A 230,081-nucleotide genomic window follows, 5' to 3' on the forward strand; every position below is an offset into this window, starting at 1 on the left:
GACTGCTCTTCCGCCAGTCGGTCATCGCATCTCCTCCATCACTCGCTTGATCAGGTCGCGGGACGCCGAACGGGACAGACAATCTGCCCCGATCTCGTCGAACCGTACAACGAACCGTCGGACACCTGGGCCATCCAGCACGAGCCGGCCACCCTCCGCCGCCTCCGTATACGCGATGTCGCCCTCAGGGTCACAACTCATGATCTTGAATGCTCCGGTCAGCCCGAGGTAGTAGCCCGCCGAGCGCGGGTAAACACGCACGACCACGTCCGGTTGCTCCGATACTTCGAGAAGGCGCGCGAGCTGTTCGCGCATGACCTTGGCTCCTCCGACCGGCCGGTCGAGCACCCCCTCGTCCAGCAGGACGTGCAAGCGCGGCGGGTTCTTCCGCGTCAAGATCCGCTGGCGGTCCATACGCAACTTGAGGTCCGCTTCAGGGTCGCCAGACCCCTCCGTCGCGATTGCTACGCGTGCATAGTCCTCCGTCTGCAGCAATCCCGGGATGATGAGCGGCTCAAAGATTCTGAGGGCGTAGGCGCGAGCCTCGTACAGAAGGTGTTCACGGAACCAGTTTGGATCATGCCCTTCTTGGGCGAAAGTGAACAGCCGGACAAAGTGCCGTCCGTTTGCCACGCTTCATCGAGGGCCCTGAGCTTTTTCAGGTCCGGGCGACGGCGACCGCTCTCGAAGTTTGAAAAGTGGGCCGCACTGACGCTGACGATCTTTCCTGCAGCGGAGAGGGAGACCACCCGCTGCTTGCGATATCTCCGCAGCTCATAGGCCAACCAAGCCCATAGCGATGACTGCGGATCCAGCGTCTCGACGCCGACCATGACCGCCCCCAGCATTTTCACTCTTCACTGTGCAACCCGCACCGTAACAAAACCAGGCCATCATTTCTGCTATTCACGAAAGCCCATCGATAAGTGGGGCGAAAAATGGACGCACCGGACACGGTAACGCCGGCGGCCTGGGTACCGGCCGACGACGACGGAACGCTACGGATCTATAAAGCCGAACCCACTGCCGCAAAGGCGGCCCGGGAGTTCGCGGGCGAGTGCCTCACCGCACACGGTCGGGCCGATCTCCGGGAGCGTGCCGAGGAGGTCATCTCCGAACTCGCGACCAACGCGATCCGCCACGCGACTCCGCTCGGTGGCATGTTTGCGGTCCGTTTCGCGCGCAGCGGGCACGCGTACGTCTTCGACGTGATCGACAGACGCCCCGATGCATTCCCCACGGTCCGCGACGCCGGGGAGCTGGACGAAGGCGGTCGCGGCCTGATCCTCGTCGAGGCACTCACGGACGCGTGGGTGTTCTTCACCCGGCCGATCGATGGCCTCGCATCCGTAAAGGTGGTCAGAGCCGCATTCCTATGAAACGCAAGTGCCGCGTCACCACCCCACCTGGTCAGCCGTGGGCGATCACGCAGAAGCGGTTGCCCTCCGTGTCCGCGAGCACGACGAAGTCCGCGTCCTCCGGATAGTCCTGCCAGTCCACGCGGGACGCGCCGAGGCCGACCAGCCGGTCGACCTCGCCGGCCTGGTCGGCGGTGTACAGGTCGAGGTGAACGCGCGGCCGGTCCTGCACCGGCGTCTCGGACAGCCCGAGGGAGATGTTCGGGCCATCGCCGGACGCCGGCGTGAGCACCACCCACGTCTCCGTAGGCTCCTCGCGCGGCACATAATCCAGCGCCCGGCCCCAGAACTCCATGGCCCGCTGCACGTCCGACACGCCCATCACGATCGATCCCACTCGTACCATCGCCCGATTATCGAATGGGTGTGGCTCTTCTGGAGGGAGGGGCTGATCTGGGCGGTTGTGGATTGCCTGCCGTGCTCGCTGCGACAGGTAGATCAGGGCCGCTGGTGTCGATGTCCTCGTCGTTCACAGCAGGGGCCGGTCGTGCCTCGGGGCTGCCTGGATTTCGCTGGCCTATGGCCTGTCGGCGCCTTCTTGCAGGGGTGGTGGCGATGGGTGGTCCGGGCGGGGGGAAGTCTGCGGCGGCGGCAAGCCCGTCCACGGTTCGTACTCGGCGTTCGCTTGACGCTGTTCCCCTGCCGACCGCGGTGTGGTCAGGCGGTGGCGGGTCTGTACGCTTGCCGAGGTGAGTACCCGTTCAGTTCGGCGGCCGCCGGTTCTCGCCGACGTGGCGAGGGCGGCGGGTGTGTCCGTGCCGACGGTGTCACGGGTGCTCAGTGGTTCGGCGCCGGTCAGCGCGGACAAGCGCCGACAGGTGTTGCGTGCGATCGAAGAGCTGGGGTATCGGCCGAACGCCGCCGCGCAGGCTCTGGTCACCGGCCGACGCTCGATCGTCAGCGTCCTGACCGCTGACACCACGCGGTATGGGTACGCCGAGACCATCCGGGGCATCGAGGAGGCCGCCCGGGCGGTGGGGCTCGTCGTGGCGATCACCGTCCTGGACACCGACGCCGAGGAGTCCATCGAGGCGGCGGTGGATCTCGCGCTGGGGCAGCCGTTGGCCGGGGCGATCGTGCTGGAATTCGACATCAGGGGCAGTCGCGCGCTCACGATTCTGCCGAAGTCGCTGCCGGTGTCGGCGGTGTCATCCGGGTCAGAGGGGCGGCGGGTGCCGCGGGCGTTGTTCGACGACCGCTCGGGTGGCCGGGACGCCACCAACTATCTCCTCGGGCTGGGCCACCGCACCGTCCACCACGTGGCGGTACCGGGATCGGGGCGCCCGAGCGGGCGGACGCTGGGTTGGCGTGAAGCGCTGGAGGCGGCCGGGGCGCCGGTGCCGGAGCCGCTGATGAGCGACTGGACGGCCCGGTCGGGCTACCAGGCGGGTGTGAGTCTGGCTCGGCGACGCGATGTGACCGCGGTGTTGTGCGGCAACGACGAGATCGCCTTCGGCGTGATCAAGGGTCTCCAGGCCGAGGGTCTGCGGGTACCCGAGGATGTCAGCGTGGTCGGCTTCGACGATCACCCGCTGGCGGAGATGTGGACGCCGTCGCTGACGACGATGGGCCAGGACTTCGCGGAGCTGGGCCGGATGGCGGTCGGCTTCCTGCTCGGACGACTGGGCGGCGGAGCGTACCGGGCTCCCTCGTCGAGTCTGAAACTGGTGGTCCGCGGCAGCACGGCGCCACCCCACCCGTAGTCCGCCGTTCTCTACCGAGTTCCCGGCCGGTCGCGCGCTGTGTCCGCCTGACTTCAGGTGTCGATTCGCCATGGGCGTTATGAAAGCGTTATCACGACATCATTGCTGGTCGGTTACGGTAACCGCCTGATAAACGTTTTCACTCAGGCGACTCATTCGGTGTCGGCGGTCGGCCCGACCCCGGCCGGAAGGACGTCATGACGAGCAAGCTCATCCGATGGTCTCCCGGCAGCCTGCGGCTGGTCCTGGAGGTGCCGGAGGACGCACCGGTACGGCTGGCCGCCCTGCGCGGCGCGGCGGACGGCCCCGACGTCGATCCTCCGGTCCGCCGGCAGCCCCTCGTTGAACTGTTGGTCCTGGGCGAAGGGCGGGCCCTGTCGAACACCCGGTTCAGCGACACTGCGGTCGGCTCGCGGCTGCGGTACGCCGGCTCGGAAGAGCGGGCCGACGGCCCGTGGCGGGAGCTGCGCGTACGGCAGCGTGACACGGTGACCGGGCTGGAAGCGGTCTCGGTCTTCCGCAGCAGGGCTGGGATGTCCGCTGTGCGGACCTGGACGGAGGTCGGCAACCACGGAACCGAGCCGCGGATCCTGCAGATGGTCTCGTCCTTCGCCTCAGGCGCATTGCTCGAGGCGGGCGAGGACCCGGCCGACCTGGCCCTCATGCGGGCGCGCGCGGACTGGTGTGCCGAGGGCAGGTGGGCGACCATCCCCCTACACGGGCGCGACGGACTGGCCGACATCAACAGTGAACTGCACGACCATGACGGACGGGGTGCGCTGATCACGGTCAGCCGGAGCACCTGGTCTTCGGGCGAGTACCTGCCGACCGGTGTGCTGGTCAATCAGCGGACCGGACGGGCGTGGGCCTGGCAGATCGAGCACAATGGGGCGTGGCGGTGGGAGGTGGACAGCCGGCGCAGTGACGCGAACGCCTTCGCGCTCATCCTGTCCGGACCCAACGACGGCGACCACCAGTGGAGCACCCGCCTGTCGCCCGGTGCCCGGTTCACGACCGTACCCGTCTCGGTTTCCGTGTCCGACCAGGGATACCAGGGGGCGCTGGCCGCCCTGACGGCGCAGCGACGCGCCATACGCCGGCCCCATCCGGCCGACGCGGCGCTGCCGGTCATCTTCAACGACTACATGAACACCCTGATGGGCGATCCGACGAGTGCTCGTCTGCGGCCGCTAATCGATGCCGCCGCGAGCGCCGGCGCGGAGTACTTCTGCATCGACGCGGGGTGGTACGACGACAGCGGCCAGTGGTGGGACAGCGTGGGGGCGTGGCAGCCGTCGACCACACGGTTTCCCGATGGCGGGCTGCGCGCTGTGCTGGCGCACATCCGGCGGGGCGGGATGCGTCCCGGGCTGTGGCTGGAGCCGGAGGTGATCGGGGTACGCAGCCCGATCGCGGCGAAACTGCCGGACGAGGCGTTTCTGAGCCGCAGCGGGCAGCGCGTCGTCGAGCACGGCCGGTACCTGCTCGACCTGCGCCATCCCGCGGCCCGCGCTCACCTGGACGCTACAGTCGACCGCCTCGTGGGCGACTACGGCGTCGCGTACTTCAAACTCGACTACAACGTCACGCCCGGCGCGGGAACCGACCACGCGGCGTTGCAACCCGGCGAGGGGCTGCTCGCGCACAACCGGGCGCATCTCCGATGGCTCGACGCACTTCTCGACCGGCACCCCGATGTGATCTTCGAGAACTGCGCGGCCGGCGCGATGCGGGCCGACTACGCGATGCTGTCCCGCCTGCAACTGCAGTCCACGTCCGACCAGCAGGACCTCCGGCTCTACGCGGCGATCGCGGCGGCCGCACCCGCCGCGATCGCGCCAGAACAGGCCGGCAACTGGGCCTACCCGCAACCGGGCATGCCGGACGAGACCATCGCCTTCACGATGATCAACGGACTGGTGGGCCGGCTCTACCTGTCCGGCCGCCTCGATCATATGAACCCGCACGAGCGCGACCTCGTGCAGCACGCGGTGGCGGTCTACAAGCGGATCCGCGATGAACTCGCCGCCGCCGAGCCCTTCTGGCCCTCGGGGTTGCCCGGGTGGTCAGACGAGGTCATCTCGCTGGGCTTGCGTACCGGCGGCACCCGCCGCCTGGCGATCTGGTGGCGTGGCGGTGAACCCGCCGACATCCACCTGGATCTGCCGCAGTTGAGGGATTGTCAGCTGTCCATCCATCCGGAGTATCCGACGACCATGGCCGACTGGCGGCCTCGATGGGATGCCCGTACCGGGCGGCTCACCGTGACGCCGGCCGCTCCGGGGCCGTCCGCGCGCCTGCTGCGCCTGGAAACCGCAACCTGACCGCCGTGACCGCCGACGCTCACGGCACATCGGGGGACCGCACCTTTCCACACAGCCGCCTTCTGCCGGCTCTCGCGCATCCTGCGCCGTTGAAGCACTCCGACGAGACTCGCCCCCTGAAGGAGAACCGAATGTTCGAACCGACGAAGGCCCTCTCGGCGCTGGCCGTGGGGATGCTCGCCCTTACCGCCGCGTGCGGCGGCGGATCCGGATCCTCGTCCAAGGTGCTCAAGTTGTGGCACTTCGAGAGTGCGGACAGCGCGATGGGCGTCGCCTGGAACCAGGCGATCAAGGAGTTCGAAAGCAGCCACCCGGGCGTCAAGGTGAAGTTCGAGGAGAAGGGCTTCGAGCAGATCCAGAAGACCGCGCCGATGCTTCTCAACTCCAAGGACGCGCCGGACATCCTGGAGTACAGCAAGGGCAATGCGACGGCCGGTCTGGTCGCCAAGCAGGGCCTGCTCACCGACATGACGTCGGAGGTGAGCAAGCGCGGCTGGGACAAGCTGCTCGGCCCGAACCTGGCCGAGACCGCCAAGTACGACGCCAAGGGTGTGATGGGCGGCGATCGCTGGTACGGCGTCCCGAACTACGCCGAGTACGAAAGGGTCTACTACAACAAGGCGATGTTCGCCAAGTACGGCATCAAGGTGCCGACGACGTTCGACGAGTTCACCGCCGCGATGGACACCTTCGTCAAGAAGGGGCTCACGCCGCTGGCCAACGCCGGCCAGGAGTACCCGGCGCAGCAGTACCTCTACCAGCTCGCGCTGACCAAGGCCGACAGGACATGGGTGGACAAATACCAGCGCTACACCGGCAAAGTGGACTTCCAGGACGCCGCGTGGACGTACGGGGCGACGACGTTCGCCGACTGGGTGAAGAAGGGCTACATCAGCAAGGCCTCCTCGGGCGTCAAGGCCGAGGACGCCGGCACCGCCTTCATGTCCGGCAAGTATCCGATGTTCTTCTCCGGCACCTGGTGGTACGGCCGGTTCGAGAAGGAGATCAAGAACTTCCAGTGGGACAGCTTCCTGTGGCCCGGAACCAATCTGACCACCGGATCCAGCGGCAACATGTGGGTGATCCCGAAGAACACCAAGAACAAGAACCTCGCCTATGACTTCATCGACATCACGATGAAGAAGGGCATCCAGAACCTACTCGCCAACAACGGCGGCGTTCCGGTCGCGGCCGACACCAGCGGCGTCACCGACCCGCTGAACAAGAAGCTGATCAGCGACTTCCAGACGCTGGCCACCGGCAACAGGCTCAGCTTCTACCCGGACTGGCCGGTCCCCGGCTTCTACGACGTGCTCGTGACCGACACCCAAAAGCTGATCAACGGCTCGGCCAGCCCGCAGAGCGTGCTGAGCAGCATCGGCTCCTCCTACAACCAGGGCCGCTCCAACAACTGACCCGGACCGCGGGGGCGGTCCCCGGTTACTACAACTGCGTGGATAACACCGTGCCGGGCTATCGCAAATATTTACTCAACCGAATACGCCCTGTTGCGCGTTCGCCTCCACCTGCATCGCCCCCGGCTCGGGCATGACACTGCGGCAGCCCGTACCGGGCGGCCGCCGCCGGGCAGCGGCCCGGCACGGGACCAGCATTGCCTGGACCTCTCCTGGCTTCCCCGCACAGCCCGGTTTCATCGTCGCCGAGTGACACCGGCCAGTGCATTTCTGCGCCTCAATGAAAGGAAAGGAATATGAAGTTCCCTACCCCTCGCCCGCGGCGCCTTTGGCTGCCGATAGCCGGGGCGCTCCTGCTAATTAGTGGCATTGCGGTGCCGCCCGGCGTCGCGTCCGCCGACCCGCGTCAGCAGCTCCAGCACACGCCGGGCCCGGGCGCGGCTCGGTGGGTTGCCACGTGGGGCGCCAGCCCACAGGACATGGGCAACAACAACTACACCGGGACAATCCGTAACATCGTGTTCGCCGCGGTCGGCGGCCACTCCGTCCGCGTCCGCCTCACGAACACGTTCGGCAACCAGCCACTGAAAATCGGCGACGCATACATCGGCGTTTCCGGCGCTGATGGCAACATCCACGGCCCTAACGTGCCGCTGACCTTTGCCGGTTCGCGGACGACCACGATCCCCCAGGGCGCTGAAGCCCTCAGCGACCCAGTCAGCCTGACCGTCCCCGCGCTGACGGACCTCGCAGTTAGCGTCTACGTACCGCAAGCCACCGAGCGGACCGGGCACAGCGACTCACGGGAGACCTCGTACATCACACAGGGAACCGATCATGCCGGAGATACCACCACGGCGGCATACGCCCCGACCTCGTCGTGGTTGTTCGTGGACAGCGTTGACGTGATGGCCGGCCCGCCGAACCAGGGCACGGTGGTCGCACTTGGCGACTCCATCACCGACGGCGCCGCGTCCACGGTCAACGCGAACAAGCGGTGGCCCAACGATCTGGCGCGCCGGCTGAACGCTCGTAAGGGCGTCACCTTGAGCGTGGCCGACGAGGGCATCAGCGGAAACCAGGTTCTGCAGGACACGAGCTCCTATGGCGTCTCAGCATTGAACCGGTTCGACCGGGACGTAGTGGACCGGACCGGCGCAAAGGACGTCATCCTGCTCGAAGGAATCAACGACATAGGCGCCGCAGACGCCCAGGCCAACCAGCTGATCGCGGCCTATCAGCAACTCATCGCCCGGGCGCACGCAGCCCACTTGAAGATCTTTGGCGGCACCCTCACCCCGTTCAAGGGAGATTGGGAGATCGCGACGGGCTACTGGTCACCCGAAAAAGAACAGACACGCGAGACAGTGAATAACTGGATCCTCCATAGCGGAGCCTTCGACGGTGTCATCGACTTCGCCAAGGCGACCGCCGATCCAAGCAACCCGCAGCTGCTCAACCCCGCCTACGACAGCAACGACCACCTGCACCCTAACGACGCTGGGTACCAGGCAATGGCCGACACCATTAACCTGCCCATGCTCTTGCGACCCGTAACTGGCTAGGGCGAGGTCACTGAGGTTGGCCTCGATGTTTCGTGAGTTCGGCGGGGCCGCGTAGCGGCCCCGCCACAGGCTGATGTTGGCCAGCACGACTCCGATCACCAGCCGCGGTTGCCGCCGCTGCGCGACCAGAGCCAGGCGAGCAGGACCTCCTGGAAGACGAAGGACACCGTCCAGACGGCAACGCCGACGGCGAGGTGGCCGAAGCGGATGTAGCCGACGAACGCCAGCGGGTAATGCCAGACCGCTCAGATCAGACCCGTGAGGCCCGCGTCGGCGAACCCCTCCCGCGTCACCCGGCGTCGTACGATCACCGCGGCGATCGCGGGGGTGAAGCCCATCGGGAGCTGCACGAGCGGATTCACGAGGGACAGTCCCAGCGCGAGCCGGGCGGTGAACAGATACGCCCACGTGACACCGAACGCGATCAGCAGGAACGCCGCCACTCCCCTCCGGTGTGCCGTGACCACGTAACGAGCCTTCCGTCGATCGATCATTTCCGTGGCCACGGAACCACCCGGCCCGTGCCCCGGACATCACGGCGGGCCACCGGATCCAGGTAGGGCCAGACCCCATCAGTGCCGAGGCGCAGTTACCGTACGTCCGTGTCCCCTGCGCCCCGCACCGCGTTCGAGGCGATGCTCCGGCGTCGTTTCCTGATCGGCGGCTGGCCGTGGCGATGCCTGGCGTACCTGCTGACGGCGACCCTGCCGTTGACCGCCGCCGCCGTGCCGGTGGGCGTGCTCGTCCTGCCGTGGGTGGTCGCGGTGCGGCGGGTGGCGGACGCCCATCCGGCGCCGCTCGCGGTCGCGCTGTTCGCCCTCCTCGGCGTGGTGCTCGTCGCCGGCGCCGGCCCGCTGGTCGCCGTTCCGCTGGCCGAGCTGGAACGCCGCCGGCTGCGCCTCGTGGACGTCCGGCCCGTGGCGTCCGGGCACCGTACGGTCCGCGGCCCGTGGTCGTGGCTGCGGACCCGGTACGCCGAGGCGGCGACCTGGCGCGAGCTGGGCTACCTCTGCCTGTTCATCGCGGTCGCCCCGGTGTTGTCCCTGGCTCTGCTGCTGTTCGCGCTGGTGGTCGGCGCGTTCCTCGTCAGTCCGCTGCTGGCGCGCGACGGCACCGTGGCGCTCGGGTTCACCAGCGTCGACGGCCCGTGGCAGGCCCTCCCGTACGCGCTCGCGGGTCTGGTGCTGCTCCCCGCCGTCCCGTACGTGCTCGCGGTGGTCGCCGGCGCCCACGCGGCCGTGGCGCGTTCGCTGCTGCGGCATGGGCCCGACGAGCGGCTGCGCGCCGAGCTCGTCGAGGTGTCGCGGTCGCGCGCCCGGCTGGTCGACGCGTTCGAGGCGGAGCGGCGGCGCATCGAACGCGATCTGCACGACGGCGCGCAGCAGCGTCTCCTGAGCCTCACCCTGCAGCTCGGCCTGGCCCGCCTGGACGTACCGCCCGATTCCCCCGCCGCCCGGAGCGTGGCCGATGCCCACGAAGAGGCCAAACGGCTGATGACGGAGCTGCGGGAACTGATCCGCGGCATCCATCCGCGGGTGCTCACGGACCGGGGGCTGGCCGCCGCGCTGCGCGAGATCGCGGACCGGTCTCCCATCCCGGTGACGGTGGACGCCGAGCTGCCGGACCGCCTGCCGGCTCATGTCGAGGGGACCGCCTATTTCGTTGTCTCGGAGGCGCTCACCAACGTCGCCAAGCACAGCGGCGCTTCGGAGGCGGTCGTCACCGTACGCCGGGAGGCCGGCCTGCTCACCGTGGAGATCCGCGACAACGGAGACGGCGGAGCCGACCCGAACGCGGGGACCGGGCTCACGGGCCTGGCGGACCGGGTGGCCGTGATCGACGGCAGAATGCTCCTGTCGAGCCCGGTGGGCGGGCCGACCGTCGTTCAGGTGGAGCTTCCATGCAACCAGCGGTAGCGATCCGGGTGGTCCTCGCCGAGGACGGCGTTCTGCTGCGGGAGGGGCTGGCCGGGCTGCTCGACCGGTTCGGCTTCGAGGTCGTGGCCACGGTCGGCGACGGGGACGCGCTCATGGCCGCCGTGGCCGAGCACCGCCCGGATCTGGTGGTGACCGACATCCGGATGCCTCCCGGGTTCAGCGACGAGGGTCTGCGCGCCGCCGTCGCGCTGCGCCGCGCCGACCCGGGCCTGGCCGTGGTGGCGCTGAGTCAGTACGTCGAGCTCAGCTACGCGTCGGACCTGCTCGACTCGGCGGACGGCCGGAAGGTGGGTTATCTCCTCAAGGACCGGGTGGTCGACGTCGAGGAGTTCGTCGGCGCGCTGCGACGGGTGACGGACGGCGGGACCGTGGTCGATCCGCAGGTCGTGCGCCAGTTGCTGCGCCGGCAGCGCGATCCGCTGTCGCGGCTGTCGGCGCGCGAGCGGGAGGTGCTCGGTCTCATCGCCGAGGGCCACTCGAACACCGCCATCGCCCGGATCCTCGTCGTCTCCGAGGCGACCGTCGGCAAGCACGTCGGCAGCATCCTCACCAAGCTCGACCTGCCCCCGGCGGAGGACACGCACCGCAGAGTCCTGGCGGTGCTCGCCTACCTACGGAGTGGCACAAGCGCGGCCGGATGACGACGTCGGACGGGCGAGATCCGCGCCCCCGCCCCGGCGTACGCGTCGTGCGAGCACTGTGACGTGAGCGACGGCGGACAGGCACCGCCGCCGCTCACGGCCCCCTATCCCAGATGTTTCTCGAAAAAGACGGTGACGGTCTCTCCCGTCGCCTCGCGCGCGACCTCCTGCCAGCCGAACGAGCGGTACAGGGCGATCGCGACCCGTTGCTTGACGGTGGTGTCGGCCCGGAGCACGCGGTAGCCGAGCTCGGCGGCGCGTTGTTCCAGGACGGTGACGAGCGCCGCGCCGTACCCGCGGCCCTGCAGGTCGGGATGGACACGGAGGCGGACCATCTCGGCGGTCAGGTCGTCGACGTGCCGGAGCCCGCCGAGTGCCACGATCTGTCCGCGCACCTCCCCGACGAGGAACTCGCCGCGGTTGCGGAGATAGACCTCCTCGATGTTGTGGAAGTCGTCGTCGTAGTACACGCCGTCGCCGGGGCGCAGTCCCACCTGGAACAGGCATTCCTGGTGGAGGGCGAACACCGCCCGATGGTCGCGGGGGGTGTAGCGCCGGATGCGGAGGCCCGCGAACTCCCAGGCGGGAGGCTCGGGGTAGAGCCTTCGCGGCCGCGCCGAGACGATGACCGGTGGACGGCCCACCGGTCAGACCTGCTTCCTGGTGATCCCGGCCGTGGCCGGTCCGGCGAGCGCGTCCCGGAACTCGCGGGCCGCCCGGATGTCGCCGTACTGCGCGACCACGGCGCTGGCGAGCTGGCGGGCACGGTGGATCACGATGTCGGTACGGTGCGCCGCGGACACCCCGAGGATGGTCTCCTTCGCGGTGCGCAACGCCTCTTCGGGCTCTCCTTCCTGCAGCCGGCACGACGCCCGGTCGAGCCAGATCAGAGTGCGGTCCAGCTCTTCGCTGGCGGGGTAGAGGGTCAGCGCCTTCCGGAGGGTCTCCTCGGCGTTCCCGTGGTCACCGAGGTTGGTGTAGGTGTCGCCCATGTGGAAGGCGAGCTGACGTTCGGTGTAGCCGAAGGCGGTGTCCTTGACCTGGTCCTTTCCCAGCTGGGAGAAGACCGCCTGGCCGCGGGCGAGCGCGCGTTTCGCACTCGGCACCGCCTCGCCCCGCCCTCGCTTGACGAGCATGCCGAGGGCGCGTGCCTCGACGATGGGCGCCATCGCACCGGCCACGCTGGGTGCGCGACCGGCCAGGTCCTGCGCCCGGCGCGCCAGGTGCAGGGCCTCGCGCGGGTCGCCGTAGTACATCGGTACCAGGGACTCGCGCACGCTGACCCAGGCGCGCATCGCACGGTCGCCGGTCTCGTCGGCGGCCGTGCGGGCGGTCCGGAAGAAGGAGCGGGAGAGGCGGTGATCACCGAGGTCGATCATGATGACGCCGGCCATGCCGGACAGTTGCGCCGCGATGCGGCACAGCCTCTCCTGGAGCTCGATCGGCTGCCGTTGCTCGCACATGCGACGGACCTCGCTGAAGTCCAGCAGGACGTCGCAGAGCAGCCGCAGCGGCGGCGTCGACATGTACTGCTGCCCGTATCCCTGTACTGTCTCCTCCCACTGGTCGAGCATGGTCGGCGACACGGTCGCGTTGACGAGCGTGTCGTCCATCCGGCGGCGGATGCCGTCCACCGCCCCCAGGATCTGACCGTCGAGCACCACGCCTGCCCCGGCCAGAAGTTGCAGGAGAGTTCGACGAAGCACTATGTCCTCCTCGTCTCCGTCCTTGCCGCCCGGGTCCTCGGCGCGGTAATGGACCCGGGAGATGCGCGGACCGGAGGTCCGTTCGAATTTGGACGCCCACTCACTGCTGTCCGTGACGACGGCCTGCGGCCTGATCACACTGTCGGGCTCGCGGGCCGTCGCGTCCTGACCACCGGCCCGTGGGCGATCGTGCAGGCGGCCGCAGACGCACGGCCCTTGAAAGCCGAGGTCTGGGGGTTCGACGCGGTAGACGCTGCACAGGTAGTGCAGATATTCGGGGCCCGGGCGCTTATAGCCGCTCTCGTACGCCGACAGCAGCGTCTCGCCGAGCTTGGGACGAATCTTTCCCTCCAGCTCGTAAAGCGCTCTGACCTGCGCGACGACATCGGACAGCGCGATGCCGTGCGCGAGTCGCTGGGCTTTGATCTGACTCGTTCCGAAGATCGGCCCGCATTGATCGTGAATTTCCCTCGCAATGTCGGGTGGCGCATGACCCTGCGCCAGCCCGCGGGCGCGGATACGACGTGCAGTATCAGCTTCTTTGCGAGGTGGATCCTTTTTGCGGGGATCTGTGACTTCCGTTCTTGGGGGATCTGTCACTCCCGGCCTCCTTGGGGGGAAAGGTCCGACCGGATAACTCATGGCCACGGAGATGAAATCTCGCGTACGCAGCGTAACTCCGGCATCGCGATACGCCAACCGAATCAGTCAGAAACGCAAGCGATACGGTCTCTCTCCCCATACCGGAGCAGAAAAAGATCCAACATCAGTGGAAAAACTTCTACCCATGTGGACAGAAGATGGTCTCCGGCGTCTTCGAGCGGCCCTTGACCGCCTCTGGAGGGCTTGCGATTCTCGCACCGCGTAGCGACGCGAGTTCATCTGGTGAGGGAGGCACACGGTGTTCGACGAACGTCGACTGGGTTATCTCGAGGGTCTGGTCCGTGAGTTAGGCGAACGCGGCCTGGTGGCACGCGTGGTCCGCAGCCGCTCCGGCCCGGCGTTCTGCAGGGTCGTCAACCCCGACGCGGCGAGCCTGTCCGAGAACGTCATGTGCGCGCCGGCGCCCGGCGCTCTCGACCACCGGTCCTGGTTCTTCTGGTGGTCCTGGGGCGAGCCGATGCACGAGGTCGACGACCCGTGCGGCGCGGCGGTGAAGGTGGCCCGTGTCCTAGAGGCGCACGGCGCCTAGCGAGTCCCCCCGCGGAGCCTGTTGCCAGTGGCGCGGACTGACCGGCTCCGCGGGGCCCGTTCACCGGGATCGCACGAGGGACGTCCCGCCGTCGCCTACCATCCATCGGGTAGGTTCGCCGGTCCAACGTGGTCGCCCAGCACGGGCACCGCTCGGGAGGATGTCTCGTGTTCGCGCGTCATGCGATGACGGCCGTGCCGTTCCTCAGCGACACTGGCCCACCCGCCGGCGCCTGCACGGAGAAGATCACCAATCCGCCTGCGCCCAGCACGGGTTGCCGGTGGACGTGGCAGATCACGCACAACGAGCACGTCGCCAACTGGTACCACCAGTGGCTCGACGGGACGAGCCCGATCACCTGGACGCTCAAGCTCATCCTCACGATCGCGATCGCGCTCGTCCTGCGCAGGCTCACGCACAAGCTGATCACCAAGGTCACCGTGCGGATGGCCGAGGGCACGATGTCCGAGCGGCTCCGCGAGAAGACCCGCACGATCTTCGACGGCAGCCCCGTGCTGGTCAGCGAGCGGCGTCGGCAGCGGGCCGAGACGATGGGGTCGGTGCTGCGGAGCATCTCCTCGATGATCATTCTCGGCGCCGCGGCCCTCACCGTGCTCGGTTACCTCGGGCTCGACCTCACGCCGTTCCTGGCCAGCGCCAGCATCATCGGCGTCGCGGTCGCCTTCGGCGCCCAGAACCTCGTGAAGGACTTCCTCACGGGCATGTTCATGCTGCTGGAGGACCAGTACGGCGTCGGAGACGTCATCGACGTCGGCGGCGCCAAGGGCACGGTGGAGGCGGTCACGCTGCGAACGACCCGCCTGCGCGACGTCAACGGCGTCGTCTGGTACGTCCCGAACGGGGAGATCAAACGGGTCGGCAACGAGTCGCAGAACTGGGCCCGCGTGGTCCTCGACGTCCCCGTCGAGTACGACGTCGACCTCGACAAGGTCCGCACGATCCTGACGGAGACCGCGTCGGCGCTGGCGGCCGAGCCGCCGTGGGACGAGATCATCCTGGAGGACCCGACGGTCTGGGGCGTCCAGGCGCTCTCCGGGGAGGCGATCGTCGTCCGCGTCGTCTGTAAGACGGCGCCGGGCAAGCAGGCCGACACTGCGCGGGAGCTGCGCGAACGCGTCAAGAAGGCCTTCGACACGGCCGGCGTCGCCGTCGCGACGTTCAAGGAGGACACCTCGGCCGCATAGGCTGGGCACGCCATGACACAAGAGGTCACTTTCTACGAAGCGGTCGGCGGCGAGGAGACCTTCCGCCGCCTGGTGCACAGGTTCTACGCGGGGGTGGCCGCCGACCCCCTGCTGCGTCCGCTCTACCCCGAAGAGGATCTGGGACCGGCCGAGGAGCGTCTCCGGCTGTTCCTGATCCAGTACTGGGGCGGTCCGCACACGTACGGCGAGCGGCGCGGCCATCCGCGGCTGCGCATGCGGCACGTGCCGTTCCGGATCGGCGAGGCCGAGCGCGACGCCTGGCTCGGCCACATGCGCAACGCCGTCGAGGAGCTCGAGCTGCCCGAGCCCCTGGAGACCATGCTCTGGGACTACCTCGTCATGGCGGCGAACAGCCTGATCAACACCCCCGGCTGAGTCGGCTCCGCGCGGGTCGGCTCCGCGCGTGGGTCGGCTCCGCGTCGGTCAGCTCCGCGCGCGGGTCGGCTCCGGTGTCGCCGAACGGCCCGGTGCGCGTTCGGACCGTACCGGGATCAGCAGGGCCGCGACGACGGGGAACGCGACCGCGACGGCGAAGGCCGTCCCGTAGTCAGATCCGCCGACGAGAGAGCCGAGCACGGGCGGGGTCGCCGCCGCGAGCAGGTTCTGCCCGGTGTTCTGGATCCCGAGCGCCCGGCCGGCCCAGGCGCGCCCGGCGTACTCCGCGACGGCGGTGTAGGCCAGCCCGTTGGTGGTCACCGTGATCACCGCCGCGACGACGAGTACGGCGGAGGCGCCGCCCCAGCCCGTCAGCGCGCCCGCCGTGAGGGCGAGCATGACGACGCCGATCCCCAGCGCCAGGAGGCGCATCGGCCGCAGGCGGCTGCCCGCGCGATCCGACCAGTGCCCGACGGCCAGTCGCGCCGCGGCGCCGCCGACCTGCGCGGCCGCCAGCAGCCGGCCGGCGGTCGCGGCGTCCCAGCCCTGCGTGTCCACCAGGTAGACGAGGGCGAACGCCGACACCGCGAACTGCGGCACCACGAGCAGCGCGCTCGCCGCGTGGATCCGCCACAGGACCGGCGTACCGTACGGGGAGCGCCCGCCGTGCGGTTCATGCCCTCCCGTACGGGCGGGGTCGCGGACGACAACCGCCACCAGCAGCGCGGCGGCGAGACAGCAGCCGGCGAGGAAGACCAGTCCGCCCGCGAGTCCGGCGCCCGCCGCGAGCGGTGGCAGGGCGAGCGCCGCGAGGCCGACGCCCAGCGGCTGCCCGGTCTGGCGTACGCCCATGGCCAGGCCTCGCTCGTGGGCCGCGAACCAGCCGAGGATGAGCCGGCCGCTGGCGGCGTGGATGGACGCGCCGCCGGCTCCGGCGACGAAGAAGCACGCTCCGAGCGCGACGAGGTGGTGGACGGCGGCGGTGGCGGCCAGCAGCGCTCCGCCGGCCACGGTCAGGCCGGTGGCGAGGACGATCCGCTCGCCCCAACGGTCCGCGGCCACGCCCCACAGGGCGAGGGAGACGAGGAGCCCTGCCACCGGGCAGGAGATCAGCGTCGCGGCCTGGCTCAGGGAGATCCCGCCGTCCGCCCGGAGGGCGGGGATGAGGTACGGCAGGCCGTACTGGTAGGCGCACCCGGCGACCATGGCGAACAACCCGACAATGAGGACCGACCATCGTCTGCTCATATTCTGATATTAGCGTCTTAGAATATGAGACAGGCGGTGGCATACGAAGGCCCCGTCGCCGGGCTGGATCGGCGACGGGGCCTTCGGCGTCACCCTGGCGCGGGCGCTCGGAGCGACGGGTGGTTCGTTACAGCGGCGGGCGCTGGGCGAGCATCGGGTCCTCGGCGACCTGCGGGACCGAGAGGGTCCTCGCCTGCGCCGGCGACACACCGGCCCAGCGGAGCAGGTCGGCGGTGGCCCGCGCGCGCTGCGCGTCGGGCAGCTTGGCGAGCAGGCGGCCGCTGTGGTTCATGCCCGGCGCGACGTACACGGCCGAGTCGCGGCTGCCCGGGCCGACCCGGAACGGCTCGGCGCCCCAGGGGTCGTTCTGGCCGTAGATGAACATCATGTGGGTCGCGCGGGTGCGGACCCAGTGGTCGATGTCCTTCATCGCCGACGGGTCGAACCGCATCGGGATGTCGCTCGGCACGTACGTCCGCGGCTGGTAGGTGCTCTCGTAGCGCAGCAGCGGGTGCAGGTGCTTGAACTGCGGCGACGGCCAGCCGAGCTGGGTGCCCGCCTGGTAGTAGTACGGGATGTACGGCTCGAGGCCCTGGTCGGTGTAGGTCAGCGCGCCGGAGATCGTGTCGAAGTAGGAGTAGATGGCGTCGGTCGAGGCGGTCGTCGCCGGGATGTCCTTGCACTCCGACTGCAGGTGGTACTGCCAGAAGGCCCACTCGAAGTCCATCACCGAGTTCTCGAAGGCCCGGTCGACGGTCTTGATGATCTTCCAGGTGTAGCCGGCCTTCTCGGCGTCGGCGCTCATGCGCGCCAGGATCTCCGGGCGGCGCTTGAGCAGTTCGCGCTGCAGGCTCTCCAGGTTCGTCCGGCACTTCGGGTCGGTGCCGACGTTCTTGAAGAACCGGTCGTACGCGCTGTCGTCCTTGTTGTTGACGTCATTGGGGGCGACGTAGGCGACGGTGCCGTCGACGTCCGAGGGGTAGAAACGCTTGTGGTAAGTCGCGGTCATACCGCCCTTACTCGCCCCGGTCGAGATCCACTTGCCGTGGTAGATGGCCTTGAGCGCCGTGATCAGCCGGTGCTCGTCGGTGGCCGCCTGCCAGATCGTGTCCTTCTTCCACACGGCCGGCTCGGGCCGCGACGGCGTGAAGAAGCGGTACTCCACCGAGATCTGGTTGCCGCCCACGAGCCCCGTCGGCTCCGACAGGAACATCGTCTCCGGCGTGTTGTAGCCGCTGGTGTAGAGGACCATCGGCAGGTCGGCGGACTTGTGCTCCAGCAGCACGCGCTGCTCGAACCAGCCGCGTTCCGGGTGCCGGTGGTCGACCGGCTGGCGATAGTTGAGCCAGAACCAGCGGTACCCCGACAGAGTGGAGGGCTTCTCCTCCACCGTCATTCCGGGAATCGCCTTGAGCTTGGCCAGGACGTCGTCGTCCGCCGCTCGTACGGGCGCCGCGTGCGCGGTGCCGCCGACACCGCCCAGCCCGGCCGCGAGCAGCAGTGCCAGCATTCCTCGAGAGAGGTTGCGCATTCCTACCCCTTTTGTGTCGGATCGCGAGAATGCAACCGCGACAGTAGGGGCCAAAGAGGTCGGAAATCCCGAGCTACGCAGGCTTCGTTACGGAACTGTCGCCGCCCGGCCGAACGTCACGGACGGCAACGACCGGACCCGCCGTCACCCCATGAGATCGGACTCATACGCGGCGATGACCAACTGCGCCCGGTCCCGTGCTCGAAGCTTCAGGCCACCACGGCGTACGCCTGCAGGAAGGCGCGTTCGCGCTCGTCGAAGCGCCGGGTGCGCCCCTTCTCCAGGTCATAGCCGACGATCACTGAGGTCGCCCGCGCGTACACGTGCTCGTCGTCGCGCACCTCGTACGCCAGGCCGAAGCTGGCGGCGCGGATCTCGGTCACCCGTGTCTCCACCCGGACCGGATCGGGCCGCAGCAGCAGCGGCCGCCGGTAGTCGATCTCGTGCCGCGCCACGACGATGCCGCGCAGCGGGCGACGTCCCTCACGCTGCGGATCGGTGAAGAACATCGCCACCCGCGCGTCCTCGAGGTAGGTGAGGTACCGGCAGTTGTTCACGTGCCCCAGCGAGTCGATGTCGCTGAAGCGCACGTGGAACTCGTGCACGTGCTTGCGCGGGACGCCGACATGACCGGAGTCGAGGGCGGGCCGGGTCATCTGTGATCCATCTCGTGAGGCTGCGGGAAGCGGCTCCGTGAGCCGGCCACCAGTCTCCCGGTCCGGTCGCCGCGGGGTGCGTGCGGGGCGGCCTTCCGGGGATCCGGGAGCGTGACCGGCCAAGAGCCATTGACCGATAGGTCCTACCTCTTTGTCGCTGAAAGCCATCATTCACCCCTTGACGTCGCATAGGTGGGCGTGTTCCCTCTATTTCATCCGACCTCCTGGAGCCCACCGTGTCCTCTACCTCCCGCCGCGCCTTTCTCCGGACCACCGCCATCGGCACCACCGCGATCAGCGCGACCGCCCTCGGCGCCGCGACGGCCGACGCTCTTCCCACCGAGCCCACCCCGACCACCGCCTCGCCGCCGAAAGGCATGCGGACCGAGCGGGAATGGGCCGCGTTCCTCGCCGGATCCGACCTGCGCTGGAAACGCATGCCGGGGACCTTCTACGAAGGGCCGTTCCTGGGCAACGGCGCTTTCGGCGCGGCCGCGTACCGGCATCCGACCCGGCAGCGGCTCACGTTCGAACTCGGCGACAGCCGCGTCCGCGACCACCAGGACGGCGTCGGCGCCCTGTTCGGGCACTCGCGGCTGCGCATCGGCTACCTGACCCTGGAGACCGCGGGCGACGTCACAGGGGTCGACCTGCGGCTCTCCCTCTGGGACGCCGAACTCTCCGGAACGATCACCACGACCGCCGGCACGGTCGCGCTGCGGTCGTTCGTCCACGCGACCCGCGATCTGCTGGTCGTCGACGCGACGCCGGCCGGTGGGGAGACGGTCGGCTGGACCTTCACGCCCTTCCCGGCGGTGTCACCCCGGCTGGCTTCCAAACCGCGCCCGGCCGGTCTGAAGGACAACCCCGACCCGGTTCTGGCGAACGACCACTGCGACCAGGACCTGGTCGCGGGCGGCCGGACGGCGACGGCGTGGCACGTCGACGGGCGGACGCTGCTCGCCACCGTCGCCCACACCTTCCCCGACCGGACCGCGACGGACGTCGCCGCCCGGCGGCTGAAGCGGGCCGCGCCGCTCGACGAGCTGACCCGCGAGCACCGGCGCTGGTGGCACCGCTTCTACCCGAAGAGCTTCCTGTCGCTGCCGGACGCCCGGCTGCAGGCCTTCTACTGGATCCAGCTGTACAAGATGGCCTGCGCGACGCGCGTCGACCGGCCGGTGATCGGCACGGCCGCGCAGTGGCTGCAGCCCACGCCGTGGCCCGGCACCTGGTGGAACCTCAACGTTCAGCTGGAGTACTGGCTGATCAACGCCACCGGCCACACCGAGCTCGACTCGCTCACCCGCTCCCTCGACCGGTACCGCGACAACCTCGTCGCCAACACGGCCGAGCAGTACCGGTCCGACTCGGCCGGGATCGGCCGGGTCACGCAGGAGGATCTCCGCTCGGACGCGTTCGGCGTCCCCGGGCAGGTGCCGAGCGGCGACTACGGCGTGCCGGAGGTCGGCAACCTGCCCTGGGCGCTGCACGACGTCTGGATGCGCTACCGGCACACCATGGACGACACCCTGCTAAGGACGATGCTGTTCCCGCTGCTGCGCCGCGCGATCAACTACTACCTGCACTTCCTGACGGAGGGCTCGGACGGCCGCCTCCACCTGCCGGCGACGTACTCCCCCGAGTACGCCACCACCCGGGACTGCAACTACGACCTGGCCCTGCTCACCTGGGGCTGCCAGGCGCTGCTGGAGGCGGCGGCACGCCTGAAGGTCGATGATCCGCTGATCCCCAAGTGGCACGACGTCCTGAAGCGTCTCGTCCCGCCGCCGCAGGGCGACGACGGGCTGTGGATCGGTGCCGACGTCCAGCTCACCACGAGTCATCGGCACTTCTCGCACATGCTGTGGTTCCATCCGCTGCACGTGCTGGACGTCACCGACCCGGCCAACCGGGACCTGCTGAAACGCTCGCTCGCCCACTGGCTGGGGCTGCCGGGCGCGCAGCAGGGCTACACGTTCACCGGCGGGGCGTCCATGAACGCGCTGCTCGGCGACGGCGACTCCGCCCTCACCAACCTGAGCACGCTCCTGACGACGTACGTCAAGCCGAACACGATGTACGCCGAGTCCGGTCCGGTGATGGAGACACCGCTGTCGGGCGCCCAGTCACTGCACGACATGCTGCTCCAGAGCTGGGGCGGCACGATCCGGGTCTTCCCCGCGATACCGTCCGGCTGGAACGACGTGGCCGTGCAGGACCTGCGCACGGAGGGGGCGTTCCTCGTCACCGCCGTACGGCGCGACGGCCGGACGGCCTTCATCAGCGTCCGCAGCCTGGCCGGAGAGCCGCTCCGGCTGATCCCCGGCGGCATGACCGGCCCGTACGAGGTGCGCCGCAACGGTAAGGCCGCGAAGTGGCACGAGAACGGCGGTGTCCTGGAGATCGAGCTGCACAAGGGCGACGAGGCGCTCATCTACCCGGCGGGCACCCGGCCCGACACGCGCGTCGCGCCGGTGGCGGCCCCGGCCGCTCCCCCGTGGGGTCTGCCCTCGTGACCTGATGACGAAAGCGCCGCGAGACGTCTCGCGGCGCTTTCGTCGTGTCTCAGCGGGTCAGCTTGCGGTGGGTGACGCGGTGCGGGCGGGCCGCCTCGGCGCCGAGCCGCTCGATCTTGTTCTTCTCGTAGTCGGCGAAGTTGCCCTCGAACCAGAACCAGTTCGAGCCCTCTTCCCACGCCAGGATGTGGGTGGCGATGCGGTCGAGGAACCACCGGTCGTGCGAGGTGATCACGGCGCAGCCGGGGAACTCCAGCAGGGCGTTCTCCAGCGAGCTCAGCGTCTCGACGTCGAGGTCGTTGGTCGGCTCGTCGAGGAGCAGCACGTTGCCGCCCTGCTTGAGGGTGAGCGCGAGGTTGAGGCGGTTGCGCTCACCGCCGGACAGCACGCCGGCCGGCTTCTGCTGGTCCGGGCCCTTGAAGCCGAACGCCGCGACGTACGCGCGGCTCGGCATCTCCACCTGGCCGACCTTGATGTGGTCGAGGCCGTCGGAGACGACCTGCCAGACGTTCTTTTTCGGGTCGATGCCGCCCCGGCTCTGGTCGACGTAGGAGATCTTGACGGTGTCGCCGACCTTGAGGCTGCCCTCGTCCGGCTTCTCGTCCGCGGTGACGCCGTCGGGCGCGCCCGCGCCGGCCGCGTTGACGATCATCCGGAACAGCGTCGTCTTACCGACGCCGTTCGGGCCGATCACGCCGACGATGCCGTTGGGCGGCAGGTTGAAGGACAGGTCCTCCATCAGGAGACGGTCGCCGAAGCCCTTGGTCAGGTGCTCGGCGACGATCACCGTGGTGCCCAGGCGCGGGCCCGGCGGGATCTGGATCTCCTCGAAGTCCAGCTTGCGGTACTTGGCCGCCTCGGCCGCCATCTCCTCGTACCGCTGGAGACGGGCCTTGCTCTTGGTCTGGCGGGCCTTCGGGTTGGAGCGGACCCACTCGAGCTCCTGCTCCAGGCGCTTCTTCTTCTTGGCGTCCTTCTGGCCCTCGACCTTGAGGCGCTCGGCCTTCTTCTCCAGGTAGGTGGAGTAGTTGCCCTCGTACCCGACGAGGCGGCCGCGGTCGACCTCGCAGATCCAGCCGGCGACCCTGTCCAGGAAGTAGCGGTCGTGGGTGACCGCGAGTACGGTGCCGGCGTACTTCTCGAGGTACTGCTCCAGCCACTGCACGCTCTCGGCGTCCAGGTGGTTGGTGGGCTCGTCGAGCAGCAGGAGGTCGGGCGCCTCCAACAGCAGCTTGCACAGCGCGACACGGCGCCGCTCGCCACCGGACAGCGTGGTCACGTCGGCGTCGCCCGGCGGGCACCGCAGCGCGTCCATCGCCTGCTCGAGCTGGCTGTCGAGGTCCCAGGCGTTGCGGTGGTCGAGCTGCTCCTGCAGCTTGCCCATCTCATCGAGCAGCTCGTCGGAGTAGTCGGTCGCCATCTTCTCGGCGATCTCGTTGAACCGGTCGAGCATCGCCTTGGTCTCGGCGACGCCCTCCTCGACGTTGCCGAGGACGGTCTTGTCCTCGTTGAGCGGCGGCTCCTGCGCGAGGATGCCGACGGTGAACCCGGGCATGAGCCGGGCCTCACCGTTGGAGGGCTGTTCGAGGCCGGCCATCATGCGCAGCAGCGTGGACTTGCCGGCGCCGTTGGGCCCGACGACACCGATCTTGGCTCCGGGCAGGAAGCTCAGGGTGACGTCGTCGAGAATCACCTTGTCGCCGTGCGCCTTGCGCACGCGCTGCATCGTATAGATGTACTCCGGCATGCCCTCAAGACTAGAGCCTCCGGGGGGATGGCCTCGCCGTGATCTGGCGACGCTCGCCGGGCTTCTTCGTCGCCGGCAGACAGATGCGGTTGCGGCCGGACTCCTTGGCCCGGTACAGCGCCAGATCCGCGGACGCGAGCAGCTCGATCAGATCGTGTCCGTGCGTGCGGAACAGGGCCACCCCGATCGAGATCGTCACCGTGATCGTCGCGTCGTCGGCGGGCACGCACATCCGGCCCACGCGGCTGCGGAGCCGCTCGGCCACCCGGCACGCCTCCAGCATGTCGGCGTGCGGGAGCAGCACGGCGAACTCCTCCCCGCCGAACCGGCCCACGACGTCGTACTCCCGCAGCTGCTGGACCAGGGTGGTGGCCACCTCGTGCAGCACCTGATCGCCGGTCAGGTGCCCGTGCGCGTCGTTGACCCGTTTGAAATGGTCGATGTCGATGAGGAGGAGGGCGATCGACTCGTCGGTGCGAACGGCCCGGGTGATCTCGGTGTCCGCCTCGAGCTGCCAGGTCGCGGCGTTCAGCAGGCCGGTCTTGGCGTCGAGCCGCGCGGCGTTCCGCAGCTGGTGGTGGATCAGGCTGCGCTGCAGCAGCATCACCGGAGGCAGCGCGATCAACAGCAGCAGTGGGGTGAGCGCGCAGGAGATGGTGATGAGGATCCCCACGCACACCTCGACCGTGTCGAGCAGGAGGATCTCGCGGTCCCACAGCGCGTCGCGCCAGCAGAGCTCGGGATTGGCGATGTGCACCGCGACCACGACGATCGCCGTGTTGATCAGGGTGAAGAGCACGGCGCACACGACCACCGAGGGGATCATGGCGTCGAGGTCGGTGAGCCACTGGGCCGCGTCGCGGAGCGGGTGCGGGATGACGGCGTGGAACGCCACGGAGGCGGCGGCGCCGGCCAGCCCGTAGGAGGCCATGACGATCGCCCTGCGGTGCAGCATCGTGCGGCGCACCCGCAGCTGCAGCAGGATCTGCAACGGGATCGGCATCAGCAGCGCGTACACCGGCTGCAGCAGCAGTGCCGCGGGCAGCCACCACGCCGACAGCAGGTCACGCGCGACACCCGCCGGCATGCCGAGCCGCCGCGACGCCTCGATGCTGATCGCCCCGCAGGCCAGCAGCGCGCCGAACAAGATCAGCGCCTGGGCGCGCCACGTCGTGTGCGTGACCGCGAGGACGGTCAGCACGGCGTGCAGCCCGACGACCACGAACACGTACGGGGCGAGCAGTGGCGGCTGCTCCAGCAACGGCCATCGCCGCGGGATCGCGGCGACGTCACCGCGTCCGTCGCCGGAGGTCTGCAGTGCCGTCATTCATCCCCCTACGGGTCAGGCCGTGACCGCCCGCCAAGGGCGGCCCCCGCGACGCAGGACGGCGGCTCGTGCACTCTTGATCGAATCACGTTCAGTAATAGGATAGTTGCAATGTGTGCGGAGTGGGCAACAAATTCGGTACCTTCTTAGGACGCCCGGCGGCGGGCGGCGGCCGCCCGGGTCGGTGGGGCACCCCGCCGAGCCGCACCTGACGTGCTCGCACCGCCGACTCCCCACGTCGGCGGACGCCATCCCGGAAGGAAAGCACGATGCGCGGCATCTCCTGGATCTGACGACCACCACTTCCCCTTCCCCCGCCCACGCGGCATCGCCACGCGGGTCTGTCCGCTTGCGGCCAACCTCCTCACGGGCGTTCCGGCGGCACCCGTACGACACGCCGCTTCGTCTGGACCGCCGGTACGGGTCCGCGCCGGCGCGGACCCGTACCGGCGCCGTCCGGCACGACTCGGGCTGAATCATGGGCTGCGAACGCCGTCCGAGGACCTTCCCGGCTGCGCGGCCTTGCCATGTCAGGCCGGACCGGGATGGTCGGGATCGGCGGCGTAGCGGGCGGCGGCCTCGGCTGCCTTGTGGGCCAGTGCCTTGCGGAGGTCGAGCGGCGCGAGGACTTCGGCGTCGGTGCCGAACCCCAGGAGCACCTCCGCTGCGCGCAGGGAGGGGAAGCGCAGGTCGACGGGCACACGTTCGGTTCGGGGTTCGGCGTCGGGCAGGAGGTCGACGGGAGGAGGCCCGGCCAGGTCGGCCTGGTGGATGCGCAGGAACTTGCCGAGGATCTCCCGCCTGACGCTCACCGTGACGAGCAGCGGTACGGGAATCTCGTCGATGTGGCGGCGCAGGCCATCCCAGACGTCGGCCAGTTCCAGGCCGTCGCGGCGGCGGACGGGCTCGTCCAGGATCGCGGCGGACCGAGCGCGGTCGGCCCGGAAGAGCCGGGGTTCGCCGCGGTGGTCGGCGACCAGGTACCAGGTGCCGGCCTTGTTGACCAGCCCGTACGGGTCGAGGGTGTAGGAACGGACGCGGTTGTCGCGGCCGTGCCGGTAGCGCAGCCGCAGCCGCCGGTCGGTGAAGACCGCCTGCTGGAGCACCGCCAGATCGACAGCGGCCGAGCGTGCGGGGCCACCGCGCCAGCGCACCGGGTCGATGAGGATCCGGCGGCTGGCCAGGTCGGCGTCGGGCCGGTGCGGGGCGGGCAGCGCGGCCATCAGCTTGCGCAGCGCGGAGCCGAGGGCCTGGCCCAGACCCAGCTCGGTGTGGGCGCGGTCGGACAGCAGCACGAACAGCGCGCGGGACTCGTCGGTGGTCAGCCCGGTGACGTTGGTGCGGTAGCCGGGCAGCAGGGCGATGCCGCCGTGCGGGCCGCGCACGGTGTAGACCGGCACCCCGGCCGCCGACAGCGCCTCCACATCACGCATCACCGTGCGGACCGACACCTCCAGGCGCTCGGCCAGATCACTCGCGGGCAGCCGCCCGTGGGTCTGCAGCAGCAGCATGATCGACAGCAGACGCTCGGCTCTCATGCCTCCGAAATTACCCGGGTATATGACACTGCCTGACATATACCTCCGTGACGATGCAGGTAGACGGGCCGCCCACAGGGGGCGGCTCCAGGCGTCCCCGGCCTTACAGGGGACGAAGCGCCACGAAAGGAACTGGCTGTGACCGGAACGAACGGGCTCGCCCAGAAGGTCGCCGAGGACTTCGTCCGCGCGTGGACGAGCAAGGACGTCGACAAGGCCCTGAGCCTCCTCGCGGACGACGTCGTGTGCGAGGCGCCGAACGGCGCGTTCGAGGGAGTGGAGGGCTACCGCAGGTTCCTCGAGCCGTTCGCGCTCTCGCTCACCAGCGCCGCCGTCATCGACGTCCTGGGCGATGACACCCACGCGGCGGCCGTGTACACCACCGACACCCCCTTCCTGAAGGACTTCCGCGGCATCGACTACATCACCGTCGAGAACGGCAAGATCACGCGCGTGATCAGCGTCTTCGACCGGCTCCCGATGCACCTGGCCGGAGGCGACGTCCAGAAGAAAGCCGCTTCACGATGATCACCATCACCGCGGCCACCGGTCGCCTCGGCCGTCTTGTCATCCCAGAACTGCTGGAGCGCGGTGTGCCCGCCGGTCGCCGCCGTACGCAGCCCCGAGAAGGCGGCCGCCATCAGCCGCGGTGACTGGTACACCGACAGCACTGATCTGCGGCAGCTCATCGGCCGACCGGCCGCCCCGCTCGCGAACGTCGTCACCGCCGCACTCAAGGCCCTTTGACGCGCGGCCGTGCCAGGGGAATCCCCTGGCACGGCCCACGGCGCGTGGCCCATCGCACATTGCTTCGCCTCAACACCCTCACCCCGCGGGTACGCAAGGAATTCGTCCACTTATTCCTCGACTGTCGAGTATCTGGGGTTAGCGGCGCCGATTAATCCATATGAGTATGAAACAGGAGCCGACAAGGATTCAGCTGGCCAAAAGCGGCCAGTTGCCTGCAAAGATTCACATCGCGAATACAGGCGCATTTCACCGGGTGAAGCCTGCGACATCGGTTAACATCGGCATTTCTACGTCGCCGATGAAGTAAGCGGACAGGCGAGTGTCGCGAACGTCCAATTAGTCAATGATCGGCGATTTTAGCGCAAAAACGGGGAGTTGATAAATGCATAATCGGCGAACCCGGCCGTCGATCATAGAGTGGGCGGCCGCCCGGGCCATGGCGGTCACGGCGGCGATCGCCATGGCGCTCGGCCTGGCACAGGCGCCCGCGGAGGCGGCGACGGCCGCGACGCACGTGGCCACCGGACTCACGGTGTCCGCACCTCGTAAGACCCGGTCCGGCAGTGTCACGCTTCGTGGGCGTACTGCGGCTCGCAGCGTGGTGATGGTGAGCGGAGGCGTCCTTCCGGCCGCGGCCTTCACCGGACGGGGAGGCACATTCTCGGTGGAGGTGCTGCTGCGGCCCTCTCGGCGAAATCACCTGACGGTCACGGCGTACTCCGGCAAGCGGCGGCTGACCAAGCGTGTGACGGTCCAGCAGCGGTCGGGCAAGGCACGTGGCCAGGTGACCGGTCGTGTGCTGGACGCCGGCACGCACAAGCCGGTCGCCGGCGCCACGGCGAGTTACGGATCCCGGACCGCCAAGACCGACGGCAGCGGCCGGTACACCCTCATCGGACTGCCCGACGGCAGCGTCGCCGTCTCGGTTCACGGGCCGGGGCGTCTCGGCGAACTGGCGGTCGCCGCGGTGTCCGCCGGGCGTGGCCAGGCCCTCGACACGCCTGTGCAGCAGCTCGCGACGCCCGTACAGGTCGGTCCGCGCGGCGGGTCGTACGCCGGGAAGGGGTGGCGGGTGACGGTTCCGGCGGGCGCGGTGCGCAAGCCGACCCGCTTGAACCTGACGCCGCTGAAGGTCACCGGGATGAAGGAGATCTTCGGCTCGGGCATCCTCGACCTGTCGCCCAATGGCCTGCGCTTCGCCAAGCCGATCACCGTGGCCGTCGAGCCCGGCGTCGTCGGGCTCCAACCGGCCAGGACAGTGATCAAGGGCTTCGATCCGGATCGCATGACCGTGACGACGCCGCGTGCCAAGGTCGTGGGAAAGACGCTGGTGTTCCAGGTCGATCGGCTGCGAGGTCTCGAGGTGCGGGCGGACCTGCCGGTGCTCCCGTCCGACTGGTGCAAGCCGCTCACCGGCAGGTTCGACGTCCCGCTCGTCAGGCGTGACCTGCGCGCGCACCTGCTCCCTTTTCTGTACGCCACGAGCGGCCGTCCGCCGGACGGCAGCACGACCTCGGCGGACATGATCGAGAAGTTCATTCAGGGTGGACGGCGCACGCACGACCGGACCGAGGTGACCGACGCCGGCGCGCTCGCGCAGTTCCGCGACGAGCCGAAGACCAAAGCGGCGACGGACCAGGTGATCAGTGATCTGATCGACACGATCAGGGCCGCGCCGCCGCCCCTCGCGGCACCGCAGACGCCCACGACCAAGAAGTTCTCGGACTACCGGCCGGTCGGGCAGTCGGTCGACATCACGTGGGACGACCCGGGCCGGGTTCCCGGGATCATCGCCGGCGGCCCGGGGCAGGTCACCCTGCCCCCCGGTCCGACGACCTTCGCCGATCAGCGGAACTTCTCGGGCCCGATGCGGTTCATCCCCACCGCCGACGACCGGGGCGTGTTGAAGCGGGTGGATCTCGAAGTCGAGCCGACTCTCGAGGTGCTCGACTCGATCGACTTCTGCGACGGCAACCCTGGTTCGACCGCCGCTCAGATCGGCGGCACGATCCTTCTCAGCCAGCTCGAAGCGACCCCCCAGCCGGGCGGCAGCCCCGGCGACGTGGCCGGCAAGCCGTACCTCTTCCGGGTCGAGACAAAGCTCAAGAAGACCAAGCAGGACATCACAAGCCTCTATGGCAACGACAAGGACAGAGACGGCGTACCGAATTCTCAGCCGTGGACGGGGGCGTCTTTCAAACTCGACAACTGCCCCGCCGTCGCCAACCCGGACCAGGCCGATTCGGACGGCGACGGGGTCGGCGACGCCTGCCAGAACTCCTGTAAGGCTCATCTCGAGGCCGCCAAGGGCGCTGCTGCCGGGCCCGACAAGTGCGAGCTGCCGCCGGGCGGTGTGCCGCCGGGCAGCGGTGGTGGCGGTGGCGACGGTGGCACCACGCGGGACGACGGGCCGCTGCCTCCGGCGACCGGCGGATCGTACGGCGACCCGCACTTCGTCACCTTCGACGGCGGCTCGGTCGACTTCCAGGGTGCGGGCGACTACGTGCTGGCCGAGTCGACCACCGACGACTTCATGGTGCAGGGGCGGTACACCCGGCTGCCGCACCGGTCGACGTCGATGTCGGTCAACCGTGGCGTTGCCGCGCGGGTCGGCCGCTCGGTGATCGCCTTCGGCGACGACACGACCTCCGAACCGCTGGATCCGCAGGTGGCCACCCTCGACGGCAGGCGGCTGCCGCTCAAGGAAGGGATCACGACCAAGCTGCCCGGCGGCGCCGTGCTCACGTTCGGCAAGGTGCGCGGCGCGGTGGTCCACTGGCCGGACGGGACCGAGCTGATGGCCGGTCGCTGGATCGCCGACAACGCGTTCCTGACGCTGGCCAAGAGCCGGTGGGGGAAGGTACGGGGCCTGCTCGGCAACGCCGACAGCAACGCGACCAACGACCTCACCGCGCGGGACGGCACGCCGGTCAAGGATCCGCTCGACTTCCAGCAGCTGTACGGGAAGTTCGGCGCGAGCTGGCGGGTCCAGGGGACCGCGTCGTTCTTCCGCAGCACGATTCCGCGGGACGGCGCGCTGCCGGTCGAGCCGCCGCAGCGGGCGTCGGTGGCCGGACTTTCGGCGGCGGACCGGGCCGCGGCGGAGAGGATCTGCCGTGACAAGGGCGTGGCGCCCGGCGCGGCGCTGGAGCAGTGCATCGTGGACGTCGCCCTCACCGGTGACCGGCGGTTCGCCGACAACGCGGCGGTCGTCGCCCAGCGGATGCGGTCCACCGTCGACCTCACCGCGCTCGGCGGCCCGATCGAGGACACCGCTCAGCTCCAACTCGGCCGCCGGGTGTCGGGCTCGCTGGACAAGCCGTACGCCACCGACCGCTACCTGGTCGACCTCAAGGCCGGGCAGTCGGTCCGGATCACGACGCCGGGTAAATGCCCCGGCGCCGGCACCTTCGCGATCACGCTCGTCGCCCCGAGCGGCCGGCCGCTCGGCCGTACCCGCGGTCCGGGGTGCGGTTCGGTGGGCTTCACCGGGCTTCGCAAATCGGGACGGTACGAGGTGCGGGTGTTCGACTCGGGCGGCTTCACCGGCCGGTACGAATTCCAGGCCGACGGTGACCGGGCCGACGTGAGCTGCGACGCCAACCGGGTCGTGCCGAACGACGACCAGTCCGGGCCGAAGGTGAGCCTGCCCTTCACCTTGAACTTCAAGGGTCGGCGGTTCTCCGAGCTCTGGGTGAACAACAACGGCAACGTCAGCTTCGGCGAGAGAGCGTTCTCCGACTTCACCCCCGAGCCCTTCAAGGACATGACGGAGCCGATCATTGCCCCGTGGTGGGCCGACGTCGACACCCGGGCCCCGCGCACGCAGCCGGTCCGGTACGGGATGGGCACGGTGCAGGGACGGCGGGCGTTCTGCGTCCTGTACGACGGGGTCGGCTACTACGACGCCCACGCCGACCCGCTGAACTCCTTCGAGCTCTACCTCGTCGACCGGCGCGACGCCGGCGACGGAGCGTTCGACATCGTGTTCCGCTACACGCAGTTGCGCTGGGAGAGCGGCGATCTCAGCGGGGGCCACAGCGGTCTGGGCGGCACCTCGGCCGGCGTCGGCTATGCCAACGGCTCGGGTGACCCGGGCACGTACCTCGAGGTCCCCGGATCCCGCGTGCCCGGGTCCTTCCTCGACACCTCACCGAAGGGCCTGTCGCACACGTCCACGAACAGCGATCAGGCCGGCGTCCACGTCTATCCGATCCGCTCCGGCTGACGTCCAGGCTACGGCGCCCGGTCCGCACTCTCAGCGGGCCGGGCGCCGCAGGCCCCCGTTCCCGGCCTACGGAGTCCTGTCGGGGACGATCGCTAACCTCCGCCCATGATCGATTCTGTTGACGGCGACCAGCTGCGCCGCCTCGACGAACTACTCGCCGTCCCGTTTCCGGAGTCGGAGCCGGGAACCGACGATGCGAGCAGCGGCACCAACTGGCATCTGTGCGTCCTCCACGAGACACGGGACTTCTGGGACCCGGTCCCCCAGGAGGAGATGGATACGGTCGTACGCGAGATCACCACGATGCAGGACACACTGGCCGCGGCCCTCACCGGGCGTTGGGGCGAGCCGGAGATCGTCGACGGCTACGAGTGGACGCAGACCGGCTTCGCCGGAACGCGCGTGCCGACAGCGCTCGACACTCTGGCCTGGGGGGACGGCCTCTCGATCTGGCGGCATCCCGATCTCGGGCGTCGCGTAGGGCTGACCGTCATCCAGAGCGACAAGGAGCTGCCGCTTCAGCTGTACGCGGTGGTCTGGGAGGCGCCCGTCAGCGGGTGACGGGGTGTTCGGTGTCAGCAGCACGCCGGCCGATCCGATCCGGCTGACTTCGCTCGAGGCGACGGCCGCTCGGCGTTCCCGAGCGGCCGTCGCGCCGGTAGCGTCCGGGCGCGACGTTGAACTCCCGTTTGAACGCGTTGGCGAAGGCGAACTCCGAGGCATAGCCGATCTGTCGGGCCACGGTGTGCAGCGGTGCGTCGGAGCTGCGCAACAGCCGCATCGCGGTGGTCAACCGCCACCAGGTCAGGTACGCCAGGGGCGGGCGCCCGACCAGGGCCGTGAAGCGCCGGGAGAAGGCGGCCCGCGACAGCCCGGCCTGCGCGCCCAGGTCGGCGACGGTCCAGGGATGCGCGGGCTCGCGATGGATCGCCTCCAGGGCGGTGCTGATGGCCGGGTCGGCGAGGGCCGCCGCCCATCCGGTGGCTCCGCCGCGCACCGACTGCTCGGTGAACCAGGCCCGCAGGATGTAGACGAGCATGGTGTCCAGCAGCGCGGGCACGAGGGCGTCGGTCCCCGGCTGTGGTTCCTCCAGGTCCGCGCCGAGGAGTTCGACCGCGGCGCGCAGTCGGGGATGACGTTCGAGTCTGGCGGGCAGATGCAGCAGCGGTGGCAGATCGCTCAGCAGTGGGTGGACGCGAGCGGCGTCGAGCTGGTACGCCCCGCACAACGTCACCGTGGTCGGGGAATTGCCACGCCGGCCTGCGGGCGGGGCGGCGTACCTGCGTTCGAACCGGGAGTCGTCCTGCGGATCGCAGGTGTGCTCGGCCAGGGGCGTGGAGGGAGCGCCGGCCAGACCGTGCGACCCTCCGTGCGGTAGAAACACCACATCGCCGGCGGACAGCGGGACGGGATCCCCGTCTTCGGGGATCAACCAGCAGGTTCCGCGCAGAACGATCTGGAAGCCCGCCGCTCCCGGCACCGGCCGGAATCGCTGTCCCCACGGCGCCTGCCACTCCACCCGGGCCGATCGGGGCGCACCGGTGCGCATCACGGCGATCACGTCGCTCAGCACGTCCATCACCGGATGGTAGCGACGGCTTTCGCGAGACGCGGGCGTAAGAATCCGAGACGAGTACACATTGGCCGTCTCGCGCGCCGCCCCTACCGTCGAGTCACTCGAAGATCGCCGCGCCCGATGCCGGGTGTGGCGGTCGAAGCATCGGTTGAGACAGGGGGACTCATGACAGCAGAACCGGTATCGAGCCGGCGAGCCACGAATCCGAACGCCACGATGATGGCCGCGCGGGTCCATGCCTTCGGTGGCCCCGAAGTAATCCGGTATGAGCCGGTGCCCCGGCCCGTCCCCGGCCCGGGCGAGGTGCTGGTGCGGGTGGCCGCGGCCGGGTTCAACCCTTCGGACGTCGGCTTCCGCAGCGGCTTCATGCAGGACGTCGTCCCCTTGGACCTGCCGTTCACCCTCGGGTCCGAAGCCTCCGGGACGGTCGTCGAGCTGGGAGACGGCGCCGAAGGCTTCGAGATCGGCGACCACCTCGTCGGCCGCGTCGACAAGGGCGGCGCGGCGGCCGAGTACCTCACGGCCCCGGCCGGCGGGCTGGTGCGCGCTCCCGCCGCCCTACCGCTCGCCCACGCCGCGGCGATCCCGGTCGCCGGGCTCACCGCCTGGCAGGGACTGTTCGAACACGCGGGCCTCGCATCGGGTACTCGGATCCTCATCAACGGGGCGGGCGGTGGCGTGGGGATGTTCGCCGTCCAGTTCGCCCGCCACGCCGGCGCACACGTGGTCGCCACCGCCGGGCCCAGGAGCGCGGACCGGGTCCGTGCTTACGGCGCCGAACAGATCATCGACTACACGCGCACCTCGCCGTACGAGGTCCTCGACCGGCCGGTGGATCTGGTCTTCAACCTCGCCCCGATCCCGGCCGAGGCCGTGGAAGCACTTTGCCGGGTCGTCCGGCCCGGCGGTGCGCTGGTGTCGATCACCGTCCCGGTGGAGCCTCCGACGGGAACCGGCGTGACGGGGACGCACTTCGTCGCCCGCAATGATCCGGCCCAGCTCGCCGAGCTCGTCGCCCTGGTCGACAGCGGCGTGGTGCGCCTGGACATCGGGGCCCGCCCGCTCGCCGAGCTCCCGGCGGTGCACCGCGACGCCGAGACCGGTCGCGTGAGCGGCAAGACCGTCCTCATCCCCTGACAGGGATCCGGGGACGACCGATTTCCAAGGCGATCCGGTAGGCACCGCTCGCCGTCCCTGTCGCCTCGGCGCGGGCGAGATCCGTCCGGCCGGTCAGGCACCGACACCGGCCCGGAACCCGGCCGTCCGGCCGTCATCGTGCCGCCGGTGTCAGCAGAACGCCCGTGAACCGTACGGGCGGGGGCGTGCACGGGGACGCCGGTGAACCGTACGGGCGGGGGCGTGCACGGGGACGCCGGTGAACCGTACGGGCGGGGGCGTGCACGGGGACGCCCCCGCCCTGCTCCGGACGCGCGGCGGCCCGCTCGTCGGCCTATGCGCACGGCCCGTTGTGACCTCGCCGCACGGGCTCAGGAGACCCCGACGGGGCACGCCGGGCCGCACCCCGCCCACTACGGAATCGCCGCCGCCCTGGCCACACCGACCGCGGACGCCTTCCCCCGAGCCCGACCGCGAGACGCCGACGAGGCACGCCGGGCCGCGCCCCGCCCTACTACGGAATCGCCGCCACCCTGGCCACACCGACCGCGGCCGGCGTGCCGGGGATGTAGCGGCGGGCCGCGGGCACCTCGACGCCGGCGGGCCCGACCGCCGCCGCCTTCCCCTGAGCCCGACCGCGAGACGCCGACGGGGCACGCCCCGCCCTACTGCGGAATCGCCACCACCCCGGCCGCACCTTCCCCGAGCCCGACCGCGAGACGCCGGAGGGCACCCCATGTGTCAGCCTTCCGGTCGGTCCCTACCCACGCCAGGGCGGGGCGGCCGGCACGACGCGGGCCCGGCAGGCGCCGAAGGGCACTCCTCCGCAAGCCTTCCGATCGGCCTACCGGGGCCGCGGCGCGGTGGCCTGCACGGTGCGGGCCCAGGAGACGCCGGCGGGGCGCATCAGGCGACCGCCCGGAACGTGGCCGGCTCGGTGGTCTCGTCGGATTCGTCGGCTTCCCCGGTGACCTGGGTGGTGAGCTCCTCGGTGCCGTCGGCGCGCTCCTCCGACTCGATCCAGCGGTCGGCGAGGTCGTCGGCCTGCCGGCGGTCCTCCGCCAGATTGACGGCGGAGCGCTGGGACCGCTGCAGGCGGGCGACGCCGCGGCTGAGGTCGTGGCCGACGGTGGTCGCCTCGATCTGCGCGGAGAAGCGCACCTGCCCGTCCTTGGCGTACTCCCGGAGCCGGAGCCGGCCCGTGACGATGACCGGATCGCCGCGTTTGAAATCGACCTCCTGGAGATTGGTGGCCAGGGACCGCCAGCAGGTCACGGTCAGGAACATCGGATCCTCGTCGCGCCACTGGCCGAGGTCGCGGTCGAAGCGGCGCGGGGTGCTGCCGATGCGGAGCGACATCAGGGCGGTGCCGCTGGACAGGACCTCGAAGTGGGGCTCGGCGGCCACGAAACCGATGACGGTGATCAGCGCGTCGTTCACGAAGGCTCCTCCGGTGCGTACGCGGCGGCCCTACGCCGCCGCCGTCACACCCACCGTCGAGGATCCGAGACCCCGCTCACCAGACCTCTCCGTGAACTGTGGATAACTCCGTGTCCCTAGGGGGCGACGTCGCGGATCGCGTGGCCCGCCTCGTCGCGGAACCGCGCGTACACGGCGAGCTCCTGCTCGATGGGCTCGATGACGAGCTCGCGGGCGGCGGTGGTGACGCCCTCGCGCATCTGCTGCTCCATCCGCTCGCTGTGCTTCACCGCCGTCAGGGAGATCATGTTCCGGGCGGCCAGGGCGGTCAGCGCGCCGAGGCCGAGGACGCACGCGAACACCAGCGCGACGTACGGTGCGACGCCCGCCTCGCCGAGGAGGCGGGTCGGCGCGTGGGCGAGCTTCAGTCCGGCGAAGGCGCCGATCGCGCCGAGCCAGACGAGGCTGACGGCGGCGACGACGAGCAGGAGGTACTGCCAGATGCGCACCGCCCACCACCAGGCCGGCACCTGGTTGAACGCGGGGACGACGTCGCGGAGCGAGGTGCCGAGGGCCTCGGGGAGCGCCTCGGCGTTGGACCGGCCGGCCTCGCGCACCGACTTCCGCCAGGAGGGCGGCAGGTCGCGCACGACGTCCTCGGCGACGTCCTGCAAGGCGTTGTCGATGTGGGCCTGCTGGGCGTTGACGGGGGCGGTGAACGCCGAGCGCAGCTCGTCGCGGAGCTCGCCGAGGCGCATGCGGCGCAGCGGGTCGCTGCGCAGCCGGGCGGCGAGGCGGGTGAGCGGCCAGCCGACGTAGTCCAGGGCGCGGAGCCCGTACGCGCTCTCCATCGCCTCGGCCACGGCCGGGATGCCGGCGGCGTCCACGAGCGCCTCGACGAGGCCGGCGGTGCGCTTGGCGTCGACCGTGGTGGGCGGTTCGATGTCACCGAAGGCGCCTTCGAACCGCTGGATGAGCCGGTCCAGGTCGGCGACGAGGCGCTGGGTGCGGGCCCGCCGTGCGGCCACGGTGTCCGCGATGACCTCGCGGAAGTCGTCGATCCCGGCACCGGACTTGGCCGAGGTCGTCAGGATGCGGGGGGCGCGCAGGCCCTCGGCCTCCAGCAGGCGCCGCAGGTCCTTGACGCACTCGTCGATCTCTTCGGGCGCGAGGCGGTCGACCTGGTTGAGGACGATGAGGCTCACGCCGTCGTGTCCGGCCAGGGGCTCGAGGTAGCGCCGGTGCACGGCGAAGTCGGCGTACTTCTGCGGGTCGAGCACCCAGATCAGCAGGTCGGCGACGCCGACGTACTTGTCGACCTCGGCGACCTGCTCGGATCGGATGGAGTCGTGGTCGGGCAGGTCCAGCAGGATGAGGCCCTCCAGCGAGCCGCCGTCGCCGCCGGTCTTCTGGTCGAGCGCGCTGGCCCGGGCGTACCGGTGGCGCTTGTCGATCTCGAGCCAGTCCAGGAGCGGCCCGGCGCCGTCGAGACCCCAGACGCAGGCGTGCGCCGAGGAGGTCATCGGGCGGCGCAGGCCCGTCGGGGACAGCTCGAGGCCGCAGACGGCGTTGAACAGCGACGACTTGCCGCTACCGGTGCCGCCTGCGAGCGCGACGATCGTGTGGTCGCCGGACAGCCGCAGCCGCTGGCCGGCGCGGCCGAGGAGCTCGGCGGCGTCGTCCATGAGCGCCTGATCGACGCGGCCGTCGCCGAGCTCGACGAGCCGGTCGAGCGTGGCCAGGCGGTGGGTGAGCCCGGACGCGTCGGACGGCGGTGCGGTCGGCTCGGGAGCCGGGGTCGCCTGCTCCGTCTGCGCTGGCTCGGTCTCCTGGGACGTGCCGGAGACGCCGGGAGTGGTCGTCGTCATCGGTCGCGATCCTCCTCGGTCACCGGGCGACCTCGAGGTTGTATGTGGCCTGGTAGAGCTGGACGGGGGTGGTCTCATCGGGCACCCCGGCGCCGTCGAGCACCTGCCCGAACCTGATGGCTTCTTCGTCGAAGAGCATGCCGATGCGGCCGCGCAGGTCGGCCCGTGCCTTGGCGCTCATGCTCCGCAGCGACTCGGCGCCGAACAGCGCCTTGAGCAGCCGCTGCGGCACCGCGCTGGTGCCGCCCTCCACCGCGATCTCGCTGGTGCCGAAGCCGAACAGGCCGACCATCAGCACGAGGGCCAGGGCCTCGTCGTCGTACGAGACGAACTTGGCCACCGATCGCTTGGTGACCCCCTCGGTCCGGATCAGCTCGGCGATGTGGTCCTGCCAGGCGCTGACGGCGCGGGTGACACGGCGGGACAGCTCGGCGGAGGCGCGGTCGAGCGCCTCCTCGCGCCCGGCCAGCAGCATCGCGCCGGCCGGCCGGCTCTGCCAGCGGTTCACGACCTCCTCGGCGGAGCGCTCGGCACTGGCCATGATGAGGGACTCGAGCGCGCTGCGCAGGGCGGCCTTGAGCGCGCGGACCCGCGCGGGGCTGCGCTTGCGGCGGCTGCTGCCGCGGTGGCCGCTCTGGCCGCGTCCGGCGTGCAGGGCGCGCTCGAGGTCGCCGGTGCCGGCGAAGTCCTGCCAGCGGGCGAGCACCTCGCCGCGCAGCAGGGAGCCGTTGCGGGTGGCCTCGTCCAGCTCGGCCAGGCCGGTGGCGTACGCGGCCTCGACCTCCTCACGGAGCATCGTGCGGAGGGCGACCTGCTCCTCGACCTTCGCGGCCAGCTCGGGGACGCGGGTACGGAAGGTGTCGAGCACGCCACCCAGAGTAGACCGGATGACGTCCGCTCGGCCATCCTCGTCCTCACTGATGCCGCCCAGCCACACCTGGACCTCGTCGGCCGCCTCGGAGGGCAGCATCCCGCCGGAGACCGTGGTCTCGGGGATGACGAACTGCGCCGCCTGCTCCAGGCCGTTCTCCTTGAGCATCTCGGTGAAGTGCTCGACGATCTCCTCGCCGCCCTCCGGGACGCGCGACAGGACCACCCCGAGGGTGGCGCCGTGGTCGCGGGCGCGGTGCAGCAGGCGCCAGACCAGGGCGTCGGCGTAGCGGGCCGCGGTGGTCACGCAGATCCACACGTCGGCCGCCGACAGGAACTGGGAGGCGAACTCGTGGTGGTCCTCGAACACCGAGTCGACGTCCGGGCTGTCGAGCAGCGCCAGGCCCTTGGGCAGCACGTCGTTCTTCATGATCACCAGCTGGTCGCCGACGACGGCGTCGGGCGCCGGGCCGGGCACCCGCCCGAAGCCGGGCAGGACGTAGCGCTCGTCGAGCCACCAGTCGGCGTCGTCGGGGTGGCAGACCAGGATCGGGCTGCTCGTGGTGGGCCGGAGCACGCCGGTCGCGCTTACCCGCTCGCCGACGAGGGTGTTGACCAGCGTGGACTTGCCCGCGCCGGTCGACCCGCTGAGCACCACCAGCAGTGGGGCGTCCTTGCGGCGTACGCGCGGCAGGAGGTAGTCGTCGAGCTGGTTGAGCAGATCCTGCTGGGTCGTGCGGGCCTCCTCGACGCCAGGGGCGTCAAGGACGAACCGGAAGGAGGCGATCTGGTCCCGTAGATCGTCCAGGGCCTCATCGAGTGGGAGGGGTGTAGCCGCGCGTTTGATCGCGCTCTGGTCAGCCGGGGGTGTCACGGAGTCCGCCCTATATCCGCGTTCAGCATGTCGATCTCTCGTGCAACCTGCACGACCTCGCCGACGACGACGATCGCCGGTGGCCGCACGGCGGTGGCCGCCATGTCGTCCGCTACCGCCGCAAGCGTCGTCGTGAGGGCGCGCTGGGTCTGCAGCGTACCGTCCTGGATGACGGCGACGGGAGTGTCAGGCGACCGACCATAGCGCATCAGCGTGTCGGCGATGACCCTCATGCGTTCCACCGCCATCAGCAGGATGAGGGTGCCCTGGGCCCGGCCCAGCCCCTCCCAGTCGACCGTCGAGGCGGGGTCGCCCGGGGCGACGTGCGCCGACACCACGTGGAACTCCTGGGACACGCCGCGGTGGGTGACGGGCACGCCGACCGCGGCGGGCACGGCGATGGCACTGGTGATGCCGGGGACGACGGTGACCGGGACGCCCTCCCGCACGCAGTGCAGCACCTCCTCGGCGCCCCGGCCGAACACGAACGGGTCGCCGCCCTTCAGGCGCACGACGAACCGACCCGCCTTGGCGTGCTCGACGAGCGCGGCGTTGATCTGGTCCTGCGTGACCGAGCGGCCGTACGGGATCTTGGCCGCGTCGACGATCTCCACGTCGGCGGACAGCTCGTCGAGGAGCTCGCGCGGGGCGAGGCGGTCGGTCACGACGACGTCCGCCTCGGCCAGCAGCTGCCGCCCGCGTACGGTGATCAACCCCGGATCGCCGGGGCCGCCGCCGACGAGCGCGACACCCACGGGCCGCCGCCGTGAGTGCCGGGCGCCGATGGTGCCGTCGCGCAGCCCGTCGATGATGACGTCGCGCAGGCCGGCGGCGTGGCGCGGGTCTCCCCCGGCGAGGACGCCGACGGTGGTCTCGCCGACCCTGCCGCTCGCCGGGGTCCAGGCCGGGGACAGCTCCGCGTCGTCGGCGCGCACGCACCAGATCCGCCCGTTCTCGGCCTCGGCGGCGGCCGCCGCGTTGACGTCGCCGTCGTCGGCGCACGCCTGCACGAGCCAGGCGCCGTCGCAGTCGCCCGTACGGTACGGCCGGCGCTCCCAGGTGATCTCGCCGCGGGCGGCGAGGTCCTCGAGCATCGGCGTCGCCTCGGGGGCGATCAGCAGCACGTCGGCGCCGGCGGCGAGCAGCGTCGGGACGCGTCGCTGGGCGACGCGCCCGCCACCGATGACGACGACGCGGCGGCCGTCGAAACGGAGACCGAGAAGGTAAGGCGGCAAGGAAGGATCTCCTGGTCGAAGGCGTGAGCGGTGGATCCGGTCCGGCACCAAAGGTACCCGCGCCGGCCAGGTGCCATCCGGAAGGTACCCGGATGGGTCGGCTACCGCCCGGTGGTCACCGGCGCGGGTCCCCTGGGGCAGGTGCCTGGACGGGTCGGCTGCCGTCCGGTGGTCACCGGCGCCGTCAGGTGCCATCCGGCAGTGACCTGGACGGCCCGGTGGTCACCGGCGCCGGTCGGGTGCCATCCGGCAGTGACCTGGACGGCCCGGTGGTCACCGGCGCGGGTCAGGTGCCGTCCGGCGAGGCGGCGTCCTTGTCGGCGACGCCCGCCGAGTCGAAGGTGGCGACCTCGTGCAGCACGCGCACGGCGCTGCTCACGATCGGCAGGGCGAGGACGGCGCCGGTCCCCTCGCCCAGCCGCATCTCGAGGTCGATGAGCGGGCGCAGCTCCAGGAACCACAGCGCGGCGGCGTGGCCCGGTTCGGCGGACCGGTGGCCGGCCACGCAGTAGTCACGTGCGCCGCGGGCGAGCGCCGCCGCCACGAGCGCGGCGGCGCCGGCGATCACGCCGTCGAGCAGGACGGGGACGCCCTGAGCGGCGGCGCCGAGGATGAAGCCGGCGATCGCCGCGTGCTCGAGCCCGCCGATCTGCGCGAGGACGGCGAGCGGCTCGGCGGAGGCGACCCGGGGATCGGCGCCGTCGCTGCCGTCGTGGCCGGGGAGTTCGGTGCGGGCCCGGGCCAGGGCGGTGTGCACGACCTTGATCTTGCGGGCGTGAGTGATGTCGTCGATGCCGGTGCCGTACCCGGTGACGCCTTCGACGCTGCGGCCGGTGAAGGCGGCGATGAGGGCGGCGGAGGGCGTCGTGTTGGCGATGCCCATGTCGCCGGTGATCAGGCAGCGGTTGCCCGCGGCGACGAGGTCGCGGGCGACCTCGATGCCGACCTCGACGGCCCGGCGGGCCTCGTCGGCGGTCATCGCCGGCCCCTGGGTGATGTCGGCGGTGCCGTTCGCCACCTTCCGGACCAGCAGCCCGGGCGCGGGCGGCAGCTCGGTCGCGACGCCCACGTCGACGACGGTGACCTCGGCGCCGGCCTGCCGCGCGAACGCGTTGACGACCGCTCCGCCGGCGAGGAAGTTCTGCACCATCTGAGCGGTCACCTCCTGCGGCCAGGGAGTGACGCCCTGGGCGTGCACCCCGTGGTCGCCGGCGAAGACCGCGACGGCGGCGGGCGCCGGCAGGGGAGGCGGGCACGCTCCCGCGACGCCGGACAGGCGGACGCCGAGCTCCTCCAGGGCGCCGAGCGAGCCGCGCGGTTTGGTCAGCCGGTCGTGCCGGTCGCGCGCCGCCCGCATGGCCGTCTCGTCAAGGGGCCGGATCGCGGCGATCGTCTCGGCGATGAGGTCCATCGGTTCTCCTCGTTGCGGGGATTGGTGACCGTGATCATTTAACATGCGACGGTGGTTGAGCGTTACCAAGTACCGCCTTGAGCGCGGCCGTGAACGCGTCGTCGGTGGCCGCGTCGCGGACGGCGACGCGCAGCCAGTCGGGTCCCAGGCCGGGGAAGGTGTCGCCGCGCCGTACCGCGTAACCGTGTTCGCGCAGCGCCGCGCGTACGGCCAGGCCGCCCGGCGCGCCGGGGACGCGCACGCACAGGAACGAGGCCCGCGCCTCGGGCACGACGTGCAGGCCGAGCGCGCGGATCGCGGCCGCCAGCCGGTCGCGTTCGACCTCCAGGTCGCGGGCCCACGCGTCGGCCTCGGCGAGGGCCCGCGGGCTCGTGCAGGCCTCGGCCGCCACCAGGGCGGGGGTGGACACCGACCAGAGCGGCTGTGCCTCGGCCAGGCGGGCGATCAGGGGCGGCTCGGCGAGGACGTAGCCGACGCGGAGCCCCGCCAGCCCCCACGTCTTGGTGAGGCTGCGGATGACGACGAGGCCCGGGACGCGCGCCCCGGCTCCGGACGCGAGGCTCTCCGTCTCGCCGGGAACGCAGTCCATGAACGCCTCGTCCACCACGAGCGTCCGGCCCGGCCGGGCGAGCGCGGCGATCGCCGACGCCGGGTGCAGCACCGACGTCGGGTTGGTCGGATTGCCGATCATGACGAGATCGGCGTCCTCCGGCACCGCGCCGACCGCGACGCCGCCGCCCCCAGGCACGGCACCGCATCTGAAGCCGCCGCCCTCAGACACCGCACCGCCCCGCGAGCCGCCGCCCTCAGACACCGCACCGCCCTGGACGCCGCCCCTCGGCATCGCGCCGAGCCGAAAGCTGCCGCCCTCAGGCACTGCTCCACCCCGGACGCCGTCCTCCGGGCCGCGCCGGGGGTCACCGTCCTCGGGCACCGGGCCGCCCCCGGCGCCGCCGCCCTCAGGCACCGCGCCGACCCCGACGCCGTCGTCGGGCGTCGCGCCGAGGCGGAAGTCGCCGCCCAGGATCACTCGGTCGGGTTCGTGGCCTGCCGCGCGCAGCGCGGCCTCCGGCTCGGTGAACTGCGGGTGCACGACCACCGCGCGCCGGGGGGCGAGGACCCGGGCGAGGAGGACGAACGCCTCCGCGGCGCCGGCGGTCAGCAGGACCTCATCGGGGGTACGGCCGTGGCGGCGGGCCACCGCCGCCCGCGCGCGGGCGGCGTCCGGGTAGGCCGCGAGCCGGGCGACGCTGTCCCGCAGCAGCACGGCGAGCCAGGCCGGCGGGGTGCCCGGCCGTACGTTGACCGCGAGGTCCACCAGCCCCGGGCCGACCTCCTGGTCGCCGTGGTGGCGCAGGTCCACGTCAGTTGGCATGGGCGTGCGACGGGTCGTCCGGGTGGGCGTGCGCGTGCGGGCCGTGATGGTGGTGGCCGTGCGCGGGGTCGTCCGGGTGGTGGTGCGGGAGCTGTGGGGCGCCGACGCGGTCCTCGAAGCCGGGCATGGCGATGCGGTAGACGCAGGTGTCGCAGTTCATGCGGATGTCGCCGGCCAGGGCCTCCTCGTAGCGTTCGAGGACGACGTCGGCGAGGCCGTCGCAGTCGCCGATCACGTCGGCGCACCGTACCTCCAGGCCCTCGTACGCGCGGGCCTGCGCGGCCACGCGGTCCGGGAGGACGCCGGGGAACAGGAAGTACGGCAGGACGACGACCCGGCGCGCGCCGAGCCGACGGCAGCGTTCGAGCCCCTCGGGGACGTCCGGCCGGGCCAGCGACACGAACGCCGGCTCGACCATGCCCAGTCCCCGGCCCTCCCACAGCAGCCGGGCGACCTTGTGGATCTCGGCGTTGGCGTCCGGGTCGGTCGAGCCGCGTCCGACGAGCAGCACGGCGGTGTCGGATCGTTCGGCCGGGTCGAGGACGGCGGACAGCCTCTCGTCCAGGAGGTCCAGCAGCCCCGGGTGCGGGCCGAGCGGACGGCCGTAGGCGTACGACAGGCCGGGCCGGCGCGCCCGCTCGCGGGCCAGCGCGCCGGGGATGTCGCCCTTGCCGTGCCCGGCGGCCACGAGGACCATCGGCACGGCGGCGAGGTGCCGGTGCCCGGCCTCGTACAGCGCGGCGACGGCGTCGGTGAGCGGCGGTGGCGACAGCTCGATGAAGCCCCCGGACACGTCGGCCGGCAGCCGGCCCCGCACCCGCTCGACGAACCGGCCGAACTCCTCGGCCCCGCTCTCGTCCCGGGTTCCGTGCCCGACCAGCAGCAGCGGCGTCATGCGTTCCCTTCTCCCTCGACGGTGCCCTCGAAGTAGAGGAGGGCGTTGAGCGCGGCGGCGGCGACCGCGGAGCCGCCCTTCTCGGAGACGTTGCTGACGGCGGGAAGTCCGCTCTTCCGCAGCGCCTCCTTGGACTCGGCGGCCCCGACGAACCCGACCGGCAGCCCGATCACCAGGGCCGGGTCGACGTCGCGCGCGATGATCTCCTCCAGTGCGGTCGGTGCGCAGCCGACCACCCAGATCGCGCCCTTTCCGACCTCGGCGTACGACAGGCGGATCGCCGCAGCGGAGCGCGTGATGCCCGCCGCCCGGGCCATCCGTGCGGCGGCCGGGTCGGCGACGGAGCAGATCGTCTCGCGGGCGGTGATGCCGGCGGCGACCATGGCGACGTCGGTGACGATCGGCGCGCCGGCGCGCAGCGCCCGCAGCCCGCGTTCGAGGTGGGCCTCGTCGGTGACGAGGTCGACGGCGTACTCGACGTCGGCGCTGGCGTGGATGACCCGCTCCGCGACGGCCCGCCACAGGGGCGGCATCGGGCTCAGGTCGACCCGCGACCGCAGGATCTCGTACGACCGCTCCTCGATCGGATGGACGGTCCTGGTTTTGATCATGTGCTGCTCCCGTACCGCTGCTCGAATCGGCCTGCCCTCCACAGGACGGCCGCGACGAGCCAGGAGATGACGAAGACGGCGACGATTCCGTATCCGAGGTACTCGAAGTGGTCGGCGAGGGAGGCGTAGGAGTCCAGGAACGCCGCGCCGGCGTACTTCGCGAGCAGGTCGGCGAGGTACACGCTGCCGATGAAACCGGCGATCAGCACCGTCATCGCGGTGGTCGCCATGTTGTAGTAGAGCTTGCGCGCCGGGCTGCGGAACGCCCAGGAGTACGCGCGGGTCATCAGCAGGCTGTCGCAGGTGTCCAGCGCGCTCATCCCGGAGGCGAACAGCAGGGGCAGGGTCAGCGTCGCCAGCAGCGGCAGCGCGCCCTGGCTGGCGCTCTGCGCCGCCAGCCCGAGGAGGGTGACCTCCGAGGCGGTCTCCAGGCCCAGGCCGAACAGCAGGCCGACCGGGTACATGTGCCACGACGACTTGATCAGCGTGCGGGCCCGCCCGCCGAGCATGCGGTTCATCAGGCCGCGGTTGAGGAGCTGGAGCTCGAGTTCGCGCTCGTCCATCTCGCCGCGGGTCATCCGCCGCCACAGCCCGGCGATGCCGCGCAGCACGACCGCGTTGAGCATCGCGACCAGCAGCAGGAAGCCCATCGCCACGACGACCGAGACCGCGCCGCCGACCTGCCGGAAGGAGTCGATCTGCGCGGTCGTGGCCGCGCCCGCCGCCAGCGCGATCACGGTGGACAGCACGAGCACGACGGTCGAGTGGCCCATGGCGAAGAAGAAGCCGACGCCGACGGACCGGCGGCCGCGCTGCAGCATGAGCCGGGTGGTGTCGTCGATGGCGGCGATGTGGTCGGCGTCGAAGGCGTGCCGCATGCCGAGGACGTACGCGGTCACGCCCGCGGCGGTGAACGAACCGGCCGCCGCGAGGTTGTGGGAGTAGTAGAAGTACAGCGACCAGCCGACGACGTGCAGAGTCGCGATGATGCCGAGGATCCCGGACAGGCGCATGCGTTCGGCGCGCGTCCAGGTCCCGGCCGTCAGGTCCACGGGGGGTGTCGTCACAGGGTCTCCTTCGCCGACCCGGTGACCCGGCCGACGTGCCGGGTCACGGAAGTTCCTCGATGGCGTCGACGGGGCAGATCTCGGCGCATTCGCCGCATCCGGTGCAGCGGTCGGACAGGACGCGCAGCGGGTCGCCGCCGTGCGCGGCCCATCCGGCGTCCGGGCGGATGGCGTGTTCGGGGCAGGTGAGCAGGCAGGCACCGCAGCCCTGGCAGCGTCGGGTGACGCGTACGGTCAGGCCCATCGGTACCCGCGGGGGGTGACGAAGCGTCCGGCGACGGCGCGGCTGCGGCTGGATCCGACGATGACGACCGTGAACATGTCGATCCGCGCCGGATCCAGCTCGGCGAGGGTGGTCAGCGTCACCGTCTGGTCGGGGCGGGTGGCGTTGCGGACGTACCCGACCGGCGTCTCCGGCGGGCGGTGGGCGGCGAGGATCTCCAGGGCCTTCGGCAGCTGCCAGTCGCGGGCCCGGCTGCGCGGGTTGTAGAAGCAGACGGTGAAGTCGCCCTCGGCGGCTGCGGTGACCCTCCGTTCGATGACCTCCCAGGGGGTGTGCAGGTCGGACAGGGAGATGTACGCGTGGTCGTGGCCGAGCGGCGCGCCGAGCAGGTTCGACGCCGCCACCGCGGCCGTGATGCCGGGCACGCCCTCGACGTCGATGTCGAGGTCGGCGAACTCCAGGGCCGGGCTGGCCATGGCGTACACGCCGGCGTCGCCGGAGCCGACCAGCGCGACCGCGCGACCGGCCGACGCCTCGGCGACGGCGGTGCGGGCGCGCTCCTCCTCCTGGCCGAGGCCGGACGCGATGACGCGGGTGCCGGGGCGGAGCAGGTCGCGAACCTGGTCGAGGTACTGGTCGAGGCCGACGACGACGGACGCTCGCTGGAGCGCGGCGATCGCGCGGGGCGTGAGCAGGTCGCGCGCGCCCGGGCCCAGGCCGATGACCGCGAGCCGCCCGCGCGGCATGAGCTTGGCGACCGCCGCCGTGGCGTTCGCCGACTTGCGCTTCTCCACCATGAGCGTGGCGTCCCGGCCGTGGGCCCGCGCCGCGTGCAGGGCGGCGGCCTCGGCGACGCTGGGCGTGCCGACCTCCGCGCGGACCACCTCGGAGGGGTTCGGGACCTCGACGGCCGCGAGGGTCTCCGCCGGGTAGGTGACGACCTCCCAGCCGCGCGCGGCGGCGGCCTGGAGGATGCCGTCCTCGTCGGCCTTCAGGTCGACGGTCGCGAGGCACCGTACGGACTCGGGGGCCAGCATGCCGGCGGCCAGCGCCTCATCGACCAGCGCGCCGACCTCCTCGGCGGAGACGCCGCGCGCCGAGCCCACGCCCACGACGAGGGACTTCGGCCGGTAGACGAGGGCTCCGTCGAACCAGCGGCAGTCGTGACCCATGCAGTCGTACGCGGCGTTGTCGGTGATGAGGATCTGGTGCCCGGCGTCGCCCGCGTCCGGTGAGACGTTGGGCGGCAGCGGGGGCAGCGGCCAGCGGTCCGCGCCGTCGATCCACACGGGTTCGCCGGACAGCACGGCCGCGCCGACGTGGGCGAGCAGTTCGGGGTTGTAGACGGTGAAGCCGAGGTCGGCGCCGAAGGAGTCGAGCGGGGTGACGTTGCTCTGGTCGCTGGCGGTCGTCACCACCGGCTGGCAGCCGAGCACGCCGGTGAGCCGGTGCGCGAGGAGGTTGGCCCCATGGTGGCCGCCGAGGAGGGCGACGGCGAACGCCATCGACTCGTCCACGCAGACGACGGCGGGGTCGGTGGTCTTGTGGCCGAGCAACGGCGCCAGGACGCGTACGGTCGCGCCGACCGCCAGGAAGCTCACGATGGCGTCACAGGTCCGCCAGGCCTCACGCAGCGCGTCGGCGGCCTTCTCAGCCGTCAGAACGCGGACCTCGTCCGGCCAGGCCGCCCGCAGCGTCTCCGCCGCAGTCCGGCCGCTCGCCGTCGCCGCGACGACCCCGATCCGCCGGGCGTCCGTCTTCTCCGTCACCATCCGCTCCGCCCCGTCCGCTCAGCCGCCGCAAGGTCGCTCGCCGCCGCAGCAGCGACGCCGCTCCGTCGGCTGTCCGTCCGCCTCGCCACCGCACCGTGCGCAGCCGCAACGGCATTCGTCGCCGCAGCGACGCCAATCCGCCGCGCGTCCATCCGCACCGCCACGGTCCGGCCACTCGCCGTCGCCGCGACGGCGCCGGTCCGCCCGGTGCCCGCCTTCTCTGTCATCGCAGCCTCCCCGTCAGCACGAACACCGGGTTCTGGGCGTCCAGTCGGAACGAGCCGCCGGGCAGGTCGGCGAAGCGCGACGCTGCCAGTTGCACGCCCTCGACCGCGTAGCCGGCGTCGGCGAGCAGCCGACGGGCGGTCGCCGCGCGGTCGACCGCCGCGAACGTCGCCACCGCCGTCTCCGGACGGCGCGCGAGGGCGCCGCTGAGCGCGTCGAGGCCGCCGCCGCCGACGAAGACCGCGTCCGGGTCGGGCAGCCCCTCGTACGCCTCGGGCGCGGCGCCCTCGACGAGCCGTACGCCGGTCGAGCGGGCGTTGCGGCGGATGAGGTCGCAGGCGGCCGGGTCGCGCTCGATCGCAATCACGGCCGCGTGGTGCTCGGCGCACTCGACGCCGACCGAGCCGCTGCCCGCGCCGACGTCCCAGATCAGCGTCCCGAGCGTCGGCCGCAGCCGCGATAGGACGACGGCCCGTACCTCCCACTTGGTGATCATCCCGGCGCGGTGCTCGTACGCGTCGTCCGCATGCGCCCAGCCGTCCGGCGGCGCGGCGGGCTGGTCGTGCACGCGCCGGCCCGTACGGTGCGTGTGCCCGTCCCGCGGGCCACCACCCGTACGACCAAGAGCCTCGGGCCCGTCCGGCACGTCACCGCCGATGCGACCGGCGGCGTCCCCAGCGCCGACGGCGTCCCCAGCGCCGACGGCGTCTCCACCGCCGACGGCATCCGTACGGCCGACGGCGTCCGTGCGAGCGGCGGCGTCCGTGCGAGCGGCGGCGTCCGTGCGAGCGGCGGTGTCGGGGGGAACCGCACGCCCGTCTGGGAGCCGGTGCTCGTCGAGGGCGATGACGACGTTCGGGTCGGCCCAGTCGCGGGCGGCGGCCTCGGCCGGGGTGCAGCGGACGAGGCGTTCGCCGGGGCCGCCGAGGCGCTCGGCCACCCACAGGACGCGGTCCCATCCGGCGAGCTCGGCGCCGATCTCGCCGGGGCCGCAGGCGGGCGAGGTGAGGACGGCGACCTTGGGCATGGCCCGGCACGTGTTGACGGCCGTACGCGGGTCGCGGCCGTGCGCGCTGACCACGACGGCGTCGTCCCACGGCAGGCCGATCCGCGCGAACGCGGCGGCCACCGAGGAGACGGCGGGCAGGACCTCCGGGGCGTGCCCGTGCTCGCGCAGCGACCGCAGGATGCCGAAGAACCCCGGGTCGCCGCTGGCGAGCACCACGACGTCGTCGCCGGCCGCCGCGTCGATCTCGGCGAGCGCCGCCGGGACGTCGCCCAGCACGATCCGGCGGGCGCGCTCCGGCGGGCGTACCGCCTCCAGGTGGCGCCGTCCGCCGACGACCAGCGAGGCCTTCTGGAGCCGGTCCATCGCCGTCTGGGGCAGCGGCGAGCCGTCGTAGCCCACGACCGTGATCATCGGGCGAGCCGCCCGTACATCGCGATCATCCGCTTGCCGGTGAAGTCGACGAGGACGACCTGCGCCGCGACGCCGTTCGCGCCGGGCACCTTGGCGGCCTCGTCCTCGGCGAAGCGCTCCAGGACCCCGGCGACGCGGCGGCACAGCTCGCGGCCCGCGCGGCCGAGCAGCCCGGCGGACTCCCACAGCTCGTACGCGTGCCGGGCGGTGTTGGCCTCGGCGACCTGCGCGGCGAGGTCGTCCGGCCCGCCGATGTCGGTGGTGATCTCGCCGAGCAGCGCGGTGTCGACCTTCGAGCGCGTGTAGTGCGTCATGAGCACGCCGGACGCGAGCTTGGTGAGCTTGCCGGCCATCCCGACGAACACCACCTGGGTGATGCCGTGCTCCACGGCCCGGCGCAGTGCCGCGCCGGTGAAGTCGCCGACCTCGACGAAGCACACGTCGGGCAGCTTCGGCAGCATCGCCATCGCGCCCTGCTCGGTACGGCCGCCGGTGCACAGGACGAGCGTCTTCTCCCCTTGGGCGGCCATCACCGAGACCGCCTGCTCGACGCTCGCCCGCCACGACGCCGTCGAGAACGGGCGGACGATCCCGGTCGTTCCCAGGATCGAGATGCCGCCCAGGATGCCGAGCCGCTTGTTCGTGGTCTTGCGCGCCATCTTCTCCCCTTCGGGCACCGAGATGACGACGCGTACGCCCCGGGTGTTCAGGTCCACCGACTCCCCCACCGCCTGTTGGATCATCCGTCGTGGCACCGGGTTGATCGCGGGGCCGCCGAGCTCCAGGCCGAGCCCGGGCTTGGTGACGACTCCCACGCCGACGCCGCCGTCCAGCTCGATGCCCGGCTCGTCCCGCCAGGAGACCGTGGCGGTCAGATGGGCACCGTGCGTGACGTCAGGGTCGTCTCCCGCGTCCTTGATCACCACTGCTTCGGCCCGCCCGTCGCCGATCCGGCAGAAGTCCACCGCGAACGTCACCCTCCGGCCCGACGGCAGCGCCACCTCGACGACCTCCGGGGCGACGCCCGTGACCAGCGCCTCCGCCGCGGCCTTGGCCGCCGCCGAGGCGCAGGTACCGGTCGTCCAGCCGGTGCGCAGCGCCTTGCCGCGGACCTTCATGGTCCGCGGCATGTCGGGTTCGTAGGGCCTGTCCATCGCCCGCTCAGCCGCCCCGCAGCGCCTTGCGCGCCGTACGGTCCGCGCGGCGGTGGCCGTGGAAGTGACCCGGGTGGTACAGGTGCGAGCGCGTGCCGCCGGCCTCGAGCGCGGCGCCGACCAGCACGAGCGTGTGCTTCCAGAGCTTGTGCTGCTTGACCGTGTCGGCCAGCGCGTCCAGGCGGCAGCGCACGATCAGCTCGTCGGGCCAGGTGCACTGGTAGGCGATCACGCACGGCGTGTCCGGCGGGTAGCCGCCCTCGAGGAGCTCCTCCTGCAGCTGCTTCGAGCGCGCCGCCGACAGGAACAGCGCCATCGTCGTGCCGTGCCGGGCGAACTCCCGGACCTCCTCCCCCGGCGGCATCGGCGTCTTGCCGCCGCCGAGCCGGGTCAGGATCACCGACTGGGCGACCTCGGGGATGGTCAGCTCCCGCTCGACCGCCGCCGCGACGGCCGAGAAGCTGGAGACGCCCGGCACCACCTCGGTGTCCAGGCCGAGCTCCCGGCAGCGGTCGAGCTGCTCCTGCAGCGCGCCCCACAGCGCGGGGTCGCCGGAGTGGATCCGCGCGACGGTCAGCCCCTCGGCGGCGGCGCGCTCGTAGTACGGCAGCACGCCCTCCATGGGCAGTCGCGCCGAGTCGACGATCTCCGCGTCCGGGCGGGCGTGCTGGAGGACGTCCTCATGGACCAGGCTCGCCGCCCAGATCACCACGTCCGCCTCGGCGATCGCCTTCGCCGCCCGGAACGTCAGCAGGTCCGCCGCGCCCGGCCCCGCCCCGACGAACACCACGCGTCCGCTCATGTGCTCCCTCTCAGCTTTCCGCCGGTGGTCGTCCGGCGGCCGGGCACGATCAGTGTCGACAGGTACGGCACCGGGCCGTGGAGGCCCTTCGCCGCGCGGACGTCCTCGTCCGGCAGGCCCAGCCGGGCGCCGTACACCGCGTCGTCGAGCCGCCCCGCGTCCCGTACGACGGCGAGGGTCTCCTCGGCGACCCGGCCGAACTTGTACGCCACGACGGTGTCGCACGTCTCCAGCGCGGCGCGCAGGCCGGCGGTGCCGCCCGTCAGCGGCAGCAGGCACAGCGACTCGTCGCCCTCGGTCAGGACGGTCCCCGACCGCGCGGCGAGGTCCTGCATGGCGGTGACGCCCGGAACGGTCTCGACCTCGACGTCCGGCTCCCGCTCGCGTACGGTCCGGGCCAGGTAGGTGAAGGTCGAGTAGACGTTCGGGTCGCCGATCGTCGCGAACGCCACCGTCCGCGCCCCGTCGGCGAACGCCTCGACGACCCGGCGCGCGGCGGCGTCCCAGGCGGTCACCCGGCGCTCGCTGAGCCCATTCGGGTCGTTCAGCGCGAACACGACGCGCTCGGCCCTGTCGGTGTAGGCGCGCACGACCGATTCGGCGCGTCCGGGCTCGTCCAGCGCCATGACGGGGACGAGCACGACGTCCGCCTCGCGCAGGACCCGCACGCCCCGGACGGTCACGAGCTCCGGGTCGCCCGGCCCGACACCGACGCCGACCAGCCTCGGCTTCTCATGATTCATCGAATTGCCTCCGAGGAGACCCGTCCTTCAGGACGGGGAGGAATCGGACCCCTGCGGAGCAGGACGACGCCCGAAAATCCACCTCCACGGATTCCCGCAACTCTCCGCATACGCTCACTGACGGATGGTAGTGTGACTTCTTGTCCGGTGGGCGAGAACCAAGCCTGCCGGGCCTACCGCCGGGCTGGCGGGATGTCAGGTCTGTGGAGCCTGTGTAAGACCGATGGGCGGCACTCCGTCCCTTGCCGGTGATCCGGGTCGGCAACGGACTGTGAAGCAGAAAGCTCAACCCGCGAGGGTTGAATCCTCCTGCTTCAGCTGGGGGAGAAGTCAAGTCAGTTCGCCTTCCAGGAGACTGAACAGCACGGCGTCGACCCGCCCCGCCGGGGTGAGCACGGCCTCGCGCAGCACGCCCTCCCGGGTGAAGCCGGCCTTCCGCGCGACGCCCTGGGAGGCGTGGTTGCCGATGGCGGCCAGCAGTTCGACCCGGTGCAGCCCCTTCTCGAACGCGTACGCGGCGGCGCCGCGCGTCGCCTCGACGGCGTACCCCTTGCGCCGGGCCCACGGCGCGATCCAGTAGCCGACCTCGACGCGTCCGTCAGTCCATTCCGCGCGGTCGAGCCCGAGGGCGCCGACGAGCCGGTCGCCGCCCACGATGGCGAAGTTGACGCCGCGGGCCGGATCGATGTGGGCGTACGTGACGCACCAGGCGAGCGCGGTCTCGGCGGTCTGGGCGGGTGCCCAGGCCATCCAGCGCAGCAGCTCGGGGTCGCGGCTCGCGGCCAGGACGTCGTCGGCGTCGTCCTCCTCGAACGGGCGCAGCAGCAGCCGCCGGGTCTCCAGCAGCACACCCTCGTCGAACGTCATCGGCACGCTCCCGCGAAACGGCTCGCCATCTCCGGACTACCAGCCCAATGGAGATGAAGGTAGGAGGCAAGGCGGTCCGGGCCGGCGAATCCCTCGGGGCCGGACCCCGGCCACCGCCAGGCCGGCTCGGCGCCCGGCCCGGGGTCCACCGCCGTGCGGTGGAACTCATGCCCACGGAAGCGTTCGCCCGTGCGCGTCACCGGGGACTCGGCCACCGCGACCGCCTCGCGGTAGCCGAGGGTGAGCCGGGACGTCATGCGCGCCTCCGCGTCGACGACCCCGCACATCGGCGCGCCGTCGAGCGTACGGGCGAGGTAGAGCAGGCCGGCGCACTCGGCGTAGATCGGCCCGTCGAACGCGGCGACCTGGCGGCGCAGCGGTTCGTTGGCCGCGAGTTCGGGGGCGTACATCTCGGGGAAGCCGCCGCCGATCACGACGCCGCGCGTGCCCTCCGGCAGCGCCTCGTCCCGCAGCGGGTCGAACCGGACGACCTCCGCCCCGGCGGCGGTCAGGAGCTCATCGTTCTCCGCGTACCCGAACGTGAACGCCGGCCCGCCCGCGACCGCGACCACCGGACGCACGCCGGTCGCGAGGTCGGCCCCGCGCGCCGGGTCGTACGACGGTTCGCCGGCCCGGAGGTCGGCCGCGTGCTCCGGGTCGTGCGACGGCCCCCCGGGCCGACGGGCCCCGTCGTACGACGCGTGCTCGGCCGGGTCCCAGGGATCGGCCGCGATCGGCGGCGCGGTGTGGGCGAGGGCGAGCAGGCCTTGCAGGTCGCAGGACTCCCCGACGAGGGCGCCGAGCCGCTCGACGGTCCGTACCGCGTCGGCGCTGCGCTCGGCCGCCGGGATGAGGCCCAGGTGACGCGACGGGGTGCCGGCGTCCGCGTGCCGCCGCAGCACGCCGAGCACGGGCAGCCCGGTCTCCTCGATCGCCGCCCGGCAGATCCGCTCGTGCCGGTCGGACCCGACCCGGTTGAGGATGACGCCGCCGATCCGCACCGTGGAGTCGTACGTCACGAAGCCATGGACGAGCGCGGCGATCGAGCGGCCCGCCGACGAGGCGTCCACGACGAGGACGACCGGCGCGTCCAGGAGCCTGGCCACGTGCGCCGTCGAGGCGAACCCGCCCCCGCCGGCGGCCTCCGCGCCGTCGAACAGCCCCATCACGCCCTCGATCACGGCGACGTCCGCGCCGCGCGCCCCGTGCAGGAACAGCGGCGCGACGAGGTCCTCCGACGTCAGCCACGGGTCGAGGTTGCGGCCGGGCCGCCTGGCCGCGAGCGCGTGGTACCCGGGGTCGATGTAGTCCGGTCCGACCTTGTGCGGCGAGACGTCGAGCCCGCGCGCGGTCAGCGCCGCCATCAACCCCGTAGCGACCGTCGTCTTGCCGCTCCCGGAGGCGGGAGCGGCGATGACGATCCGCGGGATCCTCACCGGACCGCCCGCGCGATCGGGAACGCGGTCACCATTCGATGCCCTTCTGGCCCTTCTGGCCGGCGTCCATGGGGTGCTTGACCTTGCCCATCTCGGTGACAAGGTCGGCGAACTCCACCAGACGCGGGTCGGCGTCGCGGCCGGTGATGACGACGTGCTGGTACCCCGGGCGGTCCCGCAGCGTCGCGATCACGTCCTCGACGTCCACCCAGCCCCACTTCATCGGGTAGGTGAACTCGTCCAGCACGTAGAGCGTGTGGGTCTCGGCGGCGAGGTCGCGCTTGATCTGCTCCCAGCCCTCGCGCGCGTCCGCCGCGTGGTCCTCCTCGGTGCCGGCCCGCTGGATCCACGACCAGCCCTCGCCCATCTTGTGCCAGGTGACCGGGCCGCCCTCGCCGGACTCGCCGAGGACCCGCAGGGCCCGCTCCTCGCCGATGCGCCACTTGGCGGACTTGACGAACTGGAACACCCCGATCGGCCAGCCCTGGTTCCAGCCCCGCAGGGCCAGCCCGAACGCGGCGGTGGACTTGCCCTTGCCCGGCCCGGTGTGGACGACGACGAGAGGCCGGTTGCGACGCTGGCGGGTCGTGAGCCCGTCGTCGGGCACCTGCGACGGCTTTCCCTGCGGCATGTCAGTCCTCCCGTACGACGACGGTCACGAACTCATCGTCGAGATTGATCACCTTGCGGTGCGCACAGACCCACTCTCGGGCTCGTTCCGGGGTCATGCCGCGTTCCGGCTTTCATGGACGACGCCGGTGAGGGCGTCGGCGGCCAGTTCCTCCAGCCGGACGACCTCGGCGCCGAGGCGGGCGGCGACCCCGCCGGCGAGCCCGAGGCGTACGGGGCCGCGCTCGCAGTCGACCACGATGGCGGTGACGCCGCGCAGCAGTTCGGCGGCGCGCAACGCGTCGGCGGGCGAGCCGTGGGTCGCCCGGCCGTCGGTCACGAGGACGAGCAGCGGGCGGCGGGCGGGGTCGCGCAGGCGTTCGGCGCGCAGCACGTCGGCGGCGCGCAGCAGGCCCGCGGCGAGCGGGGTGCGCCCGCCGGTGGGCAGGGCCTCGAGGCGGCGCGCCCCGGCCTCGACCGAGGACGTCGGCGGCAGCGCGAGTTCGGCGGACGTGCCCCGGAAGGTGATCAGGCCGACCTTGTCGCGGCGCTGGTAGGCGTCGAGGAGGAGGCTGAGCACGGCGCCCTTCACCGCGCGCATCCGCTGCCGGGCGGCCATCGAGCCGCTCGCGTCGACGACGAACAGCACCAGGTTGCCCTCACGGCCCTCCCGGACGCGCTCGCGCAGGTCGCCGGAGCGGATCACCAGCCCGGGGCCGGTGCGGCCGCGGGCGCGCTGGTACGGGGCGGCGGCGAGGAGCGTCGCCGTCAGGTGCAGCGAACGCGCGCCCGGCCGCGCGCCGGTCGTCCGGCCGTACGGCGTGCGGGCGCGCGAGCGGCGGCCCGGCGCGCCGTCGCCGAGGCCGGGCACGGTGAACACCCGCGTCCGGAAGACGGCGTCGGCGGGCGCGGGTTCCGGGGAGTCCACCCGGGTGCGCTCGCCATCGTCCTCGCTCGACGCGTCCCCGCCCGACAGCGCCTGCTCGATGTCGACCAGCGCCCCCTCCTGGGCGTCCCGCCCGTCGGAGCCGCCTGACCCGTCCGGGCCGGAGCCGCCCGGTCCGGGGCCGTCGGGGCCGTCGTCATCGTCGTCGGGGTCCTCGTCGCCGGGCTTGCGCCGGGCGTCCCAGTCGACCGTGACGTCCGGGTCGGGGCCGGTGTCGGGGGCGGGGCCGGGGTCCGGCTCGCTGCCCCCGCGCGGGCGGGGCACGTCCGGAACGGACGAGCCGGGGGCGTCGTCGGAGTCGTAGTCGCCGGTGTTCTCGAGGACGTCGTCGAGCTTCTCCTCGTCCAGGCCCGGCGCGTCGAAGGGGTCGCGGCGGCGCCGGTGCGGGAGGGCGAGCCGGGCGGCGAGGCGAACGTCGGCGGCGGTGACGACCGTCCGGTCGTGCCAGGCGGCGAGGGCCATCGCGGCGCGGGCCATCACGATGTCGGCCCGCAGCCCGTCCACCTCGAACGCGGCGCACACCGCCGTGATCTGGCGTAGCGCGCCGTCCGGCAGCACGACCTCGGGGAGCCTGGCGCGGGCCTGCCCGATGCGCCAGGCCAGCTCGGCCTCGGCCCGCGCCCAGCCGAGCGCGAACGCCGCGGGATCGGCCTCGTAGGCCAGGCGTCGCCGGACGACCTCCGCCCGCTCCTCCGGGTCGCGGGTGGCGGCCACCTCCACCGTCAGGCCGAACCGGTCGAGCAGCTGCGGCCGCAGCTCGCCCTCTTCGGGGTTCATCGTGCCGACCAGCAGGAACCGGGAGGCGTGCCGGATGGACACGCCCTCCCGCTCGACGTACGAGTGCCCCATCGCGGCGGCGTCGAGGAGCAGGTCGACGAGGTGGTCGTGGAGCAGGTTCACCTCGTCGACGTACAGGACGCCGCGGTGGGCGTCGGCCAGCAGGCCGGGCTGGTACGCCTGGACGCCCTCCGTCAGGGCGCGTTCGAGGTCGAGGGAGCCGGTGAGGCGGTCCTCCGCGGCGCCGATCGGCAGCTCCACGAGCCGCGCCGGCCGGACCAGCGTGCCGTCGTCGTAGCCGTGCGGCCCGTCGGGGCACTGCGGGTCCGGCGCCTGCGGGTCGCAGGAGAACCGACAGTCCGCCACGACCGCGACGTCCGGCAGCAGCGCGGCGAGGCCGCGCACGATGGTGGACTTGGCGGTGCCCTTCTCGCCACGGACCAGCACGCCGCCGACGGCCGGGGAGACCGCGTTGATCAGGAGGGCGAGCTTGAGGTCGTCCAGCCCCGTGATGGCGGAGAACGGATAGGTGTTCACCCGGTGGTCGTCCTTTCCTCGGGTTAACGCGCCCGTAGGTGGTCTGGCATCGGCGGCCGGAGTCTCCTGGCTCCCGGATCGCCGCCCGCCCTCAGCCTTCCGACTCACGCCGTGGCCTTTGTTGAGGAAGAACTCCCCGGTCACAGTTGCGCGACAGCCCCGGATTCGCACCGGGTTCCTCCGCGTACCGCCGGAAGACAGCATGACATATCCGGCCTGACCCGCGACACCGCAGGTCCGGCGCACGGCCTCCAGCCCGTGCCGGATCGACGCCGATCTGCTTAAATAGAACGCGTTCTAGTTTTTGGGAGGCGCGGATGAGGCTCGGCATCAACGTCGGCTACTGGCAGCGGGATCCGGAAGACGCGACCGAGATCGTACTGGCCGCCGAGCGACTCGGCTACGAGTACGTCTACACCGCGGAGGCGTACGGCTCCGACGCGTTCACCACGCTCGCCTGGTACGGCGCCCGGACGTCGCGCATCAAGCTGGGCACGGCGGTGGTCCAGATGTCCGCCCGCACCCCCGCCGCGACCGCCATGCACGCGCTGACGCTCGACGCGCTGTCCGGCGGCCGGCTCACGCTCGGGATCGGCGCGTCCGGTCCCCAGGTCGTCGAGGGCTGGTACGGCGTGCCGTTCGCCCGGCCACTGGAGCGCACGCGCGAGTACGTGCGGATCATGCGGGACGTCTGGCGGCGCGAGGAGCCGGTGACCTCCCCCGGTCCCCACTACCCGCTGCCGCTGCCGCCGTCGGCGTATGGTCCCGGCCGCGTCACGGGCCTCGGCAAGCCGCTCAAGTCGATCGTCCATCCGGTGCGCCCGCGGATCCCGGTCTACCTCGGCGCGGAGGGGCCGAAGAACATCGCCCTCGCCACCGAGCTCGCGGACGGCTGGCTGCCGCTCTTCGTCGATCCGACCCAGATCGAGGCGGTGTTCGGCGCGTCGCTGGCGGGCCGCCGGGAGGGGTTCGACATCGCCGCGACCGTGACGACGATCGTGACGGACGACCTGGCGACCGCGCTGGAGTTCGCCAAGATCCCGCTGGCGTTCTACATCGGCGGGATGGGCGCCAAGGACCGCAACTTCCACCTCGACCTGATCGGGCGGCTGGGCTACGCCGAGGAGGCGGTACGCGTACAGGAGCTGTTCCTGTCGGGCCGGCGCGACGAGGCGATCAAGGCGGTGCCGGACGAGCTGGCCGACTCCATCTCCCTGCTCGGCCCGATCGGCCGCATCAAGGAACGCCTCCGGCTGTGGCAGGACTCCCCCGTGACCACGCTCCTCATCGCCGGAGTGAAGGACGAACCGACCCTGAAGGCCGTCCGCGACCTCGTGTCCTGAGATCTAGCTCCAGGCACGGGAGAGCATCCACGTGCCGGTCGCCTGGTCGTGACGCAGCTCGTACACGCCGATCGCCCGGTCCGGGGTGGCCTCGACGCGCCAGAACTCGCGCTCGGCGCCCTCCGGGGCCTCAGGGTGCCGCTCGTGCCACCAGTCGCGGGTGGTGACCCAGCGGTCCAGGACCCGCAGCACGGTGTAGAGCCGGCCGCGCCAGACGAAGCGCGAAGGCCTGCCGTCGCTGAGCCAGACCTCGACCGGGTCGCCGTACACCCGGCTCATCGGCCGCCGCCCGGCACGTCTCCACGCCCCGCGAACCCTTTGCTCGCTCCGCCCACGCGGGCCGCCCACCTTCCGGATCGGTGACAGAGAGTGAGCCTGGGGGAAGGCAGGCGATGGGTTCGAACATACGTTCGGTAGTGGGATTTGTAAAGTGCCGATCGGCAGACGGCCGCCGCGACTCAGCGGCCGAGGGAGCGCGCGATCGCCTCGGCGGCACGCGCGGGGTCGGCGGCGTCCGCCTGGCCGGCCCGGCCCCACAGGTACGACCAGGCGATCCGGGACGTCGGCATGGCGAGGACCATCACGCTCCGCCCGCCGGCCGGGTCGACCACGCGCAGCATGGGCTCGTCGGTTCCGATCAGCACGCCGTGCAGACCGCGCGCCTCGACCTCGCGGGCGAGCGCTTCCAGGTGGCGGCGCCGCGGCCCGGACAGGGAATCCGCAGTGGCGGCCATGGGATGCCACCCCTCTCGCGCTTGGACGATACGGCAGGAAGGGGTACGCCCTGGGGCGTTGAACAGGTAAGGTGCCATCCGGTGGCAAAAGGTGCCCAGATGGCAACGGTGAGTGACCTTCCCTGTCAGGATGTCCTCCCCCACTTTGACGTGCAAGTATTTTCGGACAAATAGATCAGACGGATTCGGCATCACCCGTGCACAGTTCAACGGCCCTTCCGCGGTCCGGCCGAAGGTTTCGGCCTCGTCCACCGCGGCCCACCATCGCTCCTTCTTCTCCTTGCCATACCCGCAGGACGCTCGCCATGGAGGTGCCCCATGTCCGATGGCCGTAGTCCAACCGTTCGACGCCGCCGCCTGGGAATGGAACTGCGCAGGCTCCGCGAAACCGCGGGTCTCATGATCGAAGACGTCGCGAAGCACCTGGAGTGCTCGATGTCGCGCGTCAGCCGCATCGAGACCGGCAAGTCGGTGGCGCGCATCCGCGACGTACGGGACATGCTCGACCTCTACGGGCTGCCCGAGGGCTCCCAGCGCGACCAGCTCCTCGGGCTCGCCAAGGACGCCCAGCAGCGCGGCTGGTGGACCGAGTACGAAGCGGTGCTGTCCACGTCCGCGGGTCTGGACACCTACATCGGCCTCGAGGCCTCCGCTGCATCCATTCGAACGTTCCAGACCCACCTGGTGCCCGGTCTCCTGCAGACCGAGGAGTACGCCCGCGCACTGATCAAGGCCGGCCGGCCCGGCGAGACGCCCGAGAACGTCGACCGGCGCATCGCGCTGCGCACCCGCCGCCAGGCCATGCTGCAGGAGTCCGGCCGCCTGGAGCTGTGGACCGTGATCGACGAGGCGGTCCTGCGCCGGCCGATCGGCGGCATCACCGTGATGCGGGCCCAGCTGATGCGGCTGCTCGAGGCCGGCGAGCTGCCCGGCGTCACCATCCAGGTACTGCCGTTCGCGCGTGGCGCCCACCCCGGCGTCGACGGGGCCTTCACGATCATCGGCTTCCCCGACCCGACCGACCTGGACGTCGTCTACATCGACTGTCCTGCCGGGAACATCTTCCTCGAGAAGGAGAAGGACGTCCGCCGTCACACGACCTGGTTCGACCATCTGCGGGCCGCTGCGCTGCCACCCGACGAGTCAGCCGAGTTCATCGCGGCAGCGGCGGACGAGTTCAAGAATGCGTCCCCGTACCCACGGGGGTGATTTCAGCACCAGGAAGGAGAGCAGGGGATGAGTGGCCACCCCGATCTCACCGACGTCGGCTGGCGCAAGAGCAGCCGTAGTTCCAACAACGCCGACTGCGTCGAGCTCGCCGTGATCGACGGCTCCGACGACGACTGACACATATCTCATGCCCAGCCGACCGCGGGAGTTCGCTCCCGCGGTCCCGCGCGGGCTTGCGCCGGGTTAGTGTCGCCGGTAGCGGAAGTTGATCAAAGGAGATCCCATGCTGCCGTGGTCGGCCGAGCTCGCCGGACGCATCGACGAACACGACTTCACCAGCGATCTGCTGCGCGACAACCCCCTCGGCGACCCGCACCGGCGGCCGCTGTGGGTGTACGTCCCGCCGGGGTACGACGACGAGCCGGACCGCCGCTACCCGGTGGTCTATGTGATCCAGGGCTACACCGGCTCACTGCCGATGTGGCGGAACCGTCCGCCCTGGCGACAGCCCTTCCCGGAACTGGCCGACCAGGTCTTCGCGCGCGGCGAGGCGCCGCCGCTGATCGTGGTCTACGTCGACGCCTGGACGGCGGTCGGCGGCAGCCAGTTCCTCGACTCCCCCGGCACCGGGCGCTACCACTCGTACCTGTGCGAGGAGATCGTGCCGTGGGTCGACGCGCACTACCGGACGCTCGCCGACCGGGACCACCGCGCGATCAGCGGCAAGTCCAGCGGCGGATACGGCGCGATGATCACGCCGATGCTCCGGCCGGACGTGTTCGGCGCGCTCGCCACGCACGCCGGCGACGCCCTGTTCGACGTCTGCTACCGCCCGGAGTTCCCGAAGACGGCCCGCACGCTGCGCGACGCCTACGACGGCTCGATCGACGCGTTCCTCGCCGACTTCCGGAGCCGGCTCGCCGGCACCAAGGAGACCGACCTCCCGCTCATCGAGATCTACGGCTACGCCGCGGCGTACTCCGCCGACGAGGACGGCACCGTCCAGCTGCCCTTCGACGACACCGGCGCCGTCATCCCCGAGGTCTGGGAGCGCTGGCTGGCCAAGGACCCCGTGCTGATGGCCCGGCTCCCGGAGTACGCCGAGGCGCTGCGCTCGCTGCGAGCCGTCTGGATCGACGCGGGGAACAGGGACGAGTACCACCTCGACTTCGGCGCCGTCGCCTTCCGCCGCGCGGTCGCCGCCGCCGGAGTGAAGGATGACGCGGTCAACTTCGAACTGTTCGACGCGGGCCACGGCGCCATCGAGTACCGCTACCCGCTCTCCCTCGCCTGGCTCGCCGAACGCCTCACCCCCTGACCCCATCGCATCGTCTGCAAGGAAGGCTCACGGCCGGGATTGGGCCCGGGCGCGGAACGCCGCGGTCTTGACGCGGTTCTGGCAGGCGGTGGAGCAGAAGCGGCGCATGCCGTTGCGCGAGGTGTCGACGTAGACCCGGTCGCAGTGCGACGCCGTGCACACGCCGAGCCGGTCGTACAGCTCGCCGCCGAGCACCACGGCCAGGCCGGTGGCGCAGGGAGCGGCCCACTCGGCGGCGAGCCCGTCGCCCGCGCCGTGGAAGTGGATGTGCCAGGGCTCTCCGTCGTGACGAGTGAGGCTCGGCCTCGCCTGGGTCTCCTCGAGCAGCCGGTTGACCTGTCCCGCGGCCGTGTCGACTTCTCCGGCGGCGACCGCTTCGAAGACGACACGCAGTTCCCGGGCGATGGCGGTCAGCTCGTCGACCTGCCCTTCGGTGATTTCGGTGCGCCGACTGACGCCGCGCAGCACCTCGGTGGCCGCCTCCGCCCGGGCCGCGGCGTCCGGCAGCCGGTACGGCCGCCCCCGCCGTTCGCCCTCCGTGAGGGCGTTGACGAGACCGACGGCGGTCGCGACCACGGCGTCCATGTGACTGTTGAAATTCACTTGACCAGTTACGTCCTTCGTTCTAATTTGTCACTGGCTAAAGGGTATACGCCAGTTACGGAGGACCCCATGGCAACACTCACCCGCGACGTCGCCGACCGCTGGATCACCCGCTGGGACCGTCAGCAGGAGGGCTACCTCCCCGACCGTGAGGAGCGGTTCACCGCCCTCATCGACGCGCTGGCCGCCGGCGCCGGCCGGCCCGACCCCCTCGTCCTGGACCTGGGCTGCGGACCGGGCTCCCTGTCGGCCCGGCTGCTCGACCGCCTCCCCCGGGCCCGGATCATCGCCATCGACACCGACCCGCTACTGCTGGCGCTGGGGCGCGCGCTGCACACCGGCCGGGACGACCTCACCTTCGCCGACCTCGATCTGCGCGTACCCGGGTGGGCGGCCCGGCTGCGCCTCGACCGGGAGGTGGACGCCGCGGTGAGCACCACCGCCCTGCACTGGATCTCCGAGGCGGAGCTGCGGGTGACGTACGGCGAGCTGGCCACCGTGATGCGCCCCGGCGGCCTCTTCCTCAACGGCGACAACTTCTCGGCCGAGGACGCCACCCCGGCCATCGCCCGGCTCGACCGCGCTCTGCAGGAGCTGGAGACCGAGCGGCGATTCGCCGGCGGCCGGCCGGAGGACTGGCGGCAGTGGTGGGACGCGGCCGCCGCGGACCCGGTGCTCGGCGGGCTCAAGGAGGCCCGCGACAACTCCGCCGCCGGCCATCACGGCTCCGAGTCCGGTCTGCTGTCCACGCACGTCCGCGCCCTCCGCGAGGCCGGCTTCGGCGAGGTCGGCACGCTGTGGCAGCGCGGCGACAACCGCATCCTGTGCGCCGTCCGGTGACCGATTCCTGATCCGGCCCACAGGCGTACGGCCGGCCGTCCCTGCGATCGCGCGGGCGGTCGGCCGCACCTACTGATCAGGATGGCATCGGGGCGGTGGCCGACATCTGCGCGGTGAGGATGTGCTTGCGCTGGTCCTTCTGGTCGGTCAGCACCGGCATGGCGATGAGAAGGGCCTGCGCCGCCGACTCCTTCCTACCGAGCTCCTGCCAGGTGTGACCCGAGCAGGGTTGAGAGACGTAGAGCTTCACCGTGCCGTGGGCGGGCCGGGCGGGGCTGATCTGCGCCGGGACCATGGCGTACGCGCCGAAGGCCAGCGGACGTTTCGGGTTCTGTCCGCCGACGATGACGCCCTGCTGAAGGATCAGCAGGCGAAATGGGCGGGTGTCGGCCGGATTGGTGATGTCAGCGGCTTTGCGGGAGGTGATGGTGTAGTCGGCCACCGGCGCCCCGTCTCGGTCTCGCCGCACGGCCGTGAGCCTCAGCGTGAGCGGCCCATGGGAGGCCGGCAGCGTCCCAGGCCGTTCTCCGCATTTGTAGACATGCGCGATCGGGTCCGCGCTCTCGGTGGGTTGCCGAGCCGGCGTACCGCCGGGACTCGGCCGGGCGGCGGCGTGTCCCTGGTCGCGGCAACCGCCGACGCAAAGGGCGGTCCCCAAGGTGGCGAGGAAGACGATGTGAGACGCACGCCTGGCCGTGTCGGGCAGGTGAATCGGCATGGCTTCCCCTCCCGCCGGGCCTGGCGGCGGCCGGTCAGGGCCGTTCCTCGATGCCGAAGATATCTTTTGAGTCGGAGGACCGGCGTTCCATACGGTGCGGCACCGTGACGGCGATCAGGACGGCGATGGCGACGAGTGCGGCCGCGACCACGAAGCCGAGGCGGTAGCCTCCGGCCGCGGCGGCGACGGCGGACGCGCCATGGCCCGCGAGCGTACGGCCGTGCGCGGCCGACAGCGTCGCGAGGACCGCCAGCCCGACGGCCGCTCCGACCTGCGTCGTCGTGTTGATGAGGCCGGAGGCGAGGCCCGCGTCACTCGGGGTGGCGTCCGACATGGCCAGCGCCGCCAGCGCCGGGAACGCGACGCCGACGCCGGTGCCGATGAGGACCACCGACGGCAGGACGTCGACCAGGTAGACCCCGTTCACGGGCGCGCGGGCGAACAGCGCGAGGCCCACGGCGGCCAGCGTCAGCCCGCTGAGCAGCGTCGCCCGGACGCTGAACGCCGTGATGAGGCGTTCGGCGAAGCGGAGCGAGACGGTGGCCATCACGACGGTCGTCGGCAGGAAGGCCAGCCCGGTCCGCAGGGCGTCGTAGCCGAGCACCCGCTGGAGGTAGAGCACGCCGAGGAAGAACATGCCGAACATCCCGGAGACGGCCAGTGCCTGGACCACGTTGGCGCCGGTGACGTTGCGCGAGCGGAAGATCCGCAGCGGCACTAGCGGGCTGCGCGCCGTCGCCTCCCGTACGACGAAGGCGATCAGCAGCACGAGCGTGACGGAAGCGAGCTCGAGCGTGCGGGGCGCGGTCCAGCCGCGCGCGGCCGCCGGGTCGACGATGGTGTAGACGCCGAGCATCAGCGCGGCGGTGATGAGGACGGCGCCGAGCACGTCCGTGCCCGCTCCGAAGCCGAGGCCCTTGTCCCGGTCGAGCACCCGCAGGGACAGCACGAGCGTCGCCACGCCGACCGGCAGGTTGATGAAGAAGATCCAGTGCCAGTTCAGCGCCTGTGTCAGCAGTCCGCCCGCGAGCAGCCCTGCGGAGCCGCCGGCGGAGGCGACGAAGCTGTAGACGCCGATGGCCTTCGCCTGCTCCCGCGGCTCGGGGAAGAGCGTGACGATCATCCCGAGGATCACGGACGAGGTCATCGCGCCGCCGACACCCTGGACGAACCGGGCCGCGATCAGCATCGCCGGCCCCTGCGCGAGCCCGCACGCGAGCGAGGCGGTCGTGAAGACCACGAGGCCGGTGATGAAGACGCGACGCCGGGAGACCAGATCACCGAGCCGCCCGGCGAGCAGCAGCAGGCCGCCGAAGGCGATCAGGTAGGCGTTGACCACCCAGGCAAGGCCGGAGGAGGAGAAGCCGAGGTCGCGCTGGATGGCGGGCAGCGCGACGTTCACCACCGTGGCGTCGATGACGATCAGCAGCATGCCGCCGCACAGCACGACGAGCGCGAGCCATCGGGAACGGTCGCTCGCCGCAGGCGCGGCCAGCCCGGGTTCGGTCGATTCGACGGTGTCGTACATGGGGATCCTTCGGGGGTTTCGAACACGTCACCCATGTAGACCGCGACCGGCGAGAGAACTCATCGCCGCACCATCAAGATTCATTATCGCCGTCGGCGATACCGCCTGTCGCCGTTCCTCAGGATGATCTTCACGGCCTCAGACCGGCCCTAGCGTTTGTGGCGGGAAATCCCGTTGTCGGCACGTCAGGGAGGGTGAACATGGGTCACGACGACGCGACCGCCGATCGGAAGACCGTCGCGGAGGAGGCCACCGCACCGGTGGACGCGGCGCTCGCCGCCGAGCTCGTCGCCATGACCGACGAGGATCGGCGCCTACAGCAGGGCGCGAGCGTCGGCGGCGAGGCGTACCAGAGCTGGGCGAAGGACGTCGGCGCGCAGCTGGCGTACCGCCGGGTGACCACGCGGAACGCCGACCGCCTCGACCAGATCCTGGACGAGCACGACTGGCCGACGACCACGCTGGTCGGCGCGGAAGGGGCGCGCCGCGCGTGGCTGATCGCCCAGCACGCGGACCGGCGGCTCGACGTGCAGCGACGCGCCCTTCGCCTGATGGCCGACGCGGTCGCGGTCGGCGAGGCGGACGCGGGCATGCTCGCCATGCTGCGCGACAGGGTGCTGGTGAACGAGGGACGCGAGCAGATCTACGGCACGCAGATCGCGAGCGTCGAGGACGGCGCCCCGGTCCCGTGGCCCTGCGCGGACCCCGACCGCCTGAACGAGCGGCGTGCCGAGGTCGGCCTGGACCCCTTCCCCGCCTGAACGCACGGCGTACCGAGGACGGGCCGGTCCCTTCCAAAGGGACGTTTCTTGCGGCGGCCGCACGTGGCTGGGCGCCCGGCTCTGCCCATGTGGCTATGTGAGGTCGGCGAGGAGGCCATCGAGGGCCTGGGTGAGGGCTTCGGAGTTGGCAGGGGTGAACCAGCTGGTGCGGATGCGCTCGTTGTTTCCCTTCGGGGTCTCGTGGTTGGCCGCGAGCTGCTGCAGGGTGCGGGTCTCGTCGCTCAGGGCACGACCGACCTCCTGGAAGAGTCCGCGGACGTAGCGGTCGGCGTCGTCGGAGGCGATGCCATGGCCGACGGCCCACGACGTGAGTGTGGCGAGGTACCGGTAGTGGGTGGTCAGTGTCCCCGTCAGTGCGGAGAAGACGTTGAAGGCCGTCTCGTCCGCGACCGGGAGCGCCCCGCCCAGGTGCTCGAAGAGGGAGTCCGCCACCGGGTGGGACGGGTACGTCACCGTGACGGAGCGGCGTTCGCGTATGGCGGGCAGGGGGATGGCCCGTACGAGCGGGGCATCGGTGGCCAGCGTCCGGCGCAGGTCGTCGTTGCCGACGCCGGACATCACGTTGATCACGATCCTGTCGTCGGCCACCGTCAAGCCGGCGAGTGCTTCGTGCCGGTCCTGACGGGGTACGGCGATGATCACGATCTCGGAGCGGTCCACCACCGCCTGGTTGTCGGGACACACCCGCACGCCCTCGTAGCGCGCGGACAGGTCCGCGGCCGTGCGGGCTCCGCGAGGGGAGAGGAACACCTCGGGCGCATCATCGCCCCGGTCGTACAGGCCGTCCACGATGGCCCGGCCGATCTCGCCTGCCCCGATGATGCCGATGCGCTTCACTGTGTCTTCCTCCATGGTGCGTGTTAGTCGGGGTTGTGACGTTGTGTCGGTGTTGGTCGAGTCCGTGTCGAAGGCGCCGTTCGCCACGGGTCTCATTGGTCGATCATGCGAATGCCGTGGTCGCCGTATCGGGCTCCTCGGGCGCCGGTGGCAGGGACGGCGGCGTCGATGTGGCTGAGGTCGGTCGCGGTCAGCTGCAGGTCGAGTGCGGCCAGGTTGTCGCGCAGGTGGGGCCGGCGCGAGCTGCCGGGAACGGGGATGACGTCGCTGCCGCGGGTGAGGAGCCAGGCGACGGCGATCTGGGCGGGGGTGGCGTTCTTGGTGGTCGCGAGTCGGGTGATGGCTTCGACGATGGTGAGGTTGGCCTTGAGGTTGTCGCCGTTGTAACGAGGAGCGGTGGCGCGGAAGTCGCCGCTGTCGTAGCGGGTGGTGGAGCGGACGGCTCCGGTGAGCAGGCCACGGCCGAGGGGGCTGTACGCGACCAGGGCGGCGCCGAGGTCGCGGAGCGTGGGCAGGATGTCCTTTTCGACATGGCGTTCCCACAGTGAGTACTCGGTCTGGACGGCGCTGATCGGGTGAATGGCGTGGGCGCGGCGGAGGGTGGCGGCCGAGACTTCGGACAGGCCGATGTGGCCCACCTTGCCCTGGGCGACCAGGTCGGCCAGGGCGCCGACCGACTCCTCGACGGGCACGGCAGGGTCGATGCGGGCGAGGTAGTACACGTCGATGTGATCGGTGCGGAGCCGGCGCAGGGACGCTTCGCAGGCGCGGCGCAGATGGTCGGGTGCACCGGCGGGGACAAGCCCTTCGGCGGTGCGCCGGACGCCCGACTTGGTGGCCAGCACGACACGGTCACGGTGCGGTGCGAGGGCCTGGCCGAGGAGTTCCTCGTTCGCTCCGTCGCCGTAGAAGTCGCCGGTGTCGAACATGGTGACGCCGGAATCGAGAGCTTCCAGCAAGGTGGCGGCGGCCTCGTGCGGGTCGGCCGCACCGTAGCTGCCGGTCATGCTCATACAGCCGAGGCCGAGTCGGCTGACCGCTGGACCGTCGGTGCCAAGGGTGGTGGTGTGCATCGTTCCTCTCACGGGGGGCTTCGGGCGTGAGTCTTTGCCCGGGGCTACTTCAGATTGGTGACGAGGTCATCGAGGGCTTTGGTGCGCGGCTGCCGTCCGCTCATCACCTGCGGAGTTCGCTGGCGCCGGCATCACACCGGTCGCGGTCGTCTCCACAACAACGCGACCGCCAGGAGTCCTGCCAGACAGGGAGCCATACCGGCCCAGCCCAGCGCCGGCGGCAGGCCGGTCTCGCCGGAGGTGTCCTTGGTGAGCAGCCCGGTCAGCGCGACGCTTGTGCCGAGCACGAGCATCACGGTCGCGGCGGGGCGGGCCCACCGTTTGCCCGCCTTGACCGCCCACGCCGTCCAGAGCCAGGCGATGACGCCGAACGCTCCGATGACCGACAACAGAATCAGGTAGGTGGTGACGGCCGAGTCGACACGCGTCTGGGTGTAGGTGGGATAGCCGGCCCGGATGTGGTCGGCCAGCAGATGGGTGGTGGCACGGTCGAGGTACGGGACGATCGTCGCAAAGACGGTGAGCCCAAGGCCCGTGTACGTAGCTGCGATGGCCGATCGCTCACCCGGTGTCTTCGTCATCAGAGTGCTTTCCTTTCGCCTCACGCGGTGAGGGAGGCTCGGAGGAACTCGAGGATCTCCGCCCGCGCGGCCCCGGACTGGGGCGCCACGCCCGGCATGCTGAGGAACGCGTGCCCCGCTCCGGGGTACTCGGAGAGCCGCGCGGACGTCCCGGCCGCTCGCAGTCGTTCGGCGTAATGGCGGCCGTGATCGGCCACCGGGTCGTGGGTCGGCACCACCACCAGCGCCGGGACCAGCCCGTTCAGGTTGCCGGCACACAGCGGCGAGAGCGCGCGAGGATCGGTACCCGGTGGAACGGCGAGCCGCTGGAACAGCTGCAGCTGCGGCACGGCAAGGGTCGGGGTGCGGGCGTGCTTCGTGACCGAGGCGTAGTCGAGCATCGTCTCGGTCACATCGACAGCGGGATTGACCAGCACCTGCGCCCGCAGGCGCAGGCCGGACGCCTTGGCCCGGATCGCCGCCAGAGCGCTGATCAACGCACCGCAACTTTCGCCGAACACGGCGGTCCGCGCCGGGTCGATGCCCCACTGCGCGGCATGTTGCACGACGTGCTGGAGCACGTCCCAGCCGTCGCCGACGGCAGCCGACAGGGGACTGTCCGGGGCGAGGAGGCGATGCTCGACCGAGACGACGAGTGCGGGCAGCTGGGCAGCCAGGTGGCTGTTGACCCAGTCGCTTTGCGCCGCCGTGCCCACGAAGCCGCCTCCGTGCACGTGGAGCACGAGTGGCAGGCCGGCGCCTGTGTCGTCGGGCCCGGGCGCCGGCCGGTAGACCCGGACCGGCAGCTCGCGGCCTGGCAGCGCCACCTCCTGCCAGCCGATCGCGGCGCCAGGATCCGGATCCCCAAGGATCGCCCGCGCCGCGCTGGACGCCCGCCAGCGGTTCTCCGCCTCGCGGTAGGCGACCAGTTCCTCCTCCGTCATCGTCGACCAGTCCGGCTCAGGCGGCCGCTTCGCAGCAGTGGCCTCGCTCATGTCTGCCTTCTCCCCTTCCCCGGCCAGATGCCGGGTGTGTCGTGGTGGTCATGCATGCCGGGCGTTGCGCTGGTCGTGCAGTTCCGGTGGGGCACCCCCGAGGTTCGGACCTATCGGCCAGCACGTGTCCTCATTATGCACGCAGTGCGTGCAACAGCAAGTGCATAGGCTACGCTGAGCCTCGACGAGAGGAGCGAGATGGCAGGCCGAAGGCGCTGGTCGACCGAGGAGATCCTGGATGCGGCGGCGGAGTTGCTGCGCACGAGCGACGCCGAGTCGTTCAGCGTGCGCAAGCTCGCCGCAGTGCTCGGGACCGATTCCTCCAGCCTCTACCGGCACTTCCGCAACAAGACCGAACTGCTGCGGGCGGTCGCCGACCGGGTCCTCATGGCCGCCATGGACGACTACCGCCCCGAGGGCGACTGGAAGCAGCGCATCACCGCCCTGGCCCTGCGCTTGAGAGAAGCCTTCGGCCAGCAACCCCAGCTCGCCGCGATCTGGGGGCGCTACGCGTCGGGCGGCACCGGTTCCCGCCTGGTCATGGAAGAGCTACTGCAGGCCCTGCGAGCTTCGGGCCTGCCCGATCAGGAGATCCCGGCGCGCTACCACCGGATCGTGATCCTCCTCGCCGCGTTGATCGCTTCCGAGGCCGGGGTCAGCACCATCACCCCCAAAGAGCACGAACAGGGCATGGAGTTGTTCCGCGTCGCGGTACTGGGCGCCGACCCCGAACGCTTCCCCGCCCTGGCCCACTTCGCCCGCGATGTCCGCCCCCTCGGGGCAGACCGCCGCGCCGCGTTCGAAGAGATCCTCGCTGCCCAACTCGCCCACGTCGAGGCCAGAATCCCCTGACGCGCCCTCTCGGCTTCCGGATGTTGTGTCGCGGCCGTGGTCACCGGCGGCCGCTGCCCGGCGGCCGGCGGCTCGTCGAGGCCGCCGACCCGGAACAGTTGACGCGAGCGATCACCCAAGCAGCGTCATGGCCGTGGCCGTCCCGGCACCAAGGTGCACGTTGGGCCGTAGGCGCTAACGGACCCGTGGGCGGGTGCGGCGTGGCCTGATCACTGGCGGATGGTGACGGCAGAGAAGCCGTGGTCGCTCGCTCAGCTCTCCGGGAGGGTCGCGCGGAACAGGACGCCCGCGCCGGTCGCCTCGATGGGGCCGCCGCGGTGCTCGGCGAACGCGGCCTCGCCGCGGCCCAGCCCGGTCGTCCGGCCGTCGCGGTGCAGCTCCACCCGGCCGTCCGTGCACAGCAGCAGCTGCGGGCCGCCGGCGGGCAGCACCGCGTCGTCCGCGACGTCGACGCGGGACAGCCGGAACTCCGGCGCCGGGGTGAGGTAGACCTCCTCTTCGCCGTGGCGGACCGGGTCGAGCACGTCCGGGCGTCCGGGTTCGAAGGAGGCGATGTTCAGCAGTTCGGGCACGTCGACGTGCTTGGGCGTCAGCCCGGCCCGCAGCACGTTGTCGGAGCCGGCCATCAGCTCGACGGCCGTGCCGTCGAGGTAGGCGTGCGGCACGCGCGGCGGGACGTACATGGCCTGGCCGGGGGCGAGCCGCACCTCGTTCATCAGCATCGCCAGGATGACGCCCATGTCGGCGGGGTAGCGCTCGGCCAGCGAGGCGTAGGGCTCTCCGGCGACGGCGGCGGCCTCCGGCACGACCTCGTCCGGCGACGGCCAGGTGAGCAGCGTCTTCACCGCCGCGCGCAGATCGCCCGCCGCCAGCGAATCCACGACCGGGCGCAGCGCCGGGACCTTCGCCAGGAGCTCGGCGCTCTCGCCCGGGTCGCGCATGCCGCACAGGGCGTGCACGTCGGTCAGCGCACACAGCAGTTCGGGCTTGGGCCAGTCGTCCTTGTAGTTGCGCGCCGGGTCGCCGGGCGGGGTGGCCTCGGCGGCGAACCCGCGCTCGGCCTGCTCCCGGTCCGGGTGGACCTGCAAGGACAGGGGCGCGGCGATCGCGAGGACCTTCAGCAGGAACGGCAGCCGCGGTCCGAACCGGGCGACTGCGGCCGGCCCGAGGGTCGCCTCCGGGTCGGCGGCGATGTGCTCGTCCAGGGACGGGCCGCCGGGCAGCCGCGACGAGGCGGCGGGGTGCGCGCCGATCCACAGCTCCGCCTGCGGCCGCTCGGTGGGCGACGGCAGGCCGAGGAGGTCGGCGAGCACGGTGTGCGATCCCCAGGCGTACTCCTGGACGGGGTTCTGCAGACGTTCCATGGTCAGACGAGCTCCGGGTCGTGGGCGAGGGCGGCGGCGCCGAGGAGACCGGCCTCCGCGCCCAGTTCCGATGGGACCACTGTGACACGCCGGACGAAGGCGAGGCCCGCGTAGTCCCGCATGGCGCGGACCAAGGGCGGTTCGAGGACGTCCCAGGACCGGGACACGCCCCCGCCGATGACGACGCGGTCGAGGTCGCAGAGGGCGGCGGCCGACGCGATCCCGGCGGCCAGGCCCCGGCCCGCGCGGTCGAACGCCGCGAGGGCCACCGGGTGGCCGGCGCGCGCGTCGGCCGCGAGGGCGGCGCCGTCGGGCGCGGAGTGCGTCCAGCCGTTGGCGCGCGCCCAGCGGACCATGGAGGTGCCGGAGGTGAACGTCTCGACGCAGCCTCGCGACCCGCACGGGCACGGCTCACCGTTCAGGTCGACCGTGGTGTGCCCGATGTGCCCGGCATTGCCGGTCGGCCCGGCGTACACCTTCCCGTCGAGGATCAGCCCGCCGCCGACGCCGGTCGAGACGACCATCCCGAGCATGGCGCGGCTGCCGCGTCCGGCGCCGTGGCGGTACTCCGCGACCGCGCCCGCGACGGCGTCGTTGACGAGCGTCACGGGCGGGCCGCCGAGCAGGGCGGCGAGCCGGTCCCGTACGGGGAAGCCCCGCCAGGAGGCGATGTTCACCGGGCTGGCGGTGCCGGCGACGGTGTCGAGCGGCCCGGCGCAGCCCACGCCCGCTCCGATGACGGCCTCCTCGCCCCTCGCCTCGGTGACGGCGGCGGCCAGCGCCGTCCAGATCGCCTCGGCGTCGCCGGGCGGGGTGGGGCGGGTGGTGCGCCCGCGCAGCCGGCCGTCGTGGTCGACGAGCGCCGCGGCGAGCTTGGTGCCGCCGATGTCGACGGCGAGGACGGCGTGCCCGGGCGGCCGGTCCGTCGCCGGGGCCGTCTCGGACACCACGCCGGTCACGTTCGAAGCTCCAACACTCGCACACCATAAGGCCCGAGCACGATCTCTTCACCCCCGGCACGGTCGTTTTCGGCGACGAGGGGCCGTACGGCGAGTTCGGCGTCCGCCTGGCTGACGAAAACGGCGAACCGGGCCCCGTCGGCGCGCACCAGGACGTCGGCGGACACGCGCGGGTCCGCGACCCGCACCGGCCGGCGCGCCCCGGCCAGCACCGCGAGCGCGTCGTAGATCCGGTGGGTCGGCTCGGGGTTCACGTGGGGGGTCACGGCCGCCATGTGCTCCAGCGGATAGGTGCACAGGACGGTCCACCCGTCGCCGCAGCGTTGCCGCAGGAGGGCGGGCCGGCCGTGGCCGTCGACGGCGAGGACCTCGGCCGTCGTGGGCCGCACCGGCAGGTACGCGCGGCTGTGCGCGGTGCCGCCGGCGCGGAACGCCAGCGTGGTCCCCTTCTCCAGCGCGCCCAGATCGGCGGTGAGGGTGAGTTCGACGACGTCGTCCTCGATCGGGTCGACCAGCCCGTACGTCAGCCGGTGCTCGACGCCGAACATCGCGTTCATGTGGGAGTACCACGGCCCGCGCTGCCCGCCGTGCGGGCCCGCGCTGTACGACACGTAGACGACCGCGCCGCCGCGGGCGAGGTCCTCCAGCCGATGCCAGCCGGGGGCCGTCAGCTGCTTGGCCGAGGGGACGAGGTACAGGCGGGCGTCGCCGGCGATGCCGTCGGACTCGCGGGTCACGCCGGGCGCCAGATCGGCCGCGCGGGCGGAGACGTACGCCTGCCGGAGCGTGGCGAAGACGTACGTGCGGTCCTCCGGATCGGTGAACGGGAACCCGCCCTCGAGAACCTGCGGCACCACCAGCGCGGTGTCGGTCTCGGCCCGCTCGCAGCCCGCCAGGTCGATCTCGGCCAGCGTACGGGCGAAGTCGCGCATCTCCCGCAGGACCGGTTTCGGCGTGCCGTCGGCCGTCGTCAGGCCGAAGTGCAGCTCGAACGGATGATGGCTGTACGGCGGCTGGTCGACCAGGTCGAAGTCGGTGTTGTTCCACGCGACCCAGCCGGTCGCCCCAGCGAGCAGGCTGTTGTAGAGGATCTGCCGGTAGTAGTGGGCGGCGTTGTCGTCGGCGACGAAGTCGGAGGAGCAGCCGAACTCCTCCAGCACCACCGGCCGCCCGAACGTCCCGGCCAGCTCGCACACGAACGCCGCGCCGTGGTGCTGGCGGACCAGGTCGTCCTCCATGCGGTAGACGTGCGGGCCGACGAAGTCGGTGAGCTCGGCCAGCGCGCGGACGGAGAAGCCGTTGTCGACGCCGGTGACCTCGACGCCCCAGGCGCCGTCGCCGACGGACACCGGCTCCTTCGCGCCGGCCGCGTGGACCGCCTGCACCATCAGCTGGGCCCAGCTCGTCACCCGCTCGGCCGGGGCGGGCCCGCCGTAGATCGGCATCTCGTTGGTGATCAGCCATCCGGCGATCGCCGGGTGGCCGGTGTACCGCCGCGTCATCTCCTCGGCGAACCACGCCTGCCGGGCCACCAGCCACACGTCCGCGTACAGGTCGCGGCCCTGCCGCCACGCCGGGTCCCAGTTCTCCCCCGACATGTGGCCGACGATGAACGTCGGGATCGTCCGCATCCCCCGCTCGGCGTGCGCCTCCAGGAAGTCGGCGTACCGCTCCGCGAGGGTCTCGTCGATCCGGTCCGGCTCGGGCATGAAGTCGGGCCAGTAGAAGAACGACCGGGTGATGTTCAGCCCGTGCTCGGCGAGCACCTGGAGCTCGTCGCGGACGACCCGGGGGTCGTACGAGCGCCACATCAGCGGGCCGCCGGTCCGGGACCAGAAGTTCGCGCCCAGCCACGCCGGCCCGGACAGCTTGCGAGAGTCGCGTCGCATTGAGGAGCCTTTCAGAGTCAGGACTTGACGGCGCCCGCGGTGAGCCCGTGGACGAGGAAGCGCTGAAGGGCCAGGAAGCCGACCACCACCGGCAGGCTGATGACCAGCGAGGCGGCCATCACCTGGTTCCAGTAGACGTTCGCCTGGGTGGCGTACCCGCGCAGGCCGACGGCGAGCGTGCGGGTGCCGTCGTCGGTGAGCACGGAGGCGAACAGCACCTCGCCCCACGCCGTCATGAACGCGTAGATCGCGACGGCGACGACGCCCGGGGCGGCCACCGGCAGCACGACGCGGAAGAGCGTGCGGATCGGGCCGGCGCCGTCCACGCGCGCCGCCTCGTCCAGCTCGCGGGGGATCGTGTCGAAGTACCCCGCGATGAGCCAGATGGAGAACGGCAGCGCGAACGTGAGGTAGGTGATGGTCAGGCCGGTCCGGCTCCCGTACAGCCGGATGCCGGTGTACTTCTCGACGTTGACGAAGATCAGGAACAGCGGCAGCAGGAACAGGATGCCGGGGAACATCTGCGTCGACAGGACCGCCGTCATGAACGTGCCGCGCCCGGCGAACCGGTACCGGCTCACGGCGTAGCCGGCGAGGATCGCGATGACCATCGAGCAGACGGTGGCGGAGACGGAGACGACCAGGCTGTTCACGAAGTAGCGGCCGAGCGGCACCGTGTGCCACATGTCGACGAACGGCCGGAACGTCACGTGCGTGGGCAGCCACGTGAACCGGCCCTGCACGTCCTTCAGCGGTTTGATCGACGAGACCGCCATGACGTACAGCGGGATCACGGTGAACAGCGCGAGCAGGCCGAGGACGACCGGCCGCGCCCACCGCACCGTACGGGACTCACGCATGACGCCCCCTCAGCCGTCCGATTCCGAGGTACCCGAGCGTGACGACCATCAGGAACGCCAGGAGCAGCACGGACATCGCCGAGCCGAGCCCGAAGTTCCAGGTGATGAAGGACGCGTTGTAGATGTGGATGGAGATCATGTCGGCGGCCGCGGGCGGCTGGTCGAACAGGGTGTAGGCGGTGGTGAAGTCGTTGAACGTCCACAGGAACAGCACCAGCAGCAGCACTCGGTTGACCGGCCGCAGCAGCGGGAGCGTCACCCGCGTGAGGAGGCGCAGCGACCCGGCGCCGTCGATGGCCGCCGCCTCGTACAGGTCCGCGGGAATGCTCTGCAGCCCGGCGGTGATCGTGAGGAACGCGAACGGCCACAGCCGCCAGACCAAGATGACCACCACGGCGGCGAAGCTCCGGTCGCCCAGCAGCCAGAACGGATGGCCGTGCGTCAGCCGCAGTTCGTCGGACAGCAGGGCGTTCACGAGACCGGTGTCCCGCTGGAACATGAACCGCCAGGTGATGACCGCCGTGAACACCGGCAGCGCGTACGGCACGAGGAACAGCGTCCGCAGCGCCGCGCGGCCCGGGAACGGCCGCTGCAGCAGCACGGCCGCGGTCAGGCCGAACAGCCAGGAGCAGCCGACGACGACCGCGGTGATCGCGATCGTGATGAGGAAGGAGTGCAGCAGGTCCTTGCCGACGGGCCCGTTCGTGTTCACCGCGATCCGGTAGTTGGCCAGCCCGCCGTACGGCGCCTGCGTCCAGTTGCGGATGAAGAACTGGGTCAGGTGCAGCAGGCTCATCCACGCCCCGACCAGCATCGGGATGATGTGGACGGCCAGTTCGGCGACGAGGGCGGGCAGCAGCAGGAGGTACGGCAGCGCCTTCGCGAGCCGGGGGCGCCGCCGTGGTCGCGGACGTCCGGGAGCGCGCGCCGGCGCGCTCCCGGTCGTCGTCGTATCGATCATCCTCCGGCCTGCATCTTCTTGTTGGCGTCGGCGAGGCGGCTCTTGATGGTGGCGTCGTCGACCGGGCGGCCCGCGGCGGCGTCGGCGATCAGGCCCTTGACGGTGTTGCCGACGAGGGTCTCGAACTGCGCCTCCTGCGGGATCATCGGCAGGGTCTCCGCGGCCTCGGCGAGGACCTTCCGGAACGTCTGGATCGCGGGCGTCTGGAACTTCGGGTCGTCGTACGCCTGCGGGACGACCGGCAGGCTGCCCCACGCCGCGTTGAGGATCTTCTGCTCATCCGGGCTCGTGAGGAAGTCGACGAGTTTGAGAGCCCCGTCCTTGTTGCCGGAGTTCTTGAACACGCCGATGTTGATCCCGGCGACGTGGCTGGCGACCCGGCGGCCACCGGCCGGCAGCGGGTCGGGCAGCGGGATCTGCTCGACGCCGTACTCGTCGTCCTTCATGCCGTTCTCGCGGACGCCGGCGGTCGCGTAGCTCTGGATCATCATCATGCCGAACTTCCCGGCCGCGAAGTCCTTGAGGATCTGGTCGTCGTTGACGTACTCCGCGTCGGCGGGGTCGACGACCTTGTCGGTGCCGAGCAGGTCGAGGTACTGGCGGACGCCGGCCACCATCGCCGGCGAGTCGAAGCCGGGCTGCCCGCCCTGGAAGAGCCGCGCGCCGTTCTGCGCGCCGAACATGAACGCGAAGTGCGCGCCCTCGGTGTAGCTCGCACCGAGCATGCCGACGCCGTACCGCTTCTTCGCCGGGTCGGTGAGCTTCTTGGCGTCGGCGACGAGTTCCTGCCAGGTCCGGGGCGGGTTCTTCAGGCCCGCCTGCGCGAAGAGCTTCTTGTTGTAGAACAGCCCGTACGCCAGTCCGTACAGCGGCACGAACCCCGGTGGCTTCCCGGCCGCGCCCGTCGAGGTGAGCGTCGAGGGGATGAAGCGTCCCCGGCCGCCGACCTTGGCGATGGTCGCGTCGTCGAAGGACTGGAACGCCCCGGTCGCCTGGAGCGAGGCGGACCAGGTGTTGCCGATGTTGAGCACGTCGGGGCCCTTGCCGCTGGAGGTCGCGGCGAGGATGCGGTTCAGCAGGTCGGGCCAGCCGATCACCTCGAGCTTCACCTTGATGCCGGTGCGCTGCTCGAACTTCTTAAGCTCGGGGCCGAGCACCTGCTGATCCTGCTGGATGGAGCGTCCCTGGTTGCTGGCCCAGTAGGTCAGCGTCTTCGGCGACGACTTGTCCCCGCCGCCACCTCCGCAGCCGCCTGTGGCCATGACCATGATGGCGCCCGTAACGAGCGCCGTGATTCGGCGTGCCTTCACTTGGTGAACTCCCATCAGCCGTCATGGAGGCACCCCGGTCGAGCGCGGACCGGCCGTGGGCGTCTCTCCGAACAACCGCTGGAAATCCGTCGCCTCGATAGGATCACTAAACCGGTTTAGCGTCAACCGCCCCGGGCGTTTCTCATGACCCGGACGGGGCCGGGCCCGTGCTGCCCCGCGGCGTCAGCACGGGCGCGGCGTGGCAGCCGCTCTCGACGGGATGCCCGGCGACCAGGTCGAGGAGGCGGCGCGCCACCTCCGCGCCGTAGGAGGCGATGTCGACGCCGACCGCGGTCAGCGGCGGGTGGACCAGCCGGCAGAGCACCGAGTCGTCCCAGGCGACGATGGACAGCCGCCCCGGAACCGGCACGCCCATCTCCCCGGCGACCCCCAGCCCCGCCAGGGCCATCACGTCGTTGTCGTAGACGATGGCGGTCGGCGGCTCCGGCGCCGCGAGCAGCCGCCGGGTCGCGCGCGCCCCCTCCTCCCCCGTGTAGTCCGTGGACGCGGAGAGCGTGGTCAGGCCCAGCGCGCCGGCCGCCGCCTCGAACGCCGCGCCCCGCGCGGTCGTGTGCCGCAGCTCCGGCGGCCCGGCCACCCGGGCGATCCGCCGGTGACCGAGGGCCGCGAGGTACTCCACGACGGAGCGCACGGCCTCGGTCTCGTCGTTCCACACCCCGGGCAGCCCGCCGAGCCCGTCCGGGCCGCCGATCACGATCGCGGGCAGCCCGAGCTCGGCCAGCAGCCCGATCCGCTCGTCGTCCACCCGCAGGTCGACCAGGAACACCCCGTCCACCCGGCGCTCGGCCCACCAGCGGCGGTAGGCCGCGACCTGCGTCTGGCCGTCTTCGGCCATCTGGAGCAGGAGCGCGACGTCTCGCGCCGCGAGTTCGCCCTCGATGCCGGAGATCAGCTGCATGAAGAACGGCTCGATCCCCAGCGTCCGCGCGGGGCGGTCCACGACCAGCCCCAGTACGCCCGCCCGGCCCCCGGACAGCGCGCGGGCCACCCGGCTCGGCTGCCACCCCATCTCCCGCGCGATGTCGAGGATGCGGTCGCGGGTCGCCGCGGAGACCCCCGGCCGGTCGTTCAGCGCGAACGAGACGGTGCTCTTCGTGACGCCCGCCCGGCGCGCGATGTCGGCGATCGTCGGACGCTTCATCCCGCCTCCCCCGAATGACCGATTCACTAAACCGGTTTTGCTCTTCCCAGCGACTGTATCGGGAAGGCCGTTGACATGATTTCCGCCAACGGATTAGTTTGCAATCGCCGATGGTATTCCGGTCGAGCGCGGACCGTCCTTCCGGATCTCTTCCGGCCCGCATCATGGCACCCTGGGGTGTATGCGTGTGCGGTGCGTGGGAGCGATCGTCCATGACGCCCACGGGCGGCTGCTGGTGATCCAGCGTGGCCACCCGCCGGGTGAGGGAGAGTGGTCGCTCCCGGGCGGCCGGGCCGAGCCCGGCGAGACCGACGCCGCCGCCGTCATCCGCGAGCTCGCCGAGGAGACGGGCCTACAGGTCGAGCCCGGACCGCTCGTCGGCTCGGTGGACCGTACGGGCCCGGGCGGGGTGACCTACGACATCCGCGACTACGCCGCGACCGTGACCGGCGGTGTCCTGCGCGCCGGCGACGACGCCCGCGCGGCCCGCTGGGTCGACGCCGAAGAACTGGCCGCCCTCCCGACGACCACCGGCCTGATCGAGACCCTCACCTCCTGGGGCGCCCTCCCCACCACTGACTGACCGCGCGGGGTCCCACGCGTCTGGGAGCCCTGGCCTTTGAACCGGCGCTCTGCAGACAGCCGATGAAGGCACGATGTGAAGGCCTCCGGCCGCCCCGTGACCGGGGCGCCGAAGGCGAACTCGTCACTTTTACCGGAAGGCTTCCACGTTGCGGCGCGCCCACTCGGCGAAGGGGCGGGGCGCGCGGCCCAGCACACGCTCGACGTCCGGGCTGAGCCGCAACTCGGCGGCCTTGGGCTCGCCGAGGACGGCCAGCGTGGTGTCCACGACCGGCTCCGGCATGAACGCGGTCATCCACGCATGCGCCTCGGCCCGGGTCAGCTCCACGAACCGCACCGGCTCGCCGAGGGCCGCGCCGATCGCCTCGGCCTGCTGCCGTGGCGTGACGGCCGCCGGCCCGTTCAACTCGTAGACATGACCTGTGTGTTCGTCCTTGCGCAGGGCCACGGCCGCGACCTCTGCGATGTCCGCCGGATCGATCACCGGGAGCCCGACGTCACCGAACGGCGCGGCGACGGTTCGCTCGGCGCGTACCGACTCCGCCCAGGCGTAGGCGTTGGACGCGAAGGCGCCAGGCCGCAGGATCGTCCAGGCCAGGCCCGACTCGCGCACCGCGTCCTCGATCGCCCGCATGACGCCTCCGTGCGAGGGCGACTCCGGCCTGGTCACCACGCCCTGTGAGGAGAGCAGCACCACCTGCCGGACCCCTGCGCCCCTGACCACGTCCAGGATGGCTCGCGGGTCGAGCCCGTGGCCGCCCGCGCCGCCGTCGTGCAGGAACAAGGTCTCGGCACCGTCGAGGGCGGGCCGCAGGGTCTCCGGCGCGGCCAGGTCGGCCCGCACGTGTCCGGTCCCGCTCGGCAGGTCCACCGGGGTTGTCCCCCTCGACACCGCCGTCACCCGCTCCCCGGCCTCCGCCATGGCCTGCACCAGCGACCGCCCGACGTTCCCGGTCGCGCCCGTCACCACGATCATGCTCAACTCCCGCGTCTTTCCCTGGTTTCGTGCGATCGCGGCGACGCTAACAGCCTCGGTATAGTAGGTACCTAGAAGAAAGTAACTACCTCAGAGGGTGGGACCCATGGCGAGCGAGGCGAGCCGGCCGGCGGTCGATGCCATGGCCAACCCCGAGCTGGCCTGCCCGATCTCCCCGGTCGTGGACATCGTGTTCAGCCGGTGGACCACGCCCATCCTCTGGTCGCTCAACACCTTCGGCCGCCAGCGGTTCGTCGAGTTGGAGCGGCGCATCAAGGGCATCACCCCCAAGGTGCTCACCCAGCGCCTGCGCCAACTGGAGCGCGACGGCATGGTCGTCCGCACCTACCACCCCGAGGTGCCGCCGCGCGTCGAATACGAGATCAGCGAGCTCGGCCGCAGCCTCGCCCCCCTCTTCGGCCACATCGCCGAGTGGGCCACCACCAACCTCGAGCACGTCGAGCGGGCCCGGCGACACTACGACGACGCGGGTGCGCCCCGCGGCTGACTCCAGCTGTGAGCCCGCGCAGATGGTCTCTGCGGTAAGGATCCAGGGCGTGGCTTGAGCGTGATGTGCATGGCCGGCCACCGCGCAGCTCTATACGAAGGTGCGCCCGATGTTCGGCGTTCGCGCGCAGCGCAGTGCGGCGCGGATGACGGCGGCAGGATCACCACGGTGGTAGACCTGCTCGGCCGGCTCAATACCGTCCAGGAACTCCTGGTAGCGCACGGCATAGGCCAGGTGTGCCAACGGTTCGGCGATGGCGAGCGCCCGGGCCGGCTCGCAGCCGGGCAGCTGGGTTCTCCAGGCCTCGATCCACGCCTTGGCGGCAATGGATCGCTTGGCCTTCGGCAAGTAGTCGCAGGCCCGGAGTCCGTCCACCACGGGGTTACCCACACAGGCGTCGGCGAAGTCCACCACAACCGGTGGCCCACCGTCGCTGCGCCAGTTGCCGGGGTGGAAGTCACCGTGCACGATCGTGTCAGGCAGACCACAATCGTCCAGCGCGGACCAGCGTTCCTGCAGACCACGCGCTGCCGCCAGCTCCTCGCTGGTCAGCTCAGAGCTGACGGGTCCATCGAGCAGTTCACGGATCTGGCCGGCGAGGATGGGCCTGCGCCGGTCACGCAGTCCAGGCGGGTAGCCGGCCGCCCGTACGGCGATCGCGGCTTGGGCGGTCACCAGGCGGCTCACCGCGCTGGTGATGATCTCGGCGGGGGCGTCCCAGCAGTCCACACCGGGCAGATGCTCCAGCAAGACCCGCCTCGGCCCCGCCGCGAGGACCGTCGGAACCAGACCCTGATCCACACGTGCGAACGCGGCGATGACGGCCGCCTCATCGGCGGCGAAGTGCGGCGTGGCCTTCAGCCAGACCGGGCCCTGCCGGGTGGGCAGGCGCAACACGGCGGCGAGGTTCCACGTCCTGCGCTGCTCCGCCGGCCCGGTCATCGGACGATCCATGGACGCCAGCGTGTCCGCCGCCCAGCCGAGCAGCTCCCTCAGCCCCTCCATCCGCGCCCACGGGGAACGCAGTTCGTGCAGCTCGGCCAACGCGGCGTGCGCAACGCCCAGCGCGGACACCAACCCGGCCGCGGGCCGCCGCAACGCCTCGACGTGATAGGTGACATGACCGTCCCGTCCGCCATCCCCACCCTCGACGCCGACCAGGCGCAGCACCAGCACCGGTACATCCAGAACCCGGCTCAGGTACGCGACGACCGGCTCGACCTCCGCCCACCACGCAACGTCCACCGCGAACGGCCCGATGACGCCCAGGCAGTCCGCACCGAAGGTCACCACCGCGCTGACCGTCCGCCCCATACCGCCAGTGTGAACGGCCCCCATCAGATCAGCGACCGAATATCCACCAGGCCCCGTGCCGCCGCCCTGGCAACCGGCCGTCGCCGACTCATCGCGGCAGAAGCGGACCCTCGCACCCGACGTGACTCAGGGCCGGGAGACGGCCTTCGAATGCGCTGCCGGTGAGCCGGGACGATCCTGGGCCGGGGGCCGTACGAACAGGTCTCCCAGCCTTCGCAGGAGATCAGGGGCGCCGGACGCGACGGCACTGCCGTCGTTGAGCCCGGCAGCCAGGTCCGTACGGCCCGAGGCGATGTCGGCGAAGAGACCTTCGTCGGCCTCGATGACGACGTCGGGCCGCTGAGCGGGCCCGTGCAGGGTCGCGATCGTGCCGTCGTCGACGTCGGCGTGGAAGACCTCGTCCCCGACCCGGAACTCGTACGTGGCGCGGAGCCCGACGGCGGCCTCGGGGACGAAGAGGGAGCGGAGGCCGAGCACGGTCCAGCCCACGTGGAAGGTCTCGTCCTCGCGACGCTCCCCCATCGCCCACTTCAAGCCCCACCGGGCGAGGGCGAGCACGGCCGGCTCGAGTTCCTCGCCCGCCTCGGTGAGCGCGTAGGCAGGGGTACGGGCCGGGGGAGGCAGCGTGACCTTCTGGGCGAGACCCTCGCGTTCGAGGTGCTTCAGCCGGGCCGAGAGCAGGCCGGTGCCGAGACCGCGCAGGCTGTTCTGCAGGTCACCGAACCGTTTAGGACCGGTCAGCAGCTCGCGGATCAGCAGCAGCGTCCAGCGCTCGCCGACGATGTCGAGGGTGCGCGCGGTCGCGCAGAACTGGTTGTACGTTCGCTGGTCCACTTCACCATCGTAATGTTCGGACTTTCGATTTCCGAACCCCCTGCAGCGACCACAGTCGATCTTTACTTCCAGATTTTGAAGTAGTAGCTTCTGTTTTCAGAAACACGAGGAGGATGAACATGAGCGAGGCGCTTTACACGGCCGAGGCACGCGTCACCGGCGGCCGCCAGGGGCACGGGCGGACAACGGACGGCCGCTTGGACGTGGACCTGCGGCTTCCCAAGGAGTTGGGCGGCGACGGCGCGGGAACCAACCCGGAACAGCTGTTCGCCGTGGGATACGCGGCATGTTTCGGAGCTGTGCTGGGCATGCTCGGCAAGCGCGAGAAACTCCAGGCCGACGACGCGGTGATCGACGCGACGGTGACGCTCATCCCGAACGAGAACGGCACGTTCAGGCTCGGCGCCGCACTGGACGTCACGCTGCCCTCGATCGACGACGCCCAGCGAGCCGCCGACCTCGTACGTACCGCCCACCAGGTGTGCCCCTACTCCAGCGCCACGCGCGGCAACATCGACGTTGTTCTCACGGCGAACGGCGCACGTCTCTGAGGAACAGCGGAATCGGCCGGTGACCTCTCGTCTGTCGAACGACGTCCGCTGTGGGTATGAAGCTGGACGTGCTCGAACAGTGTTCATGGCATCTCGTCCAATGGTTCGGCGGTTGGTGGTTTGCGCGTAGCCGGGCAGGAGCAACCTTGCGGCAAGGCACCTTGTATCGGCCGGTCGGCTGAACGGGGTGCCGGAGAGATCGGTACTCGCATCCACGTCAGAACCGAGGTGACGTGCCATGTCGACCAGCCTCACCGGCCGATCCCTGCCCGGGCCGGACCGTGGGCCCGCACCCATGATCACCGGCCGGCGTGCGCTCGCCGCACACCTGTCGGTGTACATCTTCGTGATCGTCCCGCTCCTCGCGCTGGCCCTCGCGGCCGTCGTGGTGTGGGGCTGGGGCCTGAGCTGGGTGGACATCGTGCTCATGACGATCTGGTACGTGTTCACCTGCCTGGGCGTCACGATCGGATACCACCGCTACCTGACGCATGGCTCATTCAAGGCCAACCGCATTATGCGGATCGCGCTGGCGCTGGCCGGCAGCCTGGCCGTACAGGGCCCGGTCATGCACTGGGTCGCCGACCACCGGCGCCACCACGCGTTCTCCGACCGGGATGGTGATCCCCACTCGCCCTGGCTGTTCGGCAGTTCACCGGCGGCGATCGCACGTGGCTTCTGGCATGCCCACCTCGGCTGGCTCTTCCAGCGCGACCTCAGCAACCAGCACCGGTTCGTGCCCGATCTGCTCGCCGATCGAGACATGCGCGTGGTGCACCGCCTGTTCGGGGCGTGTACGGCGGTCACGATCGGCCTGCCCGCGGTGCTCGGCGGTCTCATCACATGGTCCTGGTGGGGAGCGCTCACCGCGTTCTTCTGGGCGGGCCTGGTCAGGATGGCCCTCCTGCATCACGTGACATGGTCGATCAATTCGATCTGCCACATGATCGGCGATCGCCCCTTCGCCTCTCGCGACAGGTCCGCCAACGTCTGGCCGCTGGCGATCCTCAGCATGGGCGAGTCCTGGCACAACCTGCACCACGCCGATCCGACCTGCGCCCGGCATGGTGTACGGCGTGGCCAGATCGACGTCTCGGCACGCCTCATCTGGCTGTTCGAGAAACTCGGCTGGGTGTACGACGTCCGCTGGCCGAAGGAGCACCGCCTGGCCCGCCTCTCCGCCGCACCGCCCCGCTAGGGTCCCGCGCCTGAAACTGGCCTCCCTGTGGCCCTTGCCGCGCCCTCCACCTTTCCCATCCGTGACCAAGATGAGTGCACCGAGACGGAGATCGACGACGCAGTCGCAGCCTGTGGCCCTCTGTCAATCGACATCGACTGGTTCTCGGCGCTGCGCGGCCTAACAAGCTCCAACCTCTGTGGCGTCCAACTGTGCCTCAACAGCAGATGGACCGAACAGTGCAGTGAACCTGCTCCAGGCAGGCACACCGTGTACCTGTCCATCGGCACGCGAAACTCGGATGAAGCCGCACGGGATTGGTTGCAGGGCACGGGACTGCGCTTCGGAGAATCTCAGCTGGGTTGGTAGACAGGCGCCGACAGAAGGTCAGGAGTCTTGTACGAGCAATCGTCCCTGCTTGGCGTCCGGCGAGACGAACGCGAACGCCATAGGTGCAGCACCGAGATTGAGGTAAAACGGCTGAAAGTTCGGGCTCAGCTGCAACATCAGTTTCCAGGGGCCGCCATCAGGCCAGTCATCGCCTTGGAAGAACGCGGGCGTCCCGCCGATCTTGTCGCTGCTGATCTGCTCCCAGTAGTGATCGTGATCGTCGGTCGGCAGCCCCGCGCGGTCGTGCTGAGGACGGAAGTCGGGATCCTTGTCCGGCTGGAGCCGGACGGTGTATTCGGCGTCGGACCCGTCCTCGACGTGGTACAGGCTGGGCCCGGTGGCCAGCGGGAGCGTTGAACCGCCGTAGATACCGCCCGGCTGCACGATGACCGCGTTCGCACCCTCGTCGGGAAGAGCGATGTCGGGGTCGAAGAACACCTCGTCGCCATACTCCGCGTGGGTCACGAAGACGTACGCCAGCTTGCCTCGCCCCGCGTCGCCGAGCACCGGCCCGAGCTCGATCTGGCAGACGAACCGCATCGGCTCCCCCCACGCGTCGTTGACCGGCCACTGCGGGTCGGAAAGCCACACCGGCTGCCCCCCGAACTTGGTGACCGGGGCGGTAATCGGCACGCTGGCGGGAACGAACGCCTCGATCCTCAACGTCGATACCATGAGCGCCCTCCTCGCCGTGACGGCCCAGGATTCTGCCACTCCCACGGCTACTTGCCACAGCCGCTGACCCTCCTGGTCGGTCAACCGCCGTGCCGGAACCGGCTCTGCCACCCGATGGCCTCGCTCTCAAAAACGATCTGTTCGCCGTCGAGACCGAGGCCCACAAGCCCTGGCATCGCGGACGCCGACCGGCGTACGAGTTGCCCGGCCTGCCGGACGCTGACCTGATCTACGCGGGCTACGCGCTGCCGTACACACAGCCAGCCGCCTTGACAGCCGATTGAGATGGCGCCGGGCCGGTAGCGATGAGCGCCCCAATCGCGGCATGAGAGTGAACTCGACCAGCGCGGCAGGCGCTTCGCCGCCCTGCCGACCACGGCGACGGCCCGGCGCCAACTCGGCCGCCGGCACCGATCGCCGTGCGACTATGCCTCGATAACCGTGCGGGCGTGCGGCGTGCGGGCCGGATCTGTCGAGCTCGCAGCCAGGAGATCGACCCGCACTCGCCGGTTTCATCGCGCGCACGAATCAGGCCGTCGGCTGCGGCTCCAGCTTCGGGTCTGGACCGTAGGCGTTGTCTCCGCGGTCGCCGGGGGTGGCCATGAAGACGATGAGGATGATGGTCCCGACGATGGGAATGATGCCGATCAGCAACCACCATCCGGACCGTCCGGTGTCGTGCAGCCGACGGACGCCCACCGCGAGCGACGGGATAAGCACCGCGAGTCCGTAAACGAAGCCGAGGATGCTGACCAGCCGCACCGCCATACCGATCAAATCAAGCACCACGGTGATGATGACGTTGAAGAGGACGAACATCCAGTATTCCGTGCGGCGTGCTCGCCCGTCGAAACCTGCATAATTCCTGAGTACGGCAAGATACCAGCTCATGCGCCCTCCCACCGGTTTCGCCGCAAGCCTTTTTCTCCCCCGAAGGCCCGCGCATTAAATGTAAGGTAAAGGAGCTTCGGCGACAAGAGTCCGGCCGGATCGCGCTGATGCCAATCCGCCGACAATGACCTAGCGATAATGATCGACGATCAAGGCCGGCCGCCTTCTTCGCTGGCTCGATCACAAATGAGACTCGAATCGGCCACGATTTTATCGCATCTTTGTCGGCGGATATTTGCCCGGCATTCAAGATCGACTGGCATCGCTCATGTCGAGCGATCACTGGTCTGTGAATTCAGTGGCCCACGTGACGGAGGAATCTCACCTGCCCACTTGTGCAGCCTTTTCCAGAATATCGGCGGTGGCCTCCCCCAGTCGAACCTGTTCGAAGATGAGCGTCAGGCGAACGGGGTGAGGAAGTCCCGGGGGCGCAGTGCGCGGGACGAGATGCGGACGTCGCCGATCCAGCCGTAGAAGCCCTGGCCGAACCGTTCGGCGAACTGGGTGGCCCCGATGGCGAAGGGCTTGCCAAGTGTGGCGATGCCCGTCGACGGCTGCGACGGATTACGGGCGATCTTCGAGCCGTCGACATAGACGATGGTCCGCCGTCCGTCGTTGACGACCGCGACGTGGATCCAGCGTCCCGTCGGGATGGCGTGGCTCCAGGAGGTCGGGCTGGCGTCCTGTACGTCCGGGTAGACGACGAACTGCAGGAATCGTTCGGGCGAGACGTTCAGGCTGCAGGTCGGCTCGTCGCGGGACCAGCCGTTGGTCTTGCCGGCGTCCCCGTTGCGACCCTCCCAGCTGAGGATCCCCATCCAGGAATGGTCGCCGTCGTACGGGTCCGGCAGCTTGATGAAGGCCTCGATCGTGTAGCCGGAGGTGAACTTCAGGCTGTTGACGGGAGCGGTCGCGGCGGCCTCGAGGATCGCTCCGCGGTCCGGGTTCTTCCCGCCGTCGAAGCGCAGGCTCGCGTGCGCGGGCTGCCCCACGTGGTGGTCCGCCGACCAGGTGAGGACCTCGGCGGCGCTGGAGTTCAGGCGCCGTACGGTGAGGTCGTTGCCGTTCCCGGTCAGGTCGCGGACCACCGTGCCGGCCGGAACGGGGGAACCGGCGCGCCCGGCTCCGGCGATGCCCGCCGCGTCGAAGCGCCAGTACGCCACCGTGCCGCGGGGTGTCACCGCGCTCGGCGGGCGCGGCGCGGGCGGCACGACCGGCGCGAACCCCTGGAACCGGGCGGCGAAGTCGATGTCGACGCTGAAGCGGTCGGCCGGGCCGGTCAGCTCCAGCGTCTCGGCCTCCAGGGGCGATCGGCGCTCCGGGTCGCGGGCGAGGAACCACGGGGAGAAGGTCTCGACGTCGATGACCTGCCGGACCAGGTCGAAGTGGTAGAGACGGATCATGCCGGCGCCGCCGTAGTAGCGGTCCTGGTAGTTGGTGATGTGCGCGTGGACGTCATGGCCGGCGTCGTTCTTGAGGACCGTGCGGCCGGGCGGCCAGTAGTGGCCGTTGAGGGTGAGGAAGATCTGGTCGTTCCGGCGGATGAACGCGTCCCAGAGCCGCTGCCCGTACTCCGACAGGGCGGCCTTGCCGTCGTCGTCCGCCCAGACGAGCTCGTGCGTGGTGAGGATGACGGGCAGGGTGTGGTGGGCGTCGACGACTCCCTGCGCCCACTTCAGGCCCTGGTCCGACGCCCGCCAGTCGAGCGCCAGGATGAGCCACTCCCGGCCGCCCGCCCGTACGACGTGGTAGCTGTTGTAGCCGTCCGGGGACGCACCGCCGAAGGTCCTGCTCTTGGCGAACCGCTGCGGCCCGAACACCTTCAGGTACGGCGTCGCCCCGCGCTGGTCGTCCGTCGACGAGTTGACGTCGTGGTTTCCGGCCAGGACGCTGTACGGCACCCTGCGGTCGATGGCGCGGAACGTCCGGTCCGCGAGCGCGTTCTCCTGCTCGGTGCCGTGCTCGGTGACGTCGCCCAGGTGCGTCATGAAGGCGATGTTCGCCTCCGAGCGTTCCGCGACGAGGTAGTGGAAGGTTTCGAGCAGCGGCGTCGGGTCGGCGCTGTCCGCGTCGAACAGATACTGGGTGTCGGGCAGCACGGCCAGGGCGAACCGCGGACTCTCCGCGTCGAACCCGCCCGCACCCCCGTGTCCGTCCTCGTCCGCGTCGGCGGCGTTCGCCGCCGGGGTGTTCAGCAGGCCGCCGGCGGCCCCGGCCGCGGAGACGGTCAGGGCTCCCCGCAGCAGGCCACGCCGTCCGACCCCATGCCCGTCCGGTTCTTCCATGTCATCTCCAACCAAGATCTCATCGGTGACGGCTGGAGTGTGCTGGCCGATCATGGCGGCCCGGTGGCGCGCGCCTGAACGCACCTCGGCCGCTCCGGGTCCGGTGCCGCCCGTGCGCGATGCTCGGTGAAGGCGGCAGCGTACGGAGGTTCCGAGCGCCTCGTCTCGCCGCGCGTTGGCCTTGCCCGAGCGTGCCGCCCGGAGTCAGCGGGGTTCGCGGTGTGGCCTACTCGGTGTGCGCGGCGTCCCAGTGCCGCCGCGCTTCGCCGATCGCGTCCTTGTGCTCGCGGGACCAGTCCGCCAGGTCGGAGACCATCGTGGCCAGGCTCTGGCCCATGGCGGTCAGCCGGTAGTCGACCTGCGGCGGAATGGTGGCGTACACGGTCCGTTCGACGAGGCCGTCCCGGCAGAGTCGGCGCGTCGTCAGGGTCAGCATCCGCTGGGAGATGCCGGGGATCGCCCGCTGGAGTTCCCGGAAGCGCCGGACCCCCTTCGACAGCTCCACGATGACGAGCACGGTCCACTTGTCGCCGATCCGGTCGAGCACCTCGCGGATGCCGCAGTCGTCGTCGCCACAGGGACCTGCGGCCTGCGCGCCGCCGGCCTGAGGGGTTACCGCCGTGTGCCTTACGGACATGAGAATGCCTCCTTACGCTCCCGGCCGGTGGTCACGATGCTGGGGCCGGTCATCCGGCAACAACCACCTTGGGGGTCTCATGATTCTCGTGACCGGAACGTCCGGCGCGCTCGGCGGCCTGATTCACGAGCGGCTCACCGCGCTTCCCGACGTCGACGTGGTGGCGGGCACGCGTACCGCGAGCGGCGACGCCCGGCGCATCGACTTCGACGACCCGGACTCGCTGGCCGACGGGTTCGCGGGCGTGACCGTGCTGGTGTTCGTCTCGGCCGGATATGCCGAGGACGACGTGGTCCTCGCCCGGCACGGCGCGGTCGTCGACGCGGCCGCCGAGGCCGGCGTCCGGCATGTGATCTACACGAGCCTGGCCGGCTCAGGTGATCGGCTGAGCATCGCCGTACCGCACCGGTGGACCGAGGACCGGCTCGTCGGCGCCCCGTTCGACGTCACCGTCCTGCGCAACGGACTGTACGCGGAGGTGCCCGTCGGGCTGGCGCTGATGGCCGCGGAGAGCGCCGCCGCCACCGGAGTGTTCAGCGCGCCGCTGGGCGACGGCAGGGTCGCCGTCGTCGCGCGGGAAGACCTGGCCGACGTCGCCGCGCGGGTGGCCGCGGAGGCGTACGCGGACGTCCGCGCCGGCCGCCGCGGCCGACACGCGGGTCGCACCTATGAGCTCGAAGGGGTGGCCGAAGTCGGCGGCGCGGACATCGCGGCGGCCCTCTCCACGGCGTTCGGCCGCCCGATCCGGTACGAACCGGGGGCGCTGTCCGACGCACGCGTCGTGCTCACCACCGTCGGCCTGGAGCCGTACCAGGTCGGCCATACGATCTCGATCTTCTCGAACATCAACGCCGGCTTCCTCGACCAGCGGGACGGCGATCTGCCGGCGCTGCTGCCGACCGCGCCTCGTCCGCCGCTCGACCTGATCGCCGACGCGGTCCGTGCGGGCGGCTTCGTGTCCTCCTCGGTACCGGCCGCGTCTCCACGCTGAGCACGAGACGCCCCGGCGATGAAGCCGATCGGGGAGCGCGTGCCCCGGTCGGCTTCGTCCCGCCGACCGGATCGCCGGCCGCGTCGACGGTCCTGAGGCGCGTCCGGCGGTGACCTCGCCGGAGCCGCGGGCCCAGAGGTGGATGAGAATGATCTCCGTGACCCGCACCACCGAAGCCCCCGCAGTGGATATCGCTCAGCTCATTCCGGGCCTGGCCGCCTACGCGAGCAACACCGTACGGCTGCATCCCCGGCCGGGCAGTCCCGGACCTCGGGACAGTCACATCGGAGGCCCTTTGATGTGGCCGGCCTCGGAGCCGTGGCCGCACTGCGAGGCCCCCGACTGCGACCAGTATCCGGGAGAGGATCCGGGATCTCCGATGGTCGCCCTGGCCCAGCTGACCGCCGCGGACTTCCCCGAGATCGCCTTCCCCGAGGGGACGGATCTGCTCCAGATCCTCTGGTGCGTCGGCTACCACTGCTGCTCAAAGCACGCCCCCTGCCGAGTGGTCTGGCGGCGAGCCTCCGAGGTGACCGAGATACTCGATGAGCCCCCCGCCCCGGATCTGGAGGGCGAGCTTCCGGGGTTCTACGAGACCTACATCCCGCGCCCGTGCGTCCTGCATCCGGAGCGATTGATCGAGTACCCCTGGATCTGGGAGCTCCCCGACGACCTCAGGGACCGTGTGCAGGCATGGGACCAGGACAAGGACCTGTACGAAGAGCTGTCGACCGCTCCCGGCTTCAAGATCGGCGGAACCGTGATCCACGGATCGGCGCCGAGTGGCCTGACGTGCGTCGCCTGCGGTGCACCGGCCACGCTGCTCCTGCAACTCGACAACGGTGAGGGCGATGGCCGGTGGTGTCCGATCGAGGACCGTCACCTGCTCTGTCTCCATGGCACGCCGGAGTACGAGCACGCCTTCACGCCGACCGGAATGATGATCGACGTCGGCCCTGGAGGGCTCTTCGCCTGTTCCGCCGACCCCGAACACCCGGTGCACTTTCACATTCAATGAGGGCCTTTTGTTCCCTCACGTTGGTCGATCACCCGGCCGTGAGGTGTACGGGGAGGGAGCGGTGGCCGTTGGAGATGAAGGAGGCGAGCGGCCTGAGTTCGCCGGGTTCGGCGGCGAGGGTCAGGCCGGGGTAGCGGTCGAAGAGCGCGGGCAGCGCGATCATGGCCTCCAGGCGGGCCAGGGGTGCGCCGAGGCAGTGGTGGACGCCGTGGCCGAAGGCGATGTGTTCCTTGTTGGCGCGGGTGACATCGAAGCGATCCGCGTCGTCGCCGTGCACGCGCGGGTCGCGGCCGGCGGCGGCGTAGCAGCTGAGGATCGCGTCGCCCTTGCGGAGGGTGACGCCGTCGTCGAGGGCGATGTCCTCGACGGCGAAGCGCAGTGGGAGGTTGGCGATGGGGGATTCGGCGCGCAGCGTCTCCTCGACCACGTCGTCCCAGCCGACGCGTCCGGAACGGACCAGCGCGAGCTGGTCGGGGCGGGTGAGCAGGGCGTAGATGGCGTTGTCGAGGAGGTTGACGGTGGTCTCGTGCCCCGCGCCGATGAACAGCATCAGGGAGCCGACGAGTTCCTCCTCGGAAAGCCGGGAGTCGTCGTCGCGAGCGGCGATCAGTGCGGAGGACAGGTCGTCTCCGGGATTCTCCCGCTTCTCGGCGATGAGTGCGCCCAGCAGCTCCAGCATGCGCGGATACGCGGCGGCGGCCTCGTCGGGCTCCGCGTCGGTGTTGAAGAAGGTCCCGACGCAGCGGCGCATCTCATCGCGCGCAGCCTCGTCGTCGATGCCGAACAGCTCGCAGATCACTGCGATGGGCAACGGGTAGGCGTACTCCTCGCGCAGGTCCACCGGCAGGCCGGGCTCGAGGGCCTCGAAGCCGTCGAGGAGCTCGGTCACGATCTTCTCGATGCGGGGGCGCAGCGCGGCGGTCCGGCGCGTGGTGAAGGCGCTGGAGATGAGTCGGCGCAGCCGCCGATGATCCTCGCCGTAGGCGGTGAGCATGTTGGTCACGACCAGCCAGACGAACAGCGGCGACTCCGGGGAGATCTCGCCATTGATCCACGTGGGCCAGTGCCGGTGAGGGTCCTTGGAGACGCGGGAGTCGGTGAGCAGCAGCCGGAGCAGGGAGAGGTCGTTCACCCCCCACGCCTCCACACCGCCCGGGAGCTGGACTTTCGCCGCGGGCCCACGCGCGCGCATCCGGGCGCCCTCTCCGTGGATGTCGCGGCCGGCCGGATCGATGACGAAGGTACCGTCTTGCGGGGTGATTTCCACCGGGGGTCTCCAGGCATGCGTCGGGAACTCGTACGGCGCTACTGGCGAGATGATCATCGCCACCCTAACCACGCGCCGACCGGCCGCCAATAGCGCCGGAGATAGGGAAGAGTCGGCGAAGGCGGCAGCGCGCGGGAGTTCTCGGGTGCTTCTCCCTGCCCGGCGGCAGCCTTCGCCGAGCGTTCCGCCCGGAGTCAGCGGGGTTCGCGGTGGAGGGCGACGCCCGCGATCACCAGGGCGACGCCGGCGATCTCGGCCGGGGACGGGATCTGGCTGAGGACGACGACGCCGACGACGGTGGCGGTCGCGGGGAGCAGCGCGACCAGCAGGGCGTACGTCGAGCGGGCCATCCGCGCCATGGCCAGCTGATCGCAGACGTACGGGATGACCGAGGAGCTGATGCCGACGCCGATCCCCGCGCCCAGCGCGACGGGGTCGGTGAACGCCGGGGCGGCCTGCCACGCCCCGAGCGGGATGACGAGCACACCGGCGACGAGCATGGCCGCGGCGAGCCCGTCGACGCCGCTCACGGATCGCCGCGCCGCCCGATGGGCGATCACGATGTACGCCGCGAACAGCCCGGCGTTGGCGAACGCGAACACGAATCCCAGAGGCTGCCCGGTCAGACGCACGTCGGTGAGCACGTACACGCCGCCGACCGCCGCGACCAGGGCGGCGAGGTTCCGCGGCGTACGGGCGCCGAGCGCGGCCAGCGCGATGACCGGGAGGTACTCGATCGCCGCGACGGTCCCGAGCGGCAGCCGGGCGATCGCGAGATAGAAGCAGCCGTTCATCAGCGCCAGCACGAGCCCCCACCCCGCGACCAGACGGCGGTCGGTAGCCGATCCGGCGAGCAGGCGCCAGGGGCGGCGCCACACGGCGAAGAAGATCGCCGCGCTCCAGATCCGCAGCCCCGCGACGCCGAGCGGCCCGACCCGGGCGAACAGCAGGACGGCGAAGGACGGGCCGAGATAGTGGAACACGGCGCTCCCGGCGAAGTACGACCACGCCGGAACGGCGGCTTCCCGGCGGCGGGTGGCGGCGTCGGGCCGCGAATCCGTGTGCATGGCCGTATCGTCGATCGCCTCGTACGCTGGCGGCATGGCGAACCGCAGGCCACGGCCCGGACGGGCCTACGAAGCCAAGGATCTCGACGGCACCGACCTTCGGATCCTGTCCGAGCTGCAGGCCGACGCGCGGGTCAGCATCGCCGAGCTGAGCCGCCGGGTCGGCCTGTCGGCGCCCGCGGTCACCGACCGGATACGGCGGCTCGAGGACACCGGGGTGATCACCGGCTATCGCGCCGAGGTCGATCCGCGGGCTCTCGGTTTCCCGGTGACCGTGATGGTCCGCATCAACCCGGCGGTCCGCGAGCTCCCCCGCATCGCCAAGATCGCCGAAGAGATCCCCGAGATCGTGGAGTGCTACCGGATCACCGGCGACGACTGCTTCTTCTTCATCGCGCACCTGCGATCCGTCGACCGCCTCGAGCCGATCCTCGACCGCTTCGCGCCGTACGGTCGCACCACCACGTCGCTGATCCACGCGGCGACCGTGCCCCGCCGGCCGCTCCCGGTGGACGGCACCGGCTCCTGACCTGGTCGCCACTCGCGGCGGACGACACCGGCCCCTGGCTGGAGCGCGTCATCCGCCGGCCGCTCCCGATCGACAGCACCGGCCCCTGGCCTGATCGCTCCCTCCCGGTGGACCGGCACCGGGCCTGACCTACTCAGCCGCAACCGGCGGACGGCGCCGATCCCTGACCTGTCGGCTCAGGAGTGCCCGATGACCCGGTGCGGACGGTACGGCGCCTCCAGCCGGGCCACCTCCTCATCGGTCAGCGCGACGCCGACGGCGGCCACCGCGTCGTCCACCTGCCCCGGCTTCGTCGCGCCGACGATCGGCGCGCACACTCCGGGCCTGCCGAGCAGCCATGCGAGCGCCACCCGCGCCGGGGGCAGACCGCGCTCGCCGGCGACGGCCCGTACCGCGTCGACGACGTCGTGGTCCCCGTCCTCGTACGACGTGTCGGCGAGCGGATCATTGCCGGCCCGTACCGTGTGCCGACCGCCCTGCCGGTCCCGCGTACCGGCGAGCAGCCCGCGCGCCAGCGGGCTGTACGGCAGCACGCCGACGCCCTGGTCGCGGCAGAGCGGGATCATCTCCCGCTCCTCCTCCCGGTAGACGAGGTTGTAGTGGTTCTGCATCGAGACGAACCGGGTCGCCGCGGCGTGCTGTGCCTTGGCGAACTGCCACGCGTACATGCTCGACGCCCCGACGTACCGCGCCTTGCCGGAGCGTACGACGTCGTGCAAGGCGTCCATCGTCTCCTCGATCGGTGTCTCGCCGTCCCAGCGGTGGACCTGGTAGAGATCGACGTGATCGGTGCCCAGCCGGGCCAGTGAGGCGTCGATGGCGGCCATGATGTGCTTGCGCGACAGCCCGCCGTCCGTGGGCCCCGGCCCCATCGGGAAGTACACCTTGGTGGCGAGCACGTAGTCGTCCCGGCGCGGGAACAGCCGGGCGAGCAGCCGACCGGTGACCACCTCGCTCATGCCGCCGTCGTACATGTCCGCGGTGTCGAAGAACGTCACACCCGCCTCGACCGCCCGCCGCACGATCGGCTCGGCGCCGTCCTCGTCCAGATGCCACCGCCGCCGCGACCGGTCGCCGAAGCCCATCATCCCCAGGCCGATCCGGGACACCTTCAACCCGGACGCCCCCACCCGCACGTACTCCACGCCATCGCCTCCAGTCGGCCGGAACGGTCGTCGAAGGATCATCGGCGTGGCGACCCGATCCCGGAATCCGAATGCCGCGGTCGCGGCCGCCTGAATCCTTCGATCCGAAGGCATCGATGTGTCCGGCATCGGCGTCCAGCACGTCCCGGCGCGTCGGCACCTGGCGCCGTCTCTCGGTCAGTGCGTGAAGACGCTCACGTCTCCGGGCTCGGTCTCGAGCGCCTCGCGGTCGAATATCAGCAGGAGGAGCAGGAACAGCCCACCCGCGAGGAGCAGGCCGACCACGATCACGACGGGGACGAACGCCGCCGCCGGCACCACCAGCACGAACAGCGCGACGACCGACCACACGAGCGCGCCGATCGCGACCGGCAACTCGAAGCGCCCGAGGTCGAACGCGCCCTTCTTGCGGCCCAGCCGTCTGCGCACCGCCAGGTAGAGGACGATCGTCGAGCCGTAGATGATCGCCGGGAGGATCGTCGACGCCGTGATCAGCTCCAGGAGCGCGGCACCCGGCAGCGCGACCATCAGGGCGACTCCCACGACGAAGATCAGGATCGTCGCCGGGACCGGCGTATGCGTGCGCGGGTCGACCCGCCGCATCAGCCGATGGGCGGGAAAGCGCGCGTCGCGTGCCATCGCGAACACGATCCGCGAGCACGCGGCCATGATCACCATCCCGGCGCCGAAGAACGCGAACGTGATCGCGACCAGCAGCGTCCTCTCCATCGCCGGGCCGAGCTGATCGCGCATGATCGCCGCGACCGGCGAGCCGCTCCTGCTGATCCGCGGGACATCGTCGATCGCGACGGTGAGCGAGATCAGGAACACCAGTCCCAGCAGCCCGGCTGCCGCGACCGACCCCACGATCGCGCGCGGGACGGTGCGAAAGGGATCCTTGGCCTCCTCGGCCAGGTTCGCCGCGGCGTCGAAGCCGACGAGCGTGGCGAGGCCCGCGATCATCGCGACCATCAACCCGCCGCCGACGGCGAAATAGCCGGGGGCGTTCTCGGTGATACCGCGCGAGGTGAGGTTGTCGACCGCGCCGTTGCCCGTGATCGCCACAGCGATGATGAGCGCGATCGTGATCACGACGACGAGCACCAGCTCGAGCCCCACCGCACTCGCGTTGATCATGCTGACGATGCGTGTGGAGGCCACGGCGAGCAGGGCTTGGACGAGCAGCACCACGAGAGTGATCAGGCGGGCGGTGTCCTCGTCCGGCTTGATACCGGCGAGCGGCATGAACGCCTGGCTCGCGAGCGCGTTGTCGACCGCCACCACGGCGATCGCCAGGTAGCAGAAGGTCAGCCAACCGAACCCCCAGCCGATCTTGGGGTTGGTCAGCCGCGAGGCCCATTGATAGGAGGAGCCGCTGAGCGGGATGCGGGCCGCGAACTGCGCGACCACCAACGCCACCAGGATCTGCCCCACCGCCGCGAAGACCCAGAGCCAGATCCCGACCGGTCCCGCGTTCCGGAGCACGTCGTCGTAGGTCGAGAAGACGCCGACCGCCACCGAGATGAACGCGAACGAGATCGCGAACACCTGAAAGGAGCCCAGCGTCCGTTTCAGCTCCTGCCGGTAGCCTCCGAGCTCGACCGCGCTCTCGGCGGCCTGCCCGCCCGTCGAAGCGTCCCCCACCTCACCCACCTCACCTCTCCATCGGTGGGGGGCGCTTCAACTCTAACCGGCGTACGCGGCGTCCTCCGTCAGGTCGTTCGACCACGAGGAATACTCAGTGAGTTGCGCCGCTGCTGAGTTTGACGCCCGCGACGATGTCGTCCATTACGGAGACTTTCGGGGCAATCGGGTTGTCGTCAAAGCCGAAGCGGATGATTGCGAAGCCTCGAGCCGGTGATGGGAAGGCGACGGATTGAACGTAGCCGGCAGGACCGTCAGTCACTTTGATCTTCCAGCGGACGAGGTGGCCTTTCCTGCCCGCAACGGTCACCGGGACCGACTTGAGCACCGTGTGCCGCATGATGACGCCATAGGACGCTTCCGCCGCAGCCGATATGTCCGCTTCCGCGGCGTGCTTCGCGTCCTTCGATTTGGATTCCGCATGCCGAGTGTCGACTACGGCGAGGTGGCAGACGTCGCTCGAGGATTGGCTGCACCGAAAGGGGCCGACACTCATGTGGGCAACGCCCGCCACGCCGGTCTCGCCGCTCCATCCACTGGGCAACGGCAGCGTGATCTTGTTCTCGCTGTCGACCACGGCGTTGGCCGGGGTGTTCTTCCGGCCGGCCAGGTCGTGGATCATCATCAGCCACCCTGAAATCATCACCACGGCCCCGAGTGCGCCAAGGCCCGCGCATCCGATGGCGAGAGGCTTCAAAAGGCTCCCGCGATCCGCCTTCGGCAGTCCGAGCGCAGCCCGCGTACCGTCTTCGACGGCATCTCTGATCGCCCACTGGTCCAACGGGTCCATGAAAGCCTCTCCGCCTGTCCGTGATCATGTCGGTGCTGAGCGTGGCGCACTCGGCGGACGATCTTCAACTTGAGCGGTCGATCTCCGCCGGCCGGCGTGGGGCCTTTGCCGGGCGTTCCGAAGCCGGGATCCGGCGCGGCGGAGATCTCTGAGCGCGGGATCAGGCGTAGGCGGCGTCTTCGGTCAGGTCGATCCTCGAACGGTCCGGGAGGAGGGCGGTCGCCGTCAGGGTCAGTACGGCGGCGATGACCATGACGAAGGAGATGGCCCACCAGCCGTGGTCGTGCAGGAGCCAGGTCGCCAGCAGGGGCGCCGGGCCGCCCGCGATGACCGAGGCGAGCTGGTAGCCGATGCCCGCGCCGCCGTACCGGAGCCTCGTGGGGAACACCTCGGCGATCAGCGACGCCTGCGGCCCGTACTGCATGGCGTGCGGCACCTGGGCCAGGACGACGGTGAGGAAGACGACGACCGGGACGGCGGTGTTCAGCAGCGCGAAGTACGGGAAGGCGATGACGCCGAGCAGCAACGCTCCCATCGCGTAGATGCGTTTACGGCCCACGGTGTCGCTGAGGTGGCCGAAGGTCGGGATGAGGACGAGTTCGAGGACGGCGGCCACGGCGACTGCGTTCAGCGCGAAGGTCTTGGACAGCTCGGCGTGCTCGACGATGTAGGTCAGCGCGAAGGAGGTGAAGATGTAGAACGGCATCTGCTCCGAGCAGCGCAGCAGCGCGCTGAGGACGATCTCCTTCGGATGCCGGCGGATCACGTCGAGCACCGGGACCTTCGCCACCTCCTGGCGCTCGACGACCTTGGCGAACATCGGCGTCTCCATGACGCGGAGCCGGACCCACAGGCCGATCGCGACGAGCACCAGACTGAACAGGAACGGCACGCGCCAGCCCCAGTTCTTGAACGCGTCGCCGCTCGCGGTCGCCAGCGAGGACATCGCGACCGTGCCGAGGATGAGGCCGATCGGCACGCCGATCTGCGGCCAGCTGGCCATCAGCCCGCGCCGCCGGGGATTCCCCCATTCCATCGAGAGCAGCACGGAGCCGCTCCACTCGCCGCCGACCGCGATGCCCTGCAGCACGCGCAGGGCGACGAGGAGGATCGGCGCGGCGACGCCGATCGTATTGGTGCCCGGCAGGACGCCGATGAGGGCGCTGGAGATGCCCATGAGGAGGAGGGTGACGATCAGGGTCGCCTTGCGGCCGAGCCGGTCGCCCCAGTGACCGAAGATCGCGGCGCCGATCGGGCGGGCGGCGAAGCCGACGGCGTACGTGGCGAAGGACGAGAGGGTCCCGACGTAATCGGTGGACTTGGGGAAGAAGACGTCCTTGAAGACGACGGCGGCGGCGGTGTTGTAGAGGAAGAAGTCGTACCACTCGATCGAGGTGCCGACGATGGCGGCGAGCGCCGCCTTGCGTACCTGCGATCCGCGCTCCGCCTCGGTGACGGATCGTGCGTCGCGCGCGTCTTCCGGGTCCAGGACCATCGGATCCTCCTGTCGCCCCCGATCTTTTTTGAGCAACGCAGGACGATTACCCGGTTTCCGGTCGGACGGAACGATCTCTATGTGACGAAAACCACTGATCGCCGCGACAGCCCGGGAGGGCCGTCACGGCGATCGGTGGATGTGCCGTCAGACGTGCATCGCGGCGCCCTCGACCTGGCGGCCGGCCCGGACGAGGAGGCTCAGCAGTGCGGCGGCGAACGCCATGGCCGCGCTCACGATGAACGCCAGGTGCATGCCGTCGATGAACGACAGGTGGCTGGCCTTGACGATCAGCTGGGCGACCTGCGGCGGGGCGTTCTTCGGCACCGGCGCGACGCCCTGGGAGATCGCGCCCTTCATCAGGTCGACCTGTGCCGGGGTCGGCTTCGCCAGCCCCGCGTCGGTCATGTGGCCGGGCAGGACCCCGGCGACCTTGGCGGTGAGCACGGCACCGAGGACGGAGGTGCCGAGCGCGCCGCCGACCTGCATCGCCACCTGCTGGAGGCCGCCCGCGACGCCGGAGAGTTGGACGGGGGCGTTGCCGACGATGATGTCGGTGGCGCCCACCATGACGGGGCTGAGGCCGATGCCGATGAGCGCGAACCACGGCGCCATGGCCGCGAAGCTCGCGTCCACGCCGAGGCGCGACATTCCGAGGAAGGCGACGCTGGCGAACGCCATCCCGGCGACCAGGGGAACGCGCGGCCCGACCTTGGAGATCAGCCCGCCGGCGACCGGGGAGGCGACCATCATGGCCAGCATCATCGGCAGGAGCCGCACGCCGGTGGCCACCGGCGTCAGCCCGTGCACGCTCTGCAAGTAGAAGGTGAGGAAGAACATCGCGCCGAACATGCCGAACGCCATCAGCATCATGAGGACGACACCGACGGACAGCGACACGGAGCGGAAGAGCGTGAGCGGCAGGAGCGGCTGACGTGCCATGTGCTCCCGCACCAGGAAGAGGATCAGCAACACGATCGCCCCGCCGAAGAACGCGAACGTCTTCGCGTCGCCCCAGCCGTACGTCGGCGCCTTGATGACTCCCCAGACCAGGGCGAAGAGCATCCCGGACAGCAGGACGATCCCGGTGATGTCGAAGCCGCCGGACTGGGACTCACCGCGGGCGTTCAGCAGGAACAGGGCGCCGACGACGAGCGCGACCAGGCCGACCGGCACGTTGATGAAGAAGACCGACTGCCAGTTGACGTGCTGGACCAGCAGGCCGCCCACGATGGGGCCGGCGGCGGTCGAGGCCGCGATGCAGGCGCCCCAGATGCCGATGGCCATGTTGAGGCGCTCGGCCGGGAACGCCGCGCGCAGCAGACCGAGCGCGGTCGGCTGGAGCATCGCGCCGAACAGGCCCTGGAGGACCCGCAGCGCGATCACGATCCCGATCTCCTTCGAGAAGCCGATGCCCGCCGACGACAGCGCGAAGCCGGTGACGCCGATCAGGAAGACCGGCTTGTGGCCGAACCGGTCGCCGAGCTTTCCGGCGGTGATCAGCGAGACGGCGAGGGCCAGGAGGTAGCCGTTGGTGACCCACTGCAGGTCGGACAGTGAGGCGCCCAGGTCCTTGGAGATCGCGGGGTTGGCGATCGCGACGACGGTGCCGTCGAGGGTCACCATGATGACGCCGAGCGCCACCGCGATCAGGGTCAGCCACGGATTGCCCATCCCGGGACGCTTCGGCCCGGCCCCTGCGGGCAATCGCTCCTGGACGACCGGTTGCGACATCTCGCTCCCCCTTAGAACGCGTGCCATGTCACCCCAGAATTTATGTCAGCTCCTGACAGATGACAAATCGTCCTAAGAGTCACTTGCTGCCTTATGGCACACTATGAACAGATTGTGAGGTGTAGGTGACATGACTGAAACGTCGGCGGTGCCCGCCCCCGGCCTGCGGGAGCGGAAGAAACAGCGCACACGCTCGGCGTTGATCGACACGGCACTGGACCTGTTCCTCGCCAAGGGGTACGAGGCCACGACGATCGACGAGATCGTGGCAGCGGTCGATGTGTCGCAACGCACATTTTTCAGGTACTTCGCCGGCAAAGAGGAAGTCGCCCTCTCGATGATGCGGGAGTACGACCAGCGCTTCCTCAGCGTGCTGGCGGCCCGACCCGCCGAGGAGCCCCCGATCGCCGCCCTGGCGGCCGCGATCCGCGGCGTCTTCGACGAGGTCCGCCGCTCCGATGACGATCACGCGAGCCGGTTCGCCAAGGTCCGGGACGTGGTCGAGAACAACCCGGCCCTCGCGGTCGCGCAGCTGCGGTACTTCAACGAGCTGGAGCAGGAGCTGACCTCGATCCTCGCCCGGCGGATGAACGTGGATCTCGCGACCGATCTGCGGCCGACGCTGATCGGCGCCACCTTCCTCGCCGTGATGCGGGTCGCGTTCGAGAGCTGCGCGCACGAGAGCCGCTTTCAGACGGACGAGGTCACCGCGCGCATCGGCGAGGTCTTCGCCCTGGCCTCCGAGACGCTCCCCCGCGCCTGGTCCGGCGACTGACCGGCACGCGGGCGGCGCGAGCGGCGTCGACAACGCGGTCACCCGCGCCGCGAGTCCCCTCGCGGCGCGGGCGTCCCTTGGCGAAGGAGCGCCGCGAGGCTCAGCGCAGCGGTTCGGGCAGGTCGCGGGCGTGCAGGACGGTCAGCCCCGAGACGGCACGGGTCAGCACGACGTAGAGCCGCCGCAGGCCGGGCGAGCGTTCGCCGTCCGGCTCGGCCTCGACGATGGCGGCGGGCTCCACGACGATGACCTGGTCGAACTCCAGGCCCTTGGCCTGCGTGGCCGGGGTGACGACGAGCCGTGCCGCCGCCATCCCGTCCGCGAGCCGTACGTGCTCGATCCCGCGCGCGGCCAGGTGCTCGGCGAGACCCGCCGCGTCGGCCTCGGCGGCGATCAGGCCGATCGACCCCTCGCCGTCCAGGGCCTCCCGGCAGGCGTCCTCCACGGCGGCGGGCAGGTCGGCGACCCGGCGGACCCGCAGCGCCCCGGGGGCGGACCGTACGGACGTGGGCGGCGCCAGCTCCGGCGCGATCCGGGGCAACAGGCGGCTCGCGAAGTCGATGATCTGGCGGGGCACGCGGTAGCCGCGGTCGAGCACGGTCAGGTCCGCGTCGGGTTTGCCCAGGTGCCGCAGGAGCGTCGGCCAGTCACCGACCGCCCAGGGCGTGGTGCCCTGCGCGATGTCCCCGAGCACCGTGACCGAGCCGGTCTCGCAGCGCCGCCCGACCGCCCGGCACTGCATGGCCGACAGGTCCTGCGCCTCGTCGAGGACGACATGGCTCAGGCTGGAGGTGCGGCTGATCAGGTCGGCGGCCTCGTCGACGAGGACCGCGTCGGCGGGCGTCCAGCGCGCCGACTTGGGACCCTTCAGCGGCTTGGACCACAGCAGGGCGGCCTGTTCGGCGGGGTCGAGCAGGCCGTCGGCGGCCTCGGCGAGATGGTCCGCGTCGGACAGCAGCCGCATCACCACGCGCACCGGGTCGAGGGCCGGCCAGACGTGGTCGACCATCGCCTTGACCGGCCGGGTCCGGCGGACGGCCTCGTGGGTGCGGTCGTCGCAGGCCTCGCCCGCGCTCTCCATGCGCAGCAGGATGGCGTGCGCGATGCGGTGCCCGAGGAGGTCGCGGCCCGCGCCGTACCGGATGCCGCGGGCGCGCAGGGTCTCGGCCAGTTCGGTGATCTCGTACGCGGGGATGCGCCAGCGGCGGGTGCCGCGTGGCAGTACGAGCGCCTCGGACGGCTCGCGCAGGTGGCTCCAGACCGCGCGGCGCAGCACCTCCGCCATCCGGGCGTCGCCCTTGATCCGCCCGGTCGCCGGCTCGTCGCGCGCCTTGACCGGCACGGTGGCGAGCATCTGATCGAGGGTGCGCTGCTCGACGTTCACCTCGCCGAGTGCCGGCAGCACCCCGCGGATGTAGTCGAGGAACGACGCGCTCGGGCCGATGACGAGAACGCCGCCCCGGCGCATCCGCTCCCGGTGGGCGTAGAGGAGGTAGGCGACCCGGTGCAGGCCGACGGCGGTCTTGCCGGTGCCCGGCGCGCCCTGGACGCACAGCGTGTGCTCGGCTTCGGCGCGGACGATGTCGTCCTGTTCGGGCTGGATGGTGGCGACGATGTCGCGCATGGGGCCGACGCGGGGCCGCTCGATCTCCTGGATGAGCAGCCGCGACTCGACCGGCGCGGAGAAGTCCTCGTCCTCGAACGCGGTCAGCTCGCCGCCGGAGTAGCCGAACCGGCGGCGCAGTTGGAGGCCCATCGGGTCGGCGGTGCTCGCCTTGTAGAAGGGGCGGGCCATGGGCGCGCGCCAGTCGATGACGAGGGCCCGGCCGCCGTCGTCGTGGACGTGGCGCCGACCGACGTACAGGCGCTCTTCCGGGTGGTCGAGACGCCCGAAGAACAGGGCGGTCGTGGGGTCGTCGCGCAGCGCCTCGGCGCGCTTGGCGAGGTCCGCGCCGAGCACCTTCGCCGAGACCCAGTCGCCGGCCGCCGAGGCGTCCAGGGACAGGACGTTGTCCCGCATCCGCTGGAGCGCCTCCCGGGAGCGGGTCAGGTGCGCGCGTTCGGCCGATATCTCGGGGTCGGTGTCCTCCGCCTCTTTTGTGGGCATGCCGAAAGCCTTTCGGGTCGTTGGGAGCGCGAAGTTTCCAACTTAGTACGCGGCCGCGTCCTTCTCAGCTCGTTTTCCCGCGCCCGGACGAGTGCGCTAATGTTCGATGTAAGTCGAACACAAGGAGGTCGGAATGCGTGCGATCGTGGTGACCGAGCACGGCGGGCCGGACGTGCTGAACCCCACCGACAGGGACGATCCGCGGCCGGGGCCCGGAGAGGTCGTCGTCGAGCTCGCCGCCGCCGGGGTCAACTTCAAGGACGTCTACGAGCGCAAGGGCAACTACCCCCTGGCGCTCCCGGGCGTTCCCGGGTCCGAGGGCGCGGGCCGGATCATCGAGGTCGGCGACGGAGTGACCGACCTGCGCGTGGGCGACGTGGTGGCCTCCGCCGACTTCACGGGCTCGTACGCCGAACGCGCCGTCGTGGCCGCCGACAAGGCCGTACCGGTGCCGGACGGAGTGGCCCCCGACCTGGCCGCCGCCGTACTCCTGCAGGGCCTCACCGCCCACTACCTGACGCACTCGACGCATGAGATCAAGCCGGGCGACACCGCGCTCGTGCACGCCGCCGCCGGCGGAATGGGGCTCCTGCTCACCCAGATGATCAAACTGCGGGGCGGCCGGGTCATCGGCACGGTCTCCACCGACGAGAAGGAGAAGCTCGCGCGTGACGCGGGCGCCGACGAGGTCCTCCGCTACGACGACTTCGCCGAGGAGGTCCGCCGCCTCACCGACGGGGGCGTGCCGGTCGTGTACGACGGCGTCGGCAAGACCACCTTCGAGGGCAGCCTCGCCTCGCTGCACCCGCGCGGCCTGCTCGCGCTGTACGGGGCCGCGAGCGGCCCGGTTCCGCCGATGGACCCGCAGCGCCTCAACAAGGGCGGCTCGCTGTTCCTGACGCGCCCGTCGCTCGTGCACTACGTCGCGACCCGCGAGGAACTCCTGTGGCGCGCGGACGACCTCTTCGGCTGGATCGCCTCCGGGGACCTCTCGGTGCACGTCGGCGGGCGGTACCCCCTCGCGGACGCCCGCCGGGCCCACGAGGACCTGGAGGCGCGCCGTACGACGGGCAAACTGCTACTGACCCCGTAAGTCCCGGAACCACCCACCTGTCCCGTTAGTCTTATCGCTCGTCGGGAACAGAAGGGCGGGCCGTGACCGGAGTCAACGCGATCGATCAGCTACGGCCCGGTGACCCGTCCCGGCTCGGGGACTACCGGCTCGTCGGCCGGATCGGCCGAGGCGGGATGGGCACGGTCTTCCTCGCGGAGAGCGCGCGCGGCGAACGTGTCGCGGTCAAGGTCATCAACCCGGACCTGGCCGACGACGAGATGTTCCGGGACCGCTTCCGCCGGGAGGTCGAGTCCGCCCGCCGCGTACGGCGCTTCTGCACGGCGCCCGTGCTGGACGCCCGGCTCGACGGCGAGCCGCTGTTCGTCGTGACCGAGTTCGTCGACGGCCCCGACCTCGACGCCTTCGTCCGCGACAGCGGGCCGATGCGCGGATCGAGCCTGGAGCACCTGGCCGTGGGGGTCGCCACCGCGCTCACCGCGATCCACGCCGCGGGCGTGGTGCACCGCGACCTCAAGCCCGCGAACGTCCTGCTGTCGTCGGTGGGGCCGCGCGTCATCGACTTCGGGATCGCCCGGGCGCTCGACACCGTCTCCGGCGCGACCCGGACCGGGCAGTTCATCGGCACACCGGCCTTCATGGCGCCCGAGCTCGTCGCCGGCGAGACCGCCTCTCCCGCGTCGGACGTGTTCGCCTGGGGATGCGTCGTCGCGTACGCGAGCACGGGACGGGCGCCGTTCGACGCTTCCAGCGTGCCCGCCGTGCTCTACCAGATCGCCCACGGCGAGCCGTCCCTCGACGACCTCGACGAGGGGCTGCGCGATCTCGTCGAACAGGCCCTCGCCAAGGACCCCCGGCGGCGCCCGTCCGCGCAGGAGCTCCTCGACCGCCTGACCGGACGGCCACACGCCGACACCGCGCGCGCCGCCGAGACCGTCGGCCGCACCTGGGCGGTGCCGGTCGGCGGCCCGGCGCCGGGCACCGCCGACGGGCCGGGCGGGCCGCCCTGGACAGGGCCCCGTCCGACACTGGCGGACCCGCCGTCCCCGGCGACCGCTCCGGCGGGCGGCCGCACCGCCGTCATGGCGTCGGCGCGCCGCCGGCGGTGGATACCGGCGGCGGCGGGAGCGGCCGCCGTGGTGGCCCTCGGCGTCGCGGCGCTCCTGGTCCTGCGCGGCTCCGACGGACCGCCGTCGAAGACCGCGTTCACCTACGGCGACGACTTCTCCAACAACAGCTCGGGGTGGTCCGGCTCCACGTGGATTTCCGGGAGCGGCTACTGGCAGGGCGGTTACCGCATTGACGCGGGCAGCAGCATCTACCAGCGCCGGGACGAGCCCGCCCCCTTCAAGCCTGAGCTGCCGGCCCGGGAGCTCGTCGGCGTGGACGTCTCGGTGATGGGCGGCCCGCCGTACGGGATGGCGGGGGTGTACTGCCGTGCGACCGGCCAGAACGACGACGCCGCCTACTACGAGTTCCTGGTCCGCGCCGACGGCGAGGGAACGCTGGTCCGGAAGACCGCCGGGAAGGCCGGCTCCCGGGAACTGGTCAGGAAGACGTCGGCCGCCGGGTTCAAGAAGAACGCCAAGAACCGCCTCCAGGCGGCCTGCGAGCAGGACGGCAAGAAGGTCCGGCTCCGGCTGTGGCTCAACGGCACGCTCGCCGCCGAGACCACCGACGCCGACGGCCCGCTGGCCAACGGGCAGACCGGCCTGGTCGCCGTGCAGGAAAACGGCGGCAGCGGCGGCGACATCAGAGTGCTGTTCGACAACTTCGGCCTCTCCGAGATCCGCTAGTCACGGATACGGCAAGGGGTGAATCCAGGCCGACCGTCGCCACCCTCACCCGCCGCCGCGGTATTAATTGCCCTCTTGGCTTCCTCGACCCTCTTGAACGAGGGGGTTCCTACGGCTCGCGCCGTAGGGTTTCCTGTTTCAGCGCCGACTGCCCCGTCCGGGAGGAATCCCGCCCGAGGTCTTACACCGGCTCCACAGGCCGACACCGCCAGCCCGGCGGCCAAAATATTCTTCGCCGCGTTCACATCGCGGTCATGGGTGATGCCGCACGTACACGTCCACTCCCGGACGTCCAGCGGCATCCCGGGAGACGGTCACCGTCGAGGGTTCCGCTCCCTTCGACAGCGGACGGGACCAGACGATGGCCAGCGGCTCGGCCATCTTGGCAAGGGTGAGCTCGCCGTCGCGGAACCGGAACGCACTGCGGGTGTACTCGGCGGATGCCCGCGACTTCCTCTTCGCTTTGAAGCGCGGGTACTTCGCCCGCTTGGCGAAATAGTTGGTGAACGCCGTCTGCAGGTGGCGCAGCGCCTGCTGCAGCGGCACGGAGGAGACGTCGTTGAGGTAGGCCAGTTCCTCTGTCTTCTTCCAGGCCGTCAGCAGCGCGGAAGTGGCGTTGTAGCCGATCCGTTCACTGCGCCCTTTCCAGGCCTCGGTGCGGGCGGCCAGCGCCATGTTGTAGACCTTCCGCACACACCCGAACGTCCGGGCAAGCTCGGCGGCCTGCTCGGGCGTCGGGTAGAAGCGGTACTTATACGCCCGCTTCACACGGCTGGTCGGCATGGGGCGCAAGCTAACGGTAACCAACGCGCGGCCGAGACCAAACGACCAATCGTCATAGCAATTCGCCTTTGCCTGTCCTGCGCCGGAGGAGCCTGATTCCTCCCAGCTCTGAAAGGGCGTGGTCTCCTCAGAGAAGAGGTCAGCCGTTGCGCCATCTGCCACCGCTTCGGTGGCAAGCGAGATCCGCATTTCTCATCGCGAGGGCAGAGGACGTCAAGGCGGCCACGAGCACCGGCGTGGCGGCGGTGGAGGAGCTGCTCGACCGCCTGGTCGGGCCGAAGAATCCCTAGAGCGGTCAGAGCTCGAACCAGAAGGTGAGCCCGTCGGCGTGGGTCTGGATGCCGCAGGCCGCCGACAGCTCCTCGACGAGGAACACGCCCCGCCTGCCCTCGCGCAGCTCGGATCCCTCGTAGACCGTGGGCAGCGTGTCGCCGCCCTCGTCGGTGACCTCGACCCGTACGCCGGTGGGCGTCTCGAGCACCACCACCCCCACCATGATGCTGGCGGTGTGCACGACCGAGTTGGTGACCGCCTCGCTCGTCAGCAGCACCACGGTGTCCGCCTGCGGATGGCCCGCGAGCGTCTTGGCGACGAACCGCCGGGCCGTCGCGACCTCCTCCGGATGGCCGGGAATGGTGATCGCTCCCAGCACCGATCGACCCATCAAGACGTCACCGAGAAGTGACGGAGTGTGGCGAACTTGGCGGTAACTCCAGGACAGCGGGCTTCGGCTGTAGCAAGATGGGCAGGGTGATCGAAACGAACCCACATGGATCGATGCCCTCTCAGCGGCGGCCTTTAGGGGGCCTAAACGAGATAGAGTGTGAGCATACGGCCACGATGCGTAACCGCGCAACAGGGGGGATAAAACTCGTCTCGAAGAGTGGAGCTCCGACGCCGTGAACCACAGCACCCTCCGGGAGATCGCCACGGTCACCGACCCGATCGAACGCGCCCGCGCCCTGGGCGTGATGATGGCGGAGCAGCAGGCACTGGTCGAAGAGGCGGCCCGGATGCGCCGCCAGGCCATCGCCGAGGCCAGGGAGAGCGGCCACCGGCTCGAGGACATCGCCAACGTGCTCGGAGTGTCGCCCGGCCGCATCTCGCAGATGCGCAAGGGCCTCACCGCGCGGACGCCGGAGGCGCCGCCCGAGCCGGCGCCCCCGGTGATCGTGCACCGGTCGCTGCCCAGCGAGCCCGCCATGTACGGCGCCGGATGCATGTTCCTGAGCGTGGCCGAGCGGCAGGGTGTCCACGCCGAGCTGCGCGTCCTCGGCGTCGGTCTGGAGCCCGCGCCGGAGCACGTCGCCACGTGCCTGCGGACACGGCCCGGCGAGGACGTCATCGCCCGCCGCCGGCTGATGCTCGCCGACGAGGTGCCGGTGCGGATCGCCGTCTCCTACTTCCGCACCGACCTGTTCGGCGGCACCCCCGTCACGGACCCCGAGCTGCTCAAGCCGACCATGCACGAGGCGATCACCGCGCACGGGCACGCCTTCGGGCACGCGGAGGAGACGCTGGTGGCGCGGCCGGCCGCGCGGTGGGAGACCGACCTTCTCCGCCTGGATCCCGGCGACTGTGTCGTTCAGGTGCTCCGGGCCTCCTACTCCACCGACGACACGCCGATCCACGTGCTCGAGACCGTCTGCGCCGCCGCCCGTCACGTGTTCACCATCAACCAGGCCGGCGGATGCGACGTGTTCTGATCCGGCGGGCGGTCAGAGGTAGGCCGTCATCCACCGCTCGAGCTCGTCGAACACCTTCTTGCGGACGGGCTCGGCGGACAGCACCAGGTCGTGCAGGCCGCCCTCGACGCGCACGCACGTGACGTGCCGGCCGAGCCGCGTCGACAGATAGGCGATGTCGTCGGCGTCCAGCACGCCGTCGCCGGTCGAGAAGTCGGCGTTCCGGCCGCGGACCGTCGTCGTGGAGGACATCGAGAGGATCGGCACGTCGATGCCGAGCCCGGCACGGACCTGCCGCTGCCCCTTGATGATCGCCGCGAGCCACCCGACGCGTACGCCGAAGCCCTCGGCCGGTTTCAAGGTCAGGTCGAAGTCCCACTCTCCGTCGTGGTCGCGGTGGATGCTGTGGACGTACGACCCGCTCACCCCGGTCGGCAGGACCATGGTCGGGCGTCCCTTCGCCAGGGCGCGGACGACGGGTGCCAGGGTCCGCCGGACCCCGGCGGGGACGTTCAGCTCCAGGAACGGGCTGTTGAGGAACAGGCCGTCGACCAGCCCCTGACCGCGCACGCGGTCGGCCCACAGCGCCGAGACCAGGCCGCCCGTCGAGTGGCCGTTCAGCAGCAGCAGGTCGTTGTCCGCACGGATGAGGCGCACCGCCTCGTCGATCTCCGGGAAGTAGTCGGACATGCTGTGGGCGAAGTTGGGCGTCTGGTGGTCGAGCAGCGAGCGCCCGTACTTGCGCAGATCCAGGGCGTAGAAGCTGAAGCCGCGCTCGACGTAGAAGTCGGCGAGGTGGGTCTGGAAGAAGTAGTCGACGAACCCGTGGATGTACAGCACGGCCTTCCGGCTGCCGGGGCAGGGCCGCCGGACGAGTGTCGCCACCACCTCGCCCTCGGCGTCGTCCTCCAGCGTCAGCCGGATCGCCTCGTACTCCGCCCCAAGCACATCCTGTCCCATGGCGGATCAGCGTAAAGCGCCGCCACGGAACCGCGCCATGGCCGACCTCCCGGAATGCTGGGGAATCGGCAATCTATGCTTATATGTGCCCGAAACGCTTGCGAACCGCGCACGAATCAGCAATTCTCTCTGCTGGTCAACGAAAGCTGGCCGACGAAAGCCGGTCGACGGAAGGAGAGCTCCTTCGCGTGCTGGCGTCAGTCCTGCGGACTCACATGGGCGACGCCACCCCGGCCGCCGCGGTTGACTCCGGGGCAGGCGCGTACGGGGAGTGCGGAACAGCACGCATGCCGCCCCGTGTTTCTCCGACTCACGAGGAGCGCCCATGCGCGCAAGAGCACGTCTCGTCATCGCCGCCCTCAGCGCGGCTCTCGTATCCTGCCTGGGAACGGCCGCGCCGTCCGAGGCGGCCACCCTCCCGGCTCCCGTCTCGTGTTCCGGCTGCTGGAAGCCGGCTCTGAACACGAGCTGGCAGTGGCAGCTGAAATCGGTTCCGTCCTCGCCGTACCTGGACGTCACGATGTACGACATCGACGGATTCGACGCCACGGCCGCCGACGTCTCGAAGCTGCACTCCACCAAGTCCGGCCGCAAGGTCGTCTGCTACATCAGCGCCGGAACGTACGAGGACTGGCGCGGCGACGCCGGCGACTTCCCCAGCAGCGTGCTCGGCAACAACGTCGACGGCTGGCCCGGTGAGCGCTGGCTGGACATCCGGCAGTACGGCGGAAAGCTCGGCACGATCCTCCAGAAGCGCATGGACATGTGCAAGTCCAAGGGCTTCGACGCCATCGAGTTCGACAACGTCGACGGCTACACCAACGACCCGGGGTTCTCGATCAGCGCGACCGACCAGCTGAACTTCAACACCTGGCTGGCGAACGAGGCGCACAGCCGCGGGCTGTCCGCCGGGCTCAAGAACGACATCGACCAGCTCAAGACGCTCCAGCCGTACTTCGACTGGGCGCTTAACGAGGAGTGCTGGGCGAACACCGAGTGCACGACCGCGCAGACGGGCTACGGCTATGACAAGTACGTCGCCGCCGGCAAGGCCGTCTTCAACGTCGAGTACAGCCTCGACACCTCGAAGTTCTGTTCGAAGGCCAACGCGCAGAACTTCAACTCCCTGAAGAAGAACCTCGCCCTCGACGCCTACCGGGTGCCCTGCCGCGGCGTCTGACCCTTTCGGGGACATCCCCGGCCGTCGCCGGCCGGCTGATCAGGACACACGCGCTCCCGGTGCTCTTCGCCTCGCGGCGGAGGCGCCGGGAGCGTTCGCATGAGCGACCGCCAAATCGTATTGCCCGGTTGTGAGCGGTCATGCTATTAACTGATCAGAATCAATCACCCTCCCTGTCGCAGCTGAACGGAGCCGCCGTGACGACCCACGTCGAAGTCGAGATCGCCGACCAGCCGGCCTGCTGGCGGCGGGCCGCCGAGCTCGCCGCCGGACCCGTGGCCGGGCTGCCGGAGCAGGGGGAACGCGTCGCCGTCGTCGGGTGCGGCACCTCCTTCTTCATCGCCCAGGCGTACGCGTCGCTGCGGGAGAGCGCCGGGCACGGCGAGACCGACGCCTTCGCGGCCTCGCAGATGCCGACCGGCCGCCCGTACGACCGGCTGCTGGCGCTCTCCCGGTCCGGTACGACGACCGAGGTCCTGGACCTGCTCGACCGGGTGCGCGGCACGATGGCGACCGCGGCCGTCACCGCCGATCCGGACACCCCGGTCATGACGGCCGCCGACGACGTGGTCGTCCTGGACTTCGCGGACGAGACCTCGGTGGTGCAGACCCGGTTCGCGACCACCGCCCTCAGCCTGTTCCGCGCCCACCTGGGCGAAGACCTCTCCCCCGCCATCGCCGACGCCGAACGCGCCGTTCACGAGCCGCTCCCTGCAGGGGTCACCGAGCGCACCCAGTTCACGTTCCTGGGCGAGGGCTGGACCGTCGGGCTGGCCGACGAGGCGGCGCTCAAGATGCGCGAGGCGTCGCTGAGCTGGACCGAGTCGTACCCGGCCAAGGAGTACCGGCACGGGCCGATCGCCATCACCGACGAGCGGTCCGCGGTCTGGATGTTCGGACCGGCGCCGGAGGGCCTGGCGGCGCAGGTCGCGGACACCGGCGGGCTCTGGATCCAGCAGGACCTCGACCCGGCCGCCTCGCTGATCGCCGTACAGCGGCTCGCCGTCGCCCTGGGGACGTCCCGCGGGCTGGACCCCGACGCTCCTCGTCACCTCACCCGTTCGGTGATCCTGCGTCCCGCCTCCGTCTGATTCGACGCAGCTCCCCTCACGAGAGGTTCTCTGTCATGTCCTCACCGATCCGTATCGCCTTCGTCGGCGCCGGTTCGATCACCTTCACCCGGCAGCTGCTGCGCGACATCTTCTCCTTCCCCGAACTCGCGGACGTACGGATCGCGCTGCACGACATCGACCCCGAGCGGTTGTCGGTCGCCGAGACCCTCGCCCGCCGTACGGCGGACCAGCACGGCGCCAAGCCGCTGATCGTCGCGGAGGCCGACCGCCGGGCGGCGCTGGAGGGCAGCGACGTGGTGGTGAACATGGTCGCGATCGGCGGCCATCACGCCACGGTGACCGACTTCGAGGTGCCCGAGCGGTTCGGGCTGCGGCAGACGATCGGCGACACGCTCGGGATCGGCGGCATCTTCCGCGCGCTGCGCACCTTCCCGTTCCTGGAGGCCCTGGCCGCCGACATGGCCGCGGTCTGCCCCGACGCGTGGCTGCTCAACTACACCAACCCGATGGCCATGAACCTGCAGTACCTCGCCTCGGTGGCTCCCGGGCTGAAGGCCGCCGGCCTCTGTCACTCGGTCTACTGGACCGTACGCGGGCTGTGCGAGATCGTGGGCGTCCCGTACGAGGAGGTCGACTATCTGTCGGCCGGCGTCAACCACCAGGCCTGGATCCTGCGCTGGCAGCACCAGGGGCGGAGCCTCTACCCGGCACTGGACGAGGCGATCGAGCGTGATCCGGAGCTGCGCCGGCGGGTGCGGGTGGACATGTACCGGCGGCTCGGCTTCTATCCGACGGAGACCAGCGAGCACTCCTCCGAGTACGTCCCCTTCTACCTCCGGCACCCGGCCGAGATCGAGCGGCTGCGCATCCCGATCGGCGACTACGTGGGGATCAGCGCGGACAACGTCGCCGAGTACGCCTCCATCCGGGACCGTCTCGCGGCGGGCCTCGACCCGGAACCGGACGGCGAGGAGGAGGACGCCGCCGAGTACGCCCCGCAGGTCATCCACAGCCTCGCCACCGGGACCCTCCGCACGATCCAGGTCACCACCGCCAACCGCGGGCTGGTCACCAACCTGCCCGCGGGCGCGGCGGTGGAGGTCCCGGCGACCCTCGACCGGCTGGGCGTCCATCCGCACGCGGTGGGCGCGCTGCCGCCCCAGCTGGCCGCGCTCAACCGGAGCTTCCTCAACGTCGTGGAGCTGGTCGTCGCCGCCGCCGTCGAGGGCGATCCCCGGCATGTCCGGCACGCGGCCATGTCCGACCCTGCCACCGCCGCGGCACTGACGGTCGACGAGATCTGGGCGCTCTGCGACGCCATGGTGGCCGCGCACGGCGACGCCCTGCCGCCGACGCTGCGCACGCCGCTCTCACCCGGGGCGCTCCGATGACCGGCCTGGATCTGTTGGTCGTCGGGGACGCCAACCCGGACGTCCTGGTGTCGGGCGCTCCGGAGACCCCGCCGGCGGGACAGGCCGAGACGCTGGTGGACGCCGGCGTCCTCGCCCTCGGCGGGTCGGCGGCGATCGTCGCCCACGGCGCCGCCCGCCTCGGCCTGGCCACGGCGCTCGTCGCGATGGTCGGCCGCGATCCCGCGGGGGACTTCGTCCTCGACACCCTGTCGGCCGCGGGCGTCGACATCAGCGGCTGCACGCGGCACGAGAGCCTGCCGACGGCGCTGACGGTCTGCCTGAACCGGCCGGACGGTGACCGGGCCATCCTCACCGCGCCCGGTTGCCTGCCCGCGTTCGGTCCCGAGCACGTGCCCGACGTGGCCGCACGCCACGTGCACGCCGCCTCCTACTTCCTGCAGCCGCGCCTGGCCGCCGGGCTGCCGGGGCTCCTGGCCAAGGCCAGGGCCGCAGGCGCGTCCACGTCGCTGGACACCAACGACGACCCGGCGGGCGCGTGGCGGCTCGCGCCGGGGCTGCTGGCGGCCTGCGACCTGCTGCTGCCCAACGAGGATGAGGCGCTCGCGCTGGCCGCGGCGCTCCGCCCGTCGCCGCTCCCCGGCACGCGCGCCGAGAGCCCCGACGACTCTGTGGCCGACGGAGCTCCCGGCTCGGGGGCCGAGAGCTCCGAAGCCGCCGATGGCGGTCCGCGCGGCCGTGATCCCCTGGCGGGTGCGCTGGGGGTGCTGGCCGGCGCCGGTCCGCTGCCGGTGGTGAAGCGCGGCCGCCGAGGGGCCGTCGCACGTTCCGGGGCGGCGGTCATCGGCGCCCGCGGCCCGGTGGTCGCACCGGTCGACACCGTGGGCGCGGGTGACGGATTCGACGCGGGCTTCCTGGCCGGCTGGCTGAACTCGGGAGACCTCGCTCAGGCGCTGGCCTGGGGGTGCGCCTGCGGGGCGCTGTCCACCCGGGCCGCGGGCGGCACCGCGGCACAGGCCGGTCCCGAGGAGGCCGCGGCCTTCGCGGCGCGGATCCAGGTCGGCGCCGACCTGCTCGAATCCGTATGACCCGCGCACGGAGACGGCGCAAGTGAGCAGCGGGGGTGAGCGGTTCGCCCCCGTGCCGCCGATTATCAATCGCCGGGGAACGCTCTATAGTGATCGGATGCGTCAAGAGGAGCGCCTCGGCCTGATCCTCGACCGGCTCGCCCGGGACGGCTCGGTCTCCGTGACCGAGCTGACCACCGAGCTCAAGGCCTCACCCGCCTCCATCCGCCGCGACCTGCACGTGCTGGAAGAGCAGCAACTGCTCAAACGCACACACGGTGGCGCGGTCTCGGCCGAGGTGATGTACGAGCTGCCGATGCGGTATCGCACGGGCCGCCATCACCAGGAGAAGCTGCGGATCGCCCAGGCCGCGGCGGAGCTGGTGACCGACTCGGTGCATTCGGTCGGCCTGGGCGGCGGCACGACCACGACCGAGCTGGCCCGCCTCCTGGGCGCGGCGGCCCGCCCGCTCAAGGTGATCACGAACGCGCTCAACATCGCCGGTGAGTTGTCCGTACGTCCGTCCATCGACCTCGTGGTGACCGGCGGCAGCGTGCGCTCGGCGTCGTACGAACTGGTCGGCCCGATCGCCGATCAGGCGCTGGCGGACATCAACCTCGACCTGGTCTTCATCGGCGTCGACGGCATCGAGGCGGGCCGGGGCATCAGCACGCACGACGACGTGGAGGCGCAGACCGACCGCTGCCTGCTGCGCACCGCCGACCGGGTGATCGTGCTGACGGACGGGTCGAAGGTCGGCAAGCGCGCCTTCTCCCGGATCACGGGGATCGAGGAGATCTCCGGGCTCATCACCGATGTCGGCGCGGACGCGGCCGAGCTCGACCGTCTCCGTGCCGCGGGCGTCGACGTCACCACCGTCTGATGACGGAATGCGGATGGTCGGCCGGGCCGACCATCCGCTCACGACGGGTGGGTCACTTGAGTCCGGACGAGGCGATCGACCGGACGAAGAAGCGCTGCGCGAGGACGAAGAGCACGAGCACCGGGATCTGACTGGTCACGGTGCCGGCCATGAGCACCGGCCAGTTCGTCTGGTGGGCGCCCTGGAAGCTCTGCAGCCCGAGCTGAATGGTCATGTTCCCGGGGCTCTGGACGGCGATCAGCGGCCACAGGAAGTCGTTCCACACGTTGAGGAACGTCAGCACGGAAAGGGTGGCGAGGGTCGGCCCCATCAGCGGGAGGAGGATCCTCCCGAGCGTCCGCAGCCGCCCGGCGCCGTCGATGCGGGCCGCCTCTTCCAGTTCCTTCGGCACGGCGGTGAAGAACTGCCGCATCAGGAAGACCCCGAACGGGGTGGCGAGGTTCGGCGCGATGAGCGCGCCGAGGGTGTCGGTCAGATGGAGGTGGTGCATCACGATGAGCGTGGGCAGCATGACGATCTGGAACGGCACCATCAGGGTCGCGAGCACCCCGATGAACAGCAGCCGGCTGCCGAAGAAGCGGATCCGCGCGAAGGCGTAGCCGGCCAGCGAGCACAGCACCAGGTTGCCCACCACACAGCTGACCGACACGATCGTGCTGTTGAGCAGCCAGTGGCCGAACGGCCCCTGGCTCCAGGCGGTGGTGTAGTTCTGCCAGTGGATCCCCCCGGGCAGTCCCGGCGGGAAACGCCGGGACTCCCGCTCCGTGGAGATGGAGAGCAGCACCATCCACCCCAGCGGAGCGAGCATCACGACCGACAGCGGAACGAGCAGCAGGTGCAGCGGGCTGGGCCGCCGGGACCGTGTGCGGGGCGGGCGTCCTGCCTCGTGGACGCCGGCCAGGCGCGACGGCCGCGTCAGTGCCGTGTCGGCCATCTCAGTTCACCTCGTACGGGGAGGACCTGCGGCTCAGCCAGAGCTGGACCACCGTGACGGCCAGGATCACCACAAAGAGCGCGCTGCCGATGGCCGCGGCGTAGCCGCCGTCGAAGTCGACGAACGCCTGCTGGTAGAGGTAGTAGACGAGCACCGTACTGGCGTGCAGCGGGCCGCCCTTGGTGGTCACGTAGACCTCGTCGAACAGCTGCAGGGCGTTGATCGTCAGCCAGACCAGCAGGAACGACGAGGCCGGGGCGAGCAGCGGCAGCTCGACCTTCCAGAACGCCCGGGCCCGGCCGCAGCCGTCCAGGGCCGCGGCCTCCATGAGCTCGCGGGGCACGTTCTGCAGCGCGGACAGATAGATGATCACCGCGAAGCCGAGCCAGCCCCACACGGTCATCGCCACCACCGACGGCAGCGCCTCACCGGAGCCCTGGAAGAACCCCTGCTGGGGTAGGCCGAGCTTGGCCAGGCCGGCGTTGACGGGGCCGAACTGCGGGTTGAGGATCCAGCTGAAGATCACGCCGGTGGCGACGGTCGAGGTGACCAGCGGGACGAAGACCGCCATCCGGTAGAAGGTCATGCCGCGTACCTTCTGGTTCAGCAGGACCGCGACGGGGATCGCCAGCGCCATCGTGATCGGTACGAACAGCACGCAGTAGACCAGCGTCTGCCGCGCCGCCTGCCAGAAGACCGGGTCGTGCACCATCCGCCGGTAGTTGGCGGCTCCGGACCAGGTGCCGGGCGAGGTCAGGTCCGTCTGCTGGAAGGACAGCAGGAGGGACCAGACCACCGGCACCAGCCCGAACAGGCCGATCAGGAGCACGGCCGGTGAGACGAACGCCCAGCCGGCGAGGTGGTCGGCTCGGCGCGCCCGGTTCGGACGGCGCCGCCCGCCGTCGCGGCGGGCCGACTTCCCGTCGCGTGCGGTCCTGCCCGCCGCCATGACGGCCATTACGAACCCGCCAGGATGGCGTCGACCTGGTCACGGGCCTGGTCCAAGGCCGCCTTCGGCTGCGCCTTGCCCAGCAGCACCGACTGCACCGCCGTGCCGATGACCTGCGAGATCTTCGGGTATTCCGGGATGTTGGGCCGGGACTTGGTGACGAACTTCGTCAGGTTGTCCACGAAGACCTTGTTGGCCGGGTACCGCTTGAGGAAGTCCTGGTAGCCGGGGAGCTTCGTCTCCGATTCGCGCAACGGGAGATCCCCGGTGGCGATGGAGAACTTCAGGTGGACCTCGGCGGAGTCCAGCCACTGGATGAAGGCCCATGCGGTCTTGCGGTCGGCCTTGTTGAACAGCATGTAGTTGTCGGGCCCGGCGATGGTGGCGTGGGTGACCTTGCCGGGCAGGATCTGGCTGCCGTACTGGACGTCCTTGGGGATGCCGGACAGGTCCCACGGCCCCGTCCAGAGCATCGCGATCTTCCCGGAGTTGAAGAGGTTCTGGTACTGGCCGTCGCCGGTCTCCAGGTAGACGGAGTGGTCGGTCACCGCCATGTCGTGCAACAGCTGCATCGCCGACAGCCCGGCCGGCGAGTCGAACGCGGACTTCTTGCCGTCCGGTGTGAGCAGGTCACCGCCCGCCTGCCACAGCAGCGCGAGGAACCGCCAGACGGTGTCCTCCGAGCCGTCATTGGCGTACGACCAGCCGTACTGGTGCTTGGAAGCATCGGTGAGCCGGCGCGCGGCGTTCTGGAAGTCGGTCCACGTCCAGGACGGCGTCGGATAGGAGATCCCCGCCGCGTCGAAGAGCTTCTTGTTGTAGACCAGCGCGAGGTTGTCGACCAGCGCGGGGATGCCGTAGATCTTGCCGTCGGGGGTGGTGGCCGCCTGCCGCGCGGCCGGGAAGAAGTCGTTCCACTGGAAGGCGGGGGCGGCCTTCACCAGCGGCGTGAGGTCCTGGGTCTGCGACCGTTTGGCCAGCGTCGTGATCGAGGAGCCGAACTCATAGGCGACTCCCGGTGTCTTGCCCGAGACGAAGGCGCCCAGCGTCTTCTTCAGGGCGTCGTCGTTGGTGCCGGCGAACGTGACGTTCACCTTCTGGTCGGGGTGCGCCTGGTTCCACTCCCGGCCCAGAGCGTTGATCGCCGTCAGCTCTTTGTCGGTGTACCCATGCCAGACGATCACGGCGTCGTGCGACGACCCGGAACCTCCGGAGCAACCCGCCACGGCGCCGAGGGCCAGCGTGGCGGCGACGGCGGTGAGCCGGGCACCGAGCCCTCGGCCGAGCGGTCGCGATGGTGCGCGCATCTTCATACTCCCCTTGCGTAGGGCCGCCCAACGAGTGCGCTTTACTGAATGCTTCATGCTCGTTAGCGATTGTTGCCAGGGACTTTAGATCAGGATCGATCACCGAAACAAGGCATACGCGAAGAATGCGTCACGTTAACGGTCAGTCAGACGTGGAGCGGCGGTCAGAGGCGGAGCAGGCGGCGGGCGTTGCCCGCGTACAGCGGCGGCAGCACCGTGGCCGGCAGATCGAGTGCGTGGACATGCCAGCGCCCCTGGGGCGGGACCGCCTCGTCAGGGGCGTAGGAGAACGCCTCGTCGGCCGACTCGAGGAAACGGAACCACAGACGGTAGTCGTCGCCGCGGGGAGGGAACGCGTCGGTCCCGAACAGGACCCGCTCGGGGTGGCGGAGGACGAGCGCCCGCGCCGCCCGCGGCCGGCGGCCGAGCTCGGCCATCCGCCCTCCCAGGTCGATGTGGAAGTTCGGGTAGGCGGTCAGCATCCGGTCGACCCACCGCAGGTCCTCGGCGTTGCAGCCGACGTGCGCGCCGATGAAGGCCGTGTCCGGATGGGTCTTGACCAGCTGTTCCAGGGAGAGCATCAGCTCACCGAACGAAGGGAAGCGGTCCCGGTCGCCGAACCACCAGTCCGGGTTCTCGATCAGCTCTTCGAGCCGCTCGTTGTACCGGTCCAGGGGCTCGAAGAAGGCGACCGGGTCGGCGCTGTGGATCAGCACCGGCACCCCCAGCTCGGCGCAGGCCCGCCAGATCGGCGCCAGGCGCGGATCACCGGGCGGCAGCAGCCTGCCGTCGGCGTCGCGGACGCGCAGGCCGAGGTCCTTCCACACCTTGAGCCCGCGGGCGCCGCGCGCGACCGCGGCGCGGAGCTCACCGACCAGCCGGTCCACCCCGTCCGGCTCGGCCACCAGCCGCCAGTCGAGCTGGCAGAAGGTGACGAAGCGGCCCGGATAGGCGGCGTCGTACCGGTCGAGGTTCTCGCCGAGCTCGTCCCCCCAGCGGCCGTCGAGGTTGACGACCGTCGCGACCTGGCACTCGTCCATCACCGCGACGAGCGCCGCCACGTCCCGGACCAGCCAGCCGCCATCGGGCGACAGCCATCGCCCCAGGTGGTTGTGCACGTCGACGCACGGAACGGCCGGGGTGGGAACCGACGTGACCTCGGCCCGTGCCTGCGAACGAGGGGTGTAGTCGCGGAGCCTCAGCTCGGCCGGCGAATCAGCGCTCATTGCGCAGATTCAACCACCGTGGATGATCGGATCAGCTCGGGTCGGATCGAATGTCAGCAGATATCACCTACTCGTCCGCCTCCAGGTCACCTTCCAGATCGAGATAGGTCTGCCGCAGCCGCTCCAGGGTCTCGGCGACGGGTTCGGCCCACAGGCCGCGGTCGGCGGCCTCGAGCAGCCGCTCGGTGATGCCGCGCAGCGCCCAGGGGTTCGAGCGCTCCATGAACGCGCGGTTCTCGGCGTCGAAGACGTACTCCTGCGCCAGCTTCTCGTACATCCAGTCGTCGACCACCCCGGCGGTGGCGTCGTAGCCGAAGAGGTAGTCGACGGTCGCGGCGAGCTCGAAGGCGCCCTTGTAGCCGTGCCGGCGCATCGCGGCGATCCACCGCGGGTTGACGACGCGGGCGCGGAACACCCGGTGGGTCTCCTCCCCGAGCGTGCGCGTCTTCACCTGGTCGGGCAGCGCGGAGTCGCCGACGTAGGCGGCGGGGTTCTTCCCGGTGAGCGACCGGACCATGGCGACCATGCCGCCGTGGTACTGGAAGTAGTCGTCGGAGTCGACGATGTCGTGCTCGCGAGTGTCCTGGTTCTTGGCCGCGACCGAGATGCGGCGGAACGCCGCCTCCATGTCCGGGCGCGCCTCCCGCCCGTCCAGCCCGCGCCCGTACGCGTAGCCGCCCCACACGGCGTACACCTCGGCGAGGTCCCGGTCGTCCCGCCAGTTGCGGGCGTCGATCAGGGGCAGCAGGCCCGCGCCGTACGCGCCCGGCTTCGACCCGAAGATCCGGCTGGTCGCGCGCCGCCAGTCGCCGTGCCCGGCCATGTCCTCCAGCGCGTGGGCGCGGACGTGGTTGTCGGGCTCGTCGAGGTCCGCGACCGCGCCGATCGCGTCGTCCACGAGCGCGATGACGTGCGGAAACGCGTCCCGGAAGAACCCGGAGATCCGCAGGGTGACGTCCACGCGCGGCCGGCCCAGCTCCTCCGCCGGGATGATCTCGAAGCCCGTGACGCGACGCGACGCCTCGTCCCACACCGGGCGGACGCCGATCAGCGCGAGCACCTCGGCTATGTCGTCGCCCTGCGTGCGCATCGCGGCGGTCCCCCACACCGTGAGGCCGACGCTGCGCGGATACTCGCCGGTGTCGTCCAGGTGGCGCCGGATCAGCGACTCGGCGAGGGACACCCCGACGTCCCACGCCGTACGGGACGGGATCGCCTTCGGGTCGACGGAGTAGAAGTTACGGCCGGTCGGCAGCACGTTGACCAGCCCGCGCGTGGGCGAGCCGGACGGACCGGCGGGCACGTAGCCGCCGTCGAGCGCGTGCAGGACCGCGTCGATCTCCCGCGACGTGGCGTCCAGGCGCGGCACGACCTCCTGCGCGCCGAACTCCAGCAGGCGTACGACGTCGGGAACCTCACGGCCGAGCACCTCGGCGCAGACGGCGGCCGCCCGGGAGGGGTCCCAGCCGAGCGTCTCCATGCCCACGACGAGGCGGCGCGCCACCGCCTCGAGGAGGTCGATCGCGTCGGAGGCGGTCCGCGCGGGACCGTCCGCGAGTTCGGTGAGCGCCGTGGCCTCCACCCGCGCGCCCGGTTCGGCGAGCAGTTCGCGCTCGTCCAGCCCGTACGCGTGCGCGATCGCGGCGCGCAGGCCGGGCAGAGCGCCCGCCTTGCCCGCCCACACCTGCGCGGCACGGAGTACGGCCAGCACCAGGTTGACGCGCTGCTCCGCCTCCGGGGCCTGGCCGAGGATGTGCAGTCCGTCGCGGATCTGAACGTCCTTGACCTCGCAGAGGTAGCCGTCGATGTGCAGGACGAAGTCGTCGAAGTCGGCCTCGCCCGGCTCGTCGGCGACGTGCAGGTCGTGGTGGAGCTGGGCGGCCTGCACGAGCGTCCAGATCTGGGCGCGCACGGTGGGCAGCTTCGCCGGGTCCATCGCCTGGACGGTGGCGTACTCGTCGAGGAGCTGTTCGAGCTTGGCCAGGTCGCCGTACGTGTCGGCGCGCGCCATCGGCGGCACCAGATGGTCGACGACCACGGCGTGGCCGCGCCGTTTCGCCTGGGTGCCCTCGCCCGGGTCGTTGACGATGAACGGGTAGACGAGCGGCAGGTCGCCGAGGACCGCGTCCGGAGCGCACTCGGCCGACAGCCCGAGGCCCTTGCCGGGCAGCCACTCGAGCGTGCCGTGCTTGCCAAGGTGGATCACCGCGTCGGCGCCGAACACCTCGTCCAGCCAGCGGTACGCCGCCAGGTAGTGGTGCGAGGGCGGCAGGTCGGGGTCGTGGTAGATCGCCACCGGGTTCTCCCCGAAGCCGCGCGGCGGCTGGATCATCAGCACGACGTTCCCGAACTGCAGCGACGCGAGCACGATGTCGTCACCGTCGGTGTACAGCTCGCCCGGTGGCTCGCCCCAGTGCCCCCGCATGCCCTCGCGCAGCGACTCCGGCAGCGCGGTGAACCACCGCTCGTAGTCCTTCAGCGGCACCCGGGCGGGCGCGGCCCGCAGCTGCTCCTCGGTCAGCCACTCGACGTCGTGCCCGCCCGCCGCGATCAGCGAGTGGATCAGCGTGTCCCCGTCGGTGGGGTGCTCGCCGATGTCGTAGCCGGCCTCACGCAGCGCCGCGAGCAGTCGGACCGCCGAGACGGGCGTGTCCAGGCCGACCGCGTTGCCGACCCGGGCGTGCTTGGTCGGGTACGACGACAGCACGATCGCGAGCCTGCGCTCGGCGACCGGCGTGTGCCCGAGGCGTGCCTGGCGGACGGCGATCCCGGCGACGCGGGCGGCCCGCTCCGGGTCGGCGGCGTACACGGGGATGCCGTCCGGTCCCTCCTCCTTGAAGGAGAACGGCACCGAGATGAGCCTGCCGTCGAACTCGGGGATCGCGACCTGCATCGCGGCGTCCATCGGGGACAGCGCGGCGTCCGACGCCTCCCACGTCGCGCGGGACGTCGTCAGGCACAAGCCCTGGATGACCGGGACGTCCAGGGCGGCCAGCGCCCCCGCGTCCCAGGCGTCCTCGTCACCGCCCGCCGACGCGTCCGCGGCCACCGCTCCCCCGGCGGCGAGCACCGTGACGACCAGCGCATCGGCGCTGCCGAGCAGCTCCAGCAGCCCTTCGTCGGCGGAGCGCAGGGAGCCGCAGAAGACGGGCAGCGCGTTCGCGCCCAGCTCCTCGATCCGCTCGCACAGCGTGTCCACGAACGCGGTGTTGCCGGACAGCTCGTGCGCCCGGTAGAAGACGACGCCGACGGTCGGCCGGCCGTCCTCCGGCTCGGCGCCGGTACGGCGCACGCCGTACGCCGGCATCCGCCTCGGCGGCTCGAAGCCCTCGCCCGTGAGCAGCACGGTGTCGGACAGGAAGCGGGCGAGCTCCCGCAGGTTGTCCACGCCGCCCTCGCGCAGGTAGTCCAGCGCCTCCGCGGCGACGCCGGCGGGCACCGTCGACAGCGCCATCAGCTCGGCGTCGGGTGCGGCCTCCCCGCCCAGCGCGATCAGCGGCAGGCCCCGCCGGCGCAGATCCTCCACACCCTCCTGCCAGGTCTTCAGCCCGCCGAGCAGCCGGACGATCACGACGTCGACGCCCTCGCACAGCCCGTCGAGGTCGGCGACGTCCAGCCGGGACGGGTTGCCGGTCACATATCCGGCGTTCGCGGAGCGGGCGGACAGAAGTTCGGTATCGGCCGTTGAGAGCAGCAGGACACGCACGTGTCGTTCCTTCCCTCGGGGGTCCTCGCCCCGGCTCGGGTGAAAGGTCACCGACGGCGGGAAGTCTCCTGACTCCCAGGTCACCGCTCCCCCGCGGCCTTCCAGCTGGTCGCCGTGGCCGTACGCGCGGGTTCGCTACCTGGTCACAGTTGCGGGACAGCCCCGGATTCGCACCGGGTTCCTTCCCTCGCCGTCGCGCGCCCAGTCTACGAGGACCACCCCGCCCCCGCACCGCCCCAGGTCACCCGATCCCGATCCTGATCTTGGATGAAACCCTTGCCAGATCACCCCTCTATGGCGAGAGTTTCATCCAAAGTCCGGGAAGGAGGACGGCGACGGAGACCCTCTGCTCATCGCCGCCAAGACCGGATGTCCGGATCCCATTTCGCTCCCAGGACATCCCCTGTCAACACCGGATCGGCGAACGTGATCACCTCCGCCACGACCTCGGCGAAGTCGTCCGGATACGCGTCACCGTCCGGACCCAGCCTCCTCCGCCATTCACGGTAGACACGTCTCCGAAGATCGACGAGTGCCGTGATGCGTTCGGAAAGCGGTCGCGGTTTCACTTCTCGGTGATGTGCCGCTTTGGTCACCGCGTCATGCAGCCCGGCACCGGAGAACGCATTGCTTCCCGCGAGTCGCCACACGTCGGCATAGTCACGCACTCGTGTGTTCGCGTCGCCTCTCTCCAGCGCCGTGAGGATCTTCTCTGCGAGGACCGTCTCGATCGGGTAGGCGAGCAGCTCGAAGGAGGAGTCCTCAAGCTGTTGTGGAAAGTCGATGCGCCGAGCCCCTGGGACAATCGGGTCACCCGAGCTGACGTCAATCTGAACACTGGCGCGGAATCTGGCGACACGGGCGGGAATGATAACTCTGGTGCCGCCATAGGGCCCATCTTCCCGGATCGCACGGCTTCGGATCTGATCAACGAGGAACTCGACGCCGTCGTCGACCACAGTACCGGCGACACCGGCCATCACGGCGACGACATCATCCTCCGCCACCGATATGCCGATGCCGGACAGATCAGCATCGCGGGTGGTGCGCCGTGCATGGTAGGCGCTCAGCAGCATGCCACCTTTGAGAGCGAACCGATCCGATACATCGGATCGACTCAGTCGATAGAGGAAACGTTCGAGGACGAATAAGCTCAGGAGCTCATCCGTGGGACGCCCCTCCCTTCGCGCCTTGTTTCGCAGGTCGTTGTACGCCCGACCGGCCGGCGTATCGCGTCGCGGGTTCGGAGCCATCAGGAGAGCACCGCCTCTATCGCTCGGAGCACGGATCCCTCTGCCCCAAGGGTCCGCGCTAGATCGACCAATTCGCCGGGGTGCGCGGCACCGGTCTCCAGCGAGACGCGAAGCGCGTGCAATGCGAATACATCCCCGACGAGGTGTCGTAGCCGCATGGCGTCCACGACACTTCTGGCGGCACTATATATCCGGACCTGCTCCGATGGGGCCGCCTCGAACATTTGGACCCCGATTTCAAAGGTCTCAGGGTGAAATCGATGGACCGCTAGTGGCGGATAATCGAATCTAGGAGGCGTAGTCCCTCTAGGAACGGCTATATGGAGCTTCGTGGGGATTTCATCAACCAGGCCATGTAGCGATAGGGCCGACTCGAGGCATATGACGGCTCTTGGCGCTCGAACCGCCACTGCGAGCAGATCGACCTGCCCCTCGGGCGCCGTGGCCTTGCGGAACACTCCCCTGCTCAGTTCGTGAATCACACCTTCGTCGCGGAGCCGGTAGAGATCGCGTGGTGCCAGACCGACCCCGCGCGCCAGCCGGGCAGGAAAGGTGTCAGGCAAGCGCTCCAGGCGGTCGAGCGATACAGGAGAGGTGTCGGCCATGTATCAAAGTATTACCAGGTCGACGCGAGCTGGTAATACTTTGATACACGCAGATCAGGATCCGGACCGACAGTGTGGAGTACCTCGTCGGCGGGGTCGTCCCTCACCGGACGTGAGCATCGCCCACGGGAACGGCATGCGGCGTGACCGCGTCAGGAGATGTACGGATGCGGCGGTCGAGGGTGCCGGAGGCGACGGCCACCGCCAGGCCGGCGGTGCCGAGGAGGGCGGCGATCCAGGTCGGTGCGGCGTAGCCCAGTCCGGCGTCGATGGCGAGGCCGCCGAGGAACGGGCCGACGGTGTTGCCGAGGTTGAACGCCGCGATGTTGGCGGCGGACGCCATCGTCGGCGCGCCGACCGCCTTGTCCAGGACGCGGGTCTGCAGCGGCGGGATCGTGGCGCTGCCGGCCACGCCGAGGAGCAGCATCACGACGACCACCCCGGCCTTGCCGTGGATCACGACCGCCAGGACGATGGACACGGCGATGACCGAACCGAGGATCGCGTACAGGCTGGGCATCAGGGCGCGGTCTGCGAGTCTGCCGCCGAGCGTGTTGCCGGCCACCATGCCTACACCGAACAGGACCATGAGGAGCGGCACCGCTCCCGACGAGAACCCGGTGATGCGCGTCGCGATCGGCGCGATGTAGGTGATGACCGTGAAGACGGGCGCCCAGCCGAGCGCCGTCATGGCGAGCGCGAGCCAGACCTGGCCGCGCCGGAAGACCGACAGCTCGTGGCGGAAGCCGGCGTCGGTCGACGGCCGCGGCTGCGCCGGGACGAGCGCGGCGATGCCCGCCAGGGCGAGCACGCCGAGAACGCTGACGACCCAGAACGTGGACCGCCAGCCGAAGGCCTGGCCGAGAGCGGTCCCGCCGGGAACGCCGAGGACGTTGGCGACGGTCAGGCCGGTGAACATGAACGCGATCGCGCCGGCGCGCTTCTCCGGGCGGACGAGGTCGGCGGCGACGACGGAGCCGATGCCGAAGTAGGCGCCGTGGGCGAAGGCGGTGACCAGGCGGGCGACCATGAGGACCCCGTACCCGGGGGCGATCGCGCACAGGAGGTTGCCGACGGTGAACAGCCCCATCAGCGCCAGCAGCATGGTCTTGCGGGAGACCCGTGATCCGAGGGCGGTCAGGAGCGGGGCTCCCACGACGACGCCGAAGGCGTAGCCGGACACCAGGAGCCCGGCGGTGGGGATGGACACGTGAAGGTCGGTCGACAGCTCGGGGAGCAGGCCGCTGATGACGAACTCGGTGGTGCCGATGCCGAAGCCGCCGATCGCAAGGGCGAGCAGCGCGAGGGGCATGAGGGTCTCCTCCGCATAGACTGAGAGGCGTGCGCAATATCCCGCGCCCGCATTAGTTGCAGACGCCTATTACTTGCATACGCCGACTATCTCACCACGCAATCGGCGAGATGCCAAATGAGAGGAGTGGTGACCCATGCCACTGCCCGATGACGCGGCCGAGGCGCGCGCCCAGGGCTGGCGGACCCTCGCCGCCCTGCACGCCCGCATCGAGGACAGGGTCGAGCGGGCCCTGCAGGCCGAGCACGGCCTGAGCGTGAACGAGTACTGCACGCTCCACCTGCTGTCCCGCCAGGAGGACTGGCACATGCGGATGCAGCAGCTCGCCAACGCCCTCGTCCTCAGCCAGAGCGCCACCACCCGTCTCGTCACCCGGCTGGAGAACCGCGGCCTGCTCGGCCGGTACCTCTGCGAGGACGACCGGCGCGGCATCTACACCGAGGTCACCGAGGCGGGCCGCGAGCTCCTGGCCAAGGCCACTCCGACCCACAACGCGGCGCTGGAGGCGGCGCTCGCCGACGCCGCCGCGCTGCCCGAGCTCGCCCCGCTCGTCCGCGCGCTGGAGACCCTCCCCAACCTCGCCCCGACCGCCTGAGGCCGAGCCCCCGCACACCCGCGACGCACCGGTCACCCCGGATCCGCCCGCCCGCGACCCGTACGCCCCGGGGCCCGTCGGTCGGCAGAGACCGCCACGTCCCCGGCCCGCCGGTCGCGGAGACCGCCACGTGCGGTCCGTCGGTCGCGGAGACCGCCACGTCCGCGGTCCGCCGGTTACCGTGGAGGCCATGGGTAGTGTCGCTACCGTCGACCAGACGGCCCGGGTACGGCCGTCGGCGCGGCTCGCGCCGTCGGTGGCACGCTGCGTCGGTTACCGCTACGAGGGGTTCGGCCCGGGGACGCATCGCGGGCTCCCGTCCCGGCACCTGACCGTGGTCCTCAGCCTGGACGCCCCGACCCGTACGCTCGCCGGCGCGGACCGGACGCCGGACGCCTTCATGGCCCTCGTGGGAGGCCTGCACACCTGGCCGGTGACGATCGCGCACGACGGCGACCTGGCCGGGGTTCAGCTCGACCTCACGCCGGAGGGGGCGCGCTCCTTGTTCGGGCTGCCCGCCGCCGCGATCGGCGGGGACGTCCTGTCCCTCGACGACCTGATCGGCCCGCGGGCCGGGGAGCTGGTCGAACGCCTCGCCGAGGGCCCGACCTGGCGGGCGCGATTCGCCGTGGTCGAGGACGTGCTGTCGCGCGGCATCGGCCGGCTGCCGGGACCGGCGCCCGAGCTCGCGTACGCCTGGCGGCGCCTCGCCGAGACCGACGGGACCGTACGGATCGCCGACCTGGCGCGCGAGGTGGGCTGGAGCCGGCGTCATCTGGGCGAGCGGTTCGCCGCGGAGTACGGCCTGCGGCCCAAGGAGGCCGCCCGCGTGATGCGGTTCGAGCGGTCCAAGCGGCTGCTTCAGCGGCCCGGCCGGCCGTCCCTGGCGGACGTCGCGGCCGCCTGCGGCTACTACGACCAGGCTCACCTGGCGCGCGAGTGGAACGACCTGGCCGGATGTCCCCCGTCGGCGTGGCTGGCCGACGAGGAGCTCCCATTCGTCCAAGGCGACGAGGACGCCCCAGGGGAACCATGAAGGCATGAGCGAGACACGAATCTGGCCCGCACTCCGCTACAAGGACGCCCACGCCGCCATCCGGTTCCTCGTCGACGCCTTCGGGTTCGAGGAGGTCGCCGTGTACGAGAACGACGACCGGGTCGAGCACGCCGAGCTCCGCGCGCCGGGAGGCGGCGGCGTCATGCTCGGCAGCGCCGCCCGCACCGACAGCCCGATCGCCGACCTGCCGCCCGGCACGGGATCGGTGTACGTCGTGACCGACGAGCCCGACGCGCTGTACGAACGGGCGGTGGCGGCGGGTGCGACCGTCGTCCAGGGCCTGCGCGACGAGGACTACGGGTCGCGCGGGTTCACCGTCCGCGACCCCGAGGGCGTCTTCTGGAGCTTCGGCACCTACGCGGGCGCGGCGTCCTGACCTCCGGTCAGGGCACCGACCTCGGCGCGGGAACCCGACCGCCGGTCACGCGGCCAGGACGAGCCAGCGGAGCCACTCCCCCATCGGCGCGAGCCCTGACCCCGGTCACGGCGTCAGCACGGGACTGCCGAGCCACTCCTCCATCGGCGCGGGGACCTGACCGCCGGTCACGCGGTCAGGACGAGCCGGCCGCCCCTCCATCGGCGTGGGTCCTGACCACCGGTCACGGCGTCAGCACGGGGCAGCCGAGCCACTCCTCGGCGTGCACCGGCGGCGGAGCGCCCTGCGAGACGGCCATGCGCAACGGCCAGAACGGCTCGCGGGAGCCCTCCGCGGCGAGCCTCGTCAGAAAGGCCGACGTCGAGAGCAGAACGCTCGCGCGGTGGCGGCGCACCCGCTCGGCGACCCCGGTGACCGAACGGCGGCCGGAGTCGAGCACCGCGCTCGCCCCGGAGTACAGGGGCAGGAAGACGGTGTTGCGCAGCCCCACCGGGTCGTAGGTCTTCGGCACGGAGAACAGGACGTCGTTCTCCCGGAGGCCGAACGGCTCCATCGCCAGGAACGACACCTCCGGATCGCCGTGCGCGTACAGCACGCCGTACTGGGCGAAGGCCGGCGTGCCCGGGTGCACCGGGTGCGCCGGCGACGCCGGCACACGGGACATCGCGGTGACCAGTTCGGCGGGGGTGATGACGTGCTCATGCCGGCCGTGTGCGCAGACCGCGATCTCTCCCGGGGGGAGGGCCGAGGCCTCCGGGTCGGTGAGCAGCGCGATCGCCCCGATCCGCACCGCGCCGAGGAACGCCCACACGAACTCCATCGACCCGGGCAGCGCGATCACCACCCGGTCGCCCGGCCGTACGCCGTGCTCCCGGAACACGCCTGCCGCGCGGCCCGCGCCGAGGTGCACCTCCCCGTGGGTGAAGCCGTCGTCACCGCACAGGAACGCGACCCGGTCCCACCATCCGAACGCGAGTGTCCATTGGCTCAGCGCCTCGGTCAGATTCGAGGCCGGGGACGGGTCGGGCGTGCGCACATTCGGAGACTAAGCCGATCCACCATGCCGGGACAGACCCGGAGCGTGATCAAATGGTCTCGAAGGAGGCCATCTGTGGACAAGCTGCGTGTCGCTTTGATCGGGTATGGAACCGGGGGTGCGGTCTTTCACGCTCCCCTGATCGACGCCGCCCCCGAACTGGAGCTGGCCGCCGTCGTGACCCGCGACCCGGAACGCCGGGCCGCCGTCCGTGACCGGTACGCCGGCACCGAGCTCGTCGACGCACCCGACGATCTATGGTCCGGCGGATACGACCTGGTCGTGGTGACGACGCCGAACCGCACGCACGTCCCCCTGGCCCGCGCGGCGCTCGACGCGGGGATCCCCGTCGTGGTCGACAAGCCGATCGCGACCACGGCCGCCGAGGCCCGGTCGCTGGCCGGCGGCCCCCTGGTGGTGCCGTTCCACAACCGCCGCTGGGACGGCGACTTCCGGACCGCCGCCCGACTGATCGGCGACGGGACGCTCGGCCGGGTGCTGCGGTTCGAGTCACGGTTCACGCGCTGGCGCCCGCAGATCAAGCCGGGCTGGAAGGAGACCGCCGACCCGGCCGCCGCCGGCGGCGCCCTGTACGACCTCGGCGCCCATCTGATCGACCAGGCGATCACGCTGTTCGGCCCGCCCGTGGACGTCCACGCCGAGCTGGACGTACGGCGGCCCGGCGCGGAGGCGGTCGACGACGCGTTCGTGGCGCTCACGCACGAGGGCGGGGTCCGGTCCCACCTGTGGATGAGCGCGATCAGCGCGGACCTCGGGCCCCGTTTCCGGGTGCTCGGCGACCGCGCCGCCTACGTCACGTACGGCCTGGACGTCCAGGAGGACCAGCTCCGCGCCGGACTCACGCCCACGGACTCGGACTACGGCGTGACGCCCCCGGAGGCGTACGGAACGGTCGGAACCCCCGGCGACACCCGGCCCGAGCCGACCGACCCGGGCCGCTACCAGGACTTCTATCCGGCCGTCGCGGCGGCGGTCCGTGGCGATGGCCCGCCCCCGGTCACCCTCGAGGACGCCATCGCGGGCCTCGAGGTCATCGAGACCGCCGCGCACCAGGCCGGGGCCGCCTAGACCCGGTACGGCCGGTCAGCGCCGCAGGAAGTCCCGCAGCGCCTCGCCGACGAACGCCGCGGCGTCCGGGTCGGCGCCGCCGCCTGCGAGATGCCCCCAGATGCCGGGGATGACGCACAGCTCGGCGTCGGGGATGTACTGGACGCTCCACGCCTCGTCCTCGGGCGGGAAGTACAGGTCCTTCTCCGACGGCATGACGAGCGCCCGTGCCTTGATCGAGGCGAGCGCCGCCACGGTGTCGCCGTCGAACCCCGGGGTCTGCCCGATGTCCGCGTGCGTCCAGGTCCACATCATCGCGATCAGGTCGTTGGGATCAGAGCCGGCGAAGTTGGGCTCCCACACGCCGGTGAGGAAGTCCTCCAGTGTGGGGAACCCGAGCCGTTCGTACACGCGCTCCCAGTAGAAGGCCTGGGAGAGACCCCAGCCCGCGTACACCCGGGCGAAGGCGCGCATGCCGCCGCGCGGCGGCTCGGCGTAGTCGCCGCCGGCGAACGCCGAGTCGGCGGTGAGCGCCGCCCGGAGGCCTTCGAGGAACACCTGGTTGTGCGGGCTGGTGTGCGAGGAACCGGTGATCGGCGCGATGCGCTCGACCATGTCGGGATGGCTCACCGCCCACTGGTACGTCTGCCCGGCGCCCATCGACGCGCCGAACACGAGCACGAGCCGCTCGATCCCGAACCGCTCGGTGACGAGGAGATGCTGCGCCGCCACGTTGTCGTACATCGTCACGTGCGGGAACCGGGCGCGGTCGTACGGCGCCGGGGTGTTGCTCGGGGAACTGGACAGGCCGTTCCCGAACAGGTTCGGCACGATGACGAAGTACCGGCGGGTGTCCAGCGGCCGTCCGTCGCCGATCAGCCACTCGTTCGCCTCGTGGGTCCCGGCGAACCAGGTCGGGAAGAGGATCGCGTTGGACCGGTCCGGGGCGAGCTCGCCGTACGTCCGGTAGGCGAGCCTGGCGTCCGGCAGGGTGCCGCCGCGCGACAACGGAAGATCACCGAGTTCGAACATCTCATGATCGGTCACATCGCGGACAAGGCACGTACGCTCCGTGCTATTCCGGCGGGCCCGCTCACTGGGCGGTCCATCCGCCGTCGACGGCGACGAGCGCGCCGGTGATGAAGGCGGCGGCATCGGACACGAGGAACGCGACAGCCTCGGCGACCTCTTCGGGACGCCCGATCCGGCCGATCGGGTGAGCCTCACCGAACGAGGCGAGCATCTCGCGGCCGTTCTCGACGACGCCTTCCATGATGTCGGTGTCGATCACACCGGGGAGGACCGCGTTGGAGCGAATGCCCTTCGGGCCGCCCTCGATGGCGAGCACACGCGTGATCTGGGCGAGGGCGCCCTTCGACGCGGCGTAGGCCGTCTGCGTCTCGAAGGCGACGACCGATGAGATCGAGGCGATCGACACGATCGCGCCGCCGCCACCGGCCTCCATGACGCGGAAGGCCTCACGTGCCTGGACGAAGTTGCCGCCGGCGTTGACGCGCAGGATGCCCTCGAAGTCCTCGACGGTGGTCTCGGTGATCGGCTTGTTCAGCGTACGGCCCGCGTTGTTGACGAGGATGTCGAGGCGGCCGAACCGGTCGACGGCCAGCCGCATGGTCGAGCGCGCGAGGTCCTCGTCGGCGACGTCACCGACCAGCGCGGCCACGTTGTCGGGGTCCTCCGCAGCGAGCTCCTGGACCGCGTCGGAGCGGTCGGTGACGACGAGCCGGGCGCCGCGGGCGCGCAGCAGGGTGGCCGTCGCACGGCCGATGCCCCGTGCGGTGCCGGTGACGACGGCGACCCGTCCGGTGAGGTCCCACGTGGCCGGGAGGGCGGGGGTGGTCGGGGTGATGGTCATGGCTTCTTTCTCTTGGTATCGGTCGGTCAGCGTTGGCGGGCCGGCCGTACGACGATCTCGTTGACGTCGACGCCGGCCGGCTGTGCGAGGGCGTACGACACGGCCTCACCGATGCCACTGCCGGCGCCCGTGACGAGGACGACCTTGCGGTCGGGCGGCTCGCGTGTTTCATCCTGGTTCTTCGGCGTGACTTCGACGATGGCCGACGCCGAAGCGCGGTGGGAGGGCGCTGTCTTCCTGGGAGTACCGCACCCACGAAGGGGCTGGTCCGTGCGCCTACGATGCCGGTATGACACGCTCCGACCTCGGCGCCTATCTGCGCGCCCGGCGGGCCCAGATCACGCCGGGCGAGGCCGACCTTCCGAGCGTCGGCCATCGGCGGGTCCCCGGTCTGCGACGCGAAGAGGTGGCGTTGCTGGCCGGCGTCAGCGTCGACTACTACATCCGTCTCGAGCAAGGCCGCGAACGCACGCCTTCGGCGCAGGTGATCGACGCCCTGGCCGCCGCCCTGCGCCTCGACGAGGACGGCCGCGAACACCTGTTCCGCCTTGCCGGGCTCAGCCCCCGAGCCGGGACCGCCGCCGTCGACGAGCACGTCGACCCGAGCCTGCTGCAGCTCATGGACGCGTGGCCGAACAACCCGGCCATCGTCTACAACCGCGCCTACGACGTGCTCGCCTCGAACGCGATCGCCGACGCGCTCTTCCACGACTGGGCGCACTCGCGCAACCTCATGCACGTCGTGTTCACCGACCCGTCCGCGCGAGCCTTCTACCGGGACTGGCACGACGTCGCGCGAAACTCGGTGGCCGGCTTCCGGCTCGGCTACGGCAAGGCGCCGCACGACCCGCGCGTACGGCAGATGCTCACCGAGTTGCTCGACCAGAGCCCCGAGTTCGCCGAACTGTGGGCCCACCATGACGCCCGCGGCAAGGCGCTCGACCGCAAACGCTTCGACCATCGCGACGTCGGAGAGCTGACGCTGACAATGCAGACCTTCGACGTCCGCTCCAGCCCCGGGCAGGAGCTCGTCGTCTACCACGCGGAACCGGCCTCGGCGAGCAGCCAGGCCCTCGCTCTCCTCGGCTCCCTGGCCGCCACCTCACGCCAGAAGACCTGACGTTCGCCAGGCCGAGGCTGGCCCTCAGTCGCCCGGCGACCGCCGCGCGATGACGTGAAGGAGGGCCGCGACCCGGCGGTACGGATCCGTGCGGCCGCCGCGCTCCTCGGCGGCGAGCAGCGCGTCGAGGTCCTCGGGTACGGGGGCGTCGTCGGCGGCGGTGTCGGTGAAGACGCGGACGCCGTACCAGGCGGACACGGACAGCCCGCGCTCGGCGAGCGCGGCCGTCAGGTCGGCGAGCCGATCCGCGCGGGCCTCGACACCGATCCGGTTGCGGTAGGACGTGCCGTCGAAGGCCTCCGCGGCGGCCGGCCAGTCGCCGAGGAGGCCGGGCCGCATGGCCAGGGCGTCGCCGTTGCGGACGAGGAGGGACACCAGCGCGCCCGGCGCGGCGACGGCCGCGACGGCGTCGAGGAGCGGGCCCGGGTCGGCGAAGTACATGAGCACGCCGTGGCACAGGACGACGTCGAAGACCGCCGTCCCGCACAGCGCGGCGGCCCGCGTCACGTCGCCCCGGACGACACGGACGCGCTCCCGTACGGCGGCCGGTTCGGCGCCCAGCGCGGTCGTGAGGTCGCCGAGCAGGGCGGATGAGGCGTCCAGCCCGGTCACGGCGTGCCCGCGGCGGGCGAGCCGGAGCAGCTGCGTTCCCTGGCCGCAGCCGAGGTCGAGGACGCGCCGGGGCGGCGCGTCCGGAAGATGGGCGGCGAGCTGCCGCGCCACGAGCTCCTGCCGGACCACCTGCCGAAGCGAGCCCAGCCGCGCCCGCCAGCGGCCTTCGCCCGGCCCGAACCCGCTCATGCGACCTCCTTCGCCGCAGGAGCGACCAGACGCGCCATGCCTTCGATTCACTCGCTCCGCTCACTCATACGACCTCTTTCGCCGCAGGAGCGACCAGGCACGCCATGCTCGCCCCGCTCGGTCATGACCCGGCGCCGCCGGGCGGCACGATCGGCAGGTCCGGCGGGGCGCCGGTCTCGATGAGACGCCACAGAGCGTCGGTGTCGAGGTGGCGTTCGACCAGGTCGCCGAGCGCGTCGAGCTGTGCCTCCCGCAGCGCCGCGAAGTCGGTGTCGGGGGCGGGGGTGAAGTCGCGGCCCGCGGTACGGGCGACGTCGGCGAGGAACGCGCGGCGGAAGCCGTCGTTCTCCAGCGCACCGTGCCAGGTCGTGCCCCAGACCGCCCCGACGCGGCAGCCGTCGAGGAACGGCTCCCCACCCTCCACGGCGGCCATGCCGTGGTGGATCTCGTACGCGTGCACCGGCTCGCCGTAGGCGGTGCCGCTGGGCCGGCGCAGGGTCTTGTCGGGGGCGAACTCCACGCGCACCGGCAGTAGCCCGAGGCCCGCCACGGGCCCGGCCATCGACTCGATGTCGTCGAGGATCTCGTGGGCGAGCATCTGGTAGCCGCCGCAGATCCCGAGCACCGGCCGGCCGGCCCGCGCCCGTCGTACGACCTCGGCGGCCAGCCCCTGCTCGTGCAGCCAGGCCAGGTCGGAGACGGTGGCGCGGGATCCGGGCAGCACGACGAGGTCCGCGTCGGCCAGTTCGCCGGGCATGGTCGCGAACCGTACGGTCACGCCCGGCTCGGCGGACAGGGCGTCCAGGTCGGTGAAGTTCGAGATGCGGGGCAGCCGGGCGACCGCGACCCGCAGGGTCTCCCCCGTGGCCGCGGGACGCGACGGGGGACGCGCGTCCAGGGCGAGGGAGTCCTCCACGTCGAGCCAGAGCCCGCCGAGCCAGGGCAGCACGCCGTACACCGGCCGGCCGGTCAGGGCGGTGATCTGCGCGAGGCCGGGGGCCAGCAGCTCCGGCGCGCCCCGGAACTTGTTGATGACGAATCCGGCGATCAGCCGCTGGTCCTCCGGCTCCAGCAGGCCGACCGTCCCGTACAGCGCGGCGAACACTCCGCCCCGGTCGATGTCCCCGACGACGATCACCGGCATGCCGGGGCCGTCCGGGGACCCGGCGGCGCGCGCGAGGCCCATGTTCGCGAGGTCGCCGGCGCGCAGGTTGATCTCGGCGGGGCTGCCCGCCCCCTCGCAGATCACCACGTCGTACCGCGCGCGCAGCTCGGCGAGGCTGGCGAGGACCACCTCGCGGAGGCGCCGCTTGTGCTCGGCGTACCCCATGGCATCCACCTCGGCGATCGGGCGGCCGAGCACGACCACCTGGCTGCGCCGGTCGCTGCCGGGCTTGAGGAGCACCGGGTTCATGTGGGCGGTGGGCTCGACCCGCGCGGCGGCGGCCTGCATGGCCTGCGCCCGCCCGATCTCCGCCCCGTCGGCGGTGACCATCGAGTTGAGCGACATGTTCTGCGCCTTGAACGGGGCCACCTTGACCCCCTGCCGGGCGAGCCACCGGCAGATCCCCGCCGTGAGGACGCTCTTGCCCGCATCCGACGTCGTCCCCGCGACCAGCAGCATCCCATTGCCCACGGACGCCGACGGTAGCAGCCGGGCCGGCGTGGGGGTCTCCTACAGTGGGCGTTTGTGCTTTACGGCAGATCTGCGGAGATCAATGCACTCGACGAGGTGATCGTGCGGGCCCGTGACGGCTCCGGCGGCGCGGCGGTGTTGCGGGGCGAGGCGGGCGCGGGCAAGACCGCCCTGCTCGACGCGGTGGCCGAGCGAGGCGGCGCGATGCGGGTCCTACGGACTACCGGCGTCGAGTCCGAGTCCGACCTCGCGTTCGCGGCGCTGCACCAGGTGCTGTGGCCGGTGACCGGCTCGCTCGACGCACTGCCCGAACCGCAGCGCGACGCTGTGAGTACGGCCCTGGGGCTTGCCGCGGGCAGTGCCGGGGATCGGTTCCTGCTGGGCGCCGGCGTGCTCTCGTTGCTGGCCGAGGCAGCGGCGCCGGACGGGCTGATCTGCGTGGTCGACGACCTCCAGTGGGTGGACCGGGCCTCGGCCGACGCGCTGCTGTTCGCCGCCAGGCGGCTGGGGACGGAACGGATCGCGATGTTGTTCGCCGTGCGCGGGGATGTTCCGGTCAAGGGCGTGCCGCTGACAGTGGACGTGCGTGGCCTGCCCGAGTCCGCTGCGGCCGAGCTGCTGGAGTCCCGCCACGGTGTGCTGCCCGCTCATGTGGCGCGGGAGCTCGTCACGCTGACCCGCGCGAATCCGCTCGCCCTGGGCGAGATCGCCGCCCGCCTGACGCCCGCGCAGCTCGCCGGGCGCAATCCGCTGCCTGAACCGTTGCCCGGTGGCGCCCGGCTCTTCGGCGATCGGGTGGCCGCGTTGTCCGCCCCTGCTCGGCTGGTCGCCCTGGTCGCCGCCGTGGAGGCCGACCTCGACCAGGTCCTGCGCGCCACCGACCGGTTGTTCGCCGAGCGAGCGGTACGGCCCGGCGAGAACACGGGGGCCTGGGCCGGGCGGGTCGCGTTGGCCGAGCTGGAAGGGGCCGGGCTGGCCGGGGTGTCAGGCACGAGCGTGCGTTTCCGTCATCCGCTCATCCGGTCCGCGGTGCACGAGGCGGCTGCTCCCGCCGACGTCCGCCGCGTGCACGCGGTCCTGGCGGAGCTGACCGCTGATGATCGCCGCGCCTGGCACCTGGCCGGAGCCGCCCTGGGCCAGGACGAGCAGGTCGCCGCCGCGCTGGTGGCCACCGCGGAGCGGGCGCGCGACCGCGGCGGGTACGGCGCCGCCGCCACGGCCCTGGCCAGGGCCGCCGAGCTGACCCCCGAGCCGCGCGCCCGTGCCGTCCGACTGAAGGACGCCGCCGTCGCGGCCTGGCTCGGCGGCCGCCCGGGACAGGCGGAGTCGCTGCTGGCCGAGGCGCGCGAACGGGCCGACGGGGACGCCACCCTCGCCACGGAGATCGCCCGGCTCCGGGGCCGGTTCGAGCTGAACTCGGGCAACGCCGCCGAGGCCGTACGGATCCTGGCGGCGGGCGAGAGCCTGGACATGCTGGCCGACGCCGTGGAGGCGGCCTCATTCGTCGGCGACACGGCGGCCGTCGTCGAGCTCGGCCGGAGGGCAGCGGTGCACCCCGAGGGTTTCTTGCGGGACGTGGTGGCCGGGATCGGCCTGACGTTTGACGGCGACATCGCCGGGCCGGGCCTGCTGCGGCGGGCGCTGGCGCGGGCCGGCGAGCTGGAGGACGCGGCGGGGTACCTGTGGGCGACGGCCGCGGCCAGCGCTCTGGGCGAGTCGGATCTGGCGACCGAGATGGCCGGCCGGGCCGGACGCGTGGCCAGGGTGTCGGGTATGACCGGGCAGCTGCCCGTCGTGCTGGAGTTCGTGGCGACCGCCGAGCGGATCACCGGGCGGCTGGCACGCAGCCAGGCCATCTCCGAGGAGGGCCTGGCGCTGGCCCGGGAGGCCGGGTACGAGAACACGGTGGCCGCGCACCTGGCCAATCTGGCGGCGCTGGCGGCGCTGCGGGGCGAAGAGGAGCCCTGCGAGCGGCAGGCCCGCGAGGCGCTGGCCATCGCCGTACCGCATCGGGTGGGTTTGCAAGCGGGAGTGGCGGCGTACGCGCTGGCGCTGCTCGACCTGTGCCTGGGCCGCTACGCGGCGGCGCACGATCGTTTCAACGCCATCGCGGCGGCGGGACCGGGCGCCGGGCATCCGACCGTGGTGTGGCGGAGCGCGCCGGACCGCGTCGAGGCCGCCGTGGGCGCGGGTGACGAGGAGGGCGCGCGGACGACGCTGGCCGCGTACGAGCGATGGTCGGCGCACGCCGCGACGGCCGAGTCGCACGCCCTGCTGGCCCGATGCCGGGGCCTGATCGAGTCGTCCGAGGACGCCTTCGGCGAGGCGCTGCGGCTGCACACCAACCCGTTCGAGGCGGCCAGGACGGCCCTGCTGCTGGGTGAGCGCCTGCGCCGCGCGCAGCGGCCGGGCGAGGCGCGGGCGCATCTGCGGACGGCGTGGGAGACGTTCGAGCGGGCGGGCGCCCGGCCGTGGGCGCGGCGCGCGCAGGGCGAGCTGCGGGCGGCGGGCGAGAGCGGGCAGGCCCCGCCCGCGGCCGTGCTCGACGCGCTGACCCCGCAGGAGCTGCGCATCGCGGGCCTGGTCGCCGACGGGTTGTCGAGCAAGCAGATCGCCGCCCGGCTCTTCCTGAGCCCGCGCACGGTCGAGTACCACCTGTACAAGATCTATCCGAAGCTGGGCATCGGCTCCCGTACGGAACTGGCGCGACTAGTAGTTCTACAGAAGGCGCCCGTAGCCGAAGACGACATGCTCTGAGACATGCAGAACGTGAACATCTGGAGCGAAGAGTTCGGCGCCGAGACGGACACGCCGATCCTGTTGATCATGGGTTCGATGTCGCAGGGCATCCTGTGGCCGGACGAGCTCGTCGGCCGCCTGGCCGCCGGAGGCCGCCGGGTGATCCGGTACGACCACCGTGACACCGGGATGTCGGGCACCGTCGACTTCGCGGCGGAGCCGTACACATGGGACGACATCAAGAACGACATTTACCGCGTGATGGACGCTCACGGCCTGGAGAGCGCGCACCTGGTCGGCCACTCGGCGGGCGGGCTGCTCGGCCAGCTCGTCGCCGTGGAGCGGCCGGAGCGGGTGCGCTCGCTGACCGTCGTCGCCTCCTCGCCGCTCGGCGGCGGCGAGGGTCAGGCGCTCATGCGGGCCCTGATGGGGCAGCCGCAGTCCGAGGGGAGCCTGCCCGAACCGGCGCCGGAGTTCGTGGCCTTCTACCGCGCGCTGATGGCCGCCCCGCCACCGGAGGACCGGCGCGCGCGGATCGACGGCATGATCGCCGAGCAGCGCGTGCTGCACGGCACCGGGCTGCCGTTCGACGAGGACGCGGCGCGCCGGCTGCAGGAACGGATCCACGACCGGGCCCGTGACCTGTCGGCGGTGGCCAACCACCGGCTGGCCGCGATGGCCAAGCCCGACTTCGAGCCGGTGGGCGTGCTGCACCAGGTGAAGGCACCCACACTGGTCATCGAGGGCAGCCACGAGCCGGCCAAGCCGGGCCACGGCGCGATCATCGCCGAGCAGATCCCAGGGGCGCGGCTGATGATCGTGGCTGGCATGGGGCACACGCTGCCGCCTGCGGTGCACGAGGAGTTGGCCGCCGCCATCCTCGCGCACACGGCCGGGTGACGGCCTATCGAGAGTCCTGAGCCGTGACGGGATCTCAGGAGGCGCCGAGGGCCCGGTGCGCGAGCTCCTGCACCACGGCGGTGACCTCACGGACGTCGATCGGCGTGCCTGGGGCGATCAGGTCGTCGAGCAGGCCGTCGGCGGCGTGGTAGACCATGCGGAACGCCGTCGTCAGGTCACCGACGCCGAGGTGACGTGGGACCGGCTCATCCGGATGCGGGCCGAGGAGCACCTGCCGGGGCACACCGCGCGGCTCGCCGCCGTCAGCGGCGCAGGCTCCGCCACCCAGCCCTGACCGCCGCGCGCGCGCCGACCGTGACGACGGCCGAGGCGACCGTGACCGCCCGGGACAGGCGGACGGCACGCCGGATGTCGTACGGTTCGGCGGCGCGGCCGTCACCGAGCTCGGGCCGGTGCTCGACGCGGTTCCCGTACACGTTGACGCCGCCGAGTCGTACGCCGAGCGCCCCGGCGAACGCCGCCTCGCAGCGCCCGGCGTTCGGGCTGGGGTGGGCGGCACCGTCACGGCGGAGCACGGCGTACGCGGTGCGCGGCGATCCGCCGACGAGCGGGGCACAGACCGCCGTGAGCAGGCCGGTCAGTCGCGCGGGCGCCCAGTTCGCGGCGTCGTCGAGGCGGGCGGCGGCCCAGCCGAAGCGCAGGTAGCGGGGGCTGCGGTGCCCGACCATCGCGTCCAGCGTGTTGACCGCCCGGTACGCGAGCAGCCCCGGCACGCCGAAGACCGACCCCCAGAACAGCGGAGCGACGGCGGCGTCGGAGGTGTTCTCGGCGATCGACTCGACCGTCGCCCGCACCAGCTCCTTGGCGTCCAGGGCACTCGGATCCCGGCCGCAAAGATGCGGCAGCCGCCGCCGGGCCGCCTCCACGTCGCCCGTCTCCAAGGCGGCCGCCATCGCGAGGCCCTCACGCGCCAGCGACGTCCCGCCGAGAACGGCCCAGGCCGAGACCGCCGTGACCGCGCCCCGAGCCAGGCCGGTCGCGGTCGAGGCGCCCCTGACCAGGTCGGTCGCGGCCGAGGTATCGCTGACCGGACCGGCCGCGGACGAAGCGTCGCTGACCAGGCCGGTCGCGGTTGAAGCGCCCCTGGCCGGGCCGGCTGCGGTCGAGGTGCTCCCGGCTGCGGCGGACCGGGCCCGGTCGGGCGTCCGGCCGAGGAGGCGCGGCCGACGGCGTCCCGTACGGCCGGTGCGCGCGGCGGTGTCCCGTACGACCGCGTCGGCGGCGGTGCCCAGGGCCGCAGCTCCGAGCACGCAGATCGCCGTGAACACGGCCCCGCGCGCCCGAGAGTCGGCGTAGAGCCGTCGCTCCAGCGCCGACGCCGCCCGGCCGAACGCGGCCACCGGATGCCCTCGTCGCGGGTCGCCGACCATCGCGTCCAGCAGCAAGCCCGCCCACAGCCCCTTCTCCGTCGTCACAGACGAAAACGATAGGCCCGCCCGACCACCCGACCCCCATGAGGCCGGGTGGCAGCCTCCGCTTCGACGGAGGCCGTTCGTCAGCCCGTCTCAGACTCGGCCCTGCCGATGACTCCGACCTCGACGCAGTCGCTGCCCTGCTGGGTTCCGCTGTAGCTGCTCTTCCGGTACGGCTCGATCATTGATTTCGTCTATGCCTCGTCCCGGCCGACGACTCCGACCTCCACGCAGTCGCTACCCTGATCGGTTCCGCTGTAGCTGCTCTTCCGGTACGGCTCGATCATTGATACAACTCCATCTTCCTACGAATCAGTTCTTTCGACTGATCGTCATTGAGGGCTTTTACCCCTATCCGGTCGTAACGGTCGAGATACGGGCGCGCTTCGAGCGAATAGACCAGCCTTCCTTGTCCGGGTGACTCCAGATAGGCAACGTCACCTGACGCATTGGACAATACCTTGAAACTACCATCAAGCCCCTTATATGCCCCCGCCGCCCTAGGGACCACCCGAATACCAATATTCGGCATGTCCGCAAGCTCGAGCAGGCGCGCCAACTGCTCAAGCATGACCCCAGAGCCGCCGACGGGCCACTCGAGAACCGTCTCGGCGATGATCGCCCACAGCAGGGGAGGATCCTTCCGCGCCAGGATGGCCTGTCGCCCCATACGCTCCTCGACGGCCGCTTGGACCGCGTCCTCGGCAGCACCTCCGGCGAGCACGAGAGCGCGCGCGTAGTCAGGGGTCTGGAACAGGCCAGGGATGACCACCGCCTCGAATATCCGGATTGTCGAGGCAGTCGCCTCGATGTCGCGATGCTCCTTTCGCCACTGACCGTCCGGCTCACGCATAGCATGAACCACCAAAGCAGAGAATAAACCGCCGGTTTTTAGGGATTCGTCGGCAAGTGCCGCCTGTTTCGGATCAAGCTTGAGGGTATTGGACTCGATCCGGGAAACAGTCGAACGGACACAGCTGATCTTGTCGCCGAGCTGGGTGCCTGTGAGTCCGGCCCGCTCCCTTTGAAAGCGCAGCTGAAGGGCGATGACCGCCCATAGCGAGGACATCGGATCGAGCTGCGGTCGGGTGGCCATCCTTCAGCCCTCCAGGTTTCCGGGGGTTTCTGATGTTTCCTCGAAACAGTGCGATGTTAGCGCGACAGGTCCAGGCTGGCCCTACGAATCCGCGAAGCAATGCCGGGAGCCATCGTCATGGGCCAAATGAATATCGAGATGGACAACGCCGTAAGGCTAACGATCAAGGGCCGACCGGAAATGGCCAGGAACGCCCGCGCGTTCGCTCGCGCGAACCTCAGTCGATTGGGCTGCAGCCCGAGCGCGATCGACGACGGAGAGTTGATCATCAGCGAGCTGGTCACCAACGCCATCAAGGCCGCACCCGGCCAAGAGATCAAGATCTCGATATTCCCCCTACGTAAGTACGTCGTCATGTGCGTCTACGACCCTGGAGACGGCCTGCCCCGGCAAAGGCAGGCGGGGTCTCACGATGAATCCGGGCGCGGGATTCCCATCGTCAAGCAGTGCGCCCGCCGCTACGGCGCGTTCGAAGTGGTCGGCGGAAAGATCGTCTGGGCGATGGTGGGGAGACAGACGTGATCGAGGAGACTCTCACCATCGAGCACGTAAAGGCTCGCTTCCCGGAGTGGATCATCGCTTATGACCCGTCGGCACACTCGTACTGGCTGCTTCATTGGCGCTATCTGGACATCGGCTGGCGCCGCGTCGGTTCCATGCTGCAGATAGAAGCAGAGATACACGACGTCCAGCGCCGTTGCTCCCCGTACATCCTTTCGTGGGAGCGGCACGTCCAGGATCAGCCCCGCGCGCATTACGCGGCACCGCGGGCATGATTCGACGGGCGCGGAAGTATCGCGGCCGTACCGTCGACGTGTGATCGCGATGATCTTCGAGTACCGGTTCGACCCGGACGACGACGCCGCCTTCCAGGACTATCTGGCCGAGTCCGCTCGGCTGCGGGAGCTGCTGCCCGAGCTCGACGGGTTCTACGGGATCGAGCGGTACGCCAGCGAGGCGGAGCCGGGCAAGTACCTCGCCCTCGGGTTCTTCCGGGACGAGGAGGCCGTCGCCGCCTGGCGGAACACGCCGGCGCACCGGCGCGCGCAGGCGCTGGGCCGGCACCGGTTCTTCACGACGTACCGGCTGCGGATGGCGGAAGTGGTCCGGGACTACGGCCCGGACGACCGTGACGAGGCACCGGCGGACAGCCGCCGCGTGCACGGCTGAGGGAGACGACGATGTACGACCTGACCATCGAACTGGACGACCGGCCGGGCGCGCTGGCGGAGATGGGCGAGGCGCTGGGCGCAGCGGGGGTCAGCGTGGAGGGCGGCGGCGCCTGGACCGTCGACGGGCGCGGGGTGGCGCACTTCCTGTTCCACGACGGCGAAGCGGCGACCGCCGCGCTGGAGCAGGCCGGCATCAAGGTCATCGCCTGCCGAAAGGTGGTCGCCCGCCGCCTCCACCAGGACAAGCCGGGCCAGCTGGGCGCGATCACTCGGGCGCTCGCCACAGCCGGGGTGAACATCGAGGTGCTCTACTCCGACCACGACCACCGGCTCATCCTGGTCACCGACGACCCGGACGCCGCCGCGACCGCGACCGCCCACTGGGACCGGTAAGCGACCGGGTCACGGAGATCGACGACGACTTCGCGCAGGCCGATGGGCGCGGCTACGCCAACGCCGCGGAGTGGCGCGCGGCCCACGAGGAGTTCTTCCAGAGCGACGGAGTGAGCGGGCGGCGAAGGAGGACGGGGACCGCAGGTGGCCGTCCCACAGGCGCTTCGATAGGTGGGTGCGGTGTTACTGCCTGGGGTGGCGGGCGGAGACGCCTTTGACTGTTGACCAGGCGAGATTGGGCGATCTTGGACGGGTAGTGCCCGAGCAGGCGGACGTGGTCGGTTTCGCCGTCGAATTCGCGGAGTCGCACACCGATGTCGGTGCGCGCTTGTAGGGTCACTGGGCGTGAAGCTGGTGGTGCAGGTGAAGCTGCTGCCGACGCCGGGACAGGCGGCGGCGCTCGCGGCGACCCTGCCCCTGTGCAACGCCGCCGCCAACGACGTGTCGGCGGTCGCTTTCGCCCAGGGCGTGTTCGCCCGGCAGAAGCTGCAAAAACTCGTCTACGCAGACCTGAAGGCGCGAGGGCTGTCGGCGCAGCCGGCATTACATGTGATCCGTAAGGTCGCCGACGCCTACACCACCCTGCACGCCCAGATCGAGGCCGGCCTGCTGGGCGGCGAGCACTCGAGTCGGCGCCGCAAAGCCGAGTCCAAGCCCATCACCTTCCGGAATGATGCGGCCCAGCCGTTCGATGACCGGTGCCTGTCGTGGCAGATGGACGCCCGGACCATCTCGATCTGGACCACCTCAGGCCGCATCCGCGGCATCGCCTTCACCAGGCCGCATCCGCGGCATCGCCTTCACCGGCGAGCCCGGACAGCTCAAATTCCTGGCGGACCACCGCAAGGGCGAAACCGACCTGGTGCACCGCGACGGGATGTTCTTGCTGAACGCGACCTGTGAGGTCGAGGAGGCCCCGCAGTTCGAGCCTGCCGATTGGATCGGGGTGGATCGGGGGATCGTGAACCTGGCCACCACCTCCGACGGCGACAACCACCAGGGCACGGGCCTGCAGCGCTATCGCAGGCGCCATGCCAGGCTGCGCACCGAACTGCAGGCCAAGAAAGCCGCGGGAAGCCGCTCAGCCGCCCGCCGCCTGGCCCGCCGGTCAGCGCGGGAGACGCGGCACGCCTCGAACGAGAACCACAAGATCAGCAAACAGATTGTGGCCGATGCCCGACGCACCGAACGCGGTATCGCACTCGAAGAACTCAGTGGGATCCGCGATCGGGTACGGCTCAGGCGGCACCAGCGGGCCACACTCTCTACCTGGCCGTTCCACCAACTCGGTGAGTTCCTCCAGTACAAGGCCCTGCGGGCCGGGGTGCCTTTCGTAGAGGTGGACCCGGCCTACACCTCCCAGCAGTGTCCCGTGCCCTGGTGCGGGCACACCAAGAAGGCCAACCGGCCCGACCGCGATACCTTCCGTTGCCGTCGATGCGGGTTCGCTGGCCCCGCCGACGTCATCGCCGCCACCAACATCCGGCAACGGGCGTGCGTGGCGTGGGCATTCGTCAGCATGCCCGTCCCTGACCCCACCATCAGGGGGAAGGGAGATGCGACCCCGGCACGACAACCAGCCGCGACGGGGAGCGCAACAAGGCGTGAACACCCGAGCCCCAAGCCCGGCCATTCACGGCCGAGAAGCTGACCTTCTCCACCCCTTTCAACGCGACGGTGTTCATGATCATGGGCGGCGCCGCCTACCTGGGCTGGCTGCTGACCTTCGGGACAGGGATCTTCCTGGTGGTACAGCGCCGGATGGACCGGGTCATGACATGGGCGATAGCACTCGGATTGGTCATCTCGCTCGCTGGTCTGTCCGTCGGCTACCTGATGACGGCTCCCACTCCGGACCAGGCGCACGAGCTTGCCGAAGGACTGCACCTGTCCACGATCGGCGCGCACAGCGTCGGCGCGCCGGACGGCGGTTCCGGCATGCCGGTGACCGGCTGGGCGACCGGCTCGGGTGACCTGCGGGTGGCGCATTTCATCGGCCTGCACGCCCTGCAGGTGCTCCCGCTGATCGCGATCGGCCTGCGCATGCTCTCTCGCCGGTTCTCCGTGCTGGCGAGCACCACCACCCGCGCGGCCCTGGTGATCACCGCGGCATCGAGTTACGCGGGGCTCACCGGATTGACACTGTGGCAGGCGCAGCGCGGACAGGCCCTCATCCACCCTGACAGCTCGACACTCGGTGCCCTCGCGGCTCTCGGCTTGTGCGGTCATGATCCTGGCCGTATCCGCCCGGCGGTTCAAGGCGCCTTCCGGACAGCGACTCACCGCCGCCTCGGCCAGGTCGTACGCCGGTCGGTGAACGGCGCAGATGCCGGGCTGCCCGGTGGTTGAGCGGGTAATGGAAGACTGTCGCTGATCGCCGCATCACGCTTGGGAGCCGAAGCATGGAACTCACCGCGGAACCCTGTTCGCCGGTACGGGTCGAGCACGCCGAGGGGCCGTTCTGGTACGGAGACCGGCTCGGCTGGGTCGACATCATGGCCGGGCGGCTGTGGCTGGCCGGCTTCGACGGCAAGACGCTCACCGACCCGCGTTCGCTGGAGGTGGACCGCCCGCTCGGCGCCGCCGTGCCCCGGGTCCTGGGCGGGTGGGTCATCGCCGCGGGCACCTGTTTCATGGAGCTGGACGAGGACGGCCGGGCGACGGCCCTGACCGGCGACCTGGCCGACGCCTCCACGATCCGGATGAACGACGGCAAGTGCGACCCGGCGGGGCGGTTCTGGGCCGGCACGATGGCGTTCGACGAGACGCCCGGGGCCGGCTCGCTGTTCGTCTTCGACGGGTCGATCCGCACGGTGCTGGACGGTGTCACGATCTCGAACGGGCTCGGCTGGAGTCCCGACCACCGCACCATGTACTACATCGACACGCCGACCGGGCAGGTCGACGCGTTCGACTACGACCTGGAGAGCGGCGCGGCCACGAACCGCAGGCGGTTGTTCACCGTCGAGGGCGGCCACCCGGACGGCATGAGCGTCGACGACGAGGGCTACCTGTGGGTGGCCCTGTGGGGCGGCGGCGCCGTGCACCGCTACGACCCGTCCGGGCGCCTGGTGACGACGGTCCGGCTGCCGGTGACGAACGTCTCGAGCTGCTGCTTCGGCGGCACCGACCGGTCGACGCTGTTCATCACGACGTCCCAGCAGGGCCTCTCCGCGGAGCAGCGCGAGGCCGAGCCGGACGCCGGCCGGATCTTCCGCGTCGACCCGGGCGTCTCCGGCCCGGTCGCCACGCCCTTCACGGCCGCTCGCTGACCGTCGTCCCTGCCGTCCCGTCACAGAGGACAGATCCCTTCCGACGGGACGGCCCGCGACGCGCCGACCGGCCCGGACCGCTCCCGCGGCACCCAGGACTTCCAGGACCCCAGGGCCCGGGCACGCGTAGGTCATCGGCCAAGGTGCCCCGGGCCGATGAACACCGGTGATCAGCGGCCGACTGCCCTCAGCGCAGAGCGAACCGGCCGATCGGCGGGCGGCCGTCGACCAGGTCGGCGGCCAGCTCGCCGATCAGCGGCGTGAACTTCGCGCCGTGTCCGGAACAGGCGGAGCAGACCACGAACGGGCCGCGGCGGTCGAGGACGAAGTCCTCGTTCGGTGTCGAGGTGTAAAGGCAGGTCAGCTCCGAGCGCGGGACCGGGTCGAGGCCGGGGAGCCACGCGCGCGCGTACGCGACCGCTCGCTCCCGGGCGGCCGGGTCGACGGTGAAGTCCCGGTCGTCCGCGGTCGTCACCGCGCCGTTCACGTGCTCGCCGACCTTGAAGTACGACCCCTCCGGCAGCGCGTAGATGTCGAGGGACGTCTCACCGTGCACGACCGTGGGCCACGGGCCGGGGTCCTTGCGGTCGAAGAAGAAGACCTGCTGCTGGGTCACGGTGAGCGGCGGGAGCGGCACCAGGCCGTCGAGCAGCGGACCGGTCCAGCCGCCCGCCGCGACCACGACCGTACGGGCGCGCCAGGTCCCGGAGTCGGTGATGAGGGTCACACCCTCCGCATCCGGCTTCAGGGCCCGGATCGGGGTGTCGTACGCGACGTGCGCCCCGGCGTCGGCGGCCAGACGGACCATGGCGGCCATCGCCGCCTCCGGGTCGAGGACACCGCCCTCCGGGTCGAAGACCACAGGGCCCTCGAAGCGGATTCCGGGCCAGCGGCGGGCCGCCTCGGCCCGGTCCAGCAGCTCGGCGGCGACGCCGTGCTCCTGGAGCAGGGCCGCCATGCGCTCGGGTTCGCGGGCGGGGCCGTGATCGACGCCGCCGGTCCGGGTCAGGAGGCGCTCCCCGGCCTGCTCTCCAAGCTCCTCCCACAGCCGCCCCGCCCGGCCGGTCAACTCGACGTACAGCGGGTCGAGGTAGGCGCGGCGGAAGATCCGGGCGCGGCCGTGCGAGCTGCCGCGCCGGTGGCCCGGCCCGTACGCCTCGAAGGCGGCGACGCTCCGTCCGCGCCGGCTCACCGCCCACGCCACGGCGGATCCCGCCAGTCCGAGCCCCACGATCGCCACGTCGATGTCGTCCATGCCCCGAATCATGCCTGCATAGAGGCTCGCGCTACGATATTTGCAGAATACAGATAAACCGTGGGAGGACTCGGTGACCCACCTCCGCCCCACCGCGACACGCGTCGCGGACACCGGCCGAACGGCACCACGATGAGCACGCCCGCAGCCGCCGCCTTCGGCTGTTCCGGGCTCGACGACGCGACTCTCGGCGCGCTTCTCACCAAGGCCGCCGCCCAGCGGACCGCGCCCGTACGGCTGATCGGCTCGGGCCTCCATGACCTGGCCGCCGGGCTCATCGCCGACGGCGTTCCGGTCGAGACCTCCGTTCCGCACCGGCGCGACGCCCACACCCTGCGCCGGGCGGTGCGCCACGCCGGTGGCAGCGCCCCGGCGCTCGACGTCGGAGAGCTCGACATCGACCTGCCGTTCCCCGATTCGAGCCTGGCCGTGCTCGTCTGCCGCCTCGACCCGAAGACCTTTCCGTTCCCGCGCCATACCGTCCGCGAGCTGGGCCGGGTCCTCGCCCCGGACGGCCTGGTCGTGGTGCTCCCCGGAGACCGGACGTCCTGGCCCGCGAGCCTGGTCGACGCGTGGGCCGCGGCGGCCGGGCTCGCGCCGCCCGACGAGCGTGCGACGGGCGGCGCGCTGCCGTTCGCCGGCGCGGTCTACCAGGCACGACACTGACCACCGACCGTGGCACACGGTGCGCCGCCGTCGACCGGCGGCGCACCGGAGCCGTCTCGATGCGCGCTAAAGATCCGCCACGGCCGGGATGACGTCGGCGCCGATCGCCTCGAGCGGCGTGACACGCCAGACGTCGGCCACGCCGCCGATCACCGAGTCGATGCCGAGCTCGGCCAGCTTCCCGAGCGTGTCGACGATCTCGCCCGTCTTCTCGCCCTTCTCGCCCGGGTCGAAGCGGAAGATGACGGTCTTCTCGATCTCGTCGTAGTCGCGCCCCTCCGCCGCGCAGTGCTCGCGCAGCACGTCGAGCTTGTGAGCCAGCTCCGGACCGGGGAACAGGTTGCACGCCTGGGCGTACCGGGCGACGAACCGCAGCGTCTTCCGCTCACCCGACCCGCCGACCATGATCGGCGGGTGCGGTCGCGACAGCGCCTGCGGCGAGTTGAGCGTGCGTTCGAGACCGTAGTGCCGCCCCTCGTACGGCGCGTCGCCGTCGTCCCACATCCGCAGGCAGATCTGCAGCGTCTCCTCCAGACGCTCGAAGCGCTCGGCCACCGGTGGGAAGGACAGACCGAGGCCGCGTGCCTCTTCCTCGTTCCAGGCCGCGCCGATGCCCAGCTCGGCCCGGCCGCCGGACAGCACGTCGAGCGTCGTCACGATCTTGGCGAGCAGCCCCGGTGGCCGGTAGACAGCCCCGGTGACGAGGGTGAGCAACCGGGCGCGGGACGTGTGCGCGGCCAGGAAACCGAGCGTGGTGTACGCCTCGAGCATGGCGTTCTCGGCCGGTCCGACCATGCTGATCTGGAAGACGTGGTCCATCACCGCGATCCGGTTGAAGCCCGCGTCGTCCGCCGTGCGCGCGACCCGGGCCAGGTCCGCGCCGAGGGTGGACGGCCCGCCGGGCCAGGTGAAGTCTGGAATCTGAAGTCCGATCTTCATCGGATCACCTCCACCCGCGATCCTGTCACGCGGCGGTGCGGATCTCTCACCCGCTTCCGACCGGAACCTCGATGAACCCCATCGACTCGTACAGCGCGCGGGCACGGGTGTTCTGGCCGGTCACGGCGAGGGAGAGCCGGTCGTACCCCTGCTCCACCAGCGACCCCATCACCGCCTCGATCAGCCGCCGGGCCAGCCCCCGGCCGGTGTGGGACGGCGCCGTGAAGACGAACGCCAGCAGGGGTACCTCCCGCCAGACCGTCACCAGGGCGGCCGCGACGGGGCGGCCGCCCTCCTCGGCCACGAAGGACGCCTCCGGCAGGAACGGCCCGTACTCGCCGTCGAAGGTGAGCCGGACCTCCTCGGTGGCCGACGGGACACCGTCCCCGACGTCCCGCTCGTCCGGTGTCCCCTGGTAGGCGTCCCACATCAGGGCGCCGAGCAGCGGGATGTCCCCGCGGGTCGGCGACCGGAACGAATGGTCCATCCGCACCCGGATCCCGTACAGCGACGCGTCGAGCCGGTACCGCATCGGCTCCGCCGGAGGGTGAGTCACAGATCGAGACTAGGCGGCGCGGGCCGGCTGGCGAAGGATCGTGCGCATCTTCTCCGGGTCGCTCTCCCGGATGTCGGACAGGTAGATCTCATGGTGCAGGCCGTTCGGCACCAGCCGGGCTTCCGTCATCAGGGCGTCCATCCGCGCGAGGCTCCGCGGCTCGTCGGCGTACGGCCCCCGGTGCAGGATCTGGACGCAGCGCCCCTCGGTGAAGGTGACGAGCTGGACGCGCGCTGCGGCCGGGTGCGGGGCGGCCTGCCTCGCCTCGTCGTACCAGGCGTCCTCCACCGTCTCCGGGAGCCGGACGAACAGGTGCCATCGCCACTCGTCGCGGGGGACGTCGAGCGGCGGCCGTTCGTCCTCGACCCACCATCGGCCCTCGAGCGGAGGCAGGTCGAAACCCCGCCCGTTCCGGGCGGCCAGGCCGCACAGACTGCCGGCGACGGCGTACAGCGCCTCGATGCTCGTCATGTGCTCCGGCCCGCCGGGCTCTCCTACTCCCGAGACGGACAGTCCCCGTACCGGCCCGAACTCCACGAGTTCGGGTTCTTCGGCGGCCTCGTAGCGGTTCATGCGTATTCCTCCAGTCGGATCATCAGGTGGGTCACGAGCCGCTCCGGTGGCGTGCTCGTGGGGTCGGAGACGTAGACCTCCCGCAGCGGCCCGACCGGCGTGTGCCCCCGGTCGCCCGTCCAGGCCAGGAGCGCGTGCGCGGTGAGGTCGATCTGGTCGTACGGCCCGACATGGGTCGCCGACGCGAACAGCCCGCCGGGCAGGACGTCCGCCGACGTGCCGGCGACGGCCGTGTCCGTCTCGGCGGTGACGGACACGACGATCTCCGGCGTGAGGTCGAGCGGGAACAGCCCGATCAGTGCCGGGCCAGCCCCACTGGATGCCGTCAGCGCCAGACCTGGATCGGTCTCGGCCTCCCGGAGCGTCCCGCCCGGACCGGTCCCGCCGGACGTCAACGCGCCGCCCGGACCGGCCCCGGCGGACGCCTCCGTGAGCGCGCCGATCAGGCGGGTCACGCACGCCGACGTCACCGCGCCGATCCGGTCCCACGTCGCGACGTCCCGTACGACCGCCACCCGCCGGGCCGGTTCGCGGACCAGGCTCACGGGAGGGCGGGGCAGCCCGTCGGCGAGGATTCGCTCCAGTGCCGTGAGGTTGCGGCGGCGGCGTGCGAGGTCGGCCTCCATCGCGTCCCGTACGCCGCCCAAGGCGCCGGTCCCTTCGGCCAGCACCTGACCGATCACCGGGAGCGGCACGTCGAGTGAGCGCAGCAGGCCGATGGCGAGGGCGGCGGGGGCCTGGTCGGGCCGGTAGTGCCGGTACCCCGTGTCCGGGTCGACGTGGGCCGGGGTGAGCAACCCCAGGTCGTCGTAGTTGCGCAGCTGTTTGACGCTGAGCCGGCACAGCCGGGCGAACCGCCCGATCGGCAGGTATCCCTCGTTCACGGGCATCAGCATGGTCCCTCCCTCAATGGGAGAGTCCAGCCCGGAGCCAAGCGCTCTCCTGAAGCCCCGCCCCGGAACGGTCGCCACGCATGCCCTGGAAACCCGTAATGTCGCATCCGTGGTCGAGCAGATGTGGCGGGCGGTGGGCGTCTTCCGGCTCGTCACCCTCGGCTACGCCGCAGTCCTCATCCTGCGGGACCACGGGCGGTACGCCCATCCTCTGGGCGGTCTCCTCGCGCTCGCCGTGATGGCGGCGTGGTCCGTGCTCGCCACGGTCGCGTACGCGCGCCCGTCCGCCCGGCGCCCCTGGCTGGTCGGCGCGGACGTGGCCGTGGCGGCCGCGCTGATCCTCGCCACGCGCCTGGTCGACACGGCCGCCCGTATCGACCACGGGGCCGCGACGCTGCCGGTGTCGTGGGCGGCGGCGTCCGTGCTGGCCTGCGCCGTCGCGGGCGGCCCGTGGGCGGGATTCGCCGGGGCGGCCGCCGTCTCAGCGGCCGACCTGCTCGAGCGCCAGGCTCTGCCGCGCAACACGTTCAACGGCATCGTGCTGCTGCTCATCGCCGGTACGGTCGGCGGCCATGTCGTACGGCTCGTGCTGCGCGCGGAGGCCGCCCTCGACCGCGCGGCCCGGCAGGAGGCGGCCACGGCCGAACGGCAGCGCATCGCGCGGGACATCCACGACTCGGTCCTGCAGGTGCTCGCGCTGGTCAGCGTACGCGGGCGGGAGCTCGGCGGTGAGGCCGCCGAACTCGGCCGACTGGCCGGGGAGCAGGAGGTGGCGCTGCGGTCGCTGGTCGCCACCTCGCCGACGCCGCCGACGGACGGCCGGGTCGACGTGCGGACACTGCTGGAGCCTCTGGCCGGCGACCGGGTCACGGTGTCCTGCCCGGCGCACGCGGTTCTTCTCCCCGAAGCGCCGGCGCGGGCCCTGGCCGCGGCGACCGGCGAGGCGCTCGACAACGTCCGCCGCCACGCCGGCCCGGACGCGCGGGCCTGGCTGCTGCTCGACGACGAGGGCGAGGCGGTCGCGGTGAGCGTCCGGGACGACGGCGTGGGGTTCGAGGACGGCCGCCTGGCCCGGGCAGCCGAGGCGGGACGTCTCGGCGTCGCGCAGTCGATCGTCGGGCGGATCCGGGAGCTCGACGGGGAGGCGAGTGTGACGTCGGCCCCCGGCAGGGGGACGGAGGTCGAGCTCCGGGTGCCCCGGACCCTGCGGAACGAGGTGGAACACCATCGACGCTGACACCCCGAGAAACGAGGGGAAACCCGTGGACGCCGACGCCCCGAGGGACGAAGGGGAACCCGTCGACGCCCACGCCCCAAGGAACCAGGGAGAACCCGTGGACACCGGCACCCCGGGGAACGAAGGGAAACCCATCGACGTCCACGCCCCGCTGCCCGTGCTGGTCGTCGACGACCATCCGATCTGGCGGGACGGTATAGCGGAGAAGCTGGCGGCGGCCGGCCTCACCGTGGTGGGCACCGCCGGCGACGGTGCCCAGGCGCTGCGCGTGGCGAGGGCGACGCGGCCGCGGGTCGTGCTGCTCGACCTTCACCTGCCGGACCTCCCGGGGGCGGAGGTGACCCGGCGGCTCCTGGCCGCCGACAGGGCGATTCGCGTGCTCGTGCTGTCGGCGAGCGGGGAGCGTCAGGACGTCCTCGACGCCGTGACGGCCGGCGCCACCGGCTACCTGACCAAGTCGGCGTCCCTCGACGAGGTGATCGCGGCGGTGCGATCGGCCGCGGCCGGGGAGGCGGTGTTCACGCCCGGGCTGGCGGGTCTGGTCCTGGGCGAGTACCGCCGCCTGGTCGGCGCGCCGGAACGGGAGACACCCCGGCTCACGAACCGGGAGACCGAGGTGCTGCGGCTGGTCGCCAAGGGCCTGACCTACCGCGAGATCGCCGAGCGGCTCGTGCTGTCGCACCGGACGGTGCAGAACCATGTGCAGAACACCCTGACCAAGCTGCAACTGCACAACAAGGCCCAGCTGGTCCGCTACGCCCTGGAGCAGGGCCTCGACTGAGTACTCCTACTCAGGCGAAGTCGGGCGATCGTGCTCAGGCGGGCGCGGCCGGGCCGGCGGAGCGCAGCGAGGCGGTCGGGCCGTTGAGGGAGTCGCGCCGGGCGGTGACGACCGACTCGGCGACCGTACGGACCTCGTCCTCGGCCAGCTTCCGGTACCCGTCAGCGGCACTGATGTTCCTGCGGTCACCCGGCTGACGATCCCCTCGGCATGGGCGGCCGGGGCCCGCTCGTCGTCGCTGCGATGAAGCTCCTTGCAGAGATTTGCTGCAATCACTGATGGAGCGGGCCCGTGGAGCTGCGGACCACCAGCTCGGGCCGGAAGACCAGCTCGGTGTGCGGGGCGCCCACCCCCTGGATCTCGTCCAGGAGACCGCGCACGGCGACCAGCGCCATCTCGCGGACCGGCTGGCGGACCGTGGTCAGCGGCGGATCGACGTACGCCATCAGCGGCGAGTCGTCGAAGCCGATGACGGACACGTCCTCGGGCACCCGCAGGCCGCGCTGCCGGACCGCCCGGATCGCCCCGATCGCCATCATGTCGCTACCGCAGCAGATCGCCGTGCACCCCCGGTCGAGCAGCCGCTTCGCCGCCGCCTCCCCGCCTTCGACCGTGAAGATGGTGTTGACGATCCAGTCGTCCACGTCGGCGGCCCCGAGGCGCTCGGCCATCCCCCGGCGGTAGCCCTCGGTCTTCCGGATGACCGGCACGAAACGCTCCTGGCCCACGGCGAGCCCGATGCGCCGGTGCCCCAGATGCGCCAGGTGCGCCACGGCCAGTTCCATGGATCCGGCCTCGTCGCTGGAGACGAACGTCGCGTCGACGCCCTCGGCGTAGCCGTTGATCAGCACGATCGGGAGCCCACGGTCGGTGAGGCGCTTGTAACGGCCGTGGTCGGCCTGCGAGTCGGCGTGCAGCCCGGAGACGAAGACGATCCCGGAGACCCCACGTTCGAGCAGGAGGTCGGTGTAGTCGTCCTCGTTGATGCCACCGGGCGCCAGGGCGCACAGCACCGCGGTGTAGCCGTGGACGGCCAGAGTGTTCTCGATGACCTGCGCGAACGCCGGGAAGATGGGATTGTCCAGTTCGGCGACGATCAGGCCGATGAGCCCGGTCCGTGACTGCCGGAGACGGGCGGGTCGTTCGTACCCGAGGTGGTCGAGCGCGTCGATGACCGCCTGCCGTGTCGCCGGCGCGACGCCCTGCTTGCCGTTGAGCACCCGGCTCACGGTCGCCTCGCTCACTCCGGCTTGGGCGGCGATGTCCGCCAGGCGCATGCTCACATGCTCGAATGTACAGCCGGACGAGACGGGGCCGATTGCTGCGCCATCAGGCTTCTTTCGCAAGCTTGCAGAAACTTCTTGCTAACCATCTGCCGAGGCGTTACCGTCGCGGCAACACAGCGGAAACACAGCGGCCGCCAGACCCTCGGGGGACCCCGCCCACTCCCCGCATCCCAGGAGGCCCCGCATGTTGAAACGCCTGCTGCCCGCGCTGGCCGTCGCGCTGGCGGCCACGATCGCGCCGGTGGCCCGCGCCGCCCCCGCCACGGCGTCGCCCACCGGCGATCACGACGTGATCGCCAACCTCTTCGAGTGGAACTGGAACTCCGTCGCCTCCGAGTGCACGAACGTCCTCGGTCCGCAGGGCTACGGCGCCGTCCAGGTCGCCCCGCCGGAGGACTCCCTCACGCGGAGCGGCCACCCGTGGTGGGAGGTCTACCAGCCCGCCGACTACGACGTGAACAGCCGCATGGGCACTCGGACGCAGTTCGCCGCCATGGTGTCGGCCTGCCACGCCGCGGGCGTGAAGGTGTACGCCGACGCGGTCATCAACCACATGACCGGCCAGGGAGACACGAGCTACGGCGGCAAGAGCTTCAGCAAGTACGCCTACCCGGGCATCTACTCCTCGGCCGACTTCCACAACTACCCGTCGGACTGCCCGGAGTCCGACGACCAGATCCACAACTGGAACGACTACACCGAGGTCACCAAGTGCGAGCTGAGCAGCCTGTCGGACCTGCGCACCGAGTCCGACTACGTGCGCGGGAAGATCGCCGGCTACCTCAATGACCTGCTCTCCCTCGGCGTGGACGGTTTCCGGGTGGACGCCGCCAAGCACATCGGCGCGACCGACCTGGCGGCCATCGAGGGGAAGCTGAGCAGGTCCGCGTACATCTACCAGGAGGTCATGCCCGGCAGCGGCGGCAGCCTCGCGCCCAGCGCCTTCGAGGGCACCGGCGACCTGCTGGAGTTCGTCTACGGCCAGAAGCTCAAGGAGCAGTTCAACGGCAGCATCGCCAACCTGTCGAGCTTCGGGCAGTCGTGGGGCATGGAGCCGAGCGGCAAGTCCGTCGTCTTCGTCGCCAACCACGACACCGAGCGGAACGGCAGCACGCTGTCCTACAAGGACGGCGCGAAGTACCGGCTGGCCACGATCTTCTCGCTGGCCTGGAACTTCGGCACCCCGCAAGTCTACTCCGGATTCGACTTCAGCGGCACCGACGACTCTCCGCCGGCCGACGCGAACGGATACGTGACCGACACGAACTGCGCGAGCGGATGGCAGGGCTGCCTCGACCGCACGCTCGGCGGCATGGTCGGCTGGCACAACGCGGTGACGGGCACCTCGGTGACGAACTGGTGGTCCGACGGCTCGAACCAGATCGCCTTCGGCCGCGGCACCAAGGGCTACGTCGCCATCAACAACTCCGGCAGCACCCTCAGCCGTACGTTCGCCACCGGCCTGCCCGCCGGGACGTACTGCGACGTCATCGGCGGCGGCGTGTCCTCCGGCACGTGCACCGGCACGGCCGTCACGGTCGACGGCTCCGGCAACGCGACCTTCTCCGTGAGCCCGGGCAGTGCCGTGGCGATCGACGTCGCGGCCACCGGAACCGGCGGCGGCACCGGCGTCGTCCAGGTGACGTTCAACGAGTACGCGACGACCTACTACGGGCAGAACGTCTTCGTCGTCGGCTCGATCCCCGCGCTGGGCAACTGGGCTCCGGGCAGCGCCGTCGCGCTGTCGTCCGCGGGCTACCCGACCTGGTCCGCCGCCGTGTCCCTGCCGGCGAACACCACCTTCCAGTACAAGTACATCAAGAAGAATCCGGACGGTTCGGTCACCTGGGAGTCCGATCCCAACCGGTCGTACACCACCGGGTCCGGCGGCACCGCCACGATCAACGACAGCTGGCGCTGACCCCCGTAGGCGCCCGGGACGCGTTGCGTCCCGGGCGCTCGCGCGCGCCCGGCGTCTTAGCCGCTTCGACAAGATCGATTGGAATGTGAAGCGCGCGAAAAGCCGTGGGAGCGCTCCCAGATTCCGGTTTCGTTCCTGTAACGACCCATTGCGCCCCATTCGTGACGGGCTTAACATCTCGGCAATCGAAGCGCTTCGACAGGAGCGGGACCTTGGTAAAGATCTCTGACGTGGCCCGCCACGCCGGCGTCTCCCCCAGCACGGTGTCCTATGTTCTCAGCGGCAAACGGTCGATCTCCGACCAGACCCGCCGCCGGGTCATGGACAGCATCCGGGCCCTGGGCTACCGCCCGCACGCCGGGGCCCGCGCGCTGGCCAGCAACCGCTCCAACGTCATCGCCCTCGTCGTCCCGCTGCGCTCGGGCATCCACGTGCCGATCGTCATGCAGATGGTGATCGCGGCCGTGACCACGGCCCGCACGTACGACCACGACGTCCTCCTGCTGACCCAGGACGAGGGCGTCGGTGGCCTCGAGCGGGTGGCCGGCTCGGCCCTCGTCGACGCGATCCTCGTGATGGACGTCGAGATGCACGACGTACGGCTGCCGGTGCTGCGCTCGCTGGACCGGCCGTCGGTGCTCATCGGCTTCCCCGCGGACCCGTCGGGGCTGACCTGCATCGACTGGGACTTCGAGGCGGCGGGTGCGGCCTGCGCCGAGCACCTCGCCGACCTCGGGCACCGCGAGATCGCGCTGATCGGCGCTCCGCCCGCGGTGTACGAACGCGGCACCGGCTTCGCCGAGCGTACGAAGGCGGGCTTCCAGCGGGCCGCCGCCGAACGCGGCGTCCACGCGGTCGTCCGGCCCTGCGACCCGGAGCACGCCCGGGAGACCGCCGCCGACCTCCTCCGGGACCATCCGGGCCTGACCGGCATCGCGGTCCACAACGAACCGGCCGTAGAACCGCTGCTCACGGCGTTCCGCGCGAGCGGGCGCCGCATCCCGGACGACCTGTCCGTGATCGCCATCGGTCCCGACGACCTCGCGGCACGGCTCGAGCTCACCTCGATCTCCATCCCCGCCGAGGAGTTGGGCCGGCAAGCGGTCGCCCTGCTCATGGACAAGTTGAACGGCGACCAGGCACCTGGCGCCACCCTGCTCCCCTCCCGCCTCGTCGCCCGGTCCAGCACGCCGGCGGCCTGAAACGTGACCGACCTGGAAACCCGAACTTCTCGGCGCCGTTGAAGCGCTTCGACGTTTCGCACACCCCCTGGAGGAATTCCGATGTTCAAGGCGACAAAGGCGCTCGCGGCACTGACCGCGGGTCTGCTGGCCCTGTCCGCGTGCGGCGGCGGTGGCGATAAGGGCTCTTCCTCGAAAGAGCTGAAACTGTGGCACTACGAGACCGCCGACAGCGCCATGGGGGTGGCGTGGAACCAGGCGATCAAGGAGTTCGAGCAGACCCACCCGGGCGTCAAGGTGAAGTTCGAGGAGAAGGGCTTCGAGCAGATCCAGAAGACCGCCCCGATGGTGCTGAACTCCAAGGACGCCCCGGACATCCTGGAGTACAACAAGGGCAACGCGACCGCCGGCCTGCTGTCCAAGCAGGGGCTGCTCACCGACATCAGCTCCGAGGTGACCAAGCGCGGCTGGGACAAGATGCTCCCGGCGAACGTCGCCGAGACCGCGAAGTACGACGCCAAGGGCATCATGGGCGGCGACAAGTGGTACGGCGTCCCCAACTACGCCGAGTACCTGCAGGTGTATTACAACAAGGCGCTCTTCGACAAATACGGCGTGAAGGTGCCGACGACGTTCGACGAGTTCACCAAGGCGATGGACACCTTCGCCGGCAAGGGCGTCACCCCGCTGTCCAACGCGGGCGCGGAGTACCCGGCGCAGCAGTACCTCTACCAGCTCGCCCTCAGCAAGGCGGACCGGCCGTGGGTCGACCGGTTCGAGCGCTACACCGGCAAGACCGACTTCCACGACCAGGCCTGGACGTACGCCGCGAACACCTTCGCCGACTGGGTGAAGAAGGGCTACATCGCCAAGAACTCGTCGGGCATCAAGGCCGAGGACGCCGGCACCGCGTTCATGGCCGGCAAGTTCCCGATGTTCTTCTCCGGCAGCTGGTGGTACGGCCGCTTCGAGAAGGAGATCAAGAGCTTCCAGTGGGACACGTTCCTCTGGCCGGGCAGCAAGATGACGCTCGGGTCGAGCGGCAACCTCTGGGTCGTCCCGAAGGGGTCGAAGAACAAGGACCTCGCCTATGACTTCATCAACATCACGATGAAGAAGGAGATCCAGAACACCCTGGCCAACAACGGCGGCGTGCCCGTCGCGGGCGACCCCGCCGGCGTCACCGACCCGAAGAACAAGAAGCTCATCGAGAACTACCAGACTCTCGCCAACAGCGACGGTCTGGGCTTCTACCCGGACTGGCCGGCACCGGGCTACTACGACGTGCTCGTGGCCGGGACGCAGAAGCTCATCACCGGCACCGCGTCGCCGAGCTCGGTCCTGGACGGCTTCGCCAAGCCGTACAACGAGAACCTCTCGAACATCGGCCACTAGCGACACCGCCGACCACGGGGGGCGGACCGGCCCGGCCGCCCGCCCCCCCGTATCGGGGAGAAACGATGACTCAAACCCTGAGCGCGCCGCCCGTGGAGGCCGTGCACAAGCCCACCCGGCGGCCGCGCCGCGGCCTCCCCTACTCCGTCTACCTGATCCCCAGCACGGTCCTGTTCATCGGGGTCATCCTGGTGCCGTTCGTCATGAACATCGGCTTCAGCCTGACCAAGTGGGACGGCATCGGCTCGCCGCAGTGGGTCGGGCTGGACAACTACACCAAGCTGATGTCCGACGGGGCCTTCTGGTCCTCGTTCGCGCACAACGTCGCGCTCGTCATCGCCATGGCGATCATCCCGTTGATGATCGGGTTGGTCCTGGCGTCCGTGCTGTTCGACGTCATCGCCAAGCGGTTCGGCCCGCGCACGACCGCGATCCTGCGGGCCTGCATCTACCTGCCGCAGGTGCTGCCGTTCGCGGTGGCCGGCATCGTGTGGGCCTGGATCCTCGCCCCCGAGAACGGCGCGCTCAACGCGGTCCTCAAGGCGGTCGGACTGAAGTCGCTCCAGGAGGACTGGCTGGGCGACCCGAAGCTCGCGCTCTACACCGTGATGGGCGTGCTGGTCTGGGTGCAGATCGGCTTCCCGCTCGTCGTCTTCATGGCGGGCCTGCAGCGGGTCGACCCGTCCCTGTACGAGGCCGCGGACATCGACGGCGCGTCGTGGTGGCGGAAGTTCTGGTACATCACGATCCCGCAGATCCGCCCGGAGATCTACGTGGTGCTGCTGACCTGCACGGTCGCCGCCATCAAGAGCTTCGACAAGGTCTTCATCCTGACGAAGGGCGGCCCCGGCGGGGCGACGAACGTGCCCGCCTACTACTCGTACCAGAACTTCTTCGAGAAGACCCAGGTCGGCTACGGCGCCGCGATCGCGACCGTGCTGACGCTCATCATCGTCGTGGTCATGGCGGTGCTGGTCAGCCGCCAGAACAAGGCCGAGGAGGCGGACCGATGACCTCCATCAGCGCCGCGGCGCGGAGGCCGCGACCGGCCGCGCACCGCAGGACGCCGGGCGCCTGGGCGGTGCTCGTCTCGCTCGCCGTGCTCGCGGTCGTGATGCTGCTGCCGTTCGTCATCATCACGTTCAACGCGTTCAAGTCCCCGGCCGAATACTCGAGCCACGGCCCGCTCAGCGTGCCGAAGGGCTTCTACCTGCAGGGCATCAAGGACTTCTGGGAGCGCGTCGACTTCGGCGCGAAGCTCGTCAACAGCCTGATCATCAGCGGCTCGGTCGCCGTCCTCGCGGTGATCCTCTCGGTGCTGAACTCCTACGCCCTCGGCATCGGCCGGATCAAGGGCCGGGTGTGGATCCTCGTGCTGTTCCTGCTGGCCAACACGATGCCGCAGGAGGTGCTGGTCTACCCGCTGTACTTCATGTCGAAGAAGGTCGGCCTGTACGACACGCGGCTGAGCATCATCATCATCTTCACCGCGATCCAGACCGCGTTCGGCACCTACCTGCTGTCGTCGGTGCTGTCGACGTTCCCGCGGGAGATCCTCGAGGCGGCGCGGATGGACGGCGCGGGCCGGTTCCGCATCCTGTGGCGCGTCGTCGTGCCGATCAGCCGCCCGACGCTCGGCGTGCTGTTCGTCTTCTTCTTCATCTGGACGTGGAACGAGTTCTTCCTGCCGATGATCTTCCTGATCTCCAACGAGAACCAGACGGTGCCGGTCGCGCTCGGCGTGCTCCAGGGCCAGAAGCTCATGGACGCGACCATGACCAGCGCGTCGGCCCTGCTCGGCATCATCCCGGCGGTCGTCTTCTTCCTGATCTTCCAGCGCACTCTCACCCGCGGCATCACCGTCGGTGCCGTCAAGTAAGAGAAGGACCCCTCTTTGAAGTTCACCGATGGCTACTGGATGCTGCAGGACGGCGTGCAGGCCTCGTACCCGATCGAAGTCCTCGACGTACAGGCCGCGCCCGGCTCGCTCAGCGTCTACGCGCCGACCCAGCACATCCGGCACCGGGGCGACCTGCTCAAGGGACCGCAGGTCACCCTGACCTACACCTCCCCCATGCCGGACGTCATCGGGGTGACGGTCACCCACTTCGACGGCGAGGTGCCGCGCGAGCCGAGGTTCCGGCTGAACGAGGAGCCGGCCGACGTCGACGTCGCGGTCGACGACGAGGCCGCCGTCCTGACCTCCGGCGCACTGTCCGTACGGGTGGCCCGCACCGGGCCCTGGCGGGTCGACTTCTCCGCCGACGGCCGGGTCATCACCGGCGGCGGCGAGAAGACCACCGCGATCATGGAGACCGGCGACGGCCGCCACCACATCCGCGAGCAGCTCGACCTCGGCGTCGGGCACCACGTGTACGGGCTGGGCGAACGCTTCGGCCCGCTGGTGAAGAACGGCCAGACCGTCGAGGTCTGGAACGCCGATGGCGGCACCGCCAGCGAGCAGGCCTACAAGAACGTGCCGTTCTTCCTGACCGACGCGGGCTACGGCATCTTCGTCGACCACCCCGGCCACGTGTCGTACGAGGTGGCGTCGGAGGTCGTGACGCGCACGCAGTTCAGCGTCGAGGGCCAGTCGCTGCGCTACTTCGTCATCTACGGCCCGACGCCGAAGGACATCCTGCGCAAGTACACCGCGCTGACCGGCCGCCCGGCCCGGGTTCCTGCCTGGTCGTACGGGCTGTGGCTGTCGACCTCGTTCACCACCTCGTACGACGAGGAGACGGTGTCGAGCTTCATCGACGGCATGGCCGAGCGCGACCTGCCGCTTTCGGTGTTCCACTTCGACTGCTTCTGGATGCGCGAGTTCCACTGGTGCGACTTCGAGTGGGACCCGCGGACGTTCCCGGATCCGGAGGGCATGCTGCGGCGGTTGAAGGCGCGCGGCCTGAAGATCTGCGTCTGGATCAACCCGTACATCGCGCAGCGCTCCAAGCTGTTCGAGGAGGGCAGGGCGCGCGGCTTCCTGGTGAAGAAGCCGAACGGCGACGTGTGGCAGTGGGACAAGTGGCAGCCCGGCATGGGCCTGGTGGACTTCACGAACCCCGAGGCACGCGAGTGGTACGCGTCGAAGCTCGGCGCGCTGCTCGACATGGGCGTCGACTGCTTCAAGACCGACTTCGGCGAGCGCATCCCCACGGACGTCGTCTACTTCGACGGCTCCGACCCGGAGCGGATGCACAACTACTACACGTACCTGTACAACGAGACCGTCTTCGAGCTGCTGCGCAAGCGGCGGGGCGAGGGCGAGGCCGTGGTCTTCGCCCGATCGGCGACGGCCGGGTCGCAGGCGTTCCCGGTGCACTGGGGCGGCGACTGCGAGTCGACGTTCGAGGCGATGGCCGAGGACCTGCGCGGCGGCCTGTCGCTGAGCATGTCGGGGTTCGGCTACTGGAGCCACGACATCGGCGGCTTCGAGGGCACGCCCGACCCGGCGCTGTTCAAGCGGTGGATCGCGTTCGGCCTGCTGTCCTCGCACAGCCGACTGCACGGCAGCCACTCCTACCGGGTGCCGTGGCTGTTCGACGAGGAGGCCGTCGACGTCCTGCGCGTCTTCACCAAGCTCAAGGCGCGGCTCATGCCGTACATCCTCGGCGCGGCGCGGGAGACGTACGGCGAGGGCGTCCCGATGATGCGCCCGATGGTCGTGGAGTTCCCCGATGACCCGGCCGTGAGCCACCTCGACCGGCAGTACATGCTCGGCGGGGACCTGCTGGTCGCGCCGGTGTTCTCGGCCGACGGCGACACCGCCTACTACGTGCCCGAGGGCACCTGGACGCACGTCCTGACCGGCGAGCCGGTGACCGGCGGGCGCTGGGTACGGGAACGGCACGACTTCCTCAGCGTCCCGCTGCTGGCCCGGCCCGGCTCGGTCATCCCGATGGGCGCGGTCGAGGACCGCCCCGACTACGACTACACCGACGGCGTCACGCTGCACGCGTACGCGCTGCCGGACGGCGCGCGGGTCACCACCGAGGTCCCGGACACCTCCGGCGAAATCGCGGCGACCTTCACCACGGCGCGGGACGGCGACGTCGTCACGGTCACCGCCCAGGGCGCGGCGAACTGGCGGGTGCTGCTGGTCGGCGTCCGGTCCGGCGACGTCCAGGGCGGTACGGTCGCCCGGCACGACCAGGGCCTCCTCGTCGAGGCCACCGGCGACACCGTCACGATCGGGGGGATCGCATGAGCGAGCGAATCAAAAGCGCAGCGTGCCCGGTCACTCCTCCGACGCCGGGAGGTCGGCCGGGGTGGGTTGGTTGGGCGAGGGAGGAGGACGCATGAGTGACTTTTTGTGGGGCGCGGCGACGGCGTCGTACCAGATCGAGGGTGCGGCCCGCGAGGACGGCCGGGTGCCGTCGATCTGGGACACCTACAGCCACACGCCGGGCCGGGTGCTGAACGGCGACACCGGAGACGTGGCCGCCGACCACTACCACCGGTGGCCGGAGGACGTCGAGATCATGCGGGAGCTGGGCCTGGGGGCGTACCGCTTCTCCATCGCCTGGCCGCGCATCCACGACCAGCGCGGGATCGACTTCTACTCCCGGCTCGTCGACGCGCTGCTCGAGCGCGGCATCAAGCCGGTGGCCACTCTCTACCACTGGGACCTCCCGCAGGAGCTGGAGGACGCCGGCGGGTGGACGGCGCGGGACACCGCCTACCGGTTCGCCGAGTACGCCGAGCGGATCGGCGCGGCGCTCGGCGACCGCGTCCACCTGTGGACCACGCTGAACGAGCCGTGGTGCTCGGCGTTCCTCGGCTACGGCTCGGGCGTGCATGCGCCCGGCCGGACCGACCCGGTCGCGGCGCTGACCGCCGCACACCACCTCAACCTCGCGCACGGCCTCGCCGCGCGGGTCCTGCCCGGCCCGGTGTCGGTCACCCTCAACCTGCACCACGTACGGGGTGAGGACGCCGACGCCGTCCGCCAGGTCGACGCGGTCGCCAACCGCGTCTTCCTCGGCCCGATGCTGGACGGCGCCTACCCCGCCGACCTGCTGGAGGACACCGAGCAGATCACCGACTGGTCGTTCGTCCAGGCCGGTGACGAGGCGACCTGCAACGCGCCGATCGAGGTGCTCGGGGTGAACTACTACTCCCCCACGCTCGTCCGGCGCTGGGACGGCGTGGCCCCGCGGGACACCGCGGACGGGCACGGCGACGGGACCGCGTCGCCCTGGGTGGGCTGCGCCGACATCGACTTCGTGCGGCAGCCGGGCCCGTACACCGAGATGGGCTGGCCGATCGACGCGACCGGCCTGACCGAGCTGCTGCTGCGGGTTCACCGCGACCACCCCGGCGTCCCGATGATGATCACGGAGAACGGCGCGGCGTTCGACGACCGCGTCGACGCGAACGGCCAGGTGCGCGACCAGCGCCGGATCGACTACCTCCGCGACCACCTCGCGGCGGTCGGGCGGGCGCGCGCGGCAGGGGCCGACGTGCGCGGCTACTTCGTGTGGTCGCTGCTGGACAACTTCGAGTGGGCGTACGGCTATTCGAAGCGATTCGGCGTCGTGCACGTCGACTACGCGACGCAGCAGCGCACCTGGAAGGACAGCGCTAACTGGTACCGCGACTTCATCGCGAGCTCCCCTGAGGGGCCGCGTTCGTAAGGGCCATCACAGTTTTTCGGGGGGCAATACCGTCGAAGCGCTTCGACTACAGGAGGTCGTAGCAGTGAAATTCCGACCCCGGGTTTCCGTGATGCTCGGCGTGGCCATGCTGGCCTCGCTCGGGCTGAGCGGTCCGGCCCATGCCAAGGAAACCTACCCCTTCCAGAACCCCCGCCTGCCGCTGAAGACCCGGGTCGACGACCTGCTCAAGCGGCTGACCGTTGACGAGAAGATCTCTCTCCTGCACCAGTACGAGCCGGCCATCCCCCGGCTCGGGATCAAGCCGTTCAAGACCGGCACCGAGGGGCTGCACGGCGTCGCGTGGTCCACCGACATCCACAACAACGGTGCCGTCGTCACCGCGAACGGCACGGTGTTCCCGCAGGCCATCGGCCTGGCCTCGACGTGGAACCCGGCGCTCATCAAGAAGGTCGGCTCGGCCGTCGGCGACGAGGCGCGGGGCTTCAACTCCGTCAACCCCGACGTGTGGGGGCTCCAGCTCTGGGCGCCCGTCGTCAACCTGCTGCGCGACCCGCGCTGGGGCCGCAACGAGGAGGGCTACTCCGAGGACCCGTACCTCACCGGCGCGATCTCCACGGCGTACGGCTCCGGCATCGAGGGACCCGACAAGGACCACCTCAAGGCCGCGCCCGTCCTCAAGCACTACCTGGCCAACAACAACGAGGTGAACCGCGACATCACGTCGTCGGACCTGCGGCCGCGGGTGAAGAAGGAGTACGACGAGAAGGCCTTCTCCCCCGCCATCTCCGCGGACGCGGCGACGGGCGTGATGGCGTCGTACAACCTGGTCAACGGGCGGCCCAACACCGTCAGCCCCGACCTGAACGACGTCGTGCGCTCGTGGACCAAGCGTGACCTGCTCAACGTCACCGACGCCGGAGCGCCGAACAACCTGACCGGCAGTGAGAAGTACTACGCCACCCAGCCGGAGGCGGACGCCGCGCTCATCAAGGCCGGCCTGGACAGCTTCACGGTGGACGACACCAACGCCGGCCCGACCACCGCCGCGGTCAAGTCCGCGCTGTCGCAGGGCCTGCTCAAGCAGTCCGACCTGGACACCGCCGTGTCGCACATCCTGAGCCTGCGCGTCCGGCTCGGCGACTTCGACCCGGACGGCGGCCCGTACGCCAAGATCGGCAAGGACGTCATCAACAGCCCGGCCAACCAGGCGCTGGCCCGGCAGACCGCCGACCAGGCGGCCGTGCTGCTGAAGAACTCCGGGAACGCCCTGCCGCTGGACGCCGCGAAGACCAAGAAGGTCGCGGTGGTCGGCCCGCTGGAGAAGACCCTCTACACCGACTGGTACTCCGGCTCCCTGCCGTACAAGGTGACGCCGCTGGACGGCATCAAGCAGCGGCTCGGCGCGGCCGGAACCGTCACCGACAGCGAGGCGGCCGACCGGATCGCGCTCAAGGACGTCAAGACCGGCAAGTACATCACCGCCGGGACCGGGGCGTCCGGGGCCGCGCTGAAGGAGAGCGCCACCAGCGCCGACACCACGACCCAGTTCGACGCGTTCGACTGGGGCCAGGGCAAGCTGACCCTGCGCAGCGTCGCCAACGGCAAGTACGCCGGCCGGTACAACTGGGGCGACACCATGGTCAACGACCAGGACCAGCCGAACGGCTGGTTCGTCCAGCAGATGTTCTCGCTGGAGAAGCAGGACGACGGCAGCTACCTGCTCCGCTACTCCGGCTACGAGGCCGACGAGTCCTGGTTCGGCGACAAGAAGTACCTCAAGGCGTCCGACGACGGCACGCTCGTCCTCGCCACGAAGGACGACGCCTCCCACTTCAGCAAGGACACGATCAGCAGCGGCGCGGACGAGGCGGTCAAGGCCGTCAAGGGCGCGGACGCGGCGGTCGTGGTGATCGGCAGCATGCCGTTCATCAACGGCCGGGAGGCGCACGACCGTACGACGATGGCCCTCGCCGAGAGCCAGGAGAACCTGATCAAGGCCGTGCGGGCGGCCAACCCGAACACGGTCCTGGTCGTGGAGAACAGCTACCCGACCACGCTCAACTGGGAGCAGGAGAACGTCCCGGCGATCCTGTGGACGACGCACGCCGGCGCGGAGACCGGGCACGCCCTCGCCGACACCCTGTTCGGCGACAGCAACCCGGCCGGGCGGCTCACCCAGACGTGGTACCGCTCGGAGAGCGGCCTGCCCGACATCCTCGACTACGACATCATCAAGTCGGACCGCACCTACCTGTACTACAAGGGCCAAACGCTCTACCCGTTCGGCTACGGCCTGTCGTACACGAGCTTCCGCTACGGCGGGCTGCACGTGAGCAGGGCGGGCGGGCAGATCACCGCGACCGTCCAGGTCACCAACACCGGCAAGCGCGCCGGTGACGAGGTCGTCCAGCTGTACACCCACCAGCGGACCTCGCGTGACAAGCAGCCGGTCAAGCAGCTGCGCGCGTTCCAGCGGGTGCACCTGAACCCGGGCCAGACCGCCACGGCGCGGCTGACGTTCAAGGTGTCCGACCTGGCGCACTGGGACGTCACCCGCGACAAGAACGTCGTGGAGACCGGCACGTACGACGTGCAGGTGGGCTCGTCCTCAGCCGACGTCCGGCAGCGGTCCGCCGTGCGCGTGCAGGGCGAGACCATCCCCGCGCGGAACCTCGCCGCGCAGACCCGCGCCGTCGACTTCGACGACTACCAGGGTGTGCGCCTCGTCGACGAGACGAAGGTGCGCGGGGACGCGGTCGGCGCGACCGACGGTAACTGGATCAAGTTCGCCGACGCGTCGCTCGGCTCGGGCGCGGCGACCTTCACCGCCGCGGCCGCCAAGGCGAGCGCCGGCACCGGATCGATCGAGGTCCGCCTCGACTCGCCCACCGGCCCGCTCGCCGGCACCGCGACGGTGTCGAGCACCGGCGACGTCTACAAGTACGCGACCACGACCGCCGCCCTGCACGGCGCGACGGGCCGCCACGACGTCTACCTGGTGTTCCACGGCGACCTGCGGGTCAGCGCCTTCTCGCTGAAGTAGCGAGCCCGGCCGCCGCCCCCGCCCGGGGCGGCGGCCGCCATCAGCGGGGGCGCCCCGTCCCAGCCCCAGGAACGCGGGGCGGGGCGCCTCGTCCATCGGGGGATGACCTTTTCGGCGCTCATCGCAGGAGCCCCATGGTGCGTCCATTTCGTCCGAGCCTCCTCTCCGCCTTCATCACCACCCTCGTCCTCTGCCTGGGACTCGCCACCCCTGGCCACGCGGCCACCCCGCCGGCGCCGTCCGCCCGTACCGTCGTCGACCTCGACCACGGTTGGCGCTTCCACAAGGGCGACGTCGCGGGCGCGGAGGCGCCCGGCTACGACGACTCCGGCTGGCAGTCGGTGTCCGTCCCGCACACGTGGAACGCCCGCGACGGCGAGGACGGCGGCAACGACTACCACCGCGGGCCCGGCTGGTACCGGCGCACCGTGCGGATCCCCGCCGGCCGTGTCTTCCTCCAGTTCGACGGCGCGACCATCGTCAGCGACGTGTGGGTGAACGGCCGTAAGGCCGGGCACCACGCCGGCGGGTACGCCGCGTTCCGCTTCGACGTCACCGGGCTGGCCGCGCCCGGCACCGACGCGACGATCGCCGTGCGGGTCGACAACTCCGGGGGCGCCGACGTGCTGCCGCTCGGCGGCGACTTCACCGTGTTCGGCGGGCTGACCCGCGACGTCCACCTGCTGGTGACCGATCCCGTGCACGTCGACGCGCTCGACTACGGCGGCCCCGGCGTCTACGTGCGGCAGACCGTCAACGGCGTCCAGACGAAGGGGGCCGTCCGCGCGGCCTCCGCGGATCTGGCCGTCACCACCCGGGTCGCCAATGACACGGCGGCACCGGTCCGCGCGAAGGTCCGCACGGTGATCACCGACGCGGCGCACCGCACCGTCGCCACGGCGTCCGGCCGCGTCGACGTCGGGCCCGGCGCCGTGGTCCCCGTCGTGCAGAACGCATCGGTGGCCGATCCCCGCCTCTGGAACGGCCGGCCGGACCCGTACCTGTACACGGTCCGCACCGAGGTGTCCTACGGCGGACACACCGACGTCGTCACCGTCCCGCTCGGCATCCGCACGGTGGCCGTCGACACGAACCGGGGCTTCCTGCTGAACGGCCGGCCGTACGCCGTGCACGGGGTCGACCTGCACGGGATGCGGGCGGGCGAGGGCTCGGCGATGAGCGCCTCGGACGTCGACCAGGACTTCGGCCTGATCGACCGGCTCGGCGCGACCGGCGTCCGGCTGGTCCACTACCAGCACGGGCAGCGGATCTACGACCTCGCGGACCGGCGCGGCATCATCCTGTGGACCGAGATCCCGAACCTCGCCTCGATCACCGTCTCCGACGCGTTCTTCGCCAACGCGCGGCAGCAGCTGCTCGAGCTGATCCGGCAGAACGAGCAGCACGCCGCCGTGGCCGTGTGGGGCATCGGCAACGAGCTGTACACCAGCAGCGCCGACGCGAACCGGCTGCTCGGCGACCTGGCGGCGACGGTGAAGGCCGAGGACCCGTCCCGGCCGTCGACGTACGCGACCTGCTGCTTCTCCGACACCGACCCGATCGCGAACCACTCGGAGACGATCGGCTACAACCGCTACTTCGGCTGGTACGGCGGGTCCTTCTCCGACATCGGGCCGTGGGCGGACGGGCTGCACGCCCAGGACCCGGCACGGAAGATCGCGGTCAGCGAGTACGGCGCGGGCGCGAGCGTCGTCGAGCAGCAGACGAACCCGGCCGCCCCGGTCCCGGCGAGCCACTTCCACCCCGAGGAGTGGCAGGCCCGCTACCACGAGGAGAACTGGCGGCAGCTGCGGAGCCGCCCGTACCTGTGGGGCACGTTCGTCTGGCAGATGTTCGACTCGGCCGTGGACGGCCGCGACGAGGGCGACCGGCCGGGCCTGAACGACAAGGGCCTCGTCACCGCCGACCGGAAGATCGCCAAGGACGCCTACTACTGGTACCAGGCGAACTGGTCGTCCACTCCGGTCGTGCGCATCGCGCAGCGCCGTGACACGCCGCGCTTCACCCCGGCGACGGACGTCAAGGTGTACGCCAACACCCGCTCGGTGAACCTGTCGCTGAACGGCGTCCCGCTCGGCAGCCGGGCTCCGGAGGACCACATCGCGACCTGGTCCGGTGTGACGCTCAAGCCGGGCGCGAACGTCATCGAGGCGCGGTCCGGCGGCACGACCGACCGGGTCACCTGGCTGCTCGACACCTCCACGGGCGCCACCACGGTCGACGCCGAGGCCACCGACCCGCACGCGTCCGACGGCCGGGTGTTCCGCAAGGCCGGGCGGGCGTACCGCGAGGGCACCTTCGCCTACCGCTTCCCGGTCGCCGACGGCACGTACGACGTCGACCTGACGTTCGCCGAGCCGGACCGTTCGGGGCAGCGGAGCTTCAACGTGAACGCCGAACGGCAGCGCGTCATCAAGAGCCTCGACGTCCGCGCGGAGTCCGGCGTCGGCGCGCCCCTGCACAAGACCTTCACCGTCCAGGTGACCGACGGCGTACTCGACCTGGAGTTCGTCCCCCAGGTCGGGGAGGCCGTCGTCTCGCACATCACCGCCATCCGGAGGTCCGGCCAGTGAGAGCCAGACTGTTGACCCTGTTCACCGCGATCGCCACGGTCCTGGCGATCACCGTCCCCGCGTCTCCCCCGGCCGCGTCGGCCGCCGCACCCCGGCACCGGGTGACGTACGACCACTACTCCGTGATGATCGACGGGAAGCGGGTGCTGCTGCGGTCGGCGGAGTTCCACTACTTCCGGCTGCCCAGCCCCGACCTGTGGCGCGACGTCCTGGAGAAGTACAAGTCGGCCGGGTTCAACACCGTCTCGCTGTACTTCGACTGGGCGTACCACTCGCCCAAGGCCGGGGTGTACGACTTCACCGGCGTCCGTGACGTGAACCGCCTGCTGACCGTCGCGCAGCAGGCCGGCCTGTACGTCATCGCGCGCCCCGGGCCGTACATCAACGCGGAGACCACCGGCGGCGGCTTCCCGGCCTGGCTGAAGAACGTGCCGGGGCGGGCCCGCAGCAGCGCGCCCGGCTACACCGCCGCGTACCGCGACTGGCTCGGCCACATCAACAAGATCATCGCGCCGCACCAGATCACGCGCGGCGGCTCGGTGATCCTCTACAACGTCGAGAACGAGTACGCCATGAACACCGACGCGGCGTACATGGAGGACATCCAGAAGAAGGCGCGCGCCGACGGCATCGACGTGCCGACCATGACCAACAACTGCTGCGACGCCGCCTCGTGGACCTCCACGTGGGCGTCCGGGCAGGGCGCGGTGCAGATCCCCGGCGTGGACGACTACCCGCAGGGCTTCGACTGCGCCAATCCCGACGCGAGCTGGGGTCCGTGGGGCGCCGGGCTGACCGAGCGGCTGCGCGACGACACCCCGGTGTTCGCCGCCGAGTACCAGGCCGGCGCGATCGACCCGGACAACGCGGGCTTCGACAAGTGCCGGGAGCTGACCGGCCCGAAGTTCATGAAGTTCTTCTACAAGTCGAACCTCATCTCCTCCGGCGCGACGGCGTTCAACTACTACATGGGCTTCGGCGGCACCAACTGGGGCTGGCTGGCCCAGCCGAACGACGTCCCCACCTCCTACGACTACGGCTCGGCGATCACCGAGAACCGCCTGCTGAGCGACAAGTACGACGAGTTCAAGCGGCAGAACTTCTTCCTGAGCTCGGTCGCCCCGCTGACGAAGACCGACCCGGTCACCGCTCCGGCGTCCTCGGACAAGGCGATCGAGACGGTCGCGCGCGCCAACCCGGACACGCACACGCAGTTCGTGCTCGTCCGGCACAGCGACCACGCGGCGACCACCGACGACTCGGCCACGCTCGACTGGACCACGCCGGACGGCCACTACTCGGTGCCCGTACGGGTCAAGGGCCGGGACGCCAAGGTGCTGATCGCCGGGTACGACCTGGGCGGGCAGCGGCTCGTCTGGTCCAATTCCGAGCTCATGACGCACGTCTACACGGAGGGGCGGGACGTCGCGGTGCTGTACGGCACCGACGGCACGCAGGGCTCCACGGTGCTGCGCTACGCCTCCCAGCCGACCGTGAAGGTCCTCGACGGGTCGGTCAAGGCGTCGTACTCGAGCGGTGACCTGCGGCTCGACTACACCCACTCCGGCCTGGCCCGGGTGCTGATCAGCGGCGGCGGACGCCGTCCGCTGCTGCTCCTGCTCGGCACCGACGCCGAGGCGGCGAAGTTCTGGCAGGCCGGTCCGGCGCTCGTGCGCGGCACGTCGCTCGTCCGGTCCGCCACCGTGGCCGGGGGAACCGCGTACCTGCGCGCCGACACGGCCAAGGCCGAGGACGTCGAGGTGTTCGCCGACGCCGGCCGCCTCGTCGTGAACGGCTCGCCGGTACGGACGCGGGTGACCGCGAGCGGGTCGCTGGTCGGCACGCTGCCCGGCCCGGAGGCCGTCCACCTGCCCGCGCTGACCGGCTGGCGCTCGAAGGCGGAGTCGCCGGAGGCGCAGCCCGGCTTCGACGACTCCGGCTGGGTGAGCGCGTCGAAGACGACGACCGAGAGCCCGCTGAAGCCGAAGACCCCGACCGTGCTGTACGCCGACGACTACGGCTACCACTACGGCGACGTGTGGTACCGCGGGCGGTTCACCGGTACCGGCGGGGAGACGAAGGTGTCGCTGAACGCCTTCACCGGCAAGCGCGGCTCCTACCTCGTCTGGCTGAACGGCCGGTACCTCGGCTCGGCTGCGGGCGGCGTCCAGGCCGACTCCGACTCGCCGGTCAACCCGGATCCGGGCCGCGGCGACTTCACGATCCCGGCGGGTCTGGTGAAGGCGGGGCAGCCGGCCGTCCTGTCCGTGCTGGTGGAGAACCAGGGCCACAACGACGACTGGATCGCCGACGACAACCGGTTCAAGCAGCCGCGCGGCCTGTACGCCGCGTCCGTCGAGGGCTCGACCGCGCCGATCTCGTGGAAGATCCAGGGCGTTGCGGGTGGTGAGAACCTGGTCGACCGGACGCGCGGCCCGCTGAACAACGGCGGCCTGTACGGCGAGCGCCAGGGCTGGCACCTGCCCGCGTACGGCGACCGGTCCTGGACGGCGGGCGCCGCCTCCCAGGTCGCTCCCGGCGTGACCTGGCAGCGCACCTCCTTCCGCCTCGACCTGCCCAAGGGCCAGGACGTGCCGATCGCCCTGCGCTTCGGCGGCCCGGTCGGCAAGGGCTACCGCGTCCAGATCTTCCTCAACGGCTGGAACCTCGGGCAGTACGGCGGCGACATCGGCCCGCAGACCGACTTCACGCTGCCGGCCGGCCTGCTGCGGCAGCACGGCCGCAACACCCTCGCCCTCGCCGTCGTCGCCCGTACCGACGCGACGCCCGCACCGGTGAGCCTGGTCGCGCTCGACAACGAGCGCGGCGGTGTCCCGGTGTCCGACGTCCCCTCCCCCTCCTCCCGCTGATCTCCGCGGGTCCGTGGCCGGGTCGCCGCCCGGCCACGGACCCGGAAAGGGAATCGAACGATGACCTCGCAGATCCCGAGCCGGCGCGCCTTCCTGGCCGCTGGAGTCACAGCGGCCGGAGCGGCCGCCCTCCCCCTGACCGCCGTCCCCGCCTCCGCCGCGTCCCTCGGAAACCGCTATGGGCTGCAGCGCCGCTTCGTCGACTGGCGCTTCGGCATGTTCCTGCACTTCAACATGGGCACCTTCCACGACGCCGAGTGGGTGGACCCCAAGCAGGACCCGCTGTCGTTCAACCCGGCGAAGCTGGACTGCGGCCAGTGGGCCGACGCCGCCAAGGCCGCCGGCATGCGGTTCGCGGTGCTCACCGCCAAGCACCACGACGGCTTCTGCCTGTGGCCGTCGAAGTACACGTCCTACTCGGTCGCGAGCAGCTCCGTGAAGCGCGACGTCGTGCGCGAGTACATGGACGCGTTCCGGTCCCGTGGCGTCACGCCCTGCCTGTACTTCTCGATCTGGGACCGCACCAACGGCGTCGGACCCACCGGGTTCGACGACCACCCGCCGATCACCCGGGCGAACATCGAGTTCGTCAAGAACCAGCTCACCGAGTTGCTCACCCGGTACGGGCGGATCCCGGTCCTGATCTTCGACGGGTGGGCGTGGCACTGGGCGTTCGGCCAGCAGTCACTGCCGTTCTCCGAGATCCGCGAACACGTCGCCTCGATCCAGCCCGACTGCCTCGTCCTCGACCTCAACGGGCTCACCGTTCCGTGGCACTCCGAACTGCTGTTCTTCGAAGAGCCGAAGGGCGGCGTCTTCTGCCCGCCGGGAAACACCTACGCCGCCTCCCAGGGCCAGACCATCTCCCCGTCCGGCTGGTTCTGGCACCCGTCGACCCCGTCGAACCTGCTGACGACCGACCAGATCGTCGACGGTCACCTGAAGGTGCTGGAACCCCGGTACGCGACGTTCATCCTCAACTGCCCGCCCAACACCGACGGCCTCCTCGACGACACCGTCGTCGCCGTGTTGAAGGACGTCGGGAAGCGCTGGCGGCCGGACCTCTCCCGCCCGCCGCTGCCCGCCCAGCCCGACGTCGTACGCCACCTGGTCACCCCGGTCTCGGCCACCGCGACCAGCGGCGACGCCGCCAACGCGGTCGACGGCCACAGCGACTACGGCTGGAACGGCCAGGCCGACCAGACCCTCTGGACGACCACGGACCCGCTCCCCCAGGCGATCACCCTCGACCTGGGACGCCGCTACACCGGCCTCGACACGTTCACCTACCTGCCCCGGCAGGACACGGTGACGGCATACTCGTTCGACGAGTTCGTCACCACCGGCAACATCACCGGCTACCGCGTCTCGGTCAGCGTCGACGGCACGACCTTCAGACCGGTGGCAAAGGGCACCTGGGCCGCCGACCACACCCTGAAGCACGCCCGCTTCAAGCCCACGACGGCCCGCTACATCCGCCTGGAGGCCCTGTCCGCCGTCGGCGGCGCGGCCATCGCCGGCCAGTTCGACTGCGGCGGCACCGACCACCGCCCTCGTCCCGTGTGAGCCGTGACTGTCGACGGGCCGTCCCCGCCTCCGAACACGGCGGTCGGGACGGCCCGCTTCTGAGAATTGGCGCGTACGGTGAGGGCACGCCCTTGTGCGATCTTCTCGGGAACACGGAAGAGCGGCAGACGATGCCTGCATGACGTTTGTGCTGAAGGCTGCAGAATCTTGGTACCGACGGCTGCGTGAAATAGGTGCTGCCCCCTGCATGAGAGCGGTATCGGGCAGGACGGCTCACGTCGCTGACGTGCGCTTTCGCCCTGGTCAGGCGACCGCCTCACCGCCGCTGAGGCCCGCAGGGGCCGCAACCTCTGCGGGCGGTGGACTCCTACCGATGATTCCCGTAGCGGACCCTTGCCTTCCGCGACCGGGATGACTGGAGGGCAGCCCATGTCCGGGGATTTTTCGGCGGTAACCACAAAATGTTGGTAACCTCCATTTAGAGGTGACCAACATGAAGCGAGATGGGCGTGGGCCGCGGCGCTGGTGGGCGCTCGGCGCTGTCAGCTTGACTGTTCTGGCGGTGACCGTGGATGGCACGGTGCTGTCGGTGGCCCTGCCGACCCTGGCCGGGGCGCTGCGTGCCGGGGAATCCGACCTGGAGTGGTTTCAGTCCGGCTATCTGATGCTGCTGGCCGCCGGCGTGCTCCCGGCCGGGCTGATCGGTGATCGATTCGGCCGCAAGAAACTCCTGATCGGCTGCCTGGTGGCGTTCGGCGCGGGCTCGGCGCTCTGCGCCGAAGCGACCTCGCCCGGCGTGTTCCTGGCCGCCCGGCTGCTGATGGGGCTGGCCGGGTCAGGGGTCACGGTGATGGCCATGTCCGCGCTCACCGTTCTGTTCGGCGCCAAGGACCTGCCCAGGGCGGTGGGGGTATACGAGGCCGCCAACTTCGTCGGCCTGCCCGCGGGGCCGGTGCTGGGCGGCTGGATGCTGTCGCGAATGTGGTGGGGGTGGGTGTTCCTGCTCAATGTGCCAGTCGCCGCGGTCGGCGTGATCGCTGCTCTCGTGCTGATCCCGGAGTCGCGGGCGGCGCAGCGGCCCCGGCTCGACCCGCTCGGCATGGCCGTCTCGGCCGCAGGCCTTGTCGTCGTGACGTACGGGCTGATTCAGGCCGGTCAGAACGGCTGGGGCGATCCGGTCACCCTGGCGGTGATGGCCGGCGGCGTCGCCGCCCTCGCCGGGTTCGCGGTACGAGAAGGCCGGCTCGGCAGGCGGGGTGGCAGCCCGCTGATCGATCCCGGCCTGTTCCGCTCCGCGTCCTTCACCTGGGGAGCGGTGCTCGGTGGGGTGGCCGGGCTCGCCATGATCGGCGTGCTGTTCGTGATGCCGCAGTACTTCCAGGTCATCCAGGGAGCAAGCGCCTTTTCGTCCGGGATCCGGCTGCTGCCGCTGATCGGCGGGCTGGTCATCGGCGCCCTGCCCGCCGGCGCGCTCGCCAAGGCGGCCGGGGCCAGATTCGCGGTGGCGCTCGGCTTCGGCCTCCTCGCCGCCGGCGCTGTGGCCGGCGCGACGACGGGAACGGCCGAGAGCACCGCGTTCATCGCGGTCTGGATGGCCGTACTCGGCGCGGGCACCGGCCTGACGCTCACCGCCGCGACCGCCGCGGCGCTGTCCCACCTGTCGGCGGAGCGCAGCGGCACCGGCTCCGCGGTGGTCCAGGCGTTCCAGCACACCGCCGGCCCGCTCGGCACCGCCATCATGGGCAGTGTCCTCGCCGCCGGTTACCAGTCCCGCCTCCAGCTGCGCGCGATCCCGGCGACCGCGGGCAAGGCGGCCCGCCGGAGCGTCTACGACGGCGTGGCCGCCGCCGCCCGGCTCAGGTCAGGCGCGCTCGCCCACTCGGTCCGTGCCGCCTTCGTCGGCGGCATGGGCACGGCGCTGGTCGTCTCGGCCGGGATGGCCGTCGCAGGCGCGCTCCTGACACTGGCATTCTTGCCTCGGAGGACCACTGTGACCGAATCGACCACCGGCCCGGCCAGGCCTGGCCTACGCGAGCGCAAGAAGGCCAGGACCCGCGCCACGATCCAGGCCTGCGCCCTGCGCCTGTTCCGCGAGCAGGGCTACGACGCCACCACCATCGAACAGATCATCCAGGCCGCCGACGTCTCCGAGACGACCCTCTTCCGCTACTTCCCCACCAAGGAAGACCTGGTCCTGCGCGACGACTACGACCCGATGCTCATCGAGGCCTTCCAAGCGCAGCCTCCCCAGATGCCGCCGATCCCGGCCCTGCGCGCCTCCTTCGCCGCGGCCTTCTCCGGGATGACCGCCCAGCAGCGGGCAGAACAGAGAGAGCGGATCGCGCTCATCTTCGCCGTGCCCCGACTGCGCGCCGCCATGCTCGACCAGATCACCCAGGCCATGCAGCTACTCGCCCGCGCCATGGCCGAACGCGTCGGCCGCCGGCCCGACGACCTCACCGTCCGTACCGTCGTCGGAGCCATCGTCGGCGCCGCCGTGGCAGTCTCCGCAGCCATCACCGACGATCCGGACGCCGACCTCCCCGGCCTCATCGACCAGGCCATCGCCCACCTCGAACCAGGCCTCACGCTGTGAACACGCTCCGACCACAGTGGCCTACGGCGTTTCCCGCAACGGCCAGACCTCGACGACACCGTGCGTGACCGCGCATGGGGTCCCTGACACGAACTGGACGGCTTCCTCCAGCGTTGCCGCTTCGATGATCGCGAACCCGGCGACCGGGAGGGCCGACGACATGAACGGTCCGCTCTCCACGCTCATGCCGGCATCGTCGTGGTTTCGCACCTGTACGGGCGAGCCGACGATCCCCATGTCGGCTCCGGCCGCACGCAGGCGAGCGTCATGCGCGTGCGCCCGGTCGCGGACCGCCGCGTCGGTGCGATCGTAACCTTCCTGGTCGCCGTACCCGATGGTCACGAATTTCGCCATGGCAGGTCCTCCTTCGGTTCGTCCGGACTGCTCGCCAGTACTGACCTCCACCACGCCCGCAACTCATCGGTACGTCCGACGCGGCTGCCGTGTGTGGTCATGCGACCCACGACGGGACGATCTGGCCCAGTCGGGCCGGCGCGGTCAGCGCGCGGATCGCGGTGACGGCACCGTTTGCGACGGTGAAGGCCACGACCGTGACCGGCCGTCCGCCGATGACGATGAGAACGCCCGGGACGCCGTCCACGAGCACTGGATGCGCCAGCGCGTCCCCGCGCGCGAACCTTGTCGCCTGGGCCGCGACCTCGCCCGCGCCACGGAGTACGACGGTGCCCTCGGGACTCTGTGCCCGCAGCTCGACCTCGGGTGCGAGCACGGTCAGCAGTGTTGCGACGTCGCCTCTGCCGACCGCCGCGAAGAACGCGTCGATGACGTCGCGGGCCACGGCATGGGCATCGGCCATGGGTGTGCCCAGGCGCAGCCGCCCGCGGGCCCGGCTGGCGAGCATCTTGGCGGCCGCGGTGCTCCGGCCGAGGACGGTCGCGATGGCGTCGAACGGGACCTCGAAGACGTCGTGGAGCACGAACGACACCCGTTCCGCCGGGGTGAGGGCATCCATGACGACATAGAGCGCGAGGCCGACGGAGTCGGCGAGCACGGCCTCCTCCTCGGGATCGAGCCGGGAGTTCCCGTCCGCCTCCCGTCCGAGTGTGCCGACGGAGAGTTCGAGGGGCTGCTCGCCGCGCACCCCGCGCCTGCGGAGCATATCCAGGCAGATCCGGCTGGTCACCGTCGTGAGCCAGCCGCGCAGGTCCTCGATGTCACCGCCACCGGTCCGCGCAAGCCGCAGCCACGCCTCCTGGACGGCGTCGTCCGCGTCGGCGTGCGAGCCGAGCACGCGGAACGCGATGGCGTGGAGATAGGAGCGCTGGGTCTCGAACTCCGCGGCGAGCTCTTCCTCTTCGGTCACGGTTCTCCTTGGCGTACGGCGGTGTCACTACCAGGACGCATCGCGCGCCGGTGAGGTAACTCCCGGGCACGGCGTTACCTTCCGCCTCGGCCGGACGTCGTAGTGCCGTCCACCGATCCAACGACCCATTTTCCCTGGAGGAGAGATGACGGCACGCGTCCAGAATGCGGCAAGCCAACCCGACATCACCGCAGGCGTCCAGCACCTTTTCAAGCAGGTGTACGCCGGCGGCGTACCGCCTCACACGCTTGAGCTGGTGCATCTGCGCGCGAGCCAGATCAACGGCTGCAGTGCCTGCGTCGACGCCGGCGCCACGAACGCGACCAAGGCCGGTATCAGTCCCGAGAAGCTGATCAACCTCGCCGCCTGGTACGAGAACCCGATCTTCGACGAAGCCGAGCGGGCCGCGCTGGCGCTCACCGAGGCCGCGACCCGGCTCTCCGACCGGCCCGGCGCGGTCACCGACGAGATCTGGGCCGAGGCCGCGCGGCACTACGACGAGCGGCAGCTCGCGTCCCTGGTGCTCATGGTGGCGATCACCAACTTCTTTAACCGCATCAACACCACCTTCCGGGTGCCCGCCGGAACCAGGTGGGACTGACGCGACCGTGTGCCGGGAGCGGTCCGGCCGCTCCCGGCACGACCTCACGGCGACTCGGTGCCGTACCACTTCGCCACGTGATGCGCACCCCCCTAAAGTCGATCTTGCTTGATCGAGTCGATCGGCAACGGAGAAGGGTGACGATGACGGAGTTCGCGGTCACGCCGCACTACGGCGACGACGGACGCAGCGGCTCTTATCAGGCCACTGGTCTGTCGGACCATGCGACGGTGGCGTGGACCGCGCGGACGGGCGCGGCCGTCTTGACCGCCCCGGTGCTCGCGGGTGACACGCTGGTGGTCGCCGATGCGGCCGGCACCGTCTACGGGTTCGACGCGGTGACCGGTGCAGAGCGCTGGCGTCACGTTCATCGGGGCCTGGATGAGGACCTTGAGGACGAGTACGGCGAGGACGAGGTCGACGAGGACTGGATCGTGGGGATAGGCGAGGACGATCCCTGCATCATCACCGCGCCCGCCGTGTGGAACACCTGGGTGTTCGTGGAGGAGGGACAGTCGTCGGGGTGGGTCTATGTGCACGACCTGCGGTCCGGAGAGGTCGTGCGCACGATCAAGAACGGTGGCTGCCCGACGGTCGTCGGAGACCTGCTGCTGCTCCAGGACATCGGCGCCGGCGTGCGGGTGCTGCGACTTCCCGAGCTGACCGAGGTCTGGCGGAGTAAGGATGACGTTTTCGAAGGCTGGCTGCGGGTCGATCCGGCCATCGCCCCGAATGGGTTGGCATACGCCGCGTTCGGCAGCGAAAGCCAGCGGACGGACTGTGGCCTGGCCGGCTTCAACGTGCAAACGGGCGAGTTGACGTTCGAGCGCTCCGACCATGAGGAGGACACCGAGTTCACGGACGGCTTTCTGTTCCGTCCGGTACACGCGGTGGTGGCCGAGGGACTTGTGTGGGCACCTGTCACCCGGAAGCGGGACGGGCACCCCAGGTCTCAGGCGATCGTCGGACTCGACCCCCGGTCGGGCCACGAACGATGGGCCTACCGGCTCGAGGCCGACCGACCGTGGTGTGACCGGGCGGTGGCCGTGGCGGCCGACACGGACTACGTGATCGCCGGCTCGGGTGCGGCCGAGCAACTCCAGGCCATCGACATCGCCACCCGGGAGATGCGCTGGTCGGTACGGCTGCCCTCGACTCAGGCAGGCTCACCCGTGCTCGCCCGCAGCGTGATCTACACGGTCACGCGTGACGGCGTCATCCAGGTGTTCGACGCGGCGACCGGTGGACTGCGCTGGACGCTGGATACGGGTCACAAGATCACCAACAGCTATGAGTTCCTCGGCAGCGAGGCCGACGGCGCCTTTTACGAAGAGGACGGCCAAGCCGTGCTGCCGGCCGACGGGATGCTCTACCTCCGGACCGATGCCGGAGTGGTGGCGCTCACGCACAGCCGTTGAAAAGGCGTGCAAGCGTGTCCGCCGTCGGCGGGCGGCGCCGACGACGTCCGACCACCCGTTATACGGTTGAGGAGAAGCCGGTGGTCAGCGGGCGGTAGTCACATCGGGCGTCCAGAGGGTTGCGATGCGTCAGACCAATCTCGCTGGGGAGTCGGCCGAGTACGTCGCCGCCCGAGAGGAGCTGCGGCAGGCCGAGATCGAGCTGATGCGCCATCGCGAACGCGTCGCCGACCTGCGCCGTCGGCTGCCGCTCGGTCCTGTCGTCGACGAGTACGTGTTCGAGGAAGGCCCTGCCGACCTGCGGGCCGGTGACGCGCCGGTGACGCGCGTGCGACTGAGCGAACTGTTCACCGGGCCCGGACGCGGCCTGGTCATCTACCACCTCATGTACGGCAAGCGGCAGACTCGGCCCTGCCCCATGTGCACCATGTGGATCGACGGGTTCAACGGAATCGCCCACCACGTCGCGCAGAACGTCGACTTCGCGGTCGTCGCCGCGGCCGACCTGCCCACGCTCCGCGCGCACGCACGAGACCGGCGGTGGACGAACCTTCGCCTGCTCAGCGCCGGGTCCAGCACCTTCAAGTACGACTTCGGCAGCGAGGACGCCGAGGGCGGCCAGGACTCGACCGTGTCGGTGTTCACCCGCGACGACGACGGGGCGGTGCGCCACTTCTACTCGGCGCACCCCCGAATGTCCGACGACATCGACCAGCGCGGTGTCGACCTGCTCAGCCCCGTGTGGCACATCCTCGACCTCACCCGCAACGGCCGCGGCGACTGGATGGCCGCGCTCGGCTACTAGATCTGCCGGCCCGGGAAACCCGGGACCGTGTCCAGGCCGGCATATTCCGGCACACCGGACCGGCGGCTCGCCGCGTTCTTTACGCTCGGAGACATGACCATTCAGCGGATGGACAACGTCGCCATCGTCGTCGACGATCTGGACGCAGCAGTCGCGTTCTTCACCGAGCTCGGCATGGAGCTGGAAGGCAAGGCGCAGATCGAAGGCCTTTTCGCGGATCACACCGTCGGGCTCGAAGGCGTCCGGAGCGACATCGCGATGATGCGGACCCCGGACGGCCACAGCAAGCTGGAGCTGACCAAATACCACACCCCCGCGGCGTCCGCCGCCGAGCCGGAGAACCCGCCGCCCAACACGCTGGGCCTGCATCGCGTCATGTTCGCCGTCGACGACATCGACGACACCATCGCCCGCCTGCGCACCCACGGCGCCGAACTCCTCGGCGAGGTGGCGCAGTACGAGAGCATCTTCCGGCTCTGCTACCTCCGCGGCCCCGCGGGCATCATCGTCGGCCTGGCCGAAAAGATCGGCTGACGCGAGCCCGCCCCACGGGGCGGGTGCATCAGCGATGCGAGACCGGGCCCGGCCGTAACGTACTCAACGCCTGCGGGCACGGAGGACGGCGTCGTGGATGGTGACCTCCTGGCCGTCATCACCGGTGGCCGGTCGTGGCCTGGCCTCGGCGACGACGACGTCCCACCGGTCCGGGTCGAGGTCGGCCGCGACCTCCTCGGCCGTGAAGAACCGCTCTGACCCGAAGGGGCGCTGGATCGTCTGCAGGTCCGATGGGTGGTGGCCGACGATGAGCAGCGTGCCGCCCGGCGCGACCGCCGCCGCCAGCCGGCGGAACAGCGCCTCGCGCGGAGCCGCCGGAAAGTGCATGTAGTGGGCGGAGACGAGGTCGAAGCGTTCCGTGGCGGGCGTCCAGTCGGTCAGGTCGGCCGGTACCCAGTCGATCCGGTCCGCGATGCCGTCGACGAGGTTCTCGGTGTGCTCGCGGGCGCGACTCAGCGCGGTGATGGCGAAGTCCACCGCCGTCACCCGCCAGCCGCGCGCGGCGAGCCAGACGGCGTCGGCTCCCTCGCCGCAGCCCGCGTCCAGTGCCGTGCCAGGCGTCAGGTCCCCGGCCTCCGCCACCAGCTGCGCGTTGGGCCGCCCACTCCAGACCGCCGTACGGCCGCGGTAACGGTCCTCCCAGTACCTCTGGTCGAACTCCTCGGACACGCCGGGTTCCCTTCCGTGGTTCACAGGCCGTGGCGACGGTCGCCCGCCGTCTGTTCGCAGAGACGTGCCTCATTCTCCGCCGAGAACGGGTCCCGGTGGGCGGCGACCGCCAGGCGGGTCTCCTCGGCGATCAGGTCGGCGTTGATCTGGGCTCCCGCGGCGGCGCCCGCCGCGGCGGAGGTGCCGACCTGGGCGACGAGGTCGGTGACGTTGCCCGCGACCCACACGCCGGGCACCTCGGTACGGCCGGTCGCGTCGGCGGGGATGTTCGCCCCGACTCCCATCGGGTGTTCCACCGGCCGCAGTCCGAGCGCCTCCAGGAAACCGGCGCGCGCCGTCATCCGCGACGCGACCGCCAGCGCCTCGCGGCCGACCATCGTGCCGTCGCTCAGCCGTACTCCCACGAGGCGGTCGCCGACGATCTCCAGGGACGCCACCTCGCCGTTCACCACGCCGATGCCGCGGGCGGCCAGTTGCTCCGCCTCCTCGGCGGTCGGCGACATGGTGTGGGAGAAGAACGTGACGTCGTCGCTCAGCTGCCGAAACATCAACGCCTGGTGCACCGACATCGGCCCGGTGGCCAGCACGCCGATGGCCTGGTCCCGGACCTCCCAGCCGTGGCAGTACGGGCAGTGCAGGACGTCCCGCCCCCAGCGAGCGCGCAGTCCCGGTATGTCCGGCAGCTCGTCGACCAGCCCGGTGGCGACCAGCAGCCGTCGCGCACGGACCGTCCGGCCGTCGGCCAGCGTCACCGCGAACCCGTCGTCCTCGCGAACCACGGTGTCGACCTCGCCGGGCACCACCTGACCGCCGTAGCCGCGAACCTCCGACCGGCCGCGCTCCAGCAGTTCCGCCGGTGGAATCCCGTCCCGCGACAGGAACCCGTGCACGCCCGTGGCCGGGGCGTTGCGCGGGGCGCCGGCATCGATCACCACCACCGACCTCCGCGAACGGGCGAGCATCAGCGCCCCGTTCAGTCCGGCGGCGCCACCGCCGACCACCACCACGTCATAGCCGTCCCTCAGCTGATCGGTCACCATGACCACCTCCAGGAACCACGATGCGGACCCATCGGCGACTTCTGCAAACTTCGTTGCCGTTCTGGCAAACTGGCTGCATGGACGACGACCTCGATCAGGCTCTCGCCGCGGTCGGCCCCCGGCTGCGTACGCTGCGCCGGCAACGCGAGACCACTCTGACGGACCTGTCGGCGGCGACCGGCATCTCGGTGAGCACCCTGTCCCGGCTGGAGTCCGGCGCCCGCCGGCCCACCCTCGAACTCCTGCTCCCCCTGGCCAAGGCGTACGGCGTCACCCTCGACGAGCTCGTCGACGCCCCGCCCACCGGAGATCCGCGCATCCACCTGCGTCCGCTCACCCGCCACGGCATGACCATGCTGCCCCTGACCCGCCGGGCCGGGGGCATCCAGGCGTACAAGCTCGTGATCCCGGCCGACAGCTCCCGGCGGAAGCCGGATCCGCAGACGCACGAAGGTTACGACTGGCTCTACGTCCTCAACGGACGGCTGCGGCTCATCCTCGGTGACCAGGATCTGGTGCTCTCACCGGGTGAGGCCGCCGAGTTCGACACCCGCGTGCCGCACTGGTTCGGCGCGGCCGACGCCGAACCCGTCGAGTTCCTCAGCCTGTTCGGCACCCAGGGCGAACGCGCCCACCTCCGCGCCCGCCCCAAGACGAAGGACCGATCCGGACCGTGAGCCCTTCTCTATGATGTTTCGTGACAGTTCGTGATCTTCGTTCAGCCGAGGATGTCGCTTCTTGCGTATCTGATGACGAGTCAAGCCCGTCCGATGTCCCCAGTCAGGAAGATCCCGGATCTGCCGGACGGGCGGCATACTCTGAGCCTCGTCCGCACTATCTGGGAGAGTCATGACAAGTAGGTTCACCGAGTTGGTCGTTGACTGCCACGATCCGGAGAGGCTCGCGGCCTTCTGGTGCGAGGTCCTGGACTTCAAGGTGATCGACCGGAGCGAGGGCAAGGTCGAGATCGGCTCCTGGGTGCCGACCGTCGAGGATGTTCGGGCCCGCCAGATGCCGCCCACCCTGGTGTTCATCCAGGTGCCCGAGGGCAAGACCGTGAAGAACCGGCTTCACCTCGACGTAAGCCCGATCGACGGCAGCACCGAGGACGAGGTGGCCAGATTGCTCGGCCTCGGCGCCACCAAGACGGATGTGGGCCAGGGCTCAGACCGAAACTGGGTGGTCATGGCAGACCCCGAGGGCAACGAGTTCGACGTCCTGCGCACCCTGGCACCGCAGAACTAGGCCGCGAGCGGGCCCCCGCGCCCCGTCGCACACCGCGACCATGACGTTGCCGAGAAGACCTCGGTGAGGCTACGGATCACGCCTTCGTTTCGAGCTCAGAGTTCGTCCCCGCGAGCGAGACGATCCGGTCCGGGGAGTCCAACCAGACCTGATGCCCGTCCGGTCCGGCCGTGAGACCGAACCGGGTCGCGGCCGGCCGGTGCTCCCGCTCCCACCACCGGCACGCGGCCTCGACCTCGTCCCACAGGCTCCGCGGGCCGTCCTGGAGAACGTCGAACTCGGTACGTCCGTCCTGGCAGAAGAACGCGACGGCCCAGGACCGGTCCGTCAGCCCGTGCAGCCAGAACAGGGCCGTGCCCTGATCGTCCACGCTGACGGTGTGCGCGATGTCCGGCACCCGCAGCCCGATGACGAACTCGGCCGCTGAGAGCTCGTCCAGCGGCAGCGTGGTCCCGGACTCCCGTACGGTCGCGGGCCACGCACCACCGGGCAGGTACTCCTCGTGCGCGGGCGACGTCGTCCGCTGCCGCCGGTCGAGCAGGAACTCCACCAGGCGGGTGAACCGCCCGCGCGCCGCCCCATCGGCGTCGACCCGCAGCCGGGCGACCGCGTTCACGTTGGCGTACCGCGTTCCCCACGGCACCACGATCAGACCGCCGGGTCGCGTCTGCTCGATCCACGCCGCCGGAACCCGCCGTACGGCATAGGTACTCTGGACCCGGTCGTACGGGGCATTCACCGGCCGGCCCTGCCCGCCGTCGCCGGTCACCACCACGGCATCGATCCCGATCGCCGAAAAGCGCCGGGCAGCCGCCTCGGCGACCTGCGGATCGATCTCGACACCGGTGACGTTTCCCGCGCCCGCTCGCCGCGCGAGAAGGGCCGTCGTCCAGCCGGTGCCGGTACCCGCGTCCAGCACCCGATGCCCCGGTCGAACGTCCAGATCCTGCAGCATGACGCCGACGATCGACGGTGTCGGCGCGGACGAGGTCGGCGTCTCACCCGGGGTACGGCCGGCATGTGCGCCGTCGTCCCACTGGGTGACGATCGCGGTGTCGGCCGCGGCCCATCGCTCCCACGCCTGCGGATCCTCCCGCCGGTCGACGGCGGGGTACGCCCCTGTCTCCGGGTCGAAAGGCCAGATCAGATCCGGAAGGAACAGACGACGCGGAAGCTCCTCAAGGATTCCACCCCACTCCGCGGACAGCTCGCCTCGCCCGACGAGCGCGCCGAGCCACTCCGGCGCGCCCTCCGCCGCGCCTAAGCGTCGGGAACCCACTCAGGCCTTCGCCGAAGGCTGGATGGCCCGCAGTTGCTCACGCGCGTCCCGCATCTCCGGAACACTCGCCCATCGACTAGAGGCCGCGATGATGTCGCTCACCTTCTGATCGAAGCGAGATGAGGTGATCAGCGGGCTGACTCGCGCCAAGGCGTGCATCTGGTCCGCCGCCTTGCCCGGATCGGCCGCCCGCACCGCCGCCTTCGCATTTTCCGCGAGCCACATTCCCCGCAAAAATGGGATCCCATCGAAAAGGCGTACCGCCTCGTCGAGATGGTCACCCGCCTCTTCATGGCGCCCGAAGCGACTGAGGGCGATGCCGGAGCTTCCAACGATCATCGCAGCCGTTCCCGGCGAAGTGCCATCGAACTCGTGCGCCACGTCGAGCATGTGACGCGACCTTCGCTCGACCCCATGCGCACTGGTTTTGGCGAGACTGACCCCGAGCCGAACGCTCAGCCGCGCCTTCAGCTCATCTGTGAGCCCCGAAAGGGTGAGACCACGCTGTGCGTACATGGCCGCCCGATGGTAATCACCGCGATAAGAGCTGACCTGGCTCATCAGCTCCAGCGCGTTGGCCGTGTCGTCGACATGATCCGCCCGTTGCGCCAGGACCAACGCCAGATTTCCAGCGTTCTCGGCCTTGCCGAACAGCCGTGCGTCATGCAGCACGTGGGAGGCCGCACGCGCGAGACCCGCAGCCGCCACCTGAAGGTCTCGATCACGCGCATTGACCGCCTGCCCGATCTTGTTCAGGTGCCGTGAAGCGGCCGCCACCAAGGGAACCCCGCCGATCTCGTACTGCGTCGCACGGAGTTGCGTCGCGAGAGCGCGCAGATATTCCGGATCTTGATAGGGGCCGGCCTTCGCCGATGGCAGGAACGTGACGGACGCCGCTGCGGCGATGAATGATCTCCGCTTCACCGGATCGTCTTCCTCCCCTATGGGCGTTATGCGCAGCTCCCAGCCTACGCGCGCTAGAAGCCGACTTGCCTTAGTTATCCCGGTATCGCGCTGTTCGCGCGAGACCTGCGAGACCCAGACCTGGGAGACGCCCAGTTCACGGGCAATTTCCGTCTGAGTCCACTCGCGACTTTTCATGATCAATTTAAGAGCTTGAGCCAGGCTCCGCGCTTCCACGGCCGCAGGCTATAGCCGATCGCGATTACGCACTACCCGATTACGGATAGTGGCCGAAACGATGAGTCAACGGCGTAGACGACCGGGAGTGATCGAAATAGAAAAGGTCGATCTTGCCAGCCGGTGTAGATGATCGAAAGGCGGGATCAGTGCACGAAGAAGAACCGGATTCCCCGACGTCCATGGACAGGTCCTGGCTGGTCAAGACCCGGCTCGACGAATTGTCCGCAGCGCTGGCCGAACGCGGCCTCACCGTACGGATCGGCACCGGGGCGCTGGTGGCGTGGAACCCTGCGGCGTCGCGGACGGACGACCCGGCGGGCAGAGCCATGAATCCAGGCCTGTCACAGTACGTAGCGCTGTGCGGGCACGAGGACGGCTCGCTCAACTGGTACTGGTGCTGGACGGGCCCGACGCGGGACGCGCCACTGGAGACGGAGCACCTGTGCGCGGCCGAGGAGATCGATTACGCGGCCGACCTGATGGCGAAGGTCCTCCGCATCGACGACGAAGACGAATGACATGGAGCCCATCGGCTTCCAGGGCCCGACGGGCGGCGTTCGGAAGGGGCTCCCACGGCGACGAACCGACCCGCCGGCGGCCGAGACCCGCATCGATCAGGAGTGCCTCGTACGGCGAGCGGATCCGCATGGGACCGACGCGACACCGTGGCTGGCCCGTCTGCGGAGAGAGTTCCCGCGCTGGGGATTCATCCATGATCCCTTCGCTCGCGTCTGGATCGCCGTACGAGGGCGCGACCGTACGGAAGTGGCGGCGACCGCCTTCGAACTGCGCGAGAGGCTGACGGCGGCGTCTCAGGACCGGTGGCGCCGGTAGTGCCGCGCCGCGCGCACGCGGTTGCCGCAGGCCGTGGAGCACCATTCGCGGCGCGGGTGGTCCTTTACGAAGTACAAAACGCATCCGGGGGCATAGCAGGCGCGCAGGCGTTCCTGGTCCGGGCCGGTGAACAGGTCGACGGCCTCCGCGGCGACGGCCGACAGCGATCGTGCCGCCACGGACTCGGTGCCGGTCGACGAGCGTCGCAGGCGACCGTCCCGCACGCTCAGTTGCGGCCACGTGGTGGCGCGGGTGACCGCCTGGTTGACGTCGGCGGCGGCCTGCTCGACGTCTTCGGTGGGAGAGGCCGCCGTCTCCCGGGAGTCCTCGGTGAGGAGTGCGGCGAGGCGGCGAAGAGCGTCCCGGAGCGAGCGGAACGTCTCGACGTCCCGTCGGTCGACCTCTCCGCAAGCGTCTTCGCCGGTCGCCCGCAGCCACGCGCACAGGTCATCGGGGGTGCGGAGCGCGTCGTGGACACCGGCCCGGTCGGCCCAGACGGTGTTCATGAGGCGCACGGGCACCGGCTCGTCCGGCAGCATCAGCGCGAAGTCCTCGCTCACGGCACCTCATCTCCTCCTCGCACCGACGGTCCACCGTAACGGCGACCGCCTCCATGGATTCTAACGCCTTCATCGATTTGCATCCGTTAGATGGCCATGCTTCACTTCTAACGCCAGCAAGGCGATCCACCCGTTACAACTACGCTCGGTAGAGGCCGACATTCCCGGTCGCCACGGCCCGACCAGAGCAGGAGGCATCATGAGCCGCCCACCCGTACCTCCCTTCACCGAGGCGACCGCGCGGCAGAAGGTCCAGGCCGCCGAGGACGCCTGGAACACCCGGGACCCCGAGCGGGTCGCCGCCGCGTACACGCCGGACTCGGTCTGGCGCAACAGATCTGAGTTCGTCACCGGCCGCGACGAGATCGTGGCGCTCCTGACCCGCAAGTGGGAGCGCGAGCAGGAGTACGCCCTTCGCAAGAGCCTCTGGGCGTTCACCGACGACCGGATCTCGGTCCGCTTCCAGTACGAGTGCCGCGACGCCTCCGGCCAGTGGTGGCGCAGCTACGGCAACGAGCAGTGGGAGTTCGACGCGGAGGGCTACATGCGCCGCCGCGAGGCCAGCATCAACGACGTCCCGATCACCGCGGACGAGCGGCGGATCTTCGGCCCGCGCGGCGACGACGAACGAGACCTCGACTTCCCCTTGCGGTAGCCGACGGGGCCGCCCGCGACACCGCCCCCTTGCGGACAGAAGTTAATGCGACTAACTTGAAGTTAGTCGCATTAACCGCGCGCATCGCCTGGGAGTACGAATGAACGTCACGGCCACCACCCCCGACCGGCCCCACCGCCTGCTCACCGTTCCCGCCGTCACCGGCGCCGCGTACGCGCTGTCCTGGGTCGCCGGGCTGTCCGTCGGGACGCCGAGCCCGAAGCTCACCGCGTCGGGACGCGAGATCGTCTCCGCCATCGCGGGGCACGAAGGCGTCGTGGCGGCCCAGTTCACCCTCACCGAGGGCCTGCCGGCCGCAGGCCTGGCGATCGTCTCGGTGCTGCTGGCCAAGGCCGTCTCCCGTTCCGGAGCGGTCAGCGCCGCCAAGGTCATCGGGGTCGCCGGGGTGGCCGCCGCGGTCATCTCGCTGGTGCAGTTCGTACTCGGTCTGGCGCTGTCGGGGGCGACCGCGCCCGGCACCGCGCACCTGCTGTTCCAGGCGGGCGACCGGCTGGACGGGGTCAAGATGCTCGCCCTGGCCGTCGTCGGCGCCGCGACCGCCGTGTCGGGGGCTGTCCCCCGCTGGCTGCGCTGGACGGGAGTCGCCCTCGCCGTCTCCATCGCGGCCAGCGGCGTCGTCTACCTGTTCCTCCTGCAGGGCCTGGCCCTGCTGGCCGCTCCCGCCCTGATCCTGCTGCTGGTCTTCGTCACCGGCGCCGGGATCGTGCTCGGGCGATACGGTCGGTGACCATGCCCCGCGTTGGACTCACCCCCGACCGCATCGTCGCCGAGGCGGCGGCCGTCGCCGACGAGGTTGGCCTGGACCGGCTCACCCTCGCGGCGGTCGCCCAGCGGTGCCGCGTCTCCCTCCCCGGCCTGTACAAGCACGTCAGCGGGCTCGAAGCCGTCAAGAGAGACGTCGCCCTGCTGGCCATCCGCGAACTCACCGACACCTTGACGAGGGCCGCCGTCGGGCTGACCGGCCGGGAGTGCCTGCGGGCCGTCTCGAAGGCGTACCGCACCTACGCACTCGCCCATCCGGGCCGCTACGCCGCGAGCGTGCAGGCCCCGACGCCCGGAGATCAGGAGTACACCCTCGTGAGCGACCAGGCCGTCACCGTCGCCGCCGCCGCGCTGAACGGGTACGGCCTGGAGGGCTCGGACCTGATCCACGCGATCCGCATGTGGCGCACCGTCTGCCACGGTCTGGTCTCGCTCGAGACGGCCGGCGGCTTCGGCCTTCCCGAGTCCCTGGACGTGACCTTCGACCATCTCATCGACGCGCTCGACGCCACGTACCGCGACCTGGGGTCCCGGAAGGTCCCGTCCTGACGACCCACGCCCGCCTGCCGGCAATGGCGACGCCGGTCAGGCCGCGGGGACGAAGCCCGGGATCTGAGCCTTGATGCGTTCCAGCAGGGCGTCGTCGGAGATGCCCTGGAAGTCGTGACGCGGGGTGTACGGACGCTCGAGCCGGGCGATCTCCTCGGCGGTGAGGTCGATGTCGAGGGAGGCGACGGCGTCATCGATCTGGGACGCCGTGCTCGCGCCGACCAGGGGCGCGGCGACGACGGGGTTGTGGCGCAGCCACGCCAGCGCGATCTGGGCGCGGGAGACGCCATGGGCCTCGGCGATCTCGCCGACCGCGTCGATGATCGCGCGGTCACTGTCGGCGGTCAGGTCGGTGTAGAGCATGTCGGCGAAGGGATCGCTGGTGGAGCGGGTGGTCTCGGCCTTCCAGGGGCGGGCGAGCCGGCCGCGGGCCAGCGGGCTCCAGACCATGGTGCCGATGCCTTCGTCCGCGCACAGCGGCAGCATCTCGCGCTCTTCCTCGCGGGCGAGGAGGTTGTAGTGGTCCTGCATCGTGATGAATCGGGCCCAGCCGTTGGCCTTCTGCAGGTGAAGAGCCTTGGCGAACTCGAAGGTCCGCATCGACGAGGCGCCGAGGTAGCGGGCCTTGCCCGCCTTGACGACGTCGTGTAGCGCTTCGAGGGTCTCCTCCAGCGGGGTCGCGTTGTCCAGCCGGTGGATCATGTAGACGTCGACGTGGTCGGTGCCCAGTCTCCGCAGGCTGTGGTCGATCTCGCTCATGATCGCCTTGCGGGACAGTCCCCCGCCGTTGGGGCCGGAGCGCACCGTATGCCGGACCTTCGTGGTGATCACCACGTCGTCGCGGTCGGCGAAGTCCCTCAGGGCCCGGCCGAGGATCTCCTCGCTGGAACCCTGGGAGTAGACGTTGGCGGTGTCGAAGAAGTTGATGCCCGCCTCGATGGCGTGCCTGATCAGCGGGCGGCTGGCCTCCTCGTCCAGCGACCAGACCGGGTGCCCGCGGCGCGGCTCGCCGTACGTCATGGCGCCGATCGCGATCGGGGAGACGTCGAGGCCGCTGGTGCCGAGTTTGATGTAGCGCACAGGGTGCTCCTAGAGTGAGAACCGAAACGGAGAGTTCTCCGCGACATCTCGAAACGTACCGGAGAACTCTCCGCTTATCAAGACGGCCTGTCCCCACCTGGAGGTTTCTCGTGGCCGAGTCCGCGAACGAACCCGCACGCGCCGACGCGCTGAAGAACCGGGAGCACATCCTCCAGGTCGCCCATGAGGCGTTCACCGAATCGGGGACGACCTCGCTCAACGCCATCGCCAAGCGGGCCGGCGTGGGCGCCGGCACGCTCTACCGCCACTTCCCGACGCGCGAGGACCTCATCCTCGCGGTCTACCGGCGCGACGTGCAGCGCCTGGTCGACTCTGTCCCCGACGTCCTGGCCGCGCACGCTCCGCTGGACGCCTTCCGCGTCTGGTTCCACACCCTCGCCGACTACGTCCGCCTCAAGCACGGGCTGGGCGAGGCCCTGCACACCGCCGCCGTCCAGCACGCGGTCAACCAGACCGCCGCGCCCGTCACGGCGGCCGTCGCGATCCTGCTACGCGCGTGCGAGGAGGATGGCAGCGTCCGCCCCGGCCTCGACGCGGCCGACGTCCTCCTGTTGATGGGCTTCCTGTGGCGCGTCCCTCCCGGCGAGGAGGGCAAGGAACAGGCCCGGCGGCTCATGGAACTCGCCATCGCCGGCCTCAGCCCCGGCCACTGATCCGAGCGGCTCCGCTCGGTGGTTTGCTCAGCGTTCTGCACCGACGGGCGGGGGATGTTCGAGGGTGCGGGACCGTCGGGCGGCGACGATGACAAGGGCAACGGCGGCGAGGGCGAGGATGGCGTTCATGATGTAGTCGGCGGTCCGCTTCGGGCCCGATTCGGGGCGCATGCCGATTCCCACCCACGCGTACGTCAGGAGGGCGCCTGAGGCGAGGGCGAGCCGGTGCGCCCGGCCCCAGTTCCGCTGCCGGGACCATCGGCCGCCGATCACGGCGATCGTGACGGTGAGCAGCGCGGCCACCGCGGCAGCGCTCCACCAGCCCGGCAGGTCCTCGGTCATCATGAACGCGCCGGAAGCAACAAAGGCGACGACCCCGACGACCGACGGCCTTGGTGCGGCGCCGGGAAGCGCGCTCGCGGGTCGTCGGCGGAAGGCCACCACGACCAGGACGAGGATGGCGGCCACGGACCCCAGCAGCTGTTCGGGCGCGGCGAAGAAGTGCTCGTCGTGGTAGCTGCCCCAGGTGACCACCACGACGCCGACGGCGAAGAGCGCGGCGGTGATGCCGAGTCCGGTCCGGCCCAGCCAGGGCTTCTCGGCGCGTTCGGGTACGAGCGCCTCGATCAGCGCGATGCCGACGTTGGTGCTCCACACGGCGTGCATGGTGAGGACGCCGATGGTCAGCCAGCCGCCCATCCCAAGCGCCGGAATATAGGTGTCGCCCATCTCGTCGTTGCCGGCGTAGTACCGGTGGAACAGCATCTGGTCGGCCAGGCCCTCCTCGACGAGCCCGTACGCGACGCCGAGGATGAGCATGGTCGTCGGTCCGCGCCTGGCGCGCCGGGCGGTCTCGCGGATGAGCAGGGCGCCGCCGCCGTACATGAGGCCGAGGAGGGGGAAGGTGGCGACCGCCTCCCCGAGCCGGACATTGCCCAGGAGCAGTTCCCCGATGGCCGGGGCGAGGAGGAACAGCGCGACGGCCGGAGCGACGCGCCGGCGCAGTGGCGGCCCGGCGGTGTCCGGCCGCCCGCTCGGTTCGAGCCGGGTCGCTTCCCGGCGGTCTCCATCCGTCATGGCGTCGAGTCTTGCGATCCGGTGACCGACGTGGGTAGCGCCGATGGTCTAGTGGCCCCCGTCCGCCGGTCGACGTCCGTTCGCCGGAGGTAGGTGTACGCCCCTCTCCGTCGATCGACGGCGGTCGCCCGGGCGGTTGGTCTCCAGCCACGCCGACAGGGACAGCGGCTCGCCGAACCGAGCCCAGACCACACTGGAGTCGACGATCTGCGGCTGGGTGTCCAGCAGTGCCCCCATCCGCATCCGCCGGGCGAGGACCTCGTTGAACGGTCTGGTCAGCGGGCTCATCACCCGAAGCATCCCGACCGGCATCGTGTTCCGGCCCGTGATCTGCACGCCCAGCGAGGCCGCGACGAGCTCGTTGACCTTCGTGAGGGGTAGCGCCTCGGGCCCGCCGAGGTCGGCGGACCAGTCTTCGCCGGGGCGAGTGGCGAGCGCGGCGGCGACCCTGGCGACGTCTTCGCCGGCCACCCACGAGACGGGGTTGGCGCCCGAGCCGAAGACGGTGGCCTTTCCCTTCTTGACGATCGACTCGGCGAGCATCTCCACCCAGGTGTCCATCAGGTGGGTGGGCCGGAGGATCGAGTACGGCAGGCCGCTGGTGCGCAGTACACGCTCCACCTCGAACTTGAGCCGGAAGAACTCGACGGGGCTGTCGGCGCGGGCGCTGGCCGACGAGACGTACACGAAGTTCTCGACCGCGGTGTCCCGCGCGACGCCGATGAGGCTCGGGATCCCCACGCCCTCGATGCCCTTGGGTCCGTTGTTCCCCCTACCGTCGCCGCCCTGGACGGTGCAGACGATCACCTCCGCCCCGGACACGGCCCGGACCAGCGTGCGCCGGTCGTGCAGATCGCCCCCGACGACCTCGACGCCCTGAACCGCGTCCGCCGAGGCCGGATCGCGTGTGACGACGCGCACCGTCCTTCCCTCCTGGCGAAGCCGCTCCACGATCTGACGGCCGACCCTGCCCGTCCCGCCGAACACGACGATCATGCTTCTCTCCTATCAATGTTCAAAAATCTAACATTGGTAGAGATTAGACCGGCGATAGGATGTCGGCGTCAATGGGGAGGACATCGTGACGACCAAGGCCCGGCCCGAACCCAGCGCCAGCAAGAAGCGGCGCGAGCGGGAACGGCGGGAGATGCGCGCCCGGCTGCTGGACGCGGCTCGGGGCATCGCCGCCGAGGAAGGCTGGAACGCGGTCACGATCCGCCGGATCGCCGGCAAGCTCGAATACACCGCGCCGGTTCTCTACCAGCACTTCTCAAGCAAGGAGGAGCTGCTCGTCGAGCTGATGATGGTCGGCTTCGCCGAGCTGGCCGAGCAGCTGCGCCTGGCCGCGGAGGGCCCTCCCGAGGGGCGGTTGGCCGCGATGGCCGAGGCGTACTGGGCGTTCGCGTTCGCCTCGCCGGAGCTCTACAAGGCGATGAACGGCATGGACGGAGTGCCGTTCGGCACGGCCGAGACTCCACAGGAGGCCAAGAACGCCTTCCGGGTCTTCCGTATCGCGTTGCAGGGCATCGCGGAGGCGCGGGGCGCCGAGCTGGCCGATCCCCCCGGCGCGGTCGACACGCTCTGGGCGTACCTGCACGGCTGCGTGTCGCTGGCGATGGCGGGCCGGATCGCCGACGGACCGGAACGCGCCAGAACGCTCATGCTGAACGCCCTGGAGCCGATGTTCGCCGCTCAACTGAGGGATTAGCTCAGACCCACCATCGACCCGGCCGAGTACGGCCGTCGCCTCTACGATCATGATCGATCGGACGAGCGGGAAGGGGCATGACGGTGAACGGAGGGCTGCTGTGCGTGCACGCGCATCCCGATGATGAGGCGCTGTGGACCGGCGGGGTGCTGGCGCGCTACGCCGAGGCCGGCGTCCGTACGGGGGTCGTGACGTGCACGTGGACGGAGGGGACGCGGCGCGTCGAGGAGCTGCGGCGTTCGCTGGCGATCCTGGGTGCCGGCGAGCCACGGCTGCTCGGCTACGCGGACGCGGGCACGAACGAGTCGGGAGAGGACGACCGGTTCGTCGAGGCCGACGTTGACGAGGCGGTGGGGCGGCTGGTCGGGCACATCCGCGAGTTCCGGCCGGACGTCGTGGTCACCTATGACGCCTTCGGCGGCTACGGGCACCCGGACCACGTGCGGGCGCACCGCGTGACCCTGGCCGCGGTCGAGGCGGCGGCCTACGAGCAGCTGTACCCGGACGCCGGCGAGCCCTGGCGGGTGCGGACGCTGTACCTCGTGACCGTTCCCAGCACGGTGGTGCGCGCCGAGTGGGAGAAGGTCTTCGGCGCACCGCCCGAGCCCGGTCAGGTCCTGCCGGGAACGCCCGACGAGCAGGTCACCACGACGGTCGACGTACGGCCCTGGGCGGACCGCAAGTGGGAGGCGTTCCAGGCGCACGAGTCAGAGGCCGAGCGCGGGGCGGGCCCCGCGATGTTCGCGGGCCTGCCCGACGAGGAGCGCGACCGCCTGCTCGGCACCGAGTGGTACATCCGCCGGGACCTCGCCGCGCCACGGAGCTCTGACCTGTTCGCGGAGAACGGCGTAGCATGATCACAGCCGTGCTGGCGTTCGCCGGGGTCGCCGCGTTGATCAACGTTACGCCCGGTCTGGACACCCTGCTGGTCGTGCGCACCTCCGCCGGCCAAGGGCGGCGCTTCGGGGTGGCCGCCGCCCTCGGGATCCTCACCGGCTGCCTGGTGTGGACCGTCGCGACGGCTGCGGGACTCACCGCACTGCTCGCCGCCTCACACCTGGCCTACGACGCCTTGCGCATCGCCGGAGCCGGCTATCTGACCTGGCTGGGCATCTCGGCGCTGGTCCGGTCCCGGAGGCCGAGCGCGCCCCCGGCCGGTGCGCCGTCCGATCAGCCGGTACCTCCTGCCGAGTCTCCGGGGGACAAAGCGGTGCCTTCCGCCCGCGGATGGCTCACCGCCTTCCGTTCCGGCATGGGCACCAACCTGCTCAATCCCAAGGCCGGCGTGTTCTACATGAGCCTGATCCCGCAGTTCATCCCGCACGGCGCACCGACGTTCAGCACCACGCTGCTGTTCAGCGCCGTGGACATGGCGGAGCTGGCGGTCTGGTACTGGGTGGTCTCCGGCGCGGCGCACGCGCTGGCCGAGCGGATCCGGCGGCCGTCCTTCCGGCGCCGGATGGAGCAGATCAGCGGGATCGCGTTCCTCGGGTTCGCCGTCAACCTGCTCGCCGACGAGAAATGACCGGACCGGCGGGACGGTTCACTTCGTGAATTTCAGCAGGAACTCCACCTGACCGTTGTCCTGCGTCTGGATGGGGCCGAAGCTCGGGTTGGCGATCTTCCAGTCGGCGAACTTCACCGGGATCGACCCGCTCACGTCGAACGCTCCCGGCGCGGTACGGGACGCGGTGACGTCGAAGGTGACCTTCCTGGTCTCCGCCTTGAGCGTGAGGTTCCCGGTGGCCTTCGCGGTGATCTTCGCGCCGACCGTGGGCACGCTGCCGAGGTCGATGGGCTCGGTGAGGGCGAAGGTGGCCTTCGGGTACTTCGCGGTCTCCATGATGCGCCCCTGGAACTGCTGGTCGCGCCGGTCCTTGTCGCTCTTCACCGTGGTCAGGTCGACGGTGAACGACCCCTTGGTCGCCTTGGTCCCGGCGATGGTGAGGTCGCCGGTGACGCCGTTCGTACGCCCGACCGCCTCGGTGTTCTGGCCGAACAGCACCTCCTTCACCCGGTACCCGGCCTGCGAACCGGCCGCGGCCTTCCACGTGCCGTCGGCGGGCACCGCCGCGCCAGTCGCGGCCTGGGGCGAGGCCGAGACGGACAGCGGCGCGGGCGCCTTGTCCTGGAAGAAGTGGATGTAGACGAACGGCCCTCCGACGACGAGGACGACGGCGACGGCTACTCCGATGAGCAGCAGGCGCTTCCAGTTACGGGTCATGAACTCTCTCGACTCCCGGCGATTCCCTGGCGTGGACGTACGCCATCCCACCAGCGCGGAATCAGAGAATCCTCAGAGGCCGCCGCTCGGCTCGCGCTGTCGTTCGACGACCCATTTGGCGATCTCCGTACGGCTGGTGAACCCGAGCCTGCGGAGGATGGCGCTCACGTGCGACTGAACCGTGCGCGGGCTGAGGAACAGCACCGAGGCGATCTGCTTGTCGGTCTTTCCTTCGGCGATCAGCTCCGCCACGGCCTGCTGTTTCTCGCTGAGCAGCGGCTTGGCGGCTCTTGACGGTGACGGGGCGTCGGCCCGCGGAGCGGACGGCCGGCCCAGCGCCAGGTCGACGACGGCGTCGACGTCCATCTCCATGCCGTAGCCCTCGTTGACGTGGTAGGCCTCACCCAGGGCCGTGCGCGCCTGATCGACGCAGGCGGCGTGCGCGTGTGCCCACGGTTGCAGGCGGCTGATCGTCACGCCCAGCGTGTGCTGCAGGTTCTGCGCGGCGCCGAGGAGCAGGGCGGCCTCCTCGAAATGGCCACGGGCGACCGCGCACCAGGCCAGCGACTCCACGCACCAGGTCGACCCCCATCGGTCGCCCATGTCCCACTGCGCGTGCAGCGCGGATCGGAACATCGCGACGGCCGTCTGCGGGTCGCCGTGGCGGAGCTCGGCCACCGCGCGGGCCCACTGCGCCCAGGTGATCGACCAGGCCGCGCCGTGGGCGCGGGTATCGGCCAGGTGCCGTTCGGTGATGGCCAGGGCGTCCGCCTCGGCCGCTATGAACGCGGCGGCGATGGCATGGAACATCTCCGCCATCGGCACGGTACCGGGATCGTCCGCGGCGGTCAGGTTGGCTGCCGCCTCGGCGAACCGCTCGAGTACGGCGGGGGCGCCGCGCACGAACAGATCTGCCGCGCCGGTGAAGAAGGCGTAGCCGGCCAGCGCGCCGTCCGCCTCGCCCCCACCGGTCATCCGCGACGACAGAACCCGGCAGCGGTCCAGAAGGTTCTCGGCGTTGGCCTGGTCCCCCAGGCACAGCGCGATCCAGCCCGCCTTGGCGAGCACGGTCAGCCGGAGCGGATCCGGGGCGTCGTTGCGCACGAGGGCCTCATCGGCACGCAGCAGGGCCCGCAGCCCCTCGCCCAGCGACCCGTCGAAGAACCACAGGCGAAGGGTCGCCAACGCGACGGCGATCCTGGCTCCGTCCACGGCCTCCTCAAGCGTCGTGGCGGAGGCGCACCGATCGAGGACGGCCCGGTAATTGGGCAGGTCCTGACCGGCCTCCCACAGGTAACGGGTCTCGTCCGGCCCGTACCAATGCCGGCCGAAGTGGCCGGCCCGGTGGAGGAAGTGCGTCCTGAGCCTGCGGTACGCCGCCGAGGCGTCACCGGTCTCGGGTACGGGACGATCCGGCGTGGAGACGGGCTCGTGCTCTTCCAGCGACGACAGCCGGGCCTGCCCGTACTCACGCACCGTCGAGAGCATGGCGTACCGCGTGGGGGCCGAGTCGGTGTCGGCCACGACGATGTTCTTGCCGACCAGCTCCAGCAGGATCATCGGTACCTGGGCGGCGTCGAGCGTGTCATCCGAGGCGACGGCCACCGCGGCGTCCACGGTGAAACTGCCGGCGAACACGGCCAGCCGCGTCCACAGCAGCTGCTCGTCCTTCGAGCACAGCTGGTAGCTCCACTCGAAGCTGTCCCACAGGGTCCGGTGATGGGCCGGGGCACCCACCTCCTTCGCCGGGGTCCTGAACCGGAAGGTCGACAACAGCGACACGATCTCGGGGAGCGCCATCACGCGGACGAGAGGGGCCGCCAGCTCGATCGCCAGCGGGATCCCGTCGAGCAGCCGGGCGAGGCGCGCCACGTCGGCGGTGTTCTCAGCCGTGATCGTGAAGTCGGCCCGTGCCGCGCAGGCCCTCGCTTCGAAGAGGCGCATGGCCTCGGACTCGGACGGCACGGCGTGTTCGGGATCGGCAGGCACGCTCAGTGGCGGAACGTCCAGCAGGTGCTCGCCCTCGCATCGCAGGGGGACCCGGCTGGTCGCGACGATCCGTAGGTCAGGGCATCCGCGCAGGAGGCGGACCACAAGAGGTGCGATCGCCTCGATGAGGTGCTCGCAGTTGTCCAGCATCAGCAGCAGCGCCCGGTCGGCCAGCGCCGTGATCAGGACGTCGCCGAACTCGCGCGCCGACACGTCGTCGATGGGCAGTGCGCCGACGATCGCCCTGCCGACCAAGGACGGGTCGACGAGGGAGGCGAGGTCCACCCACCACACACCGTCGCGATAGGACCGGCGTGCCTCGTGCGCCAGCCGCATCGCGAGCCGCGTCTTACCCGTTCCGCCGGTGCCGGTCAGAGAGAGAAGCCTCACCCGGGGGTCGGCCAGTTTCGCCTTCGCCGTGGCGAGCAACTCCCGCCGCCCGACGAAACCGTTCAGCTCGGCCGGAACGTAGCCGCCGCGCCATCTGTTCTCGGTCCGCTCCGCCACCGACACCGCCCGGATCCGGTCTCCGCCGTACACGCCTCTTTCAGGGGCCGCGTCAGATCAAGATGCCATCGTAGTGATCACCAGCAGGAGCGGCCCGGCCGGGCCTCCGCCGATGACACCGGCCACCGGCGGGCCCGTGGTTCCGTGCCGGACTCGGTAAGAGTACGGATGCCGGGGGACCCTCCCGATCGCATGCTGTCCAACGGCTGGCACACCGGACATATCTTGATCGAGGTAGCGCACACGAATGAGCAGGAAATCGTCCCGTCGCTTCCGGGAGCTCGGGACTTCACAACCACCGGCCGACAGCCGGGTCGTGCTACGGCGCGCCGTCGTGCTGGGCGGCAGCATCGCCGGCCTGCTCGCGGCGCGGGTCCTGAGCGAACACGCCACCGAGGTCGTGATCATCGAACGGGACGACCTGGAGGCGGCGGCCGCGGGGCGGCCGGGGGCGCCGCAGAGCACGCAGGTGCACGCGCTGCTGGACGGCGGCCGGATACAGATGGATCGTTGGTTCCCCGGATTCTCTCGTGACCTGATCGCGGCGGGTGCCGTGCTCTCCCGCGACGACGCGATCCGCATGTACGTCAACGGCATCGTCAAGGCCCCCGCGTCCGATGAGATGATCAGCGCCAGCCGCCCGTTCTTGGAAGTCCATGTGCGCGCGAGGACGCTCTCTCTGCCGAACGTCCACTTCATCCGCGCGCAGGTACGTGACCTGGCCTTCGCCGAGGGCCGAGTCTCCGGTGTGCGGTGCACCCTCGCCGGCGAGCCCGCCGACGAGATCAAGAGCATGGCCGCCGACCTGGTGGTCGATGCGATGGGCCGATCAAGCCGGTTGAGCGACTGGCTGGAGCGCGCCGGCCTGCAACGTCCGGAAATGCGGCGCATCGGAATCGACCTCAATTACGCTACTGCGGTCTTTCGTCGAGGCGGCGATTCACACGGGGCCACCAGCGTACAGGCGATCGTTCTTCCACAGGGCGGGCGCCGAGCCGGAGTAAGTGCGCTGACCGCGGTCGAGGGAGACCGCTGGACCATGCTGTTGGCGGGATTCGCCGATGACCGCCCGACCAACGATCCCGAGGATTTCCGGGAGCGTTGCCGACGGCTACCGCCGGTGTTCGCGGAGGTGGCCGATAAATGCCAGATGATCAGCCCGGTCGCGACCTATCGACAGGCCGACTCCAGGCGACGTGATTTCCATCTGATTCGCAACCTCCCCGCCGGCCTGGTCGCCGTGGGCGACGCCGTGGCATCCTTCAACCCCGTCTACGGACAGGGCATGTCATCGGCCGCGCTTCATGCATCCTGCCTGTCGGCCTATCTGAGATCCGTCACATCGTTGGCGAAACCCGCCCGAGACTATTTCGAACTCGTCCGGGTCGTCGTCGACGCCGCTTGGCAGACGTCCACGCTCAACGACCTCGCACTGCCACACGTCAATGGGCCCTACCCACGCGGTTACCGGATCGCACGGCGGATAAGCGACCTCATATTGCGGGCGTCCGTCGTCGACACGGAGATGAATCAGCGCTTCTTGCAGGTGGCGCACATGCGGACCCACCCCAACGACCTCATCCGGCCGGGCACGCTGTTCCGTGCCGCTCGTGTCACGCGATCGCAGAGATCCCGGCAGCGAGTCGCCGGCTGATGGAGTCCCTCCCCCGCCCTCCTGAAAGCGAGGAGTCACGAGTGGCCGCCTCTCCCGGAGAATCGACACCGAGCTCGTGGCCGAGTCCGCCCGCGCACCCGGTCCGCACACGGCTCTTCGACCCGGAATTCGCTGCGGACCCGGCACGTACGTATGCGCGGCTTCGCCGATACGGCGACGTGGTGCCGGTCGAGCTGGCACCCGGTGTTCCCGCGATGCTCGTGATCGGATACGCGGCCGCGCTGGAGGTCCTGCGCGACCCTCATACCTTCCCCAAGGATCCACGCCGTTGGCAGCGGGGCGTCCCCGCGGACTGCCCCGTCCTGCCACTGATGATGTATCGGCCGAACTGTATGTACACCGACGGGCCGGTCCACTCACGACTCCGGCAGGCGGTGACCGACGGGCTGGGAGCCATCGAGCCCGATGTGCTCCGCGCCCACGTCGAGCACAGCGCCGAAGCCCTGGTCCGTGAGTTCCGCTCCGCGGGAGAGGCCGACCTGCTCAGCCAGTTCGCCCGGCCGTTGCCGCTCATGGTTCTCGGGCGGGTTCTCGGCTGCCCCGCCGACCTCGGTGCGCGGCTCGCCTCCGGGTACAAGAAGATCTTCGACGGCGTCGACACCCGGCAGGGGGACGCCGAGCTGACACACGGCGTGGCCGAGCTCATCGCCCTCAAGCGCTGGCGCCCCGACCAGGATCTGACCTCCCGGATCCTGGCCCATCCGGCAGGTCTGACCGACGAGGAGGCGCTGCACCAGGTCCTCGTTCTCATGGGAGGCGGCGCCGAGCCGGAGCAGAACCTCATCGCCAACACCCTGCGGCTGATGCTGATGAGCGACCAGGTCTCCGGTTCCGTCTGGGGCGGCGATCTGCTCGTCGAGGACGCGCTCGACGAGCTCCTGTGGACGGACCCCCCGATCGCGAACTTCGCCTTCACCTATCCCGAACGGGACATCGAGTTCCGAGGGGTCGTCCTGCCCGCCGACCAGCCGGTGGTCATCAGCTTCGCCGCCGCCAACACCGATCCGTCCACGGCTTCCGGCAGCAGGATCGGCAACCGTGCCCATCTGGCCTGGGGCGCGGGTCCGCACGCCTGCCCGGCCAAGCGGCCCGCGCAGCTCATCGCCACGGTGGCCATCGAGAGCCTGCTCGACATGGTGCCCGGGATGGAGCCGACCGTGTCGGCCGCCGAGCTGGACTGGCGGCCGGGCCCGTTCCATCGGGCCCTGACCGCGCTTCCCGTGCGATTTCCCCCGGTGACCGGGGGAGATCGCACGGTCGCCGCTCAGAACGGATAGCGGGCGATGTCGCCCTGCATGGTGACCCACTGCGTCTCGGTGAACGCCTCGACGTTCGCCGCCGCGCCGCCGAATCGCGAGCCGGTGCCCGACGCGCCGACGCCGCCGAACGGGGCGACCGCCTCGTCGTCGACGGTCTGGTCGTTGATGTGCACGATGCCGCTGGGGATGCGCTCGGCCAGGTCGAGTGCCTTCATGACGTCGCGGGTGAGGATGCCGAGGGACAGGCCGTACTCGGTGCCGACGGCCAGTTCGACCGCCTCCTCCACGGAGCCGAACGCGCTGACGGGGGCGACCGGGCCGAAAACCTCGTTCGCGTACGCCGGGGTCTGCGGGGTGACGTCGGCGAGGACGGTCGGGCGGTAGAACAGCCTCTCGTACGTGCCGCCGGCGGCCAGGCGCGCGCCCGCGTCGACGCTCGCGGTGACCAGGGAGTGCACGCGGTCGCGCTGGTCCTCGTCGATGATGGGGCCGAGGGCGACCTGCTCGGTGGCGGGGTCCCCGACGGGCAGGCCGTCGGCCTTGGCGGCGAGCCGCTCGACGTACTCGCCGGCGATCCGCTCGTGCACGAGGTGCCGTCCGGTGGTCATGCAGATCTGGCCCTGGTGCATGAACGAGCCGAACGCCGCCGCGGACACCGCCAGGTCGAGGTCGGCGTCGTCGAGGACGATGAGGGCGGAGTTGCCGCCGAGTTCCAGGTGGGCGCGCTTGAGGTGGCGCCCCGCCGCCGCCCCGACGGCACGGCCGGCGGCGGTGGAGCCGGTGAAGGAGATGACCCGGACGTGCGGGTCGGCGACGAGCGCCTCCCCGGCGTCGGCCCCGCCGGGCAGCATGTGCAGGACTCCGGCGGGCAGCCCGGCCTCCTCGAGGACGCGGGCGATGACGACGCCTCCGGACACGGCCGTACGGGGGTCGGGCTTGAGCACGACGGCGTTGCCGAGGGCGAGGGCCGGGGCGACCGACCGGATGCCGAGGATGAGCGGAAAGTTGAAGGGCGCGATCACCCCGACGACGCCCGCGGGTACCCGGCGGGCGAGGCTGAGGCGCTTCTTGGCGGTCGGCAGGATGTCGCCGAGCGGGTGGGAGGCGAGCGCGGACGCCTCGTAGCACTCCTGGGCGGCGATGTGGGTCTCCAGGGCCGCCTTGGGCGGAATGGCGCCGGTCTCGCGGACGATCCACTGCTCGATCTCGGCGGCGTGCCGCTCGAACAGCAGGCCGGCGCGGCGGAGCACCGCCGCGCGCTCCTCGAACGAGGTGGCGGCCCAGCCCCGCTGGGCCTTGGCCGCCTCGGCCCCGGCGCGGGCGATGTCCTCGCTCGCGGCGACGCCGGTCCGCCCGAGTTCGGCCCCGGTGGCGGGCTCCACGACGGGCGCGTCTCCCCCGGACGGCTCGTACCAGCCGTCGCCGAACACCGAGCCCGTCCAGGTCTTCTCGTCCAGCAGAGCCATGATGCGCCCTTCCTCCTCTTCGAGCGGATTCGTCAGCCTACGCCCGGAGTTAAGGCCGCCAAAGGCCTGAACGAACCGTGCCGGGCAGCGGCGCTGCCCGGCACGGTCGCGGTGATCAGTTGTTGAGGTTGATGGTGATCGTGTTGCCGGTGGCCGTCACCGTGTGGGTGCTGGAGTTGTAGCTTCCGCCGGTCACCGAGGTCACCGAGGAGCTGTAGAAGACGGGCAGCGAGATGTAGGCGGTGCCGCCGGGCGTGGTGCCGGTGATGTTCACGGTGATGACCCGGGCGCCCGGGTTCGTGACCGCGATCGAGACCCCGTACGTGCTGCGCGCGCCGCTGCTCACGTTGTACGACGAGGTCAGGTTGCTGACCGAGACGGTCTGCCCGGCCGCCAGCCAGGCGTTGGGGATGCCGCGGCCGATGTAGAGCGGCCGGCTGTAGGTGTACGGGCCGGAGCCGCTGGACGACAGGCCCTCGGCGACGACGGAGTTGAGGAGCCCCAGCTGCTGTCCCGCGAGCGGCCAGGCGTACGGGCAGGCGCCGAACTCCGGGCCCGCGTGGTTGCCGGCCCACGGGTTCGACGAGCTCGGGCCGCTGCCGTTGGCCTCCCACCAGGCGTTCGGGCCGCCGGTCGTGGTCGCCAGCTGCCAGGCGTAGCTGGTGATCGGCAGGTCGCGGTAGTTGTTGCTGAAGAGGCCGTCGGATGCGTAGAAGGTGTTGTAGCCGGTGGAGTAGCCGTTGAAGGCGCCGAAGGTCGGATAGGGGTAGCCCTGCGCGGACAGCCGGGCGTAGCCCCACTGGTACATCCGGTCGATCTGACCGGGGTCACCGATGACGCCGTTCAGCGTGCCGCCCATCAGCATGGTGTCGAACTGGTTCTGTCCCGCCCAGGCCGGCGAGGCCCAGTTGGCGTCGTTGAAGGTGTTGCAGCGGTTGGCGCTGTTGGGCTTGTCGACCTCGCACGGCAGGTAGTTGAAGCCGTTGGCCGACTGGTTGTTGCCCACGACCCTGTTCAGGGCGTTCAGCAGGTTGGTGTAGGCGGTGTCCGCGTACGTCGCCTCCGAGGTCAGGCCGAGCCTGGTCGCGATGTACTTGTAGGACGCGAGGCCGATCAGCGCGGAGTAGTTGCTGAACAGCCACTTGCCGGTCGAGTCGTTGTCGAAGTTGCTCCGCAGCGTGCCGTCGGAGTCGAGCTGGCCCTGGTAGTAGGTGTGCATCATCGTGTAGAGGCTGGGGCCCCACGGCGAGGATCCGCCCGAGTCGTCATGGAAGTAGCTGTTGACGAACGAGGTGTCACCCGTCTTCGCCAGGTAGATCGCCCAGATCTGCGGCGTCTTCCAGACCCCGTCCCAGTACCAGTTCGCGCCCTTCTCGTCCCAGCCCTGCGTCTCGGAGATCCGGGCGGTGAGCAGGAGGTTCTGCGCGTCGTGGAAGTCACCGGTGGACAGCTTGGCGATCAGCTCGCCGGGCACGTCGTGGTTGAGGATGTAGGCGTAGTTGTTGGCGGCCGAGAACTGCGCCTTGCCCACCTGCATGATCAGGTTGTAGGCCGTGGCCGCCTTGTAGGCGTTGGTCATCGCGGTGCCCGGGTTGGCCAGGCTCCCGGTGTTGGGCAGGGTGATGTTCGGCAGCGCGAAGGTGTTCAGCTCGCCCAGCCGGCCGTTCCAGTACGAGGACATCTGGCTGTAGGCGGTGTCGTAGTCCGGCGCGCTGGAGGACAGCGTGCTGGTGCTGGGGAAGGCCGCCCCGCTGCCGAAGTTGTCGACCGCGGCCACGAAGTCGTGGTTGCTGGTCGCGCCGGGCGCGACGGTGTCGAGCGAGGAACTCGTCAGCCGTACGAGGTTGGGCCCGGACCCGCCGGGCGGCACGGTCACCGAGCTCGAGCCCTTGTTGGTCACCGAGACCCGGGTGTAGATCAGCATGAAGGCGCTGCCGTTCAGCGTCACCTTGTTCGCGAAGTTCTTGATGGCGACGGTGACCGAGCCGCTGGTGAACTGCGTCTTCAGGGCGGGCAGGTAGCCGTTGTCCATGGTCCACTGGACCGACTGCGCCGGGTGGGTGCCGCCGTAGTTGTAGGCGCTGAAGGAGTACATCCCGCCGCAGTACTGCGAGCTGTAGACGCTGTTGACGCCACGCGCGAAGTACGACCCGGACAGGAAGGTCGTCACCGGCCAGTAGTTGCCGTCCCAGCCGAGCGCGCTGGTGTTGTAGTAGCCCTGGGAGTACGGGTCGTTGGGGGTGGGGAAGTTCGTCCCGTACGACCGCCCGAGGCCGGAGTTCCCGCACACGTTGTATGCGGGCAGGGCCGGGTAGCCCTCGTAGGTGCCGGTCCCGCCGCCTCCGCCCTGGGTCGTGTAGTTCGGCACCTGCCAGACCCGGGAGGTCGCCGAACTGCAGGGCAGCTGGACCAGGCCGGTGTTGGAGGCCGAGGAATCGCCCGAGGGCACGATGCACTTGCCGGAGTGGACGGCCTTGAGGTTGAACGTCTTGTTGCCCGCCGACACCGCCGCGAGCTGGAACTTCTGGCTGTCCTGCCCGGTGCACGCCGACTGCATGACCTGGGCGTTGTCGGCGGTGGAGGCACCGGAGACGCCGGCACACTTACCGCCGGTCACGGTGCCGATCGTGTACTGATCGCTCGTGCCCGACACCGGGGTGAAGGTGAAGGTCTGATTGGTCCCGTCGTTGCAGGACCACTGGATGAGCTGGATGTCATCGGACGAACCCCAGGGCACGTCCATGCAGTTACCGCCGTTCTGATTCACGACGGTCGAGGAGAAGGTCGCCGCCGCTGCCGCCGGGCTCGCGGTGGAGAGCCCGGTGGCCACGGCGAGGATCCCGGCTCCGCAGAGCGAGAGCAGGCGGGAACGTCTCACGTGATCACATCCTTTCTGGCGGGGGCTGGGGCAAGGGCGGGTGATGCGATCGGGGTGTCAGGAGGCGGGCTCGCCGGCGGGGGCGGGCAGCGTCGTCCCGAGGCGCACCGGGGTGCCGAAGTTCGGCGTGCCGTCGGCGTTCCAGGTGAACTTCTGCGCCCGCGTGGTGCGGTTCATGTCGCAGCCGCCGCCCGCCGAGTCGTTGGCGTGGTAGACCATCCAGCTCTCGGTGCCGTCGGGCGAGGTGAAGAAGCCGTTGTGGCCCGGGCCGTAGACGCCGTTGGCGTCCGAGCGCTGGAAGACCGGTGTCGACGACTTCACCCAGGACGACGAGTTCAGCGGGTCACCGCCGTTGTAGGTGAGCAGGCCGAGCTTGTAGTCCGGCGTGGAGCAGTGGCTGGCGGAGAAGACGACGAAGGTCTTGCCGCCGTGCTGGAGCACTTCGGGCGCCTCGTTCACCGCTCCCCCGACCGTCTCCCAGCCGTACGTCGGCGTCGCGAGCAGATGACGGGTCCCGCTCGCCGTCCACGGGTTGCTCAGCGGCCGGATGAACATCGGCTGGGAGCCGTTGTAGTAGGTCCCGAGCAGGTAGAGGTTGCCGTTCAGCTGCAGGATCGACGGGTCGAGCTCCCACGTGTTGTCCGCGGTGGGGTCGAGCAGGTCGGCCTTGAAGGTGTAGGGGCCCATCGGGTCGGTGCCGGCGCTCTCCAGTACGTGGATGCGCTGGGTGCCGAGGTAGTCGGAGACGTTCGCCCCCGCGACGTAGTAGAGGTACCAGCGCGGCCCGTTAGGCCCGCCCAGCAGGTGGAACTCCGGCGCCCACATGTTGCAGCAGCCGTTGGACCGGGTCAGGTTGAAGATCACCTGGTCCGGGGCGGAGGCCAGCCCGCGCAGCGTGGTGGCCTTCCGCATGGTGATCGTGGAGTTCCACGTGGTCGTGGCCAGGTAGTAGTAACCGTTGTAGTACGTCATCCACGGGTCCGGACCGTGCAGGTCGAGCGGGTTGGTGTAGGTCCCGCCCGTGGTGCCCCCTGCGGTGTAGTTCGGCAGCTGCCAGACGCGGGAGGTCGCCGAACTGCAGGGCAGCTGGACCAGGCCGGTGTTGGAGGCCGAGGAATCGCCCGAGGGCACGATGCACTTGCCGGAGTGGACGGCCTTGAGGTTGAACGTCTTGTTGCCCGCCGACACCGCCGCGAGCTGGAACTTCTGGCTGTCCTGCCCGGTGCACGCCGACTGCATGACCTGGGCGTTGTCGGCGGTGGAGGCACCGGAGACGCCGGCACACTTACCGCCGGTCACGGTGCCGATCGTGTACTGATCGCTCGTGCCCGACACCGGGGTGAAGGTGAAGGTCTGATTGGTCCCGTCGTTGCAGGACCACTGGATGAGCTGGATGTCATCGGACGAACCCCAGGGCACGTCCATGCAGTTACCGCCGTTCTGATTCACAGCGGTCGAGGAGAAGGACGCCGCGGCCTCGGCCGTACCGGGGATGGACAGCACGGTCGTGAGGAGCAGGGCCGCGGACAGGTGGAACAGGACTCGTGAGCGCCGCACGGAACCCCCATAACGGGTAGGCGTGGCAGAGGACTCACGACAGTGAAAGCGCCGTCCGTAAGAAGTGCGCCTACCCGGTCACCGGCGGAGGTGCCCCAATTGTTGATGATCGTCCAGGGGCTGGCAAGGGTCTTTCATGGACCGCTCAAGCGCGGCCGAGTCCACGTGAACCCATTTCGGTACGTCCCAAGAATCTTGCCGTTGACACGGCTCGTACAGCGTGTTTACGTTACCGAAAACGTTTTAGGTGTTTTCGGTAACTCCAGAGGAGGCGGAGAGGAAGACGTGTGCCCGGCCCGCGAGCGAGTACCCGGCCGCTCGCGGGCCGGGCACCGGCTGCATTGCGATCCGACCCCGTACAGGTCCACTCCATGCGGCAGCGGCCCGTCACGCCCCTCTGGACGGAGCCGCCGTCGTCGGACAGGCTCGACCGGGACGCCTGCGCGGCCCCGGTCGAGTGAGCCGGCCGCCGATCGGCGGGAGCCGCTGATCGGCGGCCGGCTCGTGTCCTCCCGTGTCAGGGCTTCACGCGGGCGGCCGCCCGCTCACCGCGCGAGTGCGGCGATCTCGGTCGCCGTGAGGACGCGGCTGTAGAGGCGCAGGTCGTCGACCGCACCGTCCAGGTACGGGTCCGCGTACTGGGACCGGCCGAGGCGGTTCTGGGTCGTGCCGCCGAGGCCGCCCGGGCTGAGGGACATCGCCGCGTTGCGGGCCACTTCGGCACCGTTGACGTAGAGCACCCCGACGCCGCCGCCGACGGTGACGGCGACGTGCGTCCAGGCGCCGGTCGGCAGCGCCGCCGGGGCGTTGATCTGCTGCTCGCCGCTCGCCCCCGAGGTGGTGATGGCGAACCTCGCGGTGCCGGCGCCGCTCTGCGGAGTGAGGAACATGTTGGTCGTGGTGTCGCTGCCGAAGTCGAACACCCGGGCCCACGTGCTGATCGTGTCCAGGCGCACCCAGGTGGCGACGGTGCAGGCGGCCGCGCCGGCCAGGATGCCGGCGGGCAGGGTGACGTACCCGGATGAGCCGTCGAGGGCGACCGCGTTCCCGCTGTGTCCCGCCGTCCAGGACGTACCGCCGGTCAGCGTGGCGGTCTTCCCGTTGCCGCTGGAGTCCTGGGCCGAGGTCCCGGCGGTCTCGTCGAACTTGTACCAGGCGACCAGTTCCGGCAGCGGCTTGGAGACGTTCCAGTAGACCGTGTAGCGCTGGTGGTGCATCTTGTAGAACGGCAGCAGGGTGACGGTGCCGGTGCTCGCCGTCGCCGTGTACTGCAGCGGTGTGCTCGTCGCCTTAACGCTGGACGGGGTGAGGGTCGGCAGTGCCGTCAGGTCGGTCGAGCCGTAGGCGCCCGCGAGGACGATCGGCCCGATCTTCACGGCCTGTGTGGTGGCGCTGTCGGGAGCGGCGGGGAAGCTGAGCGCCATCGGGAGCGTCAGGTTCACCACGTCCCCGGAGGCCCAGGTCCGCGTGATCGTCGCGTACCCGCCCGGACTCGCGCCGACCGCCGCGCCGTTGACCGTCAGCGCCGCGCCCGCGGCCCAGCCGGGGACCCGGATCTTGATGGTGAACGTGCCGGATCCGGTGACGGTCAGCTTCGTCGACGCGGCCTCCGGGAACGTGGTGTCCTGCCGGATCGTGACCCCCTGCGCCGCCCAGTTCAGCGTCGAGGCGACGAAGAGGTTCACGTACAGCGTGCTGCCGCTGTAGAAGTAGATGCTGTCGGCGAACTTCGTGTGCGTCTCCATCCCGGTGCCGTGGTCGCAGGTGAAGTCGTCGTAGTCGTTGCTGTAGGTCTTGATCCCGCCCGGGCGCAGCGGCGTGTAGTACGTGACGAACCCGTGCGCGGAGTTCGGGTCCTGCTCGCCGAGCATCTGGTTCCAGAGGGTGCGCTCGTAATAGTCGATGTAGTCGGTGCGCGCCGGGTCGGTGAAGAACAGCTGCCGGGTCAGCTTGAGCATGTTGTAGCTGTTGCAGACCTCGCAGGTGGTGTCGGAGAGCTGGCCGGCGATGCCGTCCGGCTGCTGGAAGTACTCGCCGTTGGAGTTCCCGCCGATGACGTAGGTGTGATGCCCGACGACGATGTCCCAGAAGTTGGTCGCGATGTCGTGGTACCGCGTCGTGCCCGTCGCGTGGTACTCGCGGATCGCTCCGAGCATCTTGGGGATCTGGGTGTTGGCGTGGAAGCCCGCCAGCTGATCGCTGCCGGCGGCGAGCGGGTCGAACATCCGCGCGTGGTCGAAGTACTCGGCGGTCGTCAGATGGTCGGGGTCGCCGGTCACCTGGTACAGGTTGGCCAGGACCTCGTTCATGCCGCCGAACTCCGTGTCGAGCATGCTCTGCCGCTGGCTGTAACTGAGGCGCCCCATGCGGAACTTGACCCACGCGGCCATGGCCTTCAGGACGGTCAGCGCCTGCGCGTTGCCCGCGAGCAGGTACTGGTCGAGCAGGCCCGCCATGATCTTGTGCAGCGTGTAGTACGGCGCCCAGACGTTCTGGCGGGCCTCGACCCGGTCGATGAAGCTCTCCGGGAAGGCGGCCAGGAAGCCGCTGTTGTACCCGGCCGCCGTGGCGCGCGCCTGGCAGGTGGCCAGCGCGCCCACGACGTAGTCGCCCTTGGTCTTGTACGAGGACGCGCCGGTGTTGGCGTACGACTGGGCGAGGGCGCTGAGCAGATGCCCGGTCGAATGCCCGCGCAGCTCGACGTCGGGCGCCTCCCAGCCGCCGCACGGCTGCGCGCTCGAGGACAGGCCGTAGTTGAGTCGGAAGGTGTGCAGCAGCCGGTCGGCGTCGACGAAGTTCAGGTACGCCTGGGTGCGGGTCATGTTCTGCTGGAACGGACCGCTCAGCAGGGTCACCGCCGAGAGCGGGAACGCGTAGACGGAGACTCCGGTGTCGGTCCGCGCGGCTCGGGCTGCCCTGGGCAGGCCAACGGCGCCGAGCATCGAGCCGCCGACGGCGGCGGCGCCCGCGCGCAGGAGCGTTCTCCGGTTGATCGAGAGCTGAGCCGCGGACGGCGCGTTGGCAGGGCGTGAGCGTCTCACTGAACCCCCAAGGTGGGTAGGCGTGACAGGTGCTCACGACGGTGGAAAGCGTGGCTCCTGCGAGAAGTACGCCTACCCGGTCCACCGGCGCGGTTCCTCGATTGTTGATGATCGGAATGGCGCTGACAAGACGGCTTTCACGCCCGTTCGGTCGCGCCCGAAGGCCCTGGAGGCGCGCCCCTGTCACCGAGCGCTCGCCCGGTCTCCTCATCAGGCACTGACCGGCCGGCGCTGTCTTGGGCGGATTCTCACCCGGCTCTCATCGTCGGCTCAGGGACCCCCAACGTCCGCCGCCGACCGTCGAGTCATGACATCGATGACCTCCGGACCACCCCGGCAGGCCGACCCCGAACAGGGCACGTCGGCCTCCCGGAGCACCAACCCGGCGCGCCGGTTGCTCCGCGGCGACGCCGCCGACCCGGCCTGGGCGCGCCCGGCACTGCTCGTACTACTCGCGGCGACGGCGGTCCTGTACGTGTGGGGGCTCGGCGCCTCCGGCTGGGCCAACTCCTTCTACTCGGCGGCCGTCCAGGCCGGAACGCGCAGCTGGAAGGCCTTCTTCTTCGGCTCCTCCGACGCGGCGAACTTCATCACCGTCGACAAGACGCCGATGGCACTGTGGCCGATGGAGCTGTCCGCCCGCGTATTCGGCGTCAACACCTGGAGCATCCTGGTCCCGCAGGCCCTCATGGGAGTCGCGACCGTCGGGGTGCTGTACGCGACGGTCCGGCGCATCCTCGGCGGACGCGGTGACCGGGCGTCGGCCGGCGGGCGCGACGACCGGGTCACGATCGGCGAACGCGACGACCGGGTCACGATCGGCGAACGCGATGACCGAGTCACGGGCGGCGGGCGCGGTGACCGGGCGTCGGCCGGCGTACGCGATGACCAGGTCACGATCGATGGACTCGGCGACGGGGTCACGATCGACGGACGCGATGACCGCGTGCCCACCGGCGGAAGCGATGACCAGGTGTCGACCGGCGGGCGCGGCGACGGGGTCGCGATCGGCGGGAGCGGTGGCCCGGTCGCGATCGACGGACGCGGCGACCGGGTCGCGCGCGGCGGGCGCGGTGACCGGGTGGCGATCGGCGGGGCGCTGCTGGCCGGCGCGGTCCTCGCGACCACCCCGGTGGCCGCGCTGATGTTCCGCTTCAACAACCCGGACGCTCTGCTCGTGCTGCTGCTCACCCTCGGCGCGTACGGGCTGGTGCGGGCGCTGGAGAACGCGAGCACGCGGTGGCTGGTGGTCGCCGCCTCCTGCGTGGGGCTGGGCTTCCTGGCCAAGATGATGCAGGCGTTCCTCGTCGTGCCCGCGTTCGCGCTGGTGTACCTGCTGCTGGCGCCCGCTCCGGTCGGGCGGCGGGTCCGGCAACTGCTGCTCGCCGGGGTGGCGCTGGTCGTGGCGGCCGGCTGGTGGGTCGCGATCGTCGCCCTCATACCGGCGGGCTCCCGCCCGTACATCGGTGGCTCGCAGCACGACAGCGTGCTGGAACTGGCGCTCGGCTACAACGGCCTCGGCCGGCTGAACGGCAACGAGACCGGCGGCCTCGGCAACCTGAACCAGGACGCCGGATGGACGCGGATGTTCGACGCCGAACTCGGCGGGCAGATCGCCTGGCTGCTGCCCGCCGCCCTGGTTCTGCTGGTCGCCGGCCTCGTGCTGACGCGGGGACGGGACCGCCGGAGGGAGTTCGCCGGGTTCGCGCTGTGGGGCGGCTGGCTGCTGGTCACCGGACTGGTGTTCAGCTTCATGCAGGGGATCTTCCACGGCTACTACACGATCGCGCTTGCCCCGGCGGTGGCGGCGCTCACCGGCATGGGCGCGGCGGTGCTGTGGCGCGAGCGGCACCGGCCGGCCGGCGCCGTGACCCTCGCCGGCGCCGTCGCGCTGACCGCGTGGTGGTCGTACGTCCTGCTCGGCCGCACCCCGGACTTCCTGCCGTGGCTGCGGATCGTCGTGCTGATCGGCGGCCTGCTCGCCGCCGCGCTGCTCGCCTCCGCCGGCCGCGCCCCGCGCCGGGTCATCGGAGCGGCCGTGGCCGTCGCGGCCCTGACGTCGATCGCCGGCCCGACCGCGTACGCCGTCGAGACGACGGACACGCCGCACACCGGAGCGATCCCCACGGCGGGACCGTCGTCCGGAGGGCCCGGTGGAATGCGCGGATTCGGCGGCCGCCGGGGCGGCCCCGGCGCGCGCGGCGGCTTCGGCGGCGGGCGACAGAACCGGTTCCCCGGGGGCGGGTTTCCCGGCGGCGGCCAGACCGGAGGCGGATTCCCCGGCGGCGGCCAGACCGGGGGCGGGTTCCCCGGGGGCGGGCAGAACGGCGCCGGCGGCATGCCGCAGGCGCGCGGCGGCGTGGGAGGCGGCATGGGCGGCCCCGGTGGGCTGCTGAACGCCACCACCCCGAGCACCGCGCTGACCGCCTTGCTCAAGCAGAACGCGCGCTCGTACACCTGGGTCGCGGCGACGGTCGGGTCCAACAACGCCTCCGGGTACCAGCTGGCCACCGGCGAGCCGGTCATGGCGCTCGGTGGGTTCAACGGCACCGACCCGGCGCCGAGCCTGCAGCAGTTCCAGAAGTACGTCGCCGCCGGAAGGATCCACTACTTCATCGGCGGGTCGGGCATGGGCATGATGCGCGGCGGAAACTCCAGCGGCAGCAACGACGCACAGCAGATCGCCACCTGGGTGCAGCAGCACTACACCGCCAAGACCGTCGGCGGCGTCACGGTCTACGACCTTTCTCAGACACGTTGATCCGACGGCTCATCCCGCTCTCACGTTCACCGCCGAGCATCGGAGGTAGCGCGAGAGATCGGAGGAAGAAGGAATGGAGACATGGGGGGAGAACGGCCGCCGGGACCGACGCGTGTCCCTGGTCCGCCGCGTCACCGTCTGGGCCTCGGCCGGGTCCCTGGCCATGGCGGCCGGGCTGGCGGCCGTCTTCGGCGTCACGCAGGCCGACTCGCACACGACGGCCGGGACCACGACGAGCACCGGATCGGACTCGGGCACGACCAGCGGCTCGACCTCGTCGAGCTCGGGGACGACCGGCGGATCGTCCGGCTCGAGCAGCACAACGGACTCCGGATCCGGCAGCGGGCTCTCCCAGCCCACACAGGCGCCCGGATCGGGTTCGTCGAACGGATCGGGCACCGTCACGTCCGGAGGATCATGATGCGCACCGCTCAGGAGACCTTCCCGCTGTGGGGCGGTTCGGCGACCGTCGCGGTCACCGAACCGGACCGCCTAGCCGTCGCCCGCGCGGCCGTCGACCGGGTGATCCGGGACATCGACGCCGCCTGCAGCGCCTACCGCGACGATTCGGACCTGGCCCGGGTGAACGCCGGCTCCGGATACGCCGTGCGGGTCAGCACGACGTTCATGGAGGTACTGCAGGCGGCGCTGCGAGCCGCCGAGCTCACCGGCGGGCTGGTCGACCCGACCGCTGTCGGACGGTCGGCGGGAGCATTCGGGCAGTCAGCGAGGACCGAGGTCACCCGCCCGAACGACGTCACCGCCTCCCGCGCCGACACAGAGGCCGGACGACCGGCGAAGGCCGAAGTCACCCGTCCAAACGACGTCACCGCCTCCCGCGCCGACACAGAGGCCGGACGACCGGCGAAGGCCGAAGTCACCCGCCCGAACGACGTCACCGCCTTCCGCTCCGGGGCAGAGGCCGGGCGGTCCCGGCTGGGGCCGGCGTTCGCCGTGCCGACCGGCAAGGACTGGCGGTCGATCGAGATCATCCCGGCGTCCACGACCGTGTCGGTGCCGCGCGGGCTCACCCTGGACTTCGGCGCCGTCGGCAAGGCGTTCGCCGCCGACCGGGCGGCGGCCGAGGCGAGCGAGGCGGCCGGCTGCGGCGTGCTCATCGCGCTGGCCGGCGACATCGCGGTCGCCGGGCCCGTGCCGGTGAACGGCTGGCCGGTCCGCGTGGCCGACGACCACCGGCTGAGGCCGGACGGCGGCCTGCCGCCCGGTCAGGACATCACGCTCCGCGCCCCGGGCGGGCTGGCCACCTCCAGCCTCGCGGTCCGGACCCGCCGCATGGCCGACGGCCGTACGGTCACGCACATCGTCGACCCCAGGACCGGCATGCCGGTCCGGGGCCCATGGCGCACCGTCTCGGTGTCGGCGGGTAGCTGCGTCGACGCCAACACCGCCAGCACCGCCGCCCTCGTTCGAGGCCACGGGGCGGGCGGCTGGCTGGCCCGGCACGGGCTGCCGGCGCGGCTCGTCCACGCCGACGGCTGGGTGCACACGATCGTCGGCTGGCCGGACGACCACAGCGAACGTCCCGGCGTGAAGGTGGCCGGGTGATGGCCCTCTGGTACGCCACCCGGGCGTTCGGCCTGGTGTCGATGGTGCTGCTCACAGCCGTCACGGTGCTCGGCCTGCTCGTGGCGGCCCGCACCTCCCGCGGGCGACGAATGGGGAATCCGCCGACAGCCGGCTCGCGGACCGGAGCCCCAGGAGCGCAGGCCGCACTCGCAGGAAACCCACGGACACGGGACTCGCACGCAGGAGACCCAAGGACGCAGGCCTCCCGCCCGGAGAACCCGCAGCCGCGAGGCTCGCACGCAGGAGACCCAGAGGCACAGGCCTCACCCGCAGGAAACCCACCGACGCCGGGCTCGCGCGCAGGAGATCCGGGGGCGCAGGCCTCGCCTGCGGGAAACCGGCGGACGCAGGGCTCCGGGCGGCGTCCGGCGGGAGCGCGCCGCGCGTCGTACGTGGTGACCGCACTGCACCGTTCGCTGTCGCTGCTGTCGGTGGTCCTCATCGCGCTGCACGTGGTGACGAGCGTGATCGACTCGTACGTCGCGATCCGTTGGGCCGACGCGATCGTCCCCTTCGTCTCCACGTACCGGCCCTTCTGGGTCGGGCTCGGGGCGGTCGCGCTCGACCTGATGATCGCCTTGGTGGTCACGAGTCTGCTGCGGGTCCGACTCGGGCTGCGCACCTGGCGGGCCGTGCACTGGCTGGCGTATGCGTCCTGGCCGGTGGCGTTGGTCCACGGACTGGGCATCGGCACGGACGACACGCTCGTGCTCGCGCTCACCGTCGGCTGCACCGCGGCCGTCGCGGTGGCCGCGCTGATCCGCGTCGGCGCGGCCCGGCAGGCCACCGCCGCCAAGCGCGCTGCCATGGCCGTACCGGCGGTCATGGCGGAACACGCCACCGGTGCCGGACACACGGCTGGACACACCGCCATGGCCGAACACGCTGCCACGGCCGAACGCGCCGCCCGGATCGAGCCGGACGCCGCCGGCGTGCGGCCGGATCCTTCCCGGCGGTCCGCGCCGACCGCCGCTCCCGCCTACGGAGGACCACAATGATGGAGCGACTGCTCACCGTGACCGGCCCGGACCTGGGCCGGCACCTCACCCGGCACGGCGAGCTGCCGCTGCGCGGGCCGGCCCGGCCGGGTTCGCTGGGGCCGCTGGCCGATGAGATCGCCGCCGCCGGCCTGCGGGGGCGTGGCGGCGGCTGGTTCCCCACCGCACGGAAGCTGGCGGCGGTGGCTGCGGCGGCGGGTTCCCGGCCGCCCGTGGTGGTGGTGAACGCCATGGAGGGCGAGCCGCTGAGCGCCAAGGACGCGCGGCTGCTGACGGTCGCCCCCCACTTGGTCTTGGACGGAGCGGCTCTGGCCGCCGAGACGATCGGTGCGGACCGCGTCATCCTGGCGGTGCCGGTGGGCGGCCTGGGGCCGATGCTGCGGGGCGTCGTGACCGAACGAGCCCGCCGGGGCATCGACCCGGTGTCGGTCGAGGTGGTCGAGGGGCCGGACCGCTTCCTGTCCGGTCAGGAGAGCGCGCTGGTGCGCTGGATCGGCGGCGGCCCGGCGATTCCCACTGCGAAGCGGCCCTTCGAGCAGGGGGTCGGCGGCCGGGCCACTCTCGGGAGCAACGCCGAGACGTTCGCGCACCTCGCGCTCATCGCCCGCCACGGCGCGTCCTGGTTCCGGTCCGTGGGCACCGCCGAGGCCCCCGGGACCATGCTGGTCAGCGTCTCGGACCCGGACATCCGAGTGCTCGAGGTCCCGGTCGGCACGCCGGTGGGCGCGGTGACGGGGCCGGCGCCGGCCATCCTCCTGGGCGGGTACGGCGGCGCGTGGCTGCCCGGCGATCAGGCCCGGGAACTGCCGCTGGCGCCCGAGCCGCTCCAGGCAGCGGGCGCGACCCTGGGCGCGGGAATCGTGTCGGCGCTCCCGTACGGGGCCTGCGGCCTGCGCCGTACCGCCGCGATCGCGGGCTGGATGGCGGGGCAGGGCGCCCGGCAGTGCGGGCCGTGCCTGTTCGGGCTGCCGGCGGTCGCCGGGGACCTGGCGCTCCTCGCCGACGGGCGGGCGACGCGCACCGACGTGGACCGGCTGTGCGCGCGGACGGGGCTGCTGCCGGGGCGGGGCGGATGCGCCCATCCCGACGGTGTCGCCCGGCTGGTCGGCGGCGCGCTGCGCGTCTTCGGCGACGAGGTGGAGGCCCACCTGCACGGCCACTGTGTGGAGACCCTGACGTACCGGAGGGCGAGTTGAGCGCTATGGAGCTGCGAATCGACCGGATCGCCTGCGACGGCGCCGGATTGTGCGCGGAGATCCTTCCCGAGCTGGTCACCCTCGACGAGTGGGGGTATCCGATCATCGAGGACGCCCGGGTCGGACCCGGCCGGCGGGCGAACGCCCGCCGGGCAGTCACCCTGTGCCCGCGGCTGGCGCTACGCCTGGCCGACTCCCGGCAGCGCACGAGCGCGGAGGGCGGTGCGGCACCGTCAGGCTCCCGAGCGGCCTGAACCGGCCCGGCACCGCCGAGCTCCCCAGCTGCCCGAACCGGCCCGGCACCGCCAAGCACCCAGCCACCCGAACCGGCGCGACGCCTTCGCGCTTCAGCGGCCTGAGCGGGCGCCCCGCCGACAGGCCCTTCCTCCGGACCCGTCGAGCCGCAAGGCGGCCTGAATCCGCGCCCAGCGACCGGTCGTTCATCCGGGCCCGCCGGCGGTTCACGGTTGCGGTCCGGCCGGTGCCACCGCTACGACGTGCGCAGCCGGGCGAGCAGTCGCCTGGCGTCGGCGTCGAAGCCGGGGAATCCGCTGGCCAGCGTGCGGTTCATCAGCTCGATGGCTCGGGCGTGATCTCCCGTCTCCGCGAGCCGCTCGCCCAACCGGTACGCGGCCTCGGCGACGTACTCGGCGTTGTCGCTCAGTTCCAGGACCTGCTCGTAGTGGCGGGCCGCCTCGGCCTTGTCCCCCAGCCAGTAGTGCAACTCGGCCAGGTGGGCCAGTGCGGTGGGGATATGGTTGGCGTCGCCTGAGTCGATCACTCTGTTGAACCATGGCCTGGCCGTCTTGAGATCACGCTGAGCCTTGGCGTCGAGCGCCATCGCCAACGCGGCGATCACGGCGATCTCCTTCTGCTCCTCGTCCCGAGGCTTGGCGAACATCTTCAGCAGTTTTCGCAGGATCCGCCGGGATTCGTCGCGCTCCCCGAGGAGTCCCTGGACCTGGGCCAGGTAGAGCAGGGCCCACCGGGCATCGAACGGGTACTCCTCGTCCCACAGCTCGCGCCAGGCGTCGACGGCGGCCTGGTAGGCGTCCCGAGCCCCGGCCCAGTCACGCCGGTGACGGAGCGTGTCGCCGAGCCGTTGCGCGGTACGGGCCCGGCCGCGCGCCGGGTCGCCGGCCGCCTCCGCGCGCCGGTGGGCGTCCCGGGCCGCCTCGGTCGCGCCCTCGGCGTCGCCCAGCTTGGTGAGGACGGTGGACAGGTTGAACGCCGCATTGGTCGCGTACGAGCCCTCCGCCATCCGCCGCGCGTTCCGGTACGCCACGGCGGCGTCCTGGAACCCGCCGTCCTCGGAGTGGATGTGGCCGAGGCCCAGCCACGCGCGGCCCGCCGCGCGCGGGTCGTCGCCCTCGGTCGCCATCGTGTAGGCGGTCATCGCGTCGTCGTTCCGTTTCGCCTCGCGGAAGGCGTCGGCGATCTCCACGATCCACCGGTCGTCACGGCCATGGCGCAGGGCGTGCCGCGTTCCCGGCTCGTCGCCCCGGACGATCAGCAGCACGGCCTGGCAGGTGCCGGCCCACCGCGCGTACGGCAGCAGGTCCGTGTCGGCCGCGGCCGCCCATGCCCGCAGTGCGCCGTTCCAGTCGCCCGCCCGCCGGCGTTCCCGCGCGGTCAGCCACAGCGCATACGCCGCGGACTCGGAAGAGCCGTCCAGCTCCCGCAGGAGGTCGGCCAGCGGATGATCGGATGGATCATCGGAATCCTCCACGATCCGTGCGCCGAGCCGGGTGGCCAGCCGGGAGCCGTGGGCGTGGCTCTCGTCGCTCCAGGCGCGCAGCCACTCCAGAGCGCCCCGCACCGCGTACGGATTCGCGTCGAGCACGCCCAAGCCGACGGTGGCGAGGCCGGGGTCGGCGATCTCGCGCAGCGGCTGAGCGAGCGCGAACGCCTCACGGATCTCTTCTAGCCCGGCCTCCCGCTCGGTCAGCAGTTCACCGAGCCGTACGGCGATCCAGGGCAGCAGCCCGTACGGACTCTCGCGGGTGAGGAGGGCGGTGTCGCAGGCACGGCGGAGCACCGCCTCGGCCGCCTCCGCCTCACCGGAGTCGATCAGCATCCCGCCGAGCAGGTATCCGGCATAGCACGAGGCGAGCGGGTCGGCAGAGTCCTGTGCTCCGGCGAGGAGCTCCCGCGCCCGCCGCGCATCGGCAACGCCGTCGGCATCGCTGGCGGGGGCGGGAGCGGGAGCGGTGTCGGGGGCGTCGGAGGCGGGGGCGGCAGCCGGAGCAGCGTCACCGGCCGGGACGGCGTCAGCGGCAGAGGCCGGGACAGCATCGGCGGCGACCGGGGCGGAGGCGGAGGCGGGGGCGGCAGCCGGAGCAGCGTCGGAGGCGGGGGCTGCGTCGGAGGCGGGGGCGCCAGCCGGAGCGGCATCGGTGGCAGGGGCGGCATCGAAGGCGAGGGCGCCAGCCAGAGCGGCGTCAGCGGCCGGGACGGCGGCGGCGGCGGCAAGGGCTGCATCGGAGGCGGCGGCAGCCGGAGCGGCACCCGCGTCGGCGGCCGGGACGGCGTCAGCGAGCAGCCGCCCGAGCAGTGCCTTCGCGAGAGCGGCCGCAGGGCCGGTCTGGGACTCATAAATCGCACGCGCGGTGGCGCTCTCGCCAGCGTTCTCGGCGGCCATTCCATGGATGATCGGGTCGGCCTCTCCGGCGACGCCGTCGAGCCGGCTCAGCGCCACCGCGGCCCACGGTCCGGCCGACGGGTCCTCGCCCGCCGCCACCCGGCGCAGCCGCTCGGCAGCCTCGCCGATCGCGCCGCCGGCCAGCGGATCCTCGCCCGGCGCGGCTTCGGGGAAGTGATGGCCGATCACCTGGGGCGGTTCGACGGCCGTGGCCGTGCCGCCCTCCGTACCCGCGTCCGGTGCCCCGACGGGGAAGATCCGTAGCTCGCTCGGCGCGTCGTTGCCCGGCGGGTGGTGCAGGTCGACGGCGAGCAGCCGGCCGTCCGGCGACCAGTCGATCGCCCCGGCGAGCATGCCGAGCCCGGCCTTGAGCACGAGTTCGCCACCGTCGGCGACCCGCCGGATGGTGGGCTCGACCACCCAGGTCCCCGCCTGCTCGGCGATCGCCAGGTACGCGCCGTCCGGGCTCACCGCGAAGTCCATCACCATCTCGGCCGAGGTGCCGACGACGCCCAGAACGCGGCCGGTGTCCGGGTCGAGCACCGAGAACCTCGCGTGCTCCTCCTCGGTGTCGAGGGCGAACATCCGGGACTCGTCCGCGCTGAAGCGGACCGCCTCCGCGGCGGGTGGCTCGTCGCTCGCGTCGGCCTCCGCGTCGAGTCCGAGCAGCACCGTACGGTCCGGGGTGAAAGGCGCGCCGACGAACTCGACTCCGGGTTCCACGCCGTACTCGACCCGGTGGCGCCCGGTGCGTGAGCGGCGGAACCCGAGCTCGACGGGCAGGTCGGCCTCGGCACCGGCATCGACGTCCCAGGCCACCTGCGGCTCGTATTCGGCGGGCGGCCGGGCCGTGATCACGTGGCGGCCGGGCACCCACATCAATCTGGGGCCGATGAGGTCGTGCGGTGTGCCGAAGCGGGCTCGCTCCGTCCAGTCACCGGTGTCGTACACCCGCACGTCGCCCTGCTGACCGGCGACCGCGAGATAGCGCCCGTCATCGGAGAAGGCCAGGTCACACGCGAACTGTCCGCCGTCCGTACGGTCGGCGAACGGCGCGATGACGGCGACCGGCTCGGAGAACCGGGGGACGTTCGGACCGTCGTCGGACCGCACCCGCATGCCGGGACTCGGATACCAGACGGTGGCCCGGCCATCGCCCGGCTCCACGCCTGCGAGGTGGCGCGGATCGGTCACCTGCACCACGTAATCGGCCTGGACGAGCCGGTGTTCGTCGAGCCAGCCCCCATGCCTCTCGTAGTAGAAGTCGGAGAAGTGCTCCCAGTCCTCGTCGGTCGGTACCGCGTTGCGCTCGGCGACCCGGTCGACCCGCCGCACGTACTCCGCGGCGTGTGCGGCCACCCAACCCTCGTCGAGCAGATGGTCGAACTCGATCTCCGCGAGCGACCGGTCGCCCGAATCCTCGCGCCTTGGATACGTGGCCCAGTCCCACAGCACCCGCAGGAAGAACGCCGGGTCGCCGGGGAGATCCAGGGCGTGGTGCTCCGCGGCCTCGTAGTAGACGACGAACACGCGCATCCGTACGCTCATCCGGTCGGCGGCGACCGCCATCACTCGCGCACCGTACAGATCGGTGGACATCTCTTCCCCTCGTTGACCGGCGCTGTCAGGGCGTTCGAGCATCGCAGGGGCCACTGACAAGGCACAGCGAAATGATCAACTTCCAGGACGGCTCCGCTCGGGAATATCCGGGAACGGTTTTCGTTATCAGGATCGGTGCGGGCAGACCGTACCGACGAGAGGAGAGCCCATCGTGGCGAGGAACACGCTCCGGCCGGTGCTGAAGCTCCGGTCCACCGCCGGCACCGGCTACACCTACGTGACCCGGAAGAACCGCCGCAACGACCCCGACCGGCTCACGCTCAGCAAGTACGACCCGATCGTCCGGCGGCACGTCGCCTTCCGCGAAGAGCGCTGACCCGCGGCCCGGCCGGCCCCGGAGACGGACCTGACCGTGGACCGGCCGGCCCCAGAGACGGAACCGACCACGTACCGGCCTGCCCCAGAGACGGAGCCGACCGCGGAGACCGACCGGCCCCGGAAACGGAACCGATCACGAACCGGCCGGCCCGAGAAACGGAACCGGCCAGCGGAGACCGACCCGCCTCGGAAACGGAACCGACCTGCGGAGACCGGCCGGACGTGGAGACGGATCGGGACCGCGCCCGTATCGTGAACACATGTCCGAAAAGGCGGGCGCTGCCCCTCCCAAAGTCCCGGCCGACGGCCAGGCCGCTCCGCAGCACCGCGGTGTGGTCCGGCGCCGGTCGGTGGCCGCACTGCGGCGGCGGCTGCGGTTCTCCGATCCGGGACTCGTCGCGTTGCGGACCGCGCTGCGGGCGGCGATCGTCCTGCCGATCGTCTTCGCCATCGCCTCCCGGGTGATCGGCGACCCGCAGGCGGCGCTCTTCGCCTCTTTCGGCTCGTTCGCGATGCTGGTCTTCGCCGACTTCTCCGGGTCGCCGGCGCGCCGGTTCACCGCCTACGCCAGCCTCGCGGCCGTCGGCGCCGTCCTGATCTTCGTGGGCACGCTGTGCTCCCGCGATCCCACGCTGGCCGCGGCCGCGATGGCGGTGGTCGGCTTCGTCATCCTGTTCGCCGGTGTCGTCAACGGTTACGCCGCCGCGGGGGCGACCGCGGCGATCCTCGCCTTCGTGCTCCCGGTGACGATCCCGGCGCCGCTGTCGGCCGTGCCCTCACGGCTCGAGGGATGGGCGCTCGCCGCCGGGGCGGGCATCGCCGCCCAGTTGATCCTGTGGCCGGGCCGCAGCCGGATGATGCTCCGAACCGAGTCGGCCCGCGCCTGCCGGGCGCTCGCCGACCTCGCGGACGCCCAGGTCGCCGGGGACGCCGAGGCCGTCGCCGACCGGACGCGTACCGCCCACGAGGCGGTCGACGAGCTGCGCCGCCGGTTCGTCGGCACGCCGCACCGGCCTACCGGGCTCACCGGTGCCACCGCCGCGCTCACCTCACTCGTCGACGAGCTCGACTTCCTCCTGTCCTTCCTCGGGTCGCCCGCCGGATCACCGCCGATCTCCCTGTGCCGCGCGGAGAACGCCGAGGCCATGCGGGCGTCGGCGGCCGCCCTCCGGGCCTCCGCGGATCGTCTGGACGGCCAGGGGGACGGGCGGCCGGACCTCGACCGGCTCGAGGAGGCCCGCGCCGCCATGACCCGCGTGCTCGCGCAGCGGCTCCCCGAACTGCCCGCGATCCCGGACCACGAGGCGCTGGTGGCCGCGCTGGAACCGACGTTCCGCACCCGCACCGTGTCGTACGCCGCGCAGCACTCCGCCCGCTACGCCCTCCTGGCCGCCGGCGAGTACGTGCCCGAAGGCCCGGGCGGCGGCTCGCTGCGCGGCGCCGTCGATCGGCAGGCGCAGTCGGTGATCCGGGCGACCGAACTCGCGATCGAGGACGCGCACGCCCGGTCCGTGTGGTTCCGCAACAGCGTCCGGGGCGCCGTGGGCCTGGCCGTCGCCGTCTACATCGCCCAGCGCACCGGCCTGCAGCACTCCTTCTGGGTGGTGCTCGGCACCCTCTCGGTCCTGCGGTCCAACGCGCTGGGCACCGGCTGGTCCGTCCTGAGCGCGCTGGCCGGGACCGCCATCGGCATCCTCGTCGGCGCACCGCTCATCCTCGCGGTCGGCACGCACGAGACCGTCCTGTGGAGCGTGCTCCCGTTCGCCATTCTCCTCGCGGCGTACGCTCCGCGCGCGATCTCCTTCGCCGCCGGCCAGGCCGCCTTCAACGTCGTCCTGTTCATCCTGTTCAACCTGATCCAGCCGAGCGGCTGGCAGGTCGGCCTCGTCCGTATCGAGGACGTCGCCATCGGCTTCGCGATCAGCCTGGGCGTCGGCCTGCTGTTCTGGCCGCGTGGCGCGGCCACCCTGCTGCGGGAGAACCTCGCCGCCGCCTACGCGCGCAGCGCGGACTACGTCCTGGCCGCGACGCGCCGGCTCGTCGGCCACGGCGACCCGGCCTGGTCGCAGCAGGCCGAGCAGGACGCGGACGCCGCCGTGCACCGCCTCGACGACTCCTACCGGCAGTTCCTCTCCGAACGCTCGGCGCAGCCGATGGCCGCAGGCAGTATGGCCGCCCTGGTGACCGGGGCGGCGCGCGTACGGCGTGTGGCGCGCTCCCTCGCCGGGCTGGGCCGGTTCATCGACGGCCACGAAGAGCTGGAAAGCTGCGCCGCCAACCTCGACGCGGAGGTCCACGCCCTGCGCACCTGGTACATCGCGCTCGGCGACTGCATCCTGCACGAGACGGCCGTGCCGCCCCCGCACGTACGGGACGCCGACGGCCGCCGGCGGCTGCTCGAGGGCGTGCACGCCGCGGTCGCGGGCGGTGACGAGAGCGTGATCCCGGCCGCCCTGGCGCTGCTGTGGGCGGACCAGTACGTCGACACGCTGTGGCGGCTCGAGGCCCACCTCGGACGGCACGCGGCCGAGTCGAGCCCGGCCGCGGTGGCCGCCGAAGCCAGCCCCGTACCGGCGTGACGGACGGGTCGTACGGCTCCTGTCCGCCGGCCAGGCGAGGGCCTCCCGTCACATGCGGGGTGAACGTCGGTCGATCACCCCGTCAATGGACCCTTTCCGATCTTTCCGGCGCGACGACCACCGCACCCGTTCCCCGCCCCCGATCCGACGCTCCAGAGGGGCGACCGCATCAGGCCACACACGACGACCAGGCATTTGATCCGGACAAGCCCTTCTGGTGACGCATGAACGCCGTGGAGTCCGTACACTCGGAGCCGATCGAGCGAGCGCCCATAGCTCAGCTGGATAGAGCATCGGACTTCTAATCCGACGGTCGGGGGTTCGAATCCCTCTGGGCGCGCCATCACCACCAGGACCATCAAGCTCCTGACCTCAGCATACGCTCTCCCTTCCGCAGACGCCGGATGCCGCCCTGCGCCAGCGGACTGATGGCGCGACGCTAGCGGCTGACGGCCTTCTCGTACCGCCAGGTGGCCAGCGGCACGAACACCGCGAGGAGCACGACGGACCACGGCACCGAGGCGAGGACCGCGTGCTGCAGCGACGGCGACGGGTTGAACGCCCGCGGCCGTCGGCTGCCCGGCCCCGTGGTCCGGGCGGGCGTCCGGCGCCGTGGCGGTGTCACTCGCAGAACACCTGCAGCTTGGTGTCGGGGTCGTCGACGTCGACGGTGACGTCGTCGAGCTGGTCGATGAGCTCCTCGAGTTGCTGCGGCTTGAGCTGGGTGAGGTCGATCGGCACCCCTGCCTTGTCCAGCTCCGCGTTGGCCCGGGTGAGCGCCTGCGGAGGGACGAGGCTCGCGAGCCGGACTCCGGCGCGCAGCAGCTGCAGCGGGACCCGGACGTTGATCCGGCCTGACCCGTCACCACCGGCCTCGTCCGCCCAGCTCATCACCACGCGCAGGTACTTGGGCCGGGGTTTCGGGCTGGACACCGCTCCCGGCGGCGACTCGGGCTGTGCTCGTTCGAGGGCGTCGATCAGCCGCTCGGCCTCATCCGCAGTGATCTTGCCCTCGGCCAGCATCTGCAGGATCTGGCGGCGCTGCTCGTTCATCGTTGTCCTTACTCTCTGACTCATCTGACGCTCACCAGCACGGCCGTACGGCCCTGCTCGAACTCGATCCGGGTGCCGGGCAGCGCCCACAGCAGTCGCCCGATACCGCGCAGCGCGTCCACCGGGCTCACCCGGAAGACGAGGCACGCGACCAGTCCGGCCAGCACAGCGAGCAGCAGCAGCGGTGACAGCACCAGCAGTACCGGCACGACAGGGACGTACAGCCGCAGTCGACGGCCGTTGCGACGGCGATGACGTACCGTCACCAGGTACGGGATCACCGGGACTTCTCCAGCTCGGCCAGCGCCTCCTGGACGCTGATCTCCCCCCGCCGCAGGCGGTCAACGACGTCGGCGCCGGTGGGCGCCGGGTCGATGTCGACGAAATCGAGGCGCTCAGCGATCCGGTTCAACCGGGACTTGACCGTCGGGTAACTCACTCCAAAGACTCGCTCCATCTCCTTGATCGAACCGTGCGACCGCACGAACGCGGCAACGAACACCTGATCATCGACACTGAGCTGAGCCAGCTGCGGCGGCTCGAACCGACCCTCGACCACAACACCACTGCCGGCCAGGCGAACCCGCTCGACCACGAACGCCCGTCCGTGCGTCAGGTCCGTCAGTTCCTGCCAGTCCACCCTCGGCTCCCTTACCCTCGATGACGCGCCTACGATTCATTTTTACATTGATTTTCTTAAGCTTTCAACGATAGAAGATTGATTTTTCTAATCTGACCTTCATCGATCGGAGCCGCCTACTCTCGTCGTCCGCGATCCGCCGTGTCCCCGTGGTGGCCGGCGGTGGAGTCGCCCCAGCAGGCACGTCGTCGACGTACCCGCGGTCCGGCGAGCGGGAGGTCACGCGGCGGCGGTGATCCACCCGACGGCGGTCCGCGTTTCGATCGCGGGCCGCATCCAGGGGCGGCCCTCTTTCGGCTTGGAACTCGCCGCCGATACGCCGGTAACGTTTCACGGCCGTCGGTCCAAGAGCGGGTGAATCATCCGAAAGGAGACGCTGCATGGCCGAACCCGAGACCGGCCTCTCCCGCATCAGACACGATCCCGATGCGTTCGAGGACTTCTATCGGCGCCACGTCGAGGCGGTGACCAGGTTCGCGGCCCGGCGGGTCGACGACCCGCACACCGCCGCGGACGTGACCGCGAACGTCTTCCTGGCTGTGATCGACTCCGCGCATACCTACCGGCCGGGCAATGGCACTGAGATCGCCTGGCTCTTCGGCATCGCGCGGAACGTGCTGGCCGCCGAACGCCGCCGGGCAGGCCGCGAACTGCGGGCGAACCGGCGGATCGTGGGGCGGCGGCTGCTGGATTCCGACGACGTCGACCGGCTGGTGGAACGCATCGACGCCGAGAGCGCCGGGCGGCGCACCTACGCGGCCCTCGCCGACCTGCCCGAGGGCGTACGGGCGGTGCTGGAACTGATCGCCGTCGACGGGCTGACCGTCACCGAGGCGGCCGCCGCGCTCGGCATCCGCCCGGTCACCGCCCGGGTCCGGTTGCACCGTGCCCGGGGAGTCCTGAGGGACGTCGCAGCCCTCCAGACGCCCGCGATCGCGTACGCGAAGGAGTGATCAGCATGCAGACCTTCGAAGACCGACTCCTCGCCGAACTCAAGCACGTCGTGGCGGCCAACCGGTCGGCCACCGAACCCCGGCGACGCGCCCGGCGATGGACCGGACCCCGGCTCGCCCTGGCCGCCGGCGCCATCGCGGCCGCAGTGGGAACGGCGGTCGCGGTCCCCGCTCTCACCGAGCACGAGCAGGCTCAGGCGAACACCGTCGAGCGCATCCCGGACGGCTCCATCATGGTAAGGCTGGTTGAGTTCACGCATCCCGAGCTGGTCGAGCAGAAGCTGCGCGCCTTCGGTGTGCCGGCAAAGGTGGACTTCCTGCGGTTCGGCACGCAGTGCAAGGGACGCGAGTACGACAGCGACTTCTG

204 protein-coding genes, 1 tRNA gene, 3 pseudogenes and 2 riboswitches (2 of these 210 cut by a window edge) are annotated in these 230,081 nt (G+C 70.8%); of the genes and pseudogenes, 95 read left to right on the forward strand and 113 right to left on the reverse strand.

Annotated elements, in window-relative coordinates; all coding sequences use genetic code 11:
• From ABEA24_RS31275 to ABEA24_RS53745, 3 genes and pseudogenes are all read right to left on the reverse strand, one after another.
• Positions 1-25, reverse strand: partial view of a DUF397 domain-containing protein gene (locus tag ABEA24_RS31275; protein WP_345434939.1) — the start only. The gene continues 71 nt to the left of window position 1, outside the view; only the first 25 of its 96 coding nucleotides appear in the window; it begins with the start codon at positions 23-25; the stop codon falls past the left edge of the window.
• On the reverse strand, positions 22-633 hold the full coding sequence (locus ABEA24_RS31280) for a DUF5753 domain-containing protein (RefSeq protein ID WP_345434941.1): 612 nt from the start codon (positions 631-633) through the stop codon (positions 22-24). The genes ABEA24_RS31275 and ABEA24_RS31280 overlap by 4 nt, the downstream gene beginning before the upstream one ends.
• 41 nt (positions 634-674) lie before the next feature.
• Positions 675-848: pseudogene (locus tag ABEA24_RS53745) on the reverse strand (helix-turn-helix domain-containing protein); the annotation flags it as partial.
• A gap of 90 nt (positions 849-938) precedes the next feature.
• Between ABEA24_RS53745 and ABEA24_RS31285 the strand changes: the two are divergent.
• Positions 939-1,379, forward strand: a complete 441-nt coding sequence (locus ABEA24_RS31285) for an ATP-binding protein (protein ID WP_345434943.1) — start codon at positions 939-941, stop codon at positions 1,377-1,379.
• Between the two features lie 31 nt (positions 1,380-1,410).
• Here the strand turns inward: ABEA24_RS31285 and ABEA24_RS31290 are convergent, their stop codons facing one another.
• On the reverse strand, positions 1,411-1,764 hold the full coding sequence (locus ABEA24_RS31290) for a VOC family protein (protein ID WP_345434945.1): 354 nt from the start codon (positions 1,762-1,764) through the stop codon (positions 1,411-1,413).
• A gap of 343 nt (positions 1,765-2,107) precedes the next feature.
• Between ABEA24_RS31290 and ABEA24_RS31295 the strand changes: the two genes are divergently transcribed.
• The 4 genes from ABEA24_RS31295 to ABEA24_RS31310 all read left to right on the forward strand — a co-directional run bounded on the left by ABEA24_RS31295 (position 2,108) and on the right by ABEA24_RS31310 (position 8,425).
• Complete coding sequence (locus ABEA24_RS31295; protein WP_345434947.1) at positions 2,108-3,121, forward strand: LacI family DNA-binding transcriptional regulator; 1,014 nt, start codon at positions 2,108-2,110, stop codon at positions 3,119-3,121.
• A gap of 197 nt (positions 3,122-3,318) precedes the next feature.
• Complete coding sequence (locus ABEA24_RS31300) at positions 3,319-5,445, forward strand: glycoside hydrolase family 36 protein (RefSeq protein WP_345434949.1); 2,127 nt, start codon at positions 3,319-3,321, stop codon at positions 5,443-5,445.
• A gap of 131 nt (positions 5,446-5,576) precedes the next feature.
• Positions 5,577-6,860, forward strand: a complete 1,284-nt coding sequence (locus ABEA24_RS31305; RefSeq protein ID WP_345434951.1) for an ABC transporter substrate-binding protein — start codon at positions 5,577-5,579, stop codon at positions 6,858-6,860.
• A 479-nt stretch (positions 6,861-7,339) separates the two neighbouring features.
• Positions 7,340-8,425, forward strand: a complete 1,086-nt coding sequence (locus ABEA24_RS31310) for an SGNH/GDSL hydrolase family protein (RefSeq protein ID WP_345434953.1) — start codon at positions 7,340-7,342, stop codon at positions 8,423-8,425.
• A 245-nt stretch (positions 8,426-8,670) separates the two neighbouring features.
• On the opposite strand, the gene ABEA24_RS31315 is transcribed toward ABEA24_RS31310, so the two are convergent.
• Positions 8,671-8,892: a hypothetical protein gene (locus tag ABEA24_RS31315; protein ID WP_345434955.1), complete on the reverse strand. Its 222-nt coding sequence runs from the start codon at positions 8,890-8,892 to the stop codon at positions 8,671-8,673.
• A gap of 135 nt (positions 8,893-9,027) precedes the next feature.
• Here ABEA24_RS31315 and ABEA24_RS31320 point away from each other — a divergent pair, with 135 nt between their 5' ends.
• Both ABEA24_RS31320 and ABEA24_RS31325 read left to right on the forward strand, forming a co-directional pair.
• Positions 9,028-10,341: a sensor histidine kinase gene (locus ABEA24_RS31320; RefSeq protein ID WP_345434957.1), complete on the forward strand. Its 1,314-nt coding sequence runs from the start codon at positions 9,028-9,030 to the stop codon at positions 10,339-10,341.
• Positions 10,326-11,003 (forward strand): response regulator, encoded by a 678-nt coding sequence (locus tag ABEA24_RS31325; RefSeq protein ID WP_345434959.1) that lies wholly within the window; start codon positions 10,326-10,328, stop codon positions 11,001-11,003. Before ABEA24_RS31320 ends, ABEA24_RS31325 begins: the two co-directional genes overlap by 16 nt.
• A 104-nt stretch (positions 11,004-11,107) precedes the next feature.
• Here ABEA24_RS31325 and ABEA24_RS31330 read toward each other — a convergent pair whose 3' ends face one another.
• The gene (locus tag ABEA24_RS31330) at positions 11,108-11,647 is read right to left on the reverse strand and encodes a GNAT family N-acetyltransferase (protein ID WP_345434961.1); all 540 of its coding nucleotides are present in this window, start codon (positions 11,645-11,647) and stop codon (positions 11,108-11,110) included.
• A gap of 3 nt (positions 11,648-11,650) precedes the next feature.
• Positions 11,651-13,309 (reverse strand): NsdA family TPR-like regulatory protein, encoded by a 1,659-nt coding sequence (locus tag ABEA24_RS31335; RefSeq protein WP_345434963.1) that lies wholly within the window; start codon positions 13,307-13,309, stop codon positions 11,651-11,653.
• Positions 13,310-13,610: 301 nt separating this feature from the next.
• Here ABEA24_RS31335 and ABEA24_RS31340 point away from each other — a divergent pair, with 301 nt between their 5' ends.
• The 3 genes and pseudogenes from ABEA24_RS31340 to ABEA24_RS31350 form a co-directional block, all read left to right on the forward strand.
• Positions 13,611-13,901: a hypothetical protein gene (locus ABEA24_RS31340; RefSeq protein WP_345434965.1), complete on the forward strand. Its 291-nt coding sequence runs from the start codon at positions 13,611-13,613 to the stop codon at positions 13,899-13,901.
• 167 nt (positions 13,902-14,068) lie between these two features.
• The gene (locus ABEA24_RS31345) at positions 14,069-15,106 is read left to right on the forward strand and encodes a mechanosensitive ion channel family protein (protein ID WP_345434967.1); all 1,038 of its coding nucleotides are present in this window, start codon (positions 14,069-14,071) and stop codon (positions 15,104-15,106) included.
• 12 nt (positions 15,107-15,118) lie between these two features.
• A pseudogene (locus tag ABEA24_RS31350) lies at positions 15,119-15,496 on the forward strand (globin); the annotation flags it as partial.
• A gap of 54 nt (positions 15,497-15,550) precedes the next feature.
• Here the strand turns inward: ABEA24_RS31350 and ABEA24_RS31355 are convergent.
• The 3 genes from ABEA24_RS31355 to ABEA24_RS31365 form a co-directional block, all read right to left on the reverse strand.
• Positions 15,551-16,750, reverse strand: coding sequence for an MFS transporter (locus tag ABEA24_RS31355; protein ID WP_345434969.1), 1,200 nt, complete (start codon positions 16,748-16,750; stop codon positions 15,551-15,553).
• Positions 16,751-16,877: 127 nt separating this feature from the next.
• On the reverse strand, positions 16,878-18,281 hold the full coding sequence (locus ABEA24_RS31360) for a S28 family serine protease (protein ID WP_345434971.1): 1,404 nt from the start codon (positions 18,279-18,281) through the stop codon (positions 16,878-16,880).
• A 209-nt stretch (positions 18,282-18,490) separates the two neighbouring features.
• Positions 18,491-18,937: an acyl-CoA thioesterase gene (locus tag ABEA24_RS31365; protein ID WP_345434973.1), complete on the reverse strand. Its 447-nt coding sequence runs from the start codon at positions 18,935-18,937 to the stop codon at positions 18,491-18,493.
• 236 nt (positions 18,938-19,173) lie between these two features.
• Here ABEA24_RS31365 and ABEA24_RS31370 point away from each other — a divergent pair, with 236 nt between their 5' ends.
• Positions 19,174-21,456, forward strand: coding sequence for a glycosyl hydrolase family 95 catalytic domain-containing protein (locus ABEA24_RS31370; protein ID WP_345434975.1), 2,283 nt, complete (start codon positions 19,174-19,176; stop codon positions 21,454-21,456).
• A gap of 49 nt (positions 21,457-21,505) precedes the next feature.
• Here ABEA24_RS31370 and ettA read toward each other — a convergent pair whose 3' ends face one another.
• The 3 genes from ettA to ABEA24_RS31385 form a co-directional block, all read right to left on the reverse strand.
• The gene (gene ettA, locus ABEA24_RS31375; protein WP_345434977.1) at positions 21,506-23,203 is read right to left on the reverse strand and encodes an energy-dependent translational throttle protein EttA; all 1,698 of its coding nucleotides are present in this window, start codon (positions 23,201-23,203) and stop codon (positions 21,506-21,508) included.
• 10 nt (positions 23,204-23,213) lie between these two features.
• A complete protein-coding gene (locus ABEA24_RS31380; RefSeq protein ID WP_345434979.1) occupies positions 23,214-24,530 on the reverse strand; it encodes a GGDEF domain-containing protein in 1,317 nt (438 codons plus the stop codon).
• 530 nt (positions 24,531-25,060) lie between these two features.
• Positions 25,061-26,068 (reverse strand): helix-turn-helix transcriptional regulator, encoded by a 1,008-nt coding sequence (locus ABEA24_RS31385; protein ID WP_345434981.1) that lies wholly within the window; start codon positions 26,066-26,068, stop codon positions 25,061-25,063.
• A gap of 138 nt (positions 26,069-26,206) precedes the next feature.
• Between ABEA24_RS31385 and ABEA24_RS31390 the strand changes: the two genes are divergently transcribed.
• The 4 genes from ABEA24_RS31390 to ABEA24_RS31405 all read left to right on the forward strand — a co-directional run bounded on the left by ABEA24_RS31390 (position 26,207) and on the right by ABEA24_RS31405 (position 31,607).
• Positions 26,207-26,596 (forward strand): nuclear transport factor 2 family protein, encoded by a 390-nt coding sequence (locus ABEA24_RS31390; RefSeq protein WP_345434983.1) that lies wholly within the window; start codon positions 26,207-26,209, stop codon positions 26,594-26,596.
• A gap of 36 nt (positions 26,597-26,632) precedes the next feature.
• Positions 26,633-26,815, forward strand: coding sequence for a hypothetical protein (locus ABEA24_RS31395; protein WP_345434985.1), 183 nt, complete (start codon positions 26,633-26,635; stop codon positions 26,813-26,815).
• Positions 26,816-27,200: 385 nt separating this feature from the next.
• Entirely contained in the window at positions 27,201-31,046 is a 3,846-nt protein-coding gene (locus ABEA24_RS31400; RefSeq protein ID WP_345434987.1) for a nidogen-like domain-containing protein, read from the forward strand.
• 105 nt (positions 31,047-31,151) lie between these two features.
• Complete coding sequence (locus ABEA24_RS31405) at positions 31,152-31,607, forward strand: hypothetical protein (RefSeq protein ID WP_345434989.1); 456 nt, start codon at positions 31,152-31,154, stop codon at positions 31,605-31,607.
• Here ABEA24_RS31405 and ABEA24_RS31410 read toward each other — a convergent pair.
• Positions 31,597-32,625, reverse strand: a complete 1,029-nt coding sequence (locus ABEA24_RS31410; protein WP_345434992.1) for an AraC family transcriptional regulator — start codon at positions 32,623-32,625, stop codon at positions 31,597-31,599. The genes ABEA24_RS31405 and ABEA24_RS31410 overlap by 11 nt on opposite strands.
• A 162-nt stretch (positions 32,626-32,787) precedes the next feature.
• Between ABEA24_RS31410 and ABEA24_RS31415 the strand changes: the two genes are divergently transcribed.
• Positions 32,788-33,759 (forward strand): NADP-dependent oxidoreductase, encoded by a 972-nt coding sequence (locus ABEA24_RS31415; protein ID WP_345434994.1) that lies wholly within the window; start codon positions 32,788-32,790, stop codon positions 33,757-33,759.
• Between the two features lie 885 nt (positions 33,760-34,644).
• On the opposite strand, the gene ABEA24_RS31420 is transcribed toward ABEA24_RS31415, so the two are convergent.
• From ABEA24_RS31420 to ABEA24_RS31510, 19 genes are all read right to left on the reverse strand, one after another.
• Complete coding sequence (locus ABEA24_RS31420; RefSeq protein WP_345434996.1) at positions 34,645-35,178, reverse strand: single-stranded DNA-binding protein; 534 nt, start codon at positions 35,176-35,178, stop codon at positions 34,645-34,647.
• Positions 35,179-35,294: 116 nt separating this feature from the next.
• Positions 35,295-37,025, reverse strand: coding sequence for a P-loop NTPase family protein (locus ABEA24_RS31425; RefSeq protein ID WP_345434998.1), 1,731 nt, complete (start codon positions 37,023-37,025; stop codon positions 35,295-35,297).
• 19 nt (positions 37,026-37,044) lie between these two features.
• Positions 37,045-38,769 (reverse strand): AAA family ATPase, encoded by a 1,725-nt coding sequence (locus tag ABEA24_RS31430; RefSeq protein ID WP_345435000.1) that lies wholly within the window; start codon positions 38,767-38,769, stop codon positions 37,045-37,047.
• Positions 38,766-40,004, reverse strand: coding sequence for a uroporphyrinogen-III C-methyltransferase (cobA, locus tag ABEA24_RS31435; RefSeq protein WP_345435002.1), 1,239 nt, complete (start codon positions 40,002-40,004; stop codon positions 38,766-38,768). Before cobA ends, ABEA24_RS31430 begins: the two co-directional genes overlap by 4 nt.
• 286 nt (positions 40,005-40,290) lie before the next feature.
• The gene (gene cobT, locus ABEA24_RS31440) at positions 40,291-41,415 is read right to left on the reverse strand and encodes a nicotinate-nucleotide--dimethylbenzimidazole phosphoribosyltransferase (RefSeq protein WP_345435004.1); all 1,125 of its coding nucleotides are present in this window, start codon (positions 41,413-41,415) and stop codon (positions 40,291-40,293) included.
• A 34-nt stretch (positions 41,416-41,449) separates the two neighbouring features.
• Complete coding sequence (locus ABEA24_RS31445) at positions 41,450-42,790, reverse strand: aminotransferase class I/II-fold pyridoxal phosphate-dependent enzyme (RefSeq protein ID WP_345435006.1); 1,341 nt, start codon at positions 42,788-42,790, stop codon at positions 41,450-41,452.
• Complete coding sequence (locus tag ABEA24_RS31450) at positions 42,780-43,685, reverse strand: sirohydrochlorin chelatase (RefSeq protein WP_345435008.1); 906 nt, start codon at positions 43,683-43,685, stop codon at positions 42,780-42,782. The genes ABEA24_RS31445 and ABEA24_RS31450 overlap by 11 nt, the downstream gene beginning before the upstream one ends.
• Entirely contained in the window at positions 43,682-44,296 is a 615-nt protein-coding gene (locus tag ABEA24_RS31455) for a precorrin-8X methylmutase (protein ID WP_345435010.1), read from the reverse strand. The genes ABEA24_RS31450 and ABEA24_RS31455 overlap by 4 nt, the downstream gene beginning before the upstream one ends.
• Positions 44,293-45,363: a HoxN/HupN/NixA family nickel/cobalt transporter gene (locus ABEA24_RS31460; RefSeq protein WP_345435012.1), complete on the reverse strand. Its 1,071-nt coding sequence runs from the start codon at positions 45,361-45,363 to the stop codon at positions 44,293-44,295. Before ABEA24_RS31460 ends, ABEA24_RS31455 begins: the two co-directional genes overlap by 4 nt.
• 43 nt (positions 45,364-45,406) lie before the next feature.
• Positions 45,407-45,607 carry a 4Fe-4S binding protein gene (locus tag ABEA24_RS31465; protein WP_345435014.1) on the reverse strand — a complete coding sequence of 67 codons (201 nt, stop codon included), beginning with the start codon at positions 45,605-45,607 and terminating at the stop codon, positions 45,407-45,409.
• A complete protein-coding gene (gene cobJ / locus ABEA24_RS31470; RefSeq protein ID WP_345435016.1) occupies positions 45,598-47,355 on the reverse strand; it encodes a precorrin-3B C(17)-methyltransferase in 1,758 nt (585 codons plus the stop codon). The genes ABEA24_RS31465 and cobJ overlap by 10 nt, the downstream gene beginning before the upstream one ends.
• Positions 47,356-47,581: 226 nt before the next feature.
• The gene (gene cbiE, locus ABEA24_RS31475) at positions 47,582-49,003 is read right to left on the reverse strand and encodes a precorrin-6y C5,15-methyltransferase (decarboxylating) subunit CbiE (RefSeq protein ID WP_345435018.1); all 1,422 of its coding nucleotides are present in this window, start codon (positions 49,001-49,003) and stop codon (positions 47,582-47,584) included.
• Positions 49,000-50,133 (reverse strand): cobalt-precorrin-5B (C(1))-methyltransferase, encoded by a 1,134-nt coding sequence (locus tag ABEA24_RS31480; protein ID WP_345435020.1) that lies wholly within the window; start codon positions 50,131-50,133, stop codon positions 49,000-49,002. Before ABEA24_RS31480 ends, cbiE begins: the two co-directional genes overlap by 4 nt.
• 31 nt (positions 50,134-50,164) lie before the next feature.
• Positions 50,165-50,959, reverse strand: coding sequence for a precorrin-4 C(11)-methyltransferase (gene cobM / locus ABEA24_RS31485; protein ID WP_345435022.1), 795 nt, complete (start codon positions 50,957-50,959; stop codon positions 50,165-50,167).
• On the reverse strand, positions 50,956-51,702 hold the full coding sequence (cobI, locus tag ABEA24_RS31490; protein ID WP_345435024.1) for a precorrin-2 C(20)-methyltransferase: 747 nt from the start codon (positions 51,700-51,702) through the stop codon (positions 50,956-50,958). The genes cobM and cobI overlap by 4 nt, the downstream gene beginning before the upstream one ends.
• A gap of 330 nt (positions 51,703-52,032) precedes the next feature.
• On the reverse strand, positions 52,033-52,569 hold the full coding sequence (locus ABEA24_RS31495) for a GNAT family N-acetyltransferase (RefSeq protein ID WP_345435027.1): 537 nt from the start codon (positions 52,567-52,569) through the stop codon (positions 52,033-52,035).
• Positions 52,566-54,005 carry a cobyrinic acid a,c-diamide synthase CobB gene (locus ABEA24_RS31500; protein ID WP_345435029.1) on the reverse strand — a complete coding sequence of 480 codons (1,440 nt, stop codon included), beginning with the start codon at positions 54,003-54,005 and terminating at the stop codon, positions 52,566-52,568. The genes ABEA24_RS31495 and ABEA24_RS31500 overlap by 4 nt, the downstream gene beginning before the upstream one ends.
• A gap of 28 nt (positions 54,006-54,033) precedes the next feature.
• Positions 54,034-54,636: a cob(I)yrinic acid a,c-diamide adenosyltransferase gene (gene cobO / locus ABEA24_RS31505; RefSeq protein WP_345435031.1), complete on the reverse strand. Its 603-nt coding sequence runs from the start codon at positions 54,634-54,636 to the stop codon at positions 54,034-54,036.
• A 93-nt stretch (positions 54,637-54,729) separates the two neighbouring features.
• Positions 54,730-56,874 carry a putative cobaltochelatase gene (locus ABEA24_RS31510; RefSeq protein WP_345435033.1) on the reverse strand — a complete coding sequence of 715 codons (2,145 nt, stop codon included), beginning with the start codon at positions 56,872-56,874 and terminating at the stop codon, positions 54,730-54,732.
• A gap of 37 nt (positions 56,875-56,911) precedes the next feature.
• Positions 56,912-57,081: riboswitch (cobalamin riboswitch) on the reverse strand.
• A gap of 110 nt (positions 57,082-57,191) precedes the next feature.
• On the opposite strand from ABEA24_RS31510, the gene ABEA24_RS31515 reads away from it, so the two are divergent.
• Entirely contained in the window at positions 57,192-58,217 is a 1,026-nt protein-coding gene (locus tag ABEA24_RS31515; protein WP_345435035.1) for an LLM class F420-dependent oxidoreductase, read from the forward strand.
• A 3-nt stretch (positions 58,218-58,220) separates the two neighbouring features.
• Here ABEA24_RS31515 and ABEA24_RS31520 read toward each other — a convergent pair whose 3' ends face one another.
• Positions 58,221-58,496 (reverse strand): DUF6504 family protein, encoded by a 276-nt coding sequence (locus tag ABEA24_RS31520; protein WP_345435037.1) that lies wholly within the window; start codon positions 58,494-58,496, stop codon positions 58,221-58,223.
• Positions 58,497-58,675: 179 nt separating this feature from the next.
• Complete coding sequence (locus tag ABEA24_RS31525) at positions 58,676-58,951, reverse strand: hypothetical protein (RefSeq protein WP_345435039.1); 276 nt, start codon at positions 58,949-58,951, stop codon at positions 58,676-58,678.
• Positions 58,952-59,314: 363 nt separating this feature from the next.
• Between ABEA24_RS31525 and ABEA24_RS31530 the strand changes: the two genes are divergently transcribed.
• The 3 genes from ABEA24_RS31530 (at position 59,315) to ABEA24_RS31540 (ending at position 61,439) form a co-directional block, all read left to right on the forward strand.
• On the forward strand, positions 59,315-60,160 hold the full coding sequence (locus ABEA24_RS31530) for a helix-turn-helix domain-containing protein (RefSeq protein ID WP_345435493.1): 846 nt from the start codon (positions 59,315-59,317) through the stop codon (positions 60,158-60,160).
• Positions 60,161-60,187: 27 nt separating this feature from the next.
• Complete coding sequence (locus ABEA24_RS31535) at positions 60,188-60,298, forward strand: DUF397 domain-containing protein (protein ID WP_345435041.1); 111 nt, start codon at positions 60,188-60,190, stop codon at positions 60,296-60,298.
• 106 nt (positions 60,299-60,404) lie between these two features.
• The gene (locus ABEA24_RS31540; RefSeq protein WP_345435042.1) at positions 60,405-61,439 is read left to right on the forward strand and encodes an alpha/beta hydrolase; all 1,035 of its coding nucleotides are present in this window, start codon (positions 60,405-60,407) and stop codon (positions 61,437-61,439) included.
• Between the two features lie 27 nt (positions 61,440-61,466).
• Here ABEA24_RS31540 and ABEA24_RS31545 read toward each other — a convergent pair whose 3' ends face one another.
• Entirely contained in the window at positions 61,467-62,042 is a 576-nt protein-coding gene (locus ABEA24_RS31545) for a CGNR zinc finger domain-containing protein (protein WP_345435045.1), read from the reverse strand.
• Between the two features lie 69 nt (positions 62,043-62,111).
• On the opposite strand from ABEA24_RS31545, the gene ABEA24_RS31550 reads away from it, so the two are divergent.
• Positions 62,112-62,882 (forward strand): class I SAM-dependent methyltransferase, encoded by a 771-nt coding sequence (locus ABEA24_RS31550; RefSeq protein ID WP_345435047.1) that lies wholly within the window; start codon positions 62,112-62,114, stop codon positions 62,880-62,882.
• Positions 62,883-62,958: 76 nt separating this feature from the next.
• On the opposite strand, the gene ABEA24_RS31555 is transcribed toward ABEA24_RS31550, so the two are convergent.
• On the reverse strand, positions 62,959-63,351 hold the full coding sequence (locus ABEA24_RS31555) for a hypothetical protein (protein ID WP_345435049.1): 393 nt from the start codon (positions 63,349-63,351) through the stop codon (positions 62,959-62,961).
• A 283-nt stretch (positions 63,352-63,634) separates the two neighbouring features.
• The gene (locus ABEA24_RS31560; protein ID WP_345435051.1) at positions 63,635-65,128 is read right to left on the reverse strand and encodes a DHA2 family efflux MFS transporter permease subunit; all 1,494 of its coding nucleotides are present in this window, start codon (positions 65,126-65,128) and stop codon (positions 63,635-63,637) included.
• Positions 65,129-65,328: 200 nt separating this feature from the next.
• On the opposite strand from ABEA24_RS31560, the gene ABEA24_RS31565 reads away from it, so the two are divergent.
• A complete protein-coding gene (locus ABEA24_RS31565; protein WP_345435053.1) occupies positions 65,329-65,889 on the forward strand; it encodes a DUF6624 domain-containing protein in 561 nt (186 codons plus the stop codon).
• A gap of 93 nt (positions 65,890-65,982) precedes the next feature.
• Here the strand turns inward: ABEA24_RS31565 and ABEA24_RS31570 are convergent, their stop codons facing one another.
• The 4 genes from ABEA24_RS31570 to ABEA24_RS31585 form a co-directional block, all read right to left on the reverse strand.
• Positions 65,983-66,747 (reverse strand): NAD(P)-binding domain-containing protein, encoded by a 765-nt coding sequence (locus tag ABEA24_RS31570; RefSeq protein ID WP_345435055.1) that lies wholly within the window; start codon positions 66,745-66,747, stop codon positions 65,983-65,985.
• Between the two features lie 92 nt (positions 66,748-66,839).
• Positions 66,840-67,820 (reverse strand): aldo/keto reductase, encoded by a 981-nt coding sequence (locus tag ABEA24_RS31575; protein ID WP_345435057.1) that lies wholly within the window; start codon positions 67,818-67,820, stop codon positions 66,840-66,842.
• A gap of 131 nt (positions 67,821-67,951) precedes the next feature.
• Positions 67,952-68,401, reverse strand: a complete 450-nt coding sequence (locus tag ABEA24_RS31580; RefSeq protein ID WP_345435059.1) for a hypothetical protein — start codon at positions 68,399-68,401, stop codon at positions 67,952-67,954.
• A gap of 20 nt (positions 68,402-68,421) precedes the next feature.
• Positions 68,422-69,375 (reverse strand): alpha/beta hydrolase, encoded by a 954-nt coding sequence (locus tag ABEA24_RS31585; RefSeq protein ID WP_345435061.1) that lies wholly within the window; start codon positions 69,373-69,375, stop codon positions 68,422-68,424.
• A 198-nt stretch (positions 69,376-69,573) separates the two neighbouring features.
• Between ABEA24_RS31585 and ABEA24_RS31590 the strand changes: the two genes are divergently transcribed.
• Complete coding sequence (locus tag ABEA24_RS31590) at positions 69,574-70,227, forward strand: TetR/AcrR family transcriptional regulator (RefSeq protein WP_345435063.1); 654 nt, start codon at positions 69,574-69,576, stop codon at positions 70,225-70,227.
• A gap of 251 nt (positions 70,228-70,478) precedes the next feature.
• Here the strand turns inward: ABEA24_RS31590 and manA are convergent, their stop codons facing one another.
• The 7 genes from manA to ABEA24_RS31625 form a co-directional block, all read right to left on the reverse strand.
• A complete protein-coding gene (manA, locus tag ABEA24_RS31595; protein WP_345435065.1) occupies positions 70,479-71,591 on the reverse strand; it encodes a mannose-6-phosphate isomerase, class I in 1,113 nt (370 codons plus the stop codon).
• A 2-nt stretch (positions 71,592-71,593) separates the two neighbouring features.
• Entirely contained in the window at positions 71,594-72,550 is a 957-nt protein-coding gene (locus ABEA24_RS31600) for an ROK family protein (RefSeq protein ID WP_345435068.1), read from the reverse strand.
• Entirely contained in the window at positions 72,547-74,439 is a 1,893-nt protein-coding gene (locus tag ABEA24_RS31605) for a glycoside hydrolase 5 family protein (protein WP_345435070.1), read from the reverse strand. The genes ABEA24_RS31600 and ABEA24_RS31605 overlap by 4 nt, the downstream gene beginning before the upstream one ends.
• Positions 74,440-74,456: 17 nt before the next feature.
• Positions 74,457-75,299 (reverse strand): carbohydrate ABC transporter permease, encoded by an 843-nt coding sequence (locus ABEA24_RS31610; RefSeq protein ID WP_345435072.1) that lies wholly within the window; start codon positions 75,297-75,299, stop codon positions 74,457-74,459.
• Complete coding sequence (locus ABEA24_RS31615; RefSeq protein ID WP_345435074.1) at positions 75,292-76,260, reverse strand: carbohydrate ABC transporter permease; 969 nt, start codon at positions 76,258-76,260, stop codon at positions 75,292-75,294. The genes ABEA24_RS31610 and ABEA24_RS31615 overlap by 8 nt, the downstream gene beginning before the upstream one ends.
• Positions 76,257-77,570, reverse strand: coding sequence for an extracellular solute-binding protein (locus ABEA24_RS31620; RefSeq protein ID WP_345435076.1), 1,314 nt, complete (start codon positions 77,568-77,570; stop codon positions 76,257-76,259). Before ABEA24_RS31620 ends, ABEA24_RS31615 begins: the two co-directional genes overlap by 4 nt.
• A 142-nt stretch (positions 77,571-77,712) precedes the next feature.
• Complete coding sequence (locus tag ABEA24_RS31625; protein WP_345435078.1) at positions 77,713-78,732, reverse strand: LacI family DNA-binding transcriptional regulator; 1,020 nt, start codon at positions 78,730-78,732, stop codon at positions 77,713-77,715.
• Positions 78,733-78,913: 181 nt separating this feature from the next.
• Between ABEA24_RS31625 and ABEA24_RS31630 the strand changes: the two genes are divergently transcribed.
• Positions 78,914-79,315, forward strand: coding sequence for an NUDIX hydrolase (locus ABEA24_RS31630; protein WP_345435080.1), 402 nt, complete (start codon positions 78,914-78,916; stop codon positions 79,313-79,315).
• 129 nt (positions 79,316-79,444) lie between these two features.
• On the opposite strand, the gene ABEA24_RS31635 is transcribed toward ABEA24_RS31630, so the two are convergent.
• Positions 79,445-80,290, reverse strand: coding sequence for an NAD(P)H-binding protein (locus tag ABEA24_RS31635; RefSeq protein WP_345435082.1), 846 nt, complete (start codon positions 80,288-80,290; stop codon positions 79,445-79,447).
• 106 nt (positions 80,291-80,396) lie between these two features.
• Between ABEA24_RS31635 and ABEA24_RS31640 the strand changes: the two genes are divergently transcribed.
• Positions 80,397-80,798, forward strand: coding sequence for a winged helix-turn-helix transcriptional regulator (locus ABEA24_RS31640; RefSeq protein WP_345435084.1), 402 nt, complete (start codon positions 80,397-80,399; stop codon positions 80,796-80,798).
• 90 nt (positions 80,799-80,888) lie between these two features.
• Here the strand turns inward: ABEA24_RS31640 and ABEA24_RS31645 are convergent, their stop codons facing one another.
• Together ABEA24_RS31645 and ABEA24_RS31650 are read right to left on the reverse strand one after the other, a co-directional pair.
• Positions 80,889-82,112, reverse strand: coding sequence for an aminoglycoside phosphotransferase family protein (locus ABEA24_RS31645; RefSeq protein WP_345435086.1), 1,224 nt, complete (start codon positions 82,110-82,112; stop codon positions 80,889-80,891).
• Positions 82,113-82,238: 126 nt separating this feature from the next.
• Complete coding sequence (locus ABEA24_RS31650; RefSeq protein WP_345435088.1) at positions 82,239-82,946, reverse strand: winged helix-turn-helix transcriptional regulator; 708 nt, start codon at positions 82,944-82,946, stop codon at positions 82,239-82,241.
• Positions 82,947-83,065: 119 nt separating this feature from the next.
• Between ABEA24_RS31650 and ABEA24_RS31655 the strand changes: the two genes are divergently transcribed.
• Both ABEA24_RS31655 and ABEA24_RS31660 read left to right on the forward strand, forming a co-directional pair.
• The gene (locus ABEA24_RS31655) at positions 83,066-83,497 is read left to right on the forward strand and encodes an organic hydroperoxide resistance protein (protein WP_345435090.1); all 432 of its coding nucleotides are present in this window, start codon (positions 83,066-83,068) and stop codon (positions 83,495-83,497) included.
• Between the two features lie 238 nt (positions 83,498-83,735).
• The gene (locus tag ABEA24_RS31660; RefSeq protein WP_425551255.1) at positions 83,736-84,695 is read left to right on the forward strand and encodes an acyl-CoA desaturase; all 960 of its coding nucleotides are present in this window, start codon (positions 83,736-83,738) and stop codon (positions 84,693-84,695) included.
• A 366-nt stretch (positions 84,696-85,061) separates the two neighbouring features.
• Here ABEA24_RS31660 and ABEA24_RS31665 read toward each other — a convergent pair whose 3' ends face one another.
• From ABEA24_RS31665 to ABEA24_RS31680, 4 genes are all read right to left on the reverse strand, one after another.
• On the reverse strand, positions 85,062-85,739 hold the full coding sequence (locus ABEA24_RS31665) for a DUF1963 domain-containing protein (RefSeq protein ID WP_345435092.1): 678 nt from the start codon (positions 85,737-85,739) through the stop codon (positions 85,062-85,064).
• A gap of 528 nt (positions 85,740-86,267) precedes the next feature.
• Positions 86,268-86,630, reverse strand: a complete 363-nt coding sequence (locus tag ABEA24_RS31670; protein ID WP_345435094.1) for a DUF805 domain-containing protein — start codon at positions 86,628-86,630, stop codon at positions 86,268-86,270.
• A gap of 398 nt (positions 86,631-87,028) precedes the next feature.
• A complete protein-coding gene (locus tag ABEA24_RS31675; protein ID WP_345435096.1) occupies positions 87,029-88,915 on the reverse strand; it encodes a laminin G domain-containing metallophosphoesterase family protein in 1,887 nt (628 codons plus the stop codon).
• A 226-nt stretch (positions 88,916-89,141) separates the two neighbouring features.
• Entirely contained in the window at positions 89,142-89,552 is a 411-nt protein-coding gene (locus tag ABEA24_RS31680) for a winged helix-turn-helix transcriptional regulator (protein WP_345435098.1), read from the reverse strand.
• Positions 89,553-89,631: 79 nt separating this feature from the next.
• Here ABEA24_RS31680 and ABEA24_RS31685 point away from each other — a divergent pair, with 79 nt between their 5' ends.
• Both ABEA24_RS31685 and ABEA24_RS31690 read left to right on the forward strand, forming a co-directional pair.
• Entirely contained in the window at positions 89,632-90,543 is a 912-nt protein-coding gene (locus tag ABEA24_RS31685) for an NmrA family NAD(P)-binding protein (protein WP_345435100.1), read from the forward strand.
• 148 nt (positions 90,544-90,691) lie between these two features.
• A complete protein-coding gene (locus ABEA24_RS31690) occupies positions 90,692-91,561 on the forward strand; it encodes a YwqG family protein (RefSeq protein WP_345435102.1) in 870 nt (289 codons plus the stop codon).
• Positions 91,562-91,589: 28 nt separating this feature from the next.
• Here the strand turns inward: ABEA24_RS31690 and ABEA24_RS31695 are convergent, their stop codons facing one another.
• Complete coding sequence (locus ABEA24_RS31695; protein WP_345435104.1) at positions 91,590-92,828, reverse strand: cytochrome P450 family protein; 1,239 nt, start codon at positions 92,826-92,828, stop codon at positions 91,590-91,592.
• 194 nt (positions 92,829-93,022) lie between these two features.
• Positions 93,023-93,895, reverse strand: a complete 873-nt coding sequence (locus ABEA24_RS31700; RefSeq protein WP_345435106.1) for an EamA family transporter — start codon at positions 93,893-93,895, stop codon at positions 93,023-93,025.
• 34 nt (positions 93,896-93,929) lie between these two features.
• On the opposite strand from ABEA24_RS31700, the gene ABEA24_RS31705 reads away from it, so the two are divergent.
• A complete protein-coding gene (locus ABEA24_RS31705; protein WP_345435109.1) occupies positions 93,930-94,424 on the forward strand; it encodes an Lrp/AsnC family transcriptional regulator in 495 nt (164 codons plus the stop codon).
• Positions 94,425-94,600: 176 nt separating this feature from the next.
• Here the strand turns inward: ABEA24_RS31705 and ABEA24_RS31710 are convergent, their stop codons facing one another.
• From ABEA24_RS31710 to ABEA24_RS31730, 5 genes are all read right to left on the reverse strand, one after another.
• Positions 94,601-95,569, reverse strand: coding sequence for an aldo/keto reductase (locus ABEA24_RS31710; protein WP_345435111.1), 969 nt, complete (start codon positions 95,567-95,569; stop codon positions 94,601-94,603).
• A gap of 177 nt (positions 95,570-95,746) precedes the next feature.
• Positions 95,747-97,213 carry an APC family permease gene (locus ABEA24_RS31715; RefSeq protein WP_345435114.1) on the reverse strand — a complete coding sequence of 489 codons (1,467 nt, stop codon included), beginning with the start codon at positions 97,211-97,213 and terminating at the stop codon, positions 95,747-95,749.
• Between the two features lie 94 nt (positions 97,214-97,307).
• Positions 97,308-98,003 (reverse strand): DUF8017 domain-containing protein, encoded by a 696-nt coding sequence (locus ABEA24_RS31720; RefSeq protein WP_345435116.1) that lies wholly within the window; start codon positions 98,001-98,003, stop codon positions 97,308-97,310.
• Between the two features lie 160 nt (positions 98,004-98,163).
• A complete protein-coding gene (locus tag ABEA24_RS31725; RefSeq protein WP_345435118.1) occupies positions 98,164-99,498 on the reverse strand; it encodes an MFS transporter in 1,335 nt (444 codons plus the stop codon).
• A 147-nt stretch (positions 99,499-99,645) separates the two neighbouring features.
• On the reverse strand, positions 99,646-101,232 hold the full coding sequence (locus ABEA24_RS31730) for an MFS transporter (protein ID WP_345435120.1): 1,587 nt from the start codon (positions 101,230-101,232) through the stop codon (positions 99,646-99,648).
• A 130-nt stretch (positions 101,233-101,362) separates the two neighbouring features.
• Here ABEA24_RS31730 and ABEA24_RS31735 point away from each other — a divergent pair, with 130 nt between their 5' ends.
• On the forward strand, positions 101,363-102,007 hold the full coding sequence (locus ABEA24_RS31735; protein ID WP_345435123.1) for a TetR/AcrR family transcriptional regulator: 645 nt from the start codon (positions 101,363-101,365) through the stop codon (positions 102,005-102,007).
• Between the two features lie 100 nt (positions 102,008-102,107).
• Here ABEA24_RS31735 and ABEA24_RS31740 read toward each other — a convergent pair whose 3' ends face one another.
• Positions 102,108-104,114, reverse strand: coding sequence for a HelD family protein (locus ABEA24_RS31740; RefSeq protein WP_345435125.1), 2,007 nt, complete (start codon positions 104,112-104,114; stop codon positions 102,108-102,110).
• 133 nt (positions 104,115-104,247) lie between these two features.
• On the opposite strand from ABEA24_RS31740, the gene ABEA24_RS31745 reads away from it, so the two are divergent.
• Together ABEA24_RS31745 and ABEA24_RS31750 are read left to right on the forward strand one after the other, a co-directional pair.
• Positions 104,248-105,207 carry a quinone oxidoreductase family protein gene (locus ABEA24_RS31745; protein WP_345435127.1) on the forward strand — a complete coding sequence of 320 codons (960 nt, stop codon included), beginning with the start codon at positions 104,248-104,250 and terminating at the stop codon, positions 105,205-105,207.
• A gap of 62 nt (positions 105,208-105,269) precedes the next feature.
• Positions 105,270-106,982: a serine/threonine-protein kinase gene (locus ABEA24_RS31750; RefSeq protein ID WP_345435129.1), complete on the forward strand. Its 1,713-nt coding sequence runs from the start codon at positions 105,270-105,272 to the stop codon at positions 106,980-106,982.
• Here the strand turns inward: ABEA24_RS31750 and ABEA24_RS31755 are convergent.
• The 3 genes and pseudogenes from ABEA24_RS31755 to ABEA24_RS31765 form a co-directional block, all read right to left on the reverse strand.
• A complete protein-coding gene (locus tag ABEA24_RS31755; protein WP_345435131.1) occupies positions 106,979-107,284 on the reverse strand; it encodes a zinc ribbon domain-containing protein in 306 nt (101 codons plus the stop codon). The two genes, ABEA24_RS31750 and ABEA24_RS31755, sit on opposite strands and share 4 nt — an antisense overlap.
• Positions 107,271-107,765 (reverse strand): annotated as a pseudogene (locus ABEA24_RS31760) (RNA-guided endonuclease InsQ/TnpB family protein); the annotation flags it as partial. The gene ABEA24_RS31755 and the pseudogene ABEA24_RS31760, both read right to left, overlap by 14 nt.
• Before the next feature lie 295 nt (positions 107,766-108,060).
• The gene (locus tag ABEA24_RS31765) at positions 108,061-108,429 is read right to left on the reverse strand and encodes an ATP-binding protein (RefSeq protein ID WP_345435133.1); all 369 of its coding nucleotides are present in this window, start codon (positions 108,427-108,429) and stop codon (positions 108,061-108,063) included.
• A gap of 235 nt (positions 108,430-108,664) precedes the next feature.
• Between ABEA24_RS31765 and ABEA24_RS31770 the strand changes: the two genes are divergently transcribed.
• A complete protein-coding gene (locus tag ABEA24_RS31770) occupies positions 108,665-109,471 on the forward strand; it encodes a GntR family transcriptional regulator (protein WP_345435135.1) in 807 nt (268 codons plus the stop codon).
• Between the two features lie 12 nt (positions 109,472-109,483).
• Here the strand turns inward: ABEA24_RS31770 and ABEA24_RS31775 are convergent, their stop codons facing one another.
• Positions 109,484-110,410 (reverse strand): alpha/beta hydrolase, encoded by a 927-nt coding sequence (locus tag ABEA24_RS31775; protein ID WP_345435137.1) that lies wholly within the window; start codon positions 110,408-110,410, stop codon positions 109,484-109,486.
• Between the two features lie 325 nt (positions 110,411-110,735).
• Between ABEA24_RS31775 and ABEA24_RS31780 the strand changes: the two genes are divergently transcribed.
• The 5 genes from ABEA24_RS31780 to ABEA24_RS31800 all read left to right on the forward strand — a co-directional run bounded on the left by ABEA24_RS31780 (position 110,736) and on the right by ABEA24_RS31800 (position 115,983).
• Positions 110,736-111,590 carry an endo alpha-1,4 polygalactosaminidase gene (locus tag ABEA24_RS31780; protein ID WP_345435139.1) on the forward strand — a complete coding sequence of 285 codons (855 nt, stop codon included), beginning with the start codon at positions 110,736-110,738 and terminating at the stop codon, positions 111,588-111,590.
• Positions 111,591-111,787: 197 nt separating this feature from the next.
• Entirely contained in the window at positions 111,788-112,681 is an 894-nt protein-coding gene (locus ABEA24_RS31785; RefSeq protein ID WP_345435141.1) for an SIS domain-containing protein, read from the forward strand.
• Positions 112,682-112,716: 35 nt separating this feature from the next.
• A complete protein-coding gene (gene melA, locus ABEA24_RS31790) occupies positions 112,717-114,054 on the forward strand; it encodes an alpha-glucosidase/alpha-galactosidase (protein ID WP_345435143.1) in 1,338 nt (445 codons plus the stop codon).
• The gene (locus ABEA24_RS31795; RefSeq protein WP_345435145.1) at positions 114,051-115,121 is read left to right on the forward strand and encodes a carbohydrate kinase family protein; all 1,071 of its coding nucleotides are present in this window, start codon (positions 114,051-114,053) and stop codon (positions 115,119-115,121) included. The genes melA and ABEA24_RS31795 overlap by 4 nt, the downstream gene beginning before the upstream one ends.
• Positions 115,122-115,218: 97 nt before the next feature.
• Positions 115,219-115,983 carry a DeoR/GlpR family DNA-binding transcription regulator gene (locus tag ABEA24_RS31800; RefSeq protein WP_345435147.1) on the forward strand — a complete coding sequence of 255 codons (765 nt, stop codon included), beginning with the start codon at positions 115,219-115,221 and terminating at the stop codon, positions 115,981-115,983.
• A 52-nt stretch (positions 115,984-116,035) separates the two neighbouring features.
• Here ABEA24_RS31800 and ABEA24_RS31805 read toward each other — a convergent pair whose 3' ends face one another.
• From ABEA24_RS31805 to ABEA24_RS31835, 7 genes are all read right to left on the reverse strand, one after another.
• Positions 116,036-116,917, reverse strand: a complete 882-nt coding sequence (locus tag ABEA24_RS31805) for a carbohydrate ABC transporter permease (protein WP_345435149.1) — start codon at positions 116,915-116,917, stop codon at positions 116,036-116,038.
• 1 nt (position 116,918) lies between these two features.
• Entirely contained in the window at positions 116,919-117,866 is a 948-nt protein-coding gene (locus ABEA24_RS31810; protein ID WP_345435151.1) for a carbohydrate ABC transporter permease, read from the reverse strand.
• Between the two features lie 8 nt (positions 117,867-117,874).
• Positions 117,875-119,173, reverse strand: a complete 1,299-nt coding sequence (locus ABEA24_RS31815; protein WP_345435153.1) for an ABC transporter substrate-binding protein — start codon at positions 119,171-119,173, stop codon at positions 117,875-117,877.
• 164 nt (positions 119,174-119,337) lie between these two features.
• Entirely contained in the window at positions 119,338-120,399 is a 1,062-nt protein-coding gene (locus ABEA24_RS31820) for an amidohydrolase family protein (RefSeq protein ID WP_345435155.1), read from the reverse strand.
• A 67-nt stretch (positions 120,400-120,466) separates the two neighbouring features.
• Positions 120,467-124,105 (reverse strand): cobaltochelatase subunit CobN, encoded by a 3,639-nt coding sequence (gene cobN, locus ABEA24_RS31825; protein ID WP_345435157.1) that lies wholly within the window; start codon positions 124,103-124,105, stop codon positions 120,467-120,469.
• Between the two features lie 61 nt (positions 124,106-124,166).
• Positions 124,167-124,289: riboswitch (cobalamin riboswitch) on the reverse strand.
• Between the two features lie 166 nt (positions 124,290-124,455).
• Complete coding sequence (locus tag ABEA24_RS31830; protein ID WP_345435159.1) at positions 124,456-125,358, reverse strand: nucleotidyl transferase AbiEii/AbiGii toxin family protein; 903 nt, start codon at positions 125,356-125,358, stop codon at positions 124,456-124,458.
• A gap of 708 nt (positions 125,359-126,066) precedes the next feature.
• Positions 126,067-127,275: an MFS transporter gene (locus ABEA24_RS31835; RefSeq protein ID WP_345435161.1), complete on the reverse strand. Its 1,209-nt coding sequence runs from the start codon at positions 127,273-127,275 to the stop codon at positions 126,067-126,069.
• Positions 127,276-127,411: 136 nt separating this feature from the next.
• Here ABEA24_RS31835 and ABEA24_RS31840 point away from each other — a divergent pair, with 136 nt between their 5' ends.
• The 3 genes from ABEA24_RS31840 to ABEA24_RS31850 all read left to right on the forward strand — a co-directional run bounded on the left by ABEA24_RS31840 (position 127,412) and on the right by ABEA24_RS31850 (position 129,303).
• On the forward strand, positions 127,412-127,870 hold the full coding sequence (locus ABEA24_RS31840) for a MarR family winged helix-turn-helix transcriptional regulator (RefSeq protein ID WP_345435163.1): 459 nt from the start codon (positions 127,412-127,414) through the stop codon (positions 127,868-127,870).
• Positions 127,871-128,060: 190 nt separating this feature from the next.
• Positions 128,061-128,906 (forward strand): helix-turn-helix domain-containing protein, encoded by an 846-nt coding sequence (locus ABEA24_RS31845; protein WP_345435165.1) that lies wholly within the window; start codon positions 128,061-128,063, stop codon positions 128,904-128,906.
• A 4-nt stretch (positions 128,907-128,910) separates the two neighbouring features.
• Positions 128,911-129,303, forward strand: a complete 393-nt coding sequence (locus tag ABEA24_RS31850) for a VOC family protein (protein ID WP_345435167.1) — start codon at positions 128,911-128,913, stop codon at positions 129,301-129,303.
• Between the two features lie 223 nt (positions 129,304-129,526).
• Here the strand turns inward: ABEA24_RS31850 and ABEA24_RS31855 are convergent, their stop codons facing one another.
• Positions 129,527-130,339 (reverse strand): AMP-binding protein, encoded by an 813-nt coding sequence (locus tag ABEA24_RS31855; RefSeq protein WP_345435169.1) that lies wholly within the window; start codon positions 130,337-130,339, stop codon positions 129,527-129,529.
• 24 nt (positions 130,340-130,363) lie between these two features.
• Between ABEA24_RS31855 and ABEA24_RS31860 the strand changes: the two genes are divergently transcribed.
• Positions 130,364-131,428 carry a Gfo/Idh/MocA family oxidoreductase gene (locus ABEA24_RS31860; protein WP_425551256.1) on the forward strand — a complete coding sequence of 355 codons (1,065 nt, stop codon included), beginning with the start codon at positions 130,364-130,366 and terminating at the stop codon, positions 131,426-131,428.
• A gap of 15 nt (positions 131,429-131,443) precedes the next feature.
• Here ABEA24_RS31860 and ABEA24_RS31865 read toward each other — a convergent pair whose 3' ends face one another.
• Positions 131,444-132,454: an alpha/beta fold hydrolase gene (locus ABEA24_RS31865; protein WP_345435173.1), complete on the reverse strand. Its 1,011-nt coding sequence runs from the start codon at positions 132,452-132,454 to the stop codon at positions 131,444-131,446.
• Between the two features lie 46 nt (positions 132,455-132,500).
• A complete protein-coding gene (locus tag ABEA24_RS31870) occupies positions 132,501-133,280 on the reverse strand; it encodes an SDR family NAD(P)-dependent oxidoreductase (RefSeq protein WP_345435175.1) in 780 nt (259 codons plus the stop codon).
• 289 nt (positions 133,281-133,569) lie between these two features.
• Between ABEA24_RS31870 and ABEA24_RS31875 the strand changes: the two genes are divergently transcribed.
• A complete protein-coding gene (locus ABEA24_RS31875) occupies positions 133,570-134,400 on the forward strand; it encodes a helix-turn-helix transcriptional regulator (RefSeq protein ID WP_345435179.1) in 831 nt (276 codons plus the stop codon).
• Between the two features lie 24 nt (positions 134,401-134,424).
• Here ABEA24_RS31875 and ABEA24_RS31880 read toward each other — a convergent pair whose 3' ends face one another.
• Together ABEA24_RS31880 and ABEA24_RS31885 are read right to left on the reverse strand one after the other, a co-directional pair.
• Entirely contained in the window at positions 134,425-135,201 is a 777-nt protein-coding gene (locus ABEA24_RS31880) for a methyltransferase domain-containing protein (RefSeq protein ID WP_345435181.1), read from the reverse strand.
• 121 nt (positions 135,202-135,322) lie between these two features.
• Entirely contained in the window at positions 135,323-136,825 is a 1,503-nt protein-coding gene (locus ABEA24_RS31885) for a cobyric acid synthase (protein ID WP_345435497.1), read from the reverse strand.
• 66 nt (positions 136,826-136,891) lie between these two features.
• Here ABEA24_RS31885 and ABEA24_RS31890 point away from each other — a divergent pair, with 66 nt between their 5' ends.
• Both ABEA24_RS31890 and ABEA24_RS31895 read left to right on the forward strand, forming a co-directional pair.
• Positions 136,892-139,594: an ATP-binding protein gene (locus ABEA24_RS31890; RefSeq protein ID WP_345435183.1), complete on the forward strand. Its 2,703-nt coding sequence runs from the start codon at positions 136,892-136,894 to the stop codon at positions 139,592-139,594.
• A gap of 3 nt (positions 139,595-139,597) precedes the next feature.
• Positions 139,598-140,476 (forward strand): alpha/beta hydrolase, encoded by an 879-nt coding sequence (locus ABEA24_RS31895; protein ID WP_345435185.1) that lies wholly within the window; start codon positions 139,598-139,600, stop codon positions 140,474-140,476.
• Positions 140,477-140,510: 34 nt separating this feature from the next.
• On the opposite strand, the gene ABEA24_RS31900 is transcribed toward ABEA24_RS31895, so the two are convergent.
• The 5 genes from ABEA24_RS31900 to ABEA24_RS31915 all read right to left on the reverse strand — a co-directional run bounded on the left by ABEA24_RS31900 (position 140,511) and on the right by ABEA24_RS31915 (position 143,005).
• Entirely contained in the window at positions 140,511-140,720 is a 210-nt protein-coding gene (locus ABEA24_RS31900; RefSeq protein ID WP_345435187.1) for a hypothetical protein, read from the reverse strand.
• Between the two features lie 19 nt (positions 140,721-140,739).
• Positions 140,740-141,912, reverse strand: a complete 1,173-nt coding sequence (locus tag ABEA24_RS31905) for a cobalamin biosynthesis protein (RefSeq protein ID WP_345435189.1) — start codon at positions 141,910-141,912, stop codon at positions 140,740-140,742.
• Between the two features lie 80 nt (positions 141,913-141,992).
• Positions 141,993-142,094: a DUF397 domain-containing protein gene (locus tag ABEA24_RS31910; protein ID WP_345435191.1), complete on the reverse strand. Its 102-nt coding sequence runs from the start codon at positions 142,092-142,094 to the stop codon at positions 141,993-141,995.
• Between the two features lie 9 nt (positions 142,095-142,103).
• Positions 142,104-142,196, reverse strand: coding sequence for a DUF397 domain-containing protein (locus ABEA24_RS53750; protein ID WP_425551257.1), 93 nt, complete (start codon positions 142,194-142,196; stop codon positions 142,104-142,106).
• Positions 142,193-143,005: a helix-turn-helix domain-containing protein gene (locus ABEA24_RS31915; protein WP_345435193.1), complete on the reverse strand. Its 813-nt coding sequence runs from the start codon at positions 143,003-143,005 to the stop codon at positions 142,193-142,195. Before ABEA24_RS31915 ends, ABEA24_RS53750 begins: the two co-directional genes overlap by 4 nt.
• Positions 143,006-143,131: 126 nt before the next feature.
• On the opposite strand from ABEA24_RS31915, the gene ABEA24_RS31920 reads away from it, so the two are divergent.
• From ABEA24_RS31920 to ABEA24_RS31955, 8 genes are all read left to right on the forward strand, one after another.
• Positions 143,132-143,527, forward strand: a complete 396-nt coding sequence (locus tag ABEA24_RS31920) for an ATP-binding protein (RefSeq protein ID WP_345435195.1) — start codon at positions 143,132-143,134, stop codon at positions 143,525-143,527.
• Positions 143,524-143,781 carry a hypothetical protein gene (locus tag ABEA24_RS31925; protein WP_345435197.1) on the forward strand — a complete coding sequence of 86 codons (258 nt, stop codon included), beginning with the start codon at positions 143,524-143,526 and terminating at the stop codon, positions 143,779-143,781. Before ABEA24_RS31920 ends, ABEA24_RS31925 begins: the two co-directional genes overlap by 4 nt.
• Before the next feature lie 49 nt (positions 143,782-143,830).
• Entirely contained in the window at positions 143,831-144,175 is a 345-nt protein-coding gene (locus ABEA24_RS31930) for an antibiotic biosynthesis monooxygenase family protein (RefSeq protein ID WP_345435499.1), read from the forward strand.
• A gap of 11 nt (positions 144,176-144,186) precedes the next feature.
• Positions 144,187-144,570, forward strand: a complete 384-nt coding sequence (locus ABEA24_RS31935; protein WP_345435199.1) for an amino acid-binding protein — start codon at positions 144,187-144,189, stop codon at positions 144,568-144,570.
• Between the two features lie 345 nt (positions 144,571-144,915).
• The gene (locus ABEA24_RS31940) at positions 144,916-145,473 is read left to right on the forward strand and encodes a hypothetical protein (RefSeq protein ID WP_345435201.1); all 558 of its coding nucleotides are present in this window, start codon (positions 144,916-144,918) and stop codon (positions 145,471-145,473) included.
• Complete coding sequence (locus ABEA24_RS31945) at positions 145,454-146,221, forward strand: RNA-guided endonuclease InsQ/TnpB family protein (RefSeq protein WP_345435203.1); 768 nt, start codon at positions 145,454-145,456, stop codon at positions 146,219-146,221. The genes ABEA24_RS31940 and ABEA24_RS31945 overlap by 20 nt, the downstream gene beginning before the upstream one ends.
• Positions 146,222-146,247: 26 nt before the next feature.
• Positions 146,248-146,919, forward strand: a complete 672-nt coding sequence (locus ABEA24_RS31950) for a hypothetical protein (protein ID WP_345435205.1) — start codon at positions 146,248-146,250, stop codon at positions 146,917-146,919.
• A gap of 53 nt (positions 146,920-146,972) precedes the next feature.
• Positions 146,973-147,842, forward strand: coding sequence for an SMP-30/gluconolactonase/LRE family protein (locus tag ABEA24_RS31955; protein WP_345435208.1), 870 nt, complete (start codon positions 146,973-146,975; stop codon positions 147,840-147,842).
• A gap of 187 nt (positions 147,843-148,029) precedes the next feature.
• Here the strand turns inward: ABEA24_RS31955 and ABEA24_RS31960 are convergent, their stop codons facing one another.
• Positions 148,030-149,097 (reverse strand): FAD-dependent oxidoreductase, encoded by a 1,068-nt coding sequence (locus tag ABEA24_RS31960; protein WP_345435211.1) that lies wholly within the window; start codon positions 149,095-149,097, stop codon positions 148,030-148,032.
• A 132-nt stretch (positions 149,098-149,229) separates the two neighbouring features.
• Here ABEA24_RS31960 and ABEA24_RS31965 point away from each other — a divergent pair, with 132 nt between their 5' ends.
• On the forward strand, positions 149,230-149,763 hold the full coding sequence (locus ABEA24_RS31965) for a class I SAM-dependent methyltransferase (RefSeq protein ID WP_345435213.1): 534 nt from the start codon (positions 149,230-149,232) through the stop codon (positions 149,761-149,763).
• 66 nt (positions 149,764-149,829) lie between these two features.
• Here the strand turns inward: ABEA24_RS31965 and ABEA24_RS31970 are convergent, their stop codons facing one another.
• The 4 genes from ABEA24_RS31970 to ABEA24_RS31985 are packed head-to-tail and all read right to left on the reverse strand — an operon-like array spanning position 149,830 to position 152,727.
• Positions 149,830-150,702, reverse strand: a complete 873-nt coding sequence (locus ABEA24_RS31970; RefSeq protein ID WP_345435215.1) for an LLM class F420-dependent oxidoreductase — start codon at positions 150,700-150,702, stop codon at positions 149,830-149,832.
• A 46-nt stretch (positions 150,703-150,748) separates the two neighbouring features.
• Positions 150,749-151,258 (reverse strand): GNAT family N-acetyltransferase, encoded by a 510-nt coding sequence (locus ABEA24_RS31975; RefSeq protein WP_345435217.1) that lies wholly within the window; start codon positions 151,256-151,258, stop codon positions 150,749-150,751.
• 9 nt (positions 151,259-151,267) lie between these two features.
• On the reverse strand, positions 151,268-151,831 hold the full coding sequence (locus tag ABEA24_RS31980; RefSeq protein ID WP_345435219.1) for a GyrI-like domain-containing protein: 564 nt from the start codon (positions 151,829-151,831) through the stop codon (positions 151,268-151,270).
• A complete protein-coding gene (locus ABEA24_RS31985) occupies positions 151,828-152,727 on the reverse strand; it encodes a MerR family transcriptional regulator (RefSeq protein WP_345435221.1) in 900 nt (299 codons plus the stop codon). Before ABEA24_RS31985 ends, ABEA24_RS31980 begins: the two co-directional genes overlap by 4 nt.
• A gap of 106 nt (positions 152,728-152,833) precedes the next feature.
• Between ABEA24_RS31985 and macS the strand changes: the two genes are divergently transcribed.
• Together macS and ABEA24_RS31995 are read left to right on the forward strand one after the other, a co-directional pair.
• Entirely contained in the window at positions 152,834-153,961 is a 1,128-nt protein-coding gene (gene macS / locus ABEA24_RS31990) for a MacS family sensor histidine kinase (RefSeq protein ID WP_345435223.1), read from the forward strand.
• A 160-nt stretch (positions 153,962-154,121) separates the two neighbouring features.
• Positions 154,122-154,742, forward strand: a complete 621-nt coding sequence (locus ABEA24_RS31995) for a response regulator (protein WP_345435501.1) — start codon at positions 154,122-154,124, stop codon at positions 154,740-154,742.
• Positions 154,743-155,014: 272 nt separating this feature from the next.
• Here the strand turns inward: ABEA24_RS31995 and ABEA24_RS32000 are convergent, their stop codons facing one another.
• Positions 155,015-156,019 carry a LacI family DNA-binding transcriptional regulator gene (locus tag ABEA24_RS32000; protein WP_345435503.1) on the reverse strand — a complete coding sequence of 335 codons (1,005 nt, stop codon included), beginning with the start codon at positions 156,017-156,019 and terminating at the stop codon, positions 155,015-155,017.
• Positions 156,020-156,212: 193 nt separating this feature from the next.
• Here ABEA24_RS32000 and ABEA24_RS32005 point away from each other — a divergent pair, with 193 nt between their 5' ends.
• The 12 genes from ABEA24_RS32005 (at position 156,213) to ABEA24_RS32060 (ending at position 178,773) form a co-directional block, all read left to right on the forward strand.
• Positions 156,213-157,949, forward strand: coding sequence for a carbohydrate-binding module family 20 domain-containing protein (locus tag ABEA24_RS32005; protein WP_345435225.1), 1,737 nt, complete (start codon positions 156,213-156,215; stop codon positions 157,947-157,949).
• A 212-nt stretch (positions 157,950-158,161) separates the two neighbouring features.
• Complete coding sequence (locus ABEA24_RS32010) at positions 158,162-159,151, forward strand: LacI family DNA-binding transcriptional regulator (RefSeq protein WP_345435227.1); 990 nt, start codon at positions 158,162-158,164, stop codon at positions 159,149-159,151.
• Between the two features lie 81 nt (positions 159,152-159,232).
• Positions 159,233-160,525 carry an extracellular solute-binding protein gene (locus tag ABEA24_RS32015; protein ID WP_345435229.1) on the forward strand — a complete coding sequence of 431 codons (1,293 nt, stop codon included), beginning with the start codon at positions 159,233-159,235 and terminating at the stop codon, positions 160,523-160,525.
• Between the two features lie 65 nt (positions 160,526-160,590).
• Positions 160,591-161,538: a carbohydrate ABC transporter permease gene (locus tag ABEA24_RS32020; RefSeq protein ID WP_345435231.1), complete on the forward strand. Its 948-nt coding sequence runs from the start codon at positions 160,591-160,593 to the stop codon at positions 161,536-161,538.
• Complete coding sequence (locus ABEA24_RS32025) at positions 161,535-162,404, forward strand: carbohydrate ABC transporter permease (protein ID WP_345435233.1); 870 nt, start codon at positions 161,535-161,537, stop codon at positions 162,402-162,404. The genes ABEA24_RS32020 and ABEA24_RS32025 overlap by 4 nt, the downstream gene beginning before the upstream one ends.
• 15 nt (positions 162,405-162,419) lie before the next feature.
• Positions 162,420-164,732, forward strand: coding sequence for an alpha-xylosidase (yicI, locus tag ABEA24_RS32030; RefSeq protein WP_345435235.1), 2,313 nt, complete (start codon positions 162,420-162,422; stop codon positions 164,730-164,732).
• A gap of 91 nt (positions 164,733-164,823) precedes the next feature.
• Complete coding sequence (locus ABEA24_RS32035; protein WP_345435237.1) at positions 164,824-166,161, forward strand: GH1 family beta-glucosidase; 1,338 nt, start codon at positions 164,824-164,826, stop codon at positions 166,159-166,161.
• 64 nt (positions 166,162-166,225) lie between these two features.
• Entirely contained in the window at positions 166,226-169,186 is a 2,961-nt protein-coding gene (locus ABEA24_RS32040; RefSeq protein WP_345435239.1) for a glycoside hydrolase family 3 protein, read from the forward strand.
• A gap of 134 nt (positions 169,187-169,320) precedes the next feature.
• Positions 169,321-171,780: a glycoside hydrolase family 2 TIM barrel-domain containing protein gene (locus tag ABEA24_RS32045; protein ID WP_345435241.1), complete on the forward strand. Its 2,460-nt coding sequence runs from the start codon at positions 169,321-169,323 to the stop codon at positions 171,778-171,780.
• Positions 171,777-174,650, forward strand: a complete 2,874-nt coding sequence (locus tag ABEA24_RS32050) for a beta-galactosidase (RefSeq protein ID WP_345435243.1) — start codon at positions 171,777-171,779, stop codon at positions 174,648-174,650. Before ABEA24_RS32045 ends, ABEA24_RS32050 begins: the two co-directional genes overlap by 4 nt.
• A gap of 60 nt (positions 174,651-174,710) precedes the next feature.
• A complete protein-coding gene (locus ABEA24_RS32055; protein WP_345435245.1) occupies positions 174,711-176,216 on the forward strand; it encodes an alpha-L-fucosidase in 1,506 nt (501 codons plus the stop codon).
• A 454-nt stretch (positions 176,217-176,670) separates the two neighbouring features.
• A complete protein-coding gene (locus tag ABEA24_RS32060) occupies positions 176,671-178,773 on the forward strand; it encodes an MFS transporter (RefSeq protein WP_345435247.1) in 2,103 nt (700 codons plus the stop codon).
• A gap of 21 nt (positions 178,774-178,794) precedes the next feature.
• Here the strand turns inward: ABEA24_RS32060 and ABEA24_RS32065 are convergent, their stop codons facing one another.
• A complete protein-coding gene (locus tag ABEA24_RS32065; protein ID WP_345435249.1) occupies positions 178,795-179,127 on the reverse strand; it encodes a YciI family protein in 333 nt (110 codons plus the stop codon).
• Positions 179,128-179,224: 97 nt separating this feature from the next.
• Positions 179,225-180,097, reverse strand: coding sequence for a sigma-70 family RNA polymerase sigma factor (locus ABEA24_RS32070; protein ID WP_345435251.1), 873 nt, complete (start codon positions 180,095-180,097; stop codon positions 179,225-179,227).
• Between the two features lie 145 nt (positions 180,098-180,242).
• Here ABEA24_RS32070 and ABEA24_RS32075 point away from each other — a divergent pair, with 145 nt between their 5' ends.
• From ABEA24_RS32075 to ABEA24_RS32090, 4 genes are all read left to right on the forward strand, one after another.
• Positions 180,243-180,698, forward strand: coding sequence for a carboxymuconolactone decarboxylase family protein (locus ABEA24_RS32075; RefSeq protein WP_345435253.1), 456 nt, complete (start codon positions 180,243-180,245; stop codon positions 180,696-180,698).
• A gap of 143 nt (positions 180,699-180,841) precedes the next feature.
• Positions 180,842-182,116 carry an outer membrane protein assembly factor BamB family protein gene (locus ABEA24_RS32080; protein ID WP_345435255.1) on the forward strand — a complete coding sequence of 425 codons (1,275 nt, stop codon included), beginning with the start codon at positions 180,842-180,844 and terminating at the stop codon, positions 182,114-182,116.
• A 124-nt stretch (positions 182,117-182,240) separates the two neighbouring features.
• Positions 182,241-182,921 (forward strand): DUF899 family protein, encoded by a 681-nt coding sequence (locus ABEA24_RS32085; RefSeq protein ID WP_345435257.1) that lies wholly within the window; start codon positions 182,241-182,243, stop codon positions 182,919-182,921.
• A gap of 108 nt (positions 182,922-183,029) precedes the next feature.
• Positions 183,030-183,455: a VOC family protein gene (locus ABEA24_RS32090; RefSeq protein WP_345435505.1), complete on the forward strand. Its 426-nt coding sequence runs from the start codon at positions 183,030-183,032 to the stop codon at positions 183,453-183,455.
• A 63-nt stretch (positions 183,456-183,518) separates the two neighbouring features.
• On the opposite strand, the gene ABEA24_RS32095 is transcribed toward ABEA24_RS32090, so the two are convergent.
• Both ABEA24_RS32095 and ABEA24_RS32100 read right to left on the reverse strand, forming a co-directional pair.
• Entirely contained in the window at positions 183,519-184,145 is a 627-nt protein-coding gene (locus ABEA24_RS32095; RefSeq protein ID WP_345435259.1) for a class I SAM-dependent methyltransferase, read from the reverse strand.
• A gap of 20 nt (positions 184,146-184,165) precedes the next feature.
• Positions 184,166-185,185, reverse strand: a complete 1,020-nt coding sequence (locus tag ABEA24_RS32100; RefSeq protein ID WP_345435261.1) for an NAD(P)/FAD-dependent oxidoreductase — start codon at positions 185,183-185,185, stop codon at positions 184,166-184,168.
• Positions 185,186-185,262: 77 nt separating this feature from the next.
• Between ABEA24_RS32100 and ABEA24_RS32105 the strand changes: the two genes are divergently transcribed.
• The gene (locus tag ABEA24_RS32105; RefSeq protein ID WP_345435263.1) at positions 185,263-185,862 is read left to right on the forward strand and encodes a helix-turn-helix domain-containing protein; all 600 of its coding nucleotides are present in this window, start codon (positions 185,263-185,265) and stop codon (positions 185,860-185,862) included.
• A 172-nt stretch (positions 185,863-186,034) separates the two neighbouring features.
• Positions 186,035-186,430, forward strand: coding sequence for a VOC family protein (locus ABEA24_RS32110; RefSeq protein ID WP_345435265.1), 396 nt, complete (start codon positions 186,035-186,037; stop codon positions 186,428-186,430).
• 76 nt (positions 186,431-186,506) lie between these two features.
• Here the strand turns inward: ABEA24_RS32110 and ABEA24_RS32115 are convergent, their stop codons facing one another.
• Entirely contained in the window at positions 186,507-187,709 is a 1,203-nt protein-coding gene (locus tag ABEA24_RS32115) for a methyltransferase domain-containing protein (RefSeq protein ID WP_345435267.1), read from the reverse strand.
• On the reverse strand, positions 187,710-188,849 hold the full coding sequence (locus ABEA24_RS32120; RefSeq protein ID WP_345435269.1) for a helix-turn-helix domain-containing protein: 1,140 nt from the start codon (positions 188,847-188,849) through the stop codon (positions 187,710-187,712).
• A 149-nt stretch (positions 188,850-188,998) separates the two neighbouring features.
• Between ABEA24_RS32120 and ABEA24_RS32125 the strand changes: the two genes are divergently transcribed.
• Positions 188,999-189,370, forward strand: a complete 372-nt coding sequence (locus ABEA24_RS32125) for a hypothetical protein (protein WP_345435271.1) — start codon at positions 188,999-189,001, stop codon at positions 189,368-189,370.
• 294 nt (positions 189,371-189,664) lie between these two features.
• Here ABEA24_RS32125 and ABEA24_RS32130 read toward each other — a convergent pair whose 3' ends face one another.
• Positions 189,665-190,246, reverse strand: a complete 582-nt coding sequence (locus ABEA24_RS32130; protein ID WP_345435273.1) for a CGNR zinc finger domain-containing protein — start codon at positions 190,244-190,246, stop codon at positions 189,665-189,667.
• Positions 190,247-190,445: 199 nt separating this feature from the next.
• On the opposite strand from ABEA24_RS32130, the gene ABEA24_RS32135 reads away from it, so the two are divergent.
• From ABEA24_RS32135 to ABEA24_RS32145, 3 genes are all read left to right on the forward strand, one after another.
• Positions 190,446-190,901: a nuclear transport factor 2 family protein gene (locus tag ABEA24_RS32135; protein WP_345435275.1), complete on the forward strand. Its 456-nt coding sequence runs from the start codon at positions 190,446-190,448 to the stop codon at positions 190,899-190,901.
• A gap of 100 nt (positions 190,902-191,001) precedes the next feature.
• Positions 191,002-191,649 (forward strand): hypothetical protein, encoded by a 648-nt coding sequence (locus ABEA24_RS32140; RefSeq protein WP_345435277.1) that lies wholly within the window; start codon positions 191,002-191,004, stop codon positions 191,647-191,649.
• A gap of 2 nt (positions 191,650-191,651) precedes the next feature.
• Positions 191,652-192,233 carry a TetR/AcrR family transcriptional regulator gene (locus ABEA24_RS32145; protein ID WP_345435279.1) on the forward strand — a complete coding sequence of 194 codons (582 nt, stop codon included), beginning with the start codon at positions 191,652-191,654 and terminating at the stop codon, positions 192,231-192,233.
• 36 nt (positions 192,234-192,269) lie between these two features.
• On the opposite strand, the gene ABEA24_RS32150 is transcribed toward ABEA24_RS32145, so the two are convergent.
• The gene (locus ABEA24_RS32150) at positions 192,270-193,313 is read right to left on the reverse strand and encodes an aldo/keto reductase (protein WP_345435281.1); all 1,044 of its coding nucleotides are present in this window, start codon (positions 193,311-193,313) and stop codon (positions 192,270-192,272) included.
• A 110-nt stretch (positions 193,314-193,423) separates the two neighbouring features.
• Between ABEA24_RS32150 and ABEA24_RS32155 the strand changes: the two genes are divergently transcribed.
• Positions 193,424-193,987, forward strand: coding sequence for a TetR/AcrR family transcriptional regulator (locus tag ABEA24_RS32155; protein ID WP_345435283.1), 564 nt, complete (start codon positions 193,424-193,426; stop codon positions 193,985-193,987).
• A 27-nt stretch (positions 193,988-194,014) separates the two neighbouring features.
• Here ABEA24_RS32155 and ABEA24_RS32160 read toward each other — a convergent pair whose 3' ends face one another.
• The gene (locus tag ABEA24_RS32160; protein WP_345435285.1) at positions 194,015-195,064 is read right to left on the reverse strand and encodes a hypothetical protein; all 1,050 of its coding nucleotides are present in this window, start codon (positions 195,062-195,064) and stop codon (positions 194,015-194,017) included.
• A gap of 48 nt (positions 195,065-195,112) precedes the next feature.
• Positions 195,113-196,060, reverse strand: coding sequence for an SDR family oxidoreductase (locus ABEA24_RS32165; RefSeq protein WP_345435287.1), 948 nt, complete (start codon positions 196,058-196,060; stop codon positions 195,113-195,115).
• An 85-nt stretch (positions 196,061-196,145) separates the two neighbouring features.
• Here ABEA24_RS32165 and ABEA24_RS32170 point away from each other — a divergent pair, with 85 nt between their 5' ends.
• The 3 genes from ABEA24_RS32170 (at position 196,146) to ABEA24_RS32180 (ending at position 198,297) form a co-directional block, all read left to right on the forward strand.
• Complete coding sequence (locus ABEA24_RS32170) at positions 196,146-196,772, forward strand: TetR/AcrR family transcriptional regulator (RefSeq protein ID WP_345435289.1); 627 nt, start codon at positions 196,146-196,148, stop codon at positions 196,770-196,772.
• A gap of 77 nt (positions 196,773-196,849) precedes the next feature.
• Positions 196,850-197,629, forward strand: coding sequence for a PIG-L family deacetylase (locus ABEA24_RS32175; RefSeq protein ID WP_345435291.1), 780 nt, complete (start codon positions 196,850-196,852; stop codon positions 197,627-197,629).
• The gene (locus ABEA24_RS32180) at positions 197,626-198,297 is read left to right on the forward strand and encodes a LysE family translocator (RefSeq protein ID WP_345435293.1); all 672 of its coding nucleotides are present in this window, start codon (positions 197,626-197,628) and stop codon (positions 198,295-198,297) included. Before ABEA24_RS32175 ends, ABEA24_RS32180 begins: the two co-directional genes overlap by 4 nt.
• A gap of 18 nt (positions 198,298-198,315) precedes the next feature.
• Here the strand turns inward: ABEA24_RS32180 and ABEA24_RS32185 are convergent, their stop codons facing one another.
• Both ABEA24_RS32185 and ABEA24_RS32190 read right to left on the reverse strand, forming a co-directional pair.
• Positions 198,316-198,996, reverse strand: coding sequence for a YceI family protein (locus ABEA24_RS32185; RefSeq protein ID WP_345435295.1), 681 nt, complete (start codon positions 198,994-198,996; stop codon positions 198,316-198,318).
• Between the two features lie 72 nt (positions 198,997-199,068).
• On the reverse strand, positions 199,069-201,525 hold the full coding sequence (locus ABEA24_RS32190; protein ID WP_345435297.1) for an ATP-binding protein: 2,457 nt from the start codon (positions 201,523-201,525) through the stop codon (positions 199,069-199,071).
• A 214-nt stretch (positions 201,526-201,739) separates the two neighbouring features.
• Between ABEA24_RS32190 and ABEA24_RS32195 the strand changes: the two genes are divergently transcribed.
• Both ABEA24_RS32195 and ABEA24_RS32200 read left to right on the forward strand, forming a co-directional pair.
• Positions 201,740-203,146 (forward strand): FAD-dependent oxidoreductase, encoded by a 1,407-nt coding sequence (locus tag ABEA24_RS32195; protein ID WP_345435299.1) that lies wholly within the window; start codon positions 201,740-201,742, stop codon positions 203,144-203,146.
• Positions 203,147-203,328: 182 nt separating this feature from the next.
• Complete coding sequence (locus ABEA24_RS32200) at positions 203,329-204,444, forward strand: cytochrome P450 family protein (protein WP_345435301.1); 1,116 nt, start codon at positions 203,329-203,331, stop codon at positions 204,442-204,444.
• Here ABEA24_RS32200 and ABEA24_RS32205 read toward each other — a convergent pair.
• The 4 genes from ABEA24_RS32205 to ABEA24_RS32220 form a co-directional block, all read right to left on the reverse strand.
• Positions 204,432-205,892, reverse strand: a complete 1,461-nt coding sequence (locus tag ABEA24_RS32205; protein WP_345435304.1) for a benzaldehyde dehydrogenase — start codon at positions 205,890-205,892, stop codon at positions 204,432-204,434. The two genes, ABEA24_RS32200 and ABEA24_RS32205, sit on opposite strands and share 13 nt — an antisense overlap.
• A 115-nt stretch (positions 205,893-206,007) precedes the next feature.
• Complete coding sequence (locus tag ABEA24_RS32210) at positions 206,008-208,770, reverse strand: RICIN domain-containing protein (protein WP_345435306.1); 2,763 nt, start codon at positions 208,768-208,770, stop codon at positions 206,008-206,010.
• A 57-nt stretch (positions 208,771-208,827) separates the two neighbouring features.
• A complete protein-coding gene (locus ABEA24_RS32215) occupies positions 208,828-210,327 on the reverse strand; it encodes a family 43 glycosylhydrolase (protein WP_345435308.1) in 1,500 nt (499 codons plus the stop codon).
• A gap of 545 nt (positions 210,328-210,872) precedes the next feature.
• Positions 210,873-213,368: a glycoside hydrolase family 127 protein gene (locus ABEA24_RS32220; RefSeq protein WP_345435310.1), complete on the reverse strand. Its 2,496-nt coding sequence runs from the start codon at positions 213,366-213,368 to the stop codon at positions 210,873-210,875.
• Between the two features lie 307 nt (positions 213,369-213,675).
• Here ABEA24_RS32220 and ABEA24_RS32225 point away from each other — a divergent pair, with 307 nt between their 5' ends.
• Positions 213,676-216,129, forward strand: a complete 2,454-nt coding sequence (locus tag ABEA24_RS32225; protein ID WP_345435312.1) for an ArnT family glycosyltransferase — start codon at positions 213,676-213,678, stop codon at positions 216,127-216,129.
• 9 nt (positions 216,130-216,138) lie between these two features.
• Here the strand turns inward: ABEA24_RS32225 and ABEA24_RS32230 are convergent, their stop codons facing one another.
• Positions 216,139-216,534 (reverse strand): hypothetical protein, encoded by a 396-nt coding sequence (locus ABEA24_RS32230; protein ID WP_345435314.1) that lies wholly within the window; start codon positions 216,532-216,534, stop codon positions 216,139-216,141.
• Between the two features lie 15 nt (positions 216,535-216,549).
• Here ABEA24_RS32230 and ABEA24_RS32235 point away from each other — a divergent pair, with 15 nt between their 5' ends.
• The 4 genes from ABEA24_RS32235 to ABEA24_RS32250 all read left to right on the forward strand — a co-directional run bounded on the left by ABEA24_RS32235 (position 216,550) and on the right by ABEA24_RS32250 (position 220,164).
• Positions 216,550-217,695, forward strand: coding sequence for an FAD:protein FMN transferase (locus ABEA24_RS32235; RefSeq protein WP_345435316.1), 1,146 nt, complete (start codon positions 216,550-216,552; stop codon positions 217,693-217,695).
• 416 nt (positions 217,696-218,111) lie between these two features.
• Entirely contained in the window at positions 218,112-218,714 is a 603-nt protein-coding gene (locus ABEA24_RS32240) for a ferric reductase-like transmembrane domain-containing protein (protein WP_345435318.1), read from the forward strand.
• Positions 218,711-219,910 carry an NADH-ubiquinone oxidoreductase-F iron-sulfur binding region domain-containing protein gene (locus ABEA24_RS32245; RefSeq protein ID WP_345435320.1) on the forward strand — a complete coding sequence of 400 codons (1,200 nt, stop codon included), beginning with the start codon at positions 218,711-218,713 and terminating at the stop codon, positions 219,908-219,910. The genes ABEA24_RS32240 and ABEA24_RS32245 overlap by 4 nt, the downstream gene beginning before the upstream one ends.
• Before the next feature lie 5 nt (positions 219,911-219,915).
• Positions 219,916-220,164, forward strand: coding sequence for a ferredoxin (locus ABEA24_RS32250; protein ID WP_345435322.1), 249 nt, complete (start codon positions 219,916-219,918; stop codon positions 220,162-220,164).
• Positions 220,165-220,400: 236 nt separating this feature from the next.
• Here the strand turns inward: ABEA24_RS32250 and ABEA24_RS32255 are convergent, their stop codons facing one another.
• Positions 220,401-224,150: a WD40 repeat domain-containing protein gene (locus tag ABEA24_RS32255; protein WP_345435324.1), complete on the reverse strand. Its 3,750-nt coding sequence runs from the start codon at positions 224,148-224,150 to the stop codon at positions 220,401-220,403.
• A 172-nt stretch (positions 224,151-224,322) separates the two neighbouring features.
• On the opposite strand from ABEA24_RS32255, the gene rpmG reads away from it, so the two are divergent.
• From rpmG to ABEA24_RS32270, 3 genes are all read left to right on the forward strand, one after another.
• Positions 224,323-224,487, forward strand: coding sequence for a 50S ribosomal protein L33 (rpmG, locus tag ABEA24_RS32260; RefSeq protein WP_252843362.1), 165 nt, complete (start codon positions 224,323-224,325; stop codon positions 224,485-224,487).
• A 262-nt stretch (positions 224,488-224,749) separates the two neighbouring features.
• Complete coding sequence (locus ABEA24_RS32265) at positions 224,750-227,068, forward strand: FUSC family protein (RefSeq protein WP_345435329.1); 2,319 nt, start codon at positions 224,750-224,752, stop codon at positions 227,066-227,068.
• Between the two features lie 266 nt (positions 227,069-227,334).
• A tRNA-Arg gene (locus ABEA24_RS32270) sits at positions 227,335-227,411 on the forward strand.
• Positions 227,412-227,507: 96 nt separating this feature from the next.
• On the opposite strand, the gene ABEA24_RS32275 is transcribed toward ABEA24_RS32270, so the two are convergent.
• The 4 genes from ABEA24_RS32275 to ABEA24_RS32290 are packed head-to-tail and all read right to left on the reverse strand — an operon-like array spanning position 227,508 to position 228,761.
• Positions 227,508-227,693, reverse strand: a complete 186-nt coding sequence (locus ABEA24_RS32275) for a hypothetical protein (RefSeq protein WP_345435331.1) — start codon at positions 227,691-227,693, stop codon at positions 227,508-227,510.
• On the reverse strand, positions 227,690-228,121 hold the full coding sequence (locus tag ABEA24_RS32280; protein WP_345435333.1) for an SHOCT-like domain-containing protein: 432 nt from the start codon (positions 228,119-228,121) through the stop codon (positions 227,690-227,692). The genes ABEA24_RS32275 and ABEA24_RS32280 overlap by 4 nt, the downstream gene beginning before the upstream one ends.
• Positions 228,122-228,141: 20 nt before the next feature.
• The gene (locus ABEA24_RS32285) at positions 228,142-228,402 is read right to left on the reverse strand and encodes a hypothetical protein (RefSeq protein ID WP_345435335.1); all 261 of its coding nucleotides are present in this window, start codon (positions 228,400-228,402) and stop codon (positions 228,142-228,144) included.
• The gene (locus tag ABEA24_RS32290; RefSeq protein WP_345435337.1) at positions 228,399-228,761 is read right to left on the reverse strand and encodes a DUF2089 domain-containing protein; all 363 of its coding nucleotides are present in this window, start codon (positions 228,759-228,761) and stop codon (positions 228,399-228,401) included. Before ABEA24_RS32290 ends, ABEA24_RS32285 begins: the two co-directional genes overlap by 4 nt.
• A 380-nt stretch (positions 228,762-229,141) precedes the next feature.
• Here ABEA24_RS32290 and ABEA24_RS32295 point away from each other — a divergent pair, with 380 nt between their 5' ends.
• On the forward strand, positions 229,142-229,714 hold the full coding sequence (locus ABEA24_RS32295) for an RNA polymerase sigma factor (RefSeq protein WP_345435339.1): 573 nt from the start codon (positions 229,142-229,144) through the stop codon (positions 229,712-229,714).
• Between the two features lie 5 nt (positions 229,715-229,719).
• Positions 229,720-230,081, forward strand: partial view of a hypothetical protein gene (locus tag ABEA24_RS32300; protein ID WP_345435341.1) — the 5' portion only. The gene runs 274 nt beyond the window's last position; 362 of the gene's 636 nt are visible here — the first part of the coding sequence; its start codon is at positions 229,720-229,722; its stop codon lies beyond the right edge, outside the window.

Origin of the sequence: Actinoallomurus vinaceus, from assembly GCF_039542055.1 — a bacterium.
Taxonomy (GTDB): Bacteria; Actinomycetota; Actinomycetes; order Streptosporangiales; family Streptosporangiaceae; genus Actinoallomurus; species Actinoallomurus vinaceus.

Bases quoted from the DNA above. Each gene is read 5' to 3' on its own strand.
- ABEA24_RS31285 (WP_345434943.1), top strand. From the start codon at position 939: ATGGACGCACCGGACACGGTAACGCCGGCGGCCTGGGTACCGGCCGAC.
- ABEA24_RS31290 (WP_345434945.1), bottom strand. From the start codon at position 1,764: ATGGTACGAGTGGGATCGATCGTGATGGGCGTGTCGGACGTGCAGCGG.
- ABEA24_RS31300 (WP_345434949.1), top strand. From the start codon at position 3,319: ATGACGAGCAAGCTCATCCGATGGTCTCCCGGCAGCCTGCGGCTGGTC.
- ABEA24_RS31305 (WP_345434951.1), top strand. From the start codon at position 5,577: ATGTTCGAACCGACGAAGGCCCTCTCGGCGCTGGCCGTGGGGATGCTC.
- ABEA24_RS31310 (WP_345434953.1), top strand. From the start codon at position 7,340: ATGGGCAACAACAACTACACCGGGACAATCCGTAACATCGTGTTCGCC.
- ABEA24_RS31325 (WP_345434959.1), top strand. From the start codon at position 10,326: ATGCAACCAGCGGTAGCGATCCGGGTGGTCCTCGCCGAGGACGGCGTT.
- ABEA24_RS31355 (WP_345434969.1), bottom strand. From the start codon at position 16,750: ATGAGCAGACGATGGTCGGTCCTCATTGTCGGGTTGTTCGCCATGGTC.
- ABEA24_RS31360 (WP_345434971.1), bottom strand. From the start codon at position 18,281: ATGCGCAACCTCTCTCGAGGAATGCTGGCACTGCTGCTCGCGGCCGGG.
- ABEA24_RS31365 (WP_345434973.1), bottom strand. From the start codon at position 18,937: ATGACCCGGCCCGCCCTCGACTCCGGTCATGTCGGCGTCCCGCGCAAG.
- ettA (WP_345434977.1), bottom strand. From the start codon at position 23,203: ATGCCGGAGTACATCTATACGATGCAGCGCGTGCGCAAGGCGCACGGC.
- ABEA24_RS31380 (WP_345434979.1), bottom strand. From the start codon at position 24,530: ATGACGGCACTGCAGACCTCCGGCGACGGACGCGGTGACGTCGCCGCG.
- ABEA24_RS31385 (WP_345434981.1), bottom strand. From the start codon at position 26,068: ATGAGAGCCGAGCGTCTGCTGTCGATCATGCTGCTGCTGCAGACCCAC.
- ABEA24_RS31400 (WP_345434987.1), top strand. From the start codon at position 27,201: ATGCATAATCGGCGAACCCGGCCGTCGATCATAGAGTGGGCGGCCGCC.
- ABEA24_RS31405 (WP_345434989.1), top strand. From the start codon at position 31,152: ATGATCGATTCTGTTGACGGCGACCAGCTGCGCCGCCTCGACGAACTA.
- ABEA24_RS31410 (WP_345434992.1), bottom strand. From the start codon at position 32,625: ATGGACGTGCTGAGCGACGTGATCGCCGTGATGCGCACCGGTGCGCCC.
- ABEA24_RS31415 (WP_345434994.1), top strand. From the start codon at position 32,788: ATGACAGCAGAACCGGTATCGAGCCGGCGAGCCACGAATCCGAACGCC.
- ABEA24_RS31425 (WP_345434998.1), bottom strand. From the start codon at position 37,025: ATGACGACGACCACTCCCGGCGTCTCCGGCACGTCCCAGGAGACCGAG.
- cobT (WP_345435004.1), bottom strand. From the start codon at position 41,415: ATGGACCTCATCGCCGAGACGATCGCCGCGATCCGGCCCCTTGACGAG.
- ABEA24_RS31445 (WP_345435006.1), bottom strand. From the start codon at position 42,790: ATGCCAACTGACGTGGACCTGCGCCACCACGGCGACCAGGAGGTCGGC.
- ABEA24_RS31450 (WP_345435008.1), bottom strand. From the start codon at position 43,685: ATGACGCCGCTGCTGCTGGTCGGGCACGGAACCCGGGACGAGAGCGGG.
- ABEA24_RS31455 (WP_345435010.1), bottom strand. From the start codon at position 44,296: ATGATCAAAACCAGGACCGTCCATCCGATCGAGGAGCGGTCGTACGAG.
- ABEA24_RS31465 (WP_345435014.1), bottom strand. From the start codon at position 45,607: ATGGGCCTGACCGTACGCGTCACCCGACGCTGCCAGGGCTGCGGTGCC.
- cbiE (WP_345435018.1), bottom strand. From the start codon at position 49,003: ATGATCACGGTCGTGGGCTACGACGGCTCGCCGCTGCCCCAGACGGCG.
- ABEA24_RS31480 (WP_345435020.1), bottom strand. From the start codon at position 50,133: ATGCCGCGGACCATGAAGGTCCGCGGCAAGGCGCTGCGCACCGGCTGG.
- cobM (WP_345435022.1), bottom strand. From the start codon at position 50,959: ATGAGCGGACGCGTGGTGTTCGTCGGGGCGGGGCCGGGCGCGGCGGAC.
- cobI (WP_345435024.1), bottom strand. From the start codon at position 51,702: ATGAATCATGAGAAGCCGAGGCTGGTCGGCGTCGGTGTCGGGCCGGGC.
- ABEA24_RS31495 (WP_345435027.1), bottom strand. From the start codon at position 52,569: ATGACGTTCGACGAGGGTGTGCTGCTGGAGACCCGGCGGCTGCTGCTG.
- cobO (WP_345435031.1), bottom strand. From the start codon at position 54,636: ATGCCGCAGGGAAAGCCGTCGCAGGTGCCCGACGACGGGCTCACGACC.
- ABEA24_RS31515 (WP_345435035.1), top strand. From the start codon at position 57,192: ATGAGGCTCGGCATCAACGTCGGCTACTGGCAGCGGGATCCGGAAGAC.
- ABEA24_RS31520 (WP_345435037.1), bottom strand. From the start codon at position 58,496: ATGAGCCGGGTGTACGGCGACCCGGTCGAGGTCTGGCTCAGCGACGGC.
- ABEA24_RS31525 (WP_345435039.1), bottom strand. From the start codon at position 58,951: ATGGCCGCCACTGCGGATTCCCTGTCCGGGCCGCGGCGCCGCCACCTG.
- ABEA24_RS31530 (WP_345435493.1), top strand. From the start codon at position 59,315: ATGGAACTGCGCAGGCTCCGCGAAACCGCGGGTCTCATGATCGAAGAC.
- ABEA24_RS31535 (WP_345435041.1), top strand. From the start codon at position 60,188: ATGAGTGGCCACCCCGATCTCACCGACGTCGGCTGGCGCAAGAGCAGC.
- ABEA24_RS31540 (WP_345435042.1), top strand. From the start codon at position 60,405: ATGCTGCCGTGGTCGGCCGAGCTCGCCGGACGCATCGACGAACACGAC.
- ABEA24_RS31550 (WP_345435047.1), top strand. From the start codon at position 62,112: ATGGCAACACTCACCCGCGACGTCGCCGACCGCTGGATCACCCGCTGG.
- ABEA24_RS31560 (WP_345435051.1), bottom strand. From the start codon at position 65,128: ATGTACGACACCGTCGAATCGACCGAACCCGGGCTGGCCGCGCCTGCG.
- ABEA24_RS31565 (WP_345435053.1), top strand. From the start codon at position 65,329: ATGGGTCACGACGACGCGACCGCCGATCGGAAGACCGTCGCGGAGGAG.
- ABEA24_RS31575 (WP_345435057.1), bottom strand. From the start codon at position 67,820: ATGCACACCACCACCCTTGGCACCGACGGTCCAGCGGTCAGCCGACTC.
- ABEA24_RS31580 (WP_345435059.1), bottom strand. From the start codon at position 68,401: ATGACGAAGACACCGGGTGAGCGATCGGCCATCGCAGCTACGTACACG.
- ABEA24_RS31585 (WP_345435061.1), bottom strand. From the start codon at position 69,375: ATGAGCGAGGCCACTGCTGCGAAGCGGCCGCCTGAGCCGGACTGGTCG.
- ABEA24_RS31590 (WP_345435063.1), top strand. From the start codon at position 69,574: ATGGCAGGCCGAAGGCGCTGGTCGACCGAGGAGATCCTGGATGCGGCG.
- manA (WP_345435065.1), bottom strand. From the start codon at position 71,591: ATGGAACGTCTGCAGAACCCCGTCCAGGAGTACGCCTGGGGATCGCAC.
- ABEA24_RS31605 (WP_345435070.1), bottom strand. From the start codon at position 74,439: ATGCGACGCGACTCTCGCAAGCTGTCCGGGCCGGCGTGGCTGGGCGCG.
- ABEA24_RS31610 (WP_345435072.1), bottom strand. From the start codon at position 75,299: ATGCGTGAGTCCCGTACGGTGCGGTGGGCGCGGCCGGTCGTCCTCGGC.
- ABEA24_RS31615 (WP_345435074.1), bottom strand. From the start codon at position 76,260: ATGATCGATACGACGACGACCGGGAGCGCGCCGGCGCGCGCTCCCGGA.
- ABEA24_RS31625 (WP_345435078.1), bottom strand. From the start codon at position 78,732: ATGAAGCGTCCGACGATCGCCGACATCGCGCGCCGGGCGGGCGTCACG.
- ABEA24_RS31630 (WP_345435080.1), top strand. From the start codon at position 78,914: ATGCGTGTGCGGTGCGTGGGAGCGATCGTCCATGACGCCCACGGGCGG.
- ABEA24_RS31635 (WP_345435082.1), bottom strand. From the start codon at position 80,290: ATGATCGTGGTGACGGGCGCGACCGGGAACGTCGGGCGGTCGCTGGTG.
- ABEA24_RS31640 (WP_345435084.1), top strand. From the start codon at position 80,397: ATGGCGAGCGAGGCGAGCCGGCCGGCGGTCGATGCCATGGCCAACCCC.
- ABEA24_RS31645 (WP_345435086.1), bottom strand. From the start codon at position 82,112: ATGGGGCGGACGGTCAGCGCGGTGGTGACCTTCGGTGCGGACTGCCTG.
- ABEA24_RS31655 (WP_345435090.1), top strand. From the start codon at position 83,066: ATGAGCGAGGCGCTTTACACGGCCGAGGCACGCGTCACCGGCGGCCGC.
- ABEA24_RS31660 (WP_425551255.1), top strand. From the start codon at position 83,736: ATGTCGACCAGCCTCACCGGCCGATCCCTGCCCGGGCCGGACCGTGGG.
- ABEA24_RS31665 (WP_345435092.1), bottom strand. From the start codon at position 85,739: ATGGTATCGACGTTGAGGATCGAGGCGTTCGTTCCCGCCAGCGTGCCG.
- ABEA24_RS31670 (WP_345435094.1), bottom strand. From the start codon at position 86,630: ATGAGCTGGTATCTTGCCGTACTCAGGAATTATGCAGGTTTCGACGGG.
- ABEA24_RS31675 (WP_345435096.1), bottom strand. From the start codon at position 88,915: ATGGAAGAACCGGACGGGCATGGGGTCGGACGGCGTGGCCTGCTGCGG.
- ABEA24_RS31680 (WP_345435098.1), bottom strand. From the start codon at position 89,552: ATGTCCGTAAGGCACACGGCGGTAACCCCTCAGGCCGGCGGCGCGCAG.
- ABEA24_RS31685 (WP_345435100.1), top strand. From the start codon at position 89,632: ATGATTCTCGTGACCGGAACGTCCGGCGCGCTCGGCGGCCTGATTCAC.
- ABEA24_RS31690 (WP_345435102.1), top strand. From the start codon at position 90,692: ATGATCTCCGTGACCCGCACCACCGAAGCCCCCGCAGTGGATATCGCT.
- ABEA24_RS31700 (WP_345435106.1), bottom strand. From the start codon at position 93,895: ATGCACACGGATTCGCGGCCCGACGCCGCCACCCGCCGCCGGGAAGCC.
- ABEA24_RS31705 (WP_345435109.1), top strand. From the start codon at position 93,930: ATGGCGAACCGCAGGCCACGGCCCGGACGGGCCTACGAAGCCAAGGAT.
- ABEA24_RS31720 (WP_345435116.1), bottom strand. From the start codon at position 98,003: ATGGACCCGTTGGACCAGTGGGCGATCAGAGATGCCGTCGAAGACGGT.
- ABEA24_RS31725 (WP_345435118.1), bottom strand. From the start codon at position 99,498: ATGGTCCTGGACCCGGAAGACGCGCGCGACGCACGATCCGTCACCGAG.
- ABEA24_RS31730 (WP_345435120.1), bottom strand. From the start codon at position 101,232: ATGTCGCAACCGGTCGTCCAGGAGCGATTGCCCGCAGGGGCCGGGCCG.
- ABEA24_RS31735 (WP_345435123.1), top strand. From the start codon at position 101,363: ATGACTGAAACGTCGGCGGTGCCCGCCCCCGGCCTGCGGGAGCGGAAG.
- ABEA24_RS31740 (WP_345435125.1), bottom strand. From the start codon at position 104,114: ATGCCCACAAAAGAGGCGGAGGACACCGACCCCGAGATATCGGCCGAA.
- ABEA24_RS31745 (WP_345435127.1), top strand. From the start codon at position 104,248: ATGCGTGCGATCGTGGTGACCGAGCACGGCGGGCCGGACGTGCTGAAC.
- ABEA24_RS31755 (WP_345435131.1), bottom strand. From the start codon at position 107,284: ATGCCGCTGGACGTCCGGGAGTGGACGTGTACGTGCGGCATCACCCAT.
- ABEA24_RS31765 (WP_345435133.1), bottom strand. From the start codon at position 108,429: ATGGGTCGATCGGTGCTGGGAGCGATCACCATTCCCGGCCATCCGGAG.
- ABEA24_RS31775 (WP_345435137.1), bottom strand. From the start codon at position 110,410: ATGGGACAGGATGTGCTTGGGGCGGAGTACGAGGCGATCCGGCTGACG.
- ABEA24_RS31780 (WP_345435139.1), top strand. From the start codon at position 110,736: ATGCGCGCAAGAGCACGTCTCGTCATCGCCGCCCTCAGCGCGGCTCTC.
- melA (WP_345435143.1), top strand. From the start codon at position 112,717: ATGTCCTCACCGATCCGTATCGCCTTCGTCGGCGCCGGTTCGATCACC.
- ABEA24_RS31795 (WP_345435145.1), top strand. From the start codon at position 114,051: ATGACCGGCCTGGATCTGTTGGTCGTCGGGGACGCCAACCCGGACGTC.
- ABEA24_RS31800 (WP_345435147.1), top strand. From the start codon at position 115,219: ATGCGTCAAGAGGAGCGCCTCGGCCTGATCCTCGACCGGCTCGCCCGG.
- ABEA24_RS31805 (WP_345435149.1), bottom strand. From the start codon at position 116,917: ATGGCCGACACGGCACTGACGCGGCCGTCGCGCCTGGCCGGCGTCCAC.
- ABEA24_RS31810 (WP_345435151.1), bottom strand. From the start codon at position 117,866: ATGGCGGCGGGCAGGACCGCACGCGACGGGAAGTCGGCCCGCCGCGAC.
- ABEA24_RS31815 (WP_345435153.1), bottom strand. From the start codon at position 119,173: ATGCGCGCACCATCGCGACCGCTCGGCCGAGGGCTCGGTGCCCGGCTC.
- ABEA24_RS31820 (WP_345435155.1), bottom strand. From the start codon at position 120,399: ATGAGCGCTGATTCGCCGGCCGAGCTGAGGCTCCGCGACTACACCCCT.
- ABEA24_RS31830 (WP_345435159.1), bottom strand. From the start codon at position 125,358: ATGGCTCCGAACCCGCGACGCGATACGCCGGCCGGTCGGGCGTACAAC.
- ABEA24_RS31835 (WP_345435161.1), bottom strand. From the start codon at position 127,275: ATGCCCCTCGCGCTGCTCGCCCTTGCGATCGGCGGCTTCGGCATCGGC.
- ABEA24_RS31840 (WP_345435163.1), top strand. From the start codon at position 127,412: ATGCCACTGCCCGATGACGCGGCCGAGGCGCGCGCCCAGGGCTGGCGG.
- ABEA24_RS31845 (WP_345435165.1), top strand. From the start codon at position 128,061: ATGGGTAGTGTCGCTACCGTCGACCAGACGGCCCGGGTACGGCCGTCG.
- ABEA24_RS31850 (WP_345435167.1), top strand. From the start codon at position 128,911: ATGAGCGAGACACGAATCTGGCCCGCACTCCGCTACAAGGACGCCCAC.
- ABEA24_RS31860 (WP_425551256.1), top strand. From the start codon at position 130,364: ATGCCGGGACAGACCCGGAGCGTGATCAAATGGTCTCGAAGGAGGCCA.
- ABEA24_RS31870 (WP_345435175.1), bottom strand. From the start codon at position 133,280: ATGACCATCACCCCGACCACCCCCGCCCTCCCGGCCACGTGGGACCTC.
- ABEA24_RS31875 (WP_345435179.1), top strand. From the start codon at position 133,570: ATGACACGCTCCGACCTCGGCGCCTATCTGCGCGCCCGGCGGGCCCAG.
- ABEA24_RS31880 (WP_345435181.1), bottom strand. From the start codon at position 135,201: ATGAGCGGGTTCGGGCCGGGCGAAGGCCGCTGGCGGGCGCGGCTGGGC.
- ABEA24_RS31885 (WP_345435497.1), bottom strand. From the start codon at position 136,825: ATGCTGCTGGTCGCGGGGACGACGTCGGATGCGGGCAAGAGCGTCCTC.
- ABEA24_RS31895 (WP_345435185.1), top strand. From the start codon at position 139,598: ATGCAGAACGTGAACATCTGGAGCGAAGAGTTCGGCGCCGAGACGGAC.
- ABEA24_RS31910 (WP_345435191.1), bottom strand. From the start codon at position 142,094: ATGATCGAGCCGTACCGGAAGAGCAGCTACAGCGGAACCCAGCAGGGC.
- ABEA24_RS53750 (WP_425551257.1), bottom strand. From the start codon at position 142,196: ATGATCGAGCCGTACCGGAAGAGCAGCTACAGCGGAACCGATCAGGGT.
- ABEA24_RS31915 (WP_345435193.1), bottom strand. From the start codon at position 143,005: ATGGCCACCCGACCGCAGCTCGATCCGATGTCCTCGCTATGGGCGGTC.
- ABEA24_RS31920 (WP_345435195.1), top strand. From the start codon at position 143,132: ATGAATATCGAGATGGACAACGCCGTAAGGCTAACGATCAAGGGCCGA.
- ABEA24_RS31930 (WP_345435499.1), top strand. From the start codon at position 143,831: ATGATCTTCGAGTACCGGTTCGACCCGGACGACGACGCCGCCTTCCAG.
- ABEA24_RS31935 (WP_345435199.1), top strand. From the start codon at position 144,187: ATGTACGACCTGACCATCGAACTGGACGACCGGCCGGGCGCGCTGGCG.
- ABEA24_RS31955 (WP_345435208.1), top strand. From the start codon at position 146,973: ATGGAACTCACCGCGGAACCCTGTTCGCCGGTACGGGTCGAGCACGCC.
- ABEA24_RS31960 (WP_345435211.1), bottom strand. From the start codon at position 149,097: ATGGACGACATCGACGTGGCGATCGTGGGGCTCGGACTGGCGGGATCC.
- ABEA24_RS31965 (WP_345435213.1), top strand. From the start codon at position 149,230: ATGAGCACGCCCGCAGCCGCCGCCTTCGGCTGTTCCGGGCTCGACGAC.
- ABEA24_RS31970 (WP_345435215.1), bottom strand. From the start codon at position 150,702: ATGAAGATCGGACTTCAGATTCCAGACTTCACCTGGCCCGGCGGGCCG.
- ABEA24_RS31980 (WP_345435219.1), bottom strand. From the start codon at position 151,831: ATGAACCGCTACGAGGCCGCCGAAGAACCCGAACTCGTGGAGTTCGGG.
- ABEA24_RS31985 (WP_345435221.1), bottom strand. From the start codon at position 152,727: ATGCTGATGCCCGTGAACGAGGGATACCTGCCGATCGGGCGGTTCGCC.
- ABEA24_RS32000 (WP_345435503.1), bottom strand. From the start codon at position 156,019: ATGCGCCTGGCGGACATCGCCGCCCAAGCCGGAGTGAGCGAGGCGACC.
- ABEA24_RS32005 (WP_345435225.1), top strand. From the start codon at position 156,213: ATGTTGAAACGCCTGCTGCCCGCGCTGGCCGTCGCGCTGGCGGCCACG.
- ABEA24_RS32015 (WP_345435229.1), top strand. From the start codon at position 159,233: ATGTTCAAGGCGACAAAGGCGCTCGCGGCACTGACCGCGGGTCTGCTG.
- ABEA24_RS32020 (WP_345435231.1), top strand. From the start codon at position 160,591: ATGACTCAAACCCTGAGCGCGCCGCCCGTGGAGGCCGTGCACAAGCCC.
- ABEA24_RS32025 (WP_345435233.1), top strand. From the start codon at position 161,535: ATGACCTCCATCAGCGCCGCGGCGCGGAGGCCGCGACCGGCCGCGCAC.
- ABEA24_RS32035 (WP_345435237.1), top strand. From the start codon at position 164,824: ATGAGTGACTTTTTGTGGGGCGCGGCGACGGCGTCGTACCAGATCGAG.
- ABEA24_RS32045 (WP_345435241.1), top strand. From the start codon at position 169,321: ATGGTGCGTCCATTTCGTCCGAGCCTCCTCTCCGCCTTCATCACCACC.
- ABEA24_RS32055 (WP_345435245.1), top strand. From the start codon at position 174,711: ATGACCTCGCAGATCCCGAGCCGGCGCGCCTTCCTGGCCGCTGGAGTC.
- ABEA24_RS32060 (WP_345435247.1), top strand. From the start codon at position 176,671: ATGAAGCGAGATGGGCGTGGGCCGCGGCGCTGGTGGGCGCTCGGCGCT.
- ABEA24_RS32065 (WP_345435249.1), bottom strand. From the start codon at position 179,127: ATGGCGAAATTCGTGACCATCGGGTACGGCGACCAGGAAGGTTACGAT.
- ABEA24_RS32075 (WP_345435253.1), top strand. From the start codon at position 180,243: ATGACGGCACGCGTCCAGAATGCGGCAAGCCAACCCGACATCACCGCA.
- ABEA24_RS32080 (WP_345435255.1), top strand. From the start codon at position 180,842: ATGACGGAGTTCGCGGTCACGCCGCACTACGGCGACGACGGACGCAGC.
- ABEA24_RS32085 (WP_345435257.1), top strand. From the start codon at position 182,241: ATGCGTCAGACCAATCTCGCTGGGGAGTCGGCCGAGTACGTCGCCGCC.
- ABEA24_RS32090 (WP_345435505.1), top strand. From the start codon at position 183,030: ATGGACAACGTCGCCATCGTCGTCGACGATCTGGACGCAGCAGTCGCG.
- ABEA24_RS32100 (WP_345435261.1), bottom strand. From the start codon at position 185,185: ATGGTGACCGATCAGCTGAGGGACGGCTATGACGTGGTGGTGGTCGGC.
- ABEA24_RS32105 (WP_345435263.1), top strand. From the start codon at position 185,263: ATGGACGACGACCTCGATCAGGCTCTCGCCGCGGTCGGCCCCCGGCTG.
- ABEA24_RS32110 (WP_345435265.1), top strand. From the start codon at position 186,035: ATGACAAGTAGGTTCACCGAGTTGGTCGTTGACTGCCACGATCCGGAG.
- ABEA24_RS32135 (WP_345435275.1), top strand. From the start codon at position 190,446: ATGAGCCGCCCACCCGTACCTCCCTTCACCGAGGCGACCGCGCGGCAG.
- ABEA24_RS32140 (WP_345435277.1), top strand. From the start codon at position 191,002: ATGAACGTCACGGCCACCACCCCCGACCGGCCCCACCGCCTGCTCACC.
- ABEA24_RS32145 (WP_345435279.1), top strand. From the start codon at position 191,652: ATGCCCCGCGTTGGACTCACCCCCGACCGCATCGTCGCCGAGGCGGCG.
- ABEA24_RS32160 (WP_345435285.1), bottom strand. From the start codon at position 195,064: ATGACGGATGGAGACCGCCGGGAAGCGACCCGGCTCGAACCGAGCGGG.
- ABEA24_RS32165 (WP_345435287.1), bottom strand. From the start codon at position 196,060: ATGATCGTCGTGTTCGGCGGGACGGGCAGGGTCGGCCGTCAGATCGTG.
- ABEA24_RS32175 (WP_345435291.1), top strand. From the start codon at position 196,850: ATGACGGTGAACGGAGGGCTGCTGTGCGTGCACGCGCATCCCGATGAT.
- ABEA24_RS32180 (WP_345435293.1), top strand. From the start codon at position 197,626: ATGATCACAGCCGTGCTGGCGTTCGCCGGGGTCGCCGCGTTGATCAAC.
- ABEA24_RS32185 (WP_345435295.1), bottom strand. From the start codon at position 198,996: ATGACCCGTAACTGGAAGCGCCTGCTGCTCATCGGAGTAGCCGTCGCC.
- ABEA24_RS32195 (WP_345435299.1), top strand. From the start codon at position 201,740: ATGAGCAGGAAATCGTCCCGTCGCTTCCGGGAGCTCGGGACTTCACAA.
- ABEA24_RS32205 (WP_345435304.1), bottom strand. From the start codon at position 205,892: ATGGCTCTGCTGGACGAGAAGACCTGGACGGGCTCGGTGTTCGGCGAC.
- ABEA24_RS32225 (WP_345435312.1), top strand. From the start codon at position 213,676: ATGACATCGATGACCTCCGGACCACCCCGGCAGGCCGACCCCGAACAG.
- ABEA24_RS32235 (WP_345435316.1), top strand. From the start codon at position 216,550: ATGCGCACCGCTCAGGAGACCTTCCCGCTGTGGGGCGGTTCGGCGACC.
- ABEA24_RS32245 (WP_345435320.1), top strand. From the start codon at position 218,711: ATGATGGAGCGACTGCTCACCGTGACCGGCCCGGACCTGGGCCGGCAC.
- ABEA24_RS32250 (WP_345435322.1), top strand. From the start codon at position 219,916: ATGGAGCTGCGAATCGACCGGATCGCCTGCGACGGCGCCGGATTGTGC.
- ABEA24_RS32255 (WP_345435324.1), bottom strand. From the start codon at position 224,150: ATGTCCACCGATCTGTACGGTGCGCGAGTGATGGCGGTCGCCGCCGAC.
- ABEA24_RS32265 (WP_345435329.1), top strand. From the start codon at position 224,750: ATGTCCGAAAAGGCGGGCGCTGCCCCTCCCAAAGTCCCGGCCGACGGC.
- ABEA24_RS32280 (WP_345435333.1), bottom strand. From the start codon at position 228,121: ATGAACGAGCAGCGCCGCCAGATCCTGCAGATGCTGGCCGAGGGCAAG.
- ABEA24_RS32295 (WP_345435339.1), top strand. From the start codon at position 229,142: ATGGCCGAACCCGAGACCGGCCTCTCCCGCATCAGACACGATCCCGAT.